This is a genomic window from Streptomyces sp. NPDC093795 (assembly GCF_044764665.1).
Lineage (GTDB): Bacteria > Actinomycetota > Actinomycetes > Streptomycetales > Streptomycetaceae > Streptomyces.
Genome location: NZ_JBIWIO010000001.1, coordinates 24,635 through 254,514, shown reverse-complemented (window position 1 = coordinate 254,514; position 229,880 = coordinate 24,635). Strand labels below are relative to the sequence as shown.

At 72.0% G+C, this 229,880-nt stretch carries 203 protein-coding genes, 2 tRNA genes and 1 pseudogene (1 of these 206 cut by a window edge); 136 read left to right on the top strand and 70 right to left on the bottom strand.

The annotated features are described in order from the left end of the window. The 12 genes and pseudogenes from ACIRB7_RS01140 to ACIRB7_RS01085 form a co-directional block, all read left to right on the top strand. A protein-coding gene (locus tag ACIRB7_RS01140; protein WP_403590589.1) for a hypothetical protein crosses the window boundary here: on the top strand, positions 1-761 show its 3' portion. It extends 244 nt beyond the left edge of the window; only the last 761 of its 1,005 coding nucleotides appear in the window; the start codon falls outside the window, past its left edge; it ends in the stop codon at positions 759-761. A gap of 187 nt (positions 762-948) precedes the next feature. Continuing rightward, on the top strand, positions 949-1,656 hold the full coding sequence (gene cpaB, locus ACIRB7_RS01135; protein ID WP_403590586.1) for a Flp pilus assembly protein CpaB: 708 nt from the start codon (positions 949-951) through the stop codon (positions 1,654-1,656). 7 nt (positions 1,657-1,663) lie between these two features. Continuing rightward, positions 1,664-2,941 (top strand): CpaE family protein, encoded by a 1,278-nt coding sequence (locus ACIRB7_RS01130; protein ID WP_403590583.1) that lies wholly within the window; start codon positions 1,664-1,666, stop codon positions 2,939-2,941. A gap of 3 nt (positions 2,942-2,944) precedes the next feature. Continuing rightward, complete coding sequence (locus ACIRB7_RS01125) at positions 2,945-3,319, top strand: TadE/TadG family type IV pilus assembly protein (protein WP_403590581.1); 375 nt, start codon at positions 2,945-2,947, stop codon at positions 3,317-3,319. Beyond that, the gene (locus ACIRB7_RS01120) at positions 3,316-3,702 is read left to right on the top strand and encodes a TadE/TadG family type IV pilus assembly protein (RefSeq protein ID WP_403590578.1); all 387 of its coding nucleotides are present in this window, start codon (positions 3,316-3,318) and stop codon (positions 3,700-3,702) included. The genes ACIRB7_RS01125 and ACIRB7_RS01120 overlap by 4 nt, the downstream gene beginning before the upstream one ends. Beyond that, positions 3,699-5,045 carry a CpaF family protein gene (locus tag ACIRB7_RS01115; RefSeq protein WP_403590575.1) on the top strand — a complete coding sequence of 449 codons (1,347 nt, stop codon included), beginning with the start codon at positions 3,699-3,701 and terminating at the stop codon, positions 5,043-5,045. The genes ACIRB7_RS01120 and ACIRB7_RS01115 overlap by 4 nt, the downstream gene beginning before the upstream one ends. A gap of 40 nt (positions 5,046-5,085) precedes the next feature. Beyond that, positions 5,086-6,027, top strand: coding sequence for a type II secretion system F family protein (locus ACIRB7_RS01110; RefSeq protein ID WP_403590572.1), 942 nt, complete (start codon positions 5,086-5,088; stop codon positions 6,025-6,027). A 16-nt stretch (positions 6,028-6,043) separates the two neighbouring features. Then, a complete protein-coding gene (locus ACIRB7_RS01105) occupies positions 6,044-6,931 on the top strand; it encodes a DUF5936 domain-containing protein (protein WP_403590569.1) in 888 nt (295 codons plus the stop codon). Between the two features lie 228 nt (positions 6,932-7,159). Next, positions 7,160-7,366 carry a Flp family type IVb pilin gene (locus tag ACIRB7_RS01100; RefSeq protein WP_403590566.1) on the top strand — a complete coding sequence of 69 codons (207 nt, stop codon included), beginning with the start codon at positions 7,160-7,162 and terminating at the stop codon, positions 7,364-7,366. Between the two features lie 38 nt (positions 7,367-7,404). Further along, a pseudogene (locus ACIRB7_RS01095) lies at positions 7,405-8,004 on the top strand (pilus assembly protein TadG-related protein); the annotation flags it as partial. Positions 8,005-8,032: 28 nt separating this feature from the next. Then, positions 8,033-8,617 (top strand): hypothetical protein, encoded by a 585-nt coding sequence (locus ACIRB7_RS01090; protein WP_403590563.1) that lies wholly within the window; start codon positions 8,033-8,035, stop codon positions 8,615-8,617. Between the two features lie 9 nt (positions 8,618-8,626). Further along, positions 8,627-9,244, top strand: a complete 618-nt coding sequence (locus ACIRB7_RS01085) for an OmpA family protein (protein WP_403590561.1) — start codon at positions 8,627-8,629, stop codon at positions 9,242-9,244. Here ACIRB7_RS01085 and ACIRB7_RS01080 read toward each other — a convergent pair. Next, the gene (locus ACIRB7_RS01080) at positions 9,241-10,173 is read right to left on the bottom strand and encodes a hypothetical protein (protein WP_403590558.1); all 933 of its coding nucleotides are present in this window, start codon (positions 10,171-10,173) and stop codon (positions 9,241-9,243) included. The genes ACIRB7_RS01085 and ACIRB7_RS01080 overlap by 4 nt on opposite strands. 121 nt (positions 10,174-10,294) lie before the next feature. On the opposite strand from ACIRB7_RS01080, the gene ACIRB7_RS01075 reads away from it, so the two are divergent. Next, entirely contained in the window at positions 10,295-10,831 is a 537-nt protein-coding gene (locus tag ACIRB7_RS01075; protein WP_403590556.1) for a hypothetical protein, read from the top strand. Positions 10,832-10,861: 30 nt separating this feature from the next. Continuing rightward, entirely contained in the window at positions 10,862-12,034 is a 1,173-nt protein-coding gene (locus ACIRB7_RS01070) for a glycosyltransferase family 39 protein (RefSeq protein WP_403590553.1), read from the top strand. On the opposite strand, the gene ACIRB7_RS01065 is transcribed toward ACIRB7_RS01070, so the two are convergent. Beyond that, complete coding sequence (locus tag ACIRB7_RS01065) at positions 12,006-12,407, bottom strand: DUF192 domain-containing protein (protein WP_403590550.1); 402 nt, start codon at positions 12,405-12,407, stop codon at positions 12,006-12,008. The two genes, ACIRB7_RS01070 and ACIRB7_RS01065, sit on opposite strands and share 29 nt — an antisense overlap. A 41-nt stretch (positions 12,408-12,448) precedes the next feature. Between ACIRB7_RS01065 and ACIRB7_RS01060 the strand changes: the two genes are divergently transcribed. Beyond that, positions 12,449-13,186, top strand: a complete 738-nt coding sequence (locus ACIRB7_RS01060; RefSeq protein ID WP_403590548.1) for a prepilin peptidase — start codon at positions 12,449-12,451, stop codon at positions 13,184-13,186. Between the two features lie 303 nt (positions 13,187-13,489). Here ACIRB7_RS01060 and mgrA read toward each other — a convergent pair whose 3' ends face one another. Further along, complete coding sequence (gene mgrA / locus ACIRB7_RS01055; protein WP_403590545.1) at positions 13,490-14,527, bottom strand: L-glyceraldehyde 3-phosphate reductase; 1,038 nt, start codon at positions 14,525-14,527, stop codon at positions 13,490-13,492. Between the two features lie 127 nt (positions 14,528-14,654). On the opposite strand from mgrA, the gene ACIRB7_RS01050 reads away from it, so the two are divergent. The 5 genes from ACIRB7_RS01050 (at position 14,655) to ACIRB7_RS01030 (ending at position 20,390) form a co-directional block, all read left to right on the top strand. After that, positions 14,655-15,416, top strand: coding sequence for an isoprenyl transferase (locus ACIRB7_RS01050; RefSeq protein WP_403590542.1), 762 nt, complete (start codon positions 14,655-14,657; stop codon positions 15,414-15,416). 307 nt (positions 15,417-15,723) lie between these two features. Further along, positions 15,724-17,049: a PhoH family protein gene (locus ACIRB7_RS01045; RefSeq protein ID WP_351217266.1), complete on the top strand. Its 1,326-nt coding sequence runs from the start codon at positions 15,724-15,726 to the stop codon at positions 17,047-17,049. 377 nt (positions 17,050-17,426) lie between these two features. Then, positions 17,427-18,152: a transglycosylase SLT domain-containing protein gene (locus tag ACIRB7_RS01040; protein WP_403590539.1), complete on the top strand. Its 726-nt coding sequence runs from the start codon at positions 17,427-17,429 to the stop codon at positions 18,150-18,152. 127 nt (positions 18,153-18,279) lie between these two features. Continuing rightward, positions 18,280-19,725, top strand: coding sequence for an AI-2E family transporter (locus tag ACIRB7_RS01035; protein WP_403590536.1), 1,446 nt, complete (start codon positions 18,280-18,282; stop codon positions 19,723-19,725). After that, positions 19,722-20,390, top strand: coding sequence for a hypothetical protein (locus ACIRB7_RS01030; RefSeq protein ID WP_403590533.1), 669 nt, complete (start codon positions 19,722-19,724; stop codon positions 20,388-20,390). The genes ACIRB7_RS01035 and ACIRB7_RS01030 overlap by 4 nt, the downstream gene beginning before the upstream one ends. 76 nt (positions 20,391-20,466) lie before the next feature. Here the strand turns inward: ACIRB7_RS01030 and ACIRB7_RS01025 are convergent, their stop codons facing one another. Both ACIRB7_RS01025 and ACIRB7_RS01020 read right to left on the bottom strand, forming a co-directional pair. Then, on the bottom strand, positions 20,467-21,000 hold the full coding sequence (locus tag ACIRB7_RS01025) for an alkyl hydroperoxide reductase (protein WP_073809246.1): 534 nt from the start codon (positions 20,998-21,000) through the stop codon (positions 20,467-20,469). Positions 21,001-21,006: 6 nt separating this feature from the next. Beyond that, positions 21,007-21,561: a peroxiredoxin gene (locus ACIRB7_RS01020; RefSeq protein ID WP_351217258.1), complete on the bottom strand. Its 555-nt coding sequence runs from the start codon at positions 21,559-21,561 to the stop codon at positions 21,007-21,009. A gap of 133 nt (positions 21,562-21,694) precedes the next feature. On the opposite strand from ACIRB7_RS01020, the gene ACIRB7_RS01015 reads away from it, so the two are divergent. Further along, complete coding sequence (locus tag ACIRB7_RS01015; RefSeq protein WP_403590529.1) at positions 21,695-22,693, top strand: hydrogen peroxide-inducible genes activator; 999 nt, start codon at positions 21,695-21,697, stop codon at positions 22,691-22,693. Between the two features lie 166 nt (positions 22,694-22,859). Here the strand turns inward: ACIRB7_RS01015 and ACIRB7_RS01010 are convergent, their stop codons facing one another. Genes ACIRB7_RS01010 through ACIRB7_RS01000 form a run of 3 tightly spaced genes read right to left on the bottom strand, consistent with a single transcriptional unit; the run spans position 22,860 to position 26,433 of the window. Further along, positions 22,860-25,232 carry an FtsX-like permease family protein gene (locus tag ACIRB7_RS01010; RefSeq protein ID WP_403590526.1) on the bottom strand — a complete coding sequence of 791 codons (2,373 nt, stop codon included), beginning with the start codon at positions 25,230-25,232 and terminating at the stop codon, positions 22,860-22,862. Next, positions 25,229-25,912, bottom strand: coding sequence for an ABC transporter ATP-binding protein (locus ACIRB7_RS01005; RefSeq protein WP_403590523.1), 684 nt, complete (start codon positions 25,910-25,912; stop codon positions 25,229-25,231). Before ACIRB7_RS01005 ends, ACIRB7_RS01010 begins: the two co-directional genes overlap by 4 nt. Continuing rightward, positions 25,909-26,433 carry a PadR family transcriptional regulator gene (locus ACIRB7_RS01000; RefSeq protein ID WP_403590520.1) on the bottom strand — a complete coding sequence of 175 codons (525 nt, stop codon included), beginning with the start codon at positions 26,431-26,433 and terminating at the stop codon, positions 25,909-25,911. The genes ACIRB7_RS01005 and ACIRB7_RS01000 overlap by 4 nt, the downstream gene beginning before the upstream one ends. Positions 26,434-26,694: 261 nt before the next feature. Between ACIRB7_RS01000 and ACIRB7_RS00995 the strand changes: the two genes are divergently transcribed. Next, positions 26,695-28,911, top strand: a complete 2,217-nt coding sequence (locus tag ACIRB7_RS00995; RefSeq protein ID WP_403590517.1) for a transglycosylase domain-containing protein — start codon at positions 26,695-26,697, stop codon at positions 28,909-28,911. A 65-nt stretch (positions 28,912-28,976) separates the two neighbouring features. Here the strand turns inward: ACIRB7_RS00995 and ACIRB7_RS00990 are convergent, their stop codons facing one another. The 3 genes from ACIRB7_RS00990 to ACIRB7_RS00980 form a co-directional block, all read right to left on the bottom strand. Beyond that, positions 28,977-30,977, bottom strand: coding sequence for a SpoIIE family protein phosphatase (locus ACIRB7_RS00990; RefSeq protein ID WP_403590514.1), 2,001 nt, complete (start codon positions 30,975-30,977; stop codon positions 28,977-28,979). Between the two features lie 332 nt (positions 30,978-31,309). Beyond that, positions 31,310-31,975, bottom strand: coding sequence for a DUF402 domain-containing protein (locus tag ACIRB7_RS00985; protein WP_403590512.1), 666 nt, complete (start codon positions 31,973-31,975; stop codon positions 31,310-31,312). A gap of 130 nt (positions 31,976-32,105) precedes the next feature. Then, on the bottom strand, positions 32,106-33,524 hold the full coding sequence (locus tag ACIRB7_RS00980) for a class II fumarate hydratase (RefSeq protein ID WP_403590509.1): 1,419 nt from the start codon (positions 33,522-33,524) through the stop codon (positions 32,106-32,108). Between the two features lie 105 nt (positions 33,525-33,629). On the opposite strand from ACIRB7_RS00980, the gene ACIRB7_RS00975 reads away from it, so the two are divergent. Further along, a complete protein-coding gene (locus tag ACIRB7_RS00975; RefSeq protein WP_403590506.1) occupies positions 33,630-35,159 on the top strand; it encodes a ricin-type beta-trefoil lectin domain protein in 1,530 nt (509 codons plus the stop codon). 125 nt (positions 35,160-35,284) lie between these two features. Here ACIRB7_RS00975 and ACIRB7_RS00970 read toward each other — a convergent pair whose 3' ends face one another. Then, a complete protein-coding gene (locus ACIRB7_RS00970) occupies positions 35,285-35,986 on the bottom strand; it encodes a lipoprotein (RefSeq protein WP_403590503.1) in 702 nt (233 codons plus the stop codon). 122 nt (positions 35,987-36,108) lie between these two features. Here ACIRB7_RS00970 and ACIRB7_RS00965 point away from each other — a divergent pair, with 122 nt between their 5' ends. Next, the gene (locus ACIRB7_RS00965; protein WP_403590500.1) at positions 36,109-36,627 is read left to right on the top strand and encodes a hypothetical protein; all 519 of its coding nucleotides are present in this window, start codon (positions 36,109-36,111) and stop codon (positions 36,625-36,627) included. A 16-nt stretch (positions 36,628-36,643) separates the two neighbouring features. On the opposite strand, the gene ACIRB7_RS00960 is transcribed toward ACIRB7_RS00965, so the two are convergent. The 3 genes from ACIRB7_RS00960 to ACIRB7_RS00950 form a co-directional block, all read right to left on the bottom strand. Next, positions 36,644-37,483 (bottom strand): arylamine N-acetyltransferase, encoded by an 840-nt coding sequence (locus ACIRB7_RS00960; protein ID WP_403590497.1) that lies wholly within the window; start codon positions 37,481-37,483, stop codon positions 36,644-36,646. Between the two features lie 76 nt (positions 37,484-37,559). Further along, the gene (locus ACIRB7_RS00955; protein ID WP_403590494.1) at positions 37,560-38,237 is read right to left on the bottom strand and encodes an HAD family acid phosphatase; all 678 of its coding nucleotides are present in this window, start codon (positions 38,235-38,237) and stop codon (positions 37,560-37,562) included. A gap of 191 nt (positions 38,238-38,428) precedes the next feature. After that, the gene (locus ACIRB7_RS00950; protein WP_403590491.1) at positions 38,429-40,099 is read right to left on the bottom strand and encodes a fumarate hydratase; all 1,671 of its coding nucleotides are present in this window, start codon (positions 40,097-40,099) and stop codon (positions 38,429-38,431) included. A 362-nt stretch (positions 40,100-40,461) separates the two neighbouring features. On the opposite strand from ACIRB7_RS00950, the gene ACIRB7_RS00945 reads away from it, so the two are divergent. Together ACIRB7_RS00945 and ACIRB7_RS00940 are read left to right on the top strand one after the other, a co-directional pair. Further along, positions 40,462-41,208, top strand: coding sequence for a DUF1707 domain-containing protein (locus ACIRB7_RS00945; protein ID WP_403590488.1), 747 nt, complete (start codon positions 40,462-40,464; stop codon positions 41,206-41,208). 146 nt (positions 41,209-41,354) lie between these two features. Then, positions 41,355-41,726 carry a WhiB family transcriptional regulator gene (locus tag ACIRB7_RS00940; RefSeq protein ID WP_056551586.1) on the top strand — a complete coding sequence of 124 codons (372 nt, stop codon included), beginning with the start codon at positions 41,355-41,357 and terminating at the stop codon, positions 41,724-41,726. Between the two features lie 154 nt (positions 41,727-41,880). Here ACIRB7_RS00940 and glpX read toward each other — a convergent pair whose 3' ends face one another. Beyond that, on the bottom strand, positions 41,881-42,915 hold the full coding sequence (gene glpX / locus ACIRB7_RS00935; RefSeq protein WP_351217226.1) for a class II fructose-bisphosphatase: 1,035 nt from the start codon (positions 42,913-42,915) through the stop codon (positions 41,881-41,883). Between the two features lie 125 nt (positions 42,916-43,040). Between glpX and ACIRB7_RS00930 the strand changes: the two genes are divergently transcribed. Beyond that, complete coding sequence (locus ACIRB7_RS00930; protein ID WP_403590483.1) at positions 43,041-43,565, top strand: DUF4245 domain-containing protein; 525 nt, start codon at positions 43,041-43,043, stop codon at positions 43,563-43,565. Positions 43,566-43,660: 95 nt separating this feature from the next. Here the strand turns inward: ACIRB7_RS00930 and ACIRB7_RS00925 are convergent, their stop codons facing one another. The 4 genes from ACIRB7_RS00925 to ACIRB7_RS00910 form a co-directional block, all read right to left on the bottom strand. Further along, positions 43,661-44,251, bottom strand: coding sequence for a malonic semialdehyde reductase (locus tag ACIRB7_RS00925; RefSeq protein ID WP_403590481.1), 591 nt, complete (start codon positions 44,249-44,251; stop codon positions 43,661-43,663). Between the two features lie 269 nt (positions 44,252-44,520). After that, a complete protein-coding gene (locus tag ACIRB7_RS00920) occupies positions 44,521-44,778 on the bottom strand; it encodes an exodeoxyribonuclease VII small subunit (RefSeq protein ID WP_403590478.1) in 258 nt (85 codons plus the stop codon). A 59-nt stretch (positions 44,779-44,837) separates the two neighbouring features. Then, positions 44,838-46,055 carry an exodeoxyribonuclease VII large subunit gene (gene xseA, locus ACIRB7_RS00915; RefSeq protein WP_403590476.1) on the bottom strand — a complete coding sequence of 406 codons (1,218 nt, stop codon included), beginning with the start codon at positions 46,053-46,055 and terminating at the stop codon, positions 44,838-44,840. Between the two features lie 91 nt (positions 46,056-46,146). Further along, complete coding sequence (locus ACIRB7_RS00910) at positions 46,147-47,544, bottom strand: APC family permease (RefSeq protein WP_403590473.1); 1,398 nt, start codon at positions 47,542-47,544, stop codon at positions 46,147-46,149. Between the two features lie 54 nt (positions 47,545-47,598). Here ACIRB7_RS00910 and ACIRB7_RS00905 point away from each other — a divergent pair, with 54 nt between their 5' ends. Continuing rightward, on the top strand, positions 47,599-48,642 hold the full coding sequence (locus ACIRB7_RS00905; RefSeq protein WP_403590470.1) for a 4-hydroxy-3-methylbut-2-enyl diphosphate reductase: 1,044 nt from the start codon (positions 47,599-47,601) through the stop codon (positions 48,640-48,642). 29 nt (positions 48,643-48,671) lie between these two features. After that, a complete protein-coding gene (gene ppgK / locus ACIRB7_RS00900; RefSeq protein ID WP_403590467.1) occupies positions 48,672-49,415 on the top strand; it encodes a polyphosphate--glucose phosphotransferase in 744 nt (247 codons plus the stop codon). 69 nt (positions 49,416-49,484) lie between these two features. Here the strand turns inward: ppgK and ACIRB7_RS00895 are convergent, their stop codons facing one another. Next, on the bottom strand, positions 49,485-49,985 hold the full coding sequence (locus tag ACIRB7_RS00895) for a DUF6542 domain-containing protein (protein WP_403592421.1): 501 nt from the start codon (positions 49,983-49,985) through the stop codon (positions 49,485-49,487). A gap of 404 nt (positions 49,986-50,389) precedes the next feature. Here ACIRB7_RS00895 and ychF point away from each other — a divergent pair, with 404 nt between their 5' ends. The 19 genes from ychF (at position 50,390) to rfbH (ending at position 76,461) form a co-directional block, all read left to right on the top strand. Further along, positions 50,390-51,478 carry a redox-regulated ATPase YchF gene (ychF, locus tag ACIRB7_RS00890; RefSeq protein ID WP_403590465.1) on the top strand — a complete coding sequence of 363 codons (1,089 nt, stop codon included), beginning with the start codon at positions 50,390-50,392 and terminating at the stop codon, positions 51,476-51,478. Between the two features lie 285 nt (positions 51,479-51,763). Beyond that, entirely contained in the window at positions 51,764-52,123 is a 360-nt protein-coding gene (locus ACIRB7_RS00885) for a hypothetical protein (RefSeq protein WP_403590463.1), read from the top strand. Continuing rightward, on the top strand, positions 52,120-57,456 hold the full coding sequence (locus ACIRB7_RS00880) for a caspase family protein (protein ID WP_403590460.1): 5,337 nt from the start codon (positions 52,120-52,122) through the stop codon (positions 57,454-57,456). Before ACIRB7_RS00885 ends, ACIRB7_RS00880 begins: the two co-directional genes overlap by 4 nt. A gap of 234 nt (positions 57,457-57,690) precedes the next feature. Continuing rightward, entirely contained in the window at positions 57,691-58,473 is a 783-nt protein-coding gene (locus tag ACIRB7_RS00875; protein WP_403590457.1) for a hypothetical protein, read from the top strand. A gap of 335 nt (positions 58,474-58,808) precedes the next feature. Further along, positions 58,809-60,080: a nucleotide disphospho-sugar-binding domain-containing protein gene (locus tag ACIRB7_RS00870; RefSeq protein ID WP_403590454.1), complete on the top strand. Its 1,272-nt coding sequence runs from the start codon at positions 58,809-58,811 to the stop codon at positions 60,078-60,080. A gap of 6 nt (positions 60,081-60,086) precedes the next feature. Next, positions 60,087-60,662, top strand: coding sequence for a dTDP-4-dehydrorhamnose 3,5-epimerase family protein (locus ACIRB7_RS00865; protein ID WP_403590451.1), 576 nt, complete (start codon positions 60,087-60,089; stop codon positions 60,660-60,662). A gap of 78 nt (positions 60,663-60,740) precedes the next feature. Next, complete coding sequence (locus tag ACIRB7_RS00860; RefSeq protein ID WP_403590448.1) at positions 60,741-62,387, top strand: MFS transporter; 1,647 nt, start codon at positions 60,741-60,743, stop codon at positions 62,385-62,387. Position 62,388: 1 nt separating this feature from the next. Further along, positions 62,389-64,161, top strand: coding sequence for an FAD-binding oxidoreductase (locus ACIRB7_RS00855; RefSeq protein ID WP_403590445.1), 1,773 nt, complete (start codon positions 62,389-62,391; stop codon positions 64,159-64,161). Positions 64,162-64,178: 17 nt separating this feature from the next. Continuing rightward, positions 64,179-65,294 carry an acyl-CoA dehydrogenase family protein gene (locus tag ACIRB7_RS00850; protein ID WP_403590442.1) on the top strand — a complete coding sequence of 372 codons (1,116 nt, stop codon included), beginning with the start codon at positions 64,179-64,181 and terminating at the stop codon, positions 65,292-65,294. An 11-nt stretch (positions 65,295-65,305) separates the two neighbouring features. Then, on the top strand, positions 65,306-66,136 hold the full coding sequence (locus tag ACIRB7_RS00845; RefSeq protein WP_403590439.1) for an SDR family oxidoreductase: 831 nt from the start codon (positions 65,306-65,308) through the stop codon (positions 66,134-66,136). Further along, positions 66,133-66,957, top strand: coding sequence for an SDR family oxidoreductase (locus ACIRB7_RS00840; protein ID WP_403590436.1), 825 nt, complete (start codon positions 66,133-66,135; stop codon positions 66,955-66,957). Before ACIRB7_RS00845 ends, ACIRB7_RS00840 begins: the two co-directional genes overlap by 4 nt. Positions 66,958-66,985: 28 nt before the next feature. Continuing rightward, on the top strand, positions 66,986-67,474 hold the full coding sequence (locus tag ACIRB7_RS00835) for a flavin reductase family protein (RefSeq protein ID WP_351217188.1): 489 nt from the start codon (positions 66,986-66,988) through the stop codon (positions 67,472-67,474). A gap of 34 nt (positions 67,475-67,508) precedes the next feature. Then, complete coding sequence (locus ACIRB7_RS00830; protein WP_403590434.1) at positions 67,509-68,339, top strand: SDR family oxidoreductase; 831 nt, start codon at positions 67,509-67,511, stop codon at positions 68,337-68,339. 130 nt (positions 68,340-68,469) lie between these two features. Beyond that, positions 68,470-70,017, top strand: coding sequence for an FAD-dependent monooxygenase (locus ACIRB7_RS00825; RefSeq protein ID WP_403590431.1), 1,548 nt, complete (start codon positions 68,470-68,472; stop codon positions 70,015-70,017). A 79-nt stretch (positions 70,018-70,096) separates the two neighbouring features. Further along, on the top strand, positions 70,097-71,191 hold the full coding sequence (locus ACIRB7_RS00820; RefSeq protein WP_403590428.1) for a methyltransferase: 1,095 nt from the start codon (positions 70,097-70,099) through the stop codon (positions 71,189-71,191). A gap of 171 nt (positions 71,192-71,362) precedes the next feature. Further along, positions 71,363-72,751: an FAD-binding oxidoreductase gene (locus tag ACIRB7_RS00815; protein WP_403590425.1), complete on the top strand. Its 1,389-nt coding sequence runs from the start codon at positions 71,363-71,365 to the stop codon at positions 72,749-72,751. A 122-nt stretch (positions 72,752-72,873) separates the two neighbouring features. Then, entirely contained in the window at positions 72,874-74,082 is a 1,209-nt protein-coding gene (locus ACIRB7_RS00810; protein WP_403590422.1) for an acyltransferase family protein, read from the top strand. A 22-nt stretch (positions 74,083-74,104) separates the two neighbouring features. Continuing rightward, on the top strand, positions 74,105-75,160 hold the full coding sequence (locus tag ACIRB7_RS00805; protein ID WP_403590419.1) for an NAD-dependent epimerase/dehydratase family protein: 1,056 nt from the start codon (positions 74,105-74,107) through the stop codon (positions 75,158-75,160). Further along, on the top strand, positions 75,157-76,461 hold the full coding sequence (rfbH, locus tag ACIRB7_RS00800) for a lipopolysaccharide biosynthesis protein RfbH (protein WP_403590416.1): 1,305 nt from the start codon (positions 75,157-75,159) through the stop codon (positions 76,459-76,461). The genes ACIRB7_RS00805 and rfbH overlap by 4 nt, the downstream gene beginning before the upstream one ends. A gap of 83 nt (positions 76,462-76,544) precedes the next feature. Here the strand turns inward: rfbH and ACIRB7_RS00795 are convergent, their stop codons facing one another. Beyond that, complete coding sequence (locus ACIRB7_RS00795) at positions 76,545-77,255, bottom strand: response regulator transcription factor (protein ID WP_403590413.1); 711 nt, start codon at positions 77,253-77,255, stop codon at positions 76,545-76,547. Between the two features lie 309 nt (positions 77,256-77,564). On the opposite strand from ACIRB7_RS00795, the gene ACIRB7_RS00790 reads away from it, so the two are divergent. Further along, positions 77,565-80,210 carry a BTAD domain-containing putative transcriptional regulator gene (locus ACIRB7_RS00790; protein WP_403590410.1) on the top strand — a complete coding sequence of 882 codons (2,646 nt, stop codon included), beginning with the start codon at positions 77,565-77,567 and terminating at the stop codon, positions 80,208-80,210. Positions 80,211-80,303: 93 nt separating this feature from the next. Further along, a complete protein-coding gene (locus ACIRB7_RS00785) occupies positions 80,304-81,050 on the top strand; it encodes a DUF4232 domain-containing protein (RefSeq protein WP_403590407.1) in 747 nt (248 codons plus the stop codon). 36 nt (positions 81,051-81,086) lie between these two features. Here the strand turns inward: ACIRB7_RS00785 and ACIRB7_RS00780 are convergent, their stop codons facing one another. Continuing rightward, on the bottom strand, positions 81,087-82,232 hold the full coding sequence (locus ACIRB7_RS00780; RefSeq protein ID WP_403590404.1) for a threonine synthase: 1,146 nt from the start codon (positions 82,230-82,232) through the stop codon (positions 81,087-81,089). 177 nt (positions 82,233-82,409) lie between these two features. On the opposite strand from ACIRB7_RS00780, the gene ACIRB7_RS00775 reads away from it, so the two are divergent. Further along, positions 82,410-83,984: a S8 family serine peptidase gene (locus tag ACIRB7_RS00775; protein ID WP_403590401.1), complete on the top strand. Its 1,575-nt coding sequence runs from the start codon at positions 82,410-82,412 to the stop codon at positions 83,982-83,984. Between the two features lie 289 nt (positions 83,985-84,273). Beyond that, positions 84,274-85,374, top strand: coding sequence for a DUF4190 domain-containing protein (locus ACIRB7_RS00770; protein ID WP_403590399.1), 1,101 nt, complete (start codon positions 84,274-84,276; stop codon positions 85,372-85,374). Positions 85,375-85,629: 255 nt separating this feature from the next. Here ACIRB7_RS00770 and ACIRB7_RS00765 read toward each other — a convergent pair whose 3' ends face one another. Then, positions 85,630-86,961 (bottom strand): glycoside hydrolase family 18 protein, encoded by a 1,332-nt coding sequence (locus tag ACIRB7_RS00765; protein WP_403590396.1) that lies wholly within the window; start codon positions 86,959-86,961, stop codon positions 85,630-85,632. Positions 86,962-87,208: 247 nt separating this feature from the next. Between ACIRB7_RS00765 and ACIRB7_RS00760 the strand changes: the two genes are divergently transcribed. The 5 genes from ACIRB7_RS00760 to ACIRB7_RS00740 all read left to right on the top strand — a co-directional run bounded on the left by ACIRB7_RS00760 (position 87,209) and on the right by ACIRB7_RS00740 (position 92,361). Next, positions 87,209-87,961, top strand: a complete 753-nt coding sequence (locus ACIRB7_RS00760; protein ID WP_403590393.1) for a GntR family transcriptional regulator — start codon at positions 87,209-87,211, stop codon at positions 87,959-87,961. A 437-nt stretch (positions 87,962-88,398) separates the two neighbouring features. Beyond that, complete coding sequence (locus tag ACIRB7_RS00755; RefSeq protein ID WP_403590390.1) at positions 88,399-88,578, top strand: SPOR domain-containing protein; 180 nt, start codon at positions 88,399-88,401, stop codon at positions 88,576-88,578. Between the two features lie 40 nt (positions 88,579-88,618). Further along, complete coding sequence (locus ACIRB7_RS00750) at positions 88,619-89,080, top strand: (deoxy)nucleoside triphosphate pyrophosphohydrolase (RefSeq protein WP_403590387.1); 462 nt, start codon at positions 88,619-88,621, stop codon at positions 89,078-89,080. Between the two features lie 143 nt (positions 89,081-89,223). Beyond that, positions 89,224-89,646, top strand: a complete 423-nt coding sequence (locus ACIRB7_RS00745) for an ATP-binding protein (protein WP_403590384.1) — start codon at positions 89,224-89,226, stop codon at positions 89,644-89,646. Between the two features lie 144 nt (positions 89,647-89,790). Next, a complete protein-coding gene (locus ACIRB7_RS00740; RefSeq protein WP_403590381.1) occupies positions 89,791-92,361 on the top strand; it encodes a SpoIIE family protein phosphatase in 2,571 nt (856 codons plus the stop codon). An 11-nt stretch (positions 92,362-92,372) separates the two neighbouring features. Here the strand turns inward: ACIRB7_RS00740 and ACIRB7_RS00735 are convergent, their stop codons facing one another. Together ACIRB7_RS00735 and ACIRB7_RS00730 are read right to left on the bottom strand one after the other, a co-directional pair. Next, positions 92,373-93,080, bottom strand: coding sequence for a PspA/IM30 family protein (locus ACIRB7_RS00735; RefSeq protein WP_403590378.1), 708 nt, complete (start codon positions 93,078-93,080; stop codon positions 92,373-92,375). A 53-nt stretch (positions 93,081-93,133) separates the two neighbouring features. Then, entirely contained in the window at positions 93,134-95,242 is a 2,109-nt protein-coding gene (locus ACIRB7_RS00730; protein WP_403590375.1) for a TPM domain-containing protein, read from the bottom strand. A 233-nt stretch (positions 95,243-95,475) separates the two neighbouring features. On the opposite strand from ACIRB7_RS00730, the gene ACIRB7_RS00725 reads away from it, so the two are divergent. Continuing rightward, positions 95,476-96,474: a hypothetical protein gene (locus tag ACIRB7_RS00725; RefSeq protein ID WP_403590372.1), complete on the top strand. Its 999-nt coding sequence runs from the start codon at positions 95,476-95,478 to the stop codon at positions 96,472-96,474. A gap of 31 nt (positions 96,475-96,505) precedes the next feature. Here ACIRB7_RS00725 and ACIRB7_RS00720 read toward each other — a convergent pair whose 3' ends face one another. The 4 genes from ACIRB7_RS00720 to ACIRB7_RS00705 form a co-directional block, all read right to left on the bottom strand. Continuing rightward, positions 96,506-97,279, bottom strand: a complete 774-nt coding sequence (locus tag ACIRB7_RS00720; protein ID WP_403590369.1) for a succinate dehydrogenase/fumarate reductase iron-sulfur subunit — start codon at positions 97,277-97,279, stop codon at positions 96,506-96,508. After that, complete coding sequence (locus ACIRB7_RS00715; protein WP_403590367.1) at positions 97,276-99,222, bottom strand: fumarate reductase/succinate dehydrogenase flavoprotein subunit; 1,947 nt, start codon at positions 99,220-99,222, stop codon at positions 97,276-97,278. Before ACIRB7_RS00715 ends, ACIRB7_RS00720 begins: the two co-directional genes overlap by 4 nt. 1 nt (position 99,223) lies before the next feature. Beyond that, positions 99,224-100,045: a hypothetical protein gene (locus tag ACIRB7_RS00710; protein WP_403590364.1), complete on the bottom strand. Its 822-nt coding sequence runs from the start codon at positions 100,043-100,045 to the stop codon at positions 99,224-99,226. 68 nt (positions 100,046-100,113) lie between these two features. Continuing rightward, positions 100,114-100,335, bottom strand: a complete 222-nt coding sequence (locus ACIRB7_RS00705; protein ID WP_403590361.1) for a hypothetical protein — start codon at positions 100,333-100,335, stop codon at positions 100,114-100,116. Positions 100,336-100,583: 248 nt separating this feature from the next. Here ACIRB7_RS00705 and ACIRB7_RS00700 point away from each other — a divergent pair, with 248 nt between their 5' ends. From ACIRB7_RS00700 to ACIRB7_RS00640, 13 genes are all read left to right on the top strand, one after another. Further along, positions 100,584-102,974, top strand: a complete 2,391-nt coding sequence (locus ACIRB7_RS00700) for an ABC transporter family substrate-binding protein (RefSeq protein ID WP_403590358.1) — start codon at positions 100,584-100,586, stop codon at positions 102,972-102,974. Between the two features lie 383 nt (positions 102,975-103,357). Further along, on the top strand, positions 103,358-105,259 hold the full coding sequence (typA, locus tag ACIRB7_RS00695; RefSeq protein ID WP_403590355.1) for a translational GTPase TypA: 1,902 nt from the start codon (positions 103,358-103,360) through the stop codon (positions 105,257-105,259). A gap of 490 nt (positions 105,260-105,749) precedes the next feature. Beyond that, on the top strand, positions 105,750-107,387 hold the full coding sequence (locus ACIRB7_RS00690) for an ABC transporter substrate-binding protein (RefSeq protein ID WP_403590352.1): 1,638 nt from the start codon (positions 105,750-105,752) through the stop codon (positions 107,385-107,387). A 169-nt stretch (positions 107,388-107,556) separates the two neighbouring features. Beyond that, complete coding sequence (locus ACIRB7_RS00685) at positions 107,557-108,489, top strand: ABC transporter permease (protein ID WP_403590349.1); 933 nt, start codon at positions 107,557-107,559, stop codon at positions 108,487-108,489. Further along, a complete protein-coding gene (locus ACIRB7_RS00680; RefSeq protein ID WP_403590346.1) occupies positions 108,482-109,435 on the top strand; it encodes an ABC transporter permease in 954 nt (317 codons plus the stop codon). Before ACIRB7_RS00685 ends, ACIRB7_RS00680 begins: the two co-directional genes overlap by 8 nt. Positions 109,436-109,449: 14 nt before the next feature. Continuing rightward, entirely contained in the window at positions 109,450-110,508 is a 1,059-nt protein-coding gene (locus ACIRB7_RS00675) for an ABC transporter ATP-binding protein (RefSeq protein WP_403590343.1), read from the top strand. Next, positions 110,501-111,610, top strand: coding sequence for an ABC transporter ATP-binding protein (locus ACIRB7_RS00670; RefSeq protein WP_403590340.1), 1,110 nt, complete (start codon positions 110,501-110,503; stop codon positions 111,608-111,610). Before ACIRB7_RS00675 ends, ACIRB7_RS00670 begins: the two co-directional genes overlap by 8 nt. A gap of 214 nt (positions 111,611-111,824) precedes the next feature. Then, a complete protein-coding gene (locus ACIRB7_RS00665) occupies positions 111,825-113,450 on the top strand; it encodes an ABC transporter substrate-binding protein (RefSeq protein WP_403590337.1) in 1,626 nt (541 codons plus the stop codon). A gap of 105 nt (positions 113,451-113,555) precedes the next feature. Then, positions 113,556-114,479, top strand: coding sequence for an ABC transporter permease (locus ACIRB7_RS00660; protein WP_403590334.1), 924 nt, complete (start codon positions 113,556-113,558; stop codon positions 114,477-114,479). Further along, positions 114,472-115,458 carry an ABC transporter permease gene (locus tag ACIRB7_RS00655; protein ID WP_403590332.1) on the top strand — a complete coding sequence of 329 codons (987 nt, stop codon included), beginning with the start codon at positions 114,472-114,474 and terminating at the stop codon, positions 115,456-115,458. The genes ACIRB7_RS00660 and ACIRB7_RS00655 overlap by 8 nt, the downstream gene beginning before the upstream one ends. Before the next feature lie 6 nt (positions 115,459-115,464). After that, positions 115,465-116,448: an ABC transporter ATP-binding protein gene (locus tag ACIRB7_RS00650; protein WP_403590329.1), complete on the top strand. Its 984-nt coding sequence runs from the start codon at positions 115,465-115,467 to the stop codon at positions 116,446-116,448. Beyond that, positions 116,441-117,577 (top strand): ABC transporter ATP-binding protein, encoded by a 1,137-nt coding sequence (locus ACIRB7_RS00645; protein ID WP_403590326.1) that lies wholly within the window; start codon positions 116,441-116,443, stop codon positions 117,575-117,577. Before ACIRB7_RS00650 ends, ACIRB7_RS00645 begins: the two co-directional genes overlap by 8 nt. 281 nt (positions 117,578-117,858) lie before the next feature. Further along, the gene (locus ACIRB7_RS00640) at positions 117,859-118,797 is read left to right on the top strand and encodes a hypothetical protein (protein WP_403590323.1); all 939 of its coding nucleotides are present in this window, start codon (positions 117,859-117,861) and stop codon (positions 118,795-118,797) included. Between the two features lies 1 nt (position 118,798). Here the strand turns inward: ACIRB7_RS00640 and ACIRB7_RS00635 are convergent, their stop codons facing one another. Then, complete coding sequence (locus ACIRB7_RS00635) at positions 118,799-120,982, bottom strand: prolyl oligopeptidase family serine peptidase (protein ID WP_403590320.1); 2,184 nt, start codon at positions 120,980-120,982, stop codon at positions 118,799-118,801. Between the two features lie 181 nt (positions 120,983-121,163). Here ACIRB7_RS00635 and ACIRB7_RS00630 point away from each other — a divergent pair, with 181 nt between their 5' ends. From ACIRB7_RS00630 to ACIRB7_RS00615, 4 genes are all read left to right on the top strand, one after another. Further along, entirely contained in the window at positions 121,164-121,358 is a 195-nt protein-coding gene (locus ACIRB7_RS00630) for a hypothetical protein (protein ID WP_073809114.1), read from the top strand. Positions 121,359-121,421: 63 nt separating this feature from the next. Further along, a complete protein-coding gene (gene mshB, locus ACIRB7_RS00625) occupies positions 121,422-122,312 on the top strand; it encodes an N-acetyl-1-D-myo-inositol-2-amino-2-deoxy-alpha-D-glucopyranoside deacetylase (protein ID WP_403590317.1) in 891 nt (296 codons plus the stop codon). After that, on the top strand, positions 122,309-122,686 hold the full coding sequence (locus tag ACIRB7_RS00620) for a DUF6113 family protein (protein WP_403590314.1): 378 nt from the start codon (positions 122,309-122,311) through the stop codon (positions 122,684-122,686). Before mshB ends, ACIRB7_RS00620 begins: the two co-directional genes overlap by 4 nt. 175 nt (positions 122,687-122,861) lie before the next feature. After that, on the top strand, positions 122,862-125,315 hold the full coding sequence (locus ACIRB7_RS00615) for a hypothetical protein (protein WP_403590311.1): 2,454 nt from the start codon (positions 122,862-122,864) through the stop codon (positions 125,313-125,315). Between the two features lie 80 nt (positions 125,316-125,395). Here ACIRB7_RS00615 and ACIRB7_RS00610 read toward each other — a convergent pair whose 3' ends face one another. Beyond that, a complete protein-coding gene (locus ACIRB7_RS00610) occupies positions 125,396-125,758 on the bottom strand; it encodes a DUF1304 domain-containing protein (protein ID WP_403590308.1) in 363 nt (120 codons plus the stop codon). An 86-nt stretch (positions 125,759-125,844) separates the two neighbouring features. Next, entirely contained in the window at positions 125,845-126,417 is a 573-nt protein-coding gene (locus ACIRB7_RS00605) for a TetR/AcrR family transcriptional regulator (protein ID WP_403590305.1), read from the bottom strand. Between the two features lie 107 nt (positions 126,418-126,524). Between ACIRB7_RS00605 and ACIRB7_RS00600 the strand changes: the two genes are divergently transcribed. Next, the gene (locus ACIRB7_RS00600; protein WP_403590302.1) at positions 126,525-127,406 is read left to right on the top strand and encodes an NAD(P)-dependent oxidoreductase; all 882 of its coding nucleotides are present in this window, start codon (positions 126,525-126,527) and stop codon (positions 127,404-127,406) included. Positions 127,407-127,455: 49 nt separating this feature from the next. Here ACIRB7_RS00600 and ACIRB7_RS00595 read toward each other — a convergent pair whose 3' ends face one another. The 4 genes from ACIRB7_RS00595 to ACIRB7_RS00580 form a co-directional block, all read right to left on the bottom strand. Continuing rightward, the gene (locus ACIRB7_RS00595) at positions 127,456-129,033 is read right to left on the bottom strand and encodes a serine/threonine-protein kinase (protein WP_403590299.1); all 1,578 of its coding nucleotides are present in this window, start codon (positions 129,031-129,033) and stop codon (positions 127,456-127,458) included. Next, positions 129,030-130,607: a serine/threonine-protein kinase gene (locus ACIRB7_RS00590; RefSeq protein ID WP_403590296.1), complete on the bottom strand. Its 1,578-nt coding sequence runs from the start codon at positions 130,605-130,607 to the stop codon at positions 129,030-129,032. The genes ACIRB7_RS00595 and ACIRB7_RS00590 overlap by 4 nt, the downstream gene beginning before the upstream one ends. Positions 130,608-130,707: 100 nt before the next feature. Further along, the gene (locus tag ACIRB7_RS00585; RefSeq protein WP_403590293.1) at positions 130,708-131,736 is read right to left on the bottom strand and encodes a tetratricopeptide repeat protein; all 1,029 of its coding nucleotides are present in this window, start codon (positions 131,734-131,736) and stop codon (positions 130,708-130,710) included. Further along, on the bottom strand, positions 131,733-132,734 hold the full coding sequence (locus tag ACIRB7_RS00580; protein ID WP_403590290.1) for a GNAT family N-acetyltransferase: 1,002 nt from the start codon (positions 132,732-132,734) through the stop codon (positions 131,733-131,735). The genes ACIRB7_RS00585 and ACIRB7_RS00580 overlap by 4 nt, the downstream gene beginning before the upstream one ends. A gap of 112 nt (positions 132,735-132,846) precedes the next feature. Between ACIRB7_RS00580 and fdxA the strand changes: the two genes are divergently transcribed. Both fdxA and ACIRB7_RS00570 read left to right on the top strand, forming a co-directional pair. After that, positions 132,847-133,167, top strand: coding sequence for a ferredoxin (fdxA, locus tag ACIRB7_RS00575; RefSeq protein ID WP_015035968.1), 321 nt, complete (start codon positions 132,847-132,849; stop codon positions 133,165-133,167). Between the two features lie 108 nt (positions 133,168-133,275). After that, entirely contained in the window at positions 133,276-134,370 is a 1,095-nt protein-coding gene (locus ACIRB7_RS00570; protein WP_403590287.1) for a bifunctional succinyldiaminopimelate transaminase/glutamate-prephenate aminotransferase, read from the top strand. Between the two features lie 121 nt (positions 134,371-134,491). Here ACIRB7_RS00570 and ACIRB7_RS00565 read toward each other — a convergent pair whose 3' ends face one another. Then, positions 134,492-134,950, bottom strand: coding sequence for an ATP-binding protein (locus ACIRB7_RS00565; protein WP_403590284.1), 459 nt, complete (start codon positions 134,948-134,950; stop codon positions 134,492-134,494). 345 nt (positions 134,951-135,295) lie between these two features. After that, positions 135,296-136,258, bottom strand: coding sequence for a hypothetical protein (locus ACIRB7_RS00560; protein WP_403590282.1), 963 nt, complete (start codon positions 136,256-136,258; stop codon positions 135,296-135,298). 29 nt (positions 136,259-136,287) lie between these two features. Here ACIRB7_RS00560 and dapE point away from each other — a divergent pair, with 29 nt between their 5' ends. After that, positions 136,288-137,391: a succinyl-diaminopimelate desuccinylase gene (gene dapE, locus ACIRB7_RS00555; RefSeq protein ID WP_403590279.1), complete on the top strand. Its 1,104-nt coding sequence runs from the start codon at positions 136,288-136,290 to the stop codon at positions 137,389-137,391. A gap of 95 nt (positions 137,392-137,486) precedes the next feature. After that, positions 137,487-138,236: a TIGR00730 family Rossman fold protein gene (locus ACIRB7_RS00550; protein WP_073809088.1), complete on the top strand. Its 750-nt coding sequence runs from the start codon at positions 137,487-137,489 to the stop codon at positions 138,234-138,236. 43 nt (positions 138,237-138,279) lie between these two features. On the opposite strand, the gene folP is transcribed toward ACIRB7_RS00550, so the two are convergent. Then, on the bottom strand, positions 138,280-139,140 hold the full coding sequence (folP, locus tag ACIRB7_RS00545; protein ID WP_403590276.1) for a dihydropteroate synthase: 861 nt from the start codon (positions 139,138-139,140) through the stop codon (positions 138,280-138,282). Between the two features lie 103 nt (positions 139,141-139,243). Here folP and ACIRB7_RS00540 point away from each other — a divergent pair, with 103 nt between their 5' ends. Both ACIRB7_RS00540 and ACIRB7_RS00535 read left to right on the top strand, forming a co-directional pair. Then, on the top strand, positions 139,244-139,570 hold the full coding sequence (locus ACIRB7_RS00540; protein WP_403590273.1) for a DivIVA domain-containing protein: 327 nt from the start codon (positions 139,244-139,246) through the stop codon (positions 139,568-139,570). Continuing rightward, positions 139,567-140,151: a DNA-3-methyladenine glycosylase I gene (locus ACIRB7_RS00535; RefSeq protein WP_403590270.1), complete on the top strand. Its 585-nt coding sequence runs from the start codon at positions 139,567-139,569 to the stop codon at positions 140,149-140,151. The genes ACIRB7_RS00540 and ACIRB7_RS00535 overlap by 4 nt, the downstream gene beginning before the upstream one ends. Positions 140,152-140,186: 35 nt before the next feature. Here the strand turns inward: ACIRB7_RS00535 and ACIRB7_RS00530 are convergent, their stop codons facing one another. Next, complete coding sequence (locus ACIRB7_RS00530; RefSeq protein ID WP_403590267.1) at positions 140,187-140,990, bottom strand: enoyl-CoA hydratase/isomerase family protein; 804 nt, start codon at positions 140,988-140,990, stop codon at positions 140,187-140,189. A gap of 312 nt (positions 140,991-141,302) precedes the next feature. On the opposite strand from ACIRB7_RS00530, the gene ACIRB7_RS00525 reads away from it, so the two are divergent. Further along, complete coding sequence (locus ACIRB7_RS00525) at positions 141,303-141,470, top strand: DUF3117 domain-containing protein (protein WP_235484109.1); 168 nt, start codon at positions 141,303-141,305, stop codon at positions 141,468-141,470. Positions 141,471-141,650: 180 nt separating this feature from the next. On the opposite strand, the gene ACIRB7_RS00520 is transcribed toward ACIRB7_RS00525, so the two are convergent. Next, entirely contained in the window at positions 141,651-142,316 is a 666-nt protein-coding gene (locus tag ACIRB7_RS00520) for an O-methyltransferase (protein WP_403590263.1), read from the bottom strand. A 142-nt stretch (positions 142,317-142,458) separates the two neighbouring features. Between ACIRB7_RS00520 and sigE the strand changes: the two genes are divergently transcribed. From sigE to ACIRB7_RS00495, 5 genes are all read left to right on the top strand, one after another. Beyond that, positions 142,459-143,217 (top strand): RNA polymerase sigma factor SigE, encoded by a 759-nt coding sequence (gene sigE, locus ACIRB7_RS00515; RefSeq protein WP_073809068.1) that lies wholly within the window; start codon positions 142,459-142,461, stop codon positions 143,215-143,217. Continuing rightward, positions 143,214-144,194, top strand: a complete 981-nt coding sequence (locus ACIRB7_RS00510; protein ID WP_403590259.1) for an anti-sigma factor family protein — start codon at positions 143,214-143,216, stop codon at positions 144,192-144,194. Before sigE ends, ACIRB7_RS00510 begins: the two co-directional genes overlap by 4 nt. Before the next feature lie 77 nt (positions 144,195-144,271). Then, positions 144,272-146,047, top strand: coding sequence for a S1C family serine protease (locus ACIRB7_RS00505; RefSeq protein WP_403590256.1), 1,776 nt, complete (start codon positions 144,272-144,274; stop codon positions 146,045-146,047). A gap of 91 nt (positions 146,048-146,138) precedes the next feature. Beyond that, entirely contained in the window at positions 146,139-146,594 is a 456-nt protein-coding gene (locus tag ACIRB7_RS00500; RefSeq protein ID WP_403590253.1) for a sec-independent translocase, read from the top strand. A 75-nt stretch (positions 146,595-146,669) separates the two neighbouring features. Next, entirely contained in the window at positions 146,670-147,296 is a 627-nt protein-coding gene (locus ACIRB7_RS00495) for a hypothetical protein (protein ID WP_403590249.1), read from the top strand. A 53-nt stretch (positions 147,297-147,349) separates the two neighbouring features. On the opposite strand, the gene ACIRB7_RS00490 is transcribed toward ACIRB7_RS00495, so the two are convergent. The 3 genes from ACIRB7_RS00490 to ACIRB7_RS00480 are packed head-to-tail and all read right to left on the bottom strand — an operon-like array spanning position 147,350 to position 150,370. Continuing rightward, a complete protein-coding gene (locus tag ACIRB7_RS00490) occupies positions 147,350-148,483 on the bottom strand; it encodes an Mrp/NBP35 family ATP-binding protein (RefSeq protein WP_403590246.1) in 1,134 nt (377 codons plus the stop codon). Positions 148,484-148,527: 44 nt separating this feature from the next. Continuing rightward, positions 148,528-149,097: a DUF1003 domain-containing protein gene (locus tag ACIRB7_RS00485; RefSeq protein WP_403590243.1), complete on the bottom strand. Its 570-nt coding sequence runs from the start codon at positions 149,095-149,097 to the stop codon at positions 148,528-148,530. Next, the gene (locus ACIRB7_RS00480) at positions 149,087-150,370 is read right to left on the bottom strand and encodes a magnesium transporter MgtE N-terminal domain-containing protein (protein ID WP_403590240.1); all 1,284 of its coding nucleotides are present in this window, start codon (positions 150,368-150,370) and stop codon (positions 149,087-149,089) included. Before ACIRB7_RS00480 ends, ACIRB7_RS00485 begins: the two co-directional genes overlap by 11 nt. 335 nt (positions 150,371-150,705) lie before the next feature. On the opposite strand from ACIRB7_RS00480, the gene ACIRB7_RS00475 reads away from it, so the two are divergent. Further along, positions 150,706-151,467 (top strand): hypothetical protein, encoded by a 762-nt coding sequence (locus tag ACIRB7_RS00475; protein ID WP_403590237.1) that lies wholly within the window; start codon positions 150,706-150,708, stop codon positions 151,465-151,467. Between the two features lie 6 nt (positions 151,468-151,473). Here the strand turns inward: ACIRB7_RS00475 and ACIRB7_RS00470 are convergent, their stop codons facing one another. Both ACIRB7_RS00470 and ACIRB7_RS00465 read right to left on the bottom strand, forming a co-directional pair. Then, positions 151,474-151,971, bottom strand: a complete 498-nt coding sequence (locus tag ACIRB7_RS00470) for a hypothetical protein (protein ID WP_403590234.1) — start codon at positions 151,969-151,971, stop codon at positions 151,474-151,476. 24 nt (positions 151,972-151,995) lie between these two features. Further along, entirely contained in the window at positions 151,996-153,123 is a 1,128-nt protein-coding gene (locus tag ACIRB7_RS00465; protein WP_403590231.1) for a magnesium and cobalt transport protein CorA, read from the bottom strand. A 431-nt stretch (positions 153,124-153,554) separates the two neighbouring features. Here ACIRB7_RS00465 and ACIRB7_RS00460 point away from each other — a divergent pair, with 431 nt between their 5' ends. The 4 genes from ACIRB7_RS00460 (at position 153,555) to ACIRB7_RS00445 (ending at position 156,801) form a co-directional block, all read left to right on the top strand. After that, entirely contained in the window at positions 153,555-154,139 is a 585-nt protein-coding gene (locus ACIRB7_RS00460) for a suppressor of fused domain protein (protein ID WP_403590228.1), read from the top strand. 190 nt (positions 154,140-154,329) lie between these two features. After that, a complete protein-coding gene (locus tag ACIRB7_RS00455; protein WP_403590225.1) occupies positions 154,330-154,968 on the top strand; it encodes a DUF6758 family protein in 639 nt (212 codons plus the stop codon). A 126-nt stretch (positions 154,969-155,094) separates the two neighbouring features. Beyond that, on the top strand, positions 155,095-155,958 hold the full coding sequence (locus ACIRB7_RS00450) for a PHP domain-containing protein (protein ID WP_403590223.1): 864 nt from the start codon (positions 155,095-155,097) through the stop codon (positions 155,956-155,958). Between the two features lie 237 nt (positions 155,959-156,195). Next, on the top strand, positions 156,196-156,801 hold the full coding sequence (locus ACIRB7_RS00445) for a MarC family protein (protein ID WP_403590220.1): 606 nt from the start codon (positions 156,196-156,198) through the stop codon (positions 156,799-156,801). 119 nt (positions 156,802-156,920) lie between these two features. Here the strand turns inward: ACIRB7_RS00445 and ACIRB7_RS00440 are convergent, their stop codons facing one another. After that, positions 156,921-157,073: a hypothetical protein gene (locus ACIRB7_RS00440; protein ID WP_086024648.1), complete on the bottom strand. Its 153-nt coding sequence runs from the start codon at positions 157,071-157,073 to the stop codon at positions 156,921-156,923. A gap of 175 nt (positions 157,074-157,248) precedes the next feature. On the opposite strand from ACIRB7_RS00440, the gene ACIRB7_RS00435 reads away from it, so the two are divergent. Continuing rightward, complete coding sequence (locus ACIRB7_RS00435) at positions 157,249-158,178, top strand: NYN domain-containing protein (protein ID WP_403590217.1); 930 nt, start codon at positions 157,249-157,251, stop codon at positions 158,176-158,178. Here ACIRB7_RS00435 and ACIRB7_RS00430 read toward each other — a convergent pair. Together ACIRB7_RS00430 and ACIRB7_RS00425 are read right to left on the bottom strand one after the other, a co-directional pair. Next, the gene (locus ACIRB7_RS00430) at positions 158,162-159,049 is read right to left on the bottom strand and encodes an alpha/beta fold hydrolase (protein WP_403590214.1); all 888 of its coding nucleotides are present in this window, start codon (positions 159,047-159,049) and stop codon (positions 158,162-158,164) included. The genes ACIRB7_RS00435 and ACIRB7_RS00430 overlap by 17 nt on opposite strands. Positions 159,050-159,154: 105 nt before the next feature. After that, on the bottom strand, positions 159,155-161,974 hold the full coding sequence (locus ACIRB7_RS00425) for a DEAD/DEAH box helicase (RefSeq protein ID WP_403590211.1): 2,820 nt from the start codon (positions 161,972-161,974) through the stop codon (positions 159,155-159,157). A gap of 488 nt (positions 161,975-162,462) precedes the next feature. Between ACIRB7_RS00425 and ACIRB7_RS00420 the strand changes: the two genes are divergently transcribed. Next, positions 162,463-163,185 carry a ferritin-like fold-containing protein gene (locus ACIRB7_RS00420; RefSeq protein ID WP_351217038.1) on the top strand — a complete coding sequence of 241 codons (723 nt, stop codon included), beginning with the start codon at positions 162,463-162,465 and terminating at the stop codon, positions 163,183-163,185. A 51-nt stretch (positions 163,186-163,236) separates the two neighbouring features. On the opposite strand, the gene ACIRB7_RS00415 is transcribed toward ACIRB7_RS00420, so the two are convergent. The 4 genes from ACIRB7_RS00415 to ACIRB7_RS00400 form a co-directional block, all read right to left on the bottom strand. Then, on the bottom strand, positions 163,237-163,509 hold the full coding sequence (locus ACIRB7_RS00415) for a hypothetical protein (RefSeq protein WP_403590208.1): 273 nt from the start codon (positions 163,507-163,509) through the stop codon (positions 163,237-163,239). A 167-nt stretch (positions 163,510-163,676) separates the two neighbouring features. Further along, positions 163,677-163,904 carry a DUF3107 domain-containing protein gene (locus ACIRB7_RS00410; protein WP_403590205.1) on the bottom strand — a complete coding sequence of 76 codons (228 nt, stop codon included), beginning with the start codon at positions 163,902-163,904 and terminating at the stop codon, positions 163,677-163,679. A 127-nt stretch (positions 163,905-164,031) separates the two neighbouring features. After that, positions 164,032-164,691, bottom strand: a complete 660-nt coding sequence (locus ACIRB7_RS00405) for a TetR/AcrR family transcriptional regulator (protein ID WP_073809023.1) — start codon at positions 164,689-164,691, stop codon at positions 164,032-164,034. A 145-nt stretch (positions 164,692-164,836) separates the two neighbouring features. Further along, positions 164,837-165,052: a hypothetical protein gene (locus ACIRB7_RS00400; protein WP_403590202.1), complete on the bottom strand. Its 216-nt coding sequence runs from the start codon at positions 165,050-165,052 to the stop codon at positions 164,837-164,839. 141 nt (positions 165,053-165,193) lie between these two features. Here ACIRB7_RS00400 and ACIRB7_RS00395 point away from each other — a divergent pair, with 141 nt between their 5' ends. The 7 genes from ACIRB7_RS00395 (at position 165,194) to moeZ (ending at position 173,823) form a co-directional block, all read left to right on the top strand. Further along, positions 165,194-166,162, top strand: a complete 969-nt coding sequence (locus ACIRB7_RS00395) for an alpha/beta fold hydrolase (protein ID WP_403590199.1) — start codon at positions 165,194-165,196, stop codon at positions 166,160-166,162. Between the two features lie 305 nt (positions 166,163-166,467). Continuing rightward, positions 166,468-167,604, top strand: coding sequence for a DUF3152 domain-containing protein (locus ACIRB7_RS00390; RefSeq protein ID WP_403590197.1), 1,137 nt, complete (start codon positions 166,468-166,470; stop codon positions 167,602-167,604). A 221-nt stretch (positions 167,605-167,825) separates the two neighbouring features. Continuing rightward, positions 167,826-169,493: a glycosyltransferase gene (locus ACIRB7_RS00385; protein ID WP_403590194.1), complete on the top strand. Its 1,668-nt coding sequence runs from the start codon at positions 167,826-167,828 to the stop codon at positions 169,491-169,493. Continuing rightward, positions 169,486-170,745 (top strand): hypothetical protein, encoded by a 1,260-nt coding sequence (locus tag ACIRB7_RS00380; protein ID WP_403590191.1) that lies wholly within the window; start codon positions 169,486-169,488, stop codon positions 170,743-170,745. The genes ACIRB7_RS00385 and ACIRB7_RS00380 overlap by 8 nt, the downstream gene beginning before the upstream one ends. Before the next feature lie 130 nt (positions 170,746-170,875). Continuing rightward, a complete protein-coding gene (locus ACIRB7_RS00375; RefSeq protein WP_351217022.1) occupies positions 170,876-171,847 on the top strand; it encodes an NAD-dependent epimerase/dehydratase family protein in 972 nt (323 codons plus the stop codon). Then, positions 171,835-172,581, top strand: coding sequence for a spherulation-specific family 4 protein (locus ACIRB7_RS00370; protein ID WP_403590188.1), 747 nt, complete (start codon positions 171,835-171,837; stop codon positions 172,579-172,581). Before ACIRB7_RS00375 ends, ACIRB7_RS00370 begins: the two co-directional genes overlap by 13 nt. 63 nt (positions 172,582-172,644) lie before the next feature. Beyond that, positions 172,645-173,823, top strand: coding sequence for an adenylyltransferase/sulfurtransferase MoeZ (gene moeZ / locus ACIRB7_RS00365; protein ID WP_351217018.1), 1,179 nt, complete (start codon positions 172,645-172,647; stop codon positions 173,821-173,823). A 63-nt stretch (positions 173,824-173,886) separates the two neighbouring features. Here the strand turns inward: moeZ and ACIRB7_RS00360 are convergent, their stop codons facing one another. The 3 genes from ACIRB7_RS00360 to ACIRB7_RS00350 form a co-directional block, all read right to left on the bottom strand. Continuing rightward, a complete protein-coding gene (locus tag ACIRB7_RS00360) occupies positions 173,887-175,458 on the bottom strand; it encodes an alpha/beta hydrolase (RefSeq protein ID WP_403590185.1) in 1,572 nt (523 codons plus the stop codon). A 52-nt stretch (positions 175,459-175,510) separates the two neighbouring features. Next, on the bottom strand, positions 175,511-177,085 hold the full coding sequence (locus tag ACIRB7_RS00355) for an alpha/beta hydrolase (RefSeq protein ID WP_403590182.1): 1,575 nt from the start codon (positions 177,083-177,085) through the stop codon (positions 175,511-175,513). A gap of 126 nt (positions 177,086-177,211) precedes the next feature. Further along, positions 177,212-179,905 carry a lysylphosphatidylglycerol synthase domain-containing protein gene (locus ACIRB7_RS00350; RefSeq protein ID WP_403590179.1) on the bottom strand — a complete coding sequence of 898 codons (2,694 nt, stop codon included), beginning with the start codon at positions 179,903-179,905 and terminating at the stop codon, positions 177,212-177,214. 150 nt (positions 179,906-180,055) lie between these two features. Here ACIRB7_RS00350 and ACIRB7_RS00345 point away from each other — a divergent pair, with 150 nt between their 5' ends. The 7 genes from ACIRB7_RS00345 to nudC all read left to right on the top strand — a co-directional run bounded on the left by ACIRB7_RS00345 (position 180,056) and on the right by nudC (position 191,828). After that, positions 180,056-180,421: an MGMT family protein gene (locus ACIRB7_RS00345; protein WP_403590176.1), complete on the top strand. Its 366-nt coding sequence runs from the start codon at positions 180,056-180,058 to the stop codon at positions 180,419-180,421. A 242-nt stretch (positions 180,422-180,663) separates the two neighbouring features. After that, complete coding sequence (locus tag ACIRB7_RS00340) at positions 180,664-184,065, top strand: ATP-dependent helicase (RefSeq protein ID WP_403590173.1); 3,402 nt, start codon at positions 180,664-180,666, stop codon at positions 184,063-184,065. Positions 184,066-184,213: 148 nt separating this feature from the next. Then, on the top strand, positions 184,214-184,978 hold the full coding sequence (locus ACIRB7_RS00335) for a hypothetical protein (protein WP_403590170.1): 765 nt from the start codon (positions 184,214-184,216) through the stop codon (positions 184,976-184,978). A gap of 89 nt (positions 184,979-185,067) precedes the next feature. After that, complete coding sequence (locus ACIRB7_RS00330) at positions 185,068-185,880, top strand: hypothetical protein (RefSeq protein WP_403590168.1); 813 nt, start codon at positions 185,068-185,070, stop codon at positions 185,878-185,880. A 92-nt stretch (positions 185,881-185,972) separates the two neighbouring features. Further along, on the top strand, positions 185,973-189,401 hold the full coding sequence (locus ACIRB7_RS00325) for an ATP-dependent helicase (protein ID WP_403590165.1): 3,429 nt from the start codon (positions 185,973-185,975) through the stop codon (positions 189,399-189,401). 10 nt (positions 189,402-189,411) lie between these two features. Continuing rightward, complete coding sequence (locus tag ACIRB7_RS00320; RefSeq protein WP_403590162.1) at positions 189,412-190,830, top strand: dipeptidase; 1,419 nt, start codon at positions 189,412-189,414, stop codon at positions 190,828-190,830. A 44-nt stretch (positions 190,831-190,874) separates the two neighbouring features. Beyond that, a complete protein-coding gene (gene nudC / locus ACIRB7_RS00315) occupies positions 190,875-191,828 on the top strand; it encodes an NAD(+) diphosphatase (RefSeq protein WP_403592418.1) in 954 nt (317 codons plus the stop codon). A gap of 63 nt (positions 191,829-191,891) precedes the next feature. Here the strand turns inward: nudC and ACIRB7_RS00310 are convergent, their stop codons facing one another. Further along, positions 191,892-192,134, bottom strand: a complete 243-nt coding sequence (locus ACIRB7_RS00310) for a mycoredoxin (RefSeq protein ID WP_005312266.1) — start codon at positions 192,132-192,134, stop codon at positions 191,892-191,894. 147 nt (positions 192,135-192,281) lie between these two features. On the opposite strand from ACIRB7_RS00310, the gene ACIRB7_RS00305 reads away from it, so the two are divergent. From ACIRB7_RS00305 to ACIRB7_RS00285, 5 genes are all read left to right on the top strand, one after another. Beyond that, complete coding sequence (locus ACIRB7_RS00305) at positions 192,282-194,462, top strand: ATP-dependent DNA helicase UvrD2 (RefSeq protein ID WP_403590158.1); 2,181 nt, start codon at positions 192,282-192,284, stop codon at positions 194,460-194,462. A gap of 172 nt (positions 194,463-194,634) precedes the next feature. After that, entirely contained in the window at positions 194,635-195,045 is a 411-nt protein-coding gene (locus ACIRB7_RS00300; protein ID WP_403590155.1) for a hypothetical protein, read from the top strand. Between the two features lie 173 nt (positions 195,046-195,218). Then, a complete protein-coding gene (locus ACIRB7_RS00295; RefSeq protein WP_351221146.1) occupies positions 195,219-195,596 on the top strand; it encodes a WhiB family transcriptional regulator in 378 nt (125 codons plus the stop codon). Next, on the top strand, positions 195,593-195,916 hold the full coding sequence (locus tag ACIRB7_RS00290; protein WP_351221145.1) for a hypothetical protein: 324 nt from the start codon (positions 195,593-195,595) through the stop codon (positions 195,914-195,916). Before ACIRB7_RS00295 ends, ACIRB7_RS00290 begins: the two co-directional genes overlap by 4 nt. 108 nt (positions 195,917-196,024) lie before the next feature. Beyond that, positions 196,025-196,207 (top strand): hypothetical protein, encoded by a 183-nt coding sequence (locus ACIRB7_RS00285; RefSeq protein WP_073808967.1) that lies wholly within the window; start codon positions 196,025-196,027, stop codon positions 196,205-196,207. 34 nt (positions 196,208-196,241) lie between these two features. On the opposite strand, the gene ACIRB7_RS00280 is transcribed toward ACIRB7_RS00285, so the two are convergent. After that, positions 196,242-197,588 carry an ABC1 kinase family protein gene (locus tag ACIRB7_RS00280; RefSeq protein ID WP_403590150.1) on the bottom strand — a complete coding sequence of 449 codons (1,347 nt, stop codon included), beginning with the start codon at positions 197,586-197,588 and terminating at the stop codon, positions 196,242-196,244. A gap of 41 nt (positions 197,589-197,629) precedes the next feature. Further along, complete coding sequence (locus ACIRB7_RS00275) at positions 197,630-198,883, bottom strand: ThiF family adenylyltransferase (protein ID WP_403590147.1); 1,254 nt, start codon at positions 198,881-198,883, stop codon at positions 197,630-197,632. A 245-nt stretch (positions 198,884-199,128) separates the two neighbouring features. Between ACIRB7_RS00275 and ACIRB7_RS00270 the strand changes: the two genes are divergently transcribed. The 4 genes from ACIRB7_RS00270 (at position 199,129) to ACIRB7_RS00255 (ending at position 202,989) form a co-directional block, all read left to right on the top strand. Further along, positions 199,129-199,704 carry a M48 family metallopeptidase gene (locus ACIRB7_RS00270; RefSeq protein ID WP_351220340.1) on the top strand — a complete coding sequence of 192 codons (576 nt, stop codon included), beginning with the start codon at positions 199,129-199,131 and terminating at the stop codon, positions 199,702-199,704. Positions 199,705-199,836: 132 nt separating this feature from the next. Next, positions 199,837-201,519: a TerD family protein gene (locus ACIRB7_RS00265; RefSeq protein ID WP_403590143.1), complete on the top strand. Its 1,683-nt coding sequence runs from the start codon at positions 199,837-199,839 to the stop codon at positions 201,517-201,519. Between the two features lie 14 nt (positions 201,520-201,533). Beyond that, on the top strand, positions 201,534-202,214 hold the full coding sequence (locus tag ACIRB7_RS00260; RefSeq protein ID WP_403590140.1) for an AIM24 family protein: 681 nt from the start codon (positions 201,534-201,536) through the stop codon (positions 202,212-202,214). Positions 202,215-202,233: 19 nt separating this feature from the next. Next, the gene (locus tag ACIRB7_RS00255) at positions 202,234-202,989 is read left to right on the top strand and encodes an AIM24 family protein (RefSeq protein ID WP_403590137.1); all 756 of its coding nucleotides are present in this window, start codon (positions 202,234-202,236) and stop codon (positions 202,987-202,989) included. Between the two features lie 73 nt (positions 202,990-203,062). Here the strand turns inward: ACIRB7_RS00255 and ACIRB7_RS00250 are convergent, their stop codons facing one another. Beyond that, positions 203,063-203,584, bottom strand: coding sequence for an NUDIX hydrolase (locus ACIRB7_RS00250; RefSeq protein ID WP_403590135.1), 522 nt, complete (start codon positions 203,582-203,584; stop codon positions 203,063-203,065). Then, a complete protein-coding gene (locus ACIRB7_RS00245; protein WP_403590132.1) occupies positions 203,581-205,026 on the bottom strand; it encodes a zinc-dependent metalloprotease in 1,446 nt (481 codons plus the stop codon). The genes ACIRB7_RS00250 and ACIRB7_RS00245 overlap by 4 nt, the downstream gene beginning before the upstream one ends. Positions 205,027-205,377: 351 nt before the next feature. On the opposite strand from ACIRB7_RS00245, the gene ACIRB7_RS00240 reads away from it, so the two are divergent. The 4 genes from ACIRB7_RS00240 (at position 205,378) to ACIRB7_RS00225 (ending at position 208,580) form a co-directional block, all read left to right on the top strand. Continuing rightward, positions 205,378-206,487: an SDR family oxidoreductase gene (locus tag ACIRB7_RS00240; protein WP_403590129.1), complete on the top strand. Its 1,110-nt coding sequence runs from the start codon at positions 205,378-205,380 to the stop codon at positions 206,485-206,487. A gap of 111 nt (positions 206,488-206,598) precedes the next feature. Continuing rightward, a complete protein-coding gene (locus ACIRB7_RS00235; RefSeq protein WP_351221138.1) occupies positions 206,599-207,060 on the top strand; it encodes a molybdenum cofactor biosynthesis protein MoaE in 462 nt (153 codons plus the stop codon). A 132-nt stretch (positions 207,061-207,192) separates the two neighbouring features. Beyond that, positions 207,193-207,423, top strand: coding sequence for a hypothetical protein (locus tag ACIRB7_RS00230; RefSeq protein WP_403590126.1), 231 nt, complete (start codon positions 207,193-207,195; stop codon positions 207,421-207,423). Between the two features lie 68 nt (positions 207,424-207,491). Next, positions 207,492-208,580, top strand: coding sequence for a PDZ domain-containing protein (locus ACIRB7_RS00225; RefSeq protein WP_403590123.1), 1,089 nt, complete (start codon positions 207,492-207,494; stop codon positions 208,578-208,580). A 79-nt stretch (positions 208,581-208,659) separates the two neighbouring features. On the opposite strand, the gene ACIRB7_RS00220 is transcribed toward ACIRB7_RS00225, so the two are convergent. Beyond that, positions 208,660-209,211: a PPA1309 family protein gene (locus tag ACIRB7_RS00220; RefSeq protein ID WP_209496718.1), complete on the bottom strand. Its 552-nt coding sequence runs from the start codon at positions 209,209-209,211 to the stop codon at positions 208,660-208,662. A gap of 135 nt (positions 209,212-209,346) precedes the next feature. Between ACIRB7_RS00220 and ACIRB7_RS00215 the strand changes: the two genes are divergently transcribed. The 4 genes from ACIRB7_RS00215 (at position 209,347) to ACIRB7_RS00200 (ending at position 214,688) form a co-directional block, all read left to right on the top strand. Continuing rightward, a complete protein-coding gene (locus ACIRB7_RS00215) occupies positions 209,347-212,247 on the top strand; it encodes a UPF0182 family protein (RefSeq protein WP_403590120.1) in 2,901 nt (966 codons plus the stop codon). A 45-nt stretch (positions 212,248-212,292) separates the two neighbouring features. Then, positions 212,293-212,366: transfer RNA gene (locus ACIRB7_RS00210), tRNA-Met, on the top strand. Positions 212,367-212,570: 204 nt separating this feature from the next. After that, complete coding sequence (locus tag ACIRB7_RS00205) at positions 212,571-214,544, top strand: tetratricopeptide repeat protein (RefSeq protein WP_403590117.1); 1,974 nt, start codon at positions 212,571-212,573, stop codon at positions 214,542-214,544. Positions 214,545-214,614: 70 nt separating this feature from the next. Continuing rightward, positions 214,615-214,688: transfer RNA gene (locus ACIRB7_RS00200), tRNA-Met, on the top strand. Between the two features lie 117 nt (positions 214,689-214,805). Here ACIRB7_RS00200 and ACIRB7_RS00195 read toward each other — a convergent pair. Next, entirely contained in the window at positions 214,806-215,225 is a 420-nt protein-coding gene (locus ACIRB7_RS00195) for a Fur family transcriptional regulator (protein WP_360786006.1), read from the bottom strand. Between the two features lie 166 nt (positions 215,226-215,391). Here ACIRB7_RS00195 and ACIRB7_RS00190 point away from each other — a divergent pair, with 166 nt between their 5' ends. After that, positions 215,392-216,843, top strand: coding sequence for a catalase (locus tag ACIRB7_RS00190; protein ID WP_403590114.1), 1,452 nt, complete (start codon positions 215,392-215,394; stop codon positions 216,841-216,843). A 78-nt stretch (positions 216,844-216,921) separates the two neighbouring features. Here ACIRB7_RS00190 and ACIRB7_RS00185 read toward each other — a convergent pair whose 3' ends face one another. Then, the gene (locus ACIRB7_RS00185; protein WP_403590112.1) at positions 216,922-217,311 is read right to left on the bottom strand and encodes a cyclic nucleotide-binding/CBS domain-containing protein; all 390 of its coding nucleotides are present in this window, start codon (positions 217,309-217,311) and stop codon (positions 216,922-216,924) included. A 139-nt stretch (positions 217,312-217,450) separates the two neighbouring features. Beyond that, entirely contained in the window at positions 217,451-218,260 is an 810-nt protein-coding gene (gene hisN / locus ACIRB7_RS00180; protein WP_351218725.1) for a histidinol-phosphatase, read from the bottom strand. Positions 218,261-218,376: 116 nt separating this feature from the next. Between hisN and ACIRB7_RS00175 the strand changes: the two genes are divergently transcribed. After that, on the top strand, positions 218,377-219,036 hold the full coding sequence (locus tag ACIRB7_RS00175) for a TetR/AcrR family transcriptional regulator (RefSeq protein ID WP_403590109.1): 660 nt from the start codon (positions 218,377-218,379) through the stop codon (positions 219,034-219,036). On the opposite strand, the gene ACIRB7_RS00170 is transcribed toward ACIRB7_RS00175, so the two are convergent. The 4 genes from ACIRB7_RS00170 to ACIRB7_RS00155 form a co-directional block, all read right to left on the bottom strand. Next, entirely contained in the window at positions 218,928-219,251 is a 324-nt protein-coding gene (locus tag ACIRB7_RS00170; protein ID WP_360786015.1) for a multidrug efflux SMR transporter, read from the bottom strand. The two genes, ACIRB7_RS00175 and ACIRB7_RS00170, sit on opposite strands and share 109 nt — an antisense overlap. 92 nt (positions 219,252-219,343) lie before the next feature. Then, complete coding sequence (rsgA, locus tag ACIRB7_RS00165; protein ID WP_403590105.1) at positions 219,344-220,357, bottom strand: ribosome small subunit-dependent GTPase A; 1,014 nt, start codon at positions 220,355-220,357, stop codon at positions 219,344-219,346. A gap of 3 nt (positions 220,358-220,360) precedes the next feature. Continuing rightward, the gene (gene aroA / locus ACIRB7_RS00160; protein WP_403590103.1) at positions 220,361-221,716 is read right to left on the bottom strand and encodes a 3-phosphoshikimate 1-carboxyvinyltransferase; all 1,356 of its coding nucleotides are present in this window, start codon (positions 221,714-221,716) and stop codon (positions 220,361-220,363) included. 21 nt (positions 221,717-221,737) lie between these two features. Continuing rightward, on the bottom strand, positions 221,738-222,421 hold the full coding sequence (locus ACIRB7_RS00155; protein WP_351218735.1) for a M50 family metallopeptidase: 684 nt from the start codon (positions 222,419-222,421) through the stop codon (positions 221,738-221,740). 49 nt (positions 222,422-222,470) lie between these two features. On the opposite strand from ACIRB7_RS00155, the gene ACIRB7_RS00150 reads away from it, so the two are divergent. The 8 genes from ACIRB7_RS00150 to def all read left to right on the top strand — a co-directional run bounded on the left by ACIRB7_RS00150 (position 222,471) and on the right by def (position 229,746). Next, positions 222,471-223,286, top strand: a complete 816-nt coding sequence (locus tag ACIRB7_RS00150) for an SOS response-associated peptidase (RefSeq protein ID WP_403590099.1) — start codon at positions 222,471-222,473, stop codon at positions 223,284-223,286. A gap of 54 nt (positions 223,287-223,340) precedes the next feature. Then, complete coding sequence (locus ACIRB7_RS00145) at positions 223,341-223,988, top strand: alpha/beta family hydrolase (RefSeq protein ID WP_403592415.1); 648 nt, start codon at positions 223,341-223,343, stop codon at positions 223,986-223,988. A 237-nt stretch (positions 223,989-224,225) separates the two neighbouring features. Then, the gene (locus ACIRB7_RS00140; protein ID WP_030207302.1) at positions 224,226-224,882 is read left to right on the top strand and encodes a sigma-70 family RNA polymerase sigma factor; all 657 of its coding nucleotides are present in this window, start codon (positions 224,226-224,228) and stop codon (positions 224,880-224,882) included. Beyond that, entirely contained in the window at positions 224,879-225,196 is a 318-nt protein-coding gene (gene rsrA / locus ACIRB7_RS00135) for a mycothiol system anti-sigma-R factor (RefSeq protein WP_403590096.1), read from the top strand. The genes ACIRB7_RS00140 and rsrA overlap by 4 nt, the downstream gene beginning before the upstream one ends. 148 nt (positions 225,197-225,344) lie before the next feature. Beyond that, on the top strand, positions 225,345-226,727 hold the full coding sequence (locus ACIRB7_RS00130) for an HD-GYP domain-containing protein (protein ID WP_403592412.1): 1,383 nt from the start codon (positions 225,345-225,347) through the stop codon (positions 226,725-226,727). Further along, positions 226,724-227,983, top strand: coding sequence for an HD-GYP domain-containing protein (locus tag ACIRB7_RS00125; protein ID WP_403590094.1), 1,260 nt, complete (start codon positions 226,724-226,726; stop codon positions 227,981-227,983). Before ACIRB7_RS00130 ends, ACIRB7_RS00125 begins: the two co-directional genes overlap by 4 nt. 79 nt (positions 227,984-228,062) lie before the next feature. Continuing rightward, the gene (locus ACIRB7_RS00120) at positions 228,063-229,043 is read left to right on the top strand and encodes a hypothetical protein (protein WP_351218745.1); all 981 of its coding nucleotides are present in this window, start codon (positions 228,063-228,065) and stop codon (positions 229,041-229,043) included. A gap of 67 nt (positions 229,044-229,110) precedes the next feature. After that, the gene (def, locus tag ACIRB7_RS00115) at positions 229,111-229,746 is read left to right on the top strand and encodes a peptide deformylase (protein ID WP_403590090.1); all 636 of its coding nucleotides are present in this window, start codon (positions 229,111-229,113) and stop codon (positions 229,744-229,746) included. The last annotated feature ends 134 nt before the right edge of the window (positions 229,747-229,880 follow it).

Sequence of the window (229,880 nt, the reverse complement as noted above, 5' to 3'; positions counted from 1 at the left end):
TGGTCCGCACCGACCTGCCGCCCCTCGGCGCCGCCGTACTCGTGCGCCAGCTGCGGCAGTTGGCGGGCTGCGACTTCAGCCCCGGCGTCCTCGCCTCCGCCGCCCGACTGCTCGCCCACTACATCTACGCGGGCGCCGTCCTCGGCTCCGTCTCCCGGCTCGACCGCGTCCCCGTCAGCCTCGGCTCCCACCTCAAGAGCTGGCTGCCCGGCGCCCACTTCGCCGCACTCGCGGGACCGACCCCGCAGATCACGCGCGTCGGCAACGGGGAGACGCCCCTCGCGGGCCCCGAGTTCACCACCGAACTCCTCCTCGCCCGTGGCCAGCTCCAGACCGACTGGCCCACCACCACCCTCGTGCCCCGCTGGCAGATCCAGGGCGCGACCCAGGAGACCCCGCTGCCCGCGACCTCACCCGGCTGGTGGGGCACCGGAAAACTCGTCGAGTTCGCCGCGTACCTCCCCGACCTCCCCGTCCTCTACCAGCTCGTCTCCTCCGTACGGCGCGAGACCTGCCACTGGTGCACGATGGACCTCATCGGCGACCGCTGCGGCTTCTGCGCGGCCCCGTTGACCGTGGGGGGGCCGCCGGAAGCGGGCGCGCGCGGCATCGGTTCCGGCACCGGCACCGGCACCGGCATTGGGCCCGGCTCCGGCGGGCACGCCGGCACACGCGCCCTCGGGCCCGGCGCGCACACCGGCGCCCGCGCCCTCGGCTCCGGCGGGCACACCGGACCTCCTTCCGTCCGCGCCCTGCCGTGAACCACCCCTCGCGCCGCTCGCGCGACGTCCGGCGCGGCTTCCCGGCCTCCGGCCCCGGCCTCGCCCCCGTACGACCGCCCGACCGCCACGCCCGCCAGTCCCACCAGCCCGGCCAGCCCGGCCAGCCCCACCAGTTCCGCCCGCCCCGCCCGCCCGGACCCACGTCTCCGACCGAGGAAGTACGGCCATGAACTCCCGCCAGCGCCGCGGCGTCATCCTGCTGCTGCTGTCCGTCCTGTGCGCCCTCGGGGCCTTCGCCGGTGTCCTCGCCGTCATCAGCGACGTGAACTCCAAGGTCGGCCCGGAGACCACCGCGTACCGGATCAAGAAGGACGTGGCCCCCTACGCACCGCTGACCGCGAGCTCCTTCGAGAAGATCACCATGCCGAAGCGCTGGCTCTCCGAGACCGCCGTCACCGACCTCCGCCAGATCCAGGGCAGGATCGCCGTCACGAGGCTCAAGGCCGGCTCGCTCCTCCAGACCGACATGATCGTCGAGCAGCCCGAACTCCAGCCGGGACAGCAGGAGATCGCGATCATGGTCGACGCGGCGACCGGCGTCGCCGGAAAGATCAACGCCGGCGCCACCGTCAACATCTACGCCACCTTCGCCGGCGAGAACAAGGGCGACCCCTCGCAGTCGCGGATGATCGTCGCCGGCGCCCGCGTCCTCTCCGTCGGCAAGCTCACCCCGATCCGCGACAGCTCCGACAACTCCAGCCGCACCACCCAGGCCGTCCCGATCAGCTTCGCGCTCTCCACCCTCGACACCCAGCGCGTCGCGTACGCCGAGTCCTTCGCCGAGCACGTACGCCTCGCCCTCGTCGCCCCCACCACCGGCGGCGCCCCGGCCGACCAGCGCGACCGCACCTACACGCTCGAAAAGGACAAGTGAGGCCGGTATGACCACCAGGATCCTGCCGGCCGTCGGAGACCCCGACGCGGCCCGGTCCGTCACCACCCTGATCGGCCAGCTCCCCGACGCCGAACCCGCCCCGCCGGTCACCGACTCCACCCAGCTCGTCGACACCCTCGCCCGCCTCGCCGCCGCCTCCCTCGACGAACTCCCCGAGGTCGTCCTCGTCCACGAGCGGATCGGGCCCGTCCCCGCGCTCGAACTCGTCCGCGAGGTCGCCCTCCGCTTCCCCGCCGTCGGCGTCGTCCTCATCACCGCCGACGCCAGCCCCGTCCTCTTCTCCGCCGCCATGGACTCCGGCGCCCGGGGACTCGTCACCCTCCCCCTCGGTTACGAGGAGCTCGCCAGCCGCGTCCAGGCCGCCGCCCAGTGGTCCGTCGGCGTCCGCCGCCACCTCGGCGGGGCCGCCGAGCAGGTCACAGGGCCCGGCGGCACCGTCGTCACCGTCAGCGGCGCCAAGGGCGGAGTCGGCACCACCGTCACCGCCGTCCACCTCGCCCTCGCGGCCCGCGCCTCCGGGCGGTCCGTCGCCCTCGTCGACATGGACCTCCAGAGCGGCGACATCGCCTCCTACCTCGACGTCCAGTTCCGTCGCTCCGTCGCCGACCTCGCCGCCATCAACGACATCTCGCCGCGTGTCCTCCAGGACGCCGTGTACGTCCACGAGACCGGACTCTCGCTGCTCCTCGCCCCCGCGGAGGGCGAACGCGGCGAAGAGGTCACCGACCGCGCCACCCGCCAGATCGTCAGCGCCCTGCGCGGCCGGCACGAGGTCGTCGTCGTCGACTGCGGCTCCCAGCTCAACAGCGCCAACGCCGCCGCCATCGAGATGGCCGACACCGCCCTCCTCGTCGCCACCCCCGACGTCGTCGCCGTCCGGGCCGCCAAACGGACCGTACGCATGTGGGAACGGCTCCAGGTCCGCAAGGCCGAGGAGACGGTGACCGTGGTCAACCGCCATCACCGCTCCGCCGAGATCCAGCCACCCCTCGTCCAGAAGATCACCGGCACCCGGATCGCGGGCGTCTCCGTCCCCGCCCACTTCAAGGAACTCCAGGCCGTCGTCGACGCCGGCCGCCTCCACGAACTCGACGCCAAGTCGACCGTCAAGCAGGCCCTGTGGACCCTCGCCGGAGAACTGGGCCTGGTCGGAGCCCCGGCCGCCGCGGCCCCCGGCAAGGCGGGCAAGCCCGGGAAGCAGCTCGCCCGTACCACCGGCGACCGCGGCTCCCTCGGGCTGCGGCGCCGCACCGGAGGACGCTGAGGGATGCGTACGTACCGGGACGTGAGCAGGGACGACAGGGGACAGGTGGCGGTCGAATTCCTCGGCATGGTGCCGGTCATCCTGCTCACTCTCGTCCTGCTCTGGCAGGTCGTCCTGGTCGGGTACACGTACACCCTGGCGGGGAACGCGGCGGACGAGGCGGCGCGGGCGTGCGCGGTCGACGGCGACGGCGTCGCCGCCGCGAGCCGCCACATCGACGGTGCCTGGAGCGTCTCCGGCGGCGATTGCGGAGGGAGCGACGACATGGTCCACGTCACGGTCACACTTCGGGTGCCGGTCCTCGTGCCGGGTGTCGGCGGTCTGTTCGACGTCGTGGGTGAGGCAGGCGCGGTACGGGAGAAGGTGACGGCGCCGTGAGGAAACGTCCGGCGCGCGACCGGGGTCAGGCCGCCATCGAATACCTCGGGTTCCTGCCCATCCTGCTCCTCGTCGGTCTCGCGGGCTTCCAGCTCGGCGTCGCCGCGTACGCCGCCCAGCAGGCGGGCACGGCGGCCCGCGCGGCGGCGAGGGCCGCGAGCATGGACGAGGACGAGAACGCGCCCACTCCCGAGGCCGCTGCCGACGCCGCCGTGAGCGGCTGGGTCGCGAAGCGTTCCACCGTCACCGGGGGCCCGGGTGACGGGGAGGCCGTCTACACCGTAAGAGTCGAGATCCCCTCCGTCGTGCCCTTCTGGGACGGCTTCGGCACCGTGGAGAAGACCGCCGTCATGCCCCTGCCCGACGAGGAGGTCCTGCCATGAGCCTGCGCAGCCGCATCAACGCCCCCGAGGAGCGCGGCAGCACCGCCGCCGCCCGGGAGGACGGGCATCTCGTCGCCTCCTTCCGCGCCAAGCTCCTGGAGGAGATCGACCTCACCGAGATGTCCGCGCTCGCGGCGGCCGAGCGCCGGGCCCGCCTGGAGCGCGTCCTCGGCCACATCATCAGCCGCGAGGGCCCGGTCCTCTCCACCGCCGAGCGCGCCCAGCTGATCCGCCGCGTCGTCGACGAGGCCCTCGGGCTCGGCGTACTCGAACCGCTCCTCGAAGACGCCTCCATCACCGAGATCATGGTCAACGGCCCCGACCAGATCTTCATCGAGCGCAACGGCCGCGTCGAACTCCTCCCGCTCCGCTTCGCCTCCCACGACCAGCTGATGCAGACCATCGAGCGGATCGTCTCCACGGTCAACCGGCGCGTCGACGAGTCGAACCCCATGGTCGACGCCCGGCTCCCCTCCGGCGAGCGCGTCAACGTCATCATCCCGCCGCTCTCGCTCACCGGGGCCACCCTCACCATCCGCCGCTTCCCCCGCGCGTACACCCTCCACGAGATGCTCGGCCTCGGCTCCCTCGACGAGCAGATGCTGCTCCTGCTGTCCGGGCTCGTCCAGGCCAAGTTCAACCTGATCGTCTCCGGCGCCACCGGCACCGGGAAGACCACCCTCCTCAACGCCCTCTCCGGTCTCGTCCCGGACGGCGAACGGATCATCACCATCGAGGACTCGGCGGAACTCCAGCTCCAGCAGTCCCACGTGATCCGCCTGGAGGCCCGACCGCCGAACATCGAGGGCCGGGGAGCGATCTCCATCCGCGACCTCGTCCGCAACTCCCTCCGCATGCGGCCCGACCGGATCATCGTCGGAGAGGTACGCGGCGGCGAGACCCTCGACATGCTCCAGGCGATGTCGACCGGCCACGACGGCTCCCTCGCCACCGTCCACGCCAACTCGGCGGAGGACGCCTTGATGCGGCTCCAGACCCTGGCGTCGATGTCGGAGGTCAAGGTGCCGTTCGAGGCACTCCGGGACCAGATCAACAGCGCCGTCGACGTCCTCGTCCAGCTCACCCGGCACCCCGACGGCACCCGCCGGATCACCGAGATCTCCGTCCTCGCCTCCCACGGGCGCGAACGCTTCCTGCTCGCCACGGTCTGCCGCTTCCACGCCCAGCCGGTCGCCGCCGACGGACGGGTGTACGGGCAGTTCACGTACCACCCGCTGCCCCGACGGGTCGCCGAACGCCTCTACCTGGCCGGGCAGCCCATCCCGCAGGCCTTCGGCGTAGCAGCGACCGACGCCCACCTGGCCACCCGAGAGGCGGAATGACGATGACCGGCGTCCATCTCGCCACCCGAGAGGCGGAGCGATGACCGACCCCTTCTGGCTGACCACGGGCGTGACCCTGCTCGCCTGCGTCCTGGGCATCATCGGCGTCCAGGTGTACGCGAACGGGGCCCGCCGGCACGCGGAACTCGTCGCCCGCCTCGACGAGACCGCCGCGCCCGACGTCGCCGGCCGCCGCAGACGGCGCTTCCGGGCCATCGACCGACGCGTCCGGCGGACCGCCCTCGGCCGGAAACTGGAACTGCGGATCGCGGCCACCGGCCTCGACGTCACCCCCGGCGAGTTCACGGTGGCTCTCGCGGCGACGGTGGCCGTCCTGTGGATCGTGGGCCAGGCCGCGCTGTCGACGTTCTTCGGCCCGATCTGCGGACTGCTCGGAATCTGGGTCGCCATGGGCTACCTCGGCTGGCAGCGCCAGAAGCGCATCGAGAAGTTCATCAACCAACTCCCCGAACTCTCCCGCATCCTGGCCAACGCCACCCAGGCCGGGCTCGCCCTCCGGATGGCCCTCAGCCTGGCCGCCGACGAACTGGAGGCCCCCGCCGGAGTCGAACTGGAGAAGGTGGCCCAGCAGCTGGCCGTCGGCACCTCCCTCGACGACGCCCTCGGCGAACTCGCCGAACGCCTCCCCTCCCGCGAACTCGTCGTCCTCGTCACCACCCTCGTCCTCGCCAACCGGGCCGGCGGCACCGTCGTCTCCTCCCTGCGGAACCTCACCGAGACCCTGGAGGAACGCAAGGAGACCCGGCGCGAGGTCCGCACCCAGCTCTCCCAGGTGAGCATGACCGCGTACTCCGTGCCCGTCATCGGCGTCGGCTCGCTGCTGCTCATCGACAACATGCAGCCCGGCGCCCTCGACCGGATGACCAGCTCGGGCGTCGGACAGTTCGCCGTCGTCGCCGCGTTCGCCCTGTACGTGGTCGGCTTCGTCGCCATCCGCCGCTTCTCCAAGATCGACGTGTAGGGACAGGACAGCCACCGTGGACCTCCTCCTCGCCCTCCTCGCCGGGCTCGCCGTAGCCGGGGCCGCGTACGGCGTCCGCCTCTACCGGGCGGACGCCAAGATCCCCGACGACCTGAAACTCGCCCTGGAGGTCGGCGCGACCCGTACCGGGGCCGTCGACTCGGCGGTCGACCGCCTGGGCATGCGCTGGTCGCCCGCGGTGCTCCGCCTGATGGGCCCGAAGAGGGTCAACGCGGTCCGGCGCCGCATCGACCTGGCGGGCAACCCTGGGGGTCTCACCATCGACCGGTACGGGGCGAGGCGGGCGGTGTACGGCTTCCTGGGCGTACTGGGCGGCCTGCTGATGCTGAGCAAGGGCTCGTTCCTTGTGGCACTGCTCCTGTTCGCCTTCGGCGCGTTCTGGACGGAGGTCGGCATCTGGTCGGCGGTCCGTATCCGCAAGGACCAGATCGAACGCACCCTGCCGGACTTCCTGGACGTCCTCGCCGTCGTCGTCTCGGCGGGGCTCGGTTTCCGCCAGGCCCTCGAACGGGTCGCGGAGAAGTACGAGGGCCCGTGGTCCGACGAACTGCGCATCACGCTGCGCCAGATGGACATGGGCGTGAGCCGCCGCCAGGCCTTCGACGAACTGCGCCGCCGCAACGACTCGGAGCAGGTGGCCCAGTTCGTCACCGCGCTCCAGCAGGGCGAGGAGCTGGGCGCGCCGATCGTCGACACGCTCATCCAGATCGCCAACGACATGCGGCGGACGGATGCCCAGAACGCCCGCCGCAAGGCCGCGAAGGCGGTCCCGAAGGCCACGATGGTGATCACGACGCTGATGGTCCCGGCGACGATGATCCTGCTGGGCGCGGGCCTGTTCCTGGGCACGGGGACGGACTTCGGGTCGGTGACGGGCGAGTGAGCGCCGATGCGCGGTGACATATTCGGGGGAAAGGGCTTCGCGCGCGCAACAGGATGTGCCAGAGTGCGGACGGAGTGTGAGGGAGGTGGAGCGATGGACGCGACGGTGACGTGCCGCGACAACCGTCAAACCGCCCCCGGCGCATCGGCCGAGGCCATAGCCTCCTGGCAGGGCACCAGGCCCACCCGATGACCCAAGCGCAGGCGTCTGTACGCGGAGGGGACCACGATGAACGACGCGATGCTGAAGGCCTTGACCAGGGCCAGGCTCGAACTGACCGCGGGGGCCAGGTCGAGGGACCGCGGGCAGACGGCGGTGGAGTATTTGGGGATCATTGTGGTGGTGGTGGCGATTGTGGTGGCGATCACGGGTACGGACATCGGCCAGTCGATCAAAAATGCCATCACGCAGAAGATCGCCGACTTGACGAAGTAGCACGATCTGCGTGGCGAGGCGATGAAGGGCAAGCCTTCCCCGTCTACATCGCGGTGATTGCCGGTCTGCTGTTCCTGGCCTTTGCATACTTCGCGGTGGGGCAGGCTGCGTCTACTCGCAACAGTGCTCAAACTGCTGCCGATGCTGCGGCCCTGGCAGCTGCTCAGGATGCCCGGGATCAGTTGCGCGAGGGCTGGCTCGAAGTCATCCTCGACCCAGATCAGTGGGACGGGTTCCTGGAGGGCGAGGCGTACGACGGCCCGTCTGCTTGTCAGAGCGCGGCGGATTTCGCGTCCCGTAATGAGGCTGTGCTGACGCCTCCTGGTTGCGAACTGCTGTCCTCTGAGGACCGCGGGTTCAGGGTGACGGTGCTCACGGCGGGCGGAGAGGCGAAACCCGCCAGGGCGTCCGCCGAGGCGGTGATCGAGCCGCTTTGCAGGTTCGAACCACAGGAGCCCTCTCCGGATCCGTCGACTCCACCACCATCTCCTCCACCTACGGATGAGCCCGAGCCCGAGGAAGAGGAACCCGGTCCGATCCTTGGGCTTGCCTGCGATGGTGAGCCGTGGGAGATCGACCCCGAGGATCCAAGGCTCCCCAGCGCCACCGAACTGTTCACGGTACGACTGTCCGAATGACCTGCGACGAGCAAAGGAAGAGCGGTACATGAGCGTGCGGTACGCATGGAATCGCCGAGGGGCGGTGGCCGTCGTCGCCGTTGCGTCGATGGCACTCTTCGTGGTCGGTTGCGGCGGTGCGGAGGAGAAGCCGAAGGCGGACAAGCCGGCTGCGACGACGACCACCTCTCAGGAGGGTGAGACCGCGCAGGGCTCGGAGCCGGTCGAGGAGCCGATGGAGGCGCTGGCAGTCCTCAAGGGGCAGAAAGGCCTAGAGCTCACTCTCAACTCGGCAGTCCGTGACCTGGGCGGGTTTCTCACTGTCAAGGGGCAGCTGAAGAACACATCAGGCACGTCCAGCATCATTCCTGCCCAGGCAAGTGGAGATGAGACCGAGGTCGTGAAGCACGGCAACTCGCTCGGTGGTGCCACGCTCACCGATTCTGCAGGCAAGAAACGCTACTACGTCTTGCGTGATACCGACGGCCGCCCGTTGACGACCACCGGCCTGAGCATCCTCCCCGCAGGGGAGACCGCCGCCGTCTTCATGCAATTCCCCGCACCCCCCGCCTCCACCACCGAGGTCTCCTTCCAGCTCCCCACCTTCGAACCCGCCACCCTCAAACTCTCCTGAGGCGACGCCATGACGACGACCTACCGCCGCCTCGCCGCCCTTGCCATCGTCTCCGTCGCGCTGGGGCCCCTCGCCGTGCCCATGGCCTACGCCGACGATCCGCCGGGGTCCGCCGCCAGTGCCTCGCCCCCGCCCGTCATCGACGCCAACGCCCCGGGGCTCATGCTTCCCGACGGTGCCAGTCTCGCGCCCGCCAAGGTGCTCGACATCAAGCAGATCGTCGAGGAGGAGGGCGGGCAGCAGCGGCGGCAGGACACCAATGTGGACGTGACGTTCGCGCTGCAGGCCGAGGTGCTCTTCCCGAAGAACAGTGCCAAGCTCGGGCCCGCCGCCCACGCGCGGATCGCCGCCATCGCCGCCGAGATCAACAACCTCGGGTCCGGCCGCGTCCGGGTCTTCGGGTTCACCGACAACCTCGGGACGTACGAGCACGGGCTCAAGCTGTCGAAGCAGCGGGCCGTCGCCGTGCAGCAGGTGCTCGCGCGGAGTCTCGACCCGGGGACGAGCTTCGACATCCGCGGGTACAGCGAGGACTACCCGATCGCCGACAACGGCTCCGAGGAGGGTCGGAAGAAGAACCGCCGCGTCGAGATCTCCTTCCCCCGTACCTCCTCCTCCGCCCCCTAGGGCGACAACGACGCCAGCGCCGTCCGGATCGTGGCCGTCATGCGGTCCGGGCGGTGGAACACCTCCCCCGCCGTGAACCGCAGCACCCGCCGCACCTCCGGGCAGGACTGCAGCGCGTTGAAGCGGGCCACGTCCCGTTCGTGGGCGCGGCGGGTGCCGTGGAAGGCGTAGCCCTCGACCTCGACCGCCAGGCCCTCCGCCCGGAAGAGGAAGTCGGGGCGGAGCCGGAGCCGGCCGTCGGCCGTGCGCAGGGGCGGCTGTGACTCCGGGAACAGTCCGGCGTCCCGTATCCGCAGCCTCGCGACCGTCTCCGCGGGGGAGCCCGACGCCGCCTCCGCCAGCCGCAGCCAGGTCCGGGCACGGGCCGCTCCCCGCCGGGGCGCGGCGAGTTCGGCGGCGAGTTCCTCGTACCGGACGAGCGGCTCCCGCCGTACTCCTCCGACCCACCGCCGCGCGAGCGCCGAGTCCGCCGTCGCGACTGCCTCCTCGCGGTTGCCGCAGCCCCGTATGAGGTCCCCGACCGTCCTCGCCGGCGTCGTCGTCCGCAGGCCGCGGCGGGTCGTGCGGTCATGGCCCGTCAGGTACCTCGTCGCATGGGCCCGTATGAGGTCGCCGTGGGACGAGCGGGCCGGTCGGAGCGCGGTGAACTCCGGCAGGTCGACCCACCGCGCCGCTCCGAGCCGTTCGATGCGGTGCAGTCCGGCCGCCGTTCCGTGGCTGCACACCAGCTCCGGGCGCAGGAGTTGGAGCGCCGTGGCCCGTACCCTCCAGTCCACCTCCTTCCCCGGGGCCGCCCAGGCGCCCCGGCAGATCCGCTGCCAGCCGTCGCGGCGCAGGCGGCCGGCCAGGCGGCCCGGAGGGCAGCCTGCCGCGACCGCCCAGACCGTCAGGAGGACCCCGCCCCTGGCGAGGATCGCCAACTCGTACATACGCCCAACGATCCACGGAAGAGCGACACTTCGCACCCCCTGTGGAAAACCTCCCGAAAGCCGTCGTCAGGAATCTGCAAAGGTGGGGGACAGGTGCCGCGGGCAGGAGCATTCTGGACGGATGACGACGACTCCGAGCGAGACGCCGAGCCCGACCGCCGACCCGATCGTCGGCCCGACCGCCGGCTCCACCGCTGGTCCGTCCGCCGGCTCGACCGCCGGCCCGATCGTCGGGTCGCCCGCCGGCTCGACCGCCGGCCCGTCCGCCCGCCCTACGCCGAGCGTGCAGTTGGTCAGTGATCTCGTCAGCCGGATCCCCGAGTTCCGGGACGTGTACGAGAACCACGTCCTCCATCAGGGCGGTGTGCAGCCGCACGTGTTCTTCTGGGACGTCGTCCAGAACACCGTCCGTTCCTTCCTCGGCGAGACCCCGGACGAGACCCCGGACGAGACCCCCGCCCCGGTCGCCGCCGACTGGCGGCGCACCCTCGCCTTCCTGGAGGAGCAGAGCTGTCGCGGTGTCCTCGGCATCGACGAGGTCATCGTGACGTCCTTCCTCGGCGACCTGCCCTCCCCGCAGGAGCCCGGGCACGCCATCGTCCATCAGCTCGGTCCCGTCATGGCCGCGAAGTTCGTTCGTATAAGGCCCCTCGGCTGACCCTGCCGCCCCCTCGGGATAATCGGGCACATGTTCGTGCCCAGTCCCACCCGTCCCACCCTCCCCACACGTCTCACCCGCCCCACCACTCCCGGCCGCCCCGTCCGGCCCGCCCGTCCCAGCCGCCCCACCCTCATCGCCCTCGGCGGATACGCCGCCACCCGTCTGATCGGCCTCGCCGTCCTCGCGATCGCCGCCGCCGCGACCGGTGAGGACGGGCTGCACCGGCTCAAGGGGCGCTGGGACTCCGTCTGGTACGTGCGGATCGCCGAACACGGTTACGGGTACGAGATCACGCTGCCGAACGGCGACGTCCACTCCGACCTGGCCTTCTTCCCGCTCCTCCCCGCCCTGGAACGCGGCCTCTCCACCCTCCTCCCCATGGACGCCGCCACCGCCGGGCTGCTTGTCTCCTGGGCCGCCGGGCTCGTCGCCGCCTGGGGCATCCACCGCTGCGGCGCGCAGGCCTTCGGAACCCGCGCGGGCGTCGTGCTCGCCGTCCTCTGGGGGGTGTACCCGACCGCGTTCGTCCAGTCGATGGCGTACTCGGAAACGCTGTTCACCGCCCTCGCCGCCTGGTCGCTGTACGCGGTCCTGCGCGGGCGCTGGATCCTGGCCGGCGCCCTCTGCGCGGCCGCCGGGCTCACCCGGCCGACGGCCGCCGCGCTGATCGCCGCCCTCGGGATCACGGCCCTCGCCATGCTCGTACGGGACCGGCGGCTGCCCCTGCGGACGGTGACCGGGGTCCTGATCGCCCCGCTCGGCTGGCTCGGCTACATCGTGTACGTCGGGGTCCGCGAGGGCAGCCCCACCGCCTACTTCGACGTCCAGGCCGCCTGGGGCAACTCCATCGACGGCGGTGTCGCCCTCGCCCGGTTCATCGTCGGGCTGCCGTGGCCCGCCGCCCTCGGTCTGTGCGCGGCCCTCGCGCTGCTCGCCTGGCTCGTCGCGCTGTGCATACGGCAGCGACAGCCGCTGCCGCTGCTCGTCCACACGATCGGCGTCGTCTTCGTCTCGCTCGTCGGCGCCGCGTACTTCGGCTCCCGGCCGCGGCTGATGATGCCCGCCTTCGGACTGCTGCTCCCGCCCGCCGTGGCCCTGGCGAGGGCCAGGAACCGTACCGCCGTGCCCGTCCTCGCCGGACTCGCGCTGACCTCCGGCGCGTACGGGGCCTTCACCCTGCTCGGTTCGGGCCCGCCGTGAGGTGTACGGAGACCCGCTCCCCGGGCCGAAGCCCCCAAGCCGCCATCGCTCCCGCCTCCGCCTCCAGGACGTGCCGGCCGCGCGGCCGGACCATGCCGAGGCGCCCCGGCCGCATCGTGACCACGGACAGGACCCTGAACGAGCGGTCCAGGTAGGCCACGTCGATCGCGAAACGCATGCCGAAGGTGTGCACGCTGTTCGTCGGGGTGATCAGCAATGCCCCCTTGATCCCGTCCCGGCCGAGCAACCCCCGCCGCCTCGCCCGGTACGAGGCCGCGACCTCCAGCGGCACCGTCGCGGACGCGGCCGTCAGCGTCCCCCGCCCGTCCGCCCATCTCCCCGCGCTCCATCTCCCCGCGTTCCATTTCCCCATGCGCCAGACCGTAGCGGCCTGCCGACCCTAGGGTCTGCTCCGTGTACGTCACGCTGATCGCCCTCGCCGCCCTCTGGGGCGCCGCCGTCGGCCTGCTCGTGCCGCGTGCCGCGTACCGGCTCGCCGTGGCGTCCGAGGAGCCGTGGCGGGACCGCTGCCCCGCCGGGCACGCGCTCGTGGGGCCCGCGCGCGGCTGGCTCGGCGGCCCCGGGCGGCGGGACTGCGCGACGACCGCCGCCCCGCTCACCGCGCCGCTGCTCACCGCCCTCGCCTGTGCCGCGCTCGCCGCGGCGACCGGCGGGCCCCGGCCCGAGCTGGTGGTCTGGCTGCTCGGCGTGCCCTTCGCCGTGCTCCTCGCCAGTGTCGACGCGCGCGTGCACCGGCTGCCGGACGGGCTCACCCTGTCGCTCGCCGTTGCCGTCCCCGTACTCCTCGGTGCCGCCGAACTCCTGCCGTACGACGCGGGCTCCTGGCTCCACGCGCTGCTGGGCGCGCTCGCCCTCGGCGGTGCCTATCTGGTGCTGTTCCTGATCAACCCGAGCGGTCTCGGCTTCGGCGACGTCAAGCTGGCGCTGCCGCTGGGCGCCGCCCTCGGCTGGTACGGCTGGGGTGTCCTCTTCGCCGGAGCCTTCGCCGGCTTCCTGCTCGGCGCGGTGTACGGCCTCGGGCTCGTCCTGCTGCGGCGGGCCGGCCGCTCCTCGGCGATTCCCTTCGGGCCCTTCATGCTCGCGGGCGGGCTGCTCGGCCTTCTCCTCGGCGCCTTCACCGCGCACCCCTAGGCGTGCCCCTCAGGCCTCCCCGCGTCAACGTCTCCCGCCCCGGAGGTCCCCCTCCGGAGGGACGGAAGTCCGCCGCCACGCCGGGGCGCAAACCCGCCACAGGGCCCCGCACCCCTTGTGCCGACTGGGATCCGGCGAATCCGGCGAGGTTCGTACGGCGTACGTGGCGCGCAACACGACTATCGAAGGGTTATGGTGGAAACCCCCCCTCGGGCCGGTCCGTATCCCCCCCACGGACCGGCCCGTTTTTTCTTTCCCGCGCCCGCGCTCGCGCCCCGCCGGAGGCCTCGGCCCCGGCCCGCGTCAGCCCCGCCCGGCCCAGATGTTCGTGCCCCGGGTGTCCACGGCGAACGAGTCGATCTCCACGAGCTCCGCGTCGGTCAGCGGCGGGCCCTGAAGCGCGGCCACGTTCTCCTCCAGCTGGGCGACGCTGGACGCGCCGATCAGCGCCGAGGTCATCCGCTCGTCGCGCAGGACCCACGACAGCGCCAGCTGCGCGAGCGACTGCCCGCGCCGCGCCGCGATGTCCGCGAGGCCGTGCAGGCGCCGCAGCACCTCGTCGGAGAGCAGGTTCGGGTCGAGGGACTTGCCCTGCGTGGCCCGCGAGCCCTCCGGGATGCCCTTCAGGTACTTGTTGGTGAGGAGCCCCTGCGCCAGCGGCACGAAGGAGATGCAGCCCATGCCGGCGTCCTCGAGGGTGTCGAGGAGGCCGTCCTCCTCGGTCCAGCGGTTGATCATCGAGTACGAGGGCTGGTGGATGAGGGCCGGGACACCCATGTCCCGCAGGATGCGCGCGGCCTCGGCGGTCTGCTCGCTGTTGTACGAGGAGACACCCACGTACAGCGCCTTGCCCTGGTGGACGGCGGAGGCCAGGGCCCCCATCGTCTCCTCGAGAGGGGTGTGCGGGTCGAAGCGGTGCGAGTAGAAGATGTCGACGTGGTCGAGGCCCATCCGCTTCAGGGAGGCGTCGAGCGAGGACAGCAGGTACTTGCGGGAGCCCCACTCGCCGTACGGGCCGGGGTGCATCTCGTAGCCGGCCTTCGTGGAGATGATCAGCTCGTCCCGGTACGGCGCGAAGTCCTGGGCGAAGAGCTTGCCGAAGTTCAGCTCGGCGGAGCCGGGCGGCGGGCCGTAGTTGTTCGCCAGGTCGAAGTGGGTGACGCCGAGGTCGAAGGCGCGGCGCAGGATCGCCCGCTGGGTGTCGAGCGCGCGGTCGTCGCCGAAGTTGTGCCAGAGGCCGAGCGAGACCGCCGGGAGCTTCAGGCCGCTGCGGCCCGAGCGGCGGTACTCCATGGCGTCATAGCGGTCCGCGGAGGCGCGGTACAAGGGGGAATCAGTCACGTATCTCTGCTTATCACGGACTTGTGACAGTCCCGGGCTGGGAGCCCGTCGCCCGTGCGCAGTACTCTGGCGGCTTGCGGACCGCCGATGCCGGGCGGGCCGCCGCTGCACAGAGGGGTAAAGAACGGTGAACCTGCGCGACCTGGTGTACGGGCTCTACGCACGCCGGGTGGAAGGCCGCCTCGACCATGACCAGGTGCCCAAGCACATCGGGGTCATCCTCGACGGGAACCGCCGCTGGGCCAAGGCGTCCGGCGGGACTCCCGAGCAGGGGCACAAGGCCGGCGCGGACAAGATCCAGGAGCTTCTCGGCTGGTGCGCCGAGACGGACGTCGAGGTCGTCACGCTCTGGATGCTCTCCACGGACAACCTGAACCGGCCCGAGGAACAGCTCGTACCGCTGCTCGGCATCATCGAGAACGCCGTGCGGGCGCTGGCCGCCGACGGCCGCTGGCGGGTCAACCACGTCGGCACGATGGACCTGCTGCCGTCCCGTACGCAGTCCGTCCTGAAGGAGGCCGAGCAGGCCACCCACGCCAACACGGGGATACTCGTGAACGTGGCCGTGGGCTACGGCGGCCGGCAGGAGATCGCGGACGCGGTCCGTTCGCTGCTCATGGAGCACGCGGGGCGGGGGACGAGCTTCGAGGAGCTCGCCGAGATCGTCGACGTCGAGCACATCTCGGAGCACCTGTACACGCGCGGCCAGCCCGACCCGGATCTGGTGATCCGCACCAGCGGCGAGCAGCGTCTGTCCGGATTCATGCTGTGGCAGAGCGCCCATTCGGAGTACTACTTCTGCGAGGTGCACTGGCCGGCCTTCCGCAAGGTCGACTTCCTGCGGGCGCTGCGTGACTACGCCGCCCGGCACCGGCGTTACGGAACCTGAGACGGGGCGCCCTCGGAGCGCCCCGGACCCGGTCGGAACCGATCACCTCGTGTTCATGAACACGTCGTCATATGCCGTGGCATGGCAAGGCCTGATCGAGGGCATATCCCTGGTGAAGTGAGCGGCACGGAGACCGCCACCCGGGAGGCCCCTTGCACCAGGACGACCGTGCGGTACACGTACGGGAGAAGCGGAGGGCCGTGGTTCGGCCCGCGCATCGCGGCCTGAGCCCGGTCCCATTCCGCCGCGACACCGGTTCCGTCGCACCCCGACCTCACAGGGGTCTTCCGAGGGGGTCTGTCCTTCCGTGGTGACCAGCACGAAGCGCCGCCTTTCAGACCGGCGCACCTATGTTCTCGACACCAGCGTCCTGCTGGCCGATCCCAACGCCGTATCGCGGTTCGAGGAGCACGAGGTAGTGCTCCCGATCGTCGTGGTGACGGAGCTGGAGGCCAAGCGGCACCATCCCGAACTCGGCTACTTCGCCCGGCAGGCCCTGCGCCTCCTGGACGACTTCCGGGTCCGGTACGGGCGTCTGGACGCCCCGCTCCCCATCGGGGACCTGGGCGGCAGCCTGCGTGTCGAACTCAACCATTCCGACCCCGGTGTACTGCCCGCCGGCTACAGGTTGGGGGACAACGACTCACGGATCCTCGCGGTCGCGCGGAACCTCCAGGCGGAGGGGTACGACGTCACGGTCGTCTCCAAGGACCTGCCGCTGCGCATCAAGGCCTCCTCGGTGGGACTCCTCGCCGAGGAGTACCGCGCCGAGCTCGCCATCACGGACGCCAACGGCTGGACCGGGATGTCCGACCTCGCTCTCTCCGGGGAGCAGGTGGACCTGCTGTACGACCAGGAGTCGCTGTACGTGCCGGAGGCCGCCGAGCTTCCGGTCCACACCGGTCTGGTGCTCCAGTCCGAGCGCGGCAAGGCGCTCGGCCGGATCACCGCCGAGGGGAACGTACGGCTTGTCCGCGGCGACCGGGAGGCCTTCGGGCTCCGCGGCCGCAGCGCCGAGCAGCGGATCGCGCTCGATCTGCTCCTCGACCCGGACGTCGGCATCATCTCGATGGGCGGCCGGGCCGGCACCGGCAAGTCCGCGCTCGCGCTCTGCGCGGGCCTGGAAGCGGTCCTGGAGCGCCGTCAGCACCAGAAGGTGATGGTCTTCCGTCCGCTGTACGCGGTCGGGGGCCAGGAGCTCGGGTACCTGCCGGGCAGCGAGTCCGAGAAGATGAGCCCGTGGGCCCAGGCGGTGTTCGACACGCTGTCCTCGGTCGCGAGCCGTGAGGTGATCGAGGAGGTGCTCGGCCGCGGGATGCTGGAGGTCCTGCCGCTGACCCACATCCGGGGGCGTTCGCTCCACGACGCGTTCGTCATCGTGGACGAGGCCCAGTCCCTGGAGCGGAACGTCCTGTTGACCGTTCTGTCCCGTATCGGGGCGAATTCGCGGGTCGTTCTGACCCATGACGTCGCCCAGCGGGACAACCTGCGGGTCGGCCGGTACGACGGAGTCGTCGCCGTGATCGAGAAACTGAAGGGGCATCCGCTCTTCGCGCACGTCACCCTCACCCGCTCCGAGCGCTCCCAGATCGCCGCGCTCGTGACGGAGATGCTGGAGGACGTTCAGATCTGACCCGTTTCGTACGGTTCCGTACCCGTACGGAAGTTGGCGCCGCCCGGCAGAGCGCAGGAGCTTAGCCGGGCGGCGCCGTGCTGTCCGCCGTAACGCCGAAAACACCCGCCCCGTCGAGGTGTGAGCTTTCACACGCAACAGAGAATTGCCTTGCGGTGTCGCCGTCCGGCAAAGTCTTGCTTCCGTCAGGCCCCGCATACGGCACCCGTGCACCCTCTGGGCGCACAACCCCCGCACAACTCAACAGCCGTCCGCCGTATGCCGCCCACAGCACCACGGGCCCGTGTCTCCTGTGACCCCGTACGTCGGAGACCAGCGCCAGGGGCACGATTTCGCCCGTGTGGTCACCGATGCGGGCGATGCTGGAAGGAAACCGTGTGAGCCGGATCTCGGTCCGGGGATTCGCGGTGGCTTCGGCCACTGCGGTCACCACCGTCGGCGCCGTCATGGGCGTTGCGTCGGGTAACGCCGCTCAGTCCTCGGACGACAACTTCGAGGCCACCGCGGCCGACACGACGCTGCTCGCGGACATCCCCGTGGGCGAGCAGGCCCAGGTACAGGTCGCGTCCCTCTCGGAGCAGGCCGACGTCCAGGCCGCCGCTGCCGACTCGGCCGCGAAGAAGTCCGCGGAGGAAGCGGCACGTCTGCGCGCCGCCAAGGACGCCGAGGCGAAGAAGGAGGCGGCCGACAAGGCCGCCGCCGAGGCCGAGGCAGAGGCGAAGGCCGAGAAGGAGCGCAAGGAGGCGGAGGCCGAGCGCGCCAGCCGCTCCTCGGTGCGCGACGCCTCGTCGTTCTCCGCCCAGGGCTCGTACTCCATCTCCGAGGTCAAGGCGATGGCCCGCCAGATGATCCCGGCCTCGCAGTTCCAGTGCTTCAGCACCATCGTGGACCACGAGTCCGGCTGGAACTACCGCGCGGTCAACCCGTCTTCGGGCGCCTACGGTCTGATGCAGGCCCTGCCGGGCTACAAGATGTCCTCGGCCGGCTCGGACTGGCAGACCAACCCCGCCACCCAGATCAAGTGGGGCCTCAGCTACATGAACGACCGCTACGGCAGCCCCTGCGACGCCTGGACGTTCTGGCAGGCCAACCGCTACTACTAGTACCGGCGTGCTCAACCTTTGAGAGCCCCTCACCGTCCTACGGTGAGGGGCTCTTGCGTGTAGGTTCGAAGGCTCGTGGCTCGCTGGGGGAGCGAGTGGGAAGACCAGCGGGGGGAAGAGGGAAGAGATGCCGAGAGTGCCAGGGTGGTTGGGCCGGCTGGGCGAGAGCCTGAGCCGCATGGGTGAACGGCTCGACGAGCGCAGGGCCGAGGCCGAGCGCGAGGACCAGCTCCACCCGCCGTACGAGGGCCCGGTGGAGCGCCCCGCCGACCGCGCCCACCCGGACGTGGCCGCGCCCGCACGCCCGGAAGAGGACCCGGACACCGCGGCCCCCCTCCCGGACACGGCCGCCGTCGCGGCCACCGAGGCGGGCCCGTCCGTCCCCGCGCCCCCCTCGTACGCGCCGGCCGTCGCCGCCAGGCCCGACCCCGTCGCCGCGATCCCCTGGGGCATGCGCGTCGCGGCGGAGGCGAGTTGGCGCCTCCTCGTCTTCGCCGGCACGGTCTGGGTGCTGATGAAGGTGATCAGCTCCGTCCAGCTGGTCGTCCTCGCCTTCGTCGCCGCACTGCTCGTCACCGCGCTGCTCCAGCCCACCGTGACCATGCTGCGCAGGAAGGGCCTGCCGCGCGGCCTCGCCACCGCCGTCACCGCCGTCTCCGGCTTCGTCGTGATGGGCCTGGTCGGCTGGTTCGTGGTCTGGCAGGTCATGGACAACATCGACAACCTGTCCGACCAGGTCAAGAACGGCATCGAGGAGCTCAAACGCGCGCTCCTCAACAGCCCCTTCCATGTGACCGAGCAGCAGATCAACGGCATCGCGAAGAACCTCAGCGACTCCGTCGGCGCCAACGCCGAACAGATCACCCAGGTCGGACTCCAGGGCGTCACCGTCGTCGTCGAGACGATGACCGGCATCCTGCTCGCCATGTTCTCGACGCTCTTCCTGCTCTACGACGGGAAGAAGGTGTGGGAGTGGACGCTGAAGCTCGTCCCCGCCCAGGCCCGGCCGGGTGTCGCCGGCGCCGGCCCGCGCGCCTGGCGCACCCTCACCGCCTATGTGCGGGGCACGGTGCTCGTCGCCCTCATCGACGCCGTCTTCATCGGCCTCGGGCTCTACTTCCTCGATGTGCCGATGGCCGTGCCGCTCGCCGTCTTCATCTTCCTGTTCGCCTTCATCCCGCTGGTCGGCGCGGTGATCTCCGGCGCCCTCGCGGTCGTCGTCGCCCTCGTCACCAACGGCCTCTTCACCTCCCTCATGGTGCTCGTCGTCGTGCTCGCCGTGCAGCAGATCGAGGGCCATGTACTCCAGCCGTTCATCCTCGGCCGCGCGGTCCGGGTCCACCCGCTGGCCGTCGTCCTCGCCGTCGCGGCCGGAGGTCTGACCGCCGGCATCGGCGGCGCCGTCGTCGCGGTCCCGCTGGTCGCCGTCTCCAACACCGTGGTCGGCTACCTGCGCGCGTACAGCACGGAACAGGCGCTCCGCAGCGCGCCGGAGCCGCGCGGGGCGACCGCGTTCGAGGTGGCGCCCACGCCGGCGCCGGGCTCGGCGGCCGGCCCCGGGGGCGGCAAGTGATATCGGAACCGGAGCTGGTCGGCGGGGTGGAGTTCGAAGCTCCCGAGGTCCTCACCGAGACCCCGCCACCCCGCCCGCCCCGGACCCGCCGCCCCTGGCTGTGGGCGCTCGGCGGCGCGGTGGTGGCCTCGGCGGTGTGGGGCGGCGGGCTCTACGCGTACGGGCAGCGGACGGAGGCGGGCCCGGACCTCGGCGGATACAAGCCGGTGGCCGACCTCTGCGACGTGGCGGAACTCAAGGCCCTCGGGGCGGTCCTGGGGAAGAAGAGCCAGGACGGAGCCGGTCTCGGCGTGGACGAACCGGCGATGAGCGAGTCCTCGTGCATGGTCGTCTTCGGGCCGTCGGAGACCGGGCAGAGCGTCGACGTCACGTACACCCTGCACAAGAGGGTCGACCCGGAGCCCGAGTTCGCGGTGCGGGCGCGGCAGAACGGTGTGATCCAGGAGCTCGACGGCATCGGTGAGCAGGCCTTCTTCGACAGCCACAGCGGAGAGGGCGGAACCCTGCGGATCCTCGACGGCCAGGCGGAGATCACGATCAACCTGTACCGCCAGTACCACGAGGTGAACGGGGTGCCGGTCGAGAGCGAGCGCCTCGACCTCTCCGGGATCGACGTCCCGATGAGCCAGGACGCGCTGGCCCTCATGGCGGCGCTCAAGAAGTGACCGGCCGGAAGTGTCGAGAAGGGCCCCGGGGCGTGCTGCCCCGGGGCCCTTCTCGTACGGCTCGTACGGTCACGCCCTACTCGGCGAGGACCGCTTCCGCGTCGAGGGTCACGCCGACCGCCTGGATCACCGCGGCGATCTTCACGGCCTCCTGGATGGTGGCGCGGTCGACACCGGCCTGGCGCAGGACCTGCTCGTGCGAGTCCAGGCACTGGCCGCAGCCGTTGATCGCGGAGACGGCCAGCGACCACAGCTCGAAGTCGACCTTCTCGACTCCCGGGTTGCCGATGACGTTCATCCGCAGACCGGCGCGCAGCGTCCCGTACTCGGGGTCCGACAGCAGGTGCCGGGTCCGGTAGAAGACGTTGTTCATCGCCATGATCGCGGCGGCGGACTTGGCGGCCTGGTACGCCTCGGGCTTCAGGTTGGCCTGGGCCTCGGGCTCCAGCTCCTTGAGGACCTTCGGCGAGCGCGAGGCGATCGCGCAGGCGAGGACGGTGCCCCAGAGCTGCTGCTGCGGCAGCTCGCTGTTGCCGATGACCGAACCGAGGTTCAGCTTCAGGTCCTTGGCGAAGTCCGGTATGGCGGACTTGAGTTCGTCGAGAGCCATGTCAGATCACTCGCCCGACAGGAGGGCGCCGGCGTCGAGGGTGCCCTCGCCCTTGTTCCAGTTGCACGGGCACAGCTCGTCGGTCTGCAGGGCGTCGAGCACCCGCAGGACCTCCTTGGGGTTACGGCCGACGGAGCCGGCGGTCACCATGGTGAACTGGATCTCGTTGTTCGGGTCCACGATGAAGACGGCACGCTGGGCGAAGCCGTCGGCACCCTCGACGCCGCAGTCGCGCATGAGCTCGTGCTTCGAGTCGGCCAGCATCGGGAAGGGCAGGTCACGCAGGTCGGCGTGGTCCTTGCGCCAGGCGTGGTGCACGAACTCGGAGTCGCCGGAGACGCCGAGGATCTGGGCGTCGCGGTCCGCGAACTCGTCGTTGAGCTTGCCGAAGGCGGCGATCTCGGTGGGGCAGACGAAGGTGAAGTCCTTCGGCCAGAAGAACACCACGCGCCACTTGCCCTCGTAGGACTTGTGGTCGATCTGCTCGAACTCCTTGCCGCTCTCCAGCGACACGCAGGCGGTCAGGTCGTAGGCGGGGAACTTGTCACCGACAGTGAGCACGCGCTCTCCTTGCGAACAGGAAGGGTCCCTTTTGGGGGCTTCCGTGGGGGTTGGACGAGATCACAGCATGGCACGGAGTGCATTGATCAGTGAAATAGCTAGAGTGGGTCGTGTTGATCGAAGGTGGTTATCAGTGGCGTCCCCGTACAGCTCTCCGTACAGCTCCCCGTACAGCCCTCCGCACGGCCCGACCCGAGGCAAGCAGCCGAGCCTCGCGCAGCTCAGGGCGTTCGCGGCGGTCGCCGAGCATCTGCACTTCCGCGATGCGGCGGCCGCCATCGGCATGAGCCAGCCCGCGCTCTCGGGCGCGGTTTCGGCACTCGAAGAGGCACTCGGTGTCCAGCTCCTCGAGCGTACGACGAGGAAAGTGCTGCTCTCGCCCGCCGGGGAGCGGCTCGCGGCCCGCGCGCGGGCGGTCCTCGACGCGGTCGCGGAGCTGATGGAGGAGGCGGAGGCCGCGCAGGCGCCGTTCACCGGGGTGCTGCGGCTCGGTGTGATCCCGACGGTCGCCCCGTACCTGCTGCCGACGGTGCTGCGCCTGGTCCACCGGCGCTACCCGGACCTCGACCTCCAGGTCCACGAGGAGCAGACCTCCTCGCTCCTTGAGGGACTCGCGGCCGGGCGGCTCGACCTGCTGTTGCTCGCCGTGCCGCTCGGAGTGCCCGGTGTCACCGAACTCCCCCTGTTCGACGAGGACTTCGTCCTGGTCACCCCCCAGGGGCATCCGCTGGCCGGACGGGACGACATCCCGCGCGAGGCCCTCAAGGAGCTGCGGCTGCTGCTCCTCGACGAGGGGCACTGTCTGCGCGACCAGGCCCTCGACATCTGCCGCGAGGCCGGGCGCACGGGCGGCGCCGAGGTCACCACCACCGCGGCGGGGCTCTCCACGCTGGTCCAGCTGGTGGCCGGCGGTCTCGGGGTGACCCTGCTGCCGCGCACCGCCGTCACGGTCGAGACCGCCCGTAACAACGCCCTGTGGACCGGGCTCTTCGCCGAACCGGCCCCCGCCCGGCGGGTCGCCCTCGCGATGCGGACGGGCGCGGCCCGGCACGCCGAGTTCGAGGAACTGGCGGAGGCCCTGCGCGGCGCGATGAGGGGCCTTCCGGTACGGGTCCTGGGCGCCGCTTCCTGAGACGCGCGCCCCTGCGGGGGTCGGGCGCCGGTTCCTGGGACGCCTGTCCTGCGGGTCCTGCGCGCCGGTTCCTGGGACGCCTGTCCTGCGGGCCCCGGGCGCCGGTTCCTGAGACCCCCCGGTCCCAGGAGCCGGCGCTCCGTTCCTCGTACCTCCGTCCGGAGGGTTACTCCGTGCGCAGGCCGTCCGCCCGCATCAGTCGCCACAGGACCGGCATGCTCAGCAGGGTCACGGTCGCGATCAGCGCGAGCCCGATCCCGGTGACGGGCAGGAAGACCCACCAGTCCTGGACCCGCTGCCCGCCCAGCTTCAGCAGGACGACCCCGAGGCCGAGACCGCCCGCCACGGCGAGGACGAGCCCGAGGGCGATCGGCACCGCCGTCTGCCACAGCACCGACCAGCTCAGGGTGGAGCGCCGGGTGCCGAAGGCGACGAGCGAGGAGAGCAGCCGCTTGCGGTCCCTGAGCTGTTCAAGTGTCGCGACCAGGAGCGAGGCCGCCACCAGGAGCATCGTCAGGGTGGAGCCGACCAGGATGCCGGTGCGGACGCTGGAGAACGCCGCGTCCCGCTCGGTGTCCTTGAGGGTGCGGACCCAGGCCGTCCGGTCGATGGCCGCCGCCGTGTTCCGTACGTACTCGGCGGCGTCCGGCACGGCCGGGTCGAGCCGCACCATGGCCAGCGCGTCCGGCTCGTCGAGCCGGGCGGCGTCGATCGCCGACGGTGTGGCGAGGACGCCGTACTGGTACATGCCCGTCGGGTCGGGGCGGGAGTCCACGATCCGGGCGTCGGCGGGGATGCGCCACTGCGGCAGCGGGGCTCCCTCGGGTCGCTTCGGCGCGAGCGGGTGCGGATGCGGGTCGCGCAGGGCGACGGTGGCGCCGGGGCGTGCCGCCGCCGTGACCCGGCTGTCGTCCGGGTTGCCCTGGGCGCCGTGCGCGAGGAAGACGAAGACGTCGCCGTCCTCGCAGGAGGGCAGCGCGGCGTACTCCTTGAGCGAGGCGCAGTCGCCGACCTTGATCGAGGCCATGGGGGCGAACTCCTCGCCGCCCTTGAGGGGTCCGGGCCGCCACACGTGCGACTCGACCGTGCCGATCACCGCGTCGACGCCCTCGGTCCGCTCGAACCGTTCGATCATCCCGCGGGCCTCGTCGGCGGTCCTGGCGTCGGTGCCGATCGCGAGCTGGGCGCGGGACGAGTCCTCGCCCGTGAGCGCCGTGAAGTCGTTCTCCATCGCCTGGAACAGCATCTGGAGGGCGATCGCCCCGGTCGCTGCGACGACGATGCCGCTGACCGCGCGGGCCGCGGTGCCGCTGCTCAGCTGGAGCCTGCGGACGGCCAGTTGCCAGGCGACGGGGCCCGCGTGGAGCCGCTTCACGCAGGCTTCGACGAGCCACGGCAGAAGGGTGGTGAGGCCGACCAGGGCGAGGGTGGTGCCGGTCGCGACGCCCACGGTGTCGATGCTGGTCCCGGTCACCTGGACCTCGCCCAACTGCGGCACGAGCAGGGCCGCGCCGGCCACGAGGAGCAGCAGCCGCCACCACAGCCGGCGGCGGCGCGGGGTGGAGGTCCGGACGACTCCGAGCGGTTCGATCGACACCCCGCGCAGGGCGAAGAGGGTCACCACGACGGAGGAGACCGGGATCGTGACGAGGACGATGACGGCGAGCGCGGACATCGGCACGACGTCGGACGGGAAGGCGTTGACGTCCCAGATGGTGAAGGCGCCGGCGAACTGCCGGGCCACCGCGAACAGGCCGAGGCCCATGACGAGGCCGAGCAGCGCGCCCGCGAGGGACTCGCCGGCCGCGATCCGCCGGGTCATGGCCGTGTCCGCGCCGACGAGCCGGAGCGCCGCGAGCCGCCGGTCGCGCTGCTCGCCGCCGAAGCGGACGGCGGTCGCGACGAAGACGAGGACCGGGAGGAGCAGGACGACGCAGGCGACGACGACGAGGAGGATCAGGAACGCGTTCATCGGTTCCTCGGGCACGGACCAGCCGTAGCGGGTGCCGCGCCCGTCGAAGTTCTCCGTGGTGAGGAAGTCGACGTGGGCGACGTACCGCAGTTCGGCCGGGCCGATGAGTCCGGCCTCGCCGATCGTCCCGACGTCCTTGTAGGGGAGGCGTTCCCTGAGCAGGGCGCCCTCGGGGGAGTCGAGCAGTTCGCGGAGCGCGGGGGAGACCAGCATCTCGCCGGTCCTGGGGAACGCCGTGGCGCCCGGCGGGACCGGGGGTGCGTCCCCCTCGGGTCGCAGCAGCAGGCCGCTGACGACGTCGTCCCGGTGGACGGTGGTCTGTCCGAGGTGGAGAAAGCTGTCCGGCCGGGGCGCGGTGACCTGCTCGCTGCCGTCGACGGCGCGGACCGACTCCCGTACCTCCCGCTGGAAGAGCATGTTCGGCAGGGCGGCGGCGAGGAGCAGCAGGGCCACACCGAAGCCGACGCCGGTCGCGGTCAGCAGGGTGCGCAGCACGCCGGAGCGGCCGCCGGTGACCGCGAACCGGGCGCCGAGCGCCAGGTCGCGGGCCCAGGTGCGGAGGATCATGCGGCCCACTCCGCGTCCCGTACGGCTCCGTCGCGTACGACGATCTCGCGGTCGGAGTACGCGGCGACCCGGGCCTCGTGGGTGACGAGGACGACGGCGGCGCCGGTGTCTCGTGAGGCGTCGGTGAGCATCCGCATGACCCGCTCGCCGTTGAGGGAGTCGAGGGCGCCGGTCGGTTCGTCGGCGAAGATCACGCGCGGTGCGGTGACGAGCGCGCGGGCGACGGCGACGCGCTGGCCCTGGCCGCCGGATATCTCGCCGGGGCGCTTGTGCGCGGTGTCGTCGACCTCCAGGCGGGCCAGCCACTCGATGGCCCTGGCCTCGGCGGTCTTCCGCTTCTCGCCGTTGAGGCGGAGCGGCAGAGCCACGTTCTCCACGCAGGTCAGTTCGGGGACGAGCTGGCCGAACTGGAAGACGAATCCGAAGTCGGTACGGCGCAGGGAGCTGCGCGCGGTGTCGGAGAGCGCGGTGAGTTCGCGGCCGTCGTAGGTGATGGTGCCCGCGTCGGGGCGCACGATTCCGGCCAGGCAGTGCAGCAGGGTCGACTTGCCGGAGCCGGAGGGGCCCATGACGGCGACGACCTCGCCCGCCCGGAGGGAGAAGGAGGCGCCCGCGAGCGCGGGGGTCGGCCCGTAGGTCTTGTCGAGGCCGGTGGCCCGCAGGAGTGGTGTGGAGGTCATCGGTGGAGCTCCTCGGCGAGCCGGTCGAGCCGGGCGGCGGTCAGTTCCAGCCAGCGGAGGTCCGCTTCCAGGTGGAAGAGGGCGTGGTCGCAGATGAGCTGGTCGGCGAGGTCGCCGTCCTTCTTGCGCCGGGTGAGTTCGCGCATGAGGCGCAGGTGCTCGGCGCGCTGGGTGTCGAGGAGCTCGGCGGCGCCGCGGCCGGTGAGCAGGGCCAGGACGACCTTGGTGTAGAGGGTGGACTGGAGGTACGGCTCCGGCTTCTCGGGCGTGGTGAGCCACTGGGCGACATCGGTGATGCCGGCCTCGGTGATGGCGTACCGCTTCCGCTCCGGGCCGCCGCCGGCCTCGATGCCGTCGACGACGACGAGGCCGTTCTTCAGGAGCCTGGACATGGTCGAGTAGACCTGGCCGTAGTGCAGCGGCCGGTCGTGGCCGAACTTCTCGTCGAAGGCGCGCTTGAGGTCGTAGCCGTGGCGCGGGCCGGACTCCAGGAGTCCCAGGAGGGTGTGACCGATGGACATGCCCGTCACTGTACATGGTGTGTATACGCACGATGTATAGCGCCCGAGGTGAAGCGGAAGGGCCGCCTCACGCAACCATCCGGTGCGCCGGAGCGTCGGTTCCTCTGGGCATGGGTGCTGATTCTCACGTCCGTAAAAGGCGTGATCGGTTGTCCTATGTCCGCATCGTCGGTTTAGCTGGCTAGCTGAGCCGACCCGGCGCGGGCGTGACACGGACCGGGGCACGCCGGGGGACACACGACGAGTGGAGCGACACGACACATGGGCCGACCGGACACGAGCAAGGCGAAGAAGCGCGGTCTGCGCCGCTTCTTCTCCTGGAAGAAGCTCCTGGGCACGTTCTTCGTGTTCTGCCTGCTCGCCATGGGCGCCCTGTACGTCGTGTACGTGATGGTCCCGGTGCCGAGCGCCAACGCCGAGGCGACGATGCAGAGCAACACGTACAGGTACGCGAACGGCAAGGTCCTCGCGCAGACCGGCGAGATAAACCGCGAGATCGTCGGCCTGGAGAAGATCCCCGAGAAGGTCCAGAAGGCGTTCGTCGCCGCGGAGAACAAGACCTTCTACGAGGACAACGGCGTCGACATCAAGGGCACCACCCGCGCCGCCTGGTCCACCATCACCGGCAAGGGCAAGCAGGGTGGTTCGACCATCACCCAGCAGTACGTCAAGAACTTCTACCTGAGCCAGGACCAGACCGCGACGCGCAAGCTCAAGGAAATGGTCATCGCCATCAAGGTCGACCAGGAGACCGCGAAGAGCGACATCCTCGCCGGCTACATGAACACGAGCTACTACGGACGCAGCGCCTACGGCATCCAGGCCGCCGCCCGCTCGTACTACGGCGTCGACGCCACCCGGCTCACCACCGCCCAGGGCGCCTACCTCGCCTCGCTGCTCCAGGCGCCCAACCAGTACGACTGGAGCTCCGCGAGCGCCACCGGCCGCAAGCTCGTCGAGGAGCGCTGGAACTACGTCCTCGACAACATGGTCGGCGAGGGCTGGCTCCCCGCGGACGAGCGCGCCGCCATGAAGTTCCCCGTCCCGCAGAAGCCCAGGCCCGCCCCCGGCATGGAGGGCCAGACCGGCTACATCGTCGAGGCCGCCAACCAGGAGCTGATGCGCCAGGGCGTCAGCGAGGAGGACATCAAGGCCGGCGGCTGGACGATCACCCTCAACATCGACGAGAAGCGGCAGAACGCCCTCGTCAAGGCCGTCGACCGGCAGCTCGAGGCCAAGCTCGACCGCAAGGGCGACAAGAAGGACGCCACCGTCCAGGCCGGCGCCACCTCCGTCGACCCGAAGACCGGCGCGGTCGTCGCCATGTACGGCGGCGTCGGCGCCACCCAGCACTGGACGTCCAACGCGACCCGCCGCGATTACCAGCCCGCCTCCACCTTCAAGCCGATCGTCCTCGCCACCGCCCTCGACACGGGCGCGGACACCCAGGACGGGCGGGAGATCGGCCTCGGCACGGTCTACGACGGCGACAGTCGGCGCCAGGTCGTCGGCAGCGACATCCCCTTCGCCCCGGAGAACGAGGACGACGAGGACTACGGCCCCGTCACCGTCCAGAAGGCCACCAACAGCTCCATCAACTCGGTCTTCGCCCAGATGATCGTCGACGTCGGGGCGGGCGCCACCAAGAAGACCGCGCTCGCCCTCGGCATGAAGGACGGCGCGGACTTCGGTGAGACCCCCGCCATGTCGCTCGGCACCATGGGCGCCTCGACCCTGGACATGGCCGGCGTGTACGCAACCCTCGACAACCACGGCAAGAAGGTCACCCCGACCCTCGTGAAGGCCGCCTCGCACAAGGACCGCGTGCACGAGCCCCTGAACGCGATCGGCGAGCAGGTCATCAGCCGCGAGGCCGCCGACACCGTCACCAAGGCCATGCAGGGCGTCGTCCAGAGCGGATCCGGCTTCCGCGCCGCCGGTGACTACGAGGCCGCCGGCAAGACCGGCACCTCCGAGAACAACCGTTCCGCCTGGTTCGTGGGCTACACCCCCGAACTCGTCACCGCCGTCGGCCTCTTCGGCGAGGACACCAAGGGAAACCAGGTCACCCTCACCGACACCATCAACCCGGGCCGCGCCAACGGTGGCCGTACGCCGGCCCAGATCTGGGGCGACTACACCACCAGTGCCCTCGGCGGCGGCTCCGACGCCTCCTTCGACCTGGAGACGGACAGCTGGGCTCCCACCGAGCCGAACCCGGAGCCCACCCGGACGACCGAGGCACCGACGCAGGAGCCGACGACGCAGGCGCCGACCAGCCGGGCCCCCGACCCGACGCGCCCGCCGACCACCACGGCCACCACGCCGCCGGAGCCGACACGGGACCCGGTCACCACGCCGCCCGAGCCCACCCGCAAGCCGACCGCGACCGGCGAACCCTCGCCGCCGCCGTCGATCGAACCGCCGGACGCGGGCCCCGAACCCGAGGACGGGCCCACCAGCCGCGTGCCCCGGTAGCGACATGACGAAGGCCGGACCCCCTCAGGGGTCCGGCCTTCTCTTTCGCCGTCCGGGTGCGAACGTCAGCGGGTCGCCAGCTCGAACCAGACCACCTTGCCGCCCGAAAGGCGGGTCGCACCCCACCGCCGCGCGAGGCGGTTCACCAGGAACAGACCGCGCCCGCCCTCGTCGGTGTCACGCGCCCGCCGCTGCCGGGGCAACTGCGGCGAGTCGTCGCCGACCTCGCAGCGCAGCACGTCCGTCCGGAGCAGCCGCAGGGTCACAGGCCGCTCCGCGTACCGCACGGCGTTCGTCACGACCTCGCTGATGAGCAGCTCCACCGAGTCCGTCAGCTCCTCCAGGTCCCAGCGGGCGAGCGCCCGCCGGGCGAGCCGCCGGGCCCGCCCCGGGGCCGCGTCCTCCGGCTCCAGGAACCAGTACGCCACGTCGCTCGGCGCGATCCCGTCGAAACGGGCCGCGAGCAGCGCGATGTCGTCGTCCCGGTCGCCGGGACCCAGCATGTCGAGGACGTCGTCGCAGAGCGCCTCAAGAGGCGGCGAGTGGTCCGGGCCCGTGAGCTGCGCCGTCGCCTCCAAACGCTCCCGCAGCTGCTCGATCCCGGTCCACACGTCCCGCAGCCGGGACTCCACCAGACCGTCCGTGTAGAGCAGCAGCGTGGCTCCGGCGGGCGCGTCCAGCTCGACCGCCTCGAAGTCCACCCCGCCCACCCCGATCGGGGCGCCCGGCGGCACCCGCAGCACCTCGGCGCGGCCGCCGAGGTGCAGCAGTATCGGCGGCGGATGGCCCGCGTTGGCGACGGTGATCCGGTGCGAGACCGGGTCGTACACCGCGTACATACAGGTCGCCATCCGGTTCTCGCCGAGCCGCTGCGCCTGCTCGTCCAGGTGGTGCAGGACCTCCTGCGGCGGCAGGTCGAGCCCCGCCAGGGTCTGCGCGGTCGTACGCAGCTGGCCCATGATCGCCGCCGAGGTCATGGAGTGGCCCATGACGTCGCCCACGACCAGGGCGACCCGGCTGCCGGGCAGCGGGATCGCGTCGTACCAGTCGCCGCCCACCCGGGCGGTCTCGGCCGCCGGCAGATAGCGCGAGGCGAGCTTGACGCCGGTGGGCTGCGGCAGCGAGTCCGGCAGCATCGTCCGCTGGAGCTCGTCCGCGATGTAGGCCTCACGCCCGTAGAGCACGGCCTTGTCGATGCCGAGCGCGGTGTGCGTGGCCAGCTGCGCCGCGACGAGCAGGTCGTTGGGTTCAAAACCGGCACGCTCGGGACGGCGCAGGAACACGGCCGCGCCGATCACCCGGCGCCGGCCGCGCAGCGGCGCGAGGACCGCCCGCAGCCCGCCGGGCAGCGGATGCTCGGGACCGAGCAGCTCGGCCAGCGCGGTCCTGGCGGCGGCGGAGTCGCCGAACACCGGGCGCACCCCGCGCAGTACCTCGGCGAGCGCCCCGCCGGACCGCACCTCGCAGAGTTCGGCGGCGGGGGTCGGATCCGGGTCGGGTACGAGGACGAGCTCCTCGCCCTCCAGATCGCTTAAGCGCAGCCGGTCCGTGCGGCGAAGACGCAGCACGAACGGCGCCACCGGGCGTTCGTCGCCCACCGGCAGGGGGTCGCGCAGGTAGACCAGGATCTCGTCGGAGAAGGTCGGCACGGTGGCCCGGCACAGACCGAGGACGATCTCGTCCAGGTCGATGCCGCGCGCGATGCGCCGGGTCGCCGCCCCCACGAACCGCAGCCGGTCGCCCTCGCGCCGAGTGGCGGTGTCCCCGCCACGGAGTCCGCCCGAGGGCTGAGGGGACACGGCGACGGCGACGGCACCGGGAGTGCCGGGGCCGCCGGATGTGGGTGTGCCGGGTGTGCCGGCGGCGGGGGGCGTCGCCGGACCGCCGCCGGGCGCGGGCACGGCCGGTGCCACCGGCGCCTCCTGGCCCGGGGCCGTCGGTCCGCCCGCCTGGGCGGGCACGTCGGAGGGCAGGCCGGCCGCCGCCTCCTGGCGAGGGCGCGCGCGTTCCTGCGGCCGGGCAGCCAGGGGCTGCCGGCCTTCGTGGGAGGTGGGATGCTCCGTCACGCGTGGGATTCCGTCCGTCCGGGCCGGTGGTGCGATGCACTCGCTCTTCTCGCCGATGCCGCGCCTTCGGCGGGGATAAACCCCTTGTGTACGGCGGATGTGGAGGCTGCGCGAACCGCGGCTACGGCAGGGGGCGTGACACCCGGGCAGACGTCCGGCACTGCTCTCCCCCTCGTGGATGACTTCTGATCAGTTCCTGTGCTGTGCTCGGCCGCTGACGGGCCGTCCGGTGGGTCTGGCAGGACGTCGGTTCGGTCTGACGTGCCGTTCGTTCCGCTTCTGCCGTGCGGAGGCCGATCCTACGTTTGAACCCCGGGGGCGCAACAAGGGTCTCACGGTGCCATGTGAGCGGGAGTCCGGTCCCAGTCGGCCGGCAGCTCCGGAACCCGCCAGGCCGGATCTGGCCGCCAGTCCTCCCAGCCGTCCGCGAAGGGCGCCCCCCACGCCGTGATCCGGTCCACCGCGCGCTGCCCCGCCTCCCGTACCCGCGCGGCCTGCGCCGGGCTCATCAGGCCGGACCGCTGGGCCTGCGCGAACTCGTCCTCGTCCCGCCACAGCCAGCTGCGGTCGGGATAGACGGAGATGTCGAGGAAGTGGTCCTCGGAGTCGAAGCCGCCGGACCACCGGACCCGCGGCTCCTCCAGGTTCACGTACCAGCTGCGGAAGCGCCACCCGCGCTCCCAGAACAGCCACACCGACCACGGGTCGCCGGGCCGCGCCAGTTTCAGCACCCCGCTGCCGAACCACCGCGCGCGCTCCGTGGTGCGCGCGGCGGTGTAGCGGGTGGCGAGCGGCTCCTCGTGCACGGGGGTGCCGTCGACGAGCACGGGGCGGACGCACTCCGTGCCGGGGGCCATCCAGACGGCGAGCAGCTCAGGCGTGTCCTGCACGACCGTCACCGGCCGGCAGATGTGCACCTCTCCGGTGCCGTTGCCGCGGTAGCGCCAGAGGACGTGGTCCCCCGGCGCCCAGTGCTGAGAGCCGCCCGATCCTGTCATGCGCAGATCTTAGGGGGTGCCCCCGGGAGCGCCGCCGCGGTACAGGTCACGGTTGAGTCAGCGGCGCGAGCGGGGGCCGAGCCGGTGCCGAGCCGGTGCCGAGCCGGTGCCGAACCGTGCCGAACCGGGCCTACGGGTGGGTCATCCGCAGGACGTCCAGCGCCTCGTCCAGCTGCTCGACCGTCAGGTCGCCGCGCTCCACGTACCCCGACTCGATCACCGCCTCGCGGATGGTCTTCCGCTCGGCGAGGGACCTCTTCGCGACCTTGGCGGCCTCCTCGTACCCGATGTACTTGTTCAGCGGGGTGACCACGGACGGCGAGGACTCGGCGTACTCGCGCGCCCGCTCGACGTTGGCGGTGATCCCGTCCACCGTACGGTCGGCGAGCAGCCGGGAGGCGTTGGCGAGCAGCCGTACCGACTCCAGGAGGTTCTTGGCCATCACCGGCAGCATGACGTTGAGCTCGAAGTTCCCGGCCGCGCCCGCCACCGCCACGGTGGTGTCGTTCCCGGTCACCTGCGCGGCGACCATGAGGACCGCCTCGGGGATCACCGGGTTGACCTTGCCCGGCATGATCGACGAGCCCGGCTGGAGGTCGGGGAGGTTGATCTCGGCGAGGCCCGTGCGGGGTCCGCTGGCCATCCAGCGCAGATCGTTGGCGATCTTGGTGAGCGAGACGGCGACGGTACGGAGCTGCCCGGACGTCTCCACAAGGGCGTCACGCGCGCCCTGCGCCTCGAAGTGGTCGCGGGCCTCGGTCAGCGGCAGGCCGGTCGCGCGGGCCACCTCCGCGATGACGGCCGCCGAGAAGCCGGCCGGCGTGTTGATGCCGGTGCCCACCGCCGTACCGCCGAGGGGGAGTTCCGCGAGCCGGGGGAGCGCGGCGCGCAGCCGCTCGACGCCGTACCTGACCTGGGCCGCGTACCCGCCGAACTCCTGGCCGAGGGTGACCGGGGTGGCGTCCATCAGATGCGTACGGCCCGACTTCACCACCGTCGCGAATTCGGCCGATTTTCGCTCCAGGGCGGCGGCCAGATGATCGAGGGCGGGGATCAGGTCGCGGGTGACGGCGCCGGTGGCCGCGATGTGGATGGAGGACGGGAACACGTCGTTGGAGGACTGCGAGGCGTTCACATGGTCGTTGGGGTGGACCTCGCGGGGCTCGCGGCCTTCGGCGCCCTCCGAAAGCCGCTCGGTGGCGAGGGTGGCGATCACCTCGTTGGCGTTCATGTTGGACGAGGTGCCCGAGCCGGTCTGGAAGACGTCCACCGGGAAGTGCTCGTCCCAGCGCCCCTCCGCGACCTCCGCCGCCGCCGAGGCGATGGCCTCCGCGCGGTCCCGGTCGATCACCCCGAGGTCCGCGTTGACCTGGGCGGCGGCGGCCTTGATCCGGGCCAGGGCCTCGATGTGGGCGCGCTCCAGGCGCTGGCCCGAGACCGGGAAGTTCTCCACCGCCCGCTGGGTCTGGGCCCGCCACTTGGCGTGCGCGGGGACCCGCACCTCGCCCATGGAGTCGTGCTCGATCCGGTAGTCCTCGGCGTCGTTCATTTTCTCAACCTCCTGCAAAAGATGAGCACTTGTCTTGTTCGATGTATTCCCAACACGCGTACCGGCCAGTAAAAACCGTGGGTAACCCCACTTCCAGGAGGCGCAATGACGCGCACCAGGTACAGACTCCGCTGGCCCATCGCCGTGGTCGCCGCGGCCGCCGCCACGCTCGGCACGATGACCGCCGCCACCCCGGCCGGCGTGACCGGAACCGGTACGACGGCGGTGACGGCCGCCGTACCGCTCCCGCCCGAGCTTGAGGCGATCCGGGCCGCCGAGGCGACCAGGATCTACGGCAGCCCCGAGGAGCGCCCGCTCGCCCAGCGCAGGACCGGCCTGATCTCGCTCGGCGACAGCGAGATCTCCGGCGAGGGCGTCGGCACGTACGAGCCTCCCACCAACGGCCCCACCAACTGGTGCCACCGCTCGCCCGACGCCGCCATCCACCGCACCGGGATCCCCGCGGACCTCACCTTCAACGTGTCCTGCTCCGGCGCGTACTCCGGAAACATCCGGATCGGCGGCTCGAAGCAGTACGCCGACGAGCTCGTCCAGAGCGACAACCTCGCCATCAAGGCGCGCAACACCCGCATCAAGATGGTCCTGCTCGTCGCCGGGGCCAACGACGACCTCCAGTTCGGGCCCGTGATGACGGACTGCGTCACGCGGTACCTCACTCTCCAGGGCCCCTGCGAGCCGAAGTACGCCGCCGGCTGGCAGGCCCGTGTCGACGGGCTCGTCCCCAAGGTCGAGCAGACCGTGCGCGACCTCAAGAGCGTCATGCGCGGCGCCGGATACGCCGACGGGGACTACAAGCTCGTCCTCATGGGCTACCCCAGCCCCATCGGCCCCGACTTCAACGACAACCCCGACTTCCCCGGCAAGCTCGCCTGCGGCGGACTGGGCTACGACTCCGACACCGTCTGGGGCCGTAACACCGCCGTACCCGCCTTCGAGCGCGGGATGCGCGCGGCCGCCGCCTCCACGGGCGCCGTCTACCTCGACAACTCGCGGCTCTTCCACGGCCACGAGGTCTGCATGGAGGACCCCTGGGCCCGGGGCCTCTACATCGACCTCTCCAAGCCCGGGACCCCCGACGAGAACTCGGTGCGGCAGTCCTTCCACCCCAACGCGCGCGGGCACGCCGCCTTCGCGTCCTGCCTCACCCAGATCTACGACTCCGGCGTCCGCGAGGCCAGTTGCGCCGACGTGAACTCCACGGGCAGGCCGACGCTCTTCCCGCTCGCCTGGGACGACGCGTACAAGCCGCTGAAGAACGGCGCCACCGCCAACTGCCTCGACGTGGACAGCGCCCGGAGCGCCAACGGCACCCGGGTCTTCGGCTGGGACTGCCACGGCGGCCGTAACCAGCTCTGGTGGTACGACTCCGCCCGCCAGACCGTCCACACCGGGCTCACCCAGGACCGCTGCCTCGACGTGCCCAGCACCTCGTACCCGGCGGGCACGGCGCTCATCGTCTGGAACTGCCACGGCGGCGCCAACCAGAAGTTCGTCCGTGACGGCGCCACGATCCGGCCCGCCGCCGCGACCGGCCAGTGCCTCACCCTGAGCGCGGCGAAGCAGCAGGTCCGGCTGCAGAACTGCGACGGCTCGGCCGGCCAGAAGTTCGCGTAACCCCCGCTCGGCAGGGAAGACCCCCGCCCGGCGGGGAACGCCGTGGCCCCCGTCCGACCCCGGACGGGGGCCACACCCGGCGGCGGCCAGAGGCGGTCGGCGGCGGCAGGCGGTCGGAGGCGCGCTCAGGTGGTCGCGAGGACCTTGAGTGTCGTACGGGCCAGCTCGTACGCCGGGAGCATCTCCCGGTGCTCCTCGCGGTCGAGCCCGCCGAGGTGCACGATCACCGTCCCCTTCGAGGTGGCGACGGCGAAGGCCCGCTCCTCCTTCGACTCCTCCATCAGCTCGTTGTAGACCGTGTACGTCACCTCGGTGACGGGCAGCGCGCCGCCGGTCACGGTCTCCTTGTAGACGGCCTTCGAGACGCCCTTCTCAGCCTTCACGAAGCTTTCGAGGGCGGCCCGGGCGGGCCCCGTCCCGGCCGCCGTCCACACCCGCAGATACCCGATGCTCCCGGCCGGCTTGGCGTCCACCTCGCAGCGGATGAAGGCCGGCCCCTGCCGCGTGAGCACCGCGAACTCCGGATCCTCGGGATTCTTGATGGCCTCCGGCTCCCAATTCTCCGCCAGCGTGAAGGAGACGGGCAGCACGCACGCGGTGCCGGAACCGCCGACGGTCACCCGCGAAGCCGCCGCGACGGCCGGCGCCCGGGTGGCGTGCGGGGCCTTCGTGGCCTGGGTGGCTGCCGGTGCCTTGGTGGCCGGCGCCCCCGGTCGTGCGCCCGGCGTCACCTCGGGCATCGGCTCGACAGCGGCGCAGCCCGTCAGCGTCAGCCCCGCCACCAGCGCGGCGGCGAGCGGGGCCAGGGTCCGTATCGGGTGTCTCATGCGCGTCAGCGTAGCTCCGGGCCGCAGCCGCGCCGGACGGGCGGACCCGGGCCGTGAGCCGGACAATGTGAAGCGGACCCCAGAGGGGCGTTCTGCGCCCCGCAGCAGGCAGGAGGCAGAACATGTTCCGGAGCTTCAGAAGGATCGGCGTGCTCGGGGCCTGCGCGGTCGCGACCGGCGCCTTCACCGTCGTCGCGGCCGTCCCGGTCGCCGCCGTCCCGGACGCCGTCCCCGCCGCCGCCGACGGTTTCGAGTTCACCGTCTACGCCAAGGAGATCCCCGTCGACGCCGGCGAGGAGACCGGGCAGGCGCCCAAGGTCGGGGACTCCTTCGCCTTCGCCGAGGACCTCTACCGTTCCAAGGGCGGCGAGAAGGTCGGCCGGGACGGCGTGAGCTGCACCGTCGTACGCGCCGGCAACCCCAGCGACATGATGTGCGTGGGCACCTTCGTCCTGAACGGCGGCCCCGGAGGGCAGCTGACGGGGCAGGCCATGGTGACGTTCGATCCGGCCGCCGAGACGCTCGCCGCCTTCGACATCGCCGTCACCGGCGGCACCGGCGACTTCAAGGACGCGCGCGGCACCATCCGCTCGACCCCGGACGGCGACTACTCGAAGCTGGACTTCCACGTCAGGCCCTGAGGGGACGGGACACCTGTCACCGCCGCCCCGCGGACTCCCACTCCTGGTGCGCGGTGTGGACGCGCCGCCACAGCTCCGCCCGCGCGTCGGCGTCGACGTCGGTCAGGTCGAGCCGGAACACGCCGGCCAGCACGTCGTACCAGTCGTCGGCCGAGTCGATGGTCCGGTCGTCCGTGCCCCCGGCGTCGATCCGGCGCAGCACACAGCCGCGCAGCACGTCCATGCCCTTGGCGCCGCGGAGCTGGGCGGTGAGGACCCGGACGAAGGGGGAGTCGGGGGAGGTGGAGAGACGTTCGTGCTCCGCGGCGAAGGAGGACAGCTCCACGGGCTCCGGCGCGAAGTCCATGCCCGTGAACGAACCGCGGGGGTCGTGGGTGAACCGCCAACCGCCGGGCACCGCGTCCGACGGGGCCATCGCGTAGGTGAACGGTCCCTGGGTGTACGTGCCTTCGCGCAGTGGCAGCGGCTCGTACATCCCGCAGCCGAGCCCGGCGTCGACCAGCCACCGCTCGCCGTCGAGCCGCACGGTGAGCGCGAGATGGTCGCCGTGCGCGCCCGCGGGGTCCGCGGGGGTGCCCTGCACCCCGGCCCGGTGCAGGGTGATGTCGTAGCCGAGGGCCGAAAGCAGCTCACTGAAGGCCCCGTTGAGGTGGAAGCAGTAGCCGCCACGCCCGCGCAGGACGCGGGCCACGGATGCCGCGGCGTCGATGCCCGTCGGCCGCCCCAGATGGATGTCGAGGTTCTCGTAGGCGACCCGCTCCACGTGCGCCCGGTGCAGTGCCCACAGCGCCTCGGCGGTCGGGGCGGCCGGCCGGGCCACCCCGAGCACGGCCAGATACCCGTCGACGTCGATCATGATCCCCCTCGGTGTTCGAACAGGTGATCAGTCTAGTCGGCGGCAGGGCCAAGGCCGGGGCGCGTCACGGCTGTTGCTACGAGAGCTTGCCGCCGTAGTCGGGCAGCTTGAACGCCCGCTCGGCGTGGCCGCCGACGATGTCCGTGGTGTTGTTCCCGATGTTGGCGATGATCGTGTAGCCCTTGGCCTCGATCTCCGCGCGCTTCGCCGTCTTGTACGCGCCGACCTCGGCGAACAGGTCCGGCAGGGAGCGCACGTACAGACCGTCGACCGGGTAGCCGGCCTGCTTCAGGTTCCAGTCCGTGAGGGAGTGGAGGATCCCCGGTCGGGCGGTGACGAAGAAGACGTCCACCCCGCGCGCGTGGGCGTCGTCGACCAGGTCGCGGACCTCGGGGATGGCCGGGGTCGGCAGCTCCCAGAACGGGTGGAAGTCCGTCTCCAGGGAGCTGTTGTCGATGTCGAGGACGATCGCCTGCTTCTCGCGGCCGGCGTCCTCGGAGCGCTCCTCGACGTACGGGCGCGCCTCGGCGACCACGGCCGCCACGTCCCGCCGCCAGGTCGCGTAGTCGACGTCCTTGACGGCGGCGATCGACGTGAGGTGGGTGTCGGGGTCGGCGGCGGAGGCGGTGGGCGCGGGACCGACGACGAGGAGCGCGGTCAGGGCGAGTGCGCCCGTGGTCCCGGCGGCGGCGCGCCTGCGGAGGGGGGTGGAGGGTGTGGAGGGCGTGGAAGGCATGGACGGCGTGGAGGGCATGGGGGGCTCCCGAGTGGTCGACCGGCTCAGTGGTTGACATGCTCGCGACCCATACTGGCCAGTAGGCGACGGGAGGGCTACCGGTCGGTAGCCACTTTCTGAGCGAACATCGACGCCCACGCCACCCTCGGGCACGACGGCGCCCCCCGGCCCTGAGGACCGGGGGGCGTACGAGGCTGGGGCCCGGCGGGTCAGCCGAGACCGGGGCCGCGCACCGGGATGTGCGTGAACGTCGGCTCGGGGGCCGGGTTCTGGAAGAAGTCGTTGCCCTTGTCGTCCACGACGATGAACGCCGGGAAGTCCTCGACCTCGATCTTCCAGACCGCCTCCATGCCGAGCTCCTCGTACTCGACGACCTCGACCTTCTTGATGCAGTCCTGCGCGAGCCGCGCCGCCGGGCCGCCGATCGAGCCGAGGTAGAACCCGCCGTGGCTGCCGCACGCGTTCGTCACCTGCTGCGAGCGGTTGCCCTTGGCCAGCATGACCTTCGAGCCGCCGGCCGCCTGGAACTGCTCCACGTACGAGTCCATCCGGCCGGCCGTGGTCGGACCGAAGGAACCGGAGGCGTACCCCTCGGGGGTCTTCGCGGGGCCGGCGTAGTAGACCGGGTGGTCCTTCAGGTACTGCGGCATCTCCTCGCCCGCGTCCAGGCGCTCCTTGATCTTGGCGTGCGCGATGTCGCGCGCCACGACCAGCGGGCCGTTGAGGGACAGCCGGGTCTTGACCGGGTACTTGGTCAGCTCGGCGAGGATGTCGTCCATCGGCTGGTTCAGGTCGATGGTCACGACGTCGGAGGCCTCGGAGAGGTGCTCGTCGGTCGTGTCCGGCAGGAAGCGCGCAGGGTCGGTCTCCAGCTGCTCCAGGAAGACGCCCTCGGCGGTGATCTTCGCGACGGCCTGGCGGTCGGCCGAGCAGGAGACGGCGATCGCGACGGGCAGCGAGGCGCCGTGGCGGGGGAGGCGGACGACCCGGACGTCGTGGCAGAAGTACTTGCCGCCGAACTGCGCGCCGATGCCGATCTTCTGCGTCAGCTCGAAGACCTTCTCCTCCAGCTCCTTGTCGCGGAAGCCGTGACCGGTCTCGGCCGAGCCCTCGGTGGGCAGCTCGTCCAGGTAGTGCGCGGAGGCGTACTTCGCGGTCTTGAGCGCGAACTCGGCGCTCGTGCCGCCGACGACGATCGCCAGGTGGTACGGCGGGCAGGCCGCCGTGCCGAGCGAGCGGATCTTCTCCTCCAGGAACTTCATCATGCTCGCCTCGTTGAGGACGGCCTTCGTCTCCTGGTAGAGGAAGGACTTGTTGGCGGAACCGCCGCCCTTGGCCATGAAGAGGAACTTGTACGCGCCGCCGTCGGTCGCGTACAGCTCGATCTGCGCGGGCAGGTTCGAGCCGGTGTTCTTCTCCTCCCACATGGTGACCGGGGCCATCTGCGAGTACCGCAGGTTGAGCTTGGTGTACGCGTCGTAGACGCCCTTGGACAGGGCCTCCTCGTCGCGGCCGGAGGTCAGGACGTTCTGGCCGCGCTTGCCCATGACGATCGCGGTGCCGGTGTCCTGGCACATGGGGAGGACGCCGGCGGCGGCGATGTTCGCGTTCTTGAGGAGGTCGAGCGCGACGAACTTGTCGTTCGACGAGGCCTCGGGGTCGTCGATGATCCGGCGCAGCTGGGCCAGGTGGGCCGGGCGCAGGAAGTGCTGGATGTCGTGGATCGCCTCGGCGGCCAGGGTGCGCAGCGCCTCCGGCTCGACCTTGAGGAACGTACGGCCGTCGGCCTCGAAGGTGGAGACACCTTCGGAGGTCACCAGGCGGTAGGGCGTGGTGTCCTCTCCCAGGGGGAGCAGATCGGAGTACGCAAACTCTGGCATGGGGGCCATTCCTCACTCGGCAAGACGGCGCACCGCCTCCGTTGGCAGTGCGCCCTCCAGCGTAGAACGCGGGCCGGGCCCCGGTCCTGTGAGGTAAGGCTCACTTGGGACCGGGACCGCGCCGGAGTGGCGTGGTGGGGGTGGTGGTGGCGCCGGCGGGGGGCGTCACGAGGGGGCGCGCTTCCGAGGGACCCGCGCGGCCGGTCTTCCGGTGCGGGTGCGCGTTCCCTCTGGGACCCGCGCGGCCGGTCTGTCGGCGGTGGTCGCGAACCGGCCTCTTCGCCGGTCCGTTCGGGGCGTTGTCCACAGCTCGCGGCCCCGCCCTCTGGTCGCGATCTATCGCGTTTCGCTAGGCTGGCTCCGTGGACCTCGAAAAGCAGCCCGAACCCGCGTCCGAACCCACGCCCGGAAAGCCGCCGCAGGCGCAGCCGCAGCCCCAGGCGCCGCAGCCGGCCGTTCCCGCCGAGACCGGCTTCGCCGACCCGCGGGGCTCGTTGCGAGCCTCGGACGCGGACCGGGACCGGATCGCGGACATCCTCAGGGACGCCCTCGCGGAGGGGCGGCTCGATCCCGAGGAGCACTCGGACCGGATCGACGCCGTCCTCCGGGCCAAGACGGTGGGCGAGCTGGAGCCGATCGTCCGTGACCTGCCCGCGGCGGGAGCGGCGACCCGCCACGAGCCCGAGCCGGCCTACGCCTACGGGGCCGACGACCAGGACGGTCCGGCCGACAGCCTCGTCGCGATCTTCTCCAGCACCACCCGCAAGGGCCGTTGGCGGGTGGGCCGCAAGACGAACGCCTTCGCGCTCTTCGGGAACATCGAGATCGACCTGACCGAGGCGATCTTCGCCCAGCGGCTCACCACGATCAACGCCACCTCGATCTTCGGCAACGTCGAGGTGCGGGTCCCGGAGAACATCAGCCTGCGGGGCAACGGCAGCGGAATCTTCGGCAACTTCGAGGTCGTGACCCTGGAGGGCGTCGACCCCCAGGCCCCGGTCGTCGTCATCAACGGCTACTCGGTCTTCGGGAACGTGGAGGCGAGACCCAAGCGCGGCAAGTGGATCACCGACCTCCAGGGCAAGCTCCGCAAGCACCTCGGCCACTGACACCTCAACGGCTCACGGGGTGACCGGAATTCGCCCTCGGTTGTCCGCAGAGCGGAACGGCGCGGGACGCGGTGCATAGGCGCGCGCACAGCGGGTAAGGCTGGGGCATCGCCGCTCGCTCGCGAAGTCGTCGTCAGGAGTAGACCGTGCTGCAACCGCCGCATCAGCCCCTCCAGGTCGCCGCCGTGCCCCCTCAGCGCGCCCCTGCCCGGGAGGACGAGGCCGGTCCCTGGCACGCGGAGGCGGTGTGCCGCCGGGACGAGGCCGGGCTGTTCTTCGCCCCGTCCAAGGAGCCGACCGCCGCGCGGCTGGCGCGTGAGGCGGCGGCGAAGCGGGTCTGCGGGCGCTGTCCTGTGATGGTCGAGTGCCGGGAGCACGCGCTGCTCCAGCCCGAGCCGTACGGGGTGTGGGGCGGGCTGACCGCGGCGGAGCGCCGCGTCGCCCTGGCCCGGCGCCGGCGGCGCGAGGTGGAACTGAGGAAGGCGGCCGCGACGGAGCGGATCGCCCAGGCGGGCTGAGGGCTGACGAGAGCGGACCCCGCCGTCGTCCCGTACGGGAAGGGGCGCCCCCACCGCACATGGGGGCGCCCCTCTTCGTACCCGTAAGGCCAGCTCAGCTCAGCTCGGCCTGGCTCAGCTCGACTCGGCCCGGCTCAGCTCGCCCGGATTCGGGTCAGTTCGCGCGATCGAAGTCGATCTTGCTGTACGCGCGCAGCTTCGAGAGCCGGTGCGTGGAGTCGATCTGGCGGATCGTGCCGGACTTCGAGCGCATGACGAGCGACTGCGTGGTCGCCGTCTCGGCGCGGTAGCGGACCCCGCGCAGCAGCTCCCCGTCGGTGATGCCGGTCGCGACGAAGAACACGTTGTCGCCGCTGACCAGGTCGTTCGTGGAGAGGACCCGGTCCAGGTCGTGGCCCGCGTCGAGCGCCTTCTGCCGCTCGGCCTCGTCCTTCGGCCACAGCTTGCCCTGGATCACACCGCCGAGGCACTTGATGGCGCAGGCGGAGATGATGCCCTCGGGGGTGCCGCCGACGCCCATGAGCATGTCGACGCCGGTGCCCTCGCGGACGGCCATGATCGAACCGGCGACGTCGCCGTCCGAGATGAACTTGATCCGGGCCCCGGTCTCGCGGATCTCCTTGACGATGCCCTCGTGACGGGGGCGGTCCAGGATCATGACCGTGATGTCCTCGGGCGAGGAGTTCTTCGCCTTGGCGACCCGGCGGATGTTGACCGAGACGGGGGCGTTGATGTCGACGAAGTCGGCGGCCTCGGGGCCGGTGACCAGCTTGTCCATGTAGAAGACCGCGGACGGGTCGAACATGGTGCCGCGGTCGGCGGCGGCCAGGACGGCGATCGCGTTCGGCATGCCCTTGGCGTTGAGCGTGGTGCCGTCGATCGGGTCGACGGCGATGTCGACCTCGGCGCCGGTGCCGTCGCCGACCCGCTCGCCGTTGAAGAGCATGGGGGCTTCGTCCTTCTCGCCCTCGCCGATGACGACCACGCCGTTCATCGAGACGGTGGAGATCAGGGTCCGCATGGCGTTGACCGCCGCGCCGTCCGCGCCGATCTTGTCCCCGCGGCCGACCCAGCGGCCGGCGGCCATGGCGGCGGCCTCGGTGACGCGGACCAGCTCGAGGGCGAGGTTGCGGTCGGGGGCCTCGGGGGAGACCACGAGCTCGGGCGGCAGATTCTGCTGCTCGGTCATCGGAACGCACCTTTCTGTACGGCGACGGCCGGTTAAGGGAGGGTGCTGCGACTCTATCGGTACGTCGACAAAATGAGCAGAGGGGCCCACGTATGAGCACGCGACCGTGATGCGACCATGGGGGCGTGGCAGGTATGCGAGGCAGGCAGACGGTACGCGGGATGTTCCAGTCCCTCGGGGTGATCTTGGTCGCCGCGGGAGTGATGTATCTCTTCATCCCGCACGACGAGAGCGCCGACCCGGTCAAGGCGAAGGACTACCGGGTCGAGCTCCTGACGGCTCAGCGGGCGGCGCCGTATCCGGTGCTGGCCCCCGAGGGCCTCGGAGAGGGGTGGAAGGCGACGGTCGTCTCGTACAAGCGGGACAACGCCGACGCCTGGCAGCTCGGCTTCCTCTCCCCGGACACGCAGTACGTGGCGATCCACCAGTCGACGGCGGCGGCGGGCACCTTCGTGCCGGACGTCACCCACCGGGCGAAGAACACCGGGAAGACGCAGACGGTGGCGGGCCAGGTCTGGCAGCGCTGGGAGGGCCCGAAGTACGACGCCCTCGTCCGCGTGGACGGCGGGGCGACGACGGTGGTGACCGGCACGGCGTCCTTCGAGCAACTGGCCGAGATGGCGGGCTCGCTCCGCTCGAAGAAGGTCTGAGCGCCGGTAGCGGTGCAGGCGTACGGGAAGGGCCCCGCACTCATGGAGTGCGGGGCCCTTCCTGCGTACCGTCAGTCCCGGTCTCGGGTGCCGGCTCAGACGGTGGTGACGACGTCCTCGTAGGACAGGCGCGGGGAGCGCGGGAACCAGGCGTCCTCGCCCGGCTTGCCGATGTTGACGACCATCAGCGGGGTGTGGTCGTCGTCCAGGAACTCCTTCTGGAGGCCGGCGAAGTCCAGGCCGGTCATCGGGCCCGCGGCCAGGCCGGCGGCGCGGACGCCCACGATGAAGTACGCGGCCTGGAGGGCGGCGTTCAGGACGGCGGACTGCTCGCGGGCCGGGCGCTCGGAGAAGAACATGTCCTTGGCCTGCGGGAAGTGCGGGAGCAGGGCCGGGAGCTCCTCGTGGAACTCGTTGTCGGCGGAGAGGATCGCGACGAGCGGGGCCGTGGCGGTCTTGGGCCGGTTGCCCTCGGCCATGTGCTTGACCAGGCGCTCGCGGGCCTCGGGGGAGCGGACCAGGGTGATGCGCAGCGGGGTCTGGTTGAAGGCGGTCGGGCCGTACTTCACCAGGTCGTAGATCGCCTGGACCTGCTCGTCGGTCACCGGCTCGTCGGCGAACGTGTTGGCGGTGCGGGCCTCGCGGAAGAGGAGGTCCTGGGCGGCGGGGTCAAGGGCGAGAGACATGCTGCGTACCTTCCGGACTGCAAAAGGGGAGTCGCTCGTACGGGGTTCAAGCGATGTCCTCGACAGTACGCCGATGATTGATGAAACTTCAACTATCCATCCGGATAGTGATCCGCTTCACTCGGAGTCTACGTCAGCTCCTGTCTCGACCGGGCCTTACGCCGGCTGCACTGTCTCCACGCCTAAGCCGGTTGCATTGTCCCCGCCGGGTCCTCGCCGGGGCCCCTCCGCCTAGGCCTTCACCCAGGCCCCCACCGGGCCTCCCCCGCCTAGGCCTCCCCCTCCGCCTCGGCCGCCCGCTCCGCCGCGAGCGAGGCGTCCAGCCGGGCCCTGGCCCCTTCGAGGCGGCGCCGGCAGACCTTCGCCAGCTCCTCGCCGCGCTCCCAGAGCGCGAGCGAGTCCTCGAGGGACGTCCCGCCCGCCTCGAGGCGCCGCACGACCTCGATCAGCTCGTCCCGCGCCTCCTCGTACCCGAGCGCCGCCTCGTCCGCACCCGTCCCCGCATCCGTACCCGCTCCCGCTGCCATGTGCCGCTCCACCCTCCGTGTCCGGTTCTCTCTGCCCTGCATGCTCTCTGGATGTTCGCTCAGGCCGGGTCGGCCACGCGACGCACCGCGAACTCGCCCTCCGCGACCCGCGCCCGCAGCTCCTCGCCCTCCGCGGCCTCCTCCGGCGAGCGGACCACCGAGCCGTCCGCCCGCTGGAGCACCGCGTACCCCCGCTCCAGCGTCGCGGCGGGCGACAGCGCCCTGACCCGCGCCCGCGTGTGCGACAGCTCGGAGTCCGCCCGGTCCAGGAGGTGCCCGAGGACCCGCCGGCTCCGGGCGAGCAGCGCCGCCACCTCGTCCTCGCGGACCTCGACCATGCGCTGCGGGTGCTCCATGACGGGCCGCGCGAGCGCGTGCGCGAGGCCGCGCTCCTCCCGGTCGAGGAGCCCCCGGACCGTCCGCAGCGCCCGGTCCCGCAGCCCGCGCACCCGCTCCAGCTCCTCGCCGACGTCCGGCACGACCTTCTTGGCCGCGTCCGTCGGCGTCGAGGCGCGCAGGTCGGCCACCAGGTCGAGGAGGGGCGCGTCCGGTTCGTGCCCGATCGCCGAGACCACCGGCGTACGGCACTCGGCCACGGCCCGGACGAGCTGCTCGTCCGAGAACGGCAGCAGGTCCTCCACGCTGCCGCCGCCGCGGGCGACGATGATCACGTCCACGTCCTCGTGCGCGTCGAGCTCCTTGACCGCCTGGACGACCTGCGGGACCGCCTTCACGCCCTGCACCGCCACGTTCCGCACCTCGAAGGCGACGGCGGGCCAGCGGCGCCGCGCGTTCTCCAGGACGTCCCGCTCCGCCGCCGACGCACGGCCGCAGACGAGCCCGATCCGGTGCGGCAGGAACGGCAGCGGCTTCTTCCGGTCGAGCGCGAACAGCCCCTCGGCCGCCAGGCTCCGCTTCAGCTGCTCCAGGCGGGCGAGCAGCTCGCCGATCCCGACCGGCTTGATCTCCACCGCCCGCAGCGACAGCTGCCCGCGCGGCGCGTACCACTCGGGCTTCGCGTGCACGACGACCCGGGCGCCCTCCGACACGATGTCCGCGACGGCGTCGAAGACCTGGCGGTAGCAGGTGACGCCGATGGAGATGTCGTACGAGGGATCCCGCAACGTCAGGAAGACGACCCCGGCGCCGGGGCGCCGCGAGAGCTGCGTGATCTGCCCCTCGACCCAGATCGCCCCGAGCCGGTCGATCCACCCCCCGATCAGCCGGGAGACCTCACCGACGGGAAGCGGTGCTTCGGCGGACGTGTTCAGACCCATGGACCGAGCGTAACGGCGCGGTACGACAACGTCAGGACCGCACGGCGCGGTGACGCGCCGCGCGACCGGCGGCGCACTGAGGTCCGCGCCCCTACCGCTCCACCGGTGTCCGCGTCGCGCCCTGCACGGCGAGCACCACCAAGCCCACCCCCAGCCACACCACACCCACCACCTGCGCCGCGGCCGAGGCCTCGACGATGACCGCGATCAGGATCAGTGCGCCGAGCACCGGAAGGACGACGTGCTTCAGCCAGTGCGGCGGCCCCTCCGCCCTCCGTACCGCGAACCAGCCCACCACGCTCGCGTGCAGCAGGACGAAGGCGGTCAGGGCGCCGACGTCGACGACCGACACCAGATGGTCGAGGCCGTCGTCCCGGCGGGCCGCCCACACCGCCGCGATCATCGTCACCGTCGCGGCCACGAGCAGCGCCACCCGGGGCACGCCGCCGTCCGTCCGGGCGAGCACGTGCGGCAGGCGCCGGTCGCGGCCCATCGCGAAGAGGAGCCGGCCCCCGGCCGCCTGCCCGGCGAGCGCCGCGAAAGCCGCGCCGATTGCCTTGGACACGGCCACGAGGTCGTGCAGCCAGCTGCCGACCGAGGTCTCCACGGCGTCGTAGAAGGCCGAGCCCTGCTTCCCGGGATCCGCCGCGAGGTCGGCGGAGGAGACCGGTTCGAGGAGCGCGACCAGCCAGGCCTGCGCCACGAAGAGGACACCCGCGAGGGCCAGGCAGAACAGCACCGCCCGCGCCACCTTCGCCGAGCCGCCCGTGACCTCCTCCGCGAAGGAGGCGATCGCGTCGAAGCCCAGGTAGGAGAGGACGGCCACCGACACCGCGCCCACCACCGCCGCGAGGGAGAACGTCACGTCACCGGTGAGCGGCGACCACCAGTCGCGCTGTGCCCCGTCCCGTACGAGCACCACCACGGCCGAGACCACGAAGACGAGCAGCACGATGATCTCCATCGCGAGCACGGCGAAGCCGACCCGGGCCGCGGCCCGTACGCCCCACAGGTTGAGCAGCGTGGTGACGACGACCGCGATCCCGGTCCACACCCACCGGTCCACCTCCGGCACGAGGGCCTCCATCGCGATGCCCGCGAAGAGGTAGGCGACGGCGGGGATGAGCAGGTAGTCGAGCATCGCCATCCAGCCGGCGATGAAACCCGGCCCTTCTCCGAGGCCTTTACGCGCGTACGTGAAGACGGAACCGGCCTGCGGGGCGACCCGTACCATCTGCGCGTAACTGAACGCCGTGAACGCCATGGCGACGGTGGCCACGACGTACACGAGTGCGACCGCGCCGCCGGACTTGGCGTCGAGCGTGCCGAAGACGCCGACGGGCGCCATGGGGGCGATGAAGAGCAGGCCGTAGACGACCAGGTCGCGGAACCCGAGATTCCGACGAAGCGCCGTATGGTCCCCGCGCCCCGCGTGTTCCCCGCGCCCCGGATCTCCCCCGCGCCCCGCCACCTGCGATTCCTCGGCCATGGCGACAGTTTCGGCCACGGCACCGATCAAACCGCTCACCGACGCGGCCTTACGATGGGACGCATGACTGCAACGCCCGCGCCGACGCCCGAGTCCGCCCCCGCGACGAACCGTCCGAAGCGTGTCCTGCTCGCCGCACCCCGCGGCTACTGCGCGGGCGTGGACCGTGCCGTGATCGCCGTGGAGAAGGCCCTGGAGCAGTACGGGGCGCCGATCTACGTCCGGCACGAGATCGTCCACAACAAGTACGTCGTCCAGACCCTGGAGCGGAAGGGCGCCATCTTCGTCGACCAGGCGACCGAGGTGCCGCCGGGCAACATCGTGATGTTCTCCGCGCACGGCGTCGCCCCGTCCGTCCACGAGGAGGCCCGCGAGGGTCAGCTCAAGACCATCGACGCGACCTGCCCGCTTGTCACCAAGGTCCACAAGGAAGCCGTCCGCTTCGCCAACGACGACTTCGACATCCTCCTCATCGGCCACGAGGGCCACGAGGAGGTCATCGGCACCTCCGGCGAGGCCCCCGACCACATCCAGCTGGTCGACGGCCCGGGCGACGTGGCCAAGATCGAGGTCCGCGACCCGTCCCGTGTCGTCTGGCTCTCCCAGACCACGCTCTCCGTCGACGAGACGATGGAGACGGTCGACGCGCTGAAGGAGAAGTTCCCGCAGCTGATCTCCCCGCCGTCCGACGACATCTGCTACGCCACGCAGAACCGCCAGATCGCCATCAAGGAGCTCGCCGGCCAGGCCGAGCTTGTCATCGTCGTCGGCTCGAGGAACTCCTCGAACTCGATCCGCATGGTCGAGGTCGCCAAGCAGGCCGGTGTCCCCGCCGCGTACCTCGTCGACTTCGCGAGCGAGATCGACGAGGCCTGGCTGGAGGGCGTGACCAGCGTCGGCCTCTCCTCCGGCGCCTCCGTCCCGGACGTCCTGGTGCAGGAAGTTCTGGAGTGGCTCGCGGAGCGCGGCTACGCGGACGTGGAGATCGTCAAGACGGCCGACGAGTCCCTCACCTTCTCGCTGCCCAAGGAGCTCCGCAACAAGGACCTGCGGGCCGAGGCGGCGAAGCTTCTCGCGGCTGCGCCTGTCAAGGAGTAACACCGCGCCACAGCCCTTACCGTAAGTCCATGAACGTCTTCGGAGTGGACATCGGCGGCTCGGGCATCAAGGGCGCCCCTGTGGACCTGGAGCGCGGAGCGCTCACCGAGGAGCGCCACAAGGTACTGACCCCGCAGCCCGCCACACCCGACGGTGTGGCGGGCTGCGTCGCGGAGGTCGTGGGGCACTTCGGGTGGACAGGACCGGTGGGGGTGACCTTCCCGGGCGTGGTCACGGGCTCGGTGATCCGGACGGCGGCGAACGTCGACCCGTCATGGATCGACGTCGACGCCGGCACCCTCCTGAGCGACCGCCTCGGCGGCCTCCCGGTGACCGTCCTCAACGACGCGGACGCGGCCGGGGTCGCGGAGATGACCTACGGCGCGGGCCGGGGCCGCAAGGGCACCGTGATCATGCTGACCCTGGGCACGGGCATCGGCTCGGCCCTCTTCGTCGACGGCCGCCTCGTCCCCAACACGGAACTGGGCCACCTGGAACTCAAGGGCCACGACGCGGAGACCAGGGCGTCGACGAAGGCCAAGGAGGACGAGGACCTCACCTGGGAACACTGGGCGACGCGCCGCGTAAGGAAGTACCTCGCGCACGTGGAGATGCTGTTCTCGCCGGAGCTCTTCATCATCGGCGGCGGGGTGAGCCGGAAGGCGGACAAGTTCCTGCCCCTGATCGAAGGCATCCGCGCGGAGATCGTCCCGGCGGAACTGCAGAACGACGCGGGGATCGTGGGGGCGGGGATGGCGGCGGGGGCGGTATGAGGGGGGCCGGAGGGCGGCGTACGTCCTGAGCGGAGGCGAGGGAGGGCCCGTACGGGAGGAACGTACGGGTCAGACGACGGGACGGCGGCGGGCGGCTCCGCCCCTCCCGCCGGCCGCACCGGTCCCGGCGCCCGGCGTCTCTTTGTCCACCGGGGCCATCGCGCGCGCGTGCTCCCGCCGACCCATCTCCCGCACCTTCCGTACGCTCGCGATGAGCCCGGCGACGAGGGTGCCGCCGTACAACCAGCCGGCGTGGACGGCGAGGGCGGTCACGACCGCCATGGCCTGACCGCCGAGGCCGCCGGAGCCGCCCGCGATGGGGACGACGCCGACGGCGAAGGCGATGGGGACGCCGATCGGGGCGGTGACGAGGTCGGCGGTACGGACCCACAGCGCGGTCAGGGCGCTGACCGGCAGGAACAGCAACCCGTACACGACCGGGGAGCCGTCGAGGAGCAGCCGGTCGAGGAAGCCGAGCGTCAGCATGACGGCGGAGGCGAAGAGCCCGGCGCCGAGCCCGGTGAGCCGGGGCGAGGGAAGCCGCCGGAGGGCGAGCACGACGGGCGGCACGGGCCGGCCGCCGGGCTCGGCACCGGGCGGCCGGCCGCCGGGCGCGCGGCCGGCGCCCTTGCCCGCCGGCCCCGCGGCGCCGGCGGGCTCGACGCGGGCGTCGCCGGGAGCCCGCCGGGCCCGTCCGTTCACGCGGTGGACGGCCGCACCCTCCACGAGCGCGCCGGGGGGCGTGACGGGCGGCGCGACGGGGTTTTGCGGCCGTCGGCGGCCTTGCGGCTGACTTGTCCTGTGCTGCTCCACCCCACCAACGTAGGTCGGGAGGGGGCGGGAAGCGGGTCCGGGACACGCCCTTTGGGTGACCTTGCCCCCGAGAACGACCGAAGGTCGGCGTCACTGGCCGGTTCGGCCCGCCCGTAAACTGGGGGATCGGCCCCCCGTCCACACTTCAGGAAGTCGCCACCGTGTCGCTCACGATCGGAATCGTCGGTCTGCCGAATGTCGGCAAGTCGACCCTGTTCAACGCCCTGACCAAGAACGACGTGCTGGCGGCCAACTACCCGTTCGCCACGATCGAGCCCAACGTCGGCGTCGTCGGCGTCCCCGACGCCCGCCTCACCAAGCTCGCGGAGATCTTCAGCTCCCAGCGCGTCCTCCCGGCGACGGTCGACTTCGTCGACATCGCGGGCATCGTGCGCGGCGCGAGCGAGGGTGAGGGCCTCGGCAACAAGTTCCTGGCGAACATCCGCGAGTCGGACGCCATCTGCCAGGTCATCCGCGCCTTCAAGGACGAGAACGTCGTACACGTCGACGGCAAGGTCTCGCCGAAGGACGACATCGAGACGATCAACACGGAGCTGATCCTCGCGGACCTCCAGACGATCGAGAAGGTCCTCCCGCGCCTCCAGAAGGAGATGCGGATCAAGAAGGACACGGCGCCGAAGGTCGCGGCGGTCGAGGCCGCCCAGGCGATCCTGGAGCGCGGCGACACCCTCTTCTCGCAGGGCATCGTGCAGGGCACGGAGAAGACGGAGCTCCTCCACGACCTCCACCTCCTCACCACCAAGCCGTTCCTCTACGTGTTCAACGTGGACGAGGACGAACTGACGGACGACGCGTTCAAGGCCGAGCAGAGCGCCCTCGTCGCCCCGGCGGAGGCGATCTTCCTCAACGCCAAGCTGGAGCAGGACCTCGCCGAGCTGGACGAGGAGGACGCCATGGAGCTCCTCCAGTCCGTCGGCGCCGAGGAGCCGGGCCTGGCCACCCTCGCCCGCGTCGGCTTCGCCACCCTCGGCCTCCAGACCTACCTGACGGCCGGCCCGAAGGAATCCCGCGCCTGGACGATCAAGCAGGGCGCGACGGCCCCCGAGGCGGCCGGTGTCATCCACACCGACTTCCAGAAGGGCTTCATCAAGGCCGAGGTCATCTCCTTCGCCGACCTCGTCGAAACAGGCTCGGTAGCCGACGCCCGCGCAGCCGGCAAGGCCCGCATGGAGGGCAAGGAGTACGTCATGCAGGACGGCGACGTGGTGGAGTTCCGCTTCAACGTGTAGCAGTCCCGTCACCGGCGTTAAATGCTCTCGTCGAGCGTGGCAGGTCAGAAGGGGTCGGCTCCTCCGGGAGCCGACCCCTTCGGCGTCACCGCTCTGGATGGTGCCGGATGTTCTGAAGCTCTGTCCGAGCCTCGAGCCGGAAGACGGTCCGGTACTCGGCCGCCGGTGAGGGTGGCGTGGGCTGTGCCACCTATCCGTGCAGGAGTCCCGTGCTTTCGGTCGAGTGTCGGTGGGTCGGTCCCTTAGCATCGTCGTCTGCTCACACACGGACGAGGGGGTCCCATGATGCGCGTTCGCATCGAAAGTGACGGCGAGAAGCTGGCTTTGACGGAGCTTCAGGGGTGGCTGGCTCGGGATCCGAATGCGCGGAGGCTGTCCGTCACCCCCGTCTCCACGCCCGGGCCCACCATGGGCACGCTGGACGCGTTGGAAATCGTTCTGGGATCCGTCGGCGACATCGCGAACTTCGCGGTGGGCTACGCCGGCTGGCGGCTCGCACGCGCCAGGGGCGGGACCCGGGGCGCGCGCACGCTGACCTTCGGGGGCACGACGGTCGACATCAGCCATCTCGATGCGGAGCAGTTGGCGGAGCTGCTGCGCCGCCTGGAGGCCGGAGAGGCGGGCGACGACGCCGCCCAGTCATGACCGACCGGTCGGGCCCATGCTCCCGGGCAGTCTTCTTCGGCGTCCATGACTACGAGGAGTTCCCCAAGCTCGAAGGAGTCGCCAAGAACATCCCCGCACTGCTCGACCAGTTGACGGACCCCGAGATGGAGGCGCTCGGCAGGGGGGACTGCAACGTCCTTTCCGCCGGCAGCACGCGGACCGATTTTCTCGGGGCCGTCCACGCCGCCGCCACCGAGGCCTCCGACCTGCTTCTCATCTACTTCGCCGGGCACGGTCACTACTCCCGGGACATGCAGGACCTGCTCCTTGCCACGCAGAAGTCCAGCGATCTGCACCCCTTCTACTCGGTCGAGTACAGCCAGCTCAGGGCGCAGGTCGTGGACTCCCGGGCACGGCACAAGGTCGTCATCATCGACTGCTGCCACAGCGGGTTCGCCTTACGCATGGGCGGCGGGGACCCGGCGGACGAGGGTGAGGCGTTCGCCATCGAGGGGGCCTGTGTCCTCACCTCGGCCGCGGAGACCGAGGAGTCGCTCTGCCTCCCGGACGGCAGCGTGTTCACCCGCGCTCTGGTGGACGTACTCCAGGAGGGCATCACGGGGCCTCTGGACAACAAGGGGCGCAGGGGCGAGGAACAGAGCCACCTCCTGACCGGTGATGTCCTCCAGGTCCTCAGGACCAGGCTGAAGGGCCGGGTGGTGGACAAGAAGCGGGTGCCCGAGCCCCGCATCGCCTGCCTCGGCGAGGGCGACCAGATCCCGCTCGCCCGCAATCGGGCCTATACCGGTGAGAAGCCCGCGGCCACGTCCGGGGCCGGGGTCGCGGACCAGGCGTCGTCTCCCGGTCCCGATCCGCTGCTTCCCGTGATCGCCCAGGAGCGTTACGTCGCGGGGCTCGGTGCATTCGAGCGGAACCTCACCCCCGAATGTCTTCCCTACGTGTCCCCGGGGAAGGAGCACGAGACCGAGCGGTCACGGTTGTTCCGCCGCCTTCGCGAGTCCGACGGCCGGGGCGTCCTGCTGATCGGTGCGGCCGGCACCGGTAAGACCCGGACGGTCCTCGAGGTGGGACGGCTGGCGCTGGACAAGGAGTGGCGTGTGCTGCATCTGCGTCCCAGCGGAAAGGAGGACGTCACCGCCGAGATCATCCGCCAGGTGCTGGCCGAGGACACCCCGGCCCTGGTGGTCATGGACTATCTCAACCACTACTTCGTGCAGGACGACGACAACCCCCGGCTCGACCTGACCACACTCCGGCACAGCCTCCTGCCGGAGGCGCGCCGCAAGGGGATCAAGGTCGCCCTGCTCGCCACGGCTCGGCCCGGGTGGTTGCGCAAAATGAACCAGCTCCACCTGTACGAGCTCTTCGACGAGGTCGATCTGCGGCAGGACGAGGAATTCCAGCGGCTGGTGGCGGAGCAGGCGCTGACCAGAATGGCGCCCACGGCCATCGACCGGTTCGGCCTGGACCGGATGTGGGAGATCTGCGGCCACCGTCCCATCATCGCGCTGCTTGTCGCCCGTGAGGTGGAGCGTCGGGTGACGACCGGCGGCCTGCGGGACCTGTCCGGTCTGCGGGCGAGTGGTGACCTGTCCACCTGGCTCCGAAGCCGGCTGGGGGAGGACGACCTCGCTGTCATGCAGAGCAAGGGGACCCGCCAGGGAGGGACCGCCTTCCATCGGGTCTCGGCCGCCGCGGCCGCGGCGGCCGCCTGTCCGCAGGTGTACGCCGAGGTGGTCGCGACCGCCCAGGCGTCGCTGCCCGAGGCCTCCGAGGGCACGCTGGAGGCGGAGGAGGTGGTGGAAACCCTGCTCGACCTGGGCTGGTTGCAGCGCGAAGACCAGACCGACATGGTGACCACCGCCCACGACATCGTCTGCGACCAGCTTGTCGAGTCGGTGATCTTCCCCCCTGGTTCCCGCAGACCGGACCGGCGGAGGACCTTGTCGCTGCTGAGCGGCTCTCTCACCAGCCCCCGGACGCTCGGGCGCTACGCGACGAACCTCGCCCGGTTGATGAACGACCTGGCGCCCCAGCCCCTGGCCTCCGTGTCGGAGCTGCTGGACCGCTGGTTCGCGGACAACTCCTCGGCCATCGGCGATGTCATGCGGCGCGACGCCGACGCGGGCGGTTACGCCCTCGGGGCGCTCGTCCACGGGCCGCCCTGGTCGCAGGCCGCGGTACGGAACTGGCAGGAGATCGCCGGCCCCTGGCTCGAGGAGTACGGCGACACGACAGATGCCCGTCACCTCCTCCACAGCGGCCTGTCGCATCTGCCTGCCGACAGCGCGGCCCTGCTCGTCCCGGCGGCACTGCGCTGGCTGGAGGCGTACGGCTGGCGGCAGGATGCCAGCTATGTCCTGGGCCCGCTGCTCAGCAGAACGGACCTGCCGGCCGAACTGAGCCCGTCCCTCGAGAACGCGGTCGGCTGGGTGAATCTCCACGGTCAGTCCCAGGGAGCCCACTTCGTCCTGAGCGCCCTGGTCGCCCGCGGCGACCTCACCGTCCAGCAGGCGAGGAAGGCCGTCCCCGCGGCTCTGCGGTGGTGCGAACGATCGAGGGCCGCGCGGCAGACCGGACTGGTTCTGCATCCCCTCCTGGGCCGGAAGGACCTGACCGACGACGAAGTGCGCCGCGCGATCGCGGAAGCGTACGACTGGGTGGGGCGCCACATCACCTTCGAGATCTCGTCGAAGGTCCTGCTCGCGCTGGTGAACCACCCCGACCTACCGCGCGAGGAGCTCCGTTACGCCGTCACGCTGGCGCTCGAGTGGCTGGAGCACCACTGGGACAGCCAGCGCGCCAACTGGATCCTGCACCCGGTACTGGGCATGCACGGAGCGAGCAAGCCGCAGATCCGGCAGGCGATCACCCATGCGGTCGGGTGGCTGACGTCCCACGCGACGGAGACGGACGCCGACTACCTGATCGGTCGGCTGCTCGAGCACGACGACCTCCACCCCGAGGAGCGAGATCTCGTGGTCGGGGCCGCAGGCCGGTGGCTGGAGGCCTACGCGACGGAGAAGCACGGCGACTTCCTGATCGGTCGGCTGCTCGAGCGCGACGACCTCCACCCCGAGGAACGAGATCTCGTGGTCGGATTCGGTGGCCGCTGGCTGGACGCCCACGCGACCGAGGCAGCCGCCAGTTTCATCCTGCCCAGGATGCTGACCCGGCTCGATCTCACCGACGAGCAGGCTCGACTGGCCATAGGGCAGGCGACGTCCTGGCTGGAACTGCACGGACACAGGGAATCGGCAGGGTATGTCCTGCAGCACCTGCTCAAGCGGGAGGACATTCCCGCCTACGAGGCCCGTCGGGCCGCCACCTTCGCCAACGAATGGCTGTCGCAGCACAAGGAGGCCAAGGACGCCAGTTATGTCCTGCCTGGCCTGCTGGCCCGATCCGACCTCACCGACGAGCAGGCGGACCAGGCTGTCGTCTCGGCGATCTCCTGGCTGCGCATCCACGGCCTCGACGACACGGCCGATCGCGTTCTGCGGCAGCTTCTCCTCCGGGCCGGCCTCCCGTCCGACCCGGTACGGTTCGCCGCCCGCCGCACCGCCCAATGGCTGGAGCAGCACCGGGAGCGGAGGAGCGCGGGCTACCTGCTCGGTGCCCTCCTCGCACGCGACGACCTCACAGCGCAGGAGGCCGCAACCGGCGTACAGGAGGGCCTGACGTGGCTGGGGCGGCACTGCCCGGGACCCGGGACCGATCGCCTTCTGCCGGAGCTGCTCGGGCGGCCCGAACTTTCGCCCGAGCAACGTGCACAGGCCATCGCCTTCTCCGAGGTCTGGGAGCGGCGGAACACCGGCACCCAGATGGAGGCTCAGCAGCTCCAGAAGTCGCTCTCGGGCCGCACCCTGCGTACAGACGAGGAGAAGCTGCGGGCGCTCGTCTCAGGGGTGGAGTGGCTTGAGGAGAACGCCACGCAGGTGGAGGCGCTCTCTGTCCTGACCGCCGTCCTTGAGCATCCCATGCTGCAGCATTCCGAGTCGGCGGGGGAACTCACCCGTAGAGCCGTCACCTCGGCCCTGGACTGGCTGGAGGAGCACGGGGCGGACGTCACCGCCACGCACGTGATCCAGCGGCTGCTCAGGACACCCGAGATGTCGGACGGGCACCTCGACGCCGTGGTGGCGTACAGCCTGAAGTGGCTCCTGAGGTACGGGGAGCAACCTCGTGCCCGGCATGTGCTGGAGTTGCTCCTTTCCCACGCTGGTCTGGATGAGGCGCAGCTGGACGACAGCGCCCTTCTGGCCCTCGGTTGGCTGCGGTACTGCGGGTCCGAGCCCCAGGCCAGTTTCGTTTTGGAGCGACTGCTCAGGTGCACCGGCCTCGTGGCGGAGCGGGTGCGGGACACCGTCACGTTCGCCCGCACGTGGCTCACCCTGCATCACTCGATGAAGGAGGCGGGCTTCGTCCTTGAGCCCCTGCTGGCCCGGGACGACCTGGCGGATGACGAGTGGGAGTGGGTTTTTCCGCAGGCGATGGGCTGGCTGAGGGCCCACAGGACCAGCCGTGCGGCGCGGCACATCGTGGCCGGGCTCGCCACACACGACCGGATCGGGGGAGCTGACCTCGACGGACTACTGGACGCCGGTATCGCCTGGCTGGAGAGCCACAGCCATTCACCGCAGTTGCGCCGCACGCTGCGATCGCTGTTCGGCCGGACGGACCTGAGCCAGGACCAGACCGGGAGGCTGGCCGACTGCGGACTACGGTGGATCTCCCAGCAGGAGACGGCGAAGACCTGGCGCATGCTGGCCGTCCTCGCCGAGCGCTCGGACCTGCCGGCCGAACAGGCCGCGACGGTCGAATCGCTGGTGGTCACCCGGGTGTCGGCGGACCCCACCGCGTTCGACGTCAACTTTGTTCTGGAGTCCCGCCTGAGGCGTACAGACCTCACGCTGGCGCAGCGCACGAAGACGATCTCCTGGTCGCTCGCGTGGCTGGAGCGCCGCATGCCGGAATGGCGGTCCCGCTTCCTCCTCAGATCCCTGCTCGCGCTGGAGGATCTCTCGGTGGCCGAGACGCGTCGGGTTGCGGACTGGTCGATCGAGTGGCTGGAGCATTACACCGACGGCACCGCCGAGACGTTCGACGGCCAGGGCGCTGAAGCGGTCCTCGGCCCGCTTCGTTCGCTGGACCTCGACGAGGCGCAGCTGCGGCGGCTCGAGGTCTGCCTCCCGCAGCGGGAGGCGCCGGGCGGCATACCGGCGGGTGAGGCGCCTCCGGTGGGTTCGCCGATGTCCGCGATCCCCACGCCGCGCACCTCGGGGGAGGCGGAGAGCCCGTCCGGTGTGGTGTCCGGCACGGGTGAGACAACTGACGCGGGTGGTGGGTGACACACGGAGGACAGTTCCCTCAGGGAAAGGGAAGGTGCGCTACAGAGGATTGACATGGAACCGGGTCTTTCCTTGCCTCGTGTCGGCTGCGCGAAATACGTTCGTGTCACTCGAGACGGGGGCGATATGGCACGCGGATACGACACGACACGAGCGCCTTACGCGGTGGCCGGACTCGTGGAATGTGAGGGGTTCGCCTGTCGTGGCGGGAGTGGGCGGCGGGGGAGTGTCGTCGTGGGGGCGCGGCTCTGTTCGGGGTGTGTTCTCGCGCTTGTCGGCGGGCTGCGGCGGCTGCCGCGGCTTTACGACGAGTGCGGGCTGCTTCTCGGTGGTGCCGACCGGCCGCGCGAGCGTACGTCCGGTGGCGGGTGCGCGCCCGGGCTGCCCTTCAACACCGCCGCCGCCGAGGCCCGCTCCGTCATCGTCGGTGTGCTGCGGTCCTGGGCGGGTCTTGTCGTCGGCGAGCGGGTCGTGGCCGCGCCCCGGGACGCCGTGGCCGACGTCGTCGCGTTCCTGATCCGGCACGCCGGATGGCTCGCCGCCCACGACGCCGCGGGCGAGCTGTGCGAGGAGGTCGCGCGAGCGGTTCGCCGGGCGCGGTACGTGGTCGACCCGTCCCCCGGCCGGGGGATGAGCGTCGGGACGTGCGTCGTGGCGGACTGCGAGGGTGGGCTCACGGCCGTCGTGCGGGACGGCCGGGCCGATCCTCCGGTCGAGATCAGCTGCTCCGCCGTTCCCGCGCACCGCTGGTCCGCGCAGGAGTGGATGGCGCTCAGCGGCGGCGCTTCCGCGGCGGAGGGGCCGGCCCTAACTGCGGTTCCGGCGCCACGGACCGTGCGATGGCTCAGTGCCCGGGACATCTCCCTGCTCTGGGGGATCGCCTCGGGCAGCGTCTACCGCCACGCCAGCGAACAGCAGTGGCGACGGCGCACGGGCAAGGGGCGCACCTTCTACCACGAGGAGGACGTCCTGCGGTGTCTCGGAGCGCGGGTGGGCGGCCGGGCCTCCCGGGGCTAGGAGGGGCCAGCGGTACGAGCGACCAGCAGTACAAGTGGGCACGGCCTTCGGGTCGTGCCCGCTTTTGTCTTCCGGTCGTTCCTTCCGGCCGTTCCTCGGCTGTTCTTCCGTCGTTCTTCCGCGGGTACGCGGTCCAGGAGACTTGTCAATTCTCTGACTCAGGCCTGTCGCTGCTTTGAGAAAGTGGCATTGACTTCCTCCGCTTCGTCGAAGAAGCTGTTCAGTAACTTCCTCAGCACTGTGCCGATTCACCGGGCTGAGAATATCGATCGCCTTTTTTCTTTTTCTTTTCTGTTCCCCGCATTCGCGACAGGCAGACAGCTGAGGGCATTCACATGCGGATTCTTTTCGCGGTCGCACCGCTGACCGCTCACCTGTACCCCAGCGTCCCGCTGGCATGGGCGCTGCAGAGCGCCGGACATGAGGTGCGGGTGGCCAGCAACGACGGCCTCGTCGAGGAGATCACCGCGGCCGGGCTCACGGCGGTGGGGCTCGGTGAGCGCACCTCGCCGCCCGAGCCGATCACCGACGAGGAGCTGGACCGCTTCAGCGACGCGCTCGGTTTTGAGGCCGGCTCCGACTTCGACGAGCTCTGGCGGGCGACCCGTTACTACCTGGTGGCCGCGTGCAAGCGGTACCACCCGGACGGCGAGGGGCGGCCGGAGCTCGCCGACCGTCTGGTCGAGGCCGCCCGGAGCTGGCGGCCCGACCTGGTGATCTGGGATCCGGCGTGCCCGGCGGGCGCGGTCGCGGCCCGCGAGTGCGGGGCCGCGTCGGCGCGGATGATGTGGGGCCCCGACTACTTCGGCTGGATCCGCGGGCGCCTGGCCGAGCGCATGGCCGACCCCGCCTCCGGGGTGCGCGCGGACACGGATCCGCTGGCGGCGACGCTGGCGCCGGTCTTCGGGCGGTTCGGTCACGAATTCTCCGACGAGCTGCTGCTCGGCGACTTCACCGTCGACCCGCTGCCCTCGCAGCTGCCGAGGCCGGACGGTCTGCGCCGGGTCCCGATGCGCTGGGTGCCGTACACCGGCGCGGGTCCGGTCCCCGACTGGCTGGCGCGGCCGCCGGCCCGGCCCCGGGTCTGTCTGACGCTGGGCGTCACCGGGCGTACGGTCCACGACGGCCGGGACGAGCGGGTCGCGGCCGCCTTCGAGGCGGTCGCCGGGATGGACGTCGAGGTGGTCGCCACGGTCAACGCGGCCCAGCTGGGCACGGATCTCGCCGTCCCCGACAACGTGCGGATCGTGGACTACCTCCCGCTGACCCAGGTGATGCCGACCTGCTCCGCGGTCGTCCACCACGGCGGCTTCGGCACGTTCTTCGCCGCAGCGGTCCACCGGGTGCCCCAGATGATCGTGCGGGAAGATCTGGGCAGCGGGCTGAACAGCACCCGCTACCTGGAGGCCAGGGGAGCGGGCGTGACCCTCCACGCCGACGGCCTCACCGCGGCCGAGGTGGGCAAGCAGCTCTCCCGGCTGTTGACGGAGCCGTCGTTCCAGGAGGGGGCGGCCGCCGTCCACGCGGACATCACGGCCGCACCCGGGCCGGGCGAACTCGTACCGGTTCTGGAGCGGCTGACCGCTCAGTACCGCGAGCGGGGTTGACGGGCGATGCGTGTGGTCGAGACGCGGGTTCCCGGCGCGTTCGTGTTCACCCCGGACCAGATCCCCGACGCGCGGGGTGTGTTCTTCGAGTCCTTCCGCCACGACCTCGTCGAGGACGCGGTGGGCCGTCCGTTCCGGCCGGCGCAGATCAACTACTCGACCTCCGCGCGCAACACGCTGCGCGGCCTCCACGGGGTCGCGGTGCCGCCCGGGCAGGCCAAGTACGTGACGTGCGTGCGGGGGGCGGCCCGCGACATCGTCGTCGACCTGCGGGTCGGCTCACCGACCTTCGGGGAGCACCACGAGACCCTGCTCGACGCCGAGTCGGGGCGGGCGGTGTACGTGCCGGAGGGCGTCGGCCACGGGTTCCTGACGCTCACCGACGACACCTGCATCTGTTACGTGGTCTCCACCCTGTACGTACCGGGCACGCAGATCGACATCGACCCCCTCGATCCCGATCTGGCGCTTCCCTGGGGGTTCAGCGAGTCGCCGCTGATGTCGGAGAAGGACGCGAAGGCGCCCCGCGTGCGGGAGGCGCGCGCCTCGGGGCTGCTCGCCGACTGGCACGACGTCCGCTGACCCCGAACACCACTTGACCTCAACTCGACTTGAGGTTCTACGGTTCCCTCGTCCCGTCACAACGCAAGGAGTAGTTCTGTGAGTACCGAGGTAGACGAGGTAGACGCGGGGTTACCGCCCCGGGCGACCCGTAGGGAGTGGCTGGGGCTCGCGGTCCTCGCCCTGCCCACCATCCTCATCGCCATGGACCTGACGGTCCTGCATCTGGCACTGCCCACCCTCACCGCCGACCTGCGGCCCGGCAACACCGAGTTGCTGTGGATCGTGGACGTCTACGGCTTCCTCATCGCCGGCTTCCTCATCCCCATGGGCGCGATCGGGGACAGGATCGGCCGCCGGCGGCTGCTGATGATCGGCGCGGTCGCCTTCGGTGTGGCCTCGGTACTCTCGGCGTTCGCCGCCAACCCGACGATGCTCATCGCCGCCCGCGCGCTGCTCGGCATCGCGGGCGCCACGCTGATGCCGTCCACCCTCTCCCTGATCCGGGTCATGTTCCAGGACCCGAAGCAGCAGGGCGCCGCCATCGGCGCGTGGACCGGCTTCTTCGGCCTCGGCACGGTGATCGGCCCGCTGGTCGGCGGGACCTTCCTGGAGCTCTTCTGGTGGGGCGCGGTCTTCCTCATCGGTGTTCCCGTGATGGTGCTGCTGCTCGTCCTCGGCCCGATCCTGCTGCCCGAGTACCGTGACCGCTCGGTCGCGCGTCCGGACCTCCTCAGCGCCGTCCTGTCCGTCGTCGGCATGCTCGCCCTGATCTACGGCGTCAAGCGGATCGCCGAGGACGGCCTCGGCCTGGAGTCGGGCGTCCCGATCGTGGCCGGACTGGTCCTCGCCGCGCTGTTCGTGCACCGCCAGGGCCGCCTGACGCAGCCCCTGGTGGACCTCAAGCTGTTCCGCGACAGCCTGTTCGGTACGGCCCTGGGCATGCTGGTGCTCGCCACCCTGCTCTCCGCCGGGCTGCAGTTCCTCGTCATGCAGTACCTCCAGCTCGTACGGGGTCTCGAGCCGGTCCAGGCCGGGCTCTGGTCGCTGCCGATCACCCTCGGCGTGATGGTCGGCGCCATGGGCGGACCGGCGCTCGCCGGGCGCGTCAAGCTCAGCAATCTGCTCGCCGGCGGCCTGGTCGTCTCCGCCCTCGGCATGCTGATGCTGAGCCGAGTCAGTGGCCCCTCCGACCTGTTCCTCGCGGTGGGCGGGACGGCCGTCATCGGTCTCGGGCTCGGCCCGATGATCTCGCTCGGCACCGGCCTCATCGTCGGAGCGGCCCCGCCCGAGCGGGCCGGTGCCGCGTCCGCGCTGGCCTCGGTCGGCCCCGAACTCGGCAGTGCGCTGGGCGTGGCCCTGATCGGCAGCGTCGGCTTCGCCGTGTACCGGTCCGACCTGGCCGACCGGCTCCCCGAGGGGCTGTCCGCACAGGACGCCGACGCGGCGAAGGACACGCTCGGCGCCGCGGTGGACACCGCCCGCGGGCTCCCCACCGAGCTCGCCGACCGCCTCCTCGCGGTGGCCCGGGACTCCTTCGTACAGGGCATGCAGACGACCGCGATCGTCGGCGCGGTGCTCGCCGTGCTCCTCGCCGCGGGGGCCGCGGTCCTGCTGCGCAACGCCCGGATGCCCGGCCCGCCCCCGGCCGCCGATGCGGACGGGACGGACCAGCCGGACCAGCCGGACCAGACGGGGAAGCCCGCGCAGAAGCCTCTGGAGAAGCTGGAGAAGGTGGAGAGCTGACATGCCGGACACGGACTCCGTGGCCGGCCCGGCCCAGACCCCCGTCGGGGTCTGGGCCGGTTTCGTCTGCCACGACGACCAGAGCGACCCGTACGTCATCTCCTTCGCGCCGGACGGGACGATCGCGCTGCGTACGGGGGTCACCGTGGGCACCGGGACCTGGGCCGCCGGGCGGGACCAGGGGCACTTCTCGTACGACCTCGTCGAGACCTACACCCCGGCGAGCGGCCACGCCGGGCAGGTGGAGGCCCATGTCGAGGCCCGCTTCGAGCAGTCGGCGCACACCGGGACCGGCACCGCCCGGATCCGTACCCCCGACGGCGTGCTCGTGCACGCGACCACGGCCGAGTTCGCCGGTGAGCGAATCGCCGACGAACCGGCCGTCTGGCACGGCGTCGTGAGCCTCGGCGCGGCGATCCGCGGCCGGGCGCTCCACCCCGGGGACCACGGCTTCGAGGAGGCCAGCTCCGGCTGGCTGCTCACCGTCGGGCACCGCCCGGCCGCGGTGGTGGTCGCCGCCGACGCCGACGACGTGGCCGCCGCCGTCCGGTTCGCCGCCACGGCGAACCTGCCGGTCGCGGTGGAGTCGACCGGGCACGGCAGGTCCGTACCCGCCGACGGCGCCGTGTTCGTCGCGACCGGCGGACTGCGCGAGCTCTCGGTCGACGCCCGGGCCGGGACCGCCCGGATCGGGGCGGGGCTGCGCTGGGGCGAGGTGGCCGCCGCCGCCGCGGAGCACGGCCTCGCGCCACTCTGCGGCTCCTCGGCCGAGGTCGGCGTGATGGGCTTCCTGACCGGCGGCGGACTGCCGCTGACCTGCCGTACGCACGGCTTCGCCGCCGACCACGTGCGCTCCATGGACCTGGTCACGGCCGACGGCCGCATCCGCACCGTGTCACCGACCCAGGACCCCGACCTGTTCTGGGCGGTACGGGGCGGCCGGAGCAACTTCGGCGTGGTGACCGCCGCCGAGATCGACCTGGTGCCGCTGCGGAGCGTCTTCGCGGGCGAACTCTTCTACCCGGGTGAGGACCCCGCGCACGCGGCGCACGTGATGCGGTCCTACCTGACCTGGGCCAAGGACCAGCCGGACGAGATGTCGTCCTCGGTGTCGCTGCTGCGGTTCAGGAACGCGCCGCAGGTGCCCGAGCCGTACCGCGGCCGGTCGTTCGTCCTCGTCCACATCGTCCACGCCGGCGACGAGGAGCGGGGCGCCCGGCTGGTGGAACCACTGCGCGCGCTCGGCCCCGAGACGGACACCTGCGCCACCCGGCCGTACGCGCGGCTCACCGAGATCCACCACGACCCGAAGCACCCGGTCAGCATGCACTTCCGCAGCGCGCTGCTGTCCGAGCTCGACGACACGGCGGTCGCAACGCTGGTCTCGTTCATCGACCCGGCGACGCCCGAAGGGCCCTTCCAGGGGCTCGAACTGCGCCACCTGGGCGGGGCGGTGAGCCGGCCGCCCCGGCGCCCGCACGCGGCGGGCGCCAGGGACGCGGCCTTCCACCTGTGGATGCGGATGCCGGCCCCCGCCGAGGAGGCGGACACGGTACGCCGGGCCGCGGACGAGGTCCTCGCGCGGCTGAGGCCGTGGGACACCGGCGCCCTGCTGCCCGGCTTCCTGTTCGACCACGACGCCGACCCCGAGCGGGTCCGGCGGGCCTACGCCGAGCCGGACCACCGGCGGCTGACCGAGCTGAAGGCCACGTACGACCCGCACAACCTGTTCCGCATCAACCACAACATCCCGCCCGTCCTCGACGGCGCGTGAAAAGGGGAACAACCGGAATGTCACTTTCACCGGAGATAGAGGCGACGACGGCCGAGGTCGCCAAGCTGGCCGGGGCGCAGGCCGCGCAGGCCGACGCCGAGCGCCGGGTGAGCCCGGACGTCATACGGGCCGTGGTGGACGCCGGGTTCGCCCGGTGGCTGGTGCCGGCCCGCTGGGGCGGCGACGAGCGCGGCTACACCGAGCTGACCGCCGCGGTGGCGAAGGTCGGCGAGGAGTGCTCCTCGACGGCGTGGCTCGCCTGCCTCGCCGCGCACGCCGCCCGGTACGTGGCCTGTCTGCCCGAGCAGGGCCAGGCCGACATCTGGGGCGACGGCCCCGACACACTCGTCGCCGCCGTCATCAAGCCGCAGGGCACGGCCGTCGAGACGGAGGGCGGGTACCGGCTCACCGGCTCCTGGAGCTACGTCAGCGGTGTCGAGCACGCGGACTGGGCGCTCCTGACCGGCCCCGCGCCCGGCCCGAAGTCCGGCGGACAGCCGATGCGGCTCTTCGCGGTACCGCGCGGCGACTACACCTTCGAGGACACGTGGTCCTCCCTCGGCATGCGCGGCACCGGCAGCCACACGCTCGTCCTGGACGACGTGTTCGTGCCCGAGCACCGCGTCTGCCTGCGCGAGGACGCGATGCGCGGCGCGACGGTGGGCCTCCCGGGCCGCGCCCCGCTGCCGAACCCCGCCGTGAGCGGGCTGACGTTCGTCACCCCCGTACTCGGCGCCGCGCGAGGCGCGCTCGCCGTCGCGGCGCAGCTCGTGGCGGTCGCCCCGACCGGTCCCCGCGCCGGCGCGGGCCAGGCCTACCAGGTGGACTTCGCCCGGGCCGCCGGAGAGATCGACGCGGCCCAGCTGCTCATCGAGCGGGCCGCCGCCGTCGTGGACGGCGGCGCCCTGTCGCCGGCGCTCGCGCGCCGCAACCGCAGGGACCTCGCGCTCGCGCTGCAGATGCTCGCCGACGCGACCGACCGGCTGCTGAGGATCGGCGGCACCAGGGCCCAGGAGGACGGGCACCCGCTCCAGCGGTTCTGGCGGGACGTGCGCTCGGTCGCGAGCCACGCGGTCATGCAGTTCGAACCCGCGGGCGCCGACTACACCCAGGGCCTCGCCGGACCGGCCTGAAGGAGACCACGATGATCCTGATCACCGGAGCAACCGGGCACGTCGGCAGGCCGCTCGTGGACGAGCTGCTCGCGGCCGGCCACAAGGTACGGGCCCTCAGCCGCGACCCCGCCACGGCCGGGCTGCCCGCCGGGGTGGAGGTGGCCGCGACCGCCGAACTGCCTCTGGACGGCGTCGACTCCGTCTTCTTCGTCATGGCCGCGTTCCCGGGCGGCTCCGCGGAGCCGATCGCCCGGATGAAGGCGGCGGGAGTCCGCCGTATCGTCGCCCTCTCGTCGTACTCGGTCCTGGACGACGACCCCAAGAACATGATCGCCGTGAAACACCGGGAGCTGGAGCGCCAGATCCGGGAGACCGGCGCGGAGTGGACGTTCCTGCGGCCCGCCGGAGGGCTCGCCGCGACCGCCCTGGAGTGGGCCGGGCAGATCAGGGCCGAGGGCGTCGCCCGCTTCCCCTTCGGGGACGCGTGGACCGCGCCGGTCCATGAGCGCGACATCGCGGCGGTCGCCGCCCGCGCCCTGCTGACCGACGAACTGGTCGGCCAGGCACCGCTGTTCAGCGGGCCGGAGACGCTCAGCTACGCCGACCGGGCACGGATCATCGGCGAGGTCACCGGCGAGCCGGTCCGCTTCGCGGAGCTCGGCCACGACGAGGCACGGCAGGAGTGGCTCGCGGCCGGTATCCCCCCGCACGCCGTGGAGGCACGGCTGCGGATGTTCACCACGATGGTCGGCCGCCCGCACGCGATCTCACCGGTCGACCCGTACCTGGGCAGGCGCGGGCTGAGCTTCGCCCAGTGGGTCGCCGACCACACCGACAAGTTCCGGAAGGGAACGTCATGATTCTGGTAGCCGGAGCCACGGGCAACGTGGGCGGCGAGCTGCTGCGGCAGCTCCGTACCGAGGGGGTGCCCGTCCGGGCGCTCTCCCGCAACCCGGGGCGGGCCGCGCTCCCGGCCGATGTCGACGTCGTCGCGGGGGACTTCGCCGACCCGGAGTCGCTGGCCAAGGCGTTCTCGGGGGTGGAGGCCCTGTTCCTCATGATGTCGGGGAACGAGACCGCGGTGGTCGAGGAGGCGGCCCGCGCCGGGATACGGCGGATCGTGCTGCTCTCCAGCGTGGCCGTGGAGACCCGCCCGGAGTCCCTGATCGGCCGGGTCCACCGGGACGCCGAGCGGGCCATCGAGGCGTCCGGCCTCGAAGGGACGTTCCTGCGGCCCGGCCAGTTCGCGTCCAACACCCGCGCCTGGGCCTCCCAGATCGCGCAGGGCGATGTCGTCCGTACGCCGTTCGCGAGGGTCGGCCTGCCCGCCATCCACCCCGGTGACATCGCGGCGGTGGCCCGGACCGCGCTCACCGAGGACGGGCACGCCGGGGCGGTCTACTCGCTCAGCGGCCCCCGGCCCGTCACGCCCGTCGAGCAGGTGGCGGCGATCGGCGAGGCGATCGGCCGGAAGCTGCGGCACGAGGAGATCACCGCGGAGCGGGCCGGCGAGGAGATGTCCGCGTTCATGCCGGCCGAGATCGTGACCGCCACGCTCGACTTCCTCGGCAACCCGACCGTGACGGAGACCCAGGCCCTGCCCACGGTCGAGAAGGTCACGGGGAAGCCGGCGAGGACGTTCGCCCAGTGGGCGCGCGACAACGCCGACGGGTTCCGCTGAGGCCCAGGAGAGAGCAGGGGGCGCGACAGTGTTGACCCAGCGCAGTTTCCGCGACGTACTGGGATGTTTCGGCACCGGAGTGGTGCTGGTGACCGCGGAGTCGGACCGCGGACCGGTCGGTATGGCGGTGAACTCCTTCACCTCCGTGTCGCTCGATCCGCCTCTGATCGCGTTCTGCGCCGCGCTGACCTCGACGACCTGGCCGGCGGTCCGGGCGACGGGCGGCTTCGCCATCACGATCCTCAGCGACACGCAGGAAGAGGTCTGCCGGACCTTCGCGGCTCGCGGGGCGGACCGCTTCGCCGTGGGGGAGTGGGCCAGGAGCGCCGCGGGACACCCGGTGGCGGCGGACGGACTCGGCTGGCTGGACTGCCGGATCAGGTCGGTCCAGGTCGCGGGGGACCACGAACTGGTGATCGCCGAGGCGGTCGACTGGACCGTCGGCGCCGACGCGCGGCCGTTGATCTTCCACTCCGGCCGCTACGCCAGCCTGACGGAGCGATCACGTGCGGAATGACGTCGTCGAAGACCTTGGAGGGTCTGTGTTTCTGGTGACCGGAGCGACCGGGAACGTCGGTCGTCATGTAGTCGGGCAGCTGCTCGCCGCGGGTGCGGCCGTACGCGCCCTGACCCGCGACCCCGCGGCGGCCCGCCTGCCCGCGGAGGCCGAGGTGGTGGGCGGCGACCTCACCCGGCCGGAGACGGTGGAACCCGCCCTGAAGGACGTCTCCGCGCTGTTCCTGTTCCCCTCGCCGGGCACGGCGGGCCCGGTCCTGCGGGCCGCGAAGGAGCGCGGGGTGCGCCGGGTCGTCCTGCTCTCGTCGTCGGCCGTCGAGTACAGCACCGAAGGCGCCGACAACGCGATCGTGGCGTACCACAAGGAGATCGAGCGCGAGGTCGAGCAGTCGGGCCTCGACTGGACCTTCGTCCGCCCCGGCGCGTTCGCCGTCAACTCGCTCCAGTGGGCGCCGCAGATCCGCGCGGACGGCGTGGTGCGCGGGCCGTACGCCGAGGCCGAGATGGCGCCCATCCACGAGCGGGACATCGCGGACGTCGCCGCCCGGGTGCTCCTGACGGACGGTCACGCGGGCGCGAAGTACGTGCTGACCGGACCGGAGTCCCTCACCCAGGCCGAGCAGGCCCGGCGGATCGGCGCGGCCGTCGGACGCCCGGTGCGGTACGAGGAGCTGGCGCCCGAGGTCGCACGCGAGCAGATGATCCGCGATCAGGTCCCGGCCGAGTTCGCGGACATGCTCCTCGACTTCCAGGCGGGGCTCGTCGGCGTGCCGGCGGACGTCACGGCGACGGTCGAGGAGGTCACGGGCCACCCGGCACGGACGCTCGACGAGTGGGCCGCCGACCACGCGGCCGACTTCCGGTAGGAACGCGCCCGACTTCCGTTAGGGACGCGGCCCGTACGGGGCGCCGGCTGGGCCCGGCATCGGCCCGTACGCAACCACACAAACGAACCGTCCGTACGCAGTTCTGTGGCGGAACAAGAGAGGTGTCCTCATGGCAGATGTGATCATCGCGGGCGGTGGCCCGACCGGGCTGATGCTCGCCTGCGAGCTGCGGCTCGCGGGCGTGGACGTGCTGGTGCTCGAGAAGCTCGCGGCGCGCACCGGCGAGTCACGCGCCGGCGGCCTCCACGCCCGCAGCGTGGAACTCCTGGACCAGCGCGGGCTCGCCGACCGCTTCCTCGCGGAGGGCAGCGCGCTGCCGCTCGCGCACTTCGCCTTCATGCACCTGGACATCGACGACTTCCCGACCAGGCACCCGTACGCGATCGCCATCCACCAGTCCCGGATCGAGCAGCTCCTCGAGGACCGCGCGATCGAGCTGGGGGTACGGCTCCGCCGGCCCGCCGAGGTGACCGGTCTGCGCCAGGACGAGACCGGCGTGGAGGTGGAGATCACCGGGGAGCAGGGCACCGAGCTGCTGCGCGCCGACTACCTGGTGGGCTGTGACGGCGGTCGCAGCACCGTGCGCAAGCTGACCGGCATCGCCTTCCCCGGCACCGAGGCCACGCTGACCGCGCTGCTGGGCGACGTCGAACTCACCGAGCCCCCCGCCGAGGTCGTCTTCGGCCCCGAGGGCCGTCGGGAGAACGGGTTCTTCATGAACTTCCACTCCGAGTACCCCGGCATGTACCGGATCATCACCGTGGAGTTCGGCAAGGTCACCGACCGGGACGACCCGGTGACCGTGGAGACGCTCAGCGAGGCCTGCGCCAAGATCGCCGGCACCGACTTCGGCATGCACAGCGCCCGCCGGCTCGACCGGTTCAGCGACGCCTGCCGGCTGGTCGACAGGTTCCGCGACCGGCGGGTCCTGCTCGCCGGGGACGCGGCGCACGTCCACTTCCCCTCCAGCGGACAGGGGCTGAACCTGGGGCTCCAGGACGCCGTCAACCTGGGCTGGAAGCTCGCCGCGGTCGTCCGCGGGCAGGCCCCCGACGAGCTGCTCGACAGCTACCACGCCGAGCGGCACACGGCCACCACGCGCATGCTCGACAACATCCGGGCGCAGACCGCCCTCTGGCCCGCGGGCCCCCACGCCGACGCGCTCCGCGGGGTGTTCGCCGACCTCGTCGAGTCCGAGGACGGCAACCGGTACCTGGGCGGTGTCATCAGCCAGCTCGACACGTACTACCCGGTGGACGGCGGGCACCCCGCCCTCGGCCGCCGGATGACCGACCTCGACATCAAGTCTCCCTCCGGGCAGATACGGATCTACGAGCTGCTGCACGCCGCACGGCCGGTGCTCCTCGACTTCACCGGCCGGACCCACCTGCGTACGGTCCTCGACGGCTGGACGGACCGGGTGGACCTCGTCGAGGCGGAGCCCCAGGGCGATCACTGGCCGTTCCCGGTGATCGGTGACGTACCGGCGCCCGCGGCCGTACTGATCCGCCCCGACGGGCATGTCGCCTGGGTCGCGGCCACCGTCGCGGACGCCGCCGGCACGGCCACGCCGGAGAGCGACACCGCGGGTCTCGTCCCCGCGCTCACCCGGTGGTTCGGCCCGGCCCTGGCCCACCGGGAACTGGACGCGGCCTGAAAGCCGCGTATTCGAAGAACACCATTCCCGGTATCAGACGGTCGATATCACCCCATGTGAATTGGAGAAGCACGTGTCCGTGGACGAACCGACAACCGAAGTGGCGCGGAAGCCGGAAGACGGAGATTTCGGCGGCTCCACCGCCATCGCCGACACCTCCTCCGGTTATGCCGCGCTGCAGCGGCTCGGAGACCTCGTGACCCCCATGGCGCTCAGGGTGGCCGCGAGCCTGCGGCTCGTCGACCACCTGCGGAACGGTGTGCACGACGTCGCGGGGCTCGCGAAGGCGACCGGCTCCCACCAGGACACCCTGCGGCGGCTGCTCCGGCACCTGGTCGCCGTCGACGTCCTGACGGAGTCGGGCCCCGACCACTACGAGCCGACCGCCATCGGCGAGCTGCTCGCCCACGACCACCCCGCCTCCCAGGTCGGATGGCTGGACCCGAGCCACATGGTGGGGCGGGCGGACCTCGCGCTCGTGCACCTCTTCGAAGCGGTCCGCGACGGCGGCGCCGTCCACCGGCGGATGTACGGGAAGGACTTCTGGGACGAGGTCTCGGACGACGCCTCCCTCGGCGCCACCTTCTACGACCTGATGGCGCAGGGCCAGCGGAGTGTCTTCGCCCAGGTGGTGGCGGAGCACGACTGGACCGGGGTGCGGCACCTCCTCGACGTGGGCGGCGCCGACGGCGACCTGCTCGCCACCCTGCTGGCCGAGGAGCCCGGTATCCGCGCCTCCCTCGTCGAACTCCCCGGCCCGGCGGCCCGGGCACGCGGGAAGTTCGAGGAGGCCGGGCTCGCCGACAGGGTCGACGTGTTCGACGGCAGCTTCTTCGACCCGCTGCCGGTGAAGGCGGACCGGATCGCGCTGTCGTTCGTCCTGCACAACTGGTCGGACGACGAGGCCGTACGGATCCTCCGCCGCTGCGCGGACGCGCTGGAACCCGGCGGTTCCGTGCTGCTCGTCGAGTGCGCCGACCAGTCGCCGTCCGCGCCGGACCCGGGCTTCACGAGCGCCGATCTCCGCATGCTCGTCTACTTCGGCGGGCGCGAGCGCACCCACGGCCAGTGGCAGGAACTCGCGACGGCCGCGGGCATGAGCATCGACTCGGTATCGCCTGCCCTCGCCTACGGCGCACGCGTGCTCACCCTCGTGAAATCCACCGCCCGTTAATTCGACGTAAAACTCGATGTCTGGCCGAATATGAGCGGTAGTCCACTCTCAGGTTTGACATGAAAAATCACCGGGTGACAGGGTGTCGACTCTGCTAACCGTGCTAAATCGGGCGGCATATTGAGTCGCGTATTGAGCAGCAAATCGAGTCGCATATTAAGGAGTCACTCTGTGACATCACCTCACGGACGCGCCGCCCTGTCGATCGGGGAGCTCACCGATGAGCGGTACGGTCAGGTCATCGGCCCCGACCACGCCGAGTACGAGACGGCACGCTCCGTGTACGCGGGCGACGTCGACCGCAGGCCCGCCGTCATCCTGCGCCCCGGGAACGCCGCGCAGGTCGCGAGCGTCGTCGCGCTGGCGCGGGAGACCGGGCTCGAACTGGCCGTCCGCGGCGGTGGACACAGTGGCGCCGGGCACGGTGTCTGCGAGGGCGGCATCGTCCTGGACCTGTCCCGTATGCGCGCCCTTGAGATCGACGTCGAGGCCCGTACGGCCTGGGCCGAGGCCGGGGTCTCCGCCGGCGAGTACACCGAGGCCGCCGCCGAGCACGGGCTCGCGACCGGCTTCGGCGACAACAGCCTCGTCGGGGTCGCCGGCATCACCCTGGGCGGCGGCATCGGCTTCCTGTCCCGCAAGCACGGCATGACCATCGACGACCTGCTGGCCGCCGAGATCGTCACGGCCGACGGCGAACTGCTGTCGGTGGACGAGCACCACCACCCCGACCTGTTCTGGGCGCTCCGCGGCGGCGGCGGCAACTTCGGCGTGGCGACCCGCCTCAAGCTCCGGTTGCACGAACTCGACGGCGTGTACGGCGGGATCATGGTCACCCCTGTGACCCCCGAGATCCTTGAGGCCTTCGTCGCCGAGGCCGAGGCCGCCCCAGAGGAGCTCACCACGATCGTGAACGTGTGGACGGCGCCGCCGTTCCCGTTCGTGCCCGAGGAGTACCACGGCAAGCCGATCATCCTGGCGGTGCTGTGTTACGCCGGTCCCGCCGAGGCGGGCGAGAAGGTCATCGACCGGTTCCGGGCGATCGTCCCTCCGCTGGCCGACATGGTGCGGGCCATCCCCTACCCCGGGATGTTCGGCCCGGCGGACCCCTCGCAGCGGCCCATCTCCGCGGCCCGCAACCTGTTCATCGACCGGGTCGACCGCGCGACCGCCGAGACCATCGTGGAGCGCGTCAGCGGGTCGAGCGCCCTGGTCGCCGGGGCGCAGCTGCGGGTGCTCGGCGGGGCCATCGCACGGGTCCCGTCCGACGCCACGGCCTTCGCGCACCGGCAGAGCAAGATCATGGCCCACCTGACGGCCGTCTACGCGGACCTGGCCGACGCCGGCCTGCACGAGGCCTGGGTCGAGGAGTTCATGACCGCCGTCCGGCAGTCCGACTCCGGTTCGTACGCCAACTTCGTGGTGAACGCCGGGCCGGAGGACGTCCGGGAGGCGCTCTACCCCGGGGCCACCGGCGAACGGCTGGCCCAGATCAAGGCGAAGTACGACCCCGCCAACCTGTTCCGCTCCAACCACAACATCCTGCCCGCGACGCCGTGAGACCAGCTCGCAGGTGACGCCCGGGGCGAAGCTCCGGACCGTTCGGAAGGGGACGCCGTTCTCGGCGTCCCCTTTCTGCTGTGCTCCGCCGCGCGGGACCCCACTTCCATGGAGGACAGTTCATGACACAGGAACCGACGATGACCTCCCCGGGCAGAGCGGGGGACGTACGCAGACGGGCGGTGGCCCCCCGGAAGGGGGCGCCGCCCGCTCCCGTCGGTCGTGCCAGGCTCGACTCGCTGACCGGGCTGCGCTTCTTCGCGGCGCTCGCGGTGTTCGTGACCCACTCCTCCTTCCTCCTCATCGGCTCCTCCAGCCTGATCTTCCCCACGTTCGCCGACCCGGGGGCCAACGCCGCCTTCATGTCAGCGGCCGGCCAGCTGGGCAGCGCCGGCGTGGGCTTCTTCTTCATCCTCAGCGGCTTCGTCCTCACCTGGTCCGCCCGGTCCACCGACCGCACCGGCAGCTTCTACCGCCGCCGTTTCGTCAAGATCGTGCCGCTGTACTACGTGACCGGTGCCGCGGCGGCGCTGCTGCTGTGGGACCTGGGCATCCGATGGCAGGACCTGCTCGCCTACGCGAGTTTCACGCAGGTGTGGATACCGAACCCCGAGGTCAACTTCAGCGTTCTCACACCTGGCTGGTCCCTCGCCGTGGAAGCCGTGTTCTACCTGGTCTTCCCCCTCGTCATCGGCAGGTTCCGCGGCCTCGGCCGACGCGCGGCCTGGACGGGACTCGCGCTCTGCGTGGCCGCCGCCTTCCTCATCCCGGTCCTCGCGTACAACCTGCCCGCGGGGACCGGTGGGCTCGTGGGCGCCCCCGACGCGGCCGGCTTCCAGACGTGGTTCGCCTATGTCTTCCCGCTCGGCCGCCTCTGCGACTTCTTCGCCGGGATGTTCGCCGCGCTCCTGGTGACCTCCGGCCGCTTCCCCCGGGTGAGCCTGCCGTGGGTGCTCGTCTCGTTCGTGCCCTGCTACTACTGGGCGACCCAGAGCCCGTGGCTGTTCGGCCAGCGGGCGCCCCTGCTGATCTCCTGCGTGCTGCTCATCGTCGCCGCCGCGCAGCGGGACATCGCGGGACGGACGTCGTTCCTGTCGTCGAGCACGATGGTGCTGCTCGGCAACGTGTCGTTCGCCTTCTACCTCTGCCATCACCTCGTGCTCTACACCCTCAACGTCGAGGTGATGCACGGCCCGTTCGACTCCGTGACCATGGTGATCGCCTACATCGCGACGGCCCTGCTCGTCTCCCTCGCCGTGGCCTGGCTGCTGCACCGGTACGTGGAGATGCCGATCGTCCGGCGCTTCAGCACGGCCAAGGGGAACCGATGACGGCCCGCGGGGAGGTCACGGCATGAGGCCCGACGCCCGTCCGGCGGCCGGACTCTCGGTCGTCGTCCTCGGCGGCACGGGATTCCTGGGCCGTCACCTCGTCGAGGGCTTCGCGGCCCTGGGCGCCCGCGTCCACCCGGTGTCCCGCACCGGGGGCGTATCCCGCGCCGACGGGTACGGTCCCGCCCAGAGCCGTACGGCCGTGCGCCTCGATCTGCTCGCGGCGGCGCCGGACGAGATCGCCGGGCTCCTCGACTCGACCGGCGCCGACGTCGTCGTCAACGCGGCCGGGCGGGCCTGGCGGGCGGACGAGGAGCAGATGGCCGCGGGCAACGCCGACCTGGTCGAGCGCCTCGTCACGGCGCTCGCCGGGCGGCCCGGCCCTCCGGTACGGCTCGTCCAGCTCGGCAGCGTCCACGAGTACGGCGCCGGGGCGCTGGGCGCGGCCACCGGCGAGGACCACCCGCCGGACCCGGTCACCCCGTACGGACGCACCAAGCTCCAGGGCACCCGGGCCGTCCTGCGCGGCGTGTCCGACCGGGGCGTCGACGGCGTGGTGCTCCGGCTCGCCAACGTCATCGGCGCCGGAGTGCCGGAGGGCAGCCTCTTCGGACGGGTCGCCGCCCACCTCGGGGAGGCCGCCCGCGCCGTCGAGCGCGGCGAGAAGCCCGCCGAGCTGCGGCTCCCGCCACTGCGCGCGGCCCGCGACCTGGTGGACGCCGGCGACACCGTGGCCGCGGTGCTCGCCGCGGCCACGGCACCGACGGCCGCCGTCACGGGCCGTGTGATCAACATCGGCCGCGGCGAGGCGGTACCGATGGGGGAGCTGATCCACCGGATGGTGACGCTCAGCGGTGTCGAGGTCCCGGTCGTCGAGGACGCCGAAGGACCGCCCTCGCGCACCGACGTCGCCTGGCAGCGGCTGGACATCGGGCGCGCCGAGCGGCTTCTCGGCTGGCGTCCCCGCCGGTCCCTCGACGACTCCCTGCGCGAGGTGCTCGCGCCCGTACTTCCGCCGGGGCACCCCCTGCCCGGCACCACGACCGACGCAGCTGACATGGAAGAGGAATCACCGTGAGCGACCGCAAGGAACAGGTACTCGAGGAAGTCCGCAAGTACCACCAGGAGGTCTCCCCGCAGCGGGAGTTCGTCCCCGGTACGACGGAGATCTGGCCGTCCGGCGCGGTCCTCGACGAGTCGGACCGTACGGCCCTGGTGGAGGCCGCGCTCGAGATGCGCATCGCCGCCGGGCGCAGCTCCCGCAAGTTCGAGTCGGGGTTCGCCCGGCGCATGAAGCGCCGCAAGGCCCACCTCACCAACTCCGGTTCGTCGGCGAACCTGCTCGCCGTGTCGGCGCTCACCTCGCACGTCCTGGAGGACCGGCGGCTGAGGCCGGGCGACGAGGTGATCACCGTCGCGGCGGGCTTCCCGACCACCGTCAACCCGATCCTGCAGAACGGTCTCGTCCCGGTCTTCGTGGACGTGGACCTCACCACCTGCAACGCGACGGCCGACCGGGTGGCGGCGGCGATCGGCCCGAAGACCCGGGCCATCATCATCGCGCACGCCCTGGGCAACCCGTTCCCCGTCACCGAGATCGCCCAACTCGCCGAGGAACACGACCTGTTCCTGATCGAGGACAACTGCGACGCCGTGGGTTCGCTGTACGACGGGCAGCTCACCGGCACCTTCGGTGACATGACCACCGTCAGCTTCTATCCGGCGCACCACCTCACCATGGGCGAGGGCGGCTGCGTCCTGACCTCGAACCTGGGCCTCGCCCGGATCGTGGAGTCGCTGCGGGACTGGGGCCGGGACTGCTGGTGCGAGCCCGGCGAGAACGACAAGTGCCTCAAGCGCTTCCAGTACCAGATGGGGACCCTGCCCGCCGGGTACGACCACAAGTACATCTTCAGCCACGTCGGCTACAACCTGAAGGCGACCGACATCCAGGCGGCCCTCGGGCTGACCCAACTGGCCAAGCTGGACGACTTCATCGACGCCAGGAAGCGCAACTGGCGGCGGCTGCGGGACGGTCTGGACGGCGTGCCCGGTCTGCTGCTCCCGGAGGCGACCCCCCGCTCCGACCCGAGCTGGTTCGGCTTCGTGCTCACGGTGGACCCGGAGGCGTCGTACACCCGCGCCGAGCTCGTGGCCTTCCTGGAGGACCGGAAGATCGGCACCCGCCGGCTGTTCGCGGGCAATCTGACCCGGCACCCGGCCTACATCGACCAGCCGCACCGGATCGTCGGCGAGCTGACGAACAGCGACATCATCACCGAGCACACCTTCTGGATCGGGGTCTATCCGGGGCTCACCGACGAGATGCTGGACTACGTCATCTCCTCGGTCAAGGAGTTCGTGGCCGCGCGCGGTTGAGCCGGCCGACCGAGGGCCGGCACGAGGAGAGGACGCCCCGGGACCCCGGGCTCCGCGTGCCGGCCCGGAAGTCGAAGGCGAAATCAGGCGAGTCCGAGACGGAAACCCACACCGCGCACCGTGGTGATCCACTGGCTACAGCCGAGTTTGCCGCGCAGGCTGCTGATGTGGGTATCGATGGTCCGGCCGGGTTTCGACCTGGGGTCGCTCCACACCTGGGCCATGATCTGCCTGCGCGAGAAGACGTTACCCGGCCGTGAGGCGAGCAGATAAAGCAAATCGAATTCCTTACGGGTGACCTCGATGCGACGGCCGTCCATAAGGATTTCCCGGGTGCGGTGATCGATGCGCAGAGAACCGACGGAGATGACGTCGTCGGGGACGGAGGGCTGTAGCCGGACCCTGCGCATCACCGCTTCTATCCGGGCGATCAATTCGGCCAGACCGCACGGCTTGACGACATAGTCGTCGGCCCCCGCGCGCAGGCTGAGAACCCGGTCGAGCTCCGTGTCGCGGGCGGTGACGACGATGATCGCGACATCGCAGACGGCCCGGATGCTGCGGCACAGTTCCACGCCGTCCCGGTCCGGAAGGTCCAGGTCGACGAGGAGCAGGTCGGCTTTCCTGCAGTGTCGGAGCGCCTCGGCGCCGGTCCGGACGTGCTCCGTCCTGAACCCGTGCCGGCGCAGTTCCGGAACGAGCAGGTCGGCGTCCTGGGTGCTGCTGTCCGCGGCGAGTACGCGAAGGGCCTCGCGGTCCGTCCGCTCCGTCGGTCGCGTGGGCGCGTATGTCATACCGGGACAGCCTCCACTTTCATCCGGATAAACGGAGTTCGAGCACGTCCGAAGAGTGAAGGAGATTGATCTATCGGTATCTCTTCTTCATTCATGAAAAGCAGTCTACACGCGTCGGGTTCAGGCCTGGCAAGGATAATCTTTGTATTTCCGCCACCGATCCTTTCCGGCCATTCGGGGGCGGCTGTACTGTCGTGAGAGATGGCGAAAAGAAGACGTTCTCGTGAAGGACTGGTCACAGGTGGCCCCTCCGTCCCGCGTATCCTCTACCGCTGGGTAATGCGGGAGAGGGATCGCGGAGGTACACAGGTGGAGTTCCGGCTGCTCGGCTCCGTCGCGCTCGTGACGGAGGACGGGGACGTAGCCTTGGGGCCCGCCAAGCGGTCCAGCCTGCTCGCCGTGCTGCTGCTGCGGCCCAACAGTGCGGTGAACGTGGGGCAGTTGATCGACGCCCTCTGGGAGGAGGAGCCGCCCACCCACGCCAAGACCGTGCTCCAGGGGCACGTCTCGCGGCTGCGGGCGCTGCTCGCCGAGCACGGCGCCGAGGAGTACGGGGTCGAGCTGGCCACCCAGGGCTCCGCGTACGTGCTGCGGATGCCCGAGTCGCTGGTCGACGCGCACCGGTTCGAGGAACTCGTGGGGCTCGCCGGGGTCCAGCGGCGGCCCGCCGACGCCGTACGGATGCTGCGCGAGGCACTCTCGTACTGGCAGGGCCCCGCCCTCACCGGAACCGTGCACAGCCGCCCCCTCGAAGCGGCGGCCGGTGGGCTCGAAGAGCTGAGGCTCGCCTCGGTGGAGGCGCTGGCGGAGGCGTACGGGAAACTCGGCGAGCACGGCCGGGCCGCCGCCGTCCTCCGCACCGAGGCCGTCGCGCACCCGCTGCGGGAGTCCCTCGCGGCCGCGCTGATGCTGGCCCTCGGCCGCTCGGGGCGCCAGTCGGACGCGATCGACTGGTACCACCGCACCCGGCGGCTGCTCGCCGAGGAACTGGGCGTCGACCCCGGCGAGACGCTCAGCGAGGCGTACGCGACCCTGCTCCGCTCCGCCGGGCCCGTCTCCGCGCCCCGCCCCGTCGTCCCGGCCGCGGCCCCGGCCCCGGAGGGACTGCCCCGGGCGCCGCGCGGCTTCACCGGGCGCGGCACCGAACTGGCCGCGCTCGACCGGGTGGCACTGCGCGGGGAAGGCCCCGTCTGTCTCGTCACCGGACCGGCCGGCGTCGGCAAGACGGCCTTCGCCGTGCACTGGGCGTACGAGCGGCGCGCCGACTTCCCCGACGGGCGGCTCTTCGCCGACCTGCGCGGCTTCAGCGACACCCCGGCGCCCGAGACCGCCGCCGTCCTGCGTGAGTTCCTGCTCGCGCTCGGCGTGCCGCCGCAGCGGATCCCGGAGGCCGTCGAGGCGCGCGGCGCGCTGTTCCGTAACCTCACCGGCGCCCGCCGACTGCTCGTCGTCCTCGACAACGCCCGCTCCTCCGAGCAGGTCAGGCCCCTGCTCCCCGGCGGCGACCACTGCACGACGCTCGTCACCAGCCGCGACCGGCTCGGCGGACTCATCGCCTCCGACGCGGCCCTGCCCGTACCGCTCGGACACCTTCCCCCGGCCGATGCGGCGGCCCTGCTCACCACCGTCCTCGGCGAGACGCGGGTCGCCGCGGAACCGGCCGCCGCCGCCCGGCTCGCCGGGCTCTGCGACGGCCTGCCGCTCGCGCTGCGCGTCACGGCGGCCCGGCTGGCCGAGCGCCCGCAGTGGACGCTCGACGCGATGGTCGGCGAACTCGCCGACGAGCAGAGCAGGCTGATGCTCCTCGACGTCGAGGACCGGGGCGTCTCCGCCGCGCTGCGTCTCACCGTGCAGCAGCTTCCCGAGTCCGCGACCCGGCTGTTCCGCGCGATCGGCCTGCACACCGGCTCCGACCTGGACCGGTTCGCGGCGGCCGCGCTCGCCGGTACGTCTCCCGCGCCGGCCTCCGCCGACCTGGACCGGCTCGCCGCCGCGCATCTGCTCACCGAGTCCGTCCCCGGCCGCTGGACGCCGCACGACCTGGTGCGTCTCTACGCCCGCCATCTCGCCCCGCAGGCCGACCCCGAGGGCCTGCCCCGCCTCCTCGACCACTACCTGTACACGGGGCTCGCGGCCGACGCCGCCGCGGAGCCGGGCTCCCAGCCCTGCTACTCGCTGCCCGCCGACGCCCGGCGGCCCGCCGCGACACGGGAGTTCGAGGACCGGACGGCGGCCCTCGACTGGTACGTGGCGGAACGCCCCGCACTGGAGGGCGCGGTCGCGGCCGCGGCGGCCCTCGGCCTGCACGACCGGGCCTGGCGGCTCGCCCTGGTGCAGTGGCCGCTGATGCTCATGCGGATCGGTGACGGCTGGACGCCGCTCCTGGAGGCCGGGCTCGCCTCCGCCGAGTACGTGGGCGATCTCGACGCCCAGTCGCGGACGCGGGCGCTGCTCGGCTGGATCCTCCACGAGGAGGGCCGGGACGCCGAGGCGCTCGTCCACCTGGAGAAGGCGCCGGGACTGGCGGCCCGGGCCGGCGACACGATCAGCGAGGCGATCGCCTACATCAACTACGCCTCCGTACTGGACGCCACCGGGGAGCACGAGCGCGCCGGACTGCTCATGGTCCACGCCGTGTCGCTGGCCGACCTCACGGGTCATCCCTCCACCCAGGCGCTGACCCTCCAGCACCTGGCGGGGCACTGCCTGAAGGCGGAGGACTACGAGGCGGCGCTCGCCCACACCCTTCGCGCCGGGGAACTCGTCGCACCCGACGCGGTGGTCGTCCAGGCGCAGCTGCAGATCGTCCGGGGCGAGGCACTGGCCGGCATCGGCCGCCTGGAGGAGGCCGCCGACCAGCTGGAACGCGCGATCGTCGCCGCGGAGGCGGCCGGTTTCCCCGAGGGTTCGGCCCGGGCGGCGGCGGGTCTCTCGCGCCTGTCAGCGGGTCGTTAGCGGTACGCAAGCGGGACGACAGCGCGGGGCGGGAGTCTGGTTGCAGCACGGAGAACGTGCAGCGACCGACCGCACTTCACGGGGAGAACCACCATGCGCATCAACACGTCCGCCGTTTTGGCCGCCACCGCCGTCGCCGCCCTCTCGCTGGGTCTGACCGCGTGCGGGGGTGACAGCGACACCGGAGCCAAGGACATGGGCGGCCAGACCTCGTCGCAGTCCGCCGGTACCGCCGGCAACGGCACCGCGGACCAGACCGAGGCGAAGGGCGGTGCGGGCTCCACCGGCGCGACCACCGGCGGCTCCACCGGCGCCACCACCACGGGCTCCACCACCGGCGGCAGCGGCACGTCCGCGTCCACGTCCGGCAAGGCGACCGGCGGCGACTCGGGCAAGACCTCCGCGGAGGCGCTCGCCTGCTCCCGCGGCGACATCAAGGTCACCGCGGCGAAGGCGGACGAGGTCCCGACCGAGCACATCGTCCTCACCGCCACCAACGTCTCCGGCCGCTCCTGCACCCTCCTGCAGTACCCGCTCCTCGCCTTCGGCCCGGTTCAGACCGCCAAGGACATCCCGGCCGTCGCGAAGAGCAAGCCGGCCGCCCCGGTCGTCCTGAAGCCCGGCGCGCCCGCGTACGCGAACGTGCGTGTCGCGCTCGGCGGCGTCGACGAGCCCAACAAGGTCGTCAAGGAGTTCAACGTGAACCTCTTCGCCGCCGACGGCCCCGCCGAGGGCAGCATCGTCGTGAAGGCCCCCGCCGGCGGCCTGGCCGTCAACGAGGCCGCGGCGAAGACGGGCTACTGGACGCACGAGCTCCGTAACGGCGCCGACGACTTCTGAGCCGGCCCGGCCACGACAGGCCGCCCCGCCCCGCGTTCAGCCCGCCATTCCGGTCTTAGCCCCCGCCCCGCACAGCGGCACCACCGTGAGGCCGGGGCGGGGCGGGGCCGCCCGGACCGCCGCCCAGCAGGCCACGCCGGTGGACTCGACGAAGAGTCCGCGGCGGGCCAGGTCCCGCTGCGCCTCCCGGATCTGATCCTCGGTCACCGTCAGGAACGTGCCGCCGGTCGCGCGTACCGCACGCAGGATCTGGCGGGCGCGGGGCGGGGCCGGGATCGCGATGCCCTCGGCGAGGGTGGGGCGGCCGGGGACCGGCGCGCCGAGCTCCTCCGCGCCCGCGTGGAAGGCCGCGGCCAGCGGGGACACGGCCTCCGCCTGGACGGCGACCAGCGCGGGACGGGTGTCGACGAGCCCGTGGTGGAGCAGCTCCTCGATGGCGAGGGCGGCGCCGAGGAGCAGGGTGCCGTTGCCGACGGGGACGACGATCGTCTCGGGGAGGCGGCCGCCGAGCTCCTCCCAGAGCTCGTACACGTAGGTCTTGGTGCCGTGCAGGAAGTACGGGTTGTACACGTGCGAGGCGTAGAAGGTGCCGGGCTCGTCCGCGGCCTCCCGCGCCGCCCGGGCCGTCGCCTCGCGGTCGCCTGCCACCTCGACGACCTCGGCTCCGTGCGCCCGGATCTGCTCGAGCTTCTTCGGGGACGTGCCCCGGGGGACGTATACGAGGCAGTCGAGCCCGGCCCGCGCCCCGTACGCGGCGACGGCCGTGCCCGCGTTCCCGCTGCTGTCGGCGACGACCCGGTCGGAGAGGCCGAACTCCGTGAGGTGGAGGGCGTGCGCGGCGAGCATCACCGCGCCCCGGTCCTTGAAGGACAGCGTCGGCATGAGGAAGTCGAGCTTGGCCGAGACCGACGCCGGCGCCCCCGCTTCGGCCCGCAGCAGGGGCACGAGCGGCGTGCGCCCCTCCCCGAGCGTCACCTCCGGCGCGTACCGCATCGGAGGCAGCGCCTCCTCGTAACGCCACAATGAATTTCCACGTGACGCGAGTGACGGGAGAGAAACCGGCGCACTCGCGAATTCCAGGTCCCAGGGCCCTCGGCACTTCGGACAACACCAGGTGAGCGCGTCCGTCGGCGATTCGACCCGGCATCGGGGGCACACATAGGCGGTCATGGCGTCCAGCATGTCAGCCGTATGGCGCGGTTGTTGCGGGGGTTGCACGGCTCTTGTGCGATTCCTATGGATCCGCCAATCTTTCGCTCGGCAGCCGCTTGTTCGAGACGGCGCGAAGCTCACGTCGTCTTGTCATGCACCTGCTGTATCCCCACTGCAGCGCACCGCCACATCAGGAGGACCCCCCACATGTCAGTGATGCGTGACTCACGCCGCCGAGTCGCCACCGCCGCGGCCATAGCCGTCGCCGCCGTCGCTCTCGGCTCCCTCTCCACCCTCCCGGCCGTCGCCGCGCCGCCGGCCCCGGAGGGCGTCATCGAGAACGCCGGAGCCGAAGGAACCATCGCGGGCAGCTACATCGTCACCCTCGAGGAGTCGGCGCAGGCCGAGACCGCGGAGGGCCGCGCGGTCGCCGCCGAGTACGGCGCGAAGATCAAGAAGACGTACACCGCGGCGCTCAACGGCTACAACGTCGAGCTCTCCGAGGCGCAGGCGAAGAAGCTCGCCGCCGACCCCGCGGTCAAGTCCGTCGTGCAGAACCGTGTCTTCAGGATCAACGGCACCCAGCCCTCCCCGCCGTCCTGGGGCCTGGACCGGATCGACCAGCGGGGCCTCCCGCTGAACCAGAGCTACACCTACCCGGACACCGCGGGCCAGGGCGTCACGGCGTACATCATCGACACCGGTGTACGGATCTCCCACAGCGACTTCGGCGGCCGCGCCTTCAACGGCTTCGACGCCGTCGACAACGACAACGTCGCCCAGGACGGCAACGGCCACGGCACCCACGTCGCCGGCACCGTCGCGGGCACCGCCCACGGCGTCGCCAAGAAGGCCAAGATCGTCGGCGTCCGCGTGCTCGACAACAACGGCTCCGGCACCACCGCCGGCGTCGTCGCGGGCATCGACTGGGTGACCCGGAACGCCGTCAAGCCGGCCGTCGCCAACATGAGCCTCGGCGGAGGCGTCGACTCCACCCTCGACACGGCCGTCCGCAACTCGATCGCGTCCGGTGTCACGTACGCCGTCGCCGCCGGCAACAGCAACGCCAACGCGTCGAACTACTCCCCGGCCCGCGTGACCGAGGCGCTCACGGTCGGCTCCACGACCAGCACCGACGCCCGCTCCAGCTTCTCGAACTACGGCACCGTCGTGGACATCTTCGCCCCGGGCTCGTCCATCACCTCGGCGTGGAACACCGGCGACACCGCCACCAACTCGATCTCCGGCACGTCGATGGCGGCCCCGCACGTCGCCGGCGCGGCCGCGCTGTACCTCGGGAACAACCCGACGGCCACCCCCGCCCAGGTGGGCACCGCGCTGGTGAACGCCGCCACGCCGAACGTGGTGACCAACCCGGGCACCGGTTCCCCGAACCGCCTCCTTTACGTCGGTGACGGCGGCACCACCCCGCCGCCCGGCAAGAAGTTCGAGAACACCACCGACTACGCCATCGCCGACAACGCGACCGTCGAGTCCCCGGTCACCGTCAGCGGCATCACGGGCAACGCCCCCTCCGCCCTCCAGGTGCCGGTGAACATCGTCCACACCTACATCGGTGACCTCCAGGTCCAGCTGATCGCCCCCGACGGCTCGGCGTACACCCTGAAGGCCTTCGGTACCGGTGGCAGCGCGGACAACATCAACACCACGTACACGGTGAACGCCTCCTCGGAGGTCGCCAACGGCACGTGGAAGCTGCGGGTCACGGACAACGCGAACGCCGACGTCGGCAAGATCGACACCTGGGCCCTGCAGTTCTGAGGTCCGGTCCTCGAAGCTCGCCGAACTGACTGAACTCCGCTGAAAGTCGCAGGACGCGGATGAGGGGCGGTCGCCTACCGGGCGGCCGCCCCTTCCGTCCGTCGGCCCCGCGTGTCCGGCCCCCCACCCCTCCACGTACGATGCGCGACCGATCGTTTGTTCGCGTCGCAGCCCCCAACAGGAGCCCGTACCCGTGGAGCCGACCCAGCCGCCCCCGCCGTCCCCCTCACCCCAGGGAGGCCCGCAGCAGGGGGGATGGCCCGCCCCGGGGCCGTACACCTCCCCCGGGATGCCGTACGCGTCCGGGCCCTACGCCGGTGCGCCCGGGGCGCCAGGGGGGCCCGGAGCGCCCGGAGCCGCCCCGTACGGTCCGCCCCGGCGTACCACCAACGGATTCGCCGTCGCCTCCCTCGTCTCCGGCATCGTCTGCTGCCTGCCGCCCCTCGGCCTGATCCTCGGCCTCGTCGCCCTCCCGCAGATCAGGAAGCGGGACCAGGCGGGCAAGGGGCTCGCGGTCTCCGGCATCGTGCTCTCCGCCGTCAGCTGTCTGCTGCTCGTGATCGGCCTCGCCACCGGAGGCGGCCCGGCCTGGAGCAGCTTCAAGGAGGGCTTCGAGGAGGGCATGGACGAGGCCGCCCGCTCGAAGTCACCGTTCTCGTTGCGGACCGGGCAGTGCTTCAGCGACGACGGCAAGCTGGAGGAGTACACGGAAGAGGTCACGATCGTCGACTGCGAGCGCCCGCACGACGGCGAGGTCACCGGCGGTTACAAGGTCACCGGCATCGACAAGTGGCCCGGCGAGGACGCGATCGAGAAGATCGCGGAGCAGCGCTGCGAGACGATCAACGCCGACTACGCCCTGGACACCTGGGCCGTGCCGGAGCACTTCTGGCTCTACTACTACCTGCCGAGCAAGGAGAGCTGGCGCCTCGGCGACCGGACGGTGACCTGCGCGTACGCCACCGAGAAGAACCCCTTCAGCGGTTCGGTGCGCTCCGACGCGACCACCCTCACCCTCGACCAGGAGCACTTCCTGAGGTCCGTCAACCCGATCGAGACGGTCACCCAGCGGGAGCCCGAGGACGACCCGGACGAGGACTTCGCCGGCAACAAGGCGTGGTCGGGGGAGATGCTCGCGGCGATCGACAAGGCACGCGCGGACCTCGGGGACCACTCCTGGAGCGGCCTGCCCAAGGCCCCGGTCGAGGAGCTCCGCACGGAGCTCGGCGCGGCCTCGGAGCTGTGGCGCGAGCTGGCGACGGCGGCCGACGCGGACGCCTACTGGGAGGCGTACGACACGGCCTGGGAGGCCCTGCCCGACAGCGCGGCCGCGCGGACCGCACTCGGCCTGACGGACACCCTCCCGGAGGGCGAGGGCACTTCGGCCTGAGGGTTGGGTTGGTGGGCCGGGGGGCCGCGGGGGCCTTTGGGCCGCCGGTCCGCCGGGCCGCGGCCGCGGGGCGCGTACACGAACGGGGCCGGGCTCCCTCGGGAGGCCCGGCCCCGTCGTGTGCGGACCGGAGCGGTGGCCGGGGGAGCGGCGGCCCGTGACCGACCGCCGCTCCCGGCGACGCACCGCGAGCGGCGTGCCCGGTCCGCGGTTCAGGGGGCCCCGACCGCCGCGCGGGCGGCCGGGTCGGGGGTGTCAGCGCCGGGTCAGACCCCGGTCGATCGCGGTGATCAGCTCACCGTCCGGGGTGTCCCCGTCGAGCGACCAGACCATCGCTCCGCCGAGTCCGCGCTGCCGGACGTAGGAGGCCTTGGTACGCAGCACGGTCGGGTCGTCGTATGTCCACAGGGTGGTGCCGTCGAAGAGCCAGGCGTGGCCGTTCCCGTGTGCCCGGTACAGCTTGTACGTCCCCGATTCCTCCAGCTTCCTCAGGTGCTTGTAGTCCTCGGAGCCGGCCGCCCAGGTCGCCGGTGCGGGACCGGTCGCGGGCTGCCCGAGGCCGTCGCCGCCACCGGTGACGCCGGTCCAGCCCTGGCCGTAGAACGGCATGCCCACCACGAGCTTGCGGGCGGGCGCCCCGCGCAGCAGCCAGGCCCTGACGGTCTGGTCGACGCTGAAGTCGTTCTTGGCGAAGAGCGCGGACTGCTGGGCGGTGGTCTTCTCGCCGGAGACGTGGAAGTCGTAGCCCTGGAGGTTCACGAAGTCGAAGTCCCGCATGATCTTGGCGACTTCGAAACCCGCGTCGATCTTGGCGGGAGCGGTGGGCACGTACGCGCTGAGTTCGAAGTGCTTGCGCTTCGGCAGCGAGCGGCCGTACGTGTCGAGCTGGGTGCGGAACTCCCTCACCAGCTTGGTGAAGTTGGGCTTGTCCTCGGGGCGGATGACGTTCCCGGGAGCGCCGTCCGAACCCGGCCACTCCCAGTCCAGGTCGACGCCGTCGAAGACTCCGGCGGCCGCTCCGGCGCCGCCCCGGGCGCCGTCGACGGGCAGGTCGCCCTTGATGTACGTGTCGATGCAGGAGGCGACGAGCGCCTTGCGTCCCGCGTCGGTGCGCACCGCGTCGGAGAAGTGCGCGGAGCCGCTCCAGCCGCCCAGCGAGATCATGACCTTGAGGCCGGGGTTCTTCGCCTTGAGCTCGCGCAGTTCGTTGAAGTTGCCGGCCAGCCGCTGGTCGGCGGTGTCGCCGACCCCGTCCACGGAGGTCGCGGCGTCGACGGGGCGCACGTAGTCGGCCCAGGGGTCGGAGCCGGGGGCGTTGCCCATGAGGCACTTGCCGTCCGGGCCGATCACACCGAAGGCGTAGTTGACGTGGCTGAGCTTGGCGGCCGTGCCGCTCGTCTCCAGGTCCTTGACCTGGAAGTTCCTTCCGTAGATGCCCCATTGGGTGAAGTAGCCGATGCGCTTCAGCTCGGGCTTGTGCCCGGAGGGCTGGTGCGCGTCGGCGGTGGGGACCAGGGTGGCGAGGAGGCCGAGAGTGGCCGCGGCGGCCGCACCGAAGGTCAGCTTGGTCATGGCTCTGGGACGCATGGGCTCGTTCCTGTGCGAGGCGGGATGGCGCGTGCGAGAGGGAGCGTGCGGGGCGTGCAGGCAGGAACGTATTGGTCTGGACCAATGCGGGTCAAGGGGTGCGACATCATCCGCTTGGGGGTGACCGTCGGTAGCAAGGTTTGCCGACGGTCTGTCATCACTTCGAGTGAAACTTTGGCCCATGCTTGCGGATGGCGACCGTCGGTTGTCAGGCTGTAGCTGTCAGTCAACCTGAGGGGAGTGTCCAGTGACGTTCGGTGAGCAGCCCGCCTATCTGCGCGTGGCGAGCGATCTACGGCAGAAGATCGCCAACGGCTCGCTGCCGCCGCATACCCGTCTCCCCTCGCAGGCACGCATCCGCGAGGAGTACGGGGTGTCGGACACCGTCGCGCTGGAGGCCCGCAAGGTACTCATGGCCGAGGGGCTCGTGGAGGGGCGCTCGGGCTCGGGTACCTATGTGCGGGAGCGCCCGGTGCCGCGCCCGATCGCCCGCTCCGGCTACCGCCCCGCGTCCGGTGCGAGCCCCTTCCGTCAGGAGCAGGCGGCCGAGGGTGCCCGCGGCACCTGGGAGTCGGGGAGCGAGCAGGAACCGGCGAGCGCGGAGGTGGCCGAGCGGCTCGGGATCGAGCCGGGGGAGCGGGTGATGCGCACGCGGTACGTGTACCGGGACGGCGGCGAACCCATGATGGTCGCCACCTCCTGGGAGCCGCTCGCCGTCACCGGCCGGACGCCGGTGATGCTGCCCGAGGAGGGCCCGCTGGGCGGCTGCGGAGTCGTCGAGCGGATGGCGGCCATCGACGTGGTCGTGGACAACGTGGTGGAGGAGGTCGGGGCCCGGCCGGGCCTCGCCGAGGAACTCCTGGCGCTCGGCGGGGTGCCCGGCCATGTGGTGATGGTCGTCGAGCGGACGTACTACGCCTCGGGGCGGGCCGTCGAAACCGCGGACGTCGTCGTCCCCGCCGACCGCTACCGCCTCTCGTACCACCTACCGGTGCGCTGAACACGCGGCGATACACCGGCGATAGCCGCCCGGCGGTGGACGACTGCCGCCGACTGACGGGGCGCCGGCTCGCCCGAACGCGCGGCAGTCGCGCCCCGTGCTCGCCCCACCCTCGCGCCCCAGGTCCACGCCCTACGCCGTGCCCTGTGTCTCCGCCCGCGCGCCGCCGTGCCGCCATCCGTGGCCCTGAACGGCCCCGCGCCCCGCGCCGCCATCCATCCCGGCCGCGAACGGCCCGGTGACGGCAGCCGTTGACGAGCGTCGACCGTCGTCGGGGTGCGACCTTCGGCCTCCCTCCGTCGCTTCCCGGCCGATCCGTATCTCTTTGTGTAATTCCGTATCCGCTGTGTGAAGGTCAGGCGTAAGCTCCGGCATATGCGCATTGCGGTTTCCCGGAGATCCATCGCGGCGCCCGGACCGGCGGAGGGAGAAGCCTGATGACCGACAGCGGCCCCGACCTCGCCTGGCTCGTCATTCGGCAGGACGACAACGGCAACCGCTACCGCGTGGGGCGGTACGCGACCGAGGGCGAAGCGCGGAAGGTCGCGGACAGCCTCGACGACCGCGGCCACAAGCAGCTCTACTGGATCGAGCGCATCGGCAGCCCCGCCCTCTGACCCCGACGGGCGCCGGCCGCGCCGGGCTACGCTCACGCCCATGACGGAACGCACCACCGACCCCGCCGCGCCCCCCGTGGTCGTCGTCGCCGGCGCCCTGTACGACCAGGGGCGGCTGCTCGCGGCGCGCCGCAGCGCCCCCGCCGAGCTCGCCGGCCGCTGGGAGCTTCCGGGCGGCAAGCTCGAACCGGGTGAGAGTCCCGAAGAGGCCCTGATCCGCGAACTCCGCGAGGAACTCGGCGTCGAGGTCGAGCCGGGCGAACGCATCCCCGGCGAGTGGCCGCTGAAGCCCGGATACGTCCTCCGGGTGTGGACCGCCCGGCTGCTCTCCGGCGAACCGCGCCCGCTGGAGGACCACGACGCACTCCGCTGGCTCTCCCGGTCCGAGCTGGACTCCGTCGACTGGCTCGACCAGGACCGCCCCGCCGTCGCCGAGGCCGCACGACGGCTCCCAGGGCCTCCGGGACTCCCGGACGCACCCGAAGTGGGAGCGCGCGACTGACTCCCTACGCCGTTCGTGCCACCGTGCGCCCGCTGCTGCGCCCAGCGCGATATCCCACCCCATATTCCGGGTATGTCCAGATTGACCCGTTGAACGAGGACGTGGGCCTTCCTGCTGACGCACGGCTGGGGAAGTGATCGGGTGTGATCGACACCGACGGCGACCGCGCCGAGTGGAACTTCCCGGCGGAGGCCAACGCCGTGCGCACGGCTCGCCATAACGTGCGCGAGACCCTGCGGGCCTGGGAGCTCGACACGGCCCTCGGCGATGTGACGGTCCTGCTGGTCAGCGAGCTGGTGACCAACTCCCTGCGGTACGCCTCCGGCCCGATCGGGGTCCGTCTGGTCCGCCCCCACCCCGAGGGCGCCGACCCGGCCCACCCGCCCGCACTGCTCGTGGAGGTTTCCGATCCGCTTCCGGATCCGCCGACCGCACGGGCTCCGGGACCCGACGACGAGGGGGGCCGAGGCCTCGGTCTGGTGGCCTGCTCCGCCCGCCGCTGGGGCACCCGTAAGGGAAGGGCCGGCAAAACCGTATGGTTCGAGCTGGCTCTCCCTGGTGAGTAAACAGGGTGGGACAACGATCACCTGTACTCGGCGCGAGGCGAACGAGACCACCCTGTGATCGTGAACGTCGTGCCGTCGGGGCCTGCCGTATTGAATACTGCGGGCATGGCCGGTCCGGTGCGGTGAGCTGGAGGGGACGGTCGCGTGAGCGAGATACCTGAGCAGGCGAGCGGCGGCGTCGTGTGGCAGAGCAGCCCGCCCGGATCCATCTATGACTACATCCGGGTGGCCTCCTTCTCGATCGGGCCCGACGGCCTCGTCGAGCAGTGGAGCCGACGGGCCGTGGACCTCTTCGGAGTCACCGCCGAGGAGGCCAGGGGCAAGGACCCCGTCGAGGCCTTCATGCCCGCCGACCTGCGCGAGCGCGGCCACCGGAGGGTCAGGGAGATCCTCGACGGCAAGGAGTGGACAGGCCTCGTCCCCTTCCGGGTCCCGGGCGAGGACCGGCCCCACGGCATCGCCGAGATGTACGTCATGCCGAGCGAGACCCAGGCCGGGGAGCGAGCCGCGCTCTGCATCGTCGTCGACGTCCGCGCCCTGCGCCGCATCGAGACCGACCTCGCCGCCTCCCAGGCGATATTCGGCCAATCCCCCTTCGGGTTTCTCCTCTTCGGCACGGACCTCACCGTGAAGCGGGCCAACCGGCGCTTCGCCACCGTCTTCGGCGGCTCCGCCGACGACCACCGCGGCCGGACCGTCCACGACTACCTCAACCGGCCCGAGGCCGACCGGATGACCGCCGCCCTCCGCAGCGTCCTGGAGACCGGCGAGTCCGTCACCGACTTCGAGATCGTCGGCGCCGCCCCCGGCGCCAGGGACCGCCGTCACTGGTCCATCAACCTCTACCGGGTGCACAGCGGATCCGGCCGTCCCATCGGCGTCGCGGGCCTCGGCATCGACGTCACCCGCCGTCACAACGCCGCCAGGGAAGCGGCCAGCGCCCGCCGCAACCTGGCTCTCCTCAACGAGGCCGGCGCCCGCATAGGCAACTCCCTCGACCTGGAGGCCACGGCCCGCGAACTGCTCGACGTCGCCGTCCCCGGCTTCTGCGACCTCGCCTCCGTCGACCTCTACCAGGGGCTCCTCACCGGCGACGAGGCACCGCCCGGCCGCTGGGGAAGCTCCCACGACGTCGGCTACGGCGCCGGCAGCGCCGAACTCCGCAGGGTCGCCGTCGCCAGCGCCGTCTCCGACACCCCCCTCAGAACCACCGGGGGACAGGGACCCGGCAGCGGCTGTTGCGGACCCGAACCGATCGAACTCGGCGCCGTCCACCGCTACCCCTTCAACTCGCCCTGCGCGGGAGCCCTGCGCACCGGCCGGCTCCGGACCGTGCCGGGCGCCGACGGCGACCTCGTCCAGTCCACCCTGGTCGTCCCGATGGTCGCCCACGACACCGTCGTCGGCCTCGTCCAGTTCTCCCGCGCCAAGGGCAGCGAGTCCTTCGGGGAACGCGACCGGGCCCTCGCCGTCGAACTCGCCGCCCGCGCCGCCGTCTGCATCGACAACGCGCGCCTCTACCGCCGCGAGCACGAACGGGCCCTGATCCTCCAGCGCAGCCTGCTCCCGCCCGGCGACCCCGAGGCCGCCGGACTCGACATCGCCTGCCGCTACCTCCCCGGCACCACCGCCACCGAGGTCGGCGGCGACTGGTTCGACGTCATCGAACTCCCCGGCCACCGCACCGCCCTCGTCATCGGGGACGTCATGGGCCGGGGCCTGCGCGCCGCCGTCGCCATGGGCGAACTGCGCACCGCCGTCCGCACCCTCGCCCAGCTCGACCTGGAGCCGGCCGAGGTCCTCTCCCACCTCGACGAGATCGCCCGCGGCCTCGGCGCCCCCATCGGCGCCCAGCAGTCCCGGAGCCACAAGTCCCGCGGCCCCGAGCTCTCCGAGGTCTACCTCGCCACCTGCGTCTACGCCGTCTACGACCCGGTCACCCGCCGCTGCACCTTCGCCAACGCCGGGCACCTCCCGCCGGTCCTCGTCGAACCCGGCGAGGAAGCACGGCTGCTCGACGTTCCCCCCGGGATGCCGCTGGGGGTCGGCGGCGAACCCTTCGAGGAGGTCGAGGTCGAACTGCCGGAAGGCGCCCTCCTCGCCCTCTACACCGACGGGCTCGTCGAGTCCCGCGACCACCCCCTCGACGAGGGCCTGAGCGACTTCCAGCGCGCCCTCACCGACCAGACCCGCCCCCTGGAGGACGTCTGCGACCGGGTCCTGACCACCCTGGAGACCGGGCACGGCGAGGACGACATCGCCCTCCTCATGGCCAGGATCCAGGGACTGCCCGCCGAGGCGGTCGGCGACTGGCGGCTGCCCAGGGAACCCCGCTCGGTCGGCCGGGCCCGGGAACTCGCCCGCACCCAGCTGGCGGCCTGGGGCCTCGAACCGCTCGTCGACACCGTCGAACTCCTCGTCAGCGAACTCGTCACCAACGCGCTGCGCTACGGCGAGGGAGAGATCAGGCTGCGGCTGCTCCGCGACCGCACCCTCGTGTGCGAGGTCTGGGACGCCGGTCTGGTGCAGCCCCGCCGCCGCCGGGCCAAGGACACCGACGAAGGCGGCCGCGGCCTCCAGCTCGTCGGGCTGCTCAGCTCCTCCTGGGGCTCGCGGCGCACCCCGCGCGGCAAGACCGTCTGGTTCGAACTGGCCCTCCCGGACGGCGAGGGGGCGGCGGAACCCACGGTGGAACAGCTTCTCAGCATGTTCTAGAACCTTGCCGATCAGCCCTTGAGCGCGGCCAGCCGGGCCTCGATCTCGGCGCTGTCGCCCAACGCGTCGAGCTGCTCGAACTGCGCGTCCAGGGAGGAGGCGGCGAGCTCCTGCTTGCCCATCGCCCGCGCCTCCTCCCGGCGCACCTTGTCCTCGAACCGGCTCAGCTCGCTGGTCGGGTCGAGCACGTCGATGTTCTTCACGGCGTCCAGCATCGTGTTCTGCGCCTGCGCCGACTTGGCGCGGGCCACCAGCTCGTCCCGCTTCGCCTGCAACTCGCCGAGCTTGGCCTTCATCTGGTCCAGGCCCGTCCTGAGCTTGGACACGACCTCGGTCTGCGCGGCGATCGTCGGCTCCGCCGTCGTCGCCCCCTTCTCCGACTGGAGCTGGCGGCCGAGCGCCACCTTCGCCAGGTTGTCGAAGCGGTCCGCCTCCGCGGTCTGCCCGCCGCCCCGCAGCGCGTCGGCCTTCCGGCTGGCGGCCAGCGCCTTCCCGCCCCACTCCTTCGCCGCCGCCACGTCCTCCTGATGGTCCTGCTCCATCAGCCGGAGGTTGCCGATGGTCGAGGCCACCGCCTCCTCCGCCTCCGTGATGTTGTTCGAGTAGTCGCGGATCAGCTGGTCCAGCATCTTCTGCGGATCCTCCGCCTGGTCCAGCAGGGCGTTGATGTTGGCCTTCGCCAGCTGGGTGACCCGGCCGAGGACGGTCTGCTTCGTCATCGCACTTCTCCTTGAGAGGGACAGAAAGGGAGAGGACACGGCTCGCGCCGCCCTCAGAACCGGCCGCCGCCGCCCAGCCGACCGCGTGTGCCGCTGCCACCGAAGCTGCCGGGCCCGCCGCCGAAGCCTCCGCCCCCGAACCCCCCGCCCGAACCTCCACCGAACCCCCCATGTCCGCCTCCCCTTCCCCCGCCGAACAGTCCGCCGAGGATGATGCCGCCGAGCACCGCACCGCCGAGCCCGCCGCCACCGCTTCCTCCTACTCCTGGTACACCGCCCAGGCCGTTCGGGTTCCCATAGGTCCGCACGTCCTGCTCGGCGAGGTCCTGGGCGCGCTGGGCCAGGGCGTCCGCCTGCTGCGCCTCCGCGAGAGCCGTCTGCGGGTCGTCGGCCTCGGCGAGCGCATGCGCTTTCTCCCAGCGACGCTGGGCCTCGGCAAGCCGCGTACGGGCCTCGCTGCCCACCGCGCCCCGATGGGTGGCGATGTAGTCCGAGGCCGCTCCGATCGCCGAACGGGCCGTCAGCATCGCCTGATCGAGGAGCGCACGGGCGCGCCGACTGCCCGATTCGCGCTCCCGTGCGCCCTCCAGTGCCTCGTCGAGCGCCGCGTCGGCCTCCTCGACCCGGCGCAGGGCGCCGATCGGGTCGTACCGCCCGGCCTCCATGACGCGCCGCACCTCCGCGACCACCGACTCGGCGCGGGCGATCCGGCCCTGGAGATCCGCCGTGGGCACCCCTTCGGCGGTCCCCTTCAACAGGCCCCGGGCGTCCGCCAGGTCCGCGTCCGTCTCCGACAGCGCGCCCGGCAGCCTGCCGACCGCCTCGGCCAGCTCCTGCGCCCGCCGGTCCACCGCCTCGATCAGCCGGGCCGCCTGGTCCACCGCCCCCTCGGCGGCCCGGATGTGCACGGCCGCCCCGCCGTTGTCCCCGGCGCCGATCTGCAGGCGGGCCCGGTCGACATGGGTCGTCGCGAAGACGAGCCGGTCCCTGGCCTGTTCGACGTCGCCCGCGACGGGCGCCGCCGCCGTCTCCGCGTACCGCTCGCGCATCGCCGTCAGGGCGGCCTCTGCCGTGCCCATCCGCCCGGTCTGATCCCGGACCGCGGCCTCGACCGATTCGAGCGCCTGGGGCGCGGTCCGCTCCAGGGCCCGCAGCCGGTCGAAGTCCTCGCTCTCGGCGTCGAGGCGCGCGTTCGCCTCGGCGCAGCGGCGCTCGATCTCGTCCAGCATGGTCCGGCGGGTCGAGTCGTCCTCGGGGAAGGCGTCGTCGAGCTTCTGCCGCAAGCGGAACGAGGCCGTCAGCTGCTCCTTGGCGAAGGCGACCGCCTCGGTGAAGGGCCGTACGGCCTCCTCGCCGAACTGGGCGGAGGCGAATCCGAGTTCCTCCTGGCTGGTGCGTACGGCGTCGTCCGTGTCGACCAGCGTCCGCCGGGCCTGCCCGTCGAGTTCGTCGAGGGAGGGCGGCGCGGGCTCCTTCGGCGCCCCCCAGCCCTGGCCGCCCTGCGGTGTGGTGCGGGTCTCGGTCCGTCGGCGCCGTTTGAGGTACGCGTACGCCCCCACGGCCCCGGCGCCGCCGACGAGGACCAGCGGCAGGATGAGATCGCTGCCCGAGGTGCCGTCGTCGGCGCCGCCGCCCGGGTCGGCGGGCCCGGGGGTGAGCGCCGGGATCGGGATGGGCTGTCCGGCGAGGACGGCGGCGTATCCGTCGGCGGCGCCGATGGCGGCGCCCGCCCAGTCGTTCTGCCGGAGCGCCGGTTCGATCGCCGTCCGGGCCACCTCGTCGAGCTGGGCCTGGGTGAAGCGGGAGCCCGGATCGGTCGAGTAGCCGTACTGGCGGTCGTGGGTGGCGACGGCGAGCAGGACGTCGTCGAGCCCGAGACCGTTGCGTTCCGCCGTGGCGTCGGCCCAGGTCTGGCCCGAACGGCCGGAGAAGTCCCGCACGTAGACGACGAAGAGCTGGATCCGCCGGGCGTCGTAGAGCCGGTCGAGGGCCTGGTGCGCGGCGGTGCGGCGGTCGCCGAGGGCGTCCACCCGGTCGGTGATCAGCCCGTCCCGGGACAGGACGACGGGGTCGTCGGCGTGGGCACCGTGAACGGCGGGCACGAGGAGCCACCACGCCGCCACCAGTACCGCGAGAAGGGCTCGGGTGGCTTTTCGCGTCACAAAAGGGAGGTTATGTCTGCCTTTGCCGCCTCGCGACCGGGCGGCCGGTGCCGCACGGCAGTCCGTACCGAAGCCCGTACCCGAGCCGATACCGAAGCCCGTCCCCACGCCCCGTGCGAAACCGTTCGAGCCCGTTCGGCGTCACTGTCAGTAGCCGCCGCTACGGTGTGAGGCGGTGGTACCAGTGACACGACGGCTCTTGGGGGGCTCGGGTGAGTGGACGGCTGAGGAGTATGTGGCGACGGGGGCGCTGGTTCGCGCTCGGTCTCGTCCTCGTCCTCGTGGCGCCCCCGCTGTTCAGCGCGCTCGCCCTGCGCGTCAACTACGCGGGGGACCTCAGGGAGGACGCGAGGACCCGGGGCAAGGACGCCATCTGGCTGGGCCACGCCTGGGTCGACGGGCGGAAGAAGGACGCCGACCTCGCCGCGTTCGCCGAGCGGATCAAGGGCACGGGCATCCGCGACCTGTACGTCCACGCGGGACCTCTGGAGCACGACGGGACCCTGCCCGCCGCCAGATACCCCCGCGCGAAGTGGCTCGTCGAAGCGGTGCACCGCACGATGCCCGGGATACGGGTGCAGGCCTGGCTCGGCGACGTCCTGGCCACCGAGGGGCCGAACGGACTGCACCTGGAGAAGGCCGAGTCCCGGGCGGCCGTGGTCACCTCGGCCCGGCAGATCCTGGACACCGGCTTCGACGGCGTCCACTTCGACCTGGAGCCGCTGCTGTCCGACGACGCCCATTACCTCTCGCTCCTCGACGACCTCGGGGAGCTGACCCGGGCGCGGAAGGCACCGCTCTCGGTCGCCGCCCACCAGATCGACCCGCTGCCCGGCCTGCACTCGGTGAACGGCGCGCTGAGCGGCAGCGAGAAGTGGTGGTCGCAGGAGTTCTTCGGAGAGGTCGCCAGGCGCGTCGACCAGATAGCCGTCATGTCGTACGACACGTGGATGCCGCTGGAGAGCCTCTACGGCGGGTACGTCGCCCAGCAGACCAGCCTCGCCCTCGAAGTGACCCCCGAGTCGACCGACCTCCTGATGGGGCTCCCCTTCTTCCACGAGAACGACCTCGGCCACCACGAGAACGCGGAGACCGTCGAGGCGGCCGTCCGTGGCACCAGACTCGGCCTCGGCCGCACCGACCCCGGCCGCGAACGGTTCGGCGTCGCGCTGTACGTCGACTTCGCCGCCGAGGAGGGCGACTGGGCCGCGTACCGGGCCGGCTGGCACTGAGGCCGGCCGCTGGGCACGGGCGGGGCATCGGTCAGGAGGAGGACCGCCGCCGGATCGTGGCGCCCAGCCACACGAGCGGGTCGAACTTCCGGTCCACGACCCGCTCCTTCAGCGGGATCAGGGCGTTGTCGGTGATGCGGATGGACTCCGGGCACACCTCCGTACAGCACTTGGTGATGTTGCAGTAGCCGAGCCCGTGCTCCTCCTGCGCCGTCCGCCTCCGGTCGACCCCGGCCTCCTCCGCCGCGTCCAGCGGGTGCATGTCGAGCTCCGCGATCCGCATGAGGAAGCGGGGCCCGGCGAAGGCCTCCTTGTTCTCCTCGTGGTCGCGCACCACATGACAGGTGTCCTGGCACAGGAAGCACTCGATGCACTTCCTGAACTCCTGCGAGCGTTCGACGTCCTCCTGCCGCATCCGGTACGCGCCGGGCTCGACCCCGGGCGGCGGGACGAAGGCCGGGATCTCCCGGGCCTTCGCGTAGTTGAAGGACACGTCCGTGACCAGGTCGCGTACGACGGGGAAGGCGCGCATCGGGGTCACCGTGATGACCTCGTCCCGCCCGAAGACCGACATCCGGGTCATGCAGAGCAGCCGCGGCCTGCCGTTGACCTCGGCCGAGCACGAACCGCACTTGCCCGCCTTGCAGTTCCAGCGCACCGCGAGATCGGGCGCCTGGGTGGCCTGGAGCCGGTGGACGATGTCGAGGACGACCTCGCCGTCGTGCACCTCCACCGTGTAGTCGGTCAGGGCCCCGCCGTCGGCGTCGCCCCGCCAGATCCGGAACCTCGCGTCGTACGTCGTCATGACCCCAGCTCCTCCTCGGCGAGGTACTTGGCCAGCTCCGCCGGCTCGAAGAGGGCGAGCAGGTCGGGGCGGACGGGCTCGGTGCGGACCCGTTCGAGCCCGATGCCGTCACCCTCGATGTGGCACAGCAGGTTCACCGGACGCCAGGCGCGGTCCATCCCCGGACAGTCCTCCCGGGTGTGCCCGCCCCGGGACTCGGTGCGTTCCAGTGCGGCGCGGGCCACGCACTCACCGACGAGCAGCATGTTCCGCAGGTCGAGGGCGAGGTGCCAGCCGGGGTTGAACTGCCGGTGGCCCTCGACCACGATTCGCCGGGCCCGTTCCCGCAGGGCGGCGATCCGCTCCAGGGCCTCGGCCATCTCGCCCTCCCGCCGGATGATCCCGACGAGGTCGTTCATCGTCTGCTGGAGTTCCTGGTGGAGCGTGTACGGATTCTCCGGGGCCCGGCCGCCGAGCCCACCCCCGCCGTCGGCCCCACCGTCACCCCCACCGGTGCCCCCACCGCCGGGGCCGCCGAACGGGGCCAGCGCCTCCGCCGCCGCGGCCTCGACGTCCGCCGTCGCGACCCCGCCGGCCGCGCCGCCGGCCCCCGACAGCGCGTACTGCGCCGCGTACAGACCGGCCCGCCGTCCGAAGACCAGCAGGTCGGAGAGGGAGTTCCCGCCGAGCCGGTTGGAGCCGTGCATGCCGCCCGCGACCTCACCGGCGGCGAAGAGTCCCGGCACGCCCACCGTCGCCGCCGTCTCCGAGTCGACGGCGACCCCGCCCATCACGTAGTGACAGGTCGGCCCCACCTCCATGGCCTCCGCCGTGATGTCGACATCGGCCAGCTCCTTGAACTGGTGGTACATCGAGGGCAGCCGCCGCTTGATCGCCTCGGCCGGCATTCTGGTCGACACGTCGAGGAACACCCCGCCGTGCGGGGAGCCGCGCCCGGCCTTCACCTCGGCGTTGATCGCACGGGCCACCTCGTCGCGCGGCAGCAGCTCGGGCGGGCGGCGGTTGTGGTCGGGGTCCTCGTACCAGCGGTCGCCCTCCTCCTCCGTCTCCGCGTACTTGTCCTTGAAGACGTCCGGGACGTAGTCGAACATGAAGCGTCGGCCGTCGGAGTTCCGCAGCACCCCGCCGTCGCCCCGTACGGACTCGGTGACGAGGATGCCCTTCACCGACGGCGGCCAGACCATGCCGGTCGGATGGAACTGCACGAACTCCATGTTCGTCAGGGGCGCCCCCGCGAGCAGGGCGAGCGCGTGCCCGTCGCCCGTGTACTCCCACGAGTTGGACGTCACCTTGAAGGACTTGCCGATGCCGCCGGTCGCGAGGACGACCGAGGGCGCCTCCAGGACGAGGAAGCGCCCGCTCTCCCGCTCGTAGCAGAACACCCCGGCGACCTTGCCGTCCGCGTCCTTCAGGACACGGGTGACGGTGAACTCCTGGAAGACCTTCAGGCGTGCCTCGTGGTCGCCGCTCTCGCGGTGGTCCTCCTGCTGGAGGCCCACGGTCTTCTGCTGGAGGGTGCGGAGCAGTTCGAGACCTGTCCGGTCACCGACGTGCGCGAGCCTCGGGTACTCGTGGCCGCCGAAGTTCCGCTGGGAGATCCGGCCGTCCGGCGTGCGGTCGAAGAGCGCACCCCAGGCCTCCAGCTCCCAGACCCGCTCGGGGGCCTCCTGGGCGTGCAGCTCGGCCATCCGCCACTGGTTGAGGAACTTCCCGCCGCGCATGGTGTCGCGGAAGTGCGTCTTCCAGTCGTCCTGCGGATGGACGTTGGCCATGGACGCGGCGATGCCGCCCTCGGCCATCACGGTGTGCGCCTTGCCGAAGAGGGACTTGCAGATCACCGCCGTACGGGCGCCCGCGCGGCGTGCCTCGATCGCGGCCCGCAGCCCGGCGCCGCCCGCGCCGACCACGACCACGTCCCACTGCTCTCGCTCGACGTGCGTCATCTCAGAAGAACCTCGGGTCGTCGAAGGTGCCGGTGGCGAGCAGGTACACGTACAGGTCGCAGAGGGCGACGCTGACCAGGGATGCCCAGGCCAGGAGCATGTGGCGGGCGTTCAGCCGGCCCACCCAGGTCCACAGCCGGTAGCGGACCGGGTGCTTCGAGAAGTGCTTGAGCCGGCCGCCGACGATGTGCCGGCAGGAGTGGCAGGAGAGGGTGTACGCCCAGATGAGGGCGATGTTGACGAGGAAGAGAGCCGTCCCGAGCCCCGCGTGGCCCCAGGCGTAGTCGGCGTTCCGGAAGGTGAGCACGGTGTCGTACGTGAGGATTCCGGCCACCGGCAGCGCCGCGTAGAAGAAGTACCGGTGGAGGTTCTGCAGGAGCAGCGGGAAACGGGTCTCGCCGGTGTACGTCCGGTGCGGCTCGGCGACCGCGCAGGCCGGGGGAGCGGCCCAGAACCCGCGGTAGTAGGCCTTCCGGTAGTAGTAGCAGGTGAGCCGGAAGCCCAGCGGGAAGACCAGGATCAGCAGGGCGGGCGAGAGCCCCCACCAGCTGCCGAAGATCTCCCAGTTCGGACCGCCCCTCATGGGGACGCAGTTCTCCGCCAGGCAGGGCGAGTAGAACGGCGATACGTAGGGGGCGGCGTAGTAGTCGGCGTTGGCGAACGCCCGCCAGGTGGAGTACGCCACGAAGGCGAGCAGTCCGGCGGCGGTGGCCGCGGGGGAGAGCCACCACCGGTCGGTGCGCAGATGGCGGGCGGCGATGGCGGCGCGGCCGGGGGAGTGAACCCCCGTCGCCGCGCCCGGGGGTTCCGTACCTGTGGCCAACAGGCCCTCCTACGGTCGGTTGCCGGTACGTCCTGAGGCGCCGCCGCGTCCGTGGGCGCCGGTACGTCCTACGGCGCGTGGCGGTCGCGTGCTCCGAGCCCCTCGTCGTCCGTGTCCGTCCACAGCCCGCTGTCGTACGGGGCGTCGGGGATGGTCACCACGTTCTCGGCGCGCCCGGAGGCCGGGGGTACGCCGTACTCCGCCGTGACGGACCGCTCCAGCTGTCCGACCGTGCGGACCAGGTCTTCGAGGCAGCGCCTGACGGCCGCCAGATCGTCCTGAACGGACATGGGTTGCCCTCACTTCCGCGAGCGGCTTCGGCAGGAGTGTCGCGCGTCACATCCCGCATGGGAAGCCATGTGCACGGGTTTCCACTCGTCCGGAGCGCTCCTTCCTCGGCGGGTTGGGCCGCACGAGTGGCGTTTTCCGGACGTGCCGCCGTGTCGCCGTGGCCGGATCCGCTCCGTCCTTTTCAGTGTATGAGCAATAGGTGTGATCATCTCCAAATGGAATGAATCTGGACGAAGGGGTACAAGTCATGTCCCAGATCGGCGCCCCTCGCGGGAGGACATGCTCCAGGAGCCCCCGCTCCCGCACGCTCCGCTCCGTCGCCACCCTGACCAGCGCCGTCCTCGCCGTCACCGTCCTCGCCGGATGCAGCTCCGGCGACGAGAGCGACGGGGTCCCGGCCGTGGCCCAGGACAACGCGCCCGCGGCGCGCGACAAGGTCGCCGACGGGGGCACCGTGCGCTGGGCCGTCGACGCGCTGCCCACCACCTTCAACACCTTCCAGGCCGACGCCGACGGCACCACCTCCCGCATCGCCGGGGCCGTGCTCCCCTCCCTCTACACGCTCGACGAGCGGGGCAGGCCGCAGCGGAACGCCGACTACCTGGAGTCCGCGCAGGTCGTCGAGACGGAGCCCAAGCAGGTCGTCCTCTACAAGCTCAACCAGCAGGCGGTGTGGAGCGACGGACGCGAGATCGGGGCGCCCGACTTCGTGGCCCAGTGGCGCGCGCTGAGCGGCCGCGACACCGCGTACTGGACCGCGCGCAACTCCGGCTACGAGCGGATCGAGAAGATCGAGCGGGGCAAGAACGACCTGGAGGTACGGGTCACCTTCTCCAAGCCCTACGCCGACTGGCAGTCCCTCTTCACCCCTCTTTACCCGAAGCAGGTGATGGGCTCCCCGAACTCCTTCAACGACGGGGCCCGCACCACCCTCAAGGCCACCGCAGGACCGTTCCTGCTGAAGACGATCGACCGCAAGAACGGCGACGTCACCCTCACCCGCAACCCCCGCTGGTGGGGGCAGCCCGCCAAGCTCGACTCCCTCGTCCTCAAGGCCGTCCCCCGCGCCGACCGGGCGGACGCCCTCGCCGCCGGCACCCTCGACCTGGCCGAGATCGACCGCTCCACCGCCGAGCGGATCGCCCTCGCGCTACGGGACGCCGCCGCGGGACGAAGCGGCGCGCAGGCGGCCCTCGCCCACGGCCCCGGCTCGTCGATCACGCCCTCCAAGGCCCTGAAGTCCTGGGCACTCGCCCATGGGTCCGACGAGGAGAAGGCGGCGGAGGTCCAGGCCGCCCGCGAGGAGAACCAGCAGGCCGTCGCCCAGTACGCCAGCGCGCAGGACACCCTCGCGCGGTACGTGGTCCGCAAGTCCCTGGAGCCCGCCTACACCCAGCTCTCACTGAACGGCGAGTCCGGACCGCTCGCCGACGAGCGGGTACGGCGAGCCGTGGCCCGCGCCATCAACCGCCAGGAACTCGCCGACTCCGTACTCAAGCCGCTCGGCCTCCCCGCGCACCCGCCCGGCAGCCACCTCGCCCTCGCCGGGCAGGCGGCCTACGCGGACAGCAGCGACGCGCTCGGCGACCAGGACACCGAGGAGGCGCGGGCGCTCCTCGCCGACGCGGGCTGGGTGCCGGGCGGGGCGGGGAGGAAGCCGGCGGGCGCGGGCACGAAGGCGGGCAGCGAGGCGGAGAAGAAGGCCGGGGAGAAGGCCGGGGAGAAGGCCGCCGACGCCGAGAAGGCCGAGGGCTCCGCCGACGCCAAGAAGAAGGGGAGCGACACCGCCTCCGACGACGGCCTCTACGTCGTCGGCGACGACAAGCCGCGCAAACACCCGGCCGCCCCCGCCCCCGCCCTCGGCGCCAACGGTCCCGAGAACGGCACCCACATCCTCGCCCCGGCCCCCGCCGCCGCCCGCCAGAGCGCCGCGATCCTCGCGCGGGCCGAGGCCCTCGACACCGGTACGGGCTCCGCCGCCCGCGCCGCCCACCCGGCCGACAAGGGCGTCGCGGGGGCCTATGCCCCGCGCGGCACCGCCGCCCCCGCCGCCGTGCCTGAGGCCGGCCGGGCCCTCGGCAAGGACGGCAAGGCGCTCAGCCTCCGCTTCGTCCTGCCGTCCGGCCCCGGCTCCGAGTCGCTGCGCGCGGTCGGTGACCGGATCGTCCGGATGCTCGACGTGGTGGGCATCCGTACCGAGGTCACCAAGGTCTCCGACGACAGCTTCTTCAAGGACCACGTGGCCTCGGGCGACTACGACCTGGCCCTGTACTCCTGGCCCGCCTCCGCCTTCCCGGCGACCGACGCCCGGCCGATCTTCGCCAAGCCGGAGCCGGCCTCGGACGGCTCCCTCCTGGTCGAGCAGAACTACTCGCGGGTCGGCACCGACCGTATCGATCAACTGTTCGACCAGGCGGCGGGGACGCTCGACGAGGAGGAGGCCCGCGAGCTCGTCCGCCAGGCCGACGCCCGTATCTGGGCCGCCGCCGGCTCCATCCCCCTCTACCAGCGGCCGCAGCTCGTCGCCGCCAAGGCCGATCTGGTGAACGCCGGAGCCTGGGGTCTGGCCGGGCCTCGCTACCAGGACATCGGCTACAAGAAGCCCGAAAGCTCCAACGGCACGGAACGAAACCGCTGAAAGCTCTGAAAGCGCTGGTCACAACCTCAGAAGCAGCTCAATTTCCTTGCCCGCCGGTGATCCCGGCGGGCAGGATCGCGACGGCCCCTTGACCCGGCCGTCCACTGTCACTCCGCAGTCGCTCGCAGCTCTCCGCAGTCTCTCCCCGCACGTGCACCGCCGTCGTACCGATGTCGTACCTCCGTCGCGCCGCACCCCGGGCGCGACGCGGGAACCCGACGCGGAACCGACGTGAAACCCCCCAGTAGACCCTCTCGGAAGCGGGCGGGGAAGCCCGTTGCGCGGCAGCCCCGTACCATAGGACATAGCCGTGGCGCGTCCGCCCGGCGGGCGTACGAGGAACTGACGCCGCATCCCACGATCCGAGAGAAGCGCAAGCACCCATGCCCACGCGCCACGACATCCGTAACGTCGCCATCGTCGCCCACGTCGACCACGGCAAGACGACCATCGTCGACGCCATGCTCAAGCAGGCCGGTGCCTTCGCCGCCCACCAGCAGCTCGACGACCGCATGATGGACTCGAACGACCTGGAGCGTGAGAAGGGCATCACGATCCTCGCCAAGAACACGGCGGTGAAATATCACCCCAAGGACGGCGGGGCCCCGATCACGATCAACATCATCGACACCCCCGGTCACGCCGACTTCGGTGGCGAGGTCGAGCGCGGTCTGTCGATGGTGGACGCGGTCGTCCTCCTCGTGGACGCCTCCGAGGGTCCGCTCCCGCAGACCCGCTTCGTGCTGCGCAAGGCCCTCCAGCAGCGCCTGCCCGTCATCCTCTGCATCAACAAGACGGACCGCCCGGACTCCCGGATCGACGAGGTCGTCAACGAGACGTACGACCTCTTCCTCGACCTGGACGCCGACGAGGACCAGATCGAGTTCCCGATCGTCTACGCCTGCGGCCGTGACGGCGTCGCCTCGCTGACCAAGCCGGCGGACGGCACCGTCCCCGCCGACAGCGACAGCCTGGAGCCGTTCTTCTCCACCATCCTGGAGCACGTCCCGGCCCCGTCGTACGACGAGGAGGCTCCGCTCCAGGCCCACGTCACCAACCTCGACGCCGACAACTTCCTCGGCCGCATCGCGCTGCTCCGCGTCGAGCAGGGCGAGCTGCGCAAGGGCCAGACGGTCGCGTGGATCAAGCGTGACGGCACGATCTCCAACGTCCGCATCACCGAGCTGATGATGACCGAGGCGCTCACCCGCAAGCCCGCCGAGGTCGCGGGCCCCGGTGACATCTGCGCCGTCGCCGGTATCCCCGACATCATGATCGGCGAGACCCTGGCCGACCCGGAGAACCCGATCGCGCTCCCGCTGATCACGGTCGACCAGCCGGCCATCTCCATGACCATCGGCACCAACACCTCGCCGCTCGTCGGCCGCGGTGGCACGGGCAAGGGCGCGGACGCCAAGTCCGCGGTCAAGCAGCGCAAGGTCACCGCCCGCCAGGTCAAGGACCGTCTGGACCGCGAGCTCATCGGTAACGTCTCGCTCCGCGTCCTCGACACCGAGCGCCCGGACGCCTGGGAGGTCCAGGGCCGTGGTGAGCTCGCGCTCGCCATCCTGGTCGAGCAGATGCGCCGCGAGGGCTTCGAGCTGACCATCGGCAAGCCGCAGGTCGTCACGAAGCTCGTCGACGGCAAGGTGCACGAGCCCGTCGAGCGTCTGACGGTCGACGTCCCCGAGGAGCACATGGGCGCCGTCACGCAGCTCATGGGCATCCGCAAGGGCCGCATGGACAACATGTCGAACCACGGCTCCGGCTGGGTCCGCATGGAGTTCGTCGTCCCGTCCCGTGGCCTCATCGGCTTCCGTACGGAGTTCCTGACCAACACCCGCGGTACGGGCATCGCCCACTCGATCCACGAGGGCCACGAGCCGTGGTTCGGCACGCTGACGACCCGTAACAACGGTTCGCTGGTCGCCGACCGCGCCGGCGCCGTCACCGCCTTCGCGATGACGAACCTCCAGGAGCGCGGCGTCCTGTTCACCGACCCCGGCACCGAGGTGTACGAGGGCATGATCGTCGGCGAGAACTCCCGCTCCGACGACATGGACGTGAACATCACCAAGGAGAAGAAGCTCACCAACATGCGCTCCGCCTCCGCCGACTCCTTCGAGGCGATCGTCCCGCCGCGGAAGCTGTCCCTGGAGCAGTCCCTGGAGTTCTGCCGCGACGACGAGTGCGTCGAGGTCACCCCGGAGGCCGTGCGTATCCGCAAGGTCATCCTGGACCAGAACGCGCGAGGCCGTGCCTCCTCCCGCGCCAAGAACGGCTGATTCGGGCGCATACGGCCGAGAGCGGTGGGGTAGATCACGGACCTGTGATCTTCGCCGCTCTCGACTGACGTGACGTCAGCAACAGAGCCCGGACCCCCACAGACACCTGTGGGGGTCCGGGCTTTTCGTCAAGTTCCGTCAAGTTCCGTCAACTCGATTTCGAAGGCCGGGTGTCCGCATATCGGCCATCGCTCTCCGGTACGTGTGTTAACGGTCCGTTTCGGGGGTGTCTGTCTGTGCTCACTTTGTCCGGATTTCGGTATCTGGGCCCTAGGTGATGTTGTCAAAACGAGACCACTTAAGTGTGGTTTACGGCCCGGGCGTACTTAATAGTTGGCTCCATTGAGCTCGGGTCAATGGGTCACGCACTGTGGGGAGTGCCGACTCACGAGCACACTCGGGGCACTTGAGTCCAAAGCCGTCAGGGGTGTCGGCAGAACTCGGAGTGCCCCTCTTGTAGTGACAAAAGTGGACTCATGAGGAGGAACCCATGCGCGGTGCCAAGAGCGCCAAGTGGGTAACGGGCGCGATCATCGTTGCCCTTGCTGCGACCGCCTGTGGCGGGGGTAAGAGCGACGGCGGCGACGCCAAGGGTGCGGTTGACCCGAACGGAATTTTCTCCGTTGAGCTGGGCGAGCCTGAGAAGCCCCTGCTCACCGGTGACACGATGGAGTCCAACGGCTCCGCCGTGATGGCCGGCCTGTTCTCGACCCTGGTCGACTACAAGGCTGACGGCTCGCTGGAGATGATCAACGCCGAGTCGGTCACCACGACGGACTCGAAGACCTGGACCGTCAAGCTCAAGCCGGGCTGGACCTTCCACGACGGCACCCCGGTGACCTCGAAGTCCTACGTGGACGCGTGGAACTGGAACGCCAGCCTGAAGAACGCCCAAGGCCTCGCGTCCTGGTTCGCGGACATCAAGGGCTTCGAGAAGGTCCACCCGGACGCCGAGGGTGCGAAGCAGACCGCCGACAAGCTCGACGGTCTGACCGTCGTCGACGAGAACACCTTCAAGATCGAGCTCACGAAGGCCGTCCCGTACTTCGGTCACAAGCTCGCCTACATCGTCTTCGCGCCGATGGCGGAGTCCTTCTACAAGGACCCGGCCGCGGGCGGCCAGAAGCCGGTCGGCAACGGTCCCTACAAGTTCAAGAGCTGGGACCACAAGAAGAAGATCGAGATCACTCGATACGACGGCTACAAGGGCCCGAACAAGGCGAAGAACGGCGGTGTGGTCTTCAAGAACTACACCACCCTCGAAGTCGCGTACGAGGACCTGAAGTCCGGCAACGTCGACGTCCTGCGTCAGATCGCGCCGAAGGACCTCCCGGTCTACCGCCAGGACCTCGGCGACCGCGCCGTGGACCAGCCGTACTCCGCGATCCAGACCATGGCCGTCGCCTTCTACGCCGACCAGTGGAAGAAGCCGAAGCAGATCGACCCGCGCGTCATCCAGGGTCTGTCGATGGCGATCGACCGCGCCACCATCACCAAGACGGTGCTGCAGGGTACGCGTGAGCCCGCGACCGGCTGGGTCGCCAAGGGTGTCCTGGGCTTCCAGGAGGACGGTGGCGCCGGCGTCACCAAGTTCGACCCGGCGAAGGCCAAGGAGCTCATCAAGGCCGGCGGCGGCGTCCCCGGCAACAAGATCTCCATCCAGTTCAACGCCGACGGTGGCCACAAGGAGTGGGTGGACGCTGTCTGCAACTCCATCACCCAGGCCACCAGCGTCCAGTGCGTCGGCGACGGCAAGCCGGACTTCCAGGCCGACCTGACCGCTCGTAAGACCAAGCAGGTCAAGTCGCTCTACCGCTCCGGCTGGGTGCTCGACTACCCGGTGAACGCCAACTTCATCTCGGACCTGTTCCGCACGGGTGCGGCGGGCAACCAGGGTGACTTCTCCAACAAGGCGCTGGACGCCAAGATCGCCACGGCGGACTCCGCGGCGACCCTGGACGAGTCGGTCAAGCAGTTCCAGGCCATCGAGAAGGACCTGGTCAACTACATGCCGTCCATCCCGCTCTGGTACTACAAGGTCAACGCGGGCTACTCCGAGAAGGTTTCGGGCGTGGCTTACGGTCAGGACGGCGACCCGATCCTGACCGGCGTCGAGGTCCACAAGTAAACCCGAACGTAGTCCGCACGCCGTCACGGGACTGACGGATCGTCAGTCCCGTCTCGGTGCCTTACGCAGTGGCTGGGGGGCCCTTCCACGACCTCGCCGTGCCCGGAAACGGGCCGGGCTGTCGCGGGAGGGCCCTCGGCTGCGGCCGTCACATCTCAACGGAGGCATGATGGGGCGCTATGTCGCACGACGACTGCTCCAGATGATCCCGGTCTTTTTCGGGACAACCCTGCTGATCTTCCTCATGGTCTACAGCCTGCCCGGCGACCCCGTGGCCGGACTGTTCGGCGACAAGGGTGCGTCGCCGGCGACCCTCGCGGAGCTCAGACACAAGTACGGTCTCGACCAGCACATCCTGAAGCAGTACTGGGACTACATCACCGGGATCCTCTTCCACTTCGACTTCGGGACGCAGATCCGCAACGACCGACCCGTCACCGAAGTGCTGGGGGACGCGTTCCCCGTCACCCTGAAACTGGCGGCCCTCGCCTTCGCCTTCGAGCTGACCTTCGGCATCACTCTCGGTGTCATCGCCGGCCTGAAGTCCGGCCGTCTGGCCGACAACGCCATCCTGATCTTCACCCTGCTGATCATCTCGATCCCGGTCTTCGTGCTCGCCTACATCGTCAAGCTGGTCTTCTGGGTCCAGCTCGACTGGATTGAGCCGAACGTCAGCAACGATCAGCTGCTCTCCGAGATGATCGCCCCCGCCATCGTCCTCGGCGGTCTTTCCCTCGCCTATGTGGCGCGGCTCACCCGCACCTCCATGGCGGAGAACCTCCGCGCGGACTACATGCGCACGGCCGTCGCCAAGGGTCTGCCGAAGCGCCGCGTCATCGGCGTCCACCTCATGCGCAACTCGATGATCCCGGTCGTCACCTTCCTCGGCACCGACATCGGCGCCCTCATGGGCGGCGCGGTCGTCACCGAAGGCATCTTCAACGTCAAGGGCGTCGGTGGTGTGATCTACGAGTCGATCAGCCGACGCGAGGGCGCCACCCTCGTCGGCCTCGTCACCATCCTGGTCGTCGTGTACCTCATCACCAGCCTGCTCATCGACCTGCTGTACGCGGTCCTGGACCCGAGGATCCGGTATGCCTGACGTGACCAAGACCGCGACCGCGGCCGCCACCGAGGACGCCGTCGCCACCCCCTCGGTGGACGTGTCCGACGTCAAGGGCGAGAAGGCGCGCAGCCTCTGGGGCGACGCCTGGAGCGACCTGCGCCGCAACCCGTACTTCCTCGTGTCGTCGGTGCTGATCTTCTTCCTGCTGCTGATCGCCGCCTTCCCGGGCCTGTTCACCAGCGCCTCGCCCACCGCCGGTGACCTCGTCCGTCACTATGTGGGCAAGCCCGAGCTCGGCAACATCGGCTCCCCGGGGTGGTTCGGCTACGACATCCAGGGCCGGTCCGTCTACGCCCGACTGATCTACGGCACGCGCGCCTCGATCATCGTCGGCATCTGCGTCACCCTGATCGTCACCGTCGTCGGCGGCATCACGGGCATGATCGCCGGTTACTTCGGCGGCTGGATCGACGCGGTGCTGTCACGGGTCACCGACATCTTCTTCGGCATCCCGTTCCTCCTCGGCGCCATGGTCGTCCTCCAGGCCTTCGTCGACCGGACCGTCTGGGTCGTCGTCTTCGCCCTCGCCTTCCTCGGCTGGACGCAGATGGCCCGCGTCATGCGCGGTGCCGTGATCACGGTCAAGCACGCCGACTACGTCCACGCGGCGAAGGCCCTCGGCGCCGGCACCACCCGGATCCTCTTCCGGCACATCCTGCCGAACGCCATGGCCCCCGTGATCGTCGTCGCGACCATCGCGCTCGGCGGCTACATCTCGGCCGAGGCCACCCTGTCCTACCTGGGTCTCGGCCTTGCCTCCCCGACCGTCTCGTGGGGTGTCGACATCTCCGCGGGTGTTCAGGCGATCCGTACGTCGCAGCACATCCTGCTGTACCCGTCGATCATGCTGAGCCTCACCGTTCTGGCGTTCATCATGCTCGGCGAAGCCGTCCGCAACGCCCTCGACCCCAAGCTGCGCTGAGGAGGGCGTAAAAGATGACCATCATCGACAAGACCGCGGCCGTCCCCGCGCCGCGCGACGGCTCCGACCACAACGGTCCGCTGCTCGAAGTCCGTGACCTGCACGTCGAGTTCCACACCCGTGACGGTGTGGCCAAGGCGGTCAACGGCGTCAACTACTCGGTGAACGCCGGCGAGACCCTCGCCGTCCTCGGCGAGTCCGGCTCCGGCAAGTCCGTCACCGCGCAGGCCATCATGGGCATCCTCGACATGCCGCCTGGCAAGATCCCGCAGGGCGAGATCCTGTTCCGCGGCCAGGACATGCTGAAGATGTCCGAGGAGGAGCGCCGGAAGATCCGCGGCCGGAAGATCGCGATGATCTTCCAGGACGCGCTGTCCTCCCTCAACCCGGTCCTCAGCGTCGGCTACCAGCTCGGCGAGATGTTCCGGGTGCACCAGGGCCTGTCCAAGAAGGACGCCAAGGTCAAGGCCATCGAGCTGATGGACAAGGTCAAGATCCCCGCCGCCGCGGCGCGGGTCTCCGACTACCCCCACCAGTTCTCCGGCGGTATGCGCCAGCGCATCATGATCGCCATGGCGCTCGCCCTGGAGCCGGACCTGATCATCGCCGACGAGCCCACCACGGCTCTCGACGTGACCGTCCAGGCCCAGGTCATGGACCTCCTCGCGGAGCTCCAGCGGGAATACAACATGGGTCTGATCCTGATCACCCACGACCTCGGCGTCGTCGCCGACGTCGCGGACAAGATCGCCGTGATGTACGCCGGCCGGATCGTCGAGCAGGCGCCGGTGCACGAGCTGTACGGCCGCCCGGCCCACCCGTACACCCGCGGTCTCCTGGACTCGATCCCGCGCCTGGACCAGAAGGGCCAGGAGCTCTACGCGATCAAGGGCCTCCCGCCCAACCTGCTCAAGGTGCCGTCCGGCTGCGCCTTCAACCCGCGCTGCCCGAAGGCCGACGACATCTGCCGTACGGAGATCCCGGCCCTGGTGCCGGTCACCGAGCAGGACGGCGCGGATCTCCCGGGCCGTAAGAGCGCCTGCCACTTCTGGAAGGAGACGATCCATGGCTGACCTCAGCAAGAACGACGAGGCCGTGGCCGCGTCCGAGGCGGAGGCCGTAGCCGCCATCGAGGCCCCCGTGGGCCGCGGCGAGCCGATCCTCCAGGTGCGTGGCCTGAAGAAGCACTTCCCGCTGACGCAGGGCATCCTCTTCAAGAAGAACGTCGGCGCGGTCAAGGCCGTGGACGGGGTCTCCTTCGACCTCTTCCAGGGCGAGACCCTCGGCATCGTGGGCGAGTCCGGCTGTGGCAAGTCCACGGTCGCCAAGCTCCTGATGAACCTGGAGAAGGCCACCGCCGGCGAGGTCTTCTACAAGGGCCAGGACATCACCAAGCTGTCCGGGCGCGCCCTGAAGGCCGTCCGCCGCAACATCCAGATGGTGTTCCAGGACCCGTACACCTCGCTGAACCCGCGCATGACGGTCGGCGACATCATCGGCGAGCCCTACGACATCCACCCCGAGGTGGCCCCGAAGGGCGACCGGCGCCGCAAGGTGCAGGAGCTGCTCGACGTCGTCGGCCTCAACCCGGAGTACATCAACCGGTACCCGCACCAGTTCTCCGGCGGTCAGCGCCAGCGGATCGGCATCGCCCGCGGCCTCGCGCTCAACCCGGAGATCATCATCTGCGACGAGCCGGTCTCGGCCCTGGACGTCTCCGTCCAGGCGCAGGTCATCAACCTGATGGAGAAGCTCCAGGACGAGTTCAACCTCTCCTACCTCTTCATCGCGCACGACCTGTCGATCGTCCGGCACATCTCGGACCGCGTCGGCGTCATGTACCTCGGCAAGATGGCCGAGATCGGTACGGACGAGCAGATCTACGAGCACCCGACGCACCCGTACACCCAGGCGCTGCTCTCCGCGGTGCCGGTGCCGGACCCGGAGGCCCGCGCGCACCGCGAGCGGATCATCCTCACCGGTGACGTCCCCTCGCCGGCGAACCCGCCGTCGGGCTGCAGCTTCCGCACCCGTTGCTGGAAGGCGCAGGACAAGTGCGCCGAGGAGACGCCGCTCCTCGCGGTGCCGCAGCGCTTCCAGGGCGAGGACTCCCCGGCCGCGCACTTCTCGGCGTGCCACTTCGCCGAGGAGAAGCAGGTCGTCCCGGTGCACTGACGCACAGAGCGACAGACCCGAGAAGGGGCGCCCCTTTCCGTACGTACGGAAAGGGGCGCCCCTTCGCTGTACGTACGGGAAGGGGGCCCGACCGTCCGGCCCTCGTACGTGCGGGAGGGAGGCCCGACCGTCCGGCCCTCGTAAAAGTGCACACCCGTCAATATCGGGTGATATTGGGGCCTAAGTCAGACTTAGGACATTCGGGAGGCACTCCATGCGCGGAGCCACGCACGCCAAGTGGGCCGCTCTGGCCACCGCCGTCGCCCTCACGGCGACCGCCTGCGGTGGCGGCGACGACAGCGGCGGCGGAGGTGCCGACGGCATCGTGAGTTCCTCGTGGGGCGACCCGCAGAACCCGCTGGAGCCCGCCAACACCAACGAGGTCCAGGGCGGCAAGGTCCTCTCCATGATCTTCCGCGGGCTCAAGCAGTACGACCCGAAGACCGGCGAGGCCAAGGACATGCTCGCCGAGAAGATCGAGACCACCGACTCGACCAACTTCACCATCACGGTCAAGGACGGCTGGACCTTCTCCAACGGCGAGAAGGTCACCGCCAAGTCCTTCGTCGACGCCTGGAACTACGGCGCCCATCTGAAGAACAACCAGAAGAACGCCTACTTCTTCGGCCAGATCGAGGGCTACGACAAGGTCCACCCCGAGAAGGGCGAACCGACCGCCGAGACCATGTCCGGCCTCAAGGTCACCGGCCCCCAGACCTTCACCGTCAAGCTCACCCAGAAGTTCTCCACCTGGCCCGTCACCCTCGGCTACGCCGCCTTCGCCCCGCTCCCCAAGGCCTTCTACGACGACCACGCCGGCTGGCTGTCGAAGCCCGTCGGCAACGGCCCGTACACCGTCGACTCGTACTCCAAGGGCTCCCAGATGGCCCTCAAGCGCTGGGACGGCTACCCCGGGGCCGACAAGGCGCAGAACGGCGGCGTGACCCTCAAGGTCTACACCGACAACAACACCGCCTACACCGACCTGACGGCCGGCAACCTCGACCTCGTCGACGACGTCCCCGCCTCCCAGCTCAAGAACGTCGAGGCCGACCTCGGCGACCGCTACATCAACGTCCCCGCCGGCATCATCCAGACCCTGTCCTTCCCGTTCTACGACGCCGCCTGGAACAAGCCCGGCCAGGAGAAGCTCCGCCAGGGACTCTCCCGGGCCATCGACCGCGCCCAGATCACCGAGACGATCTTCCAGAAGACCCGTACCCCCGCCGTCGACTGGACGTCCCCGGTCCTCGGCGAGGAGGGCGGCTTCAAGGACGTCTGCGGCGACATGTGCAAGTACGACGCGGCCGAGGCGAAGAAGCTCGTGGCGGAGGGCGGCGGCATCCCCGGCGGCACGATGCGGATCTCGTACAACGCCGACACCGGCTCCCACAAGGAATGGGTCGACGCGGTCTGCAACTCCATCAACCGCGCCCTCGGCAACGACCGCGCCTGCGTCGGCAACCCCGTCGGCACCTTCGCCGACTACCGCAACCAGGTCACCACGCAGAAGCTCAACGGCCCCTTCCGCGCCGGCTGGCAGATGGACTACCCGCTCATCCAGAACTTCCTGCAGCCGCTGTACTACACCAACGCCTCGTCCAACGACGGAAAGTACACCGACCCCGAGTTCGACAAGCTGGTGAACCAGGCCAACGCCGAGCCGGACACCGCGAAGGCCGTCGGACTCTTCCAGCAGGCCGAGGGCATCCTCCGCGACGACATGGGCGCCATCCCGCTCTGGTACCAGAACGGCAGCGCCGGCTACTCGGAGCGCGTCAGCAGCGTCTCCCTGAACCCCTTCAGCGTCCCGGTCTACGACCAGATCAAGGTCAACTGACGTCGTAGCAGGTCGGAGGCGTACGGCCCGGCCCGCGGACCCCCGCGCCGGGCCGTACGCCTTCCCCGGAACCCCCTAAGCGGAGCCAACCCCCCGGAGCCCCCCATGGGTCGATATGTGATCCGGCGACTGCTGCAGATGATCCCGGTCTTCTTCGGCGCCACGCTGCTGATCTTCCTGATGGTGAACGTGATGGGCGATCCCGTCGCCGGACTGTGCGGCGACCGCCAGTGCGACCCGGCGACCGCCGCCCAGCTCAAGAAGGAGTTCGGCCTCGACAAACCCGTCTGGCAGCAATACCTGACCTACATGGGCAACGTCTTCACCGGCGACTTCGGCACGGCCTTCAACGGCCAGGAGGTCACCGAGCTGATGGCGAACGCGTTCCCGGTCACCATCCGCCTCACCCTCGTCGCCATCGTCTTCGAGATCGTCATCGGCATCAGCCTCGGCGTCCTCACCGGCCTCCGCCGCGGCCGCCCCATCGACACCACCGTGCTGCTCCTGACCCTGGTCGTCATCTCCGTCCCGACCTTCGTCACCGGCCTGCTGCTCCAGCTCCTCCTCGGCGTGAAGTGGGGCTGGATCAAACCGGCCGTCTCCACCGACGCCCCGATCGACGAGCTGATCGTCCCCGGACTCGTCCTCGCCTCGGTCTCCCTCGCGTACGTCACCCGGCTCACCCGGACCTCCATCGCCGAGAACAAGCGCGCCGACTACGTCCGTACCGCCGTCGCCAAGGGCCTGCCCCGCCGCCGGGTCATCACCCGCCACCTGCTGCGCAACAGCCTCATCCCCGTGGTGACCTTCATCGGCACCGACGTCGGCGCGCTCATGGGCGGAGCCATCGTCACCGAACGGATCTTCAACATCCACGGCGTCGGCTACCAGCTCTACCAGGGCATCCTCCGCCAGAACACCCAGACCGTCGTCGGTTTCGTGACCGTCCTCGTCCTGGTCTTCCTGGTGGCGAACCTGCTCGTCGACCTCCTGTACGCCGTCCTTGACCCGAGGATCCGCTATGCCTGAGCAGCCTCAACCGTTCGACGACGGCCGCGCGATCAACCACACCGGAGCCGGCGGCGGAACCGACCTCGCGATGGACGAGGGCGAGACGCTGGAGAAGACCCCGGGCGGCCCCCAGGGCACCGGCCCCGACAACAAGCCCCGCTCCCTCTGGTCCGACGCCTGGCACGACCTGCGCCGCAACCCGATCTTCATCGTCTCCGGCCTCATCATCGTCTTCCTCGTGGTCATCGCGATCTGGCCGCAGCTCATCGCAAGCGGCAACCCCCTCGACTGCGACCTCTCCAAAGCGCAGGAGGGCTCCCAGCCCGGCCACCCCTTCGGCTTCAACGGCCAGGGCTGCGACGTCTACACCCGCACCGTCTACGGAGCCAGGGCCTCCGTCCAGGTCGGCGTCTTCGCCACCCTCGGCGTGACCCTCCTCGGCTCCGTCCTCGGCGGCCTCGCCGGCTTCTACGGCGGCGCCTGGGACGGCTTCCTCTCCCGCATCACCGACGTCTTCTTCGCCATCCCCGTCGTCCTCGGCGGCCTCGTCCTGCTCTCCGTCGTCAGCGCCAACAGCGTCTGGCCCGTCATCGGCTTCATGGTGCTCCTCGGCTGGCCGCAGATCTCCCGCATCGCCCGCGGCTCCGTCATCACCGTCAAACAGAACGACTACGTGCAGGCCGCCCGCGCGCTCGGCGCCTCCAACTCACGGATGCTGCTCCGCCACATCTCGCCCAACGCCCTCGCGCCCGTCATCGTCGTCGCGACCATCGCCCTCGGCACGTACATCGCGCTCGAAGCCACGCTCTCCTTCCTCGGCGTCGGCCTCAAGCCCCCCACCGTCTCCTGGGGCATCGACATCTCCTCGGCCGCCGCCTACGTGCGCAACGCCCCCCACATGCTGCTCTGGCCCTCCGGCGCGCTCGCCATCACCGTGCTCGCCTTCATCATGCTCGGCGACGCCGTCCGCGACGCCCTCGACCCCAAGCTGAGGTAGGGACCCATGCTGCTCGAAGTGCGCGATCTGCACGTGGAGTTCCACACCCGGGACGGGGTCGCCAAGGCGGTCAACGGCGTCGACTACTCCGTCGACGCCGGCGAGACCCTCGCCGTCCTCGGCGAGTCCGGCTCCGGCAAGTCCGTCACCGCCCAGGCCGTCATGGGCATCCTCGACATCCCGCCAGGGAAGATCACCCAGGGCGAGATCCTCTTCCAGGGCCAGGACCTCCTGAAGCTCAAGGAGGAGGAACGGCGCAAGATCCGGGGCGCCAAGATGGCGATGGTCTTCCAGGACGCCCTGTCCTCCCTCAACCCCGTCCTCAGCGTCGGCGACCAGCTCGGCGAGATGTTCCAGGTCCACAAGGGCATGTCCCGCAAGGACTCCAAGACCAGGGCCGTCGAACTCATGGACCGGGTCCGCATCCCCGCCGCCAAGGAACGCGTCGGCCAGTACCCCCACCAGTTCTCGGGCGGCATGCGCCAGCGCATCATGATCGCGATGGCACTCGCCCTCGAACCCGAACTGATCATCGCCGACGAGCCCACCACCGCCCTCGACGTCACCGTCCAGGCCCAGGTCATGGACCTGCTCGCCGAGCTCCAGCGCGAACTCAACATGGGCCTCATCCTCATCACCCACGACCTGGGCGTCGTCGCCGACGTCGCCGACAAGATCGCCGTCATGTACGCCGGCCGGATCGTCGAACGCGCCCCCGTCCACGAGATCTACAAGGCCCCCGCCCACCCCTACACCCGGGGCCTCCTCGACTCGATCCCGCGCCTGGACCAGAAGGGCCAGGAGCTGTACGCCATCAAGGGCCTGCCGCCCAACCTCCTGCACATCCCGCCCGGCTGCGCCTTCAACCCCCGCTGCCCCCTCGCCAGGGACCGCTGCCGGACCGACGTACCCCCGCTGTACGAGGTGACCGAGTCCCCCGTGCCGCGCGCCAGCGCCTGCCACTTCTGGAAGGAGTGCCTCCATGGCTGAGACGGCCGATCCGGCCGAGGCGTCCGAGACGACCAGGACGACCGAGCCGATCCTCGAAGTCCGGGGCCTGCACAAGCACTACCCGCTCACCCGGGGCGTCCTCTTCAAGAAGCAGGTCGGCGCCGTCAAGGCCGTCGACGGGGTCGACTTCGACCTCACCGCCGGAGAGACCCTCGGCATCGTCGGCGAATCCGGCTGCGGCAAGTCGACCGTCGCGAAGATGCTGGTCAACCTGGAGCGGCCGACGTCCGGCTCGATCCGCTACAAGGGCGACGACATCACCACCCTCTCCCCGCGCGCCCTCAAGGCCGTCCGCCGCAACATCCAGATGGTGTTCCAGGACCCGTACACCTCGCTCAACCCGCGCATGACCGTCGGCGACATCATCGGCGAGCCGTACGAGATCCACCCCGAGGTCGCGCCGAAGGGCTCCCGCCGGCAGAAGGTCCAGGACCTCCTCGACGTCGTCGGCCTCAACCCCGAGTACATCAACCGCTACCCGCACCAGTTCTCCGGCGGCCAGCGCCAGCGCATCGGCATCGCCCGCGGCCTCGCCCTCCAGCCCGAGATCATCGTCGCCGACGAACCGGTCTCCGCGCTCGACGTCTCCGTCCAGGCGCAGGTCGTCAACCTCCTGGAGAACCTCCAGACCGAGTTCTCCCTGTCGTACGTCTTCATCGCCCACGACCTGTCGATCGTCCGGCACATCTCCGACCGGGTCGGCGTCATGTACCTCGGCCGGATCGTCGAGATCGGTACCGACACCCAGATCTACGACCACCCCACGCACCCCTACACCCAGGCTCTGCTCTCCGCCGTCCCCGTCCCCGACCCCGAGGCACGCGCCCACCGCGAGCGCATCATCCTCACCGGCGACGTCCCCTCCCCGGCCAACATCCCCTCCGGCTGCCGCTTCCGCACCCGCTGCTGGAAGGCCCAGGAACGCTGCGCCCTGGAAGTGCCCCTCCTGGCGGTCCCGGCGGTCTTCCGCCTCACCGACAGCCCGGCCAGGCACGACTCGGCCTGCCACTTCGCGGAGGAGAAGCAGGTGGTCCCCCCGGAACACGACACGGACGAACCGGAAGCCCCGCCGCGCCGCGGCTTCTTCCGCAAGCCCGAAGCGCCTTAACGCCCAGGCAACTTGACGGTAGCGACTCCGATATACGGACACGCCAGACTCGACAGCGTACGGCCGTGCGGGTGCCGTGTACCGGCCGGGGACGCCATGCGTCCCCGGCCGGCTGCCCCCTTTTTTCGGCTCGGTTCACCTCCGGGGCGCTCAAGCCGGGCTCACACGCCCGACCGTGCTCCTTCGGCTCACTCGCCGGTTCTCAGAGGCGCCAGCTCTGTTACGCGTGGCTTCCGCGGAACCGCTTGTTTCGCTTGGTGACGACCGTGAGTATCGGGACCGTGACTCTGACGCGTCCGGCCCGGCTCACGGGCGCCGCGCTCTGCGCCGCGCTCGCCCTGATCGCCGCCGTGTGGATCCTCAAGGACCTCGCCGCGCTCGGCTCGCCCGCCGACCTCGGCCGGTACTGGGCGGGGGACCACCACTTCCTCATCCGGGGGCGGTCCGCCACCTCCCTCGTCGACCCGGTGCTCCTCGCCGTCTCCGCGGCCACCGCCGTCGCCGCCCTCCGCTCGCGCCACGCGGCCTCCGCGCTCGCCGCGACCGGCGCCGTCACCCTCGCCCTGCGGCTGCCCGGACTCTGGGCGACCGACAGCGGGGCCCTCGTGACCGCGCTCCTCGCGCTGGCCCTCGCCGCCGGACTCGTCGCCCTCGCCGCCGCCGGTCGCAGCCGCGTCACCACCTCGTACGAGCAGCCGCCCACCCGCCCCCGCACCGGCCCCGCCGTCACCGCCGGGGTCCTCCTCGGCGTCTCCGTGCTCGTCGCGGTCGCGTGGGAGGCGTACTGGGCCGTCGAACTGCCCGTGGAGATCACCGTCGACCGTTTCGTCGGCGGCCGGTCCGTCATCAAACCGGCCCTCGCGCCCCCGCCCGGCTGGCTCTCCCTCGTCCTCGTCGCCCTGTACGGGACGGCCGCCGTCTCCGCCCTCGTACGGGCCCGCCACAGCCGGGCCTTCGGGCTCCTCGCCGGAGTGTTCCTCACGGCCGGCGGCATCGCCGACGTCGCGCGGACCGGCCGGAACGAACTCGTCGGCCACATCGGGGACCTCGCGACGGCCCCCGGGATGGAGGTCCTCAGCGCCTTCTTCGGGCTGCTCGTCGGCGGCGCGGTCCTCGCCCTCCTCGCCGGGCGCGGCGCCCCCGCCGCCGTACCCGGCCCCTACCCGCCGCACAGGATGCCGCCCCCGGCGCCGCCCTACCCGCCGCCGCCCGGCTGGTGACTCAGCTCCCCTCCTCCGGCCGCCCCTCCGACAGCCCCAGGGACCGCCGCAGGAAGTCCACCTGAAGCAGCAACAGGTTCTCCGCCACCTGCTCCTGCGGCGTCATATGGGTCACCCCGGACAGCGGAAGCACCTCGTGCGGCCGGCCCGCGGCGAGCAGTGCGGAGGAGAGTCGCAGCGCGTGCGCGACCACCACGTTGTCGTCCGCGAGACCGTGGACGATCATCATCGGCCGCACCGGGACCTCCGGCCCTGTGAGCCCGTCGTCGGTGAGCAGCGACTGCGCCGCGTACACCTCCGGATCGTCCTGCGGGGTGCCGAGGTACCGCTCCGTGTAGTGGGTGTCGTAGAGCCGCCAGTCCGTCACCGGCGCCCCGGCGATCGCCGCGTGGAACACGTCCGGCCGCTGGAGCACCGCCCGGGCCGCCAGATACCCGCCGTACGACCAGCCCCGGATCGCCACCCGTTCCAGATCGAGCGGGAAACGCCCGGCGAGCCCCTGGAGCGCGTCCACCTGGTCGTCGAGGGTCGGCGTGAAGTCCCGCAGGATCGCCTTCTCCCAGGCGGGGGAGCGGCCAGGCGTGCCCCGCCCGTCCGCCACGACCACCGCGAAACCCTGGTCGGCGAACCACTGGGAGGTGAGGTGCGGGTTGTGCGCGGCGAGCACGCGCGGCCCGTGCGGACCGCCGTACGGATCCATCAGGACCGGCAGCGGCCCGTCACCCTCCTCGTACCCGGAGGGCAGCAGCACCGCGCACGGGATCCGCCGGGCCCCGGCCTCCGTGAGCCGCACCCGGACGCCGATCACCGGCTCCTTGGCGTACGAGGCCACCACCGCGACCTGTTCGCCGTCCCGCAGCACCCGCGCCACGCTCCCCGGCGCCTCCGGCCGCGCCGACACGAGCACGGTCACCGCCCCGCAGCGCACCGCCCCGTGCACCCCGACGCCCTCGGACAGCCGCTCGGCGCCCGCACCCGTCACCCGGTACACATGGATCTCACCGGTCTCCGGGGCTGCCGCACCCGCGCCCGCAGACGCCGACACGAGGACGTCGTCCGCCCCGATGTCGAGCACCGCCCGGACGTGCAGCCTGCCGTCGGTGAGCGCCTCGTCCCCGACGGACAGGGCGCGGGCCCCGCTCTCGTCGCCGAGCCGCACCAGCCGTCCGTCCGGAGTCCACGCCGGCACCCCCGGCAGCAGCTCCAGCCACGCCGGGTCCCGTTCCTCCCGTACGGCCGTCGTCTCCCCGGACTCGGGGTCCACCGCGAGGAACACCTGCTCGCGCTGGTCCCGCGCCTGGACGAGAAGCAGCGGGGCCCCCGCCGCCGACCAGTGGGCCCGCGCCAGATAGGGGTACCGCTCCCGGTCCCACCGCACCTCCGTACGGGCCCCGTCGAGCCCCATCACGAACAGCCGGACCTCCGCGTTGGCCGTGCCCGCCGCCGGATACGCCACCGGCTGCGGCTCCCGGTCCGGATGCGCCGGGTCGGCGATCCACCAGCGCCGTACCGCGCGGTCGTCCACCCGTGCGACGAGCAGCCGGTCCGAGCCCGGTGACCACCAGAAACCCCGCTCCCGGGACATGTCCTCCGAGGCGATGAATTCAGCCAATCCGTAGGAGACGTGCCCGTCCTCCGGAACGGCCACCTCCCGGTCGCCCGCACCGTCCGCGCCCACCACCCGCAGCGCGCCCTCCGCCACGTACGCCACGAGCCGCCCGTCGGGCGAGGGCCGGGGGTCGATCACCGGGCCCGGCACCGGCAGCTCCCGCGCCGTCCCCGCCCGCAACTCCGCCGTGAACAGCCGCCCCGACAGGGCGAACGCCGCCAACTCCACGGCCCCGTCCACCGCGTAGGACACCACCCCGGCCGAGCCCTCCCGGCTCCGCTCCCGGCGTGCCCGCTCCTGCGCCGACAGCTCCTCCTCCGCCCCCGCGAGCAGCACCTCCGGGTCGGCCGCCACCCGCTCCCCGGGCGTCCCGCCGTCACGGGGCAGGTCCAGGACCCAGAGCCGGTGCGAACGGTCCGTACCCGAAGGGGATCTGACGAACACCACGCGCTCCCCGTCCGGGGAGACCGAGAAGGCACGCGGGACCCCCAGGGTGAACCGCTGGGTCCTGGCGTGCTGGCGGGGGAAGGAGAGCCCGGCCGAGGGTGTGGCCGACTGCTGTCGAGACGAGGTCATGCGGCTGAAACTAGCGCTGTGCGCCCCCCTCGTGCCTCCGTCCGCCGATCGATGCGATGGCACGGATAGTTATGATCCGTAGCGCTAGGTGGGTATGCATCCGATCGGCATGCCCTCTGGCACATGCTGATCGACCGAACCGCTCGAATATCCGACCGAAGAAGTGTGGAGGTGAACCGCCGTGGCACTCTCGATCTCCGTGGTGGTGCTGCTGGCGATCGTCGTCTTCCTTCTGATCCGGAAATCCGGGTTGAAGGCCGGCCACGCGGCGATCTGCGCGCTCCTGGGCTTCTACCTGGCGAGCTCGTCCATCGCCCCGTCCATCAGCACCCTCACCACGAACGTGGCGAACATGGTCGGCGGCATCAAGTTCTGATCCCCCGCACGACCTCCCGCACGCACTGACCTGCCAGGCGGCCGGACCTCGTAGGGTGGGGACATGTCCGATCTCCCCGCCCGCCGTCTGCTGCTCGTGCACGCGCACCCGGACGACGAGTCGATCAACAACGGCGCCACCATGGCCAGGTACGCGGCCGAGGGCGCCCTCGTCACCCTGGTCACCTGCACGCTCGGCGAGGAGGGCGAGGTCATCCCGCCCGAGCTCGCCCACCTGGCCCCCGACCGGGACGACCGGCTCGGCCCCCACCGCGTCGGTGAACTCGCCGCCGCGATGACCGAGCTGGGCGTCACCGACCACCGCTTCCTCGGCGGCCCGGGGCGGTTCCGCGACTCCGGGATGATGGGCGTCGAACAGAACAAGCGTGAGAACGCCTTCTGGAACACCGACGTCGACATCGCCGCCCCCTACCTCGTCGACGTGATCCGGGAGAACCGCCCGCAGGTCCTGATCACCTACGACCCCGACGGCGGCTACGGCCATCCCGACCACATCCAGGCCCACCGGGTCGCCATGCGCGCCGCCGAACTCGCCGCGGACCCGGCCTACCGCCCCGACCTCGGGCCCGCGCACACGATCGCCAAGATCTACTGGAACCGCGTCCCGCGCCCCGTCGTCGAGGCCGGCTTCGCCCGGCTGCGCGCCGAGGGCTCCGCCTTCCCGGCGCTCGCCGCGATCGACGACGTCCCGGGCGTCGTCGACGAGGACCGGATCACCGCCGAGATCGACGCGGGCCCGGCGCACGCCGCCCGCAAGAGCGCGGCGATGGCGGCGCACGCCACCCAAGTCGCCGTGGACGGCCCTTTCTTCGCCCTCTCCAACGACCTGGGCCAGCCGATCCTCACCACCGAGTACTACGAGTTGGTCCGGGGCGTCCCCGGCGCCCCGGCGGGCGTACGCGAGACGGACCTCTTCGCGGGGGTGACCGCGTGAGCACCTCGGGTACGGCTCCGGCGGCCGCCCGTAACGTCCGGTTCGCCTGGTACGCCGGACTGTTCGTCCTCGGCGTCCTCGTCGGCACGGCGGGCGCCCTCGTCCAGGCCGCCTGGCTCCCCGGCGGCCTGTTCCTCGCGCTCCTCGCGGCCACCGCCGTCTTCTACGGAGGGCTGCGCGCGACCGGCACCCAGGCCGGCGTCGTCGCCGGTGGGGGCGGCTGGCTCCTCGCCGTCATCCTGCTCAGCCTCGGACGCCCCGAGGGTGACGGGGTGTTCGCCGGAGGCGTCGGCGAGCTCCTCTTCCTCTTCGGAGGCATGGCGCTCGCTGTGATGTGCGCCACTCTGTCCCGATTGCCGCGTCCGGCCCCGTGAACAGGACGACTTGAGACCGATGACGCCCTGACTTCGGCCGGATTGCCCGTGGTCCTTCACCCAGGGGTCAGGTATGTGACGGCGGCGGCCAGTATGGTGGTGCGCGCCGCCGAACCGCCCGGGTTACACGAGCATCTGCAAGAGCGGGCGGTGGAGCCAACCGGGAGATCCTGCTTTGAGTCGTGAAACTGGTCGAGAGACTGACAGTTCGTCCTCCGGCGCCCAGGGGCGCGGTGGAGCCGCGTACCCCTCGGGTACACCGCCGTACGGATCCCGTCAGTATCCGTCGCTCCACCCCTCGCAGGACGCGCCGGAGGAGACCGCCGCCGCGTCCGGTCCGCCGGAGGAGCCCAAGACGGAGACGACGCTGACGACCCGGATCCGGATCAACATCCCGGGTTCGCGTCCGATCCCGCCGGTCGTCGTCCGCAAGACGGTCGAGTCGTCCACGCCGACGCCCGACCCGGCACCGGAGCCCGCGCCCGCCGTGGAGCGGCCGGCGCCGGAGCCGGTGGCGGCCGCCGAGCCGCCGCAGGCCGAGGAGGCGCCGAAGGCGAAGGAGCCGAGCGACTGGTTCGCCCCCCGCAAGGCGGCGCCCCAGGGCCCGGCCCCGGCGCCCGCGCTGCCGTCGGCGCCGACCCCGGCCCCGAAGCCCGCCCCCCTCGGCCAGGAAGCCCAGGGCACGGGCTTCGCGGGCTCCGCGACCTCGGGCGTCCCGACGGTGGGCAACACCCCGTCGAGCCGCCCGGTCACGGCACCCCACCCGACGGCCGGCAACCCGCTGTACGAGAGCGGCACGCCGGCCGGGGGGACACCGACGTACACCGGGACCCCGGCGGGGGGTACGCCGATGTACCCGGGGACGCCGGCGGGGGGGACGCCGAGGTATGACGGCACCCCTGCGGGGGGTACGCCGATGTACGACGGGACGCCGGGCTACGAGGGAACTCAGGGCGCCGGGAACCCGGGCTACGACGGGGCACAGGGCGTGGGGGCGCCGGGTCTTGGCGGCGCCCCGGGCGCCGGGCACCCCGGATACGGCGGCACCCCGGGCGCGGGCAGCCCCGGCTTCGACGGCACTCCCGCCGCCGGAACCCCCCTGTACAGCGGGACGCCGGCCGCCGGCACGCCCGCGTACCGGGGCCCCGGCGCGGCCGCGCCGACCGGCCCCACCACGGGCCCGGTCACCGGGACCGCCTCGCTCGGCGGCCCGGCGCAGGGCCAGGGCCAGGGCCCGGGGCAGGGCCGGGCGCAGGGCCCCGGCCAGCGACCCGGCCGCGAGTCTGGCCAGGGCCCCGGACAGCGGCCCGGTCAGGGCGGCGCGGGTTCCCCGTTCCCCGGCCCCGGTCAGGGCGGCGCGGGTTCCCCGTTCCCCGGCCCCGGTCAGGCCGGCGGAGGCTCGCCGTTCGCCGGCCCCGGCCAGGGCGGCGCCCCCCGCATGTCCGACGACACCGCGATCCTCACCCCGCAGCCCTCCGCGCCTGCCCCCGGCCCCGGACGCCCGGGCGCGCACGACGGCACCGGGCACGTCTCCGGGGACACGCTCACGAGCGGCATCCCCGTCGTCCCGCCGACGGCGGCCCGCCCGAACCCCACCCCCCGCGCCGAGGAGCGCACGGCCCCGACGTCGGCCCCCGCGCCCGCACCGCGGCAGGCGGCGGCCGGCCGCGCCCAGGTGAAGAAGGGCCGCTCCAAGCTGGTCCTCGTCGCCGCGGGGCTCTTCGGCCTCGGCGTCGTCGCGTACGGCGCCGGACTGCTCCTCAACCACTCCGACGTCCCCAAGGGCACCACGGTGCTCGGCGTGGACATCGGCGGCGGTACGAAGGAGGAGGGGGTCAACAAGCTGGACGCGGCCCTCGGGAAGCGCGCCGCCACCCCGCTCCAGCTCGACCTGGGCGGCAAGAAGGTCCAGCTGCCTCCGGAGAAGGCGGGCCTGGCGCTCGACAGCCAGGAGACCGTCCGCGCCGCAGCGGGCAGCGACTACAACCCCGTCTCGGTCATCGGCTCCCTCTTCGGCGGTGAGCGGGTCGCCAAGCCGGTCTTCCCGGTCGACGAGGAGAAGCTCGCCGTCGCCCTGCGCGACCTGGCCGGCACGTCCGCCTCGGCCACCGAGGGCACGATCCTGTTCGCGCCGAACAAGGTGACGCCCGTCGAGGGGAAGCCGGGCAAGGGCCTCGACCTCCAGCGCTCGATGATCTCCGTCCGGGACGCCTTCCGCGCCCAGGTGGAGACGGGCCAGAACCGGCTCGTGGAACTGCCGGTCACCACCCGCCGGCCCAGCATCACCAAGGCCGAGCTCGACCGGGCGATGAAGGACTTCGCCACCCCCGCCATGTCCGGCCTGATCAGGATCTACGCGGGCGGCAAGTACATCGACTTCGGCCCGGCGCGGTCCCTGCCGCAGATCCTCTCCATGAAGGCCGTCGACGGCCGTCTGGTCGAGGTCTACGACAAGAAGGCGATCGACCGGCTCCTCGACGGCGCCTTCGACGGGGTCATGATCACCAAGGGCGACGGCGCCAAGCATCAGGTCTCCGCCGACGACGTCGCGTACGTGATGCGTGACGCGCTGCGCGGCAAGACGAAGGCGGAGCGCACGAAGACGATCGACCTCAGCGGCGAGGGCTGACAGCCGCTGTCCCGGTCAACGAGCCCCCGCCCCTTCCAGGGACGGGGGCTCGTTCGCATCGAACTGCCCGAGCCGTGAGCTCAGTGGGAGACGAGGACGGCGGAGAGGGCGAGCGCCCCGGGCAGAGCCTGGGCGAAGAGGATGCGGCGGTTGGCGGTGGCGGCGCCGTAGATCCCGGCGATGACGACGCAGGACAGGAAGAAGACGCAGACGCGGAAGCCGGTGGGGTCGTCGGCGATGAGCCCCCAGACCAGGCCGGCGGCGAGGAAACCGTTGTAGAGGCCTTGGTTGGCGGCCATGGCGGCGGTGTCACGGGCCATCTCGGCGTCGAATCCGGAGAAGCGACGACCGATCCCCTTCTGCCAGAGAAACATCTCCATCACCAGGATGTAGGCGTGCAGCAGGGCGACGAGGGCGACGAGGATGTCCGCGGTCAGGGGCATGGGGGCATTCTGCCGCCGCGTCGGATGGGAGGGAACGCGACGCGAGGGGCGGAGGGCAACTCCGCCCTCCTCAAGGTGACCAGGCTCTAGACCTCGTACGAGCGCACGAGGCGGGCGAGTTGTCGGCCCGCTACCTGGAGGGGGTCCTCGCTGCGGGTGACCTGGGCGGTGACCTCGGCGCCTTCCAGGGTGGAGATGACGGTGCTCGCCAGTTCCCGGGCGGTCTCGGAGGGGAAGCCGCAGCGCAGCAGCTTGTCGTGGACGAGTTGCTCCCAGCTGCGCAGTGCGGCGGCGCATGCCTGCTGGATCTCCGAGTCGGTGCCGAGCGTCTCCAGGGCCGCCGCCGTGACCGGGCAGCCGTCGATCCAGCCCGACTCCCTCAGTTCGTCGGCGAGTTGCCGGGCGCAGGCCGCCACCGCCTCCGCCGGGTCGTCCTCACTGTCCAGTGCCTTCCGCAGGAGCGTCGCGAACTCCTCGGTGCTGAGCCTGATCGCGGCGACGGCGACGGCCTCCTTGCCGCCCGGGAAGAAGTGGTAGATGGAGCCGAGGGTGGCCTCCGCCTCCTGCGCGATCTGTTTGATTCCCGTGCCGACGTAGCCCTGCCGCTGCAGGAGACGTGAGGCGGCGACGACGATCCGGTCCCGAGTGCTGGTCTGCATGGGGCCACCGTATCGGCTCACTGGGTAGAGCGCTCGTTCTAGAGCTGTGCTACGTTCTCACCACGCACTAAGTAGAGCGTTCGTTTTAGCGAGGAGTGGGGATCTTCATGAGCAGCACCAAGCACTCGGTCACCGTCATCGGCCTCGGCCCCATGGGACAGGCCATGGCCGGCGCCTTCCTCGACCGCGGATACGCGGTCACCGTCTGGAACCGCACCGCGTCCCGCGCGGACGCCCTCGTCGCCCGGGGGGCCGTGCTCGCACCGAGCGTGAAGGAGGCCCTCGCCTCCAACGAGCTGGTGATCCTCAGCCTCACGGACTACGACGCCATGTACGCCACGCTCGAGCCCGCCGCGGCCGCCCTCACCGGCCGGGTCCTGGTGAACCTCAGTTCGGACACGCCGGAGAAGGCCCGGGCCGCGGCCCGTTGGGCCGCCGAGCGGGGCGCCGTCCAGCTGACCGGCGGCGTCACCGTGCCGCCCTCCGGGATCGGTCAGGCCGAATCGTCGACCTTCTACAGCGGCCCGCGTGACGTCTTCGAGCAGCACCGGCCCGCGCTCGAAGTCATCACGGGGCGGACCGACCACCGGGGAGAGGACCCCGGGCTCGCCGCGCTCATGTACCAGATCGGCATGGTCATGTTCTGGACCTCCATGCTGAGCTACTGGCAGGCCGTCGCCCTCGCCGACGCCAACGGCCTGAAGGCGGCGGACATCCTGCCGCACGCCGTGGAGACCGCGAACTCGCTGCCGGGGTTCTTCTCCTTCTACGCCGAGCGCATCGACGCCGGCCGGCACATCGGCGACGTGGACCGCCTCGCCATGGGGATGGCCAGCGTCGAGCACGTCCTGCACACCAACGCGGACGCGGGAGTCGACACCACGCTTCCGGCCGCCGTCGTCGAGCTCTTCCGGCGCGGCATGGACACCGGCCACGCCGCGGACAGCTTCTCCACGCTGGTGGAGTTGATGAAGAAGGCCGGGGCGTAACCGCGCCTGCCCGACGACGTGTCGGCCGCGCCGGGGCGGCACCTGCCGCTCAGGCGCGCGGCATCGCCTTCACCGCCGCCTCCGCGATGCCGACGGCCTCCTTCTCGCAGGTCTCGGCCGGGTGCTTCGCGCCTCCCAGGGAGGCGACCACGACCAGGTTCCCCTTGCGTACGTACAGGGTGCACGTCGTCTGCCAGCCGTTCGAAGTGTCCCAGAAGGCCTCGTCCGCGAAGGCGAGGCCGGTCTCCGGGCGTTCGCCCTTCGCGCCGCTCGCGAAGTCGCTCTTCTGGCGCTCCGTCGCGTTCTCGTCCGTGCGCGTGCTGCGGCGCAGTTCCCACCGGACCGTGGCGTGGGCGTCGGAGCTCCAGCCGTTCGACTGGTACGCGTCCTTGTCGTGCCACGCGCAGCTCGTGGACGCGTTGTCCGAGTACTCGGAGTACTGGTCCTGGTCCGCCCGCCGCTCCGGCAGCGGGAGCTTCGGTGCCACCTCCCCGCAGACCGGCATCGTGAGGTAGAGGTCCGGCGGCCCGGCGGCGACGCCGCCCCCTTCCCGTACGAACCACCAGGCCCCGGCACCGAGGACGCACAGGGTGACCGTGGCGGCGGCCAGTGCGACCCGGCCCCGCCGGCGGCGGGCGGGTGCGGCGGCGGCCAGTCGGGTGGCCACGGCCGTCGGGGCGGCGGGGCCTGTGCCGGGCGGTACGACCACCGTGCGTTCGGGGTCGTCGTCGCCCCGCGTGAGGAGGTGATCGACGGCCCGCTGCTGGTCGGCGACCATCGCGTGGACGGCGGGCGGCCACTGCCGGGCCGCGGGAGCCGCCGGGCCGAGCGCCGCGAGCAGCTGCGCCGGGGTCGGCCGGGCCGCCGGGTCCTTGGCCAGGCACCACGTCAGGAGGCCGCGCAGCGCCGGTGGTACGGCGTCGAGGGCGGGTTCGGTGTGGACGACGTTGTAGAGGTACTGGAGGGTCGAAGGACCCGCGAACGGGCTCGTGCCGGTCGCCGCGAGGGCCAGTACCGACCCGAGCGAGAACACGTCGCTCGCGGGGGTGAGTTCCTTCCCCTCCGCCTGCTCGGGCGACATGAACGCCGGTGAGCCGACCACCAGGCCCGTCCCGGTCAGCTCGGTCACGTCCCCGCCCTCGGCCGCCCGCGCGATGCCGAAGTCGATGACGCGGGCCCCGTCCTCCGACAACAGGACGTTCTCCGGCTTCAGGTCGCGGTGGATGAGCCCCGCCCGGTGGATCTCGTGCAGGGCGGTGGCCAGCTGCACGGCCAGCCGCCGTACCGTCTCGACGGGCAGGGTGCCGGACCGTTCCACCGCCGACCCCAGTGAGGGACCGGCGACGAACACGGAGGCGAGCCACGGCGTGGGCGCGTCCGCGTCGGCGGCCATCACGGCCGCCGTACAGGCCCCGGACACCCTCCGGGAGGCCTCGACCTCACGCCGGAACCGGGCGCGGAAGCCCTCGTCGGCGGCGAGCCGGGCGTGCACCTGCTTCACGGCGGCGAGCCGGCCGTCGGGCGCGGCCCCGAGGAAGACACGGCCCATGCCGCCGCGCCCGAGTTCGGCGAGCAGCCGGTACGGGCCGGCCTCGCGCGGGTCGGAGGGTCCGAGGGGCCGTGTCATCGGGCGTCCTTCGACTTCAGTGCGGCGACGACCTTCATGGCCTGCCTCCCGAGGTCCTCGGTCAGGGCCTCACACGTCCCCAGCGGGTAGCGGGGGCCCTTCACCTGGACGAACAGCTCCATGTTCACGTCCCGCCCGTACAGCACGCAGGTGCCGTCGGGTTGGTACCAGAGCGACTCCTCCACGAAGTCGAGCGTGGTGCCACGGTGGGTCTTGCCCCGCATGTACATGCCCTCGTAGTGCTCCTTCGACAGTTCCGCGCCGGTGGGGCCGCCGGTCTGGCTGAGGTAACGGCTCCAGATGATGGTGATCTCGTCACCGGAGCGGGTGTGCCAGACGCACTGGTTGTTCTGCCCGCGGTCGCTGGTGTGCGGAGGGCCACCGTCCTCGTACGGCCACGTCGTGAACCCGGCGGGCAGCTTCAGCCCCGTGCCCGCCTTCGCGCAGGACGGCAGCGTGCCCGTGTACGCGTCCGCCACCTGGCTCAGCGGCACGTTCCCCGGCGTCGGTACGGGCTCGTCGACGATCATGTAGAACACGTCATCCGCCCAGCCCGTCGCCGCCCCCGCCGCCCCGGTGACCGCGAGGACCCCCGCGGTGACGGCGGCGACCGTCCAGCGCCGGCGGCCCCGGCTCCGTACCGGGGGGAGGGGAGCGGGGGCGGTCGGCGGGACGGGCGCGGCCGTCGGTACCGCGCTCACCAGCCGGTCGATCTCCGCCCGCTGCTCCGCGATCCGCCGGTGCACGCCCTCCGGCCAGGGTCGCGCCGACGGCGTGACCGGGCCGACGAGGGCGAGCAGCTCCCGCGGGGTGGGACGCCCCGCCGGGTCCTTGGCGAGGCAGGCCGTGAGGAGGCCGCGCAGGCCGGGCGGTACGGCGTCGAGGTCGGGTTCCTCGTGGGCGATGCTGTACATCAGGGCGGGGGCGGAGGTACCGGCGAACGGCGTCTTCCCCGTACAGGCCACGGCCAGGGTGGCGCCGAGCGCGAAGACGTCGGCGGCGGGGCCCGGGGTCTCGCCCCGGATCTGCTCGGGTGCCATGAAGGCGGGGGAGCCGATGAGCGCGCCGGTGTGCGTCAGCTTCGTCAGCTGGTCCCCGGCCCGGGCGATGCCGAAGTCGATGACACGGACGCCGTCGTCGGTGAGCATCACGTTGGACGGCTTCAGATCCCGGTGTACGAGGCCCACCCGGTGGATGTCGGCCAGCGCCTGGGCGAGCCCGGCGGCCACCTGTCGTACCGGCTCCTCGGGCAGGACGCCCGCCGCGAGCACGTCGCTCAGGGGGAGCCCCGGCAGGAAGAGCGAGGCCAGCCAGGGTGTCGCCGCGTCCGGGTCTGCGTCGACGACGGGCGCCGTGTAGGCGCCGGAGACCCGGCGCGAGGCGTCGACCTCCCGTCGGAACCGGGACCGGAAGCCCTCGTCGTCGGCGAGGTCGGCGTGCACCTGCTTGACGGCGACGAGCCGTCCGTCGGCGGCCACGCCGAGCAGGACCCGGCCCATCCCGCCCTGCCCCAGTACCGCGACCGTACGGAACGGCCCGACCTGTGACGGCTCGTTCGGCGTCCATGGACGCATGTGATCATCCTCCCCCGTGAATGCGGAAGGGATCCTAATCGTGGTGGGCGTCCGTCAGTCGCGATGCGGCACGTGATCCGCAAGACACCCGCGGGCGCCGTCAGTTCAGTCGCGCCCGTGCCGCCTGCGCCCGGCGGCGGATCGTCGTCGCCGACTCCGGGTCCACCGCCTCCATCACCCGCGCGTACGCCTCCATCTCGGCCGCTCCTATCAGGAACTCGCCGCGCTGGACGAGCAGCTCGGCGCGCTCGTAGCGGAGTCTGGCCGGGTGGGAGGGGAGCAGCAGGGAGAGTTCCACCGCCCACAGGGCCACGTCGGAGCGCTCCGGGCGGGGGGCCGCCCAGGCGCGGATGTTGTTGAGGACGCGCAGCACGATCGCGCCGGGTTCGGCAGGGCGGAGCATCGAGCGGTCGAGGGCCTCGCCCGTCGCGCTCGCCACCAGGAGTTCGGCGTCCGCGCCGGTCATGGCCCGCCCGCCGGCGAAGGGGTCCGCGAGGTTCAGGTCGGCCGGGTCCCCGAAGCCCACGACGAAGTGACCGGGGAGCCCGAGGCCGTACACGGGCGCGCCGGCCCGGCGGGCGACCTCCATCCAAACGACGGAGAGCAGGATGGGCAGGCCACGGCGGCGCCGCAGCACCTCGTGGAGGAGCGAGGACTCCAGGCGCTGGTAGTCGGCGGGGACGCCCTCGAAGCCCTCGTGGCGGCCGAGGAGCGCGGCGAGTTCGCCGGCCCAGTCGCCGGTGATCCGGGTCGCGTACGGGAGGAGCCCGGCGAGGCGGTCGAGTTCGATCTCTGCCTGGTCGAGGTCGTGCCGGGTGACGGTGGGGTCGGCGACCGCCCCGATGAGGAGACAGAGCCGGGCGAGGTCGGGCCGTTCCGTCCGGGCCTCCTCCGCGAACTCCCGCCGCCAGTCGACCGTCTCGCCCGAGCCGCCTGCCGCGCCCGAGCTGCCCGATCCGCCTGCCGCGCCCGATCCGGTCGACCCGCCTGCCGCGCCCGAGCTGCCCGGTCCGCCTGCCGCGCCCGATCCGGTCGACCCGCCTGCCGCGCCCGAGCCGCCCGGTCCGTCCGACCCGCCCGGTCCGTCCGCATCGCCGTCCCGCGCGTCCGGTGGTTCCTCGTCCGTCACGCCTCCGCCCATCGGTAGTGGTGGTAGTGGTGGTGGGGCGCGAAGCCCATGCCGTCGTACAGCGCCCGCGCGCCGTCGTTGTCGGCCTCCACCTGGAGCCAGGCCGCCGACGCGCCCTCGTCGAGGGCCTGTCGGGCCAGCGCCGTCATGACGGACGTCGCCAGGCCACGGCGCCGTCGGTCCGGGTCGACCTCGACGGCCATGAAGCCGGCCCAGCGTCCGTCGACGACGCACCGCCCGATCGCCGCCGGTACCTCTTCCGTGCCCGCCATGGACGCGAACCACACACTCGGTCCCGAGCCGAGCACGGGTCGTACCGCCGGGCTCGGCCGGCCGAAGCGCTGGTAGCGGCGAAGCCACGGCTCGTCGACGGTGCGGGAGAGGCGTACGGCGGAGATGTCGGCGTCCAGGTCGCCGATCGGGGCGAGCGCCCCGATCCGTACCTCCGCGGAGACCTCGCGCCGCCAGCCGTGCCGGTCGAGCGCGGCGCAGAGCAGCTCCTGGGTGCCTTCGGCGCCGGTCGCGGTCTGTACGTACGCGGGGAGCCCCCGGGCCGCGTACCACGCGCGTACGTGGGCGAGCGCGTCGGCGATCGGGAGTCCCGGATCACCGAGCGGGAGGGCGGAGTTGGCCCGCCGGGTGAAGCCGTCGGCGGCCCGCAGGGTCCATTCGCCGAGGGCTTCGCTCTCGGTCGGCTGCCACGCGCGCGCGGTGGCCCGCGCCAGCTCGTGGAAGGTGGCGGAGGGGCCGCGGCGGCGGGCCGGGGCGGCGGGGACGACCTTGCCCGCGACCAGCGTCGAGTCCGGGATCCGGACGCTCTCGCCGCTCTTTCGTGTGATCAGCAGCACAGCTTCGTCCCATGATGTGAGAACTCCGACCGCGTCGGTGAACCTCCCACCCGCCGACGGTGACTCCGTCACGTACCGAACGGAGACACGTTTTCCCACGTCAGCGCTGGTGATCCGGACCTCAAGCCGCCCTCCGCCGGTGAATTCCACAGCTTCTCCGCCCCTCCTGTTCGGATCGCCCCCAAGAACGGAGATACTAGGTGCGGGCATCGACGACGCCGCGCTCCCGCGCAGACCAGCCCTATCGAGGAGGAACGACAGCGTGACCTACGTCATCGCGCAGCCTTGTGTCGACGTGAAGGACAAGGCGTGCATCGAGGAGTGCCCCGTCGACTGCATCTACGAGGGCAAGCGGTCCTTGTACATCCACCCGGACGAATGCGTCGACTGCGGGGCCTGTGAGCCGGTCTGCCCGGTCGAGGCGATCTTCTACGAGGACGACACCCCGGAGGAGTGGAAGGACTACTACAAGGCGAACGTCGAGTTCTTCGACGAGCTCGGCTCGCCCGGTGGTGCCTCCAAGCTCGGCGAGATCGAGCGTGACCACCCCTTCATCGCCGCCCTGCCGCCGCAGAACGGCTGATCGACCGCTTCAGGTCGTATCCGGTCCCGTACGGCGTCGGCCGCCGTGCGGGACCGAGGCGTTTCCCGACGCCTCTCCCCAGTTCGTACGAGGAAGTGAGAGCCACCCGTGAGCGCAGTCTCTTCGCGCCTGCCCGTCTTCCCCTGGGACAAGCTGGAGCCGTACAAGAAGACGGCCCTCGCGCACCCGGACGGAATCGTGGACCTCTCGGTCGGCACGCCCGTCGACCCGGTCCCCGCGCTGATCCAGGAGGCCCTGGTCGCGGCGGCGGACTCGCCGGGCTATCCCACGGTGTGGGGGACGAAGGAGCTGCGGGACGCGCTCACCGGCTGGTGCGAGCGGCGGCTCGGCGCGGTGGGCTTCGCCCACGAGAACGTGCTGCCGGTGGTGGGCTCCAAGGAGCTGGTGGCGTGGCTGCCGACGCAGCTGGGGCTCGGCGCGGGTGACGTGGTCGCGTACCCGCGCCTCGCGTACCCGACGTACGAGGTAGGGGCGCGGCTCTGCGGCGCGACCCCCGTCGTGTACGACGACCCCACTCAGCTGGACCCGGCCGGGCTCAAGCTGCTCTGGCTCAACTCCCCGTCGAACCCGACCGGCAAGGTCCTGGGCAAGGACGAGCTGACCCGGATCGTGGCGTGGGCGCGGGAGCACGGTGTCCTCGTCTTCTCCGACGAGTGCTACCTGGAGCTGGGCTGGGAGGCCGACCCGGTCTCGGTGCTGCACCCGGATGTCTGCGGTGGTTCGTACGAGGGGATCGTCGCCGTCCACTCGCTGTCCAAGCGCTCCAACCTGGCGGGCTACCGGGCCGCGTTCGTCGCCGGCGACGAGGCCGTGCTCGGTGAGCTGCTCCAGATCCGCAAGCACGGCGGCATGATGACGGCGGCGCCGGTCCAGGCGGCGACGGTGGCGGCGCTCGGTGACGACGCGCACGTGGCCGAGCAGCGGGAGCGGTACGCGGCCCGGCGGGCGGCGCTGCGGGCGGCCCTGGAGGCGCACGGCTTCCGGATCGAGCACAGCGAGGCGAGCCTGTACCTGTGGGCGACCCGGGACGAGCCGTGCTGGGAGACCGTGGCGTACCTGGCGGAGAAGGGCGTCCTGGTGGCGCCCGGCGACTTCTACGGCGAGGCGGGGGAGCGGTTCGTGCGGGTGGCGTTCACGGCCACGGACGAGCGCGTCGAGGCGGCGGTCAAGCGGCTCGGCTGACGGCCGGCCCGGAACAGGACGGAGGGCCCGGGGAGCAGCTGCTCCCCGGGCCCTCCGTCGTGCGGCGCTGCGGTGGTGCGTGCAGTGCGTGTGGTGCCTGCGATGCGTGTGGTGCGTGCGATCAGCCGATCGGCAGGCCGCCCAGCGTCTGGCCGGTCGGCAGGTCGCCGAGGCCGCCGCCCAGGGCGCCGTGGGTCGGGGCCTCGGCGCTCTCGGTCGCGGCGCCAGCGGTCTCGCCGACGACCTCGCCCGCGCTGCCGGCGGTCTCGCCGGCGAGCTCCTGGGCGGCCGGGGTGGCGGTCTTGCCCGCCGAGCCGACGGTCTTGCCGGCGGCGGGGACGGCCGTGCCGACGGCCTGGCTGCCGGTGGCGCCGACGACGCCGGTGGCGGCCTGCGAGGTGCTGTCGACGGCGGTGCCCGCACCGGCGGCGTCCAGGGCGGTGACGCCGCTGAGGGCCCCGGTCGGCGCGAGGCTGTGGTCCAGGGCGCTCGCGGAGCCGGCCGCACCGACCACGGGGGCTGCTCCGGCCGCGATGAGGAGGGCGGCGCGGGCGATCCGACGGGTCAGGGGGAGGGACATGGTGCTCCTTCGACGAGGTGCGAGGGGTTCGTTCGGACGCAGTGACAACCGGCCCTGGGGCGGGAGAGGTTGCGGCAGTCGAAGGTAAAGAGTTGGTAATGCGTCGTATTGTCGGGTGGGGAGGAAAACGGACGAAGTCGTCATTGCGTAGACGCCTGCCGAACCGTCACTTCCCTTGTCCCGCAAGGGGATGGGGAGGGTGGGGCGCAGGGCGTGAAAAGCGGCTCGGAACGGTGGTGAATTTCTCCGGGCGCGAACCCGGCCCGTCCCACCGCCGAGTGAACGACCGTACGGGTGACCGGCTACGTGCGAGCCGTATTCGGCTACCGTGCGGGCCGTACGCGGCTACCTCGCGAGCCGTATCCGGACGGTCTCGCCGCTCCCGGCGGCCGCCCCCGGGGACGCCGACCAGCCACCGGCGGCCTCGCCGGCCCGCCACACCCGGCCCCCGTACGTGACCTCCGTGATGCGCAGCGCGTCCGCCCGCGCCACCGCCCACTGCGCCAGCTCCCAGCCGCGCCGCTCGTCCGCGCCGTCCGTGCCGTCGGCGCCGCGCGCCGCCTCCGCCGTCCCCGCCGCGGTCCGTACCGGCACCACGAGGACCGGCGGCTCCGTCGCCGACCGGCCCGCGCTCGGACCGCCCGTGACCGCCTGGGGCGCCGCCTTCTCGCCGAAGGCCCGCACCAGCTCCGTACGCACGAGCTCCGGATCGCCCGGCCGGCCCTCCGTCTCGTTCGCCGTACACGTCAGCGCCGCCGGCGCCCGGCCCGTCAGCGCCGCCGCGAGTAGCGTGGCGTCCGGCTCGTGCTTCGCGTACGCCTGCGGGAAGCCGCTCTTCTGCACCTTCTGCGCCGCCACCGTCAGCGGCAGCCGCGAGTACCCCCGGACCTTCTCCAGGCCCTCGTAGAACTTCCCCGCCGAGTACACCGGGTCCATGATCTGCGCCGGCGTCCCCCAGCCCATCGACGGCCGCTGCTGGAACAGGCCGAGCGAGTCCCGGTCGCCGTGCTCGATGTTCCGCAGCGCCGACTCCTGGAGCGCGGTCGCGAGCGCGATCGTCACCGCCCGCTCCGGCAGCCCCCTGGTGGTGCCCACGGCCGAGATCGTCGCCGCGTTCGACGCCTGCTCGGGCGTGAACTCGTACCGGTTCTCGCCACTGCCCACACTGCACCGTGGCGTGCCCTTGCTCCCGGTCATCTGGTGCACGGCCACGTACGAGGCGAGGCCGAGGAGCACGGCGAAGGCGGCCGCGGAACGGGCGAGGCGGCCGCGACGGGCGGGGCGGATGGGCTCGGACACGGGGCCCACCGTACTGGAGGCCGCGTTAGGGTCGGCACATGGCTGACATCACCCCGCTCGACACGCCCCTCGACCTGTCCCAGGACGGGGCCGCGCTCACCGCCGCCCTCGTCGACTTCCCGTCCGTCAGCGGGACCGAGCAGCCGCTCGCGGACGCCATCGAGCAGGCACTGCGCCTCCTGCCGCACCTCACCGTCGACCGGTACGGCAACAACGTCGTCGCCCGCACCCGCCTCGGCCGCGGCGAGCGAGTCGTCCTCGCCGGCCACATCGACACCGTGCCGATCGCCGACAACGTGCCCTCCCGGCTCGACGAGGACGGCATCCTGTGGGGCTGCGGCACCTCCGACATGAAGTCCGGGGTCGCCGTCCAGCTGCGGATCGCCGCCACCGTCCCCGCGCCCAACCGCGACCTCACCTTCGTCTTCTACGACAACGAGGAGGTCGCCGCCGACCTCAACGGCCTCGGGAAGATCGCCGCCGCGCACCCCGACTGGCTGGAAGGCGACTTCGCCGTCCTCCTGGAGCCCTCCGACGGTCAGGTCGAGGGCGGCTGCCAGGGCACCCTGCGCGTCATCCTGCACACCGCGGGCGAGCGCGCCCACTCCGCGCGCTCCTGGATGGGCTCCAACGCCATCCACACCGCCGCCCCGATCCTCGCCCGCCTCGCCTCGTACGAGCCGCGCAAGCCGGTCATCGACGGCCTGGAGTACCACGAGGGCCTCAACGCCGTGGCGATCCAGGGCGGCGTCGCCACCAACGTCATCCCCGACGCCTGCACGGTCACCGTCAACTACCGGTACGCGCCCGACCGCTCGCCCGCCGAGGCCCTGGCCCACGTCCGCGAGGTCTTCGCCGACTGCGACATCGCCGAGTTCGTCGTCGACGACGAGAGCCCCGGCGCCCTGCCCGGCCTCTCCCACCCGGCCGCCGAGGCCTTCATGAAGGCCGTCGGCGGCAGCGCCCAGCCCAAGTTCGGCTGGACCGACGTCTCCCGCTTCAGCGCCCTCGGCGTGCCCGCCGTCAACTACGGGCCCGGCGACCCGATCTACGCGCACAAGCGGGACGAGCACGTTCCCGTCGACCGGATCCACCACTGCGAGGCCAGGCTCCGCGACTGGCTGACTGCCCGACTTCCGTAATTTCGCGTTTCGTCACCTCTGTGGTCCTACGCTGACCGGACCAGAAGATCAGTTGGCGGTCGAAGTGGACCGCCGATCGGCGGAGGGAGCAGGCCATGGGCATTCCCGAGGGAATGGCGAAGCCCGAGGAACAGCGACTCGGTCCGGTGCTCAGGCGGCGGGACCAGATCCAGCCGGGCACCACGGACCAGCGGCTGCTCGACACCGAGGGCGACTCGGAGTGGGTGCACACCGACCCCTGGCGCGTCATGCGCATCCAGTCCGAGTTCGTGGAGGGCTTCGGCGCCCTCGCCGAACTGCCGAGCGCGATCAGCGTCTTCGGCTCGGCCCGCACGAAGCCGGACTCGCCCGAGTACGAGGCGGGCGTACGGATCGGCCGGGCGCTCGTCGAGGCCGGCTTCGCGGTCATCACGGGCGGCGGCCCGGGCGCCATGGAGGCGGCCAACAAGGGGGCCAGGGAGGCCAAGGGCGTCTCGGTGGGCCTCGGCATCGAGCTCCCCTTCGAGCAGGGGCTCAACCCGCACGTCGACATCGGCGTGAACTTCCGCTACTTCTTCGTCCGCAAGACGATGTTCGTGAAGTACGCGCAGGGCTTCGTCGTCCTGCCCGGCGGACTCGGCACCCTCGACGAGCTCTTCGAGGCGCTGACCCTGGTCCAGACCCGCAAGGTCACCCGCTTCCCGATCGTCCTCTTCGGCACGGAGTACTGGAAGGGCCTCGTCGACTGGCTCCGCGACTCGGTCGTAGCAGGCGGCAAGGCCTCGGAACGCGACCTCCTCCTCTTCCACGTCACGGACGACGTGGAGGAAGCGGTCACGCTGGTGACGAAGGAAACGGGGAAGTAGGCCCCCCAGGGGGCGCCGTGTCCCGGCGCCCCCTGGCGCCGCTCTACGCCAGCCCGCGCCGCGCGACCGCCGGCGGCCGGTGCCCGGCGATGGACGCCACCATGTCAAGCACCTGCCGCGTCTCGGCCACCTCGTGCACCCGGTACACCCGAGCCCCCAGCCACGCGCTGACCGCCGTCGTCGCCAGAGTCCCCAGCACCCGCTCCTTCACCGGCCGATCCAACGTCTCCCCGACGAAGTCCTTGTTCGACAGGGACACGAGCACCGGCCACCCCGTCTCCGTCATCTCCCCGAGCCGCCGGGTCGCCTCCAGGCTGTGCCGGGTGTTCTTCCCGAAGTCGTGCCCCGGGTCGATCATGATCCCGTCCCGCCGCACCCCGAGCGCCACCGCCCGCTCCGCGAGCCCCACCGTCACCCGCAGGATGTCCGCCATCACGTCCTCGTACGCGACCCGGTGCGGCCGCGTCCGCGGCTCGGCTCCACCCGCGTGCGTGCACACGAGCCCCGCGCCGTACTTGGCGGCCACCTCGGCGAGCCCGGGGTCGACCCCGCCCCAGGCGTCGTTCAGGACGTCCGCCCCGGCCTCGCACACCGCCGCGCCGACATCCGCCCGCCAGGTGTCCACGCTGATGACCACGTCGGGATGGCGCCTGCGGACCTCGGCGACGAAACCGACCGTGCGCCGCGCCTCCTCCTCGGCCGTCACCTCCTCGCCGGGGCCCGCCTTCACCCCGCCGATGTCGATGATCGCCGCCCCCTCGGCCACGGCCTGCTCGACCCGGGCGAGCGCCGGCTCGTCCCGGAAGGTCGCGCCCTGGTCGTAGAAGGAGTCCGGGGTCCGGTTCACGATCGCCATGATCACCGGCTCGTGCGGCCCGAATTCACGCCGTCCCAAGCGCAGCATCCCTTTTGTCCTCCCTCGTGTCCGTTCGCCTGCGACCCTAGCTGTCAGTGGCGCATGGCACGATCGGCACGGGACGATTTCCACTCCGGGGAGAGGCGCGCAGGTGTTCTGGTTTCTGCTCATCACGATGGTCGTGGTCGTGGCCGCGGTGACGCTCGCCGTGGTCGGCGGCGGCGACGGCGAGGTGCTGCCCGAGGTGGCGCCCGAGCAGCTCGTCGACCCTCTCCCGACAGCCCGCCCGGTCGACCGCGCCGACGTCGAGGCGCTCCGCCTCCCCGTCGCGGTCCGCGGCTACCGGATGGCGGACGTCGACGACGCCCTGGTCCGCCTCGGCGCCGAACTGGCCGAGCGGGACGCCCGGATCGCCGAGCTCGAGGACGCGCTCGCGGGAGCGGCCGCCGCCGGTCACGGAGAGGACGAGCCGGCATGACGGCCGGCGGGCCGATCCCGGGCCCGGACGGGCGGCTGCGCTGCCCCTGGGGCCTTTCGACCGAGGACTACGTGGCGTACCACGACGAGGAGTGGGGCCGCCCGGTCCACGGCGACGACGCGCTCTTCGAGCGGCTCTGCCTCGAGGCCTTCCAGTCGGGCCTGTCGTGGATCACGATCCTGCGCCGCCGCGAGGGCTTCCGCCGCGCCTTCGACGGTTTCAAGATCGCCTCCGTCGCGGAGTTCGGCGAGGCGGACCGCGAGCGGCTCCTCGCCGACGAGGGCATCATCCGCAACCGCGCGAAGATCGACGCGACCCTCGCCAACGCGCGCCTGCTCGCCACCTGGTCCCCGGGCGAACTCGACACCCTGATCTGGTCGCACGCCCCCGCCGCGGGCCGCCCCGCCCCGCGTACGGTCTCGGAGGTCCCGGCGGTCACGGACGAGTCCACGGCCCTCTCGAAAGCACTCAAGAAGCGCGGGCTCCGCTTCATCGGCCCCACCACGGCCTACGCCCTGATGCAGGCGTGCGGCCTGGTCGACGACCATGTGACGGGGTGCGTGGCCCGGGGCGGCCGGTAGCGGCCGCCCGCCCCGCTCCGGCGCGCGGCCTCCGCTCAGCGGCCCAGGTACTTCGGCTTCTCCTTCGCGATGAAGGCGCGGACCGCGATCGTGTGGTCCTCCGACGAGCCCGCCAGGGCCTGGAGTTCCTCCTCCTTCTCCAGGGCCTCGGCGAGCGAGTGGTCGGCGCCGTAGGCGAGGGACTCCTTGAGTGCCGCGTACGCCACCGTCGGGCCCTCCGCCAGCTTGCGGGCGACCTTCTCGGCCTCGGCGGCCAGGTCCGCGGCCGGGACCAGGCGGTTCACGATGCCGAGCTCGTACGCCTCCTGGGCGCTGATCGAGCGCGGGAAGAGCAGCAGGTCGGACGCCCGGCTCGCGCCGATCAGCCGGGGCAGCGTCCAGGACACGCCCGAGTCGGCGGTGAGCGCGACGCCCGCGAAGGAGGTGTTGAAGGAAGCCGTCTCCGCGACCACCCGGTAGTCCGCCGCGAGCGCGAAACCGAGGCCGGCCCCCGCCGCGACGCCGTTCACGCCCGCCACCACCGGCTTGCGCATCCCCGCGAGCGCCTTGGTGATCGGGTTGTAGTGGTCGCGGACCGTGTTCATGGTCGCGCGCGTGCCGTTCTCCTGGTCCGCCATGAGCAGACCCACGTGCTCCTTCAGGTCCTGGCCCACGCAGAACGCCCGTTCCCCGGCCGCGGTGAGCAGCACCGCCCGTACGGCGGGGTCGGCGGCGGCCGTCTCCGCCGCGTCCCGGAGGGCGACCTTCGCCTCCACGTTCATGGCGTTCATGGCCTCGGGCCGGTTGAGCGTGATGGTGGCGAGTCCGTCGCTCACTTCGTACAGGACCGTGTCGGCCATCGGGTTCCCTTCGCCTCTTCGCGTCGTTGACCAGCCCAGCATGGCGGAGATCACCCGCACCGCACATGTGAGCTGCGTCAAAGAAAAAAGGGGCCCGGCCGGACGCCGAGCGGCGAAGTATCGCAGGGCGATCGCCGAAATGTGTGGTTTTGAGAGAGCGCGTTGCGTAAGCGATGCCATTCGATGTTGGTCATCGGGTCCTGCCATGCGGGATAATGACCTGGAAGCAATGTGTTCGAAGCCGGTGACGCGTGCTCCACATCATGGAGCTGCCCGGCTGACAATGAGCTGGTTTCAGGAAGGGGAACAAGCATGGCGGCCATGAAGCCGCGGACGGGTGACGGCCCGCTCGAGGTGACCAAGGAGGGGCGGGGCATCGTCATGCGCGTACCGCTCGAAGGCGGCGGTCGGCTTGTCGTCGAGCTGACCCCGGACGAGGCCCAGGCACTGGGCGACGCTCTGAAGAAGGTCGTCGGCTGACCCTCTCCCCACGGTTCCCCACCGCTGCCCCGGTACGGCCTGCCCGTACCGGGGCAGCGGTGTGCCGGGGGTCGTGCGGCGGCGCGTAGGGGGCGTACGGGGGTGGGGCGGCCTGTCAGCCCCGGCGTACGGATGTGGGGCGGGCCTGCCAGCCCCGGCGTACGGGGGCGGGACGGCCTTTCAGCCCCGGCGTACCGCGCAGAGCAGGCCGTCGCCCACCGGCAGCAGGGAGGGGACGAGCTCCGGGCTCTCCCGCACCGCGCGCAGCAGCTCGCGGACCCGCTGGACCTCCGCCGGCTGGGCCCCCGAGTCGACCGTACGGCCGTCCGCGAAGACACCTTCGAAGCAGACGAGACCGCCCGGTCGCAGCAGGCGCAACGATTCAGCGAGGTAGTCGAGGTACTCGAGCCGGTCGCCGTCGCAGAACACGAGGTCGTATCCGCCGTCCGCGAGCCGCGGCAGGACGTCCAGGGCGCGGCCGGGGATGAACCGGGCCCGGTTGCCCGCGAATCCGGCCGCGCGGAACGCCGTCTTGGCGAGCTGCTGGCGCTCCGGCTGGAGGTCCACGGTGGTCAGGACGCCGTCGGGGCGCATTCCGAGCAGCAGATAGATGCCCGACACGCCCGTGCCGGTCCCGATCTCCGCCACCGCCTTGGCGTCCGCCGTCGCGGCGAGCAGGCGCAGCGCGCCACCGGTGCCCGGCGACACCGAGGGCTGCCCTGCCTCCCGGGCCCGCTCCCGGGCCCAGCGCAGAGCGTCGTCCTCGGCGACGAAGGCGTCGGCGAACGACCAGCTCGTCTGCCGGTTGGCGGTAATGGCCCTCTCCTGTCCCCGTAGTTGACGCAACGGTGACTGTATCCGCTGTCAGCGGGAACCCGCAGATGGGACCGTGCGTTCACCAGGGGTAGGAAGCGATCGGGGACAGCCGGGCGACCGGGTCCCAAATTCGCGTAAAGATTCTTATCCGGAGCTAACGGGCGAGGTGGCTATGGTAGGGGCTCCACTGGACACCACCAGAGCCGACAGGGGAGGTGCGGCTGCGCCTGGGGATCGGGGAGGAGTGCTTCGGCGTCTTCTCAGGTCGGCGGGTGAGCCGAAATCCGTGACCGACACCGCTGACCGTTTCCGCACCACCGACTCCGCTCCCACCACCGCGACCTTCGCATCGGATGCGGAATCGCAGGCGTGGACCCCTCCCACATGGGAGGAGATCGTCAGCACGCACAGTGGTCGGGTCTACCGCCTCGCCTACCGCCTCACGGGCAATCAGCACGACGCCGAGGACCTCACCCAGGAGGTCTTCGTCCGCGTCTTCCGCTCGCTGTCGACGTACACGCCGGGCACCTTCGAGGGCTGGCTCCACCGCATCACCACCAACCTCTTCCTCGACATGGTCCGCCGCAAGCAGCGCATCCGCTTCGACGCGCTCGCCGACGACGCCGCCGAGCGACTGCCCAGCCGCGAGCCCTCGCCGCAGCAGGTCTTCAACGACACGCACTTCGACGCCGACGTGCAGCAGGCCCTGGACACCCTCGCGCCCGAGTTCCGCGCCGCGGTCGTCCTCTGCGACATCGAAGGACTGTCGTACGAGGAGATCGCCGCGACCCTCGGCGTGAAGCTCGGCACCGTCCGCAGCCGGATCCACCGCGGGCGCTCCCACCTGCGCAAGGCCCTCAAGCACCGCTCGCCCGAGGCACGGGCGGAGCGTGCCCTGGCCTCCGTCGGATGGGAGGCAGGGACAGCGTGAGCGGCACACGTCCGTCGTCACCGACCCCCGCGGAACACCACCTCGGGGACCGGCTGGCCGCCCTCGTCGACGGCGAGCTGGGCCACGACGCCCGCGAGCGGGTCCTCGCCCACCTCGCGACCTGCGCCCGCTGCAAGGCGGAGGCCGACGCGCAGCGGACCCTCAAGAGCGTCTTCGCCTCCGCCGCGCCCCCGCCGCCCTCGGAGGGTTTCCTCGCCCGTCTCCAAGGCCTCCCCGGAGGCCCCGGCGAGCCGGGAGCCCCCGGAGGCCCGAGAGGCCCCCTCGAACAACTGCTTGACGCAGGCGGAGTGAGGTCCGACGGCTTCGCCACGGCGGCGGTCGTCACCCCGCACCCCCCGGGCACCGGCTTCCGCATCCACGACGTCGGCGACCGTGGAACCTCCGGGCGCGGGCGGCGCTTCGCCTTCGCGGCGGCCAGCGCGGTCTCCTTCGCGGCCATCGCCCTCGGCGGCACCCTGCCCCTCGAATCCTCGGTGAACGCGAGCGGGCGCGGCGGCCAGGGCTCGGGCACCGCGGTCACCCCGCTGCGCGCAGGTGTCACGGGCGGACCCGGCGGCGGTACGGCCGTCACCCGGGGCGCCCGCTCCGGCGAGCGGACCGGCGCCCAGTCCGTCGACGCGGGCCAGGCGACTCCGGTGACTCCGCTGTCTCTCGGCGCTCCGGCGGTGATGCCGCACGGGCCGGTGGCCCCGCACGGGCCGATGGCGACGGGGAACTACGGCACGGCCCCCGCGGCCCCCGCGGGCACGGTTCCGGCCGGAGCGGTGCCCCCGGACGCGGTGCGCTCCGCCGCGCCGCCGCTGTCGGCGGTACGGCTCCAGAGGTCCGATCCGCAGTCGCTCCTCCCGCTCTCGCCGTTCATACGCCCCACGGGCCCGGCCCTCCAACTGGCCTTCGCCCCCGGGCCCAGCCCGGCGCCGAGCCCGATGTCCGCGCCGCTCGGCTCCCACCGCTGACCCGCGACCTGGTTGAATCCAGGGACACGGGCGCCCGACCCAGGGGCGCGGACGGGTCAGCGGGCTGCGGGGAGAGCATGAACAACGGGAAGCCGAACTGGTGGAGCCGGCCTTCGAGCACACCGGAGGCGGCGCGGATACCCTCGCCGCCTCCGACCGGCGACGTCACCGACCACTCCGCCGGGGGTGGCGCCGATGACGGTGACTTCCCCCTGCCCGCGCCGCAGCCGCCGGCCGCCCCAGTCGCGGCGGAGGTGACGGATGTGACCGACGCAACGAGCGCCACGGATGCGGCGCATGCGGCGGATGTCGCGGACGTGACGGATACGGCGGCGACGCCCGAGGCCGCGCCCGCCGTTCTCCTGACCAAGAGCGAGCCTCCCGCCCCGGCGGCCGAGGCGCCGGTCGCCGAGCCCGCCGCCCCTGCTCCTGCCGGGCCCCCCGAGCCCCCGGCGGCCGCGCAGCCCGCGCCGGGGCCCCTGCACGCCCCCGACGAGTACCGGACGCCGCCCTACGGCGAGCCGGGCCCCTGGGCGCCCGCACCGCCCGTACAGCGCCCGCCGGCGCCCGTACCGCCGCAGCAGGCCCACGTACCCCCCGTACCGCCCCAGGCGCACCCCCACCCGCAGCCCCAGCCCCACCCCCAGCCGCATCCCCAGGCCGCCGGTGCGCCCTGGGTGCAGTACGACCCCTGGGGGGCCGGCGGGGCCGGGCTGCCGCCCGCGCCCGCGAAGAAGTCCCGCAAGGGGCTCGCCGTCACGGGTGCGCTCGTCTTCGCGCTCGTCACCGGTGTCATCGGCGGCGGGATCGGCGCGTACGTCGAGCGGAACGGCGGGCTCACCACCGTCGAGCTGCCCCAGGCGGACGCCGGGGACACCGACCGCGCCCCCGAGAGCGTGGCCGGGATCGCGGCCAGCGCCCTGCCCGGCGTGGTCACCCTGCACGTCAAGGGCGGCGGTTCGTCCGGCACCGGCACCGGCTTCGTCCTCGACACCAAGGGCCACATCCTCACCAACAACCACGTCGTCGACTCGGCCCAGTCCTCCGAGGACATCTCGGTGACCTTCTCCAGCGGCGAGACCGCCCGGGCCAAGATCGTCGGCAAGGACACCGGTTACGACCTGGCCGTCGTCCAGGTCACCGGCGTCTCCGGCCTCAAGCCGCTGCCGCTCGGCAACTCCGACAACGTCCGCGTCGGTGACCCCGTCGTCGCCATCGGCGCCCCCTTCGACCTCTCCAACACGGTCACCTCCGGGATCATCAGCGCCAAGGAGCGACCGATCACCGCCGGCGGCGAGAAGGGCGACGGCAGCGACATCAGCTACGTCGACGCGCTCCAGACCGACGCCCCCATCAACCCGGGCAACTCCGGCGGCCCGCTCCTCGACGCCAAGGCCCGGGTCATCGGCATCAACAGCGCGATCCGCGCCGCCGGCGGCTCCGGCGACGGTGACGGCGGCACCGGCGGCCAGCCCGGCTCCATCGGCCTCGGCTTCGCCATACCGATCAACCAGGGCAAGCGCGTCGCCGAGGAACTCATCAACACCGGCAAGGCAACCCACCCCGTCATCGGTGTGAGCCTCGACATGCAGTTCAACGGCGACGGCGCCCGCGTCGGCGAGAAGGGCAAGGACGGCGCCGCCTCCGTCACGCCCGGCGGCCCGGCGGCCAAGGCGGGCCTCCGGCCCGGCGACGTCATCACCAAGGTCGACGGCCAGCGGGTCCACAACGGCGAGGAACTGATCGTGAAGATCCGCGCCCACCGTCCCGGCGACCGCCTCGAGCTCACCCTGACCCGCGGTGGCAAAGAGCTGACGAAGACGCTGACGCTCGGCTCCTCGCAGGGCACCTGAGTGCCATGTGGCGGACACCGGGAGGTACCCGTCCGGCGGTTTCGGCGGGTACCGTGGACCGGGCCCTTGACCGGCATGAAGGAGCTACTACGTGTTCAGCGACATAGGCGCACTCGAGCTGGTGGCGCTCGTGGTCCTCGCCGTGCTCGTCTTCGGGCCGGACAAGCTCCCGAAGGTCATCCAGGACGTCTCGCGCTTCGTCAAGAAGGTCCGTGACTTCTCGGACAGCGCGAAGGAGGACATCCGCAGCGAACTGGGCCCGGACTTCAAGGACTTCGAGTTCGAGGACCTCAACCCCAAGACGTATCTGCGCAAGCAGATGGAGCAGAACGAGGACCTGCGCGAGCTCAAGGAGCTGCGCGGCAGCTTCGACCTCAAGAAGGAGATGAACGACGTCGCCGACGCCGTTCACGGCCGGGACAGCGCCGCTGCCGCCGCCTCCGCCGCCGCTCCCGCCGCGGTCAACGGCTCCTCGCCCGACCTGCTGAAGAAGCAGGACAAGCCGGACACCGGAGAGCGTCCGCCGTACGACTCCGACGCGACCTGACGACGGGCTGTCACCGACCGGACGCGTCGCGGTGGCTATCCTCCCTTCTGTTGACGGAACGAGGAGGCGGCCGAGATGGAGACCACGAGTCGGGTGGAGGGCGTACCCACGGCCCGGCGGACCGCCGAGGGCTACCTGGCGGCTCCCTTCGCCTGGTACGGCCTCGACGAGGCGTTCACCGGGCCCCGCTGGCTGATGCAGGTCGGTACGGCGGCGGACGGCAGCGTGCAGCACGGGTCCACCGGGCACGGCGACACGCCGTCCATAAAGTCGGATGCGAGCGCCACGGAGAAGGAGCGGTTCGCGGTCGTCGTGACGGTCGCGGCGAGCCCGGTACGGCGGTCCGGTGACGGGACGGGCGTCCTCGACGCCACCACCGTCTCCTCGGCCGCCTGGCTGGCAGGCTCGGGCCTGCTCGTCCACACCTGGCCCGCCTCGCTCGACCACGCGACGCGGGACAACTGGCTGGACCAGCAGACCGAGACGGCCTTCGAGCTCGCCGACGACCTCGAAGGACCGCCCTGGTCGACGCTGTCGCTGCCGGTGGACGGGGAGCCGATGCCCTTCCACTACCGGGAGACGGAGTTCGGCTGGGTCCTCGCCGGGTCCGCGGCGGGGGTCCACATCGGGGCGTACGGGCGGGGCATGAGCGCGTACGGGCTCGGGTTCTCGCAGATCAAGGACCTCGACGCGTACGCGTAGGGCGCAGGAGGACGTAGAACGAGGAAGGGCGCCCCCGCGGGGGCGCCCTCTTCTCAGAACTTGTTGCGCGGTGTGATGCCCAGGCTCATGCCCGAGAGGCCGCGCTGGCGGCCGCCGAGCTTGCCGGCGATCGCGCGGAGCGCCGCGCCCGCCGGGGAGTCGGGGTCGGTGAGGACGACCGGCCTGCCGTCGTCGCCGCCCTCGCGGAGCCGTACGTCGATCGGGATCGAGCCGAGGACCGGGACCGTCGCACCCGTGGTCTGCGTCAGGCCGTCGGCGACCTTCTGGCCGCCGCCCGAGCCGAACACGTCGACCATCTCGTCGCAGTGCGGACACGGCAGGCCCGCCATGTTCTCCACCACGCCGACGATCTTCTGGTGCGTCTGGACGGCGATCGAGCCGGCCCGCTCCGCGACCTCGGCCGCGGCCTGCTGCGGGGTGGTGACGACCAGGATCTCCGCGTTGGGCACGAGCTGCGCGACCGAGATCGCGATGTCGCCGGTGCCCGGGGGCAGGTCGAGCAGGAGGACGTCCAGGTCGCCCCAGTACACGTCCGCGAGGAACTGCTGGAGCGCGCGGTGCAGCATCGGGCCGCGCCACACCACCGGGGCGTTGCCCGGGGTGAACATGCCGATGGAGATGACCTTCACGCCGTGCGCCGACGGCGGCATGATCATGTTCTCGACCTGGGTCGGACGGCCGTCCGCGCCCAGCATCCGCGGCACGCTGTGACCGTAGATGTCGGCGTCGACGACACCGACCTTCAGCCCGTCCGCGGCCATCGCCGCGGCCAGGTTCACGGTGACGGACGACTTGCCGACACCGCCCTTGCCGGAGGCCACCGCGTACACCCGGGTCAGCGAGCCGGGCTTCGCGAAGGGGACCTCGCGCTCGGCGCTCGTGCCGCGCAGCGCCGCCGCCAGCTCCTTGCGCTGCTCGTCACTCATCACGTCGAGCGAGACGTCGACGCCGGAGACGCCCTCGACGCCGGACACGGCATCGGTCACCCGCTGGGTGATCGTCTCGCGCATCGGGCAACCGGAGACGGTCAGGTAGACCGTGACGGCGACCCTGCCGTCCGGTTCGATCTCCACCGACTTGACCATGCCGAGCTCAGTGATCGGTTTGTTGATCTCGGGGTCGTTCACCGTCGCCAGTGCTTCGAGCACCGCGTCTTCCATAGCCATACCGACGATGGTACGGCGCCGACCACCGGGCCATGAAAGGCCTGTCAACGGTCGGGTACGTCACTTCCACGGGTGTCACCGGACGGGAATAGATCCCGGCGCTCCTCCAGCTCCTTGATGAGGTCCTGGAGTTCCGAGCGGATCCAGTCGCGCGTGGCGACCTCGCCGAGGCCCATCCGCAGTGCCGCGATCTCCCGCGTCAGGTACTCGGTGTCGGCGATCGACCGCTCGTTCTGCTTCCGGTCCTGTTCGAGATTGACCCGGTCCCGGTCGTCCTGACGGTTCTGGGCGAGCAGGATCAGCGGTGCCGCGTACGACGCCTGGAGGGACAGCGCGAGCGTCAGGAAGATGAACGGGTACTCGTCGAACTTCAGCGGGGCCGGGGCGAAGATGTTCCACAGGACCCAGACGATGATCGTCAGGGTCATCCAGACGAGGAACCGGCCCGTGCCGAGGAACCGGGCGATCCGCTCCGACATGCGCCCGAACGCCTCGGGGTCGTACTCCGGAAGCAGCCTCGCCCGGCGCTCGCGCGGCAGGTCCAGCCGGATGCGGGGACCCGAGCGGTCCCGCTCCCGCTCGCGCTCCCTGTCCTGCGTGCGTTCAGCCGCCATGCCCCGCCTCCTCCTCGTGGAACTCGGTCTCCCGCCAGTCCTCCGGCAGCAGATGGTCGAGTACGTCGTCGACGGTGACCGCCCCGAGCAGCGAACCGCCCTCGTCCACCACGGGCGCCGCCACCATGTTGTACGCGGCGAGATAGCTCGTGACGGCGGGCAGCGGGGTGTCCGGGCCGAGCGGCGGCAGATCGCTGTCCACGAGCGAGCTGACCAGCGTGAACGGCGGATCGCGAAGCAGCCGCTGGAAGTGCACCGTGCCCAGGTACTTGCCGGTCGGCGTCTCGTCCGGCGGCCGGCACACGTACACCTGAGCGGCGAGCGCCGGGGACAGGTCCTGCTGCCGGACCCGGGCGAGCGCGTCCGCGACCGTGGCGTCGGGCCGCAGCACGATCGGCTCGGTCGTCATCAGACCGCCCGCCGTGCGCTCCTCGTACGCCAGGAGCCGGCGCACGTCGGCCGCGTCGTCCGGCCGCATCAGCGTGAGGAGCCGCTCCTGGTCCTCCTCGGGCAGCTCGGACAGCAGGTCGGCCGCGTCGTCGGGGTCCATCGCCTCCAGGACGTCGGCCGCGCGCTCGTCCTTCAGCTTGCCGAGGATCTCGATCTGGTCGTCCTCCGGCAGCTCTTCGAGGACGTCGGCGAGCCGGTCGTCGTCGAGTGCCGCCGCCACCTCGGCACGCCGCTTCGGGGAGAGGTGGTGCAGGGCGTTGGCGACGTCGGCGGGACGCAGCCGCTCGAAGGTGGCGACGAGGTTCTCGGCGCCCTGCCCGTGCTCCTCCAGGGAGAAGCCGGTGACGGCCGACCATTCGACGGTCAGGGTCTCGCCCTTGCGGCGCAGCGCCCCGCCCTTGCCGCGCCGGACGAAGACCTTGTCGATCTCCCAGTCGCGGCGGGCGGGCAGCTGTTGGATGGCGACGTCGAGGACGGTGACCTCCTCGCCCTCCTGCCCGCCGGGGCCGACGAGCCGGACCCGCCGGTCGAGGAGTTCGCCGAGGACGAGCCGCTCGGTGGGGCGCTGCTCGAATCGGCGCATGTTGACGACGCCGGTGGTGATGACCTGGCCGGACTGGACGCCCGTGATCCGCGTCATGGGGACGAACACCCGGCGTCGGCTGAGGACCTCCACGACCATGCCGAGCAGCCGCGGGGGCCGGCGGCCGACCCGCAGCATGGCCACGAGGTCGCTGACCCGGCCGACCTGGTCGCCGACGGGGTCGAAGACGGGGACCCCCGCGAGGTGGGAGACGAAGATCCGGGGGGCGCCTGCCGCCATGCCACGCGCCTCCTCGGTGCCGCACGATTCGAGTCCTGAACAGAGCTCTGCCGGGTTCAGGCTAGCCCGAGCCGTTCCGCGCCGCCCTGGCGGCGCCCCCGTACGGCTGCCGCCGCCGTTCCGCCCCGCCCCGGCAGGCGCCCCCGTACGGCTGCCGCCGGGTCCGGCAGCCGGCCCGGGTACGCTGCGAGCTGCCGTTCCCCCCCATCGGCTCCAGCACCGGACCCGGCCGTTCCGCCGGGCCGGGAACGCGGTAGTCTCCCCGCCCGGCCCCCGCAGTCCGCACGGGCCCCCGGGCCCGCCGCCGTCCCCCCACGACACGAGAGGCAGCGCAGATGACCGTCCGTTCCCCGTCATCGCGTATCCGCAGGGCTGTCACGCCCCTGGCGCTCTGCGCCGGACTGACGGTGGGACTCACGGCCTGCGCCGCCGACCCGGACGAGGGGACCAACGGGGTCGGGAAGCTCTCCGCGCCCGAGATCGAGGGCAAGGCGCGTTCCGTGGCGGACACGGCGAAGGCGGTACGGCTCGCCGGGACCCTGGTCAGCAAGGGCGACACCTTCAAGCTGAACATGCGGCTCAAGCAGGACGGCGCCAGCGGTTCGGTGACGACGAAGAACAGCACCTTCGAGCTGCTCCGGGTCGGCGACGCGCTCTACCTGAAGGCCGACGCGGACTTCTGGGCGCACGAGGACGCCCAGGGCGGCAGCGAGCCGACGGAGGCGGACACCGAGGCCGCCGACAAGCTCGACGACATGTACGTGAAGGTGCCGCAGGGCGACCCCGCGTACAAGCAGCTGCGCGGCTTCACCGACATGGGTCTGCTCCTCGACGGCCTCATCGGCCTGCACGGCGAGAAGGTCAAGGGCGACCGGGACCAGATCGGCGGGGTCCGTACGGTCAAGGTCAAGGGCGGCGAGGGCGGCGAGGGCGGCACCCTCGACGTGGCCCTCGAGGGCTCCCCGTACCCGCTGCAGTTCGCGCGGGGCGGGGGAGCGGGCGTCGTGGTGCTCTCCGAGTGGAACAAGGACTTCCCGCTCACGGCTCCGTCCAAGGAGGAGACCCTCGACTACGGCAAGCAGCTGCCCCGGACGTAGGACGCCCTACCGGCGACGGCGCTTCAGCAGCAGCTTCGGGAGCCCGCCCGGCACGGCGTCGCGGGTCGTGGCCGCGGAGGGCAGCGGTACGGCGGCCAGGGAGCCGTCCGGCAGCTCCGTGGTCGCCTCGCGCGGTTCGAGCCGCAGCACCCGGCACTCGCGCGCCCAGCGCCCCGTCATGGCCTCGCCGTCGGGCGCGTTGAGCCGCTTGCCCTTGAGCTCGGCGACGGCCGCGTCCCACTCCTCGGTGCCGGGGACGAGTTCGCGTACGGCTGCCGTCCAGGCGACGAGCCGGCCGCCCTTGTCCTTGCTGCGGACCGTCACCTCGGCCGTACCGCCGTCGAGGAGCCCCGGCAGCGGCTGCTCGCCGGGGCCGTCGCCGACGACGCACGCGGCGCCGTCGTGCCAGACGTGCCAGAGCGCGCGGGCGGGCCCGGTGCCGCGCACCCAGACGAGGCCGGACTTCTTGGTGGCCTCCTCGACGAGGAAGAGCTCTTCGGTCATGGCCCGAAGCCTAACGTCAGCCGGCTACAGCCAGCCGTTGCGCTTGAGGGTGCGGTGGATGGTGAAGCAGACCGCGATGATGCCGGTCAGCACCATCGGGTAGCCGTACTTCCAGTGCAGCTCGGGCATGTGGTCGAAGTTCATGCCGTAGACGCCGCAGACCGCCGTGGGGACGGCGACGATCGCCGCCCACGAGGTGATCTTGCGCATGTCCTCGTTCTGCGCGACGGTCGCCTGCGCCAGGTTGGCCTGGAGGATCGAGTTGAGGAGCTCGTCGAAGCCGACGACCTGCTCCTGGACGCGGGCGAGGTGGTCGGCGACGTCCCGGAAGTACTTCTGGATGTCGGGGTCGACGAGCCGCATCGGCCGCTCGCTGAGCAGCTGCATGGGGCGGAGCAGCGGGGTGACGGCCCGCTTGAACTCCAGTACCTCACGCTTGAGCTGGTAGATCCGGCCGGTGTCCGTACCGCGCGTGGTGCCTTTCGCGGCCGGCGAGAAGACGTCGATCTCCAGCTGGTCGATGTCGAGTTCGACGGCGTCGGCGACCGCGATGTAGCCGTCGACGACATGGTCGGCGATGGCGTGCAGCACGGCCGAGGGGCCTTTGGTGAGCAGCTCGGGTTCGCCCTGGAGGCGGTGCCGGAGGTTGCGCAGGGAGCCCTGCCCGCCGTGCCGGACGGTGATGACGAAGTCGGGTCCTGTGAAGCACATGACCTCGCCGGTCTCCACGACCTCGCTGGTCGCGGTGAGTTCGGCGTGCTCCACGTAGTGGATGGTCTTGAAGACGGTGAAGAGGGTGTCGTCGTACCGCTCCAGCTTGGGCCGCTGGTGGGCGTGGACGGCGTCCTCGACGGCGAGCGGGTGCAGCCCGAACTCGGCCGCGATACCGGCGAATTCGGCCTCGGTCGGCTCGTGCAGACCGATCCAGGTGAAGCCGCCGCTCTCCCGCACCTGGCGCATCGCGCCGCGCGGGGTGAGGCACTCGCTGTCGTCGATGCGCTGCCCGTCGCGGTAGACGGCGCAGTCGACGACGGCGCTGGAGGCCGAGTGGTCGCGGGTGGGGTCGTACGAGGTGTACGTGGTGGGGGTCTTGCGCAGGGGGTGCCGCAGGCTCGGGCGGACGGCTGCGCGCAGGTCACGGATCATCGACATGGGCGTGCTCCTTAACGGAGAGGCCGCCGGCGAACGTGGCACAGCCCGGAATGGGGACGTGGAGTTACGTCGTCCACAAAGCGGGCGGCACCGAGGGATCGCGGTGACGGCGTTCGCTACAGACAGGCAAAGGCGAGATGCTCTTCCGTCGTGCGAGATGCCGGGGAGCGGAGTCCGTACGGGAGGGGTACGGGCCGGAATCACCGGAGAGTCGTACGCACCGGGCTCGGGTGCGGGGCGGAAGAGCGGCTGGTACTGCCCGACCGACTTCGGTCCATCGCAGCCCCACCTCCTCCGGCCGGTCCCTCGTGAGGGATGACGTGTGACGAGTAGTCGGGAGTTCGGGACTCCTGACCAGCGGCCAAGACTATCAGCCGACTGAGGGTCAATCCCTTCCTTTGCCCGTTCCATACGCGCTTTATGCTCAACCCATGGGAGAAGTTCTTGCTCTGGTCGAGGCCCGGCTGCGGACGGCGCTCGGAGAACCGGACGCGCGGGCCGCGGTGACATTCCTCGGCACGGACCGGATCGAGGTGCTCCGCTTCGTCGACGGCGACCTCGTGCGGTACGCGACCCTCGGCATGTCGGCGCAGCCGATGGCCGATCCGACGGCCGCGCTCGCCGACCCGGTGAAGGGCCCGCGCGCGGAGCTCGTCCTGACGGTACGGGGCGGGCTCGCCGACACCGACAAGGTGCTGCGACCGCTCGCCGTCCTCGCCTCCACCCCCCAGGTCGAGGGCGTGATCGTGGCCGCCGGCGCCTCGCTCGACGTCGGCGAGCCGCTCTGGCCGGGTGCCGCATTCAGCTCGGTCCTGGTCGCCGGTCCGGGCGGTCTCGTCGAGGACCTGGAGCTCGACGCCCCGATGGACCCGGTGCGCTTCCTGCCGCTGCTCCCGATGACCGCGAACGAGGCCGCGTGGAAGCGGGTGCACGGGGCGCAGGCGCTGGAGGAGCGCTGGCTGGCGCGGGGGACGGACCTGCGCGATCCGCTGCGCAGGTCGGTGAACCTGGACTGACCGGGCCCTGGGCCTCGGGCCGGCCGGGCCGTGGGCCTGGGCCTGGGACTGGGCCTGGGCCGATCGGCCGTGGGTCTGGAGTGAGCGACGGTGCGCCAGGGGCGACCGAGGGTGAAGGGCTCGGGCCGGACGGGTGATCATCGGTGGCCGTCCTTGACGCCGGGCCCGAGGGGTAGGACCGTTGAGCCCTATGAGGGGCGAACCCAGTTGTCCGAAGTGTGGTGGCCGGGTCAGGGCGCCCGGGCTGTTCGCCGACTCCTGGCAGTGCGACGTGCACGGCGCGGTGCACCCGCTCCAGCCCGTGATCCCGCCCAGCGTCGAGGCCCTCGGCGTCGTGGTGCACAGGTCGCAGGTGCCGGTGTGGATGCCGTGGCCCCTGCCCGTCGGCTGGCTCTTCACCGGAGTCGCGTACGCCGGTGACGACCGCAGCGGCGGACGCGCGACCGCCGTCGCCTGTTCGGGACCGGGACCGCTCGGCGGCCTCGGTGAGCTGCTGCTCATCGCGGAGGAACTCGGAGTCGGCCTCGGCGCCCGGTACGCCGGCATCGACGGCCCCGATCCCGGCCCCGGCATGGCCATCGACAAACCCCCGCAGACGAAGGTGCTCGCCGCCGGACGGCCCACCCCGCTCTGGCACGTCAAGGGCACGCCCCACGACCGCGCGGTCTTCGCGGGCGAGGCGCGGGGCCTCTGGCTGTGGGCCATCGTCTGGCCCGAGCAGTCCGGCCTCCTGATGTACGACGAACTGGTCCTCACGGACCTGCGGGACGCGGGCGCCGAGGTCGAGCTGCTGCCGTGCGGGGCGCTGACGCCGAGACTGCTCGGTTAGGCAGAGCTGGGCGGACGGCCCCGGCGGTCAGGGGCGGTCGGCCCGGTGGACCCGTACAAGCGTGTTCGAATCGCCCGTTATGCTGGAGCGTCCCTCGTCCGTGCCGAGCCCCCGGAGTACCGCGTCGTGCGCATCGATCTGCACACCCACTCCACGGCGTCCGACGGTACGGACACCCCGGCCGAGCTCGTACGGAACGCGGCCGCGGCCGGACTGGACGTCGTCGCGCTCACGGACCACGACACCACCCGCGGCCACGCCGAGGCGATCGCGGCGCTGCCCGAGGGGCTGACCCTCGTCACCGGGGCCGAGCTGTCCTGCCGGGTCGACGGCATCGGCCTGCACATGCTCGCGTACCTCTTCGACCCCCTGGAGCCCGCGCTCCTCGCCGAGCGCGAGCTCGTCCGGGACGACCGGGTGCCGCGCGCGCGTGCCATGGTCGGCAAGCTCCAGGAGCTCGGCGTCCCGGTCACCTGGGAGCAGGTCGCCCGGATCGCGGGCGACGGCTCCGTGGGCCGCCCGCACGTCGCCGAGGCGCTCGTCGCGCTCGGAGTCGTACCGGACGTGTCGGGGGCGTTCACGCCCGAGTGGCTCGCCGACGGCGGCCGGGCGCACGTCGGCAAGCACGAGCTGGACCCGGTCGAGGCGATCCGCCTGGTCAAGGCGGCCGGCGGGGTCACCGTCTTCGCGCACCCGCTCGCCGTCAAGCGCGGCCAGGTGCTGCCCGAGGCCTCGATAGCCCGGCTCGCCGAGGCCGGGCTCGACGGCATCGAGGTCGACCACATGGACCACGACGAGGCGACCCGCGCGCGGCTGCGCGGTCTCGCGAAGGAGCTCGGTCTGCTGGCCACGGGCTCCAGCGACTACCACGGCAGCCGCAAGACCTGCCGCCTCGGCGAGTACACGACCGACCCCGAGATCTACGGCGAGATCACCCGCCGCGCGTCGGGGGCCTTCCCGGTCCCCGGCGCGGGGGGAACCTCCGTCTAGTCCCGGGCCGGGCCCTCCGCCCGTACCCCGCCGTCCCACCGCTCCGGCGGCAGGCCACCGCGCCCGCCGCCCCGCCCGTGCGACGGTGCGCCCGCCCACCCCGCGTACCCTTCACGCGCCCGCGTACGGCTCCCTGCCGTGCGGCGGCGGCGCGCCCCCTGCCCTGTCACCGGAATCCCGCATTCCGTCGGCGTGGGCGACACCCCACCGTTCCACCTCTCCGCAAGGCACCCCACCGTGTTCGACGTCGCCGTCTTCGGCTCGCTGTTCCTGACCCTCTTCGTGATCATGGATCCCCCCGGGATCACCCCGATCTTCCTCGGCCTCACCTCCGGCCGCGCCGCCAAGGTGCAGCGCCGGATGGCCTGGCAGGCCGTCGCCGTGGCCTTCGGTGTCATCACCGTCTTCGGCATCCTGGGCCAGCAGATCCTCGCCTACCTGCACGTCTCCGTCCCCGCGCTGATGATCGCGGGCGGTCTCCTGCTGCTGCTCATCGCGCTCGACCTGCTCACCGGCAAGACCGACGAGCCCAAGCAGACCAAGGACGTGAACGTCGCCCTCGTCCCGCTGGGCATGCCCCTGCTCGCGGGCCCCGGCGCGATCGTCTCGGTCATCCTCGCCGTACAGAACGCCGACGGCGCCGCCGCGCAGGTCTCCGTCTGGGCCGCCATCGTCGCCATGCACGTCGTGCTCTGGCTGACCATGCGGTACTCGCTGCTGATCATCCGGGTCATCAAGGACGGCGGCGTGGTCCTGGTCACCCGGCTCGCCGGCATGATGCTCTCCGCCATTGCGGTGCAGCAGATCATCAACGGCGTCACCCAGGTGATCCAGAACGCCTGAGCCGCCGCCCGGACGCCCCTGGACACCCCGGGCGTCCCCGGACACCACTGCGCCCCCGTACGGATTCCGCTCTTGCGAAGTCCGTGCGGGGGCGCGGTGCGTGGGGTGGACCTGGCCTGTTACGAGGCCGAGGTCTCGGCGGGGCGGATCCAGATGCGCTGGCCGATCGAGGCGGCCTGCTGCACGATCCGATTGACGGAGGCGGCGTCCACGACGGTTCGGTCGACGGGCGTGCCGTCGATGTCGTCGAGTCGCAGGATTTCGAAGCGCATGGGCTTCTCCCTTCGTCTGAGTTGATCCTCCTGGTGGAGAACTGCGTTACATAGGGGTCCAACGACGTGCATCCTGCAAACATTCCTTACGCTAAGGAAATTTTTCGGATGGCTAACTACTAACCGGTAGGAGGATGTGGCGGCCACGGTTCCCACGGCGGACAATGAGCCCCGTATGAACGACGCAGACACCCCACAGGTGACCGAGACCGACGCCCGCCTCCGCGCCCTCGACGCGCGCGTGGAGCGCACCAACGAGCTCCTCCGGCGGATGCTGGCCGAGGTCGCCAAGACTCCCTCTACCCACGCCATCTTCGTCGACGCAGGTTACGTCCATGCTGCGGCGGGGTTGCTGGTCGCGGGAACCGAGGACCGGCGCTCCTTCGACCTCGACGCGGAGGGCCTCATCGAGGCCTTCATCGACAAGGCCCGCACGATCTTCGCCGACAGCAGACTCCTCCGCGTCTACTGGTACGACGGGGCCAGACGCCGTATCCACACCCCCGAGCAGCAGGCCATCGCCGAACTCCCCGACGTCAAGGTCCGCCTCGGCAACCTCAACGCCAACAACCAGCAGAAGGGCGTCGACTCCCTCATCCGCACGGACCTGGAGTCCCTCGCCCGCCACCGCGCCATCAGCGACGCCGCACTCGTCGGCGGCGACGAGGACCTCGTCTCGGCCGTCGAGGCCGCCCAGGGCTACGGGGCCCGCGTCCACCTCTGGGGCATCGAGGCCGCCGAGGGACGCAACCAGGCCGAGGCGCTCCTCTGGGAGGTCGACAGCCAGCGCACCTTCGAGCTGGACTTCTGCCGCCCGTACGTCACCCGCCGCCCCGTCACCACGTACGAGAACGAGGGCGAGCCGCCGCCCTCCCGCGAGGAGGTGCGCTTCGTCGGCGCCCAGATCGCGGCGACCTGGCTCGGAGAACGCGGCCGCGACCGGCTCGCCGAACTCCTGCCGGGCGCGCCCTACCTCCCCGGGACCGTCGACCAGGACCTGCTCGTCGAGGCGGAACGACTCCTCAGCCGCTCCCTGCGCGGCCACGCCGCACTCCGGCGCGCCCTGCGGGACGGCTTCTGGCAGCACCTCAAGGCGCAGTTCTGACCTCGACGGGGGCGGCCTTCCGCTCCCAGAAGCCGGTCAGCCGGTCCGTCAGCTCGCGCGGGTGCGACACGTTGGGGGAGTGGCCGGCGCCCGCCACCACGGTGTGGTGCGCGCCGGTGCGGGCGGCCGCCCTCGCGAGGTCCTCGACGGGCCAGACCATCTCGTCCGAGCCGTAGACGATGTGCAGCGGCAGCCGGAGCGCGGTCAGCTCCGCCGTACCGTCCCGGCGGTCGAGCAGGAGCCGCCCCGCGCACGCGAGTTGGGGGGTGCGGGTCCGCATCCAGCGCCGCCGCAGGAAGCCCGCGAGCTCCGGTGCGTCGTCCGTGTCCGGTTCCTCGCCCCGGCTGTCCAGCCAGCACATCGCCTGCCACACCCGCTCCTTCGGCAGCAGCGCGAGCGCGACACGCAGCACCCGGATCCGGATCCGCTGCGGCCGGGAGACCCGGCCGGTGCCCGAGGAGAGCAGGGTGAGGGTACGGAAGGCCGCCGGGGCGAGCGACGCGGCCCCCCGGGCCACCAGGCCGCCGAACGAGTGACCGAGCAGATGGACGGGTCCGTCCCCGAGCGCCGCGGCCTGCGCCACCGCGTCGAGCGCGAGGGCCCGGCGCCGGTAGGCGGCCCGGCCCCGGGGCCCGGGAGACGCGTACTGACCGCGCCCGTCCACCGCCACGGCCCGGTACCCGGCCTCGCTCAGCGGCTCGAGGAGGGCCAGGAAGTCCTCCTTGCTGCCGGTGTACCCGGGCAGCAGCAGCACCGTCCCGCGCCGCTCGCCCAGCGGCTCCGTGTCGAGCACGGCGAAGTCACCACGAGCGGTCACCAGCGGGCGGGCGCGGGTGCGGGGCGGGAGCACGAGGGACCGGGGCTTGCTCATATCTGGACTGTAACCGGAGGGGCGTGCGCCGGGGCGGCCGGTGGAACGCCGCTGCGGCCCGGCCCCTGGTGAGGGGCCGGGCCGCAGCGGTGAGGACGGACGGGATCAGCTCTCCGGCTGAGCCGCCGCCTTCTTCGTGGTGCGACGGCGCGGGGCCTTCGGGGCCTCGGCCTCGGCGGCCTCGGCGACCGGCTCGGCGGCGGCCTTCTTCGTCGTACGGCGGCGCGTCGGCGCCTTCGGCTCGGAAGCGTCGGGCGCCTCGGCGGTGACGGCCTTCTTGGCCGCGCGGCGACGGGGAGCCTTGGGGGCCTCCTCGGCGGCCGGCGCCTCGACGGTCTCGGCGACCGGCTGAGCGACGGTCTCTGCGACCGGCTCCGTGGCGGCGACGGCCTTCTTGGCCGTACGGCGACGGGGGGCCTTCTTCGGCTCCTCGACCGGGACCTCGGCGACCGGGACCTCGGCGACCGGGGCCTTGGCGGCGGGGGCCTCGGCGGCGGGGGCCTCGGCGGCGGGGGCCGGAGCGGCCTCCACGACCGGAGCGACGGCGACCGGCGTCTCGATGACCAGCGTCTCGGCGGCCGAGGTGGAGACGGCCGGCGAACCGGCGGCCTTACGGACCACCCGGCGACGGGCCGGCTTCTTCGGCTCCTCCTCGACGACCGGCGCGGGCGCCGTCTCGACGATCACCGTCTCGGTGGGGGCGCTGACCGTCGGCGAACCGGCGGCCTTCCGCACCACCCGGCGACGGCGCGGCGCGGGCACCTCGGCCGTGACCTCGGCGGCGGGCGCGGCGACGGGCGCGACGGGCTCGGCCACGACCGGGGCGGCGGCGGCGACGGCGGCGACGGTCTCGGCGACCGGCTCCGCGACGGAGGTGCCCTTCTTGGCCGTACGGCGACGGGGAGCCCTCTTAGGCTCCTCCACCGGGGCCTCGGCGACGGCGGCCGGAGCGGCCTCCACCACCGGAGCGGCCGACGCCGACGCGGCGCGCAGAGCGGCCGCGGCGGTCTCGACCGTCTGGAACGACACGGTGTCCTCGACCGGACGGGCCACACGCGGCCGGCGGCGGCGCGGGGCGGGAGCCGGCTCCTGGGCCACGGGGGCCGGGGAGACGGGCGCGGCCTTCACGGCCTCCGGACGGGCGGCGGTACGGCTGCGACGGCGCGGGGCCTTCGACTCGGCCACCGGGGCGTCGGCGGCGGGCGCCTGAACGGCCGGTGCCTGAGCGGCGGGGGCCTGAGCGGCGGGCGCCTGAACGGCGGGGGCCGGAGCGGCCTCGACCGGGGCGACGAAGGCGACCGGAGCGACCCTGGCCGCCCGGGCCGACCGCGCGGCCGGAGCCGACTGGGTGGCCGTAGCGACCGGAGCCGACGTGCCGACCCGAGTGGCCTGCGCGACCGGAGCCGTCTGAGCCGCGGGAGCCGACTGCGCGACCTGTGCGGCCGGAGCCGACTGGGTCGCCGGGGCCGACTGCGCCACGGGCACGCCCTGCGGCATCGGCGCGGAGCCCGGGGCGCCGACGCGGGTGCGACGGCGGCGGCGCGGGGTGCGCGGGCCGGACTCGGCCTGCGCCTCGTCCGTCACCGTCTCGACGGCCGGGGCCGCCGACGCCGGGGCGTCGCCGGACTCGCCGCCACGGGTGCGCCGGCGCTGACGCGGGGTCCGCGTCCGCTCCGGGCGCTCCTCGGTCCGCTCGTGCTTGTCGGCCTTCGGGCCGCGCGCACGGCGTCCGCCGGGCTCGCCCAGGTCCTCCAGCTCCTCCGCGCCCAGACCCGCACGGGTCCGGTCGGCGCGGGGCAGGATGCCCTTGGTGCCCGTCGGGATGTCCAGCTCCTCGTAGAGGTGCGGCGACGAGGAGTACGTCTCGACCGGGTCGTTGAAGTCCAGTTCGAGGGCCTTGTTGATGAGCTGCCAGCGCGGGATGTCGTCCCAGTCGACCAGCGTCACGGCCGTGCCCTTGTTGCCCGCGCGGCCGGTGCGGCCCACGCGGTGGAGGAACGTCTTCTCGTCCTCCGGCGACTGGTAGTTGATGACGTGCGTGACGCCCTCGACGTCGATACCGCGGGCGGCGACGTCGGTGCAGACGAGCACGTCGACCTTGCCGTTGCGGAAGGCGCGCAGCGCCTGCTCGCGGGCGCCCTGGCCGAGGTCGCCGTGGACCGCGCCGGAGGCGAAGCCGCGACGCTCCAGCTGCTCGGCGATGTCGGCCGCCGTGCGCTTCGTCCGGCAGAAGATCATCGCGAGCCCGCGGCCGTTGGCCTGGAGGATGCGGGAGACCAGCTCCGGCTTGTCCATGTTGTGCGCGCGGTAGACGTGCTGCTTGATGTTGGCGACGGTCACGCCCTCGCCGTCGGGCGAGGTGGCGCGGATGTGCGTCGGCTGCGACATGTAGCGGCGGGCCAGGCCGATGACCGCGCCCGGCATGGTCGCCGAGAACAGCATGGTCTGACGCTTCGGCGGCAGCATGTTCATGATCTTCTCGACGTCGGGCAGGAAGCCCAGGTCGAGCATCTCGTCGGCCTCGTCCAGGACGAGGACCTTGACGTGGGAGAGGTCGAGCTTGCGCTGGCCGGCCAGGTCGAGCAGGCGGCCGGGGGTGCCGACGACGACGTCGACGCCCTTCTTGAGCGCCTCGACCTGGGGCTCGTACGCCCGGCCGCCGTAGATGGCGAGCACACGGACGTTACGCACCTTGCCGGCGGTCAGCAGGTCGTTGGTGACCTGCTGGCACAGCTCGCGGGTGGGGACGACGACGAGCGCCTGCGGGGCGTCGGTCAGCTGCTCGGGCTTCGCCCGGCCGGCCTCGACGTCCATGGGGACGGTGACGCGCTCCAGGATCGGCAGACCGAAACCGAGGGTCTTGCCCGTGCCGGTCTTGGCCTGGCCGATGACGTCGGTGCCGGTGAGGGCGACCGGGAGGGTCATCTCCTGGATGGGGAAGGGGTTGACGATGCCGACGGCCTCAAGGGCCTCGGCCGTCTCGGGAAGGATTCCGAGGTCTCGGAAAGTCGTAGTCAGGGTGCTGCCTCTTCTGTGAGACGCGGCGCGAGGCGAACGAAGGGGGTCGTACCGTGCCGGGACACTTCCGGTGGGATCGGGAAGATCACTGCCGGGTGGCACGGGACCACTGCCGTCGCTCGAGCGTCGAACCGCTGAGGGTGACCCCTTCCGCGGGGTCCGCCGGAAGGGCTGTCGGGCCGGAGCCGATCGGGCCACCGACCGGGCATCCTCATTCATGAGTCGGCCCACCGGATACGTCCGAACGTGCGAAGGCATGTCCGCATACTCAGCAGGCGCTTTATCACTGTACCCCGGAATCGCGCATGTGTGTTGGGAGAAATGGTGATGAGGGCACGGTCACACTGACTGACCAGCACCTTCGCCGGGTCCGCGAGCGGGCTATTCTGCGCTCCATGGAGACGCCTGACAACGCCACGCCCACCGGGATCGCCGCCAAGGACTGGGCTACGGCAGCCGCCGAGCCGCAGTACCGCGCCGCCGTGATCGACCTCCTCGGCGCCCTCGCCTACGGAGAGCTCGCGGCCTTCGAGCGGCTCGCCGAGGACGCCAAGCTGGCGCCGACCCTCGGGGACAAGGCGGAGCTGGCGAAGATGGCCTCGGCCGAGTTCCACCACTTCGAGCAGCTGCGGGACCGCCTCGCGGCCGTGGACGCCGAGCCGACCGCCGCCATGGAGCCCTTCGCCAAGGCGCTCGACGACTTCCACCGGCTGACCGCGCCGTCGGACTGGCTGGAGGGCCTGGTCAAGGCGTACGTCGGCGACTCGATCGCCAGTGACTTCTACCGGGAGGTCGCGGCCCGCCTCGACTCGGACACCCGGGGGCTCGTCCTCTCCGTGCTCGACGACACCGGCCACGGCAACTTCGCCGTCGAGAAGGTCCGCGCGGCGATCGACGCGGACCCGAGGGTCGGCGGACGGCTCGCGCTCTGGGCGCGCCGACTGATGGGCGAGGCGCTCTCGCAGGCCCAGCGCGTGGTCGCCGAGCGCGACGCGCTGTCGACGATGCTGGTCGGCGGTGTGGCGGACGGCTTCGACCTCGCGGAGGTCGGCAGGATGTTCTCCCGGATCACCGAGGCGCACACGAAGCGCATGGCCGCGCTCGGTCTGGCCGCCTGAGGCCTGTCCGAGCGGAGAACCCGTTCGTACGGAGAAGGTGTGCGGCGCTGTTCACGCCGCCGCTGATCGGCGCAGCCGGCGACGCGAAGCCGGGCGGATCAGCAGCGAGAGCAGCACCGCCGCCACCGCCACCGCACCGATGAGGGTGGCGAGGAAGTGACCGGGGCCGAGCGCCCCATGGGTGACGAGCGCGCCGAAGACGCCGCCCAGTGTGCCGGTGGCGAGGACGCTCACCCGGACGGGGAGACGGTCGGGCAGCCGGTGCACGGCGGCCCAGGCCAGGGCGAAACCGAACAGGGCGGAACCGAGGGCTTCCAGGAACAAGACGAATCACCTCGCGGGGGCTGCGGGGCGGGTGGTGCGGTCGCCCCCTACCTACCCGTGGCCACCGGAACGCAACCCTCCCGTACGTCCCTCCGTGCCCTCCGCGGGCATACGAAAGGCCCGGTGGACCGAGACGGTCCACCGGGCCTTCCCCGTAGATCCTGGGCTCAGAGCGTGCCGAAGCCCACCCGGCGCACGGTGGGCTCGCCGAGCTCCACGTACGCGATCTTCTCGGCCGGGACCAGGATCTTGCGGCCCTTCTCGTCCGAGAGGCTGAGCAGCTGCGCCTTGCCGGCCAGCGCGTCGGCCACGGCGCGCTCCACCTCCTCGGCGGACTGCCCGCTCTCCAGAACGATCTCCCGGGGTGCGTGCTGCACGCCGATCTTGACCTCCACGGCTATGTCCCTCCGAACGGTCAGCGTTGCGCGAATACCCGCGCCGTACGCTGCACACATTAGCCCGGTGAGGGGACCCGCACGGTTCAGTGGGCGCACGCCAGGAGCGAACAGCCGACGGGAATGCTCAGTGACCCTCGGCGCTCAGCTGGCCGTCCACCGGGTGGAGCGGGAAGCCGGCGATGCCGCGCCACGCGAGCGAGGTGAGCAGCCCGACCGCCTTGTCGCGGGGGATGGCGGACTCGCTCGACAGCCAGTAGCGGGCGACGACCTGGGAGACGCCGCCGAGGCCCACGGCGAGCAGCATCGACTCGTCCTTGGACAGGCCGGTGTCCTCGGCGATCACGTCGGAGATCGCCTCGGCGCACTGGAGGCTCACCCGGTCCACGCGCTCGCGTACGGCCGGCTCGTTCGTCAGGTCGGACTCGAAGACCAGCCGGAAGGCGCCGCCCTCGTCCTCGACGTACGCGAAATAGGCGTCCATCGTGGCCGCGACCCGCAGCTTGTTGTCGGTGGTGGAGGCGAGAGCCGTGCGCACCGCGAGCAGGAGGGACTCGCAGTGCTGGTCGAGCAGGGCCAGGTAGAGCTCCAGCTTCCCGGGGAAGTGCTGGTAGAGCACCGGCTTGCTGACGCCCGCGCGCTCGGCGATGTCGTCCATCGCGGCCGAGTGGTACCCCTGGGCGACGAAGACCTCCTGGGCCGCGCCGAGGAGCTGGTTCCGTCGGGCACGTCGCGGCAGGCGCGTGCCCCGAGGGCGTGCTGCCTCTGTCTGCTCGATGGCGCTCACGCGGCCTCCCAAAATCGATCAATAACGCGCTGTCGCGCGCGTGGCCATCGTACTTTTGGGTAACCCGGCTGTGCGCGGTGCGAACGCAGAATTTCACGGACCGGACGCCCAGGTCGACAGTCGCTTCAAGATTAAACCGAACAAATCAGCGGTAGTCGTCCTCGTCCAGGGCGACCACGCGCGCCTGTTCGGACGCGTCGGCCTCGTTCGCCGAGTCGCGCTCGACATGGGTGAGCGGTTCGTCCTCGCGTTGCTGCAGTTCGGTGTGCTGTTCGGCGGCGTCCGCCTCCGGGATCTCCTCGTCCAGCACCTCGACCTCTTCCTCGGTGAACGTGTCCGGCTCGGTCGGATCGACGGTCATGCTTTGCCTCCCGGCATGCGGGGTCGCGGTCCTCTCGATGGCCCTCTCTCCCGAGCCTAGGAGTTCATGCGCCCCGCCGCACACCCACGTGTGACCGCACCCACACGCCTGGGCGCGTGATCGTCTCGTAATATTGCGGCCATGTCGTCGACCGAGCTGCCGGAAACCCGGCCCGCCGCCGAGCCGTCCGCACCGCGCGTCACCCGCGCCGTGCGGATCGCCGACGGCGAGGAGCTCCGCTCCGTGTCGCTGCCCGGCCTCACGCTGACCGTGCGCGCCCGGCCGGGCGCGAGGACCGGTCTCCCGCCCGCGCTGTACGTCCACGGCCTCGGCGGCTCCTCGCTGAACTGGTCCGCCCTGATGCCGCTGCTGGCGGACCTCGTCGACGGTGAGGCCGTCGACCTGCCCGGCTTCGGCGACTCGCCACCGCCCGACGACGGCAACTACTCGGTCACCGGGCACGCCCGCGCGGTCATCCGGCTCCTGGACTCGGCGGCGCGCGGCCCGGTCCATCTCTTCGGCAACTCGCTCGGCGGCGCCGTCGCCACCCGCGTCGCCGCCGTCCGGCCCGACCTGGTCCGCACCCTCACCCTGGTCTCGCCGGCCCTGCCCGATCTGCGGGCCCAGCGCACGGCCTGGCCCACGGCGCTGCTCGCGGTGCCGGGCGTCGCCTCGTTCTTCGCGAAGCTCACCAAGGACTGGACGGCCGAGCAGCGGGTCCGCGGGGTCCTCGGGCTCTGTTACGGGGACCCCGGCCGGATCACCGACGAAGGCCTCCAGCACGCCGTCGAGGAGATGGAGCGGCGCCTGGAGCTCCCGTACTTCTGGGACGCGATGGCCCGCTCCTCGCGCGGCATCGTCGACGCGTACACGCTCGGCGGCCAGCACGGGTTGTGGCGGCAGGCCGAGCGGGTCCTCGCGCCGACACTGCTCGTGTACGGCGGGCGCGACCAGCTCGTCTCGTTCCGTACGGCCAGGAAGGCGGCCGCCGCTTTCCACGGCTCGCGCCTCCTCACGCTTCCGGACGCGGGACATGTGGCGATGATGGAGTACCCCGAGACGGTCGCCCAGGCCGCCCGGGACCTGATCGTCGATCACGGCGGGAGCTGAGCCGGGGCGTGGGACGACATAGTCGCAAGGGCGCCGCGCCCCCGATGACCGACACGGGGCAGCAGGCGGCGGCAGGACGGACGGCGGGGACGCAGGGAACGCCGGGAACGTCGGCGGGAACAGCCGGACCGGCCGGCGCATCGGGACCGGCAGGCCCGGCGGGCCCGGCGGGCGTATCCGGCCCGGCGGCCGGGCGCGCGCCGGGGACCGGGCGCCGCCGCAGGACGTCGGGCGGCGACCAGGAGACGGCCGGGACCCCGGCGCACGGAACTCCGCTGTACGGGACACCCGCGCACGGGACCCCGATGTACGGAACCTCCGCGCACGGGACCCCGCCGCGGAGCGCTCCCGCCTCCGCTCCCTCGTACGCCGGTGGGGTTCGTGACACCCCCGCCCACGGGACGCCGGGCACCCCGGCGCACGGCGTGCCCGTCTTCGGGTCACCCGTACGGGGTGGGCATCCGCAGCACGACGAGGGCTCCGGGCCCAGGCCCGAGCGGTACGGCCCCCGGCAGGGCTCGCACCGCCGCGCCACCCAGCCCGAACAGGACGCTCCCGAGGCGCCGTTCATCCCCGGGCCCCGTCACGAGGACGTCCCCGACGCGGACGCGCCGACCGGTCTCGGGGGCATGGGCCGCACCCTCACCGGTGTCGCGGCCGCCGCCGTCGCCACCGTCCTCGCCGTCGTCGTCACCGGGCAGGTCGCCGACGGGGGAGAGACACCGGCCGCCGCCCGCGCCGCCGAACAACCGGCCGACCGGTCCGTGGAGGACAGCTCCGCCTCCCGTTCCGAGGAGCGGGCCGCCCCGGCGAAGCCGGCGCCCGTGGCCCCTCCGCCGCCGACGTACGAGCAGCTGATCACCCGCCAGTACCCGATCGACCCGAAGCTGAAGGGCTCCGGCGAGTTCGAGGCCGTGCCGGGGCTCCAGAAGGCGCCGGGCAAGGGGCGTCTGGTCCGCTACCGGATCGACATCGAGAAAGGGCTCGGTCTCGACCAGGAGCTCTTCACCGCGACCGTGTTCAAGACCCTCAACGACCCGCGCAGCTGGGCCGGCCGGGGCGCGATGACCTTCGAGCGCGTCTCCAGCGGGGAGACCGAATTCGTCCTGACGCTCGCGAGCCCCGGCACCACCGGTGTCTGGTGCGCGAAGTCCGGTCTCGACACCACGGTCGACAACGTGTCCTGCGACTCGGCCTCCACGGACCGCGTGATGATCAACGCCTTCCGCTGGGCGCAGGGCTCCGAGACCTTCGGCCCCAAGGCGATGCTCGCCTATCGCCAGATGCTCATCAACCACGAGGTCGGACACCGGCTCGGCCACGGCCACGTGAACTGCGACACCCCCGGCGCGCTCGCCCCCGTGATGCAGCAGCAGACGAAGTCCCTGAAGATCCGGGGGATCGCGTGCCGGCCCAACCCCTGGGTGTACCCGGGAAGTTGAGGCCGGACGGATATCGTCGGCCGGTGCTTGACGCTCCGTGACCGTTTCGCCGCTCAGTGCGACAGAACGCGACCGGGGCGGGAAAGTTACGTGCATTCACCCCTTCCAGTGGTGCGACGGACAACCGTCCGTCGCACCACCGGTGTCACCGCTTACGTTCGTCCCGCTGCGAGTCGCCGGACCAACGGTGGCCGCCGTCAAGGGAGATCGGGGGTGCGCTCGTGCGGATCGGACTGCTCACGGAGGGTGGCTACCCGTACGCCGACGGTGAGACCGGAGTATGGTGCGACCGGCTCGTGCGCGGACTCGGGCAGCACCAGTTCGACCTGTACGCCCTCGGCGGCTCCGGCGCTCCGCGCCCGCTCCCCCCGAACACCCGCGTCGCGCGCGCCGCGGACCTCGGGAGCGCCGACGCGGCCCCGGCGGGCAGGAACCTCCTCGAACGGACCGCCTTCGGCGACCGCGCCGCCCGCCGTGCCTACGGCCGGCGTGAGCGCCGCCGCTTCGTCGAGGCCTTCCACCAGCTGGCGATCGGCCTCTGCGCGGAGGACGTGGAGGACGCGGACGGGGCTCGCGCCGAGAGCGCCTTCGCCACCGGGCTCTACGCCCTCGCCGAACTCGCCCGCGAACGTGACGGGCTGCCCGGCGCGCTCCGCTCCGACGACGCCGTCCGCGCCCTCGAATCCGCCTCCCGCGCGCCCGGTGCACGCCGGGGCGCGGCCGCCGCGGGGCTCCCCGACCGCCTCGCCTTCGCCGAGCACCTGGCCCGCGCCCTGCGCCCGCTGTCCCTCGACTGGTACACGGACGACGCACTCGGCGCCGCCGACCTCTGCCACGCCGCCGCGGGCGGCACCACCGCCCTCCCGGGCCTCCTGGCCAAGCGCCTCTTCGGGACCCCGCTGCTCGTCACCGAGTACGGCGTACCGCTCCGCTCCCACTACCTCTCGGCCGCCGGCGCCGACCGCTCCGCCCCGCTGCGCACCCTGCTCGCCGCCCTCCACGGCCGGCTCGCCGCCGAGGTCTACCGGCAGGCCGCGCTCCTCACCCCCGGCAACGCCCACACCCGCCGCTGGCAGGAGAAGTGCGGCGCCGACCGGGCCCGGACCCGCACCGTCCACCCCGGCATGGCGGCGGACCGCTTCGCCGAGGTCGGCGAGGACGAGGAGAGCGGCGACCCCACCACCCTGGTCTGGGTCGGCCGGGTGGAACCCGCCAAGGACCTCATCGCCCTGCTGCACGCCTTCGCGGAGATCCGTACCCGGCAGCCCGACGCCCGGCTGAGGATCGTCGCCGTGCCCGTACGGGAGCCCGGAGCCGGGGCGTACCTCGCGCACTGCAAGGGGCTCGCGGCGCAGCTCTTCCCCGACGAGGCCGCCGGGGCGCACGCCGTCGGCGAGAACCCGGTCACCTTCGAGGAGCTCGGCGGCCCCGAGGCACCCACCCTGGAGGACACCTACGCCTCCGGCGCGGTCGTCGTCCTGTCCAGCGTCGTCGAGGGCTTCCCCGCCAGCCTCGTCGAAGCGATGTTCTGCGCGCGGGCCACCGTCTCGACCGACGTCGGCGCGGTCGTCGAGATCATCGGCGGCACCGGCCTCGTCGTCCCCCCGCGCAACCCCCGGGCGCTCGCCGACGCCTGCCTCGCGCTGCTCCGCGACCCCGACCGCCGGCACCGCCTGGGCGCCGCCGCCCGCGCCCGCGCGCTCGAACTCTTCACCGTCGAACAGAACCTCGCCGCGTTCCGCGGTATCTACCTGGAGCTCCTCTCCCACGCGCCGGTGCGCCACCGCCCCGGGGACGGCGTGCTCTTCGCCCACCCCGCCGAGGCGCACGTACCGGGCAGCTGGGCGCCCAAGGCCGTGGCCGCCGGGACAGGAGCCCCCGATGCCTGAAGGAGACACCCCCATGCGCGGCGCCGCCGCCCCGACGAGCCCCGGAGCCTGGGACGCCCGCTCCGAAGCCCTCCTCGGCACCCCCGCCCTGACCCCCCTCACCACCGAAACCCTCGACTCCCACCCCCCCGAGGACCCGCCACCCTCCGGGATAGCCCCGCCTCCGACCCCCACCCCGGACCCGGTCGCGCCCCCGGCGCCCGCCCCCGCCCCCCGCGCCCGGCGTGGGAACGCCGACCCCGTCAAGGTGCTCATGCACCGGCACCGGGAGCTCTGCGCGTGGGCCGTCGACCCGTTGGAGATCGCCGCCGGGCTCGAAGCCCAGGGGTTCACCGACCGGACCGCCGCGCGGTTCCGGCACCGGGACGTCTTCTCGCTCGCCGAGGAGCTGTACGCGCGCGTGCCCCGCGGCGGCGAGCCCGCGCCGCCCCCGGCGCCGGTGGCACCCCCTACGGACGCGTGGGTGCTCGCCGCCCTCACCCCCGGAGCCGCCGCCGCGCTCACCGGCATCGGGCTCGCCGTCACCCACGGGCCCGTACGTCTCGCGGTCGGCGCGACCGGCGCCCTCCTGCTCGCGGGCGCCCTCCTGTTCGCCGTCCGGCGCGGCCCCCTCCGTGCCCCCGACGGCACCGCCGTGCCCGCCGCCCGCCTCTGGACCCTCTGGCTCCTGGCGTACGCCGTCTGCGGCGACGGACTCCTGACGCAGGTGCTCAGCGGCGGCCCCGACGGCCCCTGGGACCTGGCCCCCGGGCCCCTCCTCGGCCTCGCCCTCGCCGTCGCCCCCGCCGCCTGGTGCGCCCAGCTCTTCGCGAACGGGGCGCGCCGCAGGATCGCCGACAGCCGGGGCCTCGCCGACTTCGCCGCCGGCGCCCGGCCGCTGCTCCTCGGCACCGTGACCCTCCAGCTCCTCGCCCTCACCGTCCTGCTCGGGCTCACCGGGTTCAGCTCCGGAGCCCTGGCCCTCGGCGCGCTCCTGCTGTTCGCCCGGCTCCTCACCGTCCACGGCTTCCCCGAGACGGCCACGGCCGCCCTCGCCGCCGCCGGCGCGGCCGAGGCCCTCGCCCTCGCGAGCGTCCTCGCCGCCCGCGTCCCCGTCCCCGGCTTCGACGCGCTCGCCGCACCCGTGCGTGCCGTCGTCGACGCCTGGGGCCCCGGGGCCGTACCCACCCTCGTCTGCGGCGCCGCCGCGCTCGGCCTGCTGGCCCACGCGTCCGGCGCCCTCGTCCGGGCCTCGGCCCACCCCACCCCGTGAATCCCCCGCGCACCCGCGGAGCCGACGCCGCGGGCGTGCCCCGTCACCTCTCTCACCACCCCGCAAGGAGAACGAAGACCATGACCCCGCAACCCCAAGGAACGGCCGGTCGGCACCAAGGGGCCGCACGATGAGGGTGCTACTGCTCGGAGCCAACGGCTTCATCGGACGCTTCGTCGCCGATCGGCTGCTCGCCGACCCGGCCGTCCACCTCACCGCGCTCGGCCGGGGCGACGACGCCGACGTGCGTTTCGACCTCGCCTCCGGCAGCCCCGGCGCGCTGACCCGCTTCCTCGACGCCGTGCACCCCGGGGTCGTCGTCAACTGCGCGGGCGCCACCCGTGGCGGCGCCCGCGACCTGACCCGGCACAACACCGTCGCCGTCGCCACCGTCTGCGAGGCCCTGCGCCGCAGCGGCTGCGGCGCCCGGCTCGTCCAGGTCGGCTGCGCCTCGGAGTACGGGCCGAGCCAGCCCGGCGCCTCCACGGCCGAGGACGCCGTGCCGCGCCCCGGCGGCCCCTACGGGGTGTCGAAGCTGGCGGCGACCGAACTCGTCCTGGGTTCGGGGCTCGACGCCGTGGTGCTCCGGGTGTTCTCGCCCGTCGGCCCCGGCACGCCGGCCGGCTCGCCCCTCGGCCGGCTCGCCGAGGCGATGCGCCGCGCCATGCAGGCCGGGGACGGTGAGCTCAAGCTCAGCGGCCTCGGGGTGCAGCGGGACTTCGTCGACGTACGGGACGTGGCGCGTGCCGTCCACGCGGCCTCGCTCTCCGCCGCCCAGGGCGTCGTCAACATCGGCACCGGCCGCGCGGTCCGGCTCCGCGACGCCGCCGCCGTCCTGGCCAGGGTCGCGGGCTACTCCGGCAACCTGCACGAGCTGGACGCCCCGCACGGCATGCCGCAGCGCCCGATGATCGGCGCCCCCCGCTCCGAGGGGACCATCGCCGACCAGCTGGCCTCGGCCCCCTACCCGTACCCCGACGGCTGCGGTCCCTGGCAGCAGGCCGACGTCCGCACCGCCCGCGACCGGCTCGGCTGGCGGCCCCGGATCAACCTGGAGGAGTCCCTCGCCGACATCTGGATGGAGGCGGCGTGTCGCATCTGACGACGAGCACGGCGACCGGGGCGGTCCAGGCGGTGGGGGTGGGCGTCCCCGGCTACGCCCACCCGCTGCTCGCCCCCGTCGAGTGGGGCGAGCTGACCCGCCCGGGAACCCCGCTGCACTGGGCCGTGCTCAACGTGGCGGAGGGGCCGGGCAGCCGTCCCGACCCGCACTGTCTGGAGGCGGCGGGGAAGCTCCGTAACGCCGGGGTCAGGGTCCTCGGACACCTGGACGCGGCCTACGGCTCCCGGCCCTTCGGGGAGCTCGTCTCCGACGCCCACCGCTTCCTCGACTGGTACAAGGTCGACGGCTACTACCTGGACCGCTGCCCCGCGGACCGGGCGGACCTGGCCGGGGTGCGGCGGGTCACCGCGACCCTGGAGGCGGTCCTCGGCGGCGAGGCCCACCTGGTCCTCGGCCACGGCACCCACCCCCATCCGGGGTACGCCGAGACCGCCGACCAGCTGGTGACCTTCTCCGGCGCCTGGGTGGACTACCGCTGGTCGCAGGTGGCCGAGTGGACCGCCGAGTACACGGAGACGAAGTTCGTCCACCTCGTCCACGGGGTCCCGCGCACCCACCTCGACGAGGCCCTGCGGATCGCCCGCTGGCAGGGGGCCGGGACGATCTTCTTCACCGACCGGACGGGGGTCCCGGGACAAACCGCCCCATTCCACTCGCTGCCCGGCTACTGGGACGAAATCGTCTCGCGGATCGGACCGGGTGTCTCGGAATGAGAAGGGGCGTGGCAGTGTTACGGGGAGAACAACCGTACTGACATACCGACCACCGGAGCCCCCGTGTCGCTGCCACCCCTGGTCGAGCCGGCTGCCGAGCTCACCGTAGACGAGGTCCGCAGGTACTCCCGCCACCTGATCATCCCGGACGTCGGGATGGACGGGCAGAAGCGGCTGAAGAACGCCAAGGTGCTGTGTGTCGGCGCCGGTGGCCTCGGCTCGCCGGCGCTGATGTACCTGGCCGCCGCCGGCGTGGGCACGCTCGGCATCGTGGAGTTCGACGAGGTCGACGAGTCGAACCTCCAGCGCCAGATCATCCACAGCCAGGCCGACATCGGCCGTTCCAAGGCCGCCTCGGCGCGCGACAGCGTGCTCGGCATCAACCCGTACGTGAACGTGATCCTCCACGAAGAGCGGCTCGAGGCCGAGAACGTGATGGACATCTTCAGCCAGTACGACCTGATCGTCGACGGCACGGACAACTTCGCCACGCGCTACCTGGTGAACGACGCGGCCGTGCTGCTCAACAAGCCGTACGTCTGGGGTTCGATCTACCGCTTCGACGGTCAGGCGTCCGTCTTCTGGTCCGAGCACGGTCCCTGCTACCGCTGCCTCTACCCGGAGCCCCCGCCGCCGGGCATGGTCCCGTCCTGCGCCGAGGGCGGCGTCCTCGGCGTGCTCTGCGCGTCCATCGGCTCCATCCAGGTCACCGAGGCCATCAAGCTCCTGGCCGGCGTGGGCGACCCGCTGGTCGGCCGTCTGATGATCTACGACGCCCTGGAGATGCAGTACCGCCAGGTCAAGGTCCGCAAGGACCCGAACTGCGCGGTCTGCGGCGAGAACCCGACCGTCACCGAGCTCATCGACTACGAGGCCTTCTGCGGCGTCGTGTCCGAGGAGGCCCAGGAGGCGGCGCTCGGCTCCACGATCACTCCGAAGCAGCTCAAGGAGTGGATCGACGAGGGCGAGAACATCGACATCATCGATGTCCGCGAGGTCAACGAGTACGAGATCGTCTCGATCCCCGGTGCGCGCCTGATCCCGAAGAACGAGTTCCTGATGGGCACCGCCCTCCAGGACCTCCCGCAGGACAAGCGGATCGTCCTGCACTGCAAGACGGGTGTCCGCAGTGCGGAAGTCCTCGCGGTGCTCAAGTCCGCGGGCTTCGCGGACGCGGTGCACGTGGGCGGCGGCGTGATCGGCTGGGTCCACCAGATCGAGCCCGAGAAGCCGGTCTACTAGACCCGAGTGACTCATGGAAGGGCCCGGACCTCAGCACGAGGTCCGGGCCCTTCCGCGTTCCCGTCACGAACAGGTCGTGCCGTACTTCGGGACCGTGCCCTTCAGGAGGTACGCGTCGACCGTCCGCGTCACGCACGCCGAGGTCCCGTAGGCGCCGTGGCCCTCACCCTTGTTGGTGAGCAGGACACCGACCCCGTCCCCGAGCTCCTTCGCCATCTTCTCCGCGCCCTCGTACGGGGTGGCCGGGTCGCCCGTCGTCCCGACGACCAGGACCGGCGCCGCGCCCGGGGCGCTCGCCTCCGGGGTGGCCCGCTCGCCCTTCACCGGCCAGTCCGCGCACCAGCCGGCCGTGTCCCAGGCGAGCATCGCGCCGAACACGGGGGAGAGCCGGCGGAACTCGGGCAGCAGCGCCTTCGCCTGCGCGGCGGTCGGGCGTTCGCTGGAGTCGGCGCAGGAGATGGCCCGCTGCGAGTGCGACTGGGTCGAGTAACGGCCCTTCTCGTCCCGGTCGTTGTAGAAGTCCGCGAGCTGGAGCAGGGCGCCGCCGCGCCCCTGCTCGGCCTCGGCCAGGGCCTCGGTCAGCAGGGGCCAGTTGGCTTCCCCGTACAGCGTGACCGCGATGCCCGTGAGCGCCAGGCTCTCGGTGAGCCGCCGCTCGCCGACCGTCAGCGGCGCGCGGTCGAGCTTCCGCAGCAGCCCTGAGATCCGCTCGGTCCCGGCCTTCGGGTCCTGGCCGGTGCTCTTCAGGTAGTTGTCCAGGGCCCGCTGGAAGCCGACCGTCTGGTGCCGGGCGTGCCCGACGGAGTCGGCGGTCGGGTCGACGACCGCGTCGAGGACGAGCCGGCCCACGTTCCCCGGGAAGAGGTGGGCGTACGTGCCGCCGAGCTGGGTCCCGTACGAGATGCCGAAGTAGTGGAGCTTCTCGTCCCCGAGGACCTGCCGGATCAGATCCATGTCGCGGGCGGTGGCGGTGGTCGTGGTGTGAGGGAGGAGCGGGGCGGAACGGCGGGCGCAACCGGCCCCGAAGTCGGCGCTGTCCTTCAGGTACGCGGCCTCCTCGGCGGCCGAGTCCGGGGTGAGGTCGGCGACGGCCTCGGCGGCGGCCTGTTCGGCGTCGGTCCGGCAGACCACGCCGGCGCTGCGGCCCACGCCCCGCGGGTCGAAGCCGACCAGGTCGTAACGCTCACCGAGCTTCCGGTACTCGTCCTCCAGCTGCGGCAGCGTCTCCACCCCGGAGCCGCCGGGGCCGCCGAAGTTGAAGAGGAGCGAACCGATGCGGCCCCGCTCGTCGGTGGCCTCCTTGCGGATCAGCGCGACCGGGAGGGTGGCGCCGCCCGGCTTCGCGTAGTCCACCGGCACCGTCACCGTGGCGCAGCGCCACTGCGCGCCCGGCTTCTGCCCGCCTTCCGGGGCCGGGCAGCGCTTCCAGGTGGGGCGCTGGCCGGTGAGGGGGCCGGGGATCGGGGGCAGGGCCTTCGCGGTGGCGGTGGGTGTGGCGGCGGCGGCGGTGGCGGAGGACGAGGGGGAGCCGGGGGCCGTGGCCGGCGGCTTGGCGTCCCCGCCCTCCGTGCTCGTGCAGCCCGCCACCAGTACCCCGGTCACGGCCAAAACCGTCATGCGTACACGTATGGACATGTGTTCCCCCCAGGATCCCGGCAAGGCGGCCATCCTAGGCGGGCCGGCTGTCCTACTTGCAGACCGTCCCCGAGGCCGGGACCTTGCCGTCCAGGAGGTACGCGTCGACCGCCTTCTTCACGCACGCGCTGCCGCTGTTGTAGGCGCCGTGGCCCTCGCCCTCGTACGTCAGCTCCACGCCGACACCCTGGCCCAGCGCCTTCACCATCGACCGCGCGCCCTCGTACGGGGTGGCGGGGTCGCCGGTGTTGCCGACGACCAGGATCGGCGCCGAACCGGGCGCGGAGACGTCCGGGTGCTCCCAGGTCCCGGCCACCGGCCACTGCGAGCAGCTGGACAGGGCCCAGCCCATGAAGTCGCCGAAGACGGGGGAGGCCTCGCGGAACTGGCCGAGCCGCTCCTTCGCCTGGCCGAGGGTGTAGCGCTCCTTGAAGTCCACGCAGTTGATGGCGGCGTTGGCGGCCTGGATGTTGCTGTACGAGCCGTTCTGGCCGCGCCCGTTCATGGAGTCGGAGAGCGAGAGGAGCAGCGCCCCGTCGCCGCCGTCGGCCGCGTCGAGCCCCTGCTCCAGATAGGTCCAGAACTCCTTCGAGTACAGGGCCTGCGCGATGCCGTTGGTGGCCTGCGTCTGGGTGAGCTCGCGGTCGCCGATGCCCGGGATCGGGTCCTTGTCGAGCGCCGCGAGGAGGTCCGTGACGAAGGACTCGATCTGGGCGACGCTCGTGCCGGGCAGGGCGCACTCGTCTCCGCGGTCCACACAGTCCCGGGCGAAGTTGTCCAGGGCGAGCTGGAAGCCCTTCGCCTGGCCGAGCGCGCCGTCCTCCACGCCGGCGTCCGGGTCGACCACGGCGTCGAAGACGGCCCGGCCGACGTTGTCGGGGAACAGATGGGCGTAGACACCGCCGAGTTCCGTGCCGTACGAGATGCCGAAGTAGTGGAGCTTGTCGTCCCCGAGGACCTGGCGCATCAGGTCCATGTCCCGGGCGGCGTTCTCGGTGCCGACGTGCGGCAGGGCCCGGCCGGCGTCCTTCTCGCAGCCGGCCGCGTACTTCTTCTGCGCGTCGGAGAGCGTCCGCTCCTCGGCCTCGTCGTCGGGCGTGAAGTCCAGGGCGTAGTAGGCGTCGAGCTCCTTGTCGGTCGCGCACTCGACGGGGTCGCTGCGGCCCACCCCGCGCGGGTCGAAGGAGACCAGGTCGTAGCGGCCGCGCAGGGTCTCGTAGTCCTTCGCGAAGCCGGGAAGACCGGTGATGCCGGAGCCGCCGGGCCCGCCGAAGTTGAAGACGAGCGAACCGATCCGCCGGTCCTTGTCACGGGCGCGGGCCCGGATGAGGGCGAGCTCGATGGTCTCGCCCTCCGGCACCGACCAGTCCAGCGGCGTCTGGAGGAAGGAGCACTCCCAGGCGACGCCGCCGGGGAGCGGGGAGGGCGCCTCACCGCCGCCCTCGGCGACGGAGGGCGGCGGGCACGGCGCCCAGTTCAGTCGCTGCGCCGTCAGGGCCGAGAGCCCGGCCGAGCCGCTCGGCTTCGTCGTGTCCGCCCCCTCGTCTCCCCCGTCCGAGCACCCGGCGGCGAGCAGCACGGTGGTGGCGGTCAGCAGAGCGGCGCGCTGGGCGGCGGAGAGGGCCATGGGACCATCGTGGGCCGCCGCCACGGCCCCCGCGCGGGGCGGGGGGCCATGCGGGTGGCGGGCGGGACGGCCGAGTCGGCAGGGCGACCGGTCACCGCGCCTTGGCTGGTCACAGCGCCTCGGCGGCTACAGCGCCTCGCGCTTCGTCAGCCAGTTGAAGCAGATCCAGCCCGGCAGCACCGGGATCCACAGCGTCAGCAGCCGGTACAGCAGGACCGCCGGGGTCGCGACCTCGATCGGCAGGCCCACCGCCACCAGACCGAGGGTCAGCGCGCCCTCGACCGCGCCGACACCGCCCGGCGTCGGCGCCGCCGAGCCGAGGGCGTTGCCCGCGAGGAAGACGACCGCCACGCTCGCGTAGCTGATCGACGGGTGGCCGTGGCCGAAGGCCCGGATCGAGGCGTCGAGGCAGAGCACGAACGCGCCGGTGAGCAGCAGCATCCCGCCGATGCCGGTGATCAGCTTCATCGGCCGCTGGAGCACGTCCAGCATGCGCGGCACCACACCGGCGAAGAGCGACCGCAGCCGCGTCGACACGAACTTCCGCATGAACGGGATCGCCGTCACCACCAGGACGAGCACCGCGACCGTCAGCAGACCGGCGATGACCGTCCTCGACGGGGTGAACGACTGCGACTTCTCCGTGCCCGTCAGATAGCCGAAGGACAGGAGGAGCAGGATGTGCGCCCCGAGACCGAAGAGCTGCGAGGCGCCGACGCTCGCCACCGCGAGCCCCGGCCGTACGCCCGCGCGCTGGAGGAAGCGGGTGTTGAGGGCGACACCGCCGACCGCCGCCGGGGCGACGATCTTCACGAACGAGCCGGCGACCTGCGCCACCACCGTCCGCCAGAACCCGACCCGCTCCGGGACGAAGCCGAGCAGGCTCATCGCCGCCGCCACATAGCTGACGGCGGAGAACAGCACGGCGGCCGCCACCCACCGCCAGTCCGCCTCGCTGACCGTCGACAGCGGCGTACTGGCGATCTGCGAGAGCAGGAAGTACGCGGCGACGGCGCCGGCGATGAGGCTGACCAGGGTCCGCGGCTTGATCCGCTCCAGGCGGACCGGCTCCACGGGCGCCTGCGGGCGGATGAGCAGCACCTGCTGGCGGATCTGGGCCAGCAGGTCCTCCTCACGGGCCTCGTCGAGCGCCGTGTCGAGGGCCCGCTTCTCGGCCTTCTTGTCCGCCTTCTTCTCGGCCTTGGTCCCGCCCTTGGACTCGGTCTTGGTTCCGGTCTTGATCTCGGTCTTGATCTCGGCGTGTACGACCGTGGGATCCGCGACGGCCTCCACGGGGTGCGCCTTCGCCAGCTCCCTCTCGTGCTTGGCCGCCTCCGAGGCGGCGACCACGGCTTCCCGCTCCCTGGCCGACCTCTCTCTGGCCAGTTTCCGGAGCGTCGCGCGCGTGGAGCGGCTCAGCGCGATGGGCTGGAGCAGCGGCAGACAGTCGGCGACGGCGTCGGGGCCGAGTACCGCGACGGCCGCGGCGACCGCCCGCTCGGCTCCGACCCGCAGCCCGAGGGTGGTGAGCAGCTGGGCGATGTCCATCCGCAGGACCAGGTCACCGGCGGCGATCTCGCCGCCGCGCAGATCGGTCAGGATCACCCTGCCGGAACGATCCACCAGGATCGCGTCGCCGGTGAGCCTGCGGTGCGCGATCCGGCGCGACTGGAGCGCCCGCACCTGCCGGAAGGCGCTGCGGACCAGCTCGTCGGTGATCTCGTGGTCGTCGAGCGAGTCCAGGCTCCGGCCGCCGATGTGCTCGTACACGAGCATCACGGCGTCCGGGCCGAGCTCCGAGGTGGCGATCAGCTTCGGCGCGTTCGCCCCGGCGGCGATCGCCGCGTACGCGAGGAGCGCCTCCTGCTCCAGGGCCTGCCGCAGCGACACGATCGAGCGGCGGGTGGTGATCGTCCGCAGGGTGATCCGCCGCCACGCGCGGTAGAAGAAGCCGTGCGCCTGCTGCTCCCGGTCGACGACGGTGACGTCGAGCGGTGGTCCGTCCTCCAGGGTCACGATGTACCGGCGGCCCCGGTCCGCGCTCTCCGCCGAGTCGGGCACGCCCTCCGCGCGCAGCGCCGTCACCGGCCGGAAGCCGACCCGGCGCAGGCCGGCGAGGAGGGTCTGCCCGGTGGGCCGGACATTGGGGGAGCCGACCGCGTACAGCGTGCCGTACGCCACCGTCCAGCCGATCAGGACGGTCAGGATGATCGAGAGCGCGGTGGTGTAGCCGGCCATCAGCATCGTGAACGCGTCGAGCAGCAGCACCACCCAGAGCGACACCCGCCAGCGTGGTCGGCGTGCCATGCCGACGGCGGTCATGTACGCGATGACCGGGGCCAGGTAGTTGTGCACCGGGTCGGTCAGCCCGCCGCCGGACTGGGGCTGGGTCAGCGCGTCCTGGATCGTGCCGGGCGCGGCCTGGGCGACCCAGAGGTCGGTGGCGAGGGTGACGCCGTGCGCGAGGACGGCCGCGAGGACGCCGTCCGCGATGCGCAGTCCGTCGCGTTTGATCAGCCGCTCGATGGCGAAGGCTACGGGGACGAGCAGGACGGCGATGGAGGAGACGAGACCGGCGATCTTGACGAAGACGTCCGGGGCGCCACCGGCGCCCTCGTTGATGTCCTGCTCGAGGCCCGAGGTCGTCGCGTGGGCGAACGCGGCGACGGCGATGACGAGCCCGATGGCGAGGAGACCGGAGAGCAGCCGCATCAGGTCGGAGGGCCGGTGGACACGGGCCGCGAGCAGCGGCTCGTCGCCGGAGACCCGCTCGGGCACGTCGGGCTGAGCCTCCTCCGGAGGCTGAATGTCCTGGCCCATCACCATGTCCGTCTCTGCATGCGCGTCTTGTCGTTCTCGTTCTTGTATTTGTCGCTCTTGATCTCGTATCACCAGTCACCGCCCGCACGATGGTGGCACGAAGAGCCGCCGCGCGGAGGCATCAGGGCCATGTCGGTGGGGTGAGGCACGATGGGGCGGATGAGCATGGAGGTGCCTGTGGGGGAGACCGGGGAACTGCCCGAGTACGCGGAGCGGGTACTCGACGTCGCCGACGGGATCCCGCCCGGCCGCGTGATGACCTACGGCGACGTCGCCGAGTGGCTGGGCGAGGGCGGGCCGCGTCAGGTCGGCCGGGTGATGGCCCTGTACGGCGGGACCGCGCCCTGGTGGCGGGTGGTCCGCGCGGACGGCACGCTGCTGCCCGGGCACGAACTGAGGGCCCTCGGCCACTACCGCGAGGAGGGCACCCCGCTGCGCGAGGCCGGCCCGGCGACCGAGGGACACATACCGAGGATCGACATGCGGCGGGCCCGCTGGGACGGAACTCACACCTGAGCGTGCCGACCGGGGGAGCACGCGTGCCGACCGGGGGAGCGCGGGCCGGACGGGGCGCGCACCGCGCCCGACGGCGGCCGTGCGGTACGGATCGGGGCACGGAGTACGGCTCGGCGACGGCCCGTTTCGCGTAACGTCGACGTGCGCGTCTCCCGAGGCGCCGGGCCGCCGCACGCGGAGGCCGGCCGCGGCGGACGGCCGTCTCACCCGCACCACCACTCCCACCAGGACCGGCGACCCACGTGAGTACCTCCTCCACCACCCGGCGTACGCCGTCGCACCAGGGACAGCCGCACCCGGGTACGGGACGGCAGCGGACCCCGGGCGCGTACCGACTGGTGCGTACCACGCCGGCCCCGATGGATCCCCCTCAGCTGGACGCAGCCCAACGGGAAGTGGTTGACCACACCGGCGGACCGCTTCTCGTCCTCGCCGGACCCGGCACCGGCAAGACGACGACCCTCGTCGAGGCCGTCGCCGCCCGCATGGAGAAGGGCGCCGACCCCGAACGCCTCCTCGTCCTCACCTTCAGCCGCAAGGCCGCCGTCGAACTCCGCGACCGCATGGCCGCCCGGCTCGGCGGCCGCCGCCCGCCGCAGGCCACCACCTTCCACTCGTACTGCTACGCCCTGATCCGCGCCCACCAGGACGCGGAACTCTTCGCCGAACCGCTACGGCTCCTCTCCGGACCCGAGCAGGACCTCGCCGTACGAGAACTGCTCGCCGGCCACATCGACCTGGAGAAGAGCGGCCTCGGAAACATCCGCTGGCCCGACGAACTCCGCGCCTGCCTCACCACCCGTGGCTTCGCCGACGAGGTACGGGCCGTCCTCGCCCGCTCCCGCGAGCTGGGCCTCGGACCGGACGCGCTCGCCCGCTTCGCCGAGCGGGTCGGCCGCCCGGACTGGAAGGCGGCGGCCGGCTTCCTCGCCGAGTACCTCGACGTCCTCGACCTCCAGGGCGTCCTCGACTACACGGAGCTCGTCCACCGGGCCGTGCTGCTCGCCGGGAACGTCAGCCTGCCCGCGTACGACGCGGTGTACGTCGACGAGTACCAGGACACCGACCCGGCCCAGGTCCGGCTCCTGCACGCGCTCGCGGGCGGCGGACGGAGCACGGTGGTCGCCTTCGGCGACCCGGACCAGTCCATCTACGCCTTCCGGGGCGCCGACGTGAACGGCATCCTCGACTTCCCCTCCTCCTTCGGCGGCGCGGACGTCCGCGTCCTGCGCACCGCCCGCCGCTCCGGAGCAGGCCTCCTCGGCGCGACCCGGCTGCTCGCCCAGCGCATGCCGATGCCCCGGCTCCCCGCCGACAAGGTCCGCGCCCACCGCGACCTCACGGCGGTACGGGACGGGGGCGGGGCGGAGGCGTACACGTACCCGACGGCGTCGGCGGAGGCCGAGAACATCGCCGACCTGCTGCGCCGCGCCCACCTGGAGGACGGCGTCCCCTGGCAGGACATGGCCGTCCTCACCCGCGCCGCCTCCTCCCTCCCGTCCCTCCGCCGAGCCCTCACCTCGGCAGGCGTCCCGGTGGAAACAGACGCGGCGGACACGCCGCTGAGGCACGAACCGGCGGTGGCGCCGCTGCTGCTGGCGCTCAGAGCGGTCTCGGAACCTGTTGTGGGCATGCGCACAACGGGATCTGACCAGGGTGTGGGCATGCGTTCCGCCGGGGCGGAACGGGTGGGCACACCCCCCCACGGAGCCGCACCGCCGGCGACCCACGGCCCGGACGCCGAGCCCGCCGAGCCCGACGCCCCCACCGCCTGGCTTCCCACCGAGACCGCGCTCGAACTCCTCGCCTCCCCCCTCGCCGGCGTGGACCCCGCAGACCTACGCCGCCTGGGCCGCGCCCTCAGAGACGAGGAACGCGCCGCAGGCAACAAGGTCCCGCCCCCCTCCGACGTCCTCCTCGCCCGCGCCCTCGCCGAGCCCGAACGCCTCGTCGCCCACGACCCCGCCTACGCCCGCGGCGCGAAGCGGCTCGGCGACCTGCTCCGTGAGACCCGCACCCGGCTCGCCGACGGCGGCACCGCCGAGGAGGCCCTCTGGGTGCTCTGGAGCGGCACCCCCTGGCCCGGCCGCCTCGAACGCGCCGCCCTCCGCGGCGGCCCCGCCGGCCGCAACGCCGACCGTGACCTCGACGCCGTCTGCGCCCTGTTCGAGACCGCCGCCCGCGCCGAGGAACGCGTCGGCGGCCGCGGTGTCCTCAACTTCCTCGAAGAGCTCGACGCCCAGGACATCGCCGCCGACACCCTCACCCGCCGCCACACCCGCCCCGACGCCGTCCGCCTGATGACCGCCCACCGCTCCAAGGGCCTCGAATGGAGCCTCGTCGTCGTCGCCGGCGTCCAGGAGCGCCTCTGGCCCGACCTGCGCCGCCGCGGCTCCCTCCTGGAGGCCGACCGCATCGGCCGCGACGGCCTCGCCGAGCCCCTCACCCCCGGCGCCCTCCTCGCGGAGGAACGCCGCCTCTTCTACGTCGCCGCCACGCGCGCGCGTGAGCGGCTCGTCGTCACCGCCGTGAAGGCCCCCGCCGAGGACGGCGACCAGCCGTCCCGTTTCCTCACCGAGCTCGGCGCCGAGCCGAAGGACGTGCCCGGCCGCCCCCGCCGCCCCCTCGCCGTCTCCGCCCTCGTCGCCGAGCTGCGCGCCACCACCGTCGACCCGGCGGCCTCGCCCGCGCTCCGCGACGCGGCCGCCCACCGCCTGGCCCGGCTCGCCGCGCTCACCGACGAGGACGGGCAGCCGCTGGTCCCGGCCGCACACCCGGACCGCTGGTGGGGCCTGTTCGAGCCGACGCGGAGCACGGTCCCGCTGCGCGACCGCGACCTGCCCGTGGCCCTCTCGCCGAGCTCCCTGGAGAACCTGGTCTCGACCTGTGCCCTCCAGTGGTTCCTGGGCCGCGAGGTCAAGGCCGCCGCCCCCGCCACCGCCGCCCAGGGCTTCGGCAACGTCGTCCACGTCCTAGCCGACGAGGTCGCCTCCGGCCGTACCCCCGCCGACCTCGACGTCCTCATGGCCCGCCTGGACTCCGTCTGGGACGCCCTCGCCTTCGACGCCCCCTGGAAGTCGGCGCAGGAGAAGGCCCACGCGCGCGTGGCCCTGGAGCGCTTCCTCAGCTGGCACGTCATGGACCGGGGCGGCCGCACCCCCGCCGCCTCGGAGCACGCCTTCGACGTGACCCTGGAGGCGGGGGAGTACGAGGTCCGCATCCGGGGCTCCATGGACCGCGTCGAGACCGACGAACACGGCCGCGCGTACGTCGTCGACTTCAAGACCGGCAAGTCGGCCCCCACCCGCGACGAGGTCGCCCACCACCCGCAGCTCGCTGTCTACCAGCTCGCCGTCCGGGAGGGCGCCCTCGACGAGGTCTTCGACGGCCACCGGCCCGAGCCGGGCGGCGCCGAACTCGTACAGCTGCGGCAGGCCGCCCCGCAGAAGGAGGGGGGCGACGCCCTCCCGAAGGTCCAGGCGCAGCAGCCGCTCGCGGGGGAGTGGGTCGGTGAGCTGCTCGCCAACGCCGCCGGCCGGGTCCTCGACGAACGCTTCACGCCCACCACCGGCCAGCACTGCACGACCTGCTCCTTCCGGGCCTCGTGCAGCGCCCGGCCCGAGGGCCGCCAGGTCGTCGACTGACACCTCCGCTCCCCGTGCGGCGCGCGGTGTGGGGAGGCTCACGTTCCTCTTCGTACATCCTTTGCCCGTCCTTCCTGGTCACTCTCTCGCGTCGTCCCTGTAAGGACGACGTGAAGACAAGCTGTGAATGACGTTGAGGAGTACGCGGATGAGGGCCAACAGGAAGCTCTGGGCGGCGGCGACGGTCTGTGTGGCCGTGGTCGCCGGTGTCACGGGCTGTTCCACGGGCGACGACAAGCCCGCCGACCCCTTCGCGGGTCTCACGGCCGACGCCATCGCGGACAAGGCCGTCGAGACGACGAAGGCGGCCACCGCCTTCCGGATGAAGAGCGCCGGCACGACCGACGGCGAGGAGATGACGATCGACTTCTCCGTCGACGCGAAGGGCTCGTGCAAGGGCACGATGCAGGCCGCCAAGGGTGGCAAGGCCGAGGTCGTCGGCACCGGCGGCGTCAGCTACATGAAGGGCGACGACGCCTTCTGGCGCTCCACCGGCGGCGAGGACGGCGCGTCGGCGGAAGAGAGCGGCGCCATGTCCGCGCTGCTCAAGGGCCGCTGGCTGAAGATGCCGGCCGGCAGCGGTGAGGACGACCCCGCCGCCTTCTGCGACCTCAAGACCATCGTCAAGGACATGGACGAGGAGACCCCGCGCAAGGGCATGACCCGCGGCGCCGACGCCGATGTCGACGGCAAGCCGGCCGTCGTGCTGACGAAGAAGGGGGAGAAGGGGGAGACCACCACCATGTACGTGGCCAAGGACTCCGCCAAGCCGTACGTCCTCCGCGTCGTCGAGACCGGCGGCAAGGAGCCCGGCACGGTCACCCTGAGCGACTACGACAAGCCGGTCACCGCCACGCCCCCGCCGGCCGACCAGGTCGTCGACATGGAGCAGCTGATGAAGGGCGCTTCCTGACGCCAGGCCCGTCAGGCGGGAGAAGTAGCGGCCACGCGCGCGGGGGGCGACCCTGGTGAGAGCTTCGGGGAATCCGCGAGGAGGCTCGCATGACGACCCACTCCCACCGAAAGCTCCTTGCCGCGGCCGCTGTCTGCACCGCCGCGGTCGTCGCGGGACCCGCCACGACCGCGGCGGCCTGGGCGGCGAGCGCGGGCCCTCCGGCCGCCGCCGTGGCCATCGCCCCGTCCCCCGATCCGTTCACCGGCCTCACGGCCGACGAGATCGCCGACCGGGCCGTCACCGCGACCCAGTCCGCGACCTCCCTCCGCATGGCCGGCCGGATCGTCACCGACGGGCAGCCGCTCGACATCGACTTCGCCGTCGACGACCGTGACCAGTGCACCGGCGTGATGAAGATCAAGGGCGGCACCGCCGAACTCCGCAAGGCCGACCGGATCACGTACATGAAGGGCGACGAGGCCTTCTGGCGGGCCTCCATGACCTCCCAGGGGATGACCGAGGCACAGATCGACACCACGATCGAGCTGGTCAAGGGCCGCTGGCTGAAGATCGCTCCGGGACAGCCCGGCAGCAGCGACCTCGGGAGCATCTGCGACCTGGACGAGCTCCTCTCCGACCTCGGCAAGGACAAGGACGAGCGCAGCGGACTGGCCAGGGGCCCGGACGCCGAGGTCGACGGCACCTCCGTCGCGACCCTGGTGAAGAAGGAAGGCCGGGAGACCTCCACCGTGTCCGTCGCCCAGGAGGGCAAGCCGTACATCCTGAAAATGGTCAAGGCGGGCGGCGACGAACCCGGCTCGATCACGCTCTCCGACTACGACAAGCCCGTCAAGGTGGTCGTCCCGCCCGCGGACGAGACGGTGGACCTCTCCAAACTGGACCGGAGCGGGCCCGCGTGAAGTGCCCCGGGCCGTGCCGGACCACGTGAGGTGAGCCACCGTGGCAGCCGCGCCGGACCGCACTGTCGGTGGTCCGCGTTAGCCTCTTTGAGGTGACCGCACGCATCACCGACCCCGAGCAGCTCAAGGAGCTCCTCGGTATCCCGTTCACCCCGGAGCAGACGGCCTGCATCACCGCGCCGCTCGCCCCGCAGGTCGTCGTGGCCGGAGCCGGCTCCGGCAAGACGACGGTGATGGCCGCCCGCGTGGTCTGGCTGGTCGGCACGGGACAGGTGGCCCCCGAGCAGGTCCTCGGTCTCACCTTCACCAACAAGGCCGCAGGTGAACTCGCCGAGCGCGTCCGCACCGCCCTCGTCCGCGCCGGAGTCACCGACCCCGACGTCATCGACCCGGACAACCCCCCGGGCGAGCCGCGCATCTCCACTTACCACGCGTTCGCCGGACAGCTCCTCACCGACCACGGCCTCCGCATCGGCCTCGAACCCACCTCCCGGCTCCTGGCCGACGCCACCCGCTACCAGCTCGCCGCGCGCGTGCTGCGCGAGGCCCCCGGCCCGTACCCCGCGCTCACCCGCTCCTTCCCGACCCTCATCACCGACCTGCTCGCCCTCGACGCCGAGCTCGCCGAACACCTCGTACCGCCGGAAAGACTTCTCTCGTACGACTCCGCGCTGCTCACCGCCCTCGCCGACGCCAAGCTCAGCAACGCCGAGCTCCGCAAGATCCCCGAGGCCGCCGCCGCCCGCCGCGAACTCCTCGACCTCGTCGTCCGCTACCGCGCCGCCAAACGCTCCCGCGACCTGCTCGACTTCGGCGACCAGATCGCCCGCTCCGCCGAGCTCGCCACCACCCGGCCCGAGGTCGGCGCGATCCTCCGCCAGGAGTTCCGGGTCGTCCTCCTCGACGAGTACCAGGACACGTCCGTCGCCCAGCGGCTGCTGCTCTCCGGCCTCTTCGGCCAGGGCACCGAGGGCCGGGCCACCGGACACGCGGTGACCGCCGTCGGCGACCCCTGCCAGGCCATCTACGGCTGGCGCGGGGCCTCCGTCGCCAACTTGGACGACTTCCCCGAGCACTTCCCGCACGCGGACGGCAGCCCCGCGAGCCGCTACTCGCTCTCCGAGAACCGGCGCAGCGGCGGCCGGCTCCTCGACCTCGCCAACGGGCTCGCCGCCCCCCTGCGCGCCATGCACGCGGGCGTGGAGGCGCTGCGGCCCGCACCCGGCGCCGAGAACGACGGCAGTGTCCGCATCGCGCTCCTCCGCACACACGCCGAGGAGATCGACTGGCTGGCCGACTCCCTCGCCCATCTCGTCCGCACCGGCCGTGAACCCGGCGAGATCGCCGTCCTGTGCCGTACCGCCACCGACTTCCCCGCCCTCCACGCCGCTCTCGTCGCCCGGGACGTGCCCGTCGAGGTCGTCGGCCTCTCCGGCCTCCTCCACCTGCCCGAGATCGCCGACCTCGTCGCCGTCTGCGAGGTCCTCCAGGACCCGGGGGCCAACGCCTCCCTCGTACGGCTCCTCACCGGACCGCGCTGGCGGATCGGCCCCCGCGACCTCGCCCTCCTCGGGCGCCGGGCCCGTCTCCTCGTCCACCGGGGCGGCGCGGAACCGGACCCCGAGCAGCGGCTCGCCGCCGCCGTCGAGGGCGTCGACCCGGCGGAGGTCGTCTCCCTCGCCGACGCCCTCGACACGTTCCTCGACTCCGGCGGCGCCGCCGACGACGGCCTGGCGTTCTCCGCCGAAGCCCGGGTCCGCTTCGCGCGCCTCGCCGCCGAACTGCGCGCCCTGCGCACCTCGCTCGCCGACCCCCTCATGGACGTCCTGCACCGGGTCCTGAACACGACCGGCCTCGAGGTGGAACTCTCCGCCTCCCCGCACGCGCTCGCCGCCCGCCGCCGCGAGACCCTCGGCCACTTCCTCGACATCGCCGCCGGCTTCGCCTCCCTCGACGGCGAGGCGAGCCTGCTCGCGTTCCTCGGCTTCCTGCGCACGGCCACCCAGTTCGAGAAGGGCCTCGACAACGCCCTCCCGGGCGGCGAGAACACCGTCAAGGTCCTCACCGCCCACAAGTCCAAGGGCCTGGAGTGGGACGTCGTCGCCGTCCCCGGCCTGGTCGCCGGACAGTTCCCCAGCGCACGCGCCCGCGAGTCATGGACCTCCCAGCCCCAGGTGCTCCCGCACGACCTGCGCGGCGACGCGGCGACGCTGCCGCGGATCGACACCTGGAACGCCAAGGCCCTCACCTCCTTCAAGAACGAGATGCGGGACCACCAGCACACCGAGGAACTCCGCCTCGGCTACGTCACCTTCACCCGCCCCCGCTCCCTCCTGCTCGGCTCCGCCCACTGGTGGGGCCCGTCCCAGAAGAAGCCCCGCGGCCCCTCGGACTTCCTCCAGTCCCTGCACGACCACTGCGCGGCGGGCCACGGAGAAATCGAGGCCTGGGCGGAAGAACCGGAACCGGACGCGGAGAACCCGACGTTGACGGAGTCGGACGGCGACCAGACGTGGCCGCTACCGCTGGATGAGGAGTCGTTCAAGCGCCGCCAGGAAGCGGCCGATCTCGTGCGTCACCGGTTGTGGGCAATCGTTCCGCAGGGCGATGGGGGTCCCCCCGGACGGAGTCTGGGGGAGGGTGGGCACAACCCCCCCAGCGCGGCGCCCGACCTCCCAAACCCGCACCCGGAGGACCTCTGGCCGGAAGAGGAGGAACCCACCTGGGACGAGGAGGCCCTCCCCGAGGACCTGCACGCGGACAAGGTCCCGGCCCCAAGGGACCAGGCTCGCGAAGAGGCCGAGCCGCTCACCCCCGAAGACGCGAGAGCCATCGCCTCCTGGGACCGCGACCTCACCGCCCTCACCACAGAACTCCGCCGCACCCGCGCCACCACCCGCGACGTCCTGCTCCCCGCCTACCTCTCCGCCTCCCAGGTCCTCCGCCTCGCCGCCGACCCCGACGGCTTCGCGCAGGAGCTGGCCCGGCCCATGCCCACGGCGCCGCAGCCGGCCGCCCGCCGGGGCACCCGGTTCCACGCGTGGGTGGAGTCCCGTTTCGAGGAGCTGCCGCTGCCGTTCCTCGGCCCGGAGGAGCTGCCCGGCGGCGAGGACTTCGCGGGCGAGCCCGAGATCCTCGACGATCGGGACCTCGACGAGCTCAAGGAGGCCTTCGCCCGCACCCCGTACGCCCAGCGCACCCCGTACCGCGTCGAGGTCCCCGTACACCTCACGCTCGGCGGCCGGGTCGTCCGCGGCCGGATCGACGCCGTCTACCGGGACCCGGACTCCGGCGCGTACGAGATCGTCGACTGGAAGACCAGCCGGGTGCGGACCGCCGACCCCCTCCAGCTCGCGATCTACCGGCTCGCCTGGGCCGAGCAGCACGGCCTCCCACCCGAGGACGTCGCCGCGGCCTTCGTCTACGTCCGTACGGGTGAGGTCGCCCGCCCCGCCCGCCTGCCCGGCCGTGCCGAGCTGGAGACCCTCCTGCTGGGAGAGGCACCTCCGGGCGCCGGATAGGCTCGGGGGCATGAGCGAGACCCCGGACAGCGCCGTCCACGCCGTACGTACGTACATCGAGCAGCACCGTGCCGCCTTCCTCGGCGACCTGGCCGAGTGGCTGCGCATCCCCTCCGTGTCGGCGCAGCCGGAGCGGGCCGGGGACGTACGGCGCAGTGCCGAGTGGCTCGCCGCCAAGCTCACCGCGACCGGCTTCACCACCGTCGAGGTCTGGGAGACCGCCGGCGCCCCCGCCGTCTTCGCCGAGTGGCCCTCCGACGACCTGGACGCCCCGACGGTCCTGGTCTACGGCCACCACGACGTGCAGCCCGCGGCCCGCGAGGACGGCTGGCGCACGGACCCCTTCGAGCCGACCGTCGTCGACGGCCGGATGTACGCGCGCGGGGCGGCCGACGACAAGGGCCAGGTGTTCTTCCACACCCTCGGCGTCCGGGCCCATCTCGCCGCCACCGGCCGCACGGCGCCCGCCGTCCACCTCAAGCTGATCGTCGAGGGCGAGGAGGAGTCCGGCTCCCCGCACTTCCGCGAGCTCGTCGAGACCCACGCCGAGCGGCTCGCCGCCGACGCCGTGATCGTCTCCGACACCGGCATGTGGTCCGAGACCACGCCCACCGTCTGCACGGGCATGCGCGGGGTCGCCGACTGCGAGATCGAGCTGTACGGCCCCGACCAGGACATCCACTCCGGTTCCTTCGGCGGCGCCGTCCCGAACCCGGCGACCGTCGCCGGCCGGATCGTCGCCGCCCTGCACGACGAGCGCGAGCGCGTGGCGATCCCCGGCTTCTACGACGGGGTGACGGAGCTCACCGACGTCGAGCGCGCCCTCGTCGCCGAGCTGCCCTTCGACGAGGCCGCCTGGCTGCGTACGGCGAAGTCGCACGCCACGGCGGGCGAGGCGGGCTTCTCCACCCTGGAGCGGGTCTGGGCCCGCCCCACCGCCGAGGTCAACGGCATCGGCGGCGGCTACCAGGGCCCCGGCGGCAAGACGATCGTCCCCGCCTCCGCCCACCTCAAGCTGTCGTTCCGCCTGGTCGCGGGCCAGGACCCGGGCAAGATCGAACTGGTCGTACGGGACTGGCTCGCCGGTCTCGTCCCCGCCGGCATCCGGTACGAGATCGTCTTCGGCGCCCCGACCCGCCCCTGCCTCACCCCCCTCGACCACCCCGCCCTCAAGGCGGTCGCCGGGGCCATGAGCCGGGCCTTCGACGGCGCCAAGGTCCGCTACACCCGCGAGGGCGGCTCGGGACCGGCCGCCGACCTCCAGGACGTCCTGGACGCACCCGTCCTGTTCCTCGGCATCTCCGTCCCGTCCGACGGCTGGCACGCCCCCGACGAGAAGATCGAACTCGACCTCCTCATGAAGGGCGTCGAGACGACCGCTCATCTCTGGGGCGACCTGCCCACCGCCCTCCACGCCGCCGAGCGCTGAACCCACACACCGATCCGGGGGAGTTGGAAGCACCTGTGAGCACCTTGAAGAACGCGCCCTTGAACAACGCGCCGGCGGACCGCCCGATCTCGCTCACCGCCCCGAGCGGCATCGACCGCGCCGCACACCACCGCCTCGACGAGGCGTGGCTGGCGGCGGCCTGGAGCCACCCCACCACCCGGGTCTTCGTGGTCTCGGGCGGCCAGGTGCTGATCGACGACCTGCCCGACGGCACCACCGAACTCGTCATGACGCCGGCGTTCGAGGCCCCGGTCACCGAGACCCACCGCTACTTCCTGGGCACCGACGCCGAAGGTGTCTCGTACTTCGCGCTCCAGAAGGACTCCCTGCCGGGCCGCATGGACCAGTCCGCCCGGCCGGCGGGCCTCCGCGAGGCGGGCCTGCTGCTCTCCGACCGGGACGCGGGCCTGATGGTGCACGCGGTCGCCCTGGAGAACTGGCAGCGACTCCACCGCTTCTGTTCCCGCTGCGGCGAGCGCACGGTCATCGCGGCGGCCGGCCACATCCGCCGCTGCCAGGCATGCGGCGCCGAGCACTACCCGCGCACCGACCCCGCGGTGATCATGCTGGTCACGGACGAGGAGGACCGGGCGCTCCTGGGCCGCCAGGTCCACTGGCCGGAGGGCCGCTTCTCGACCCTCGCGGGCTTCGTCGAGCCCGGCGAGTCCATCGAGCAGTCCGTCGCCCGCGAGGTCTTCGAGGAGGCCGGCGTCACGGTCGGCGAGGTCGAGTACATCGCCAGCCAGCCCTGGCCCTTCCCGTCCAGCCTCATGCTGGGCTTCTTCGCCCGCGCGACCTCCTCGGAGATCACCGTGGACGGCGAGGAGATCCACGAGGCCCGCTGGTTCTCCCGCGACGACCTGACCGCCGCCTTCGAGTCCGGCGAGGTGCTCCCCCCGTACGGCATCTCGATCGCCTCCCGCCTGATCGAACGCTGGTACGGCAAGCCGCTGCCGAGGCCGGGCGACGTGATCTGACCCCCGAGCACGACGAAACCCCCGACCGTCCGGCCGGGGGTTTCGTCACGAGTGGGGCCGTCCTCAGACGCCGACCTTCTGCTTGACCTGCGCGAGGCTCGGGTTCGTCAGGGTCGAACCGTCCGGGAAGAGCACGGTCGGCACCGTCTGGTTGCCGCCGTTGGCCTTCTCGACGAACGCCGCCGATTCGGGGTCCTGCTCGATGTTGATCTCGGTGTACGCGATGCCCTCGCGGTCCATCTGGCTCTTCAGCCGACGGCAGTAGCCGCACCACGTGGTGCTGTACATCGTCACAGTGCCCTGCATGGCGAGGCGCTCCTCTTGTTCGCTGACGGGTGCCGAGAAGGAGAACGTACGCCCTGGCCCCGCCATTCCCGGAATTCGTATGACCGGCGGCCCGACCCTGTGGACAACGCTCGGCAGCGAACCCGCGCGACCTGGCAGCATTGGGGGGTGACAGCAGCAACGCACTCCACTCTTTTCCCGCAGGTTCCGGAGACGGCCGACGCGGTGCTCGACGGGCTCGACCCCGAGCAGCGCGAGGTCGCCCTGGCCCTGAGCGGCCCGGTGTGCGTGCTGGCGGGAGCCGGCACGGGCAAGACGCGGGCCATCACCCACCGCATCGCGTACGGGGTGCGCGCGGGCGTGCTCCAGCCCGCCAGTGTGCTGGCCGTCACGTTCACCAACCGCGCCGCGGGCGAGATGCGCGGCCGGCTCCGCCAGCTCGGCGCGGGCGGCGTCCAGGCCCGTACGTTCCACTCCGCGGCCCTCCGGCAGCTCCAGTTCTTCTGGCCGAAAGCCGTCGGTGGCGATCTGCCCCGGCTCCTGGAGCGGAAGGTCCAGCTGGTCGCCGAGGCCGCGGCCCGCTGCCGGGTCCGGCTCGATCGGAACGAGCTGAGGGACGTCACCGGCGAGATCGAGTGGGCCAAGGTCACCCAGACCGTCCCCGCCGACTACCCGGCCGTCGTCGCCAAGTCGCTCAGGGACGCCCCCCGGGACCCGGCCGAGATTGGCCAGATCTATGCCATGTACGAGCAGCTGAAGCGCGACCGCTCGGTGATCGACTTCGAGGACGTGCTGCTGCTCACCGTCGGAATCCTCCAGGACCGGCACGACATCGCCGACCAGATCCGCCGCCAGTACCAGCACTTCGTGGTGGACGAGTACCAGGACGTCTCCCCGCTCCAGCAGCGGCTGCTCGACCTGTGGCTCGGCGACCGTGACAACCTCTGCGTCGTCGGGGACGCCAGCCAGACCATCTACTCGTTCACCGGCGCCACCCCCGACCACCTCCTGAACTTCCGCACCCGGCATCCGGGCGCCACGGTCGTCAGGCTCGTCCGCGACTACCGCTCCACCCCGCAGGTCGTCCACCTCGCCAACGGACTGCTCAGCCAGGCCCGCGGCCGGGCCGCCGAGCACCGGCTCGAGCTGATCTCCCAGCGCGACCCGGGCCCCGAGCCCGTCTACACGGAGTACGCCGACGAGCCGACCGAGGCCGAGGGCACCGCCCGCCGCATCCGGGACCTCATCGCCGCCGGGGTCCCGGCCGGTGAGATCGCCGTCCTCTACCGGATCAACGCCCAGTCCGAGGTGTACGAGCAGGCCCTCGCCGACGCCGGAGTGCCGTACCAGCTCCGCGGCGCCGAGCGCTTCTTCGAGCGCCAGGAGGTACGGGAGGCGGTCATCGCGCTGCGCGGCGCCGCCCGCGCCGGCGGCAACGACTCCCTGCTCGACGACGTCGACGACCTGCCCTCGCAGGTCAGGGCCGTCCTCTCCACCAAGGGCTGGACCAGCAAGGCGCCCGCCGGCTCCGGCGCCGTCCGTGACCGCTGGGAGTCCCTCGCCGCCCTCGTCCGGCTCGCCGAGGACTTCGTCCGCGCCAGGTCCGGGGCCACCCTCTCCGACCTGGTCGCCGAACTCGACGAGCGGGCCGCCGCCCAGCACGCCCCCACGGTCCAGGGCGTCACCCTCGCCTCGCTGCACGCGGCCAAGGGCCTCGAATGGGACGCCGTCTTCCTGGTCGGTCTCACCGAGGGCATGATGCCGATCACCTACGCCAAGACGGACGAGCAGGTCGAGGAGGAGCGGCGCCTGCTGTACGTCGGTGTGACCCGCGCCCGGTTCCACCTCACGTTGTCCTGGGCCCTCTCCCGGTCCCCGGGCGGCCGGGCCTCCCGGCGCCCCAGCCGCTTCCTCAAGGGGCTGCGGCCCGGCTCCGGGTCCCTCGGCTCCGCCGTCGCCGGCGGTTCCGGCTCGATCGAGCGGGGTGGCGGCGCGGCCGGCCGGCGCAAGCAGCGCGGCCCCGTCCGGTGCCGGGTCTGCGGCGTGACGCTCACCGATGCGGGCGCGATGAAGCTCATGCGCTGCGAGGACTGCCCGTCGGACATGGACGAGGCGCTCTACGAGCGGCTCCGCGACTGGCGCTCGGAACAGGCCAGGGAGCTCGGCCAGCCCGCGTATTGCGTGTTCACCGACAAGACGCTGATGGCCATCGCCGAGCGCGTCCCCGCCACCGGCGGGGAGCTCTCCTCGATCTCCGGCGTCGGCGCACGCAAGCTGGACCGCTTCGGGGACGACGTCCTGGCCATCTGCGCAGGTGGGGAGGGTGGGGCGGGAGACGGCGAGAGCTGATGAAAACTCGTCGGAAAAATAGTTTGCGCCTGCCCCGTCAAGCCCCATAGGTTCTTAACCACGGAAACAGCGGCTTCTTCGAAGCCCTGCCTCCGTGTTGTACTTGTCCAAGTAAACATGAGGGTCCGGCTCACACCCGAGCCCTCCGAGACGCCGAGAGGAGGCGATTCCAGTGATCAGCAACACGATTCAGGCCAACACCACCGCCAGCTTCGTCAGCACCGTCAGCACCGCCGGCTTCTTCGGCACCGCCAAAATGACCGATCGCTCGGCCGCCTCCGCCTGCTCGCTCGGCTTCTCCGCCTCGGCGTTCATCGGCAGCGGTCTGCCCGTCACCGGTCTGCCCGTCACTGGTCTGCCCGTGGCCGGTCTTCCCGCCACCGGTCTTTCCGGTCTCGGCAAGGCCGCCATCGAGCGGCGCGACGAGCGACCGACCAAGGCACTGGAAGCAGTAGCGGCAGGCAAGGCCACGGCCTATGGCTTTGCGGCGGCGACCAGTGCCGGCAACCAGCAGCAGACGACGACGCACCACCACATGATGTGGGCCTTCCGTGGGCTCGAACCCTGGAGTGATCCAGTCTGATCCATGATCAGACCGGCGCCTTCAGGGCCGCGGAACCCCACCCGGGATCCGCGGCCCTTCTGTTTGTCCCCGAACGGGGAACGACAGCCCGAAGGCGCCTCGGGACAGACACACCCGGTACCAGCCGAAACCCCGGTCAACAGGCCGGAACGACCAGACGAGGAAAGACCACCGTGCAACTCGAAGCGCACGCCCCGTCCGTACCGCCTTCCGATTCGATCCCCCTGCCCGGCCTCACGGAGGACCCCGCTTTGACCCCCCTCGCCCCCCTCACCGCGCTCACCGCGCTCGACGACGCCATCGAGAACCTCGGCGTCCCCGTCCCCTGTCGCGCCTACGACCCCGAGGTCTTCTTCGCGGAGTCCCCGGCCGACGTCGAGTACGCGAAGTCCCTCTGCCGGACCTGCCCGCTCGTGGCGGCCTGTCTGGCCGGCGCCAAGGAGCGCCGCGAGCCCTGGGGTGTCTGGGGTGGCGAGCTCTTCGTCCAGGGCGTGGTCGTCGCCCGCAAGCGGCCCCGCGGCCGCCCGCGCAAGAACCCGGTCGCGGCATGAGCGCCACCGGAACCATCGACCGCCCCCTCACGCACGATCCCCAGAAGCAGGCCCCGATGACCTCTTCCACCAGCGAGCCCGCCGGCTCCGCGACCCCAGCCTTCTCCCCCGCCGCCGCGCCCACCGCGCGTCAGAACAGGACCCGTGAAATGCAACTCATCCCAGAAGCCCTCGCCCGTGCCCATATGCACGAGCGACAGCGTGAGGCCGACGCGCAACGCCACGCCGTGCGCCTGGTCGCCGCCCGTCGCATGCAGCGCCGCGCCGAGCGCGTCTCGCTGCGCGCCCGCCGCGCGCTGGCCATGGCCGTCATGCACTAGGTGACATCGCGCCCCGCAGGGGCGCCGTCGCGGGGGCCGGTCCTGACGGACCGGCCCCCGCGGTGCGTTGTCGGGGCCGCGGCGCCCCGTCGGGTTATCGTCACGAAGATGAACGACGCCCGCACCCCCGAGGGACCCGTCGCCTGCGCGCGCTGCGGCAAGACCGCCGACACCCTGCCGCTGACCTGGACCTGTTCGGTGGAGAACGGCCGGCGCACGTACTTCTGCGAGGACTGCGCCCGCGCCAACATCCGCGCCATCGAGGGCCGTCTCGACTCCTCCTGGTGGTGACGCCCCGGCCGCCCCCGTCCGCCGCTCGTCCGGCCTAGGGCGCGGGTGCCACGAAGCCCGGCAGCCACTCCTCCAGTTCGGCCCGCAGCCGCACCGTCGCGTTGAGCTGGCACAGCACTCCGATGGTGCTCAGCGTCACCCGGTGTATCAGCAGGTACGAGGGGGGCAGGTTGAGCTGCTTGCCCAACTGGTGGGCGGGGGAGCGGAGGTCGGCGATCCGGGCCGCCTGGGTACGGATCCAGCTGCGGGTGAAGAGGAACGACTCCGCCTCGGCGGGTTCGATGATCGGCTGCAGGTACTCCAGGACCGCGTCCGGGTCGAGCGCGACGGACTCCTTGACGAAGCCCTCCGCGCGCAGCAGCTCGTAGACCGTCTCGGCCTCGCCTTCGAGCGTCATCCGGAGACAGGTCCCGATCGTCTCCGGCAGCCCGCCCGGCAGTCGGTCCACGGTGCCGAAGTCGAGGACCCCGAGGCGCCAGCCCTCCGGCCCCTCGTCCTCGCCGGTGGCCGGCAGCAGCCGGAAGTTCCCCGGGTGCGGATCGGCGTGCAGCAGACCGGTGCGCGCGGGGCCCGAGAAGAGGAAACGGGCCAGCAACTGGCCCGCCCGGTCCCGCTGCTCCTCCGTGCCGTCCGCGATCACCTCGGAGAGCGGGACCCCGTCCATCCACTCGGTCACGAGGATCTGCTCCGACTGGTGCACGACCGCAGGCACCACCACGTCGGGATCGTCGGCGAACTCCTCCGCGTGCTTCTGCTGGGCCTCCGCCTCCAGGGCGTAGTCCAGCTCCTCGGCGACCCGGTCCCGCATCTCGGTGATCAGCGGCTTGATGTCCATGCCGGGGACGAGCGGGCCGAGCAGCCGGGCGAAGCGGCTCAACTGCGCCAGGTCGGAGAGCAGCGCCTCCCCGGCGCCCGGGTACTGCACCTTCACGGCGACCTCGCGCCCGTCGTGCCACACGGCCCGGTGCACCTGTCCGATCGAGGCCGCCGCGGCGGGCTTCTCCTCGAACTCCAGGAACAGCTCCCGCCATTCCTCGCCCAGCCGCTCGGTCAGGACGGCGTGCACCGTCCGCGTCGGCATCGGCGGCGCCGCGTCCTGGAGTTTCGTGAGCGCCGCCCGGTACGGGCCGGCCACGTCCTCCGGGAGCGCGGACTCGAAGACGGACAGGGCCTGCCCGAGCTTCATGGCCCCGCCCTTGAGCTCCCCGAGCACCTTGAACAACTGCTCGGCCGTGCGCTGCTGGAGCTCGCGGGCGACGATCTCCGCCGATCTGCCGCCGATCCGTTTGCCCAGGCCCCAGGTGGCCCGGCCCGCGAAGCCCAGTGGCAACGCGGCCAACTTGGCGGTCCGGGTGACCGCCTTCCGGGGAAGATCAGACATGCGCCCCTCCAAATCCCAGACTGCCGTGCCGCGCAGGGCGGTTACCCCGCCATTGTGTCCTGTGCTCCTCCGGCCGCGGAGGCGCGTACCCCTTCTCGTCCGCGCGCTGCCCCGCAGGGACAGGCCGGGTGCGGTTCCAGACGCTCCGCCCGCCACTCGAGCACCGGCAGTGACGCCTCCCAGCGGGTGCCCGTGCTCGCCGGGAGGTCGCCGTCCAGAAAGGCCAGCGCGTGGGCGGCGGCGAGGCCCGCCACGGCCGTCGCGAGGCCCAGGTCGCAGGCGGGCAGCGGATGCGGGGCGCCGGAGCGCCACTGGGCGAGCAGCCGGGGCCAGACCGGCTCCCGGTCGGTCCGCGCCTCCTGGAGACACCGCGCGCAGGCGGTGCCGCCCGGCAGCACGAGCGGCCCGACCGTCCCCGTCGCCTCCAGGACGCCGGCGTACAGGTGGGGGGTGCCGGTGGCGATCCACCGCTCGGCGGGGACGGGATCGGGGACGTACGCGCCGAGCCCGTCCCGAGGCGTCACCACGACGAGTGACACCCCGACCCCTCCGGGTCCCTCACCCGCTCCGCTCCGTCCCGCCGCTGACGAGGTGCTCGACGAGCCTCGACCGCTCCGGCCTCCCGACGCCGCCCCACTCGACGAGCCCGCCCCCCTCGACGAGCCCGCCCCACTCGACGAGCCCGGTCCGCCGCGGCCGGGCCGCCAGCGGCCGACCATGCGGCGGGCCGCCGTCGCCCGGCGCTCGCCGACGGACTCGGCCGACAGTCCGCCCGGGGCGGTCTCCCAGGGCTCGACCCGGCCCGAGTCCACCACCTCGACCATGCCGACCCCCGCCGCCGAGAGGAGCGCCGCCACCGTCGCCCCCACCCGCCCGGCGCCCCGGACCTGGACCCGCAGGGCCCGCCGGGCCACCAGGATCCGTACCGCCCGCTCCGGCTCGGGGTGGACCACGGAGAGGGAGGCCAGGTCGGCGCGGAGCGGATCGAGGGCCGTGTCGACCGCGCCGGCCGCCGGACCTGTCCTGCCGGGCCGTCCGGCCCCGGCGTCGGCGAGCAGGCCGGCCGACGCGAGGCGGCGGACGAGCGCGTCCAGGCGTCCGTCCGGCAGGCCGCGCGCCCGCGCCTCGGCCCGCAGCAGCTCGGTCCCGCGGGTGCCGTCGAGCAGTCCGAGCAGTGCTTCCGTGTCCTGGTCGACGGGGTCGAGCACCACCGCGTGCGCGGGGGTGACCCCGAACTGGACGCGGCGCAGGCTCCGCCAGGCCCGCCGCAGTGCCGGTTTCACCATCGGATGCATTTCCCCGCCCCCGCCCTCGTCGCGACCCGCATTCCTGATCGACGACGTCGTGATCGACAACTCCAAGATCGACAACGGCTCTTTCGCCGTCCGAGGTGAGAATGCCCCGCCGTCGACGCGGCCGCCGAAAGTTGTCCACAGGCGAGGGGATTAGTCATTCGAATGGTGCGGAGCAGGGCCGGATCGCTCCCGAAACCACTCGACGGACGGGACTTCCCCCGCCGCCAGCGGGTAACGTCGGGGCCGTGCCCGCCGATCCACAGCGCAGCGTGACCGACTCCCCGCACCGCGGTGCGGGGACGAGTGCGGTCGAGGTCCGCAGAAGCCCACGGCGGAGGAGAACCGTCTCGGCCTACCGCGAGGGCGACCGGACCATCGTGCTCATCCCGGCCCGGATGTCCGAGGCGGAGGAGCGCCGCTGGGTCGGCGTCATGCTCGACAAGCTCGCCGCGCAGGAGAGCCGCAGCGTCCTCGGGGACCGTGAGCTGACCGAGCGGGCGACGCGCCTCTCCGAGCAGTACTTCGGCGGCAGGGCCCGCCCCCGCTCCGTGCGCTGGGTCACCAACCAGAACACCCGCTGGGGCTCCTGCACCCCCTCCGAGGGCAGTATCCGGCTCTCCCACCGGCTCCAGGGCATGCCGGAGTACGTCGTCGACTACGTCCTCCTGCACGAGCTGGCCCATCTGCTCGTTCCCGGGCACGGCCCCCGGTTCTGGCGGCTCCTGGAGGCGTACCCCCGCACCGAGCGGGCGCGCGGCTATCTCGAGGGCGTGGTCGCCGCCGAGCGGCTGCCGCACCTCCCCGGCGCCCGCGAGGAGTGACGGCGCCGGTACGCGCGCGAGAGCGGGTTTCCCGATTCCGTACCGAAAACGACCTGCCCTGTCTCAATGTCGTACTCAGCGGCTAGCCTGGCGCGAGCAATCGCCATTCGGGATGGGGGACGGTCGTTACGCATGGCCAGGGAATTCCAACGCGGCCACAAGGCCAAGATCAGTGATCTCACCGCGGGAACCGATCTGTACGTGGGCGTGCAGATCTCGGCACCCGGGTTGACCTTCGACATCAGCTGCTTCGGGCTCGACGCGGAGGAGCGGCTCTCCGACGACCGCTACTTCGTCTTCTTCAACCAGCCGAAGACTCCCGAGGAGTCCGTCCAGCTGCTCGGCACGCAGTCCGGTGACACCGAGTCGTTCCGTGTCACCCTCGACCGCATCCCCGCCTCCATCCACAAGCTGTCGTTCACCGCGACGATCGACGGCGCCGGCCAGATGTCCCAGGTCGGCCCCGGGCACCTGCGGATCGTGGCGGGCGGCGAGGAAGTCGCCCGGTACTCCTTCACGGGCGCGGAGTTCAGCACCGAACGCGCGGTGATGCTCGGCGACTTCTACCTCAAGGACGTGTGGCGGTTCGCCGCCGTCGGCCAGGGCTTCGACGGCGGTCTCGACGCGCTCCTGCGGAACTTCGGCGGCGAGGTCGCCGAGGAGGAGCCGGCCGCGCAGCAGCAGGCCGCGGCCCCCGGCTTCGCCCCGCCGCCGCAGGCGGCGACGCCCCCGGCGTTCGGCGCACCCGCGGCCCCGGCCCCCGCGCCGGCCTTCGGCGCGCCCGCACCCGCGGCCCCCGCGCCCGCGTTCGGCGCGCCGCAGGCGCCCCCGCCCGCACCCGCGCAGCCGGTGCACACGGCGCCGACGATGGTGGCCCCGATGGCACCCGCGCCGGTCCCGCCGCCCGCCCCGGCCCCCGGTCCGTACGGGCAGCCGCCGCAGCCGCCCCAGTACGGCCAGGTCCCGGGCCAGCCGCCCGGCCAGTACCCCGGGCAGGTCCCGGGCCAGGCCCCCGGCGGCTACCCCGGCCAGGCCCCCGGCCACGGCCAGCCGCCGCAGGCGCCGTACGGGCAGGCCGCCCCCGCCCCGTACGGGCAGCAGCCGCCGCCGTACGGGCAGCAGCCCGGCGTCCCGCAGGGCGTCCCGGCGACCGGCGCGGGACTCGCGGCCGCGCTCGCGCCGTACAAGGAGACCGCCACCGGCGTCCGCTGGACCCCGCAGAACCAGCAGCTCATGCGGGTCGACCTCGCCATGGGCGGCACGCCCGTCCTCGCCCGGCAGGGCGCCATGGTCATGTACCAGGGCAAGGTCGACTTCTCCCACAAGGGCGCGGGCTTCGCGGGCCGGATCGTCGGCAACGCCACCGGCCAGGAGATGCAGCTGATGCGCTGCACCGGCCGCGGTCAGCTCTTCCTCGCCGAGGAAGGCGCCCATCTGCACCCGATCGAGCTCCAGGGCGACGGCATCTGCGTCTCCGCCGAGAACGTCCTCGCGTTCGACGAGTCCCTGCAGTACGAGGTGCGGCGCATCGAGGGCCACGGCATCCCCGGCGGCGCCCTGTTCACCATGCAGTTCCAGGGCACCGGCACCGTCGTCGTGAAGACCCACGGCGTCCCCGTGGTGCTGCCCGTCACGCCGACGACCTTCGCCGACTGCAACGCCGTCGTCGCCTGGTCGTCCGCGTCCCAGGTCATCCTCTCCAGCCAGGTCCGGCTCCGGCGCAACGCCTACCCCGGCCACAGCGGAGAGACGGTGAACCTCCAGTTCCGGGGCGCCCCCGGCAACTTCATCGTCGTCCAGCCCTACGAGGTCTGAGGGAGCCCGAAGTCATGAACCAGCAACTCGCGGGCTACGCCCCGACCCCCGTCGCGGCCCGGATGGAGAACCACGGCCGCACCATGCTCAAGGTGGCCATGGCCTCCGGCCAGGACCTCTACGCCAGGACCGGCTCGATGGTCTCCTACGAGGGATACATCACCTACGAGCCCAACCCGCCCGCCGCCCGCCAGGTCGCCAAGCAGTGGGCCACCGGCGAGGGCGCGCCGATCATGAAGTGCTCCGGCGACGGGCTGCTCTACCTCGCGGACTACGGCGCCGACGTCGTCGTGATCAACCTTCAGAACGACTCGATCTCGGTCAACGGCACCAACCTGCTCGCCTTCGACGCCCACCTCCAGTGGGGCGTCGAGCAGGTCAAGGGCCTCGCCAAGTTCGCCGGCCAGGGCCTGTTCAACGTGGAGATCGCGGGCACCGGCTGGGTCGCGCTGACCTCGCGCGGCACGCCGATCGTCGTCGACTGCGGCCGCGGCGACGACGAGACGTACGTCGACCCCGACGCGCTCGTCGCCTGGTCGCCGTCGCTCAAGGTCAAGGGCAAGCGCAGCTTCAAGGCGTCCTCCCTCATCGGGCGGGGCAGCGGCGAGGCGTTCCAGATGGCCTTCTCCGGACAGGGCATCGTCGTCGTACAGCCGAGCGAGGACAGCACCGACCGCCTGCGGGTCCGGGGCTGAGGGGAAGCGAGAACACACCATGCAGAGCCCGCTTTTCAACCACGCGGAACAGCAGAGCCAGGAGCGGTACGTCCTCCAGAACCCGCAGCTCCTGCGGGTCAGCCTCACCGGGCAGGACGACATCCTCGCCCGCAAGGGCGCCATGGTCGCGTACCAGGGGCTCGTCGACTTCGACGGCGAGTACAAGACCCCGAGCCAGCGGCGGGCGCAGGCCCGCACCGGTGAGGGTCTCGACCTGATGCGCTGCTCCGGCCAGGGCACGGTCTACTTCGCCAACCTCGCCCAGTACGTCCACGTCGTGGAGGTCGAGCAGGAGGGCCTGACCGTCGACAGCGCGTACGTCCTGGCGCTCGACTCGACCCTCAACACCGAGGTCATCGCCGTCGACAGCCAGTACGGCATCTCCGGCTCCGGCAAGTACCAGCTCAACATCTCCGGCCGTGGCAAGGTCGCCCTGATGACCTCGGGGCAGCCACTGATGATGCTGGTCACGCCCGACAAGTACGTCAGTGTCGACGCGGACGCGATCGTCGCCTGGTCCACCGGGCTTCGTGTCCAGATGCAGGCGCAGACGCACAACTCCAGCATCCGCAGCCGTCGCGGCGACACCGGCGAGGGCTGGGAGCTCAGCTTCCTCGGCCAGGGCTTCGCGCTCGTCCAACCCAGCGAGGTCATGCCTCCGCAGCACGCGGCCATCGGGCAGGGCGTCGCCGCCCAGTTCGGTGCCGGACAGCACGGCTCCCACGCCCAGAACCAGAACAACGCCTGGAACTGAGCACGGGACACGGAGGAGGGGCGGTCGCATCGGCGACCGCCCCTCACCCGTGTCCCGCCGAAGCCGGGCACTCCTACAGGCGCTGGAGCGTGCCCTCCAGGAGACGGGCCACGGACGTGTCCGCCACGCCCGCCACCTCCTCGTACGCGAACCAGCGCAGGTCCAGCGACTCCTCGCTGATCGCCGCCACCGCCCCCGCCGGGGCGAGCGCCGCGTACTGCACGTCCAGATGCCAGTGGCAGGGCGCCGGGATCGGATGCCGGTCGAGCCGCACCGGACCGCCCGGCAGCAGGCTCAGGCCCGCGATCCCCGACTCCTCCGTCGCCTCCCGCAGCGCGGCCGCCTCCACCGTCGCATCGCCCGGCTCGCAGTGACCGCCCATCTGCAGCCACATGCCCAGCTTCCGGTGCAGGGTCAGGAGCACCCGGCCCCGCTCCGGATCGACCACCAGCGCGCTGCTGGTGAGATGACCGGCCCCGCACGGCTTGTACATGCCGTCGGGATGGGCGTCCAGATGATCCAGATAGAGCTGCCGGAGCTCCTCCTGGCCCCCGTACTCCTTCAGTACGAGGACCGCGTCGTCGTGGAGGCTCACTCCTTGCCGTCCCCGGCCCCGTCCTCCGGGGTGTCGCCCTTCGCCGCCTCACCGAGCATCTTGTCCAGCTCGGAGAAGTCGAGGTGCTCGCGGTGCACGAAACCGTCCGGGTCGTCCAGGTCCGTCGCCGTCGGCAGCATGTCCGGGTGCTCCCACAGACCGTCCCGGCCGTCGACCCCGCGCGCGTCCGTCAGCGAGGCCCACAGGCGCGCCGCGTCCCGCAGCCGCCGCGGACGCAGCTCCAGACCGATCAGGGTCGCGAACGTCTGCTCGGCGGGACCACCCGAGGCCCGGCGCCGGCGCAGCGTCTCGCGCAGCGCGTCCGCCGAGGTCAGCCGCGACTTGGCGGCCTCGTGGACCACCGCGTCCACCCAGCCCTCGACCAGCGCGAGCGCCGTCTCCAGACGGGCCAGGGCCGCCTTCTGCTGCGGGGTGTCCTCCGGCTGGAACATGCCCTGCTGGAGCGCCTCCTGAAGCTGCTCCGGGTGCGTCGGGTCGAGCTGACCCACCGCCTCCTCCAGCTTCGAGGTGTCGACCTTGATCCCGCGCGCGTACCCCTCGACCGCACCGAAGAGGTGCGCCCGCAGCCACGGCACATGCGCGAAGAGACGCTGGTGGGCGGCCTCCCGCAGGGCCAGGTAGAGCCGCACCTCGTCCGAGGGCACGCCCAGGTCCTTGCCGAAGGCCTCGATGTTCAGCGGCAGCAGCGCGGCGCGGTTGGCGGGGCCGAGCGGCAGACCGACGTCGGTCGAACCGACGACCTCACCCGCGAGCGCGCCCACGGCCTGCCCGATCTGCTGGCCGAACATGGCGCCGCCCATGGAGCGCATCATGCCGATCAGCGGGCCGGCCATGGCCTGCATCTCCTCCGGCAGGACATCGCCCATCGCCGCGCCGACCCGCTCCGCGACCGGGTCCACCAGCTGCTGCCACGCGGGCAGCGTCGCTTCGACCCACTCCGCGCGGCTCCACGCCACCGCCGTGTTCGCCCCGGAGGGCAGCGAGGTGACCTGGTCGAGCCACAGGTCGGCGAGGCGCACGGCCTCCTCGACCGCGGACTTCTCCGCCGGGCCCACGCTGGCGTCCTTGGTGCCGTCGGCGGTGCCCTGGGCCACCACCTGGCGCGCGATCTGCTTGGCCATGTCCCAGTTCACGGGACCGCCCTCGTAGCTCAGCATCTGGCCGAGCTGCTGGAAGGCCGCACCCAGGTCGTTGGGGTTCAGCGAGCCGAACATCGCCGCGAACGGGTTGTCCGCTCCGCCCTGACCGCTCATCCCGCCCATGCCGGGCAGGCCGCCGAAACCGAACGGGTTCGCCCCGAACGGGTTGCCGCCCTGGCCACCGGACCCCTGGCCACCTCCGGCGGGGTCCTTCTTCTTGCCTTCGTCGCCGTCCTCCGGCTCCTCCGGCGGAAGGCCGAATCCGAATGGGGTGTCACTCACAGGTTTCCTCGGCTCTTCGGGCCGCCGGCCTCTGCCGACGGCGACTGCCCGTTACACCACACCAGCGTAGGTGGTGTCCCGCCGGTCGGGCCGGGCTCGCGGCGTCTGGCACGCACGCTCGCGGCGTTGTCGTCGGTCGCCAACGCTCCGCGTTGACTCCCTCCTCCGCCTTGCGATCGCACGCACCAGACGCCGCTCCCTGATCCGGCCCGACCGGCGGGACACCACCCGACATCCGGGCCGGAAATGGGCTCGGTGCTCCGCCGGGCCGTGCCCTGCGGCAGGATGGACGCCACCTGGTCCGTACGCGTCATGCGCGTACGTACTGAAGACAACCGCTGGAGACGCCCGGTGAGTTCCCCAGATCCTCAGGTTCGCGGAGCGCGAAACCACTCAACCCGCTCCGCCGCGCGTGACCCCGTCGTCGCGGTCACCGGCGCCGCGTCCGGCGTCGGTGACCTGCTGACCCGGCGCCTCGCCGCCTCCGACGAGATCAAGAAGGTCGTCGCGATCGACGAGCGCCGGGGCGAGGTCGCCGAGGCGCAGTGGCACATCCTCGACGTGCGCGATCCGGCCATCGCCGAGAAGCTGCGCGGCGCGGACGTGGTCGTGCACCTCGCCGTCGACCTCGACCTGGAGACCGACCCCGCGGCCCGGACGGCCTACAACGTGCGCGGCACGCAGACCGTGCTGACCGCCGCGGCGGCCGCCGGCGTCCACCGGGTGGTGCTCTGCACCTCCGCGATGGTCTACGGCGCCCTGCCCGACAACGACGTCCCGCTCTCCGAGGACGCCGAGCTCAGGGCCACCGCGGAGGCCACCGGCGTGGGCGACATGCTGGAGATCGAGCGCCTCGGCCGCCGGGCGCCCCGCGCGCACCCCGGCCTCCACGTCACCGTCGTCCGCCCGGCCGTCCTCGTCGGCGGTACGGACACGGCGCTGACCCGCTACTTCGAGTCGCCCCGGCTGCTCGTCGTCGCCGGGTCGCGGCCGACCTGGCAGTTCTGCCATGTCGAGGACCTGGTCAGCGCCCTGGAGTACGCGGCTCTCGAGAAGGTCGACGGGGAGTTCGCGGTCGGCTGCGAGGGCTGGCTCGAGCAGGAGGAGGTCGAGGAGCTCTCCGGGGTCCGGCGCATGGAGCTGCCCTCCGCCGTCGCCCTCGGCGCGGCGGCCCGCCTCCACCGCATCGGGCTCACCCCGTCCCCCGCGGGCGACCTCGCCTACACGATGCACCCCTGGGTGGTGAGCGTGGGGCGGCTGCACGACGCCGGCTGGCGGCCGAAGTGGACGAACGAGGAGGTCCTCGCGGCGCTCCTGGAGGAGGTCCAGGGCCGTCACACGGTCGCCGGCCGCCGCCTGGGCCGCAAGGACGCCACGGCGGCCGGCGCGGCGGGCGCGACGGTGGCGCTGCTCGGTACGGCGGCGCTCGTCCGCCAGATGCGGAAGCGACGCGGCATCTGACCGGCGGCAGCTGCCTGGGGCAGCCGTCTGTAGGACCCTCCTACAGGCGGCGGCGTCCGCCGGTCGAATCCGCTATTCCGGGATCACGCGCGCGTACGGCACGATGGACGCATGGCACCGACGTCTGACCACCCCGGCGAGCAGGCCGCCGCCGATCCGATCAAGCTCCTCGCGATCCGGGAGACCCCGCTCTCCCTCGACGAGGTCTTCCAGGCGGTCGGCGACGACGCCTCCGGCGGTACGACGCTCTTCGTCGGCACCGTGCGCAACCACGACGGCGGCGCCGACGTCGACGCGCTGGGCTACTCCTGCCACCCCACGGCCGAGGCGGAGATGCGCCGGGTCGCGGAGAAGGTCGTCGCCGACTACCCGGTGCGCGCGCTCGCCGCCGTGCACCGCGTGGGCGATCTCCGGGTGGGTGACCTCGCGGTCGTCGTCGCCGTCTCCTGCCCGCACCGCGGAGAGGCCTTCGAGGCCTGCCGCAAGCTCATCGACGACCTCAAGCACGAGGTCCCCATCTGGAAGCACCAGACCTTCTCGGACGGCACCGAAGAGTGGGTAGGCGCTTGTTGAGCTGAGGCGCAAGCCGACCCGCCGACACCCTGTAGCCGAACGCCCGATTTGCGTAACCGGCCCCCAAGCGCGAGCGTTGACCTCACAGATGACACAGTCTGCTGATCAACTCACTGGGGATGGGAGGTCGAGATGGCAGCACTGGCCTGGTTGCTGATTCCGCTTTTCGCAGTCGTCGGCGCGGCGATATGGGGAAGCTGGGCTTCGAGGAACAAGACGATAGGTGACGTGGCCGAACTCGCCGGTTACGCACGTTTCCGGGACGCGATGGAACGCTCCCACACCACGACCCTCGATTCCGCTCCGCTCGAGCGTGAGCCGGCCGCCGCCGCCGGCGGGGTCACCACCTCGCCGTCGAGCTGACTCCGGCCGCTGCTCATACGGACCCGCCCCACGGGTGCACCTACGGACGAGTCCCGTACTGTCGTTCCATGCCACGCCGCACCGCGACGATGCTCGCCTCCACCCTGGTCCTGATCTGCCTGCTCATCGCGGGCGTTCTGATCCCGGTGCCGTACGCGGAGATGAGCCCCGGCCCCACGGTGAACACCCTCGGCGAGGCCAGGGGAGAGCCCGTACTGGACATCTCGGGGCGCAAGACGTACCCGACCGACGGGCACCTCAACATGACGACGGTCCGGGTCACCAGCGCGGACTACAAGATGAACGCCGTCGAGGCCGTGTACGGCTGGCTGGCCCACGACAACGTGGTGGTGCCGCACGACACGCTCTACCCGGACGGCAAGACCGAGGAGCAGTCGAGCCAGGAGAACGCCGAGGAGTTCACCCAGTCGCAGGAGAGCGCCAAGGTGGCCGCCCTCAAGGAGCTGGGGATCCCGGTGGTCTCCCGGGTGGTCGTCGGCACGGTGGTCAAGGGCTCGCCCTCCGAGGGCAAGCTGCACGCCGGGGACGTGATCAAGGCCGTGGACGGGGTGCCGATCGCCGCGCAGGCCGACGTCGCCAAGCAGGTCGTCAAGCGGAAGCCCGGCCAGGACGTCGAGTTCACGATCGTCCCCGCCAAGGAGGCGGCCGCCGCCGAGAAGGCCCGCAAGGAGCCGACCGTCACCCGGAAGGTGGTCATCACGACCACCACCTCGGAGGAGGGCGACCGGGCCGTCGTCGGCATCCAGGCCGGCACCGACCACGTGTTCCCGTTCACGATCGACATCAACCTGGCCGATGTCGGAGGCCCCAGCGCCGGGCTGATGTTCGCCCTCGGCATCGTCGACAAGCTCACCCCGGACAGCCTCACCGGCGGCCGGTTCGTGGCCGGCACCGGCACCATCGACGACGCCGGCCAGGTCGGCCCGATCGGCGGTATCGAGATGAAGCTCGTCGGCGCGCGGAACGCCGGCGCGGAGTACTTCCTCACCCCGGCCGACAACTGCGAGACCGCCGCGGCCGACATCCCCGAGGGGCTCACCCTCGTCAGGGTCGAGACCATCGACGACGCCACGAAGTCGCTCGAGAAGCTCCGCAAGGGCGACACGAAGTCCCTGCCGAGCTGCTCCAAGAGCTGAGAAGCCCAAAAAGCACGGACACACGCCGAAGGGGCGCCAGGTCGGACCGACCCGGCGCCCCTTCCCGTACGGGGGCGGGTCAGGACTCGAAGGTCGCCGTCAGCGCCTCGGCGAGGCCCGGCACCAGGTCGGGGCCCGTCAGGACCTCGGTCGCCGTGTCCTTCTCGCGCAGCCGGATCGCCGCCTCGCGGGCACCGCCGCGCAGCACCGCCACGGTCATCCGTACCTCCTGCCGGTCCGGGTGGGCGGCCACCCACTTGGCGAGCTGCTTCTCGTTCAGGCCCTGCGGGACCTGGGCCTCCGCCGACGGGGGCAGCATGAGCCGCTCCACCGTCATGGCGCAGCCGGCCACGCCCGCGGGCCAGGCGATCGTGCCGAGGAACTCGTCGAGGGGCTTCCCGCGCGGCAGCTTGTCCTGCTCGATCGGGGTGTAGGCGGTGGCATCGTCACCCAGGCCCAGCTGGGAGGCGAGCGCGGGTTCCTTGGCGCGCAGCCGTGCGGTGTCGACCAGGGCGAACAGGCGGGCCGGCTGGTCCCAGCCGAGGCCCGCGGCGTACTCGTCGATCTCGAGCACCGCGCGGGTGAGGGGGCTCGCGGCCATCGCCGGGCCGGAGGGGGAAACGTTGGACATGACCAACATCCTGCCTCCTCCACCCCGGAACACGGGAACTAGGTAAAGCCTCAGTAAGTTGCACCAGTGGGCTCTACGATCGCGGGGCCTGCTTTCAGACGCATCAACATCGAGGGGCGCACGTTGGCTTTCCAGATGCCGGACCGCGGCGGAGGCCCGACCGGGCCAAGGATGAGAGTCGGCCGGCCGTCCCGGCGGGCCCGTACCCTGCTCATGACACTCGGCGTGCTCGCCGTTCTGGCCATGGCGTTCGTGATGTTCGCCGGGTTCTGGACGGACTGGCTCTGGTACCGCTCGGTCAAGTACTCGACCGTGTTCACCACCACGCTGTGGACCAAGATCGGCCTGTTCGCCGTCTTCGGTCTGCTGATGGGGCTCGCCGTCGGCCTGAACATCTGGCTGGCGTACCGGCTGCGGCCGCCGCTCAGTGCGATGTCGCTGGAGCAGCAGAGTCTCGACCGGTACCGGATGGGTCTCGCCCCGTTCAAGAAGTGGGTGCTGCTCGCGGTCACCGCCCTGGTGGCGCTGATCGCCGGCGCCTCCGCCTCCGGTCAGTGGCGCACCTGGCTGATGTGGGTCAACGGTGTGAAGTTCGGCCAGAAGGACCCGCAGTTCGGGCTCGACGTGTCGTTCTACGCCTTCGACCTGCCCTGGTACCGCTTCCTGCTCGCGTTCGGCTTCGCCGCCGCCGTCCTGTCGCTGATCGCCGCCGCGCTCACGCACTACCTGTACGGCGGGCTCCGGGTCACCAGCCCGGGCGCGCGGGCGACCGCCGCCGCCACCGGGCACCTCTCGGTGCTGCTCGGCGTCTTCGTGTCGCTGAAGGCCGTGGCGTACTGGCTCGACCGGTACGGCCTGGCCGTGAAGTCCAGCGACTTCAAGGCCACCGGCAACTGGACGGGCCTGCGGTACGTCGACGCCAACGCGTACCTGCCGGCGAAGACCATCCTGTTCTGCATCGCCGCGATCTGCGCCGTGCTGTTCTTCGCGACGCTCTGGCGCCGCACCTGGCAGCTGCCGGTGATCGGCTTCGGCCTGATGGTGCTCTCCGCGGTCCTGATCGGCGGCCTCTACCCGGCCATCGTGCAGAAGTTCCAGGTCCAGCCGAACGAGCAGGCCAAGGAAGCGCCGTACATCCAGAAGAACATCGACGCGACCCGCAAGGCGTACGCGATCGACGGGACGAAGCCCGAGAACTACTCGGGCAAGTCGACGGTGAAGGCCAAGGACCAGCTGCGCACCGACGCCGACTCGGCGGCCGGCTACCGCGTCCTCGACCCGAACATCGTGTCGCCGACGTTCCAGCAGCTGGAGCAGAAGCGGAAGTACTACCAGTTCCCGACGACCCTGGACGTGGACCGCTACCAGGGCAAGGACACCGTCGTCGGTCTGCGTGAGCTCAACATCAAGGGCATCCCGAAGCGCAACTGGATCAACGACCACTTCACGTACACCCACGGCTACGGCGCGATCATGGCCTCGGGTACGCAGACGGACGCCAACGGCTCCCCGGTCTTCACCGAGGCCGGTCTGCCGACCACGGGGACCCTCGGCCCGTACCAGCAGCGGATCTACTACGGCGAGAAGACCGACCAGTACTCGATCGTGGGCGGCCCGCAGAAGGAGCTGGACTACGAGGAGAACGGCGAGAAGACCACCAGCTACGAGGGCAAGAGCGGGGTCAACCTCTCCAGCACCTTCAACCGCGCCGCGTACGCGGTGGCGTTCAGCGAGCCGCAGATCCTCTACTCGGGGGCCATCGGCGAGGGTTCGCGGATCCTCTACAACCGCACCCCCAAGGAGCGCGTCGAGGCCGTCGCGCCCTGGCTGACCATCGACGGCGACGCCTACCCGGCGGTCGTGAACGGCAAGATCCAGTGGATCATCGACGCCTACACGACGACCAACGGCTACCCGTACGCCTCGCGCACCACGCTCGGCGACACGACGGCCGACTCGCTGACCGTCGGCAACCAGCAGCGCGCGGTCGTCGCCCAGCAGAACCAGGTCAACTACATCCGCAACTCGGTGAAGGCCACCGTCGACGCGTACGACGGCACGGTCACCCTCTACGAGTGGGACACCCAGGACCCGGTCCTCAAGACCTGGATGAAGGCCTTCCCGGACACGGTCAAGCCGAAGTCCGAGATCAAGGGCGACCTCCTTGAGCACCTGCGGTACCCGCAAGACATGTTCAAGGTCCAGCGCGAGCTGCTGACCCGCTACCACGTCACCGACCCCGCGCAGTTCTACAGCGGCTCGGACGCCTGGCAGGTGCCGGACGACCCGACCAACAAGGACGGCAACGCGGTCCCGCCGTACTACCTGAGCATGAAGATGCCCGGGGACTCGGCGCAGCGCTTCTCGCTGACGACGACGTTCACGCCGAGCGGGCGGCCCAACCTGGGCGGCTTCATGGCGGTCGACGCCGACGCCACCAGCAAGGAGTACGGCCGGCTGAGACTGCTGCGGGTCACCGAGGACGTGCCGGGCCCGGCCCAGGTGCAGAGCAAGCTCAACGGTCTGCCCTCCGTCGCCACGTTCGTCCGGGACATGAAGGGCGCCGACTCCGACATCCAGTACGGCAACCTGCTGACCGTCCCGCTCGACGGCGGGTTCCTGTACGTGGAGCCGGTGTACGCCCAGGGACGCAACGCGCTCTACCCGCTCCTGAAGAAGGTCGCGGTGTCGTACGTGGACGCGGACCAGCCGGACGGTGACACGACCAAGGACACCACGGTGTTCGAGGACAACCTCACCCTGGCGCTCAACGCGGTCTTCGGGGTGGAGGCGCCCACCACACCGCCGTCCACCTCGCCCACGGACCCGCCGGGCACCACCCCGCCGCCGGTGTCGAACGACGCCGCGCTGAAGCAGGCGATCGCGGACGCGCAGAAGGCGTACGACGCGGGCGAGGCGGCGCTGCAGAAGGGCGACTGGACCGCGTACGGCAAGGCCCAGGACGAGCTCCAGGCGGCCCTCCAGAAGGCCGCGGAAGCCGGAGCGAAGCTCAAGGCGACGGGATCAGGCGGCTGACCTGAGGTTTTCCACCCCGCGTCCGTGGTACTGTTGGTTCACCGACGCGGGGTGGAGCAGCTCGGTAGCTCGCTGGGCTCATAACCCAGAGGTCGCAGGTTCAAATCCTGTCCCCGCTACTCAGAGGACGAGGGCCCGGATCCATAAGGATCCGGGCCCTCGTCGTGTGTCGGCGTGCATGGGGGGCCCGAAGAGCGGTAGGGAAGGGGCGAGTTGGCGTGAGTCGTGTTTGACTTGTCTCTCTGTGGGCATGTCGACAAAACGCTGAGTGACCTCACTGGCTGCGGTATACCAGGTGTGCTCGGGTTGCGGGTGGTGCGACGATGGTATTTATGGGGGACAGGGCAACTCTGTTGGAGACAGGGCGGTTTGTGCAGCGGCACGCCAGGAACGCCGCGGACGAGATCATCGAGGCAGTGGGGGCCGTCGATGCGGCCGTCGACACCACCGCCGAGACCGATCCCGACTCCGAGAACGAGACCGAGGTCGAGGCCCGCCACCGGCGCGCCGCCGAACACGGCGACCTCGACTCGATGAGCGCCCTCGGCGCCCTGCTGCTGCGCCGCGGCGACCTCGACGGCGCCGAGCCCTATCTGCGGGGCGCCACCGCCGAGGGCGACCGCGCCGCCGCGAACAACCTCGGGGTCCTGCTGCACCAGCGCGGATACGCCGAGGAGGCCGCCGGCTGGTGGCGGGTCGCCGCCGTCGCCGGCTCCGCGCCCGCCGCCCACGCCCTCGGCCGCCACCACCGCGAGCGCGGCGACGAACCGGCCGCCGAGTACTGGCTGCGCCAGGCCGCCGAGCAGGGCCACGCCCTCGGCGCGTACGCCCTCGCCGACCTCCTGGAGCACCGCAGCGACGTCGGCGCCGAGCGCTGGCTGCGCGCCGCCGCCGAACAGGGCCACCGCGAGGCCGCGTACCGGCTCGCCCTCGCCCTGGAACGCCGCGCCACCGAGACCACCCGCGGCCCGCACGAGACCGGGACCCGGCTGCGCGCCCCCGGCACGGGCGCCGTCGTGCCCACCGGCGCCGCCGCGACGGGAGCCGGAGCGGCCGCCGCCGGGCGTGCCGCCGCCGAGCCCGGCGGGGAGCCGACCGAGGCCGAGCAGTGGTTCCGGCAGGCCGCCGCGCGCGGCCACCGGCGGGCCGCGCTGCACCTCGGCGCGATCCTGGAGCACCGGGGCGAGCTCAAGGAGGCCGGCCGCTGGTACCTCAGCTCCGCCAAGGAGGGCGAGGCCAAGGCGGCCTGCGCGCTCGGTTTCCTGCTCCGTGACGCGGGCGACGAGGAGAGCGCCGCCGTGTGGTGGCTGCGGGCCGCCCAGGACGGCGACGGCAACGCCGCCAACGCCCTCGGCGCGCTGCACGCGGCCCGGGGCGAGCAGCAGACCGCCGAGCGCTGGTACCGGGCCGCCATGGACGCGGGCGACGTGAACGGGGCGTACAACCTCGGGCTGCTCTGCGCCGCCCAGGACCGCATCCCGCAGGCCGAGCAGTGGTACCGGCGCGCCGCCTACGCGGGCCACCGCGAGGCGGCGAACGCGCTCGCCGTGCTGCTCCTCCAGGCCGGCGACGCCAACGGCGCGGAGCCCTGGTTCTCCAAGGCCGCCGAGGCGGGCAGCGTGGACGCCGCCTTCAACCTGGGTATCCTCCACGCGGGCCGTGACGACGACCGTACGGCCCTCGTCTGGTACGAGCGGGCCGCGGCCGCCGGGCACACCGAGGCGGCCCTCCAGGTCGGCATCGCGGCCCTCCGCGACGGCGACGAGCGGACCGCCGAGCGGCACCTGCGCTGCGCGGCCGGCGGCGGCAGCGCCGAGGCCGCCTTCCGGCTCGCCTCGGTACTCGACGCGCGTCGCCCCGACCCCGGCCCCGCCGTCCTCGGCGCGTCCCGGGAGGAGAAGACCGAGTGCGAGGAGTGGTACGAGCGGGCCGCCCAGCAGGGGCACCGGCGCGCCCAGGTCCGGGTCGGCATGCTCGCCGCCGGGCGGGGCGACCTGGCGGAGGCCGACCGCTGGTACCGCGAGGCGGCGGAGGCGGGCAGCCGCAACGGCGCCTTCAACCTCGGGCTGCTCCTCGCCCGCGAGGGCAGCGAGCGCGAGGCCGCCCTCTGGTGGACCCGGGCCGCCCGGGCCGGCCATGGCCGCGCCGCCCTCCGGCTCGCGCTGCTCGCGGCGCGGCGCGGGGAGCTCACCGAGGGGCGCCGCTGGTGCGCCCGCGCGGTGGAGCTGGGCCCTGCGGAGGTCGCCGAGAGGGCGGCCCGGCTGAGCGAGGCGCTGCACCAGGAGCTCACCGCGTGACGGCCGGCCGGCCCCCGCGCCAACGGATTTGCGCTGGTCGGGGGCCGTCCCGTAGAGTCAGGTTCACCGACGCGGGGTGGAGCAGCTCGGTAGCTCGCTGGGCTCATAACCCAGAGGTCGCAGGTTCAAATCCTGTCCCCGCTACTCAGTAGCAACGAAGGCCCGGATCCGATTTCGATCGGATCCGGGCCTTCGTCGTACGGCAGTGGCAGACGGAAAAGCCCCCGCGGGAGCGGGGGCTTTTCCGTGCGGTCGGTCGTGTCAGGCCGTCGTCGCGCAGCTCGGGCAGATGCCCCGGTACGTGACCTCGACGTTGGAGATCGTGAAGCCGAAGCGCTCGGTGTCGGGCAGGTCCGCCATCGGGTCGCCGCCCGGGTGGACGTCGCGGATCGCGCCGCAGCGGCCGCAGACCAGGTGCTGGTGCGGCCGGTGGGCGTTGGGGTCGTAGCGCTTGGCGCGTCCGTCGGTCGCCACCTCGATGACCTCACCGAGGGTGACCATCTCGCCCAGCGTGTTGTAGACGGTCGCGCGCGAGATCTCGGGGAGACGCGTCACCGCGCGCGCGTGGACCTCGTCGGCGGTCAGGTGTACGTGATCTCCGTCGAGGACCTCGGCCACGACACGCCGCTGCGCGGTCATCCGCCAGCCGCGTCCGCGCAGTCGTTCCAACAGGTCACTCATGGGGGCCAGCCTAACAGTCACGGGACCGGGATCCCGAACGGGTGTGACTTTGGAAGTTCACTTGACTTAGACATTGTCTATCGTAGGATCTGAACCGGCATCGGCCAAGGGCTTCACCCGGCCCGGCCGAAGGACAGGACTCGCAGTAATGACGCAGGAGGCGCACGTGACGCAGGGACCGCTCACCACGGAGGCCGGCGCGCCGGTCGCCGACAACCAGAACAGCGAGACGGCGGGCGTCGGCGGTCCGGTCCTCGTGCAGGACCAGCTCCTCCTGGAGAAGCTCGCCCACTTCAACCGTGAGCGCATCCCGGAGCGCGTCGTCCACGCGCGCGGTGCGGGCGCCTACGGCACCTTCACGCTCACCCGTGACGTCTCGCAGTGGACGCGTGCCGCGTTCCTCTCCGAGGTCGGCAAGGAGACCGAGACCTTCCTGCGCTTCTCCACCGTCGCGGGCAACCTCGGCGCGGCCGACGCGGTCCGCGACCCCCGCGGCTGGGCGCTGAAGTTCTACACCGAAGAGGGCAACTACGACCTCGTCGGCAACAACACCCCGGTGTTCTTCATCAAGGACGCCATCAAGTTCCCCGACTTCATCCACACCCAGAAGCGCGACCCGTACACGGGCTCGCAGGAGGCGGACAACGTCTGGGACTTCTGGGGCCTCTCCCCGGAGTCGACCCACCAGGTGACCTGGCTCTTCGGCGACCGCGGCATCCCCGCCTCGTACCGTCACATGGACGGCTTCGGCTCGCACACGTTCCAGTGGAACAACGAGGCCGGCGAGGTCTTCTGGGTCAAGTACCACTTCAAGACCGACCAGGGCATCAAGAACCTCACCCAGGACGAGGCCAACCGCCTCGCGGGCGAGGACCCCGACTCGCACCAGCGCGACCTGCGCGAGGCCATCGAGCGCGGTGACTTCCCGAGCTGGACCGTGCAGGTCCAGATCATGCCGGCGGCCGAGGCGGCGAACTACCGCTTCAACCCGTTCGACCTCACCAAGGTGTGGCCGCACGCGGACTACCCGCCGATCGAGATCGGCAAGCTGGAGCTCAACCGCAACCCGGAGAACGTCTTCGCCGAGGTCGAGCAGTCCATCTTCAGCCCGGCGCACTTCGTGCCCGGCATCGGTCCGTCCCCGGACAAGATGCTCCAGGGCCGTCTCTTCGCCTACGGCGACGCCCACCGCTACCGCGTCGGCATCAACGCCGACCACCTGCCGGTGAACCGCCCGCACGCCACCGAGGCGCGCACCCACTCCCGTGACGGCTTCCTCTACGACGGCCGCCACAAGGGCGCGAAGAACTACGAGCCGAACAGCTTCGGCGGCCCCCACCAGATCGACCGCCCGCTGTGGCAGTCGGTCCCGGTGACGGGTGTGACCGGTGACCACGAGGCCCCGATCCACTCCGAGGACAACGACTTCGTGCAGGCGGGCAACCTCTACCGCCTGATGTCGGAGGACGAGAAGAGCCGACTGATCGACAACCTGTCGGGCTTCATCGCCAAGGTCTCGCGCGACGACATCGCCGAGCGGGCCATCAACAACTTCCGCCAGGCGGACGGTGACTTCGGCAAGCGGCTGGAGGCCGCGGTCCAGGCCCTGCGCGGCTGAGGGCTCTTGTCGTAGGGAGAGCGGGGCCGGATTTCCGTACGGGATCCGGCCCCGCTCTCGCGTATCCGGGCGGGTGGTTCAGCCGGCGACGCTGTGCACCGGGATCCAGCAGCGGATGATGTCGCGTACGGAGACGATGCCGACGGGCCCCCGGTCGTCGAGGACGACGAGGTGGCGGAAGCCGCCGTGGGTCATGGCCTCGGCCGCCTCCGACAGAGTCCAGGTGGGGGCGGCGAAGACGACGTCGCGGGTGGTGTGGGAACCCGCGGTCTCCACGTCGGGATCCTGGTCGACGGCGAGGGAGTTGAGGATGTCGCGCTCGGTGAGGATGCCGAGCCCGCCGGCGTCGGTGTCGAGGACGACGGCCGCGCCGACGCGGCGCGCCGACATCAGCCGGGCCGCCTGGCGGAGGGTGTGGGCAGGGCCGATGGTGAGGACCACCGAACTCATGGCGTCGCGAACGAGCATGGACGGAGCCACCTCCTTGGTGAACCGCCCCATGGGAATCGGTTCACAAGTTCACAAGTGGGGGGATTGTGAGCGTGGCACCGAGCGGGAGGTCTGACAAGGGGGCGCGCGAGGCGCGCCCGGGTGGTGTCGGCGGCGCTCAGCCCTCCGCGTTCTCCTGGTTGAGGTAGCTCAGCAGCTCACCGTGGAGCAGACCGTTCGACGCCGCGGCGTTGCCGCTGTGCGGTCCGTGCCGGCCGTCGAGGCCCGTGTACGTACCGCCCGCCTCCTGCACCACGACAGCCACCGCCGCCATGTCCCACAGCGACAGCTCCGGCTCCGCGCAGATGTCCACGGAACCCTCCGCGACCATCATGTACGGCCAGAAGTCGCCGTACGCCCGGGTCCGCCAGCACGCGCGCGTGAGGTCCAGGAAGCCGTCGAGCCGGCCGTGCTCCTCCCAGCCGCTCAGCGAGGAGTACGCGAAGGAGGCGTCCTCCAGGGTGGCGACCTTCGAGACCCCGATCCGGGTCGCCGAGGCCAGACTGCGCCCGGTGTACGCGCCCAGGCCCTTCGCCGCCCACCAGCGCCGGCCGAGCGCCGGGGCCGACACGACGCCGACCACCGGCTGGAACCCGGTCTCCCCGGCCTCCATCAGCGCGATCAGGGTCGCCCAGACCGGCACCCCGCGCACGTAGTTCTTCGTCCCGTCGATCGGGTCGATCACCCAGCGGCGCGGGCCCGAGCCCTCCACGCCGTACTCCTCGCCCAGGATCGCGTCACGCGGCCTGGCCCGCTGGAGCTGACCCCGGATCAGCTCCTCGGCCGCCTTGTCGGCCTCGCTCACCGGAGTCATGTCCGGCTTCGTCTCGACCTTGAGGTCGAGCGCCTGGAAACGGTCCATGGTGGCGGCGTCGGCGGCATCCGCGAGGACATGGGCGAGACGCAGATCATCGTGGTAGTCGGCCATGGTCGGCACTCTATCTCCGCGCGATCACCGAACGGAGAACCGTCCACGGGCGGCCTTGACAGGGCGTGAGCGGCTGTCGACGCTGGGCGGAGAACCGTTCCCTCCCGGAGGTGCCGATGGCGACCGCCCGCGAGGCCCTGCTCGACGCCGCGCTCGCCGCGCTCGCGCACCGGCCCTGGTCCGCCGTGCGCATGGCGGACCTCGCCGCGGCCGCCCGGGTCTCCCGGCAGACCCTCTACAACGAGTTCGGCAGCAAGGAGGGGCTCGCCCGCGCCCTGGTGCGGCGGGAGGCCGACGCCTATCTCCACGGTGTACGACGGCTGCTCGCCGCCCCGGCCCCGCCCGAGCGGAACCTGGCCGCCGTCGCCGAGTGGATCGTGGCCAGGGCCGCCACCCGCCCCGTGCTCCGGGCCCTGCTCACCGGCGCCTGGGACGCGCGGCTGCCGGCGCCGAGGCCCGCCAGGTCCGGCGCCCGCCCCGCGGCCGTCCCCGCCCAGCGCCGCGCCGACGAGGGGCCGCCCGCGCCGGGCGAGCTGGTCGCGGCGACCGTGGCCTGCGCGGACGAGCGGTGGGCGGCGGGCTGCGAACTCGCCGTCCGGCTCGCCCTCAGCCATGTCGTGGCGCCCGTCGTCCCCTACGCGCGCGTGGCGGGGCAGGGCGGGGGCGGTCAGTGCGAGGAGCCGGAGAGTTGGAGTCCGATGACCCCGAGGATCACGAGCGTGATCGAGACGATCTTGAGCGTGGAGACCAGGTCACCGAGGAAGACCATGCCGTAGATCGCCGTCCCGGCCGCGCCGATCCCGGTCCACACGGCGTACGCGGGGCCCACGTCGAGCTTCCGCAGCGCGAGGGTGAGGAGACCGAAGCTGCCCAGGGCGAAGGTCGCGAAGGCGATCGTCGGCCAGAGCCGGGTGAATCCGTGCGAGAGCTTCAGACAGACCGCGAATCCGGTCTCCAGGATGCCTGCGACCACCACCAGCAGCCACGCCATCGAAAGTGCCTCCCACGCCGTCGGTGACTGCTTCGTCGCACTTGGTGCGATTATGCACATACCCACCGTGGTCGGCCGTGAACGCGGGCGGCTCAGTCGCCCTCGCGGCGCTCCCGGGTCGCGAGCAGCCGCCGCAGTGAGACCAGGCGCGCCGGATCGGCGTGCCCGTCCGCCACCCACGCGTCGAGCGCGCAGTCCGGCTCGTCGTGGCTGCACGCGCGCGGGCAGCCCTCCGTACCCGCTACGAGCTCGGGGAAGGCGAGGATCACCCGGGACGGATCGACGTGGTGCAGGCCGAAGGAGCGCACGCCCGGGGTGTCGATGACCCAGCCGCCCTCCTTGTCGTCCAGCGGCAGCGCGAGCGCCGAGGTCGTGGTGTGCCGGCCACGGCCGGTGACCGCGTTGACCACGCCCGTCGTCCGTCGCCTGTCCGGCGGGACCAGGGCGTTGACCAGGGTCGTCTTGCCGACGCCGGAGTGCCCCACGAACGCGGTGGTCCGCCCCTTGAGGTGCTCGTGGACCCGCTCGGCCGCGACGCCGTCCACGAACTCGTCGCGCGTGGTCACCACGTACGGCACACCCAGCGCCCCGTACATGTCGAGGAGCGTGTCCGGCGACGCCAGGTCGGACTTCGTGAGGACGAGCAGCGGGGTGAGACCGCCGTCGTACGCGGCGACCAGACAGCGGTCGATCAGCCGGGGGCGCGGCTCGGGGTCGGCGAGCGCGGTGACGATCGCCAGCTGGTCGGCGTTGGCGACGACCACCCGCTCGTACGGGTCGTCGTCGTCGGCCGTTCGGCGCAGCACCGAGGTGCGCTCGCCGATCCGCACGATCCGGGCCAGCGTGTCCCGCTCGCCCGACAGGTCGCCGACGATCTGGACCCGGTCGCCGACCACGGCGGCCTTGCGGCCCAGTTCGCGCGCCTTCATCGCCGTCACGAACCGGTCGTCGACCAGACAGGTCAGCCGGCCCCGGTCGACGGTGAGGACCATGCCCTCGACGGCGTCCTCGTGCTTCGGGCGGATGGTCGTACGGGGACGGGTGCCCTTGCGGTTGGGCCGCTGGCGGATGTCGTCCTCGTCGGTGTTCTTGCCGTAGCGCCGCATGGTTCAGGCCCCGAGCATTTCGGTCCACATCCTCGGGAAGTCCGGCAAGGTCTTCGCCGTCGTCGCCACGTCCTCGATCTCCACGCCCTCGACCGCGAGGCCGATGATCGCGCCCGCCGTCGCCATGCGGTGGTCGTGGTACGTGTGGAAGACACCGCCGTGCAGCGGGCGCGGCCGGATGTGCAGACCGTCCTCGGTCTCGGTCACATCGCCGCCCAGCTCGTTGATCTCCTTGGTGAGCGCCGCGAGCCGGTCCGTCTCGTGCAGTCGCAGATGGGCGACCCCGCGCAGGGTCGACGGGGAGTCCGCGAGGGCCGCGACCGCCGCGATGCCCGGCGTCAGCTCGCCGACCTCGCCGAGGTCCACGTCGATGCCGTGGATCCGGCCCGTACCGGTGAACGTCAGACCCGCCTCGGTCAGCTCGCAGGAACCACCCATCTCGGTGAAGATCTCCCGCAGCGCGTCACCGGGCTGGGTGGTCCGCGCGGGCCAGTCCGGGACCGTCACCCGGCCACCGGTCACCAGCGCGGCCGCCAGGAACGGCTGCGCGTTCGACAGGTCCGGCTCGACGACCAGGTCCCGGCCGCGCAGCGCGGACGGGGTCACCCGCCACACGTCGGGCGCGCCGCCGTGCTCCGGTTCGTCGACCTGGGCGCCGACCGCGCGCAGCATGTCGACCGTCATCCGGATGTGCGGCAGCGAGGGAAGCCGCGTGCCCACGTGCCGTACCTCGACGCCCTGGTTGAAACGGGCTCCGGACAGCAGCAGGGCGCTGACGAACTGGGACGACGAGGAGGCGTCGATCTCGACCGTCCCGCCGTCGAGGCCACCGGCGCCGTGCACGGTGAGGGGCAGCGCGCCCCGGCCGTCGTCGTCGATACGGGCCCCGAGCGCGCGCAGCGCGTCGATCACACCGTGCAGCGGGCGCTCGTGGGAGCGGGGGTCGCCGTCGAAGCGCACCGGGCCTTCGGCGAGTGCCGCGACCGGCGGCAGGAAGCGCATGACCGTACCGGCGTTGCCGACGTCGACGGTCGCGGGCCCGTGCAGCTGCGCCGGGATGATCCGCCAGGCCTCGCCCGAGCCGTCGGGGTCGCCCGCGGCGGAGGAGCTGGACGACACGGTCTCCTCGATCCGCACGCCGAGGGTACGGAGCGCCTCGGCCATCAGGAGGGTGTCCCGGGAGCGCAGCGGGCGCCGCAGCCAGCCGGGCTCGGAGGCGAGCGCGGCGAGGACCAGGGCCCGGTTGGTGACCGACTTCGAGCCGGGCACGGTGACGGTCGCGTCGACGGCGCCGCGCGCGTACGGAGCGGGCCAGAGGTCGGTGGACGGATCGGTGTGCGCGGAAGCAGCTGCGGTCATGGAACTCACTGTACGGGGGAGTCAGTAGCGCAGGAGCCAGCGCCCGCCGCCGATCAGGGCGCAGATCGAGACCGCGTGGAAGAAGAACAGCCACACCCCGGCGGGCACATGGGTGAGCCGCGCCAGCTGGTCCGCGTCCGAGTCGCCGGTGCCGCCCCGGCGCCGTTTCGCCTGGAGCTCGAAGGCCGGGCGTACGCCGCCGAGGAGCAGGAACCAGACCACCGCGTAGGCGAAGGCCGACTGGACGTCGGGGCCGGTCAGCCAGGAGACGAGGAGGAAGGTGGCGCCCGTCAGGAGGACGGTGAGGATCCCGTACGCGTTGCGGACCATCACGAGCATCGCGAGGAGCAGCGCGGTCGCGACCCACAGCAGCAGGGTGACCCGGTGGGTGCCGAGCAGGGCGGCGCCGCCGAGGCCGAGCAGCGGGGCCGCGGGGTAGCCGGCGGCCAGGGTGAGGACCACGCCGACGCCGGTCGGGCGGCCCCGGCTCACCGTCAGTCCGCTGGTGTCCGAGTGCAGCCGGATCGCTTCGAGACGCCGGCCGGTGGCGAGGGCGAGGAGGCCGTGGCCGCCCTCGTGGGCGATGGTGATCGCGTTGCGGGCCAGGAGCCAGACGCGGCGGGGCACGGTGACGGCGAGGGCGGCGACGCCGGTGGCTATCACCAGCCACTCGGCCGGCGCGTCCTGCGGGCTGAAGAGGTCCATGTCTCGGGCCGCTCCTCGGGGGGTCGGGGATCGTGGCAGTCTGGCACGTATGTGCGGACGGTATGCGGCGAGTCGGCGGCCCGAGGACCTGGTCGACGCCTTCGGTATTGAGAAGTGGGAGCCGGAGGAGACCCTGGCCCCCGACTGGAACGTGGCCCCGACCAAAGAGGTCTGGGCCGTTCTGGAGCGTCCTGTGAAAGACGCGGATTCGCCGCGTCCGGTTCGCCAGCTCCGCGCATTGAAATGGGGACTCGTACCGTCCTGGTCGAAGTCGCCGGAGGGCGCCGCCCGGATGATCAACGCGCGCGCGGAGACCGTGGACGAGAAGCCCTCCTTCAAACGGGCCTTCGCGGCCCGCCGCTGCATCCTGCCCGCCGACGGCTACTACGAGTGGGTGACCGCGGCGGGGGAGCGCGACCTGGAGGTCGAGGGGAAGAAGAAGCGGCCCCGGAAGCAGCCGTACTTCGTGACCCCGGCGGACGGCTCGGTCTTCGCCATGGCCGGGCTCTACGAGTTCTGGCGCGACCGGACCCTGCCCGACGGCGACCCCTCGGCGTGGTGGGTGACCTGCTCGGTGATCACCACAGAGGCGGAGACCGGACCGCTGGGCGTGGCCCCCGCCGATGGCCCGCACTCGCTCGCCGACATCCACCCCCGGATGCCCCTGATGCTCACCGAGGACCGCTGGGACGCCTGGCTCGACCCGGCGCGCACCGACCCGGAGGAACTGCGCGGCCTGCTCGCCCCGCCGCCCGGGGGACTCATGCGGGCCTACCCCGTGGCCACCGCCGTCAGCAACGTCCGCAACAACGGACCCGAACTCCTCACCGAGCTGGAGGGCCCGGAGGTCGGCACGCTGTTCTGACCGTCCGACCAGGCCAAGGGGACGGCCGGGCGGCAAGATGATCCCGTGACCGACGTGACACAGAACGAGACCGTTTCCACCGACGCCGGTGAGGCCCGCGTCACCTGGTACGAGGGGACGGAGCCCTGGGCCGTCCTCGCCCTCGGCCACGGCGCCGGCGGCGGCATCGAGGCCCGCGACCTCCGGGCCCTGGCCGCCGCGCTCCCCGCGAAGGGCGTGACCGTCGCCCTCGTCGAGCAGCCCTGGCGGGTCGCCGGCAAGAAGGTCGCCCCCGCCCCCAAGACCCTGGACACCGGCTGGCGCGGCCTCTGGCCCGCCCTCGCCCGGCCCGGCCTCCCGGTGATCGCCGGCGGCCGCAGCGCCGGCGCCCGCGTCGCCTGCCGTACCGGCCGGGACCTCGGCGCGCTCGCCGTCCTCGCGCTGAGCTTCCCGCTGCACCCCCCGGGGAAGCCCGAGAAGTCCCGCGCCGACGAGCTCCTCGGCACCGGCCTGCCGACGCTCGTCGTCCAGGGCGGCAACGACCCCTTCGGACGGCCGGAGGAGTACCCGGAAGGCCCGTACGAGCTCGTCGAGGTCCCGTACGGCGACCACGGCTTCGCCCTGCCCAAGCGCGCGCCCCTCGGCCAGGACGAGGCCATGGAGCTGCTCGCGGACGCGGTCGCCGCGTGGATCACCGGCCTGCGCCGAACACCCCGCCCGTAGCGGGAATGTGGAACGGGGGGCCGCTGTTGTCGAGAGCGTCGGTGTGAGAGCAATGGAAGAGGTGTCCGTCGTATGGGTTCGACCATCTGCCCGGAGCGTGCGCAGGCCGCTGACCTCGACTGGACAGTCCTGCCCGCCCCCAAGGGCGCCCAGATTCGGGCGGCGGGCGGAGCGGTTCCTCGTCTATCCTCCGAAACGAGCGGGTCCGCCCTCGGGCTCGCCGCCGCGCTGGAGGAGGTGGGTCCGGTCACTGGGACCGACACAGGGACCGACGACGGCCCCGAGGAGACGACCGAGGAGCGCAACGCGCGCTTCGAGCGGGACGCCCTCGGCTACCTCGACCAGATGTACTCGGCCGCGCTGCGCATGACGCGCAACCCCGCGGACGCGGAGGACCTCGTGCAGGAGACGTACGCCAAGGCGTACGGATCCTTCCACCAGTTCCGCGAGGGCACGAACCTCAAGGCGTGGCTGTACCGCATCCTCACGAACACCTTCATCAACTCGTACCGCAAGAAGCAGCGTGAGCCCCAGCGCAGCGCCGCCGAGGAGATCGAGGACTGGCAGCTCGCCCGCGCCGAGTCGCACATGTCGACCGGGCTGCGCTCCGCCGAGTCGCAGGCGCTCGACCACCTCCCGGACTCCGACGTGAAGGAAGCGCTCCAGGCGATTCCCGAGGAGTTCCGCATCGCCGTCTATCTCGCGGATGTCGAGGGCTTTGCGTACAAGGAGATCGCGGACATCATGGGGACACCCATCGGTACGGTGATGTCCCGACTGCACCGGGGCCGCCGCCAGCTGCGCGGCATGCTCGAGGACTACGCCCGCGACCGCGGGCTGGTACCCGCGGGCGCCGGAGAGTCGTCGAACGATCTGAAAGGCTCGGGCTCATGAGCTGCGGAGAGCCGCACGAGACGGATTGCTCAGAGGTCCTGGATCATCTCTACGAGTTTCTCGACAAAGAGATGCCCGACAGCGACTGCACCAAGTTCGAGGTGCACTTCGAGGAGTGCTCCCCGTGCCTGGAGAAGTACGGCCTCGAACAGGCGGTGAAGAAGCTCGTCAAGCGCTGCTGCGGCAGTGACGACGTCCCCACCGACCTGCGGTCCAAGGTCATGGGCCGGATCGACCTCATCCGCTCCGGGCACCCTGTGCCCGAGCAGGAGATCACGGCGGTCCTCCCGACGACGCCGGCACCGCAGGAGTAGGACCCCTCCGGCAGAGGGAACGGAGGCCGTCGCGGCACGAACGCGGCGGCCTTCGCCGTAAGTCAGCTTGTATCACCCGATGGTGCGAATCAGCGCCGGAGTGCCGCCCCCGGCCGCCCCGCTCGCTAGCGTGACCCGCGTGATGGGCGTGAAGGTCATTCCACGGGCGGCCCGCGTGTACATCGGCTGCGCCCTGCTCGGCGCCGGGGCCTGCGCCCTGCCCGCGCTGCACCCCGGCGCGTCCACCCCCTGGAGCACGGTCGCGCTCCTCGCCGCCCTGTACGCGCTCTGCGAGCTGCCCGCCCGCTGCCCGCTCCTCGGCCGCGCGTTCGGCGGCTCCGTCCCCATGGGCACCGGCTCCTTCTTCCCCGTCCTCCTCGCCGCCGCCCTGCTCCTGCCACCCGCCGCCGCCGCACTCGCCGCCCTGCCCGGAAGCCTCCTCACGCGCGTCGACGAACCCCCGGCCGCGCCCCGCCGCGCCTGGCGCGCAGCCGCCACGGCCCTCGCCGTCTGGGCCGCCGCGCGGACCGCGGGAGCCCTCGGCGGCACCGACGCCCTCGGACACGGGCCCGACACCCCCGACTTCCCGTACGCCCTGCTCCCCGCCGGCGCCGCCGCGCTCACCTTCTGCCTCGTCCTCACCGCCCTCGACGGCGGCATCCGCGCCACCGCCGACGGGCTGCCCCCGCGGGCCGCCTGGCGCGGCCTCCTCGGCCGGGCACTCGCCCCGCACGCCGTGCACGGCCTCGCCGGACTGATGATGGCCGTCCTCTGGCGCAGCACCTACGGGCCCGTCTCGGCGCTCTTCGTGCTCCTCCCCATGTACATCTCCTGCTGGGTCTTCGCCCAGTACCACCGCGAACGGGCCGCCCACCAGGCCACCATCCGCGCCCTCGTCCAGGCCGTCGACATCAAGGACCGCTACACCCGCGGCCACAGCGAACGCGTCGGCCACGCCTCCGTCCTGATCGCCCGTGAGCTCGGCATGGCCGAGGACCGGCTCGACGTCGTACGGTTCGCCGGCATCCTCCACGACGTCGGCAAACTCGGCGTCCCCACCCGCGTCCTCCGCAAGGACGGCCCGCTCACCCCCGAAGAGCGCCGGGTCATCGAACTGCACCCGGAGTACGGGCACGAGATGGTCCGGGGCATCGGCTTCCTCGGCGAGGCGCGCGGCGCGATCCTCCACCACCACGAACGCATGGACGGCACCGGCTACCCGTACGGGCTGCGCGGCGAGGAGATCCCCGAGTTCGCCCGGGTGGTCGCCGTCGCCGACGCCTTCGACGCCATGACCTCCACCCGCTCCTACAGCCGGGCCCGCCCCGTCCCCACCGCCGTCGCCGAACTCCAGCGGTGCGCGGGCCGCCACTTCGACCCCCGGATGGTCGCCGCGCTCGTCCGCGCCCTTGACCGGCACGGCTGGCAGTCCGCCGCCACCGCCGACGAGACACCCCCACGGCCCGACCCGCTGCCGCCGCCCCGCGAGGCGGACGCCACACGGCCCGCCTGGTCGAAGGAGCGCGCGTGAGGCCCGGAGCCGTCACCGCCGGCGCCGTCCACGGCGCCGCCCTGCTGCTGAGCCTCGCCGGCTTCGCCTCCACCCTCTGGTACGGAGTCGCCGAACCCGGCAACGCCCTCGCCTTCGGCACCCTCGTCGTCCTCGGCGAGCTCACCCGCTGGGGCGCCGCCCCCGGCGAACGCGAACCGGCGCCCCTCGCCGCCGCCGGAGCCCTCGCCTACGCCCTCCTCGGGGCGAGCGCCGGCACCGCCACCACCCACGGCGTCCTCCAGATCGTCGCCGTCGTCGTCGCCGCGGGACTCGCCGGAATCGTCCCCCACCTCGCCCGGGGCCGGGGCCCAGGCCCCGACCACCATGCCCGCCGCGTCCTCACCGTCGCCTTCGCCGCGCTCTGCTTCCAGCCCCTCTACAACTCCGGGCTCGTCGTCGAGCACCTCGGCCAGGGCCCGCCGTACGCCCTCTTCCTGCTCCTCCTCCTCGTCCTCACCGCCCTCTGCGACGCGGTCCTCGCCGCGCTCCTGCTCCGCGCCCGCACCGGATTCCCGTACGGCCCCCTCCTCCGCGACGAACTCCGCGCCCTCCTCGGCATCGGCTCCGCCGTCTGCGCCACCGGCGCCGTCATGGCCCTCGGCGTGGCCGCCGCCGGGCTCTGGGCACTGCCCGTGCTCGCCGTGCCGCTGCTCCTCACCCAGGTCTCCTTCCGGCGGTACGCGGCCGTCCGCACCGTCAACCGGCAGACCATCGCCTCCCTCGCCCGCGCCACCGAGATCGCCGGCTTCACCCCGCCCGGCCACACCCGCCGGGTCGCCGCCCTCAGCACGGCCGTCGGCCGGGAGCTCGGCCTCTCCGGGGCCGAGCTGACCGTCCTGGAGCAGGCGGCGCTCATGCACGACATCGGGCAGCTCTCCCTCGTCGACCCCGTCGACGGCGGCGCCACCGCACTCCTCCCGGCCGAGGAGCAGCGTCGGATCGCCCTCCTGGGCGGCGAGGTCGTCCGCAGGACCGGCGTCCCGGCGGCCGTCGCCGTGATCGTGGAACGGCAGGCCGATCCGTACCGCGAGCAGCCGCTGCCCGCCCGGATCGTCCGCGCCGTGAACGCCTACGACGACCTCGCGGGCGGCGAGAGCGCGGGCGCCGCCCTCGACGCCCTGGAGCGGCTCCGGCTCGGCACCGCCCGCGACTATCACCCGGATGTCGTCGAATGCCTGGCCAGGGTCCTGGCACGGGGCGGAGCCGCGGGGATGACCTCCGTCGTCACGGGGTAACCCATGGGTAATGAGCGCGCGTCCGACCGGGCATGGTTGGATGCGAACAAGAGGGTGAAGCGACCGGCAGGCGGGAATCGTGAAGATCTTCGGGAAGGTACGGCATCGGCCCTCCGCCTCGTGGCGGCAGGCCACCGACCGCGCGTTCACGCTGATCGGCGACGGACGGTACGAGGACGCGGGCGCGCTGCTGACGCGTGCGGCGGATCTGGAACCCTGGCTCTCCGAGTCCTGGTTCAACCTGGCACTGCTGCACAAGTTCCGGCACGACTGGGAGCAGGCCCGGGCCGCCGGGCTCCGCGCGGTCGCGCTGCTCGACAAGGAGAGCGGCGCCCCCGACTGGTGGAACGTCGGGATCGCCGCCACCGCGCTCCAGGACTGGCCGCTGGCCCGCCGCGCCTGGCAGGCGTACGGCCTCAAGGTCCCCGGCGCCGCCTCCGGCACCGGCGAGCCCGCCGGGATGGAGCTGGGCAGCGCCGCCGTCCGCCTCTCGCCCGAGGGCGAGGCCGAGGTCGTCTGGGGCCGCCGGCTCGACCCGGCCCGGATCGAGGTCCTCTCCATCCCGCTGCCGTCCTCGGGCCGCCGCTGGGGCGAGGTCGTCCTCCACGACGGCGTGCCGAACGGCGAGCGGACCACCACCGCCGGACCCTCCTACCCGGTCTTCGACGAGATCGAGCTGTGGGCCCCCTCACCCGTCCCCACCTGGGTGGTCCTCCTGGAGGCGGCCACCGAGGCCGACCGGGACGCCCTGGAACAGCTCGCCGCGGAGGCCGGATTCGCCGCCGAGGACTGGTCGTCCTCCGTGCGGCTGCTCTGCCGTGCCTGCTCCGAGTCGACCATGCCGAGCGCCGAGGGCGAGGGCGAGCACTCCGACCCGCACGACCACAGCGAGCCGGGGCATCCCGGGCCGCTCGGCCACCGCTCGCCCGGCGAGCTGTGGGTCCCGGAGCGGGAGTGCGGCCTCGCGGCGCCCGCGGGCCTGGTGCGCGGGCTCCTGGACGGCTGGGTGGCGGACAGCCCGGACAGCCGCGAGTGGCGGGATCTCGAAGAGGTCTGCTGAGTCTTCCCTCGTGGGCCCGTAGGCTGTCCTCCGACGGAATCGGGTTTTCAGAAGGGCGCGGCCGGACATGGCGCAGCAGGAGACGGACGAGCAGACGCAGACCAACGACGGTTTCGTCGTGGACACGGAGGACTGCGAGGCGCGCGAGCTCGCCCACCGCGAGCGCGGCACCGCCCGCCCGATCACGGTGGTCGGCAACCCGGTCCTCCACAAGGAGTGCAAGGACGTCACCGAGTTCGACGACGAGCTCGCGGCGCTCATCGACGACATGTTCGCCAGCCAGAAGGCCGCCGAGGGCGTGGGCCTGGCCGCCAACCAGATCGGTGTGGACCTCAAGGTCTTCGTCTACGACTGCCCCGACGACGAGGGCGTCCGCCACACGGGCGTCGTCGTCAACCCGGTCCTGACGGAGCTGTCGGCCGATCAGCGCGTCCTGGACGAGTCCAACGAGGGCTGCCTGTCCGTGCCGACCGCCTACGCCGAGCTGGCCCGCCCCGACTACGCGGAGGTCCACGGCCAGGACGCCCAGGGCAACCCGATCAAGGTCCGCGGCACCGGTTACTTCGCCCGCTGCCTCCAGCACGAGACGGACCACCTGTACGGCTACCTGTACATCGACCGCCTCTCCAAGCGCGACCGCAAGGACGCCCTCCGCCAGATGGAAGAGGGCACCCCGCGCTACGAGACGGTGCCGAACGCCTGATCACCTGCTGTTACGCGTACATGCGGCGCGGGGGGGGGGGGGGGGGGGCGGGCGGGCCGGGGGGCGGGGGGGGGGGGGGGGGGGCGGGGGGGCGCCCCCCCCCCCACCCCCCAACCCCCCCACAAACAAAAGAA

Bases quoted from the DNA above. Each gene is read 5' to 3' on its own strand.
- cpaB (WP_403590586.1), top strand. From the start codon at position 949: ATGAACTCCCGCCAGCGCCGCGGCGTCATCCTGCTGCTGCTGTCCGTC.
- ACIRB7_RS01130 (WP_403590583.1), top strand. From the start codon at position 1,664: ATGACCACCAGGATCCTGCCGGCCGTCGGAGACCCCGACGCGGCCCGG.
- ACIRB7_RS01125 (WP_403590581.1), top strand. From the start codon at position 2,945: ATGCGTACGTACCGGGACGTGAGCAGGGACGACAGGGGACAGGTGGCG.
- ACIRB7_RS01115 (WP_403590575.1), top strand. From the start codon at position 3,699: ATGAGCCTGCGCAGCCGCATCAACGCCCCCGAGGAGCGCGGCAGCACC.
- ACIRB7_RS01110 (WP_403590572.1), top strand. From the start codon at position 5,086: ATGACCGACCCCTTCTGGCTGACCACGGGCGTGACCCTGCTCGCCTGC.
- ACIRB7_RS01100 (WP_403590566.1), top strand. From the start codon at position 7,160: ATGAACGACGCGATGCTGAAGGCCTTGACCAGGGCCAGGCTCGAACTG.
- ACIRB7_RS01090 (WP_403590563.1), top strand. From the start codon at position 8,033: ATGAGCGTGCGGTACGCATGGAATCGCCGAGGGGCGGTGGCCGTCGTC.
- ACIRB7_RS01085 (WP_403590561.1), top strand. From the start codon at position 8,627: ATGACGACGACCTACCGCCGCCTCGCCGCCCTTGCCATCGTCTCCGTC.
- ACIRB7_RS01080 (WP_403590558.1), bottom strand. From the start codon at position 10,173: ATGTACGAGTTGGCGATCCTCGCCAGGGGCGGGGTCCTCCTGACGGTC.
- ACIRB7_RS01075 (WP_403590556.1), top strand. From the start codon at position 10,295: ATGACGACGACTCCGAGCGAGACGCCGAGCCCGACCGCCGACCCGATC.
- ACIRB7_RS01070 (WP_403590553.1), top strand. From the start codon at position 10,862: ATGTTCGTGCCCAGTCCCACCCGTCCCACCCTCCCCACACGTCTCACC.
- ACIRB7_RS01065 (WP_403590550.1), bottom strand. From the start codon at position 12,407: ATGGGGAAATGGAACGCGGGGAGATGGAGCGCGGGGAGATGGGCGGAC.
- ACIRB7_RS01035 (WP_403590536.1), top strand. From the start codon at position 18,280: ATGCCGAGAGTGCCAGGGTGGTTGGGCCGGCTGGGCGAGAGCCTGAGC.
- ACIRB7_RS01025 (WP_073809246.1), bottom strand. From the start codon at position 21,000: ATGGCTCTCGACGAACTCAAGTCCGCCATACCGGACTTCGCCAAGGAC.
- ACIRB7_RS01010 (WP_403590526.1), bottom strand. From the start codon at position 25,232: ATGATCCTCCGCACCTGGGCCCGCGACCTGGCGCTCGGCGCCCGGTTC.
- ACIRB7_RS01005 (WP_403590523.1), bottom strand. From the start codon at position 25,912: ATGACCTCCACACCACTCCTGCGGGCCACCGGCCTCGACAAGACCTAC.
- ACIRB7_RS01000 (WP_403590520.1), bottom strand. From the start codon at position 26,433: ATGTCCATCGGTCACACCCTCCTGGGACTCCTGGAGTCCGGCCCGCGC.
- ACIRB7_RS00995 (WP_403590517.1), top strand. From the start codon at position 26,695: ATGGGCCGACCGGACACGAGCAAGGCGAAGAAGCGCGGTCTGCGCCGC.
- ACIRB7_RS00985 (WP_403590512.1), bottom strand. From the start codon at position 31,975: ATGACAGGATCGGGCGGCTCTCAGCACTGGGCGCCGGGGGACCACGTC.
- ACIRB7_RS00980 (WP_403590509.1), bottom strand. From the start codon at position 33,524: ATGAACGACGCCGAGGACTACCGGATCGAGCACGACTCCATGGGCGAG.
- ACIRB7_RS00975 (WP_403590506.1), top strand. From the start codon at position 33,630: ATGACGCGCACCAGGTACAGACTCCGCTGGCCCATCGCCGTGGTCGCC.
- ACIRB7_RS00970 (WP_403590503.1), bottom strand. From the start codon at position 35,986: ATGAGACACCCGATACGGACCCTGGCCCCGCTCGCCGCCGCGCTGGTG.
- ACIRB7_RS00965 (WP_403590500.1), top strand. From the start codon at position 36,109: ATGTTCCGGAGCTTCAGAAGGATCGGCGTGCTCGGGGCCTGCGCGGTC.
- ACIRB7_RS00960 (WP_403590497.1), bottom strand. From the start codon at position 37,483: ATGATCGACGTCGACGGGTATCTGGCCGTGCTCGGGGTGGCCCGGCCG.
- ACIRB7_RS00955 (WP_403590494.1), bottom strand. From the start codon at position 38,237: ATGCCCTCCACGCCGTCCATGCCTTCCACGCCCTCCACACCCTCCACC.
- ACIRB7_RS00950 (WP_403590491.1), bottom strand. From the start codon at position 40,099: ATGCCAGAGTTTGCGTACTCCGATCTGCTCCCCCTGGGAGAGGACACC.
- glpX (WP_351217226.1), bottom strand. From the start codon at position 42,915: ATGACCGAGCAGCAGAATCTGCCGCCCGAGCTCGTGGTCTCCCCCGAG.
- ACIRB7_RS00925 (WP_403590481.1), bottom strand. From the start codon at position 44,251: ATGTCTCTCGCCCTTGACCCCGCCGCCCAGGACCTCCTCTTCCGCGAG.
- ACIRB7_RS00920 (WP_403590478.1), bottom strand. From the start codon at position 44,778: ATGGCAGCGGGAGCGGGTACGGATGCGGGGACGGGTGCGGACGAGGCG.
- xseA (WP_403590476.1), bottom strand. From the start codon at position 46,055: ATGGGTCTGAACACGTCCGCCGAAGCACCGCTTCCCGTCGGTGAGGTC.
- ACIRB7_RS00910 (WP_403590473.1), bottom strand. From the start codon at position 47,544: ATGGCCGAGGAATCGCAGGTGGCGGGGCGCGGGGGAGATCCGGGGCGC.
- ACIRB7_RS00905 (WP_403590470.1), top strand. From the start codon at position 47,599: ATGGGACGCATGACTGCAACGCCCGCGCCGACGCCCGAGTCCGCCCCC.
- ppgK (WP_403590467.1), top strand. From the start codon at position 48,672: ATGAACGTCTTCGGAGTGGACATCGGCGGCTCGGGCATCAAGGGCGCC.
- ACIRB7_RS00885 (WP_403590463.1), top strand. From the start codon at position 51,764: ATGCGCGTTCGCATCGAAAGTGACGGCGAGAAGCTGGCTTTGACGGAG.
- ACIRB7_RS00880 (WP_403590460.1), top strand. From the start codon at position 52,120: ATGACCGACCGGTCGGGCCCATGCTCCCGGGCAGTCTTCTTCGGCGTC.
- ACIRB7_RS00870 (WP_403590454.1), top strand. From the start codon at position 58,809: ATGCGGATTCTTTTCGCGGTCGCACCGCTGACCGCTCACCTGTACCCC.
- ACIRB7_RS00865 (WP_403590451.1), top strand. From the start codon at position 60,087: ATGCGTGTGGTCGAGACGCGGGTTCCCGGCGCGTTCGTGTTCACCCCG.
- ACIRB7_RS00855 (WP_403590445.1), top strand. From the start codon at position 62,389: ATGCCGGACACGGACTCCGTGGCCGGCCCGGCCCAGACCCCCGTCGGG.
- ACIRB7_RS00850 (WP_403590442.1), top strand. From the start codon at position 64,179: ATGTCACTTTCACCGGAGATAGAGGCGACGACGGCCGAGGTCGCCAAG.
- ACIRB7_RS00845 (WP_403590439.1), top strand. From the start codon at position 65,306: ATGATCCTGATCACCGGAGCAACCGGGCACGTCGGCAGGCCGCTCGTG.
- ACIRB7_RS00840 (WP_403590436.1), top strand. From the start codon at position 66,133: ATGATTCTGGTAGCCGGAGCCACGGGCAACGTGGGCGGCGAGCTGCTG.
- ACIRB7_RS00825 (WP_403590431.1), top strand. From the start codon at position 68,470: ATGGCAGATGTGATCATCGCGGGCGGTGGCCCGACCGGGCTGATGCTC.
- ACIRB7_RS00810 (WP_403590422.1), top strand. From the start codon at position 72,874: ATGACACAGGAACCGACGATGACCTCCCCGGGCAGAGCGGGGGACGTA.
- ACIRB7_RS00805 (WP_403590419.1), top strand. From the start codon at position 74,105: ATGAGGCCCGACGCCCGTCCGGCGGCCGGACTCTCGGTCGTCGTCCTC.
- ACIRB7_RS00795 (WP_403590413.1), bottom strand. From the start codon at position 77,255: ATGACATACGCGCCCACGCGACCGACGGAGCGGACGGACCGCGAGGCC.
- ACIRB7_RS00785 (WP_403590407.1), top strand. From the start codon at position 80,304: ATGCGCATCAACACGTCCGCCGTTTTGGCCGCCACCGCCGTCGCCGCC.
- ACIRB7_RS00780 (WP_403590404.1), bottom strand. From the start codon at position 82,232: ATGCTGGACGCCATGACCGCCTATGTGTGCCCCCGATGCCGGGTCGAA.
- ACIRB7_RS00775 (WP_403590401.1), top strand. From the start codon at position 82,410: ATGTCAGTGATGCGTGACTCACGCCGCCGAGTCGCCACCGCCGCGGCC.
- ACIRB7_RS00770 (WP_403590399.1), top strand. From the start codon at position 84,274: ATGCCGTACGCGTCCGGGCCCTACGCCGGTGCGCCCGGGGCGCCAGGG.
- ACIRB7_RS00765 (WP_403590396.1), bottom strand. From the start codon at position 86,961: ATGCGTCCCAGAGCCATGACCAAGCTGACCTTCGGTGCGGCCGCCGCG.
- ACIRB7_RS00755 (WP_403590390.1), top strand. From the start codon at position 88,399: ATGACCGACAGCGGCCCCGACCTCGCCTGGCTCGTCATTCGGCAGGAC.
- ACIRB7_RS00750 (WP_403590387.1), top strand. From the start codon at position 88,619: ATGACGGAACGCACCACCGACCCCGCCGCGCCCCCCGTGGTCGTCGTC.
- ACIRB7_RS00735 (WP_403590378.1), bottom strand. From the start codon at position 93,080: ATGACGAAGCAGACCGTCCTCGGCCGGGTCACCCAGCTGGCGAAGGCC.
- ACIRB7_RS00725 (WP_403590372.1), top strand. From the start codon at position 95,476: ATGTGGCGACGGGGGCGCTGGTTCGCGCTCGGTCTCGTCCTCGTCCTC.
- ACIRB7_RS00720 (WP_403590369.1), bottom strand. From the start codon at position 97,279: ATGACGACGTACGACGCGAGGTTCCGGATCTGGCGGGGCGACGCCGAC.
- ACIRB7_RS00715 (WP_403590367.1), bottom strand. From the start codon at position 99,222: ATGACGCACGTCGAGCGAGAGCAGTGGGACGTGGTCGTGGTCGGCGCG.
- ACIRB7_RS00705 (WP_403590361.1), bottom strand. From the start codon at position 100,335: ATGTCCGTTCAGGACGATCTGGCGGCCGTCAGGCGCTGCCTCGAAGAC.
- ACIRB7_RS00700 (WP_403590358.1), top strand. From the start codon at position 100,584: ATGTCCCAGATCGGCGCCCCTCGCGGGAGGACATGCTCCAGGAGCCCC.
- typA (WP_403590355.1), top strand. From the start codon at position 103,358: ATGCCCACGCGCCACGACATCCGTAACGTCGCCATCGTCGCCCACGTC.
- ACIRB7_RS00690 (WP_403590352.1), top strand. From the start codon at position 105,750: ATGCGCGGTGCCAAGAGCGCCAAGTGGGTAACGGGCGCGATCATCGTT.
- ACIRB7_RS00685 (WP_403590349.1), top strand. From the start codon at position 107,557: ATGGGGCGCTATGTCGCACGACGACTGCTCCAGATGATCCCGGTCTTT.
- ACIRB7_RS00680 (WP_403590346.1), top strand. From the start codon at position 108,482: ATGCCTGACGTGACCAAGACCGCGACCGCGGCCGCCACCGAGGACGCC.
- ACIRB7_RS00675 (WP_403590343.1), top strand. From the start codon at position 109,450: ATGACCATCATCGACAAGACCGCGGCCGTCCCCGCGCCGCGCGACGGC.
- ACIRB7_RS00670 (WP_403590340.1), top strand. From the start codon at position 110,501: ATGGCTGACCTCAGCAAGAACGACGAGGCCGTGGCCGCGTCCGAGGCG.
- ACIRB7_RS00665 (WP_403590337.1), top strand. From the start codon at position 111,825: ATGCGCGGAGCCACGCACGCCAAGTGGGCCGCTCTGGCCACCGCCGTC.
- ACIRB7_RS00660 (WP_403590334.1), top strand. From the start codon at position 113,556: ATGGGTCGATATGTGATCCGGCGACTGCTGCAGATGATCCCGGTCTTC.
- ACIRB7_RS00655 (WP_403590332.1), top strand. From the start codon at position 114,472: ATGCCTGAGCAGCCTCAACCGTTCGACGACGGCCGCGCGATCAACCAC.
- ACIRB7_RS00650 (WP_403590329.1), top strand. From the start codon at position 115,465: ATGCTGCTCGAAGTGCGCGATCTGCACGTGGAGTTCCACACCCGGGAC.
- ACIRB7_RS00645 (WP_403590326.1), top strand. From the start codon at position 116,441: ATGGCTGAGACGGCCGATCCGGCCGAGGCGTCCGAGACGACCAGGACG.
- ACIRB7_RS00635 (WP_403590320.1), bottom strand. From the start codon at position 120,982: ATGACCTCGTCTCGACAGCAGTCGGCCACACCCTCGGCCGGGCTCTCC.
- mshB (WP_403590317.1), top strand. From the start codon at position 121,422: ATGTCCGATCTCCCCGCCCGCCGTCTGCTGCTCGTGCACGCGCACCCG.
- ACIRB7_RS00610 (WP_403590308.1), bottom strand. From the start codon at position 125,758: ATGCCCCTGACCGCGGACATCCTCGTCGCCCTCGTCGCCCTGCTGCAC.
- ACIRB7_RS00605 (WP_403590305.1), bottom strand. From the start codon at position 126,417: ATGCAGACCAGCACTCGGGACCGGATCGTCGTCGCCGCCTCACGTCTC.
- ACIRB7_RS00600 (WP_403590302.1), top strand. From the start codon at position 126,525: ATGAGCAGCACCAAGCACTCGGTCACCGTCATCGGCCTCGGCCCCATG.
- ACIRB7_RS00595 (WP_403590299.1), bottom strand. From the start codon at position 129,033: ATGACACGGCCCCTCGGACCCTCCGACCCGCGCGAGGCCGGCCCGTAC.
- ACIRB7_RS00590 (WP_403590296.1), bottom strand. From the start codon at position 130,607: ATGCGTCCATGGACGCCGAACGAGCCGTCACAGGTCGGGCCGTTCCGT.
- ACIRB7_RS00565 (WP_403590284.1), bottom strand. From the start codon at position 134,950: ATGTCCCTCCCCCTGACCCGTCGGATCGCCCGCGCCGCCCTCCTCATC.
- dapE (WP_403590279.1), top strand. From the start codon at position 136,288: ATGGCTGACATCACCCCGCTCGACACGCCCCTCGACCTGTCCCAGGAC.
- ACIRB7_RS00550 (WP_073809088.1), top strand. From the start codon at position 137,487: ATGGGCATTCCCGAGGGAATGGCGAAGCCCGAGGAACAGCGACTCGGT.
- folP (WP_403590276.1), bottom strand. From the start codon at position 139,140: ATGCTGCGCTTGGGACGGCGTGAATTCGGGCCGCACGAGCCGGTGATC.
- ACIRB7_RS00535 (WP_403590270.1), top strand. From the start codon at position 139,567: ATGACGGCCGGCGGGCCGATCCCGGGCCCGGACGGGCGGCTGCGCTGC.
- ACIRB7_RS00530 (WP_403590267.1), bottom strand. From the start codon at position 140,990: ATGGCCGACACGGTCCTGTACGAAGTGAGCGACGGACTCGCCACCATC.
- ACIRB7_RS00525 (WP_235484109.1), top strand. From the start codon at position 141,303: ATGGCGGCCATGAAGCCGCGGACGGGTGACGGCCCGCTCGAGGTGACC.
- sigE (WP_073809068.1), top strand. From the start codon at position 142,459: ATGGTAGGGGCTCCACTGGACACCACCAGAGCCGACAGGGGAGGTGCG.
- ACIRB7_RS00505 (WP_403590256.1), top strand. From the start codon at position 144,272: ATGAACAACGGGAAGCCGAACTGGTGGAGCCGGCCTTCGAGCACACCG.
- ACIRB7_RS00495 (WP_403590249.1), top strand. From the start codon at position 146,670: ATGGAGACCACGAGTCGGGTGGAGGGCGTACCCACGGCCCGGCGGACC.
- ACIRB7_RS00490 (WP_403590246.1), bottom strand. From the start codon at position 148,483: ATGGCTATGGAAGACGCGGTGCTCGAAGCACTGGCGACGGTGAACGAC.
- ACIRB7_RS00485 (WP_403590243.1), bottom strand. From the start codon at position 149,097: ATGGCGGCTGAACGCACGCAGGACAGGGAGCGCGAGCGGGAGCGGGAC.
- ACIRB7_RS00480 (WP_403590240.1), bottom strand. From the start codon at position 150,370: ATGGCGGCAGGCGCCCCCCGGATCTTCGTCTCCCACCTCGCGGGGGTC.
- ACIRB7_RS00475 (WP_403590237.1), top strand. From the start codon at position 150,706: ATGACCGTCCGTTCCCCGTCATCGCGTATCCGCAGGGCTGTCACGCCC.
- ACIRB7_RS00470 (WP_403590234.1), bottom strand. From the start codon at position 151,971: ATGACCGAAGAGCTCTTCCTCGTCGAGGAGGCCACCAAGAAGTCCGGC.
- ACIRB7_RS00465 (WP_403590231.1), bottom strand. From the start codon at position 153,123: ATGTCGATGATCCGTGACCTGCGCGCAGCCGTCCGCCCGAGCCTGCGG.
- ACIRB7_RS00460 (WP_403590228.1), top strand. From the start codon at position 153,555: ATGGGAGAAGTTCTTGCTCTGGTCGAGGCCCGGCTGCGGACGGCGCTC.
- ACIRB7_RS00455 (WP_403590225.1), top strand. From the start codon at position 154,330: ATGAGGGGCGAACCCAGTTGTCCGAAGTGTGGTGGCCGGGTCAGGGCG.
- ACIRB7_RS00440 (WP_086024648.1), bottom strand. From the start codon at position 157,073: ATGCGCTTCGAAATCCTGCGACTCGACGACATCGACGGCACGCCCGTC.
- ACIRB7_RS00435 (WP_403590217.1), top strand. From the start codon at position 157,249: ATGAACGACGCAGACACCCCACAGGTGACCGAGACCGACGCCCGCCTC.
- ACIRB7_RS00430 (WP_403590214.1), bottom strand. From the start codon at position 159,049: ATGAGCAAGCCCCGGTCCCTCGTGCTCCCGCCCCGCACCCGCGCCCGC.
- ACIRB7_RS00425 (WP_403590211.1), bottom strand. From the start codon at position 161,974: ATGACCCTCCCGGTCGCCCTCACCGGCACCGACGTCATCGGCCAGGCC.
- ACIRB7_RS00420 (WP_351217038.1), top strand. From the start codon at position 162,463: ATGGAGACGCCTGACAACGCCACGCCCACCGGGATCGCCGCCAAGGAC.
- ACIRB7_RS00400 (WP_403590202.1), bottom strand. From the start codon at position 165,052: ATGACCGTCGATCCGACCGAGCCGGACACGTTCACCGAGGAAGAGGTC.
- ACIRB7_RS00395 (WP_403590199.1), top strand. From the start codon at position 165,194: ATGTCGTCGACCGAGCTGCCGGAAACCCGGCCCGCCGCCGAGCCGTCC.
- ACIRB7_RS00390 (WP_403590197.1), top strand. From the start codon at position 166,468: ATGTACGGAACCTCCGCGCACGGGACCCCGCCGCGGAGCGCTCCCGCC.
- ACIRB7_RS00380 (WP_403590191.1), top strand. From the start codon at position 169,486: ATGCCTGAAGGAGACACCCCCATGCGCGGCGCCGCCGCCCCGACGAGC.
- ACIRB7_RS00375 (WP_351217022.1), top strand. From the start codon at position 170,876: ATGAGGGTGCTACTGCTCGGAGCCAACGGCTTCATCGGACGCTTCGTC.
- ACIRB7_RS00360 (WP_403590185.1), bottom strand. From the start codon at position 175,458: ATGTCCATACGTGTACGCATGACGGTTTTGGCCGTGACCGGGGTACTG.
- ACIRB7_RS00355 (WP_403590182.1), bottom strand. From the start codon at position 177,085: ATGGCCCTCTCCGCCGCCCAGCGCGCCGCTCTGCTGACCGCCACCACC.
- ACIRB7_RS00350 (WP_403590179.1), bottom strand. From the start codon at position 179,905: ATGGGCCAGGACATTCAGCCTCCGGAGGAGGCTCAGCCCGACGTGCCC.
- ACIRB7_RS00345 (WP_403590176.1), top strand. From the start codon at position 180,056: ATGGGGCGGATGAGCATGGAGGTGCCTGTGGGGGAGACCGGGGAACTG.
- ACIRB7_RS00335 (WP_403590170.1), top strand. From the start codon at position 184,214: ATGAGGGCCAACAGGAAGCTCTGGGCGGCGGCGACGGTCTGTGTGGCC.
- ACIRB7_RS00330 (WP_403590168.1), top strand. From the start codon at position 185,068: ATGACGACCCACTCCCACCGAAAGCTCCTTGCCGCGGCCGCTGTCTGC.
- ACIRB7_RS00320 (WP_403590162.1), top strand. From the start codon at position 189,412: ATGAGCGAGACCCCGGACAGCGCCGTCCACGCCGTACGTACGTACATC.
- ACIRB7_RS00310 (WP_005312266.1), bottom strand. From the start codon at position 192,134: ATGCAGGGCACTGTGACGATGTACAGCACCACGTGGTGCGGCTACTGC.
- ACIRB7_RS00290 (WP_351221145.1), top strand. From the start codon at position 195,593: ATGAGCGCCACCGGAACCATCGACCGCCCCCTCACGCACGATCCCCAG.
- ACIRB7_RS00285 (WP_073808967.1), top strand. From the start codon at position 196,025: ATGAACGACGCCCGCACCCCCGAGGGACCCGTCGCCTGCGCGCGCTGC.
- ACIRB7_RS00280 (WP_403590150.1), bottom strand. From the start codon at position 197,588: ATGTCTGATCTTCCCCGGAAGGCGGTCACCCGGACCGCCAAGTTGGCC.
- ACIRB7_RS00275 (WP_403590147.1), bottom strand. From the start codon at position 198,883: ATGCATCCGATGGTGAAACCGGCACTGCGGCGGGCCTGGCGGAGCCTG.
- ACIRB7_RS00265 (WP_403590143.1), top strand. From the start codon at position 199,837: ATGGCCAGGGAATTCCAACGCGGCCACAAGGCCAAGATCAGTGATCTC.
- ACIRB7_RS00260 (WP_403590140.1), top strand. From the start codon at position 201,534: ATGAACCAGCAACTCGCGGGCTACGCCCCGACCCCCGTCGCGGCCCGG.
- ACIRB7_RS00255 (WP_403590137.1), top strand. From the start codon at position 202,234: ATGCAGAGCCCGCTTTTCAACCACGCGGAACAGCAGAGCCAGGAGCGG.
- ACIRB7_RS00235 (WP_351221138.1), top strand. From the start codon at position 206,599: ATGGCACCGACGTCTGACCACCCCGGCGAGCAGGCCGCCGCCGATCCG.
- ACIRB7_RS00230 (WP_403590126.1), top strand. From the start codon at position 207,193: ATGGCAGCACTGGCCTGGTTGCTGATTCCGCTTTTCGCAGTCGTCGGC.
- ACIRB7_RS00225 (WP_403590123.1), top strand. From the start codon at position 207,492: ATGCCACGCCGCACCGCGACGATGCTCGCCTCCACCCTGGTCCTGATC.
- ACIRB7_RS00220 (WP_209496718.1), bottom strand. From the start codon at position 209,211: ATGTCCAACGTTTCCCCCTCCGGCCCGGCGATGGCCGCGAGCCCCCTC.
- ACIRB7_RS00215 (WP_403590120.1), top strand. From the start codon at position 209,347: ATGCCGGACCGCGGCGGAGGCCCGACCGGGCCAAGGATGAGAGTCGGC.
- ACIRB7_RS00205 (WP_403590117.1), top strand. From the start codon at position 212,571: ATGGTATTTATGGGGGACAGGGCAACTCTGTTGGAGACAGGGCGGTTT.
- ACIRB7_RS00195 (WP_360786006.1), bottom strand. From the start codon at position 215,225: ATGAGTGACCTGTTGGAACGACTGCGCGGACGCGGCTGGCGGATGACC.
- ACIRB7_RS00185 (WP_403590112.1), bottom strand. From the start codon at position 217,311: ATGCTCGTTCGCGACGCCATGAGTTCGGTGGTCCTCACCATCGGCCCT.
- hisN (WP_351218725.1), bottom strand. From the start codon at position 218,260: ATGGCCGACTACCACGATGATCTGCGTCTCGCCCATGTCCTCGCGGAT.
- ACIRB7_RS00175 (WP_403590109.1), top strand. From the start codon at position 218,377: ATGGCGACCGCCCGCGAGGCCCTGCTCGACGCCGCGCTCGCCGCGCTC.
- ACIRB7_RS00170 (WP_360786015.1), bottom strand. From the start codon at position 219,251: ATGGCGTGGCTGCTGGTGGTGGTCGCAGGCATCCTGGAGACCGGATTC.
- rsgA (WP_403590105.1), bottom strand. From the start codon at position 220,357: ATGCGGCGCTACGGCAAGAACACCGACGAGGACGACATCCGCCAGCGG.
- aroA (WP_403590103.1), bottom strand. From the start codon at position 221,716: ATGACCGCAGCTGCTTCCGCGCACACCGATCCGTCCACCGACCTCTGG.
- ACIRB7_RS00155 (WP_351218735.1), bottom strand. From the start codon at position 222,421: ATGGACCTCTTCAGCCCGCAGGACGCGCCGGCCGAGTGGCTGGTGATA.
- ACIRB7_RS00150 (WP_403590099.1), top strand. From the start codon at position 222,471: ATGTGCGGACGGTATGCGGCGAGTCGGCGGCCCGAGGACCTGGTCGAC.
- rsrA (WP_403590096.1), top strand. From the start codon at position 224,879: ATGAGCTGCGGAGAGCCGCACGAGACGGATTGCTCAGAGGTCCTGGAT.
- def (WP_403590090.1), top strand. From the start codon at position 229,111: ATGGCGCAGCAGGAGACGGACGAGCAGACGCAGACCAACGACGGTTTC.